Genomic DNA, 230686 nt, shown 5'->3' on the forward strand with positions numbered 1-230686 from the left:
AATCTTCTACCAACGAAGTTTTATTATTGTATTCACTGTAAATCGTTTTTTTTGAAATGCCAATTTCATTGGCAATATCGTCCATGGTAATACTCTTAAAGCCTCGTTCAAGGAATAGTTGTGATGCCGTTTCCCTAATTTTTTCTTTCATAATGGCTGCAAAGATACACCAGGAAACTTTAGAAACTAAATAAGTTTCCAAAGTTTTACATTTTTTTAATGTTAGGATGTTTAACCATATATTTAAATCTTCAACTCTAAAGGTATAGCGGTCTATTCTCTTGTATGATACTGCAATACAGATGATCAACTTATTTGTTCAATGGTTGCTCTTTGGTATAAGAGTCCTTTGAAACGGTAACATACCATTCCATGATTTATTGCTTGGTTGTAGTAAGTGTGCAAGAGAAGTAGTTACTTTTTCTTTTTGAATAACGTGTAAAGGATGATTATAACAAGCAAAGCACCAAGTAGGGGTAAAGAGTTGAATGTTTCTTTTTTAGGTTGCACAATTTCATTGATCTGTAATTGTTGATTGATTTCAACATTGGTTAGTATCTGAGTATTGCCACCGGTCCAGTCTATAATAACGGAGTCTACTTTTGTATTTGCTCCTAAACCAAAGTGTACTATGACAGAGTTTTGAGATAAATGACTAGACCCGCCACCATCTATTTCCCTAATAGTTCTTTTTCCATTGGTGACCACCGTAACTCTAGAGCCAATCCCATTGGTTTCAGAAGCAGTACCTTTTAATGCTACTTTTAGCCAATTACCATTGGCAATGTCATTTCTAAAAAGACGTGTGGTTGATGCTATGGGATAATTTAAAATAGGTTGTTGGTTTACCACCAATAGGTCCATATCACCATCATTGTCCATGTCAAAGATTACCGATCCCCTACCTATTCCGTAATCGTTAATTGCTAGTTCTCTTCCTTTTTCGGTGTATGTATTTGCGCTGTTGTCAAAATAGAAATTACCCATAGGGGTGCAATTCGGGTTTAGGTCTCCATTAGAGACAAACAGATCTAAATCTTGGTCATGGTCAAAATCGGCAAAGTTTGCGCCCCAACTAATGGCTAAATTATAAGTGCCCAATTCCTTAGCTTTGTCTACAAAGGGATTGTTATTACCTTGATTTTCCATTAGCATGTTAAACTTAATGTTGGTAATGTAATAATCCATCCACCCATCTCCGTTATAGTCACCAACAGCAGCTCCCATGGCGTTTATTTTCAAATCCATTTCGGTTTGTTCGCTAACGTCATCAAAATGGTCTTCAGGGTATTCATTTTGGTAAAGAAAATTAGGTACAGCTTTATACCCAAAATCTTGATTCACCAATAGGTCCAGGTCTTGGTCATTGTCATAATCGGTGAATACACCGCCAAAGCCAAATCCTTTATGCCCCAAACCATATTCATCATATACATTTTTAAAACTTTTGCCGCCTTCATTTTTTAATAAGTAACTTCTAGCTGTTTGGTTGGCACTTACTATGGTGGCATCTTTTAGAATTCCCAGCGTACCAGTAAATTCTTTAAAATAGTTACCTACAAACAAGTCTGGATAACCATCTGCATCTATATCTCCAAAACTGGGTCCTGTGCTAAAGGAGTTTAAATCTTCTAAACCATATTCATTTGTGACGTTATTAAACGTAGCATCTCCATTATTTAAGAATAGTAAGTTTTTAGCTCTTGGTATTACACTTTTGCCATCTGTAGTGGTAATGGTGGTAATGAACAGGTCTCTATATCCATCTTTATTGATGTCTGCACTTGCAACACCTTGGGTAACATAATCATTGGTAACTTCTAGACCAGAGCCTTTAAAAATATCTTTAAAAGTACCGTTACCATTATTGATATATAGTCTATCGGACTTTATACCGCTCGTGATATAAAGGTCTTCGAATCCGTCATTGTTACAATCAAAAACGGTCACTCCGCCACCAAAAGTTCCTTCATAGACTTCATATTGGTGATCTAATCCGGCATCTTCGGTAACGTCAACAAATGTTTGTTGTGCAGTACTAATCCATCCGCTGAAAAAAAGCAGTACACTAAAGATTGTTATTATTGATGCTTTGTTGTTTTTCATTTGTTTTCTTCCATTCTAGGGCATAAACATTTTTTGCTATCTCTACTCCTTTTTCTAATCCTATTTGGTTATCTAATTGTGTGTGAATACCGCCATAAAATCTGGAATCTGCAGTTTCTTGAGCGGCCTCCCAAAATGAGTCAAATGAACGGATTACAAAATCGGTTTCTTTTAATTCATCTCGCTCCCTGCCTTCATGAGCTCTATCGGTAAAAGTGAATTCCTTACCAAAGTTGTGTTCTAAAACAGTGGCTGCGGCAGCCGCTTGTATGGCATGTCCTGAGGGAAAAGAAGGAAATGGTGGGTCAGGCCAAAAAGACTCCCACTCTTCATCAATATATTTAGGTATAAACGTATTAGGTCGCTCGGTAAAGAATTGATATTTCCATTTCCAGCAATTTATAAATGCATCTGCTACCGCCATACCTACTTGTGCAAATACCTGTGTAGTTTTAATTAGTGAGATATCATGGCCTTCTACGGCAAGTGATGCAAAATAATACGAATGACCGGGAGGGGTAAAACTTACATCTGGATCATCGCCCCACCAAATAGCGGCTTCTTTTTCAAGTTGGGTCAATTTTAAATCTTTACGGTATACATTCTCAAATTGTTTATAGTAGGGAGAACCGGGAGTGGTGTCATACGGAATCATTTTAGGGTCTTCAAGTTTTTTGTTCGTTGAAGCAAAGGTTCTGTTTTCTCCCCAGTGCGGGTGTAATGGGTGATGGCTAAAAGACTGTGCAAATAATGGTGGTTTCCAAGCTCCTGGTCTATCTGGGTGCACCATTGTTTTATCGAAATTATTGAGATAGCCTCTATGACCGCCATCAGTTTTAGACCATTCAAAAATGGTGTTGGCTACAGATTTCCCAAAATTCACAGAGCGAGAAATAGTTTCTTTATCTAAATATGGTGCCAGTTGATTGTAAATGACTTGCTCTAAGGAATCAATTTTTTGAACATTCTCTTGGGAGGTTTGAACGTATATTTTCTTTAGAATTTCTGACTGACCGGCATTTAATGCCAAGACCCAATTGTACTCCTTGGTATCATTTGCCATAGGAAACATTTCTAACCCTTTCAATTGTCCATTCATTGATTTGTATTCAGGGAAACCTTGTACAATTGTTTCATACATGGTTAGTCCGGTATAGGCAAAAGCCCTAGATGCGAAAGTAGGGGAGTTAGATGGTGTATATCTTGTAATGAACAAGGTCATGTTGACCCATTTTAAAGCAACCTCTTTATCACTCAGTTTTGGTTGTTCTTTGGTGGAACATGCTGTAAATAGCAAGAAGAAAAGGCAGATAATGGTTGTTATATGTATTGGTTATTTGGTAGTGGTCATGGTTTAATTAAAAGCTATTCTAATAGTTTATAGGTTTTGGTAGCTGCGCCATAACTAGTAAGAATAAGTTCGTTATCTATTAACAATGCGTGTGTATTACTACCTTGGATCGATAGGCCGGATTGTGTCTGTGGCAAATAATTAAAATTACCCTCACCGGTTCCTAATAATACTGTTCCGTAATTAGCGTCGAACTTTCCTATTCTTAATTTATAGTGATCGTTGTTACCTAAAAGTAATATGTCTTCATTGCCATCTTTGTTAAAATCTGCACTAACGATTTCAGAAATAGGGGAGTATTGTGCTTGAATTGGTAGTAATATATTTTGATATTTGCCACTTTTGGTACTCATTAAAACTGTAGTTTCTTGATGGGTAATCACCAATTTATTGGCTTTCTGTAACTCGGTTTCATTGAATATATCATTTATGGTTGCGTCGGCATATTTTTCATAACTATTGAATTGTTGTCGCTTACCTGAAAGTTGCCCTAATAGCTCATCTCTGGTTACATATGGGTAGCTAGTACCATCCATATAAAAATTTAAAATAGGGTCTACTGATCCGTTTTGGTCAAAATCGGAGAAATACAATTCTGCTGGGTGGTCAGAGCTCACTTTAAACTGTGTATTTGTACCCATATTACCTGCTATAATATCGGGTTTTCCGTCTTTATTTAGGTCGGTAACCTGAATACTGGTCCATAAACCAGATAATGATTCACTAAAAAATTGATCAGTTTCATTAATTAATTTACCATTTTTATTCAAGTAAATAGTAATAGGCATCCATTCACCAACAACTATTAAATCTTCTTTTTTGTCACCGTCTATGTCTGTCCAAACGGCATCTGTAATCAATCCTAAATTTTTTAAAGTAGGTTGTACGTTATCGGTTTGGTCTGTGAAATTACCTTTTCCATCATTGATGAGAACGTAACTTCTAGGGATTTCTGGAAAACGACCGGGAATACCATATCCACCTACAAAAACATCTAAAAACGAATCGTTGTTAATATCTGAAAATGAGATCGACCCTGTGCTTATCAACATTTTTGGTAGGGAATTTTTGGTAATTTCGAAATTACCTTTTCCATCACCTATGTATATTCTGTCTTGCAATAATAGATCGTTAGCAGCTAAATTATGATAACCGCCACTTGCAACATAGATATCCAAATTACCGTCATTGTTGGCATCGAATAATGCTATATCTGTATCAACATATTTCTTGTCTTGTTCAAAACCAGAATTGTTATTTAGATAGAAATTCTTGTTCTTGGATTTAATGAATACCGATGTGGCTTGATTTATACCCCCACCAATAATTATATCTTCTAAACCGTCATTATTAATGTCGCCTTTAGCCATTGGCGGACCATCATGAGACAGTTGTTTCAGCAATAACGATTGTCTTTTAAAGTCGTTAACAGAAGAAGATTTGTGCGTGTATTTTATTTTACTAGTTATTTTTGAAAACAAGTCTTTTGATTTGTCTTTTAGTACAGTTAATTTGCTAGCATTGCTTTCTTCTAAAACTAATAGTTGATTGGTGGTAACATCTCTTAAAGTTTCCGTTTTACCAGAATTCCATAGTACTATCAATGAATCTATAGTACTGGTGTCATTAAGTCCAAAATGTAAAATAGATGAAACGGTTGATAGATACCCTTGTGTTGGCATTTGTTCAACAACTTGTGTTTTTTCGTTGCTATAGACACTCACTTTTGCTCCAATACCTTGGGTGTTTTTGTTTGCACCTTTTAATTGAATATTGATTTGATGGCTCGTTTCTTTTTTAGTATCATTTCTGTATATAAATGCAGGTTTATTGATGTTGTTTACTACTAAATCTAAATCGCCATCATTATCTAAATCAACATAAATTGATCCGTTGCTATTTGCGGGTTGGTCAATACCTGCTTGGGTTGTGTTATCAATGAAATTTATGCCGTCTTTATTACTGTAGTAGAAGTTTGTAAGGTTAGATGCGGGCATTTCTTTTATCAATTCCAATACATCTTGGCGTTGCAACCTTCCTTTAGACTGTACGTAACTGTCCATGTAATTGATGAAGTCTAAATTGGTGTAATCCCTGAAATACCCGTTAGAAATAAACAGATCTTTAAATCCGTCATTATCAAAATCAGCAAATAGGGGAGCCCAACTCCAATCTGTATTTGATATGCCAGATAGTTGCCCAATTTCACTGAAGGTATCATCCCCATTGTTTAATTGTAACATGTTGCGCATGTACTGATGGTGAAAACCGCTTCTAATATTTAAATCGAATTTTTCGTAATTGTCAGGTGATAGTAATAGTTTTTGACGGTAGTTATCTTTTGGTAACATGTCCAATGTGAAAATATCCTGTAGCCCATCATTATTAATATCGGCTATATTGTTACCCATAGAGAAATGACTTGTATGCCCCATTTGGATACCTAATTGGTCAGTGAAAGTGCCATTTTTATTATTGATATATAAGTAATCTGGTACCGTATAATCATTGGAAATGTAGAAATCTTGCCAGCCATCGTTGTTAATATCGCTAATGCCAATACCTAAACCATAGGTGAGTGCAGAACCGCTGATACCTGCTTTTTCAGTGACATCAAAAAAGGTGTTGTTTTTTTGTTCAAAGAGACGTGTACCCTGATAGGGATCATCTTTCTTTAAAAATTCTCTTGTGCTAACTTCGTTTAAGACTGGTAATGATTTTGGATTATGGTTTAGTAAAAGCATATCTAAATCGCCATCTTTATCATAATCAAAAAAATAACCTTGGTTACTAAATGCAGCACTCGCTAAGCCGTATTCTTCTGCTTGTTCTTTAAAAATGGGTATGTTGTTGGCATCGTTACCTTGGTTTATGAAAAGTTGATTTTTACGCTTGGCATCTGGTAAAGCACCTGAATAACATAGGTATAAGTCTAATTTTCCGTCACCGTTTACATCGGCAGTTGTGATACCTGTTTTCCAAGGTCCTGGTCTACCCGCAACTTTAGAAATTATAGTTACATCTTTAAAGGTGAAATCACCTTCATTCAAATAGAACTTATTTTCACCCATGTTAGAGGTGAAATAGAGATCTTGTAAACCATCATTGTTAAAGTCTCCCGTGGCAATACCGCCGCCATTATAAAGGTATTCGTATACCAGTACATTGGCATTTAATCCTTCTTTTAATGTATTTTGAAAAGTTATGTTTGTTTTACTTTCAGATAAAAGAGTAAAGAGAGGCGGCTCTTCAATTGTATTGATAGTAGAAGATGCTTCATCTTTTTTTTGGTTCTCTGCACAGCTTAGTAGCAGTAGGAATGCAGTTAAAAGAATGAAGATAGAATTTTTTGTCATTTGTTTAAAAGTAAAAGATCTATCCCAAAAAGGGATAGATCTTAAAATTAACTCAATTTAATTTAAACTGAACTTAATAACCTGGATTTTGGATCAGTAGGTTATTTCTGTTGATTTCATCCCTGCTTAAAGGCATGAAATACATTTTGTCCTCCCAAGTTCTTGTTTCGTTATCATTGTTGTCTACAACGGTATACGTGTAATTATACACTGATGTATCATGCTGATAAGGAGATCTTGGTGATGCACCAGCTTTTAAGGTTGCGGTTACTTTCATTACCTTAATACCTCTACCTAACGTTTGATCGGCGATCATCCACCTTCTGGCATCATGATACCTGTGTTCTTCATAAGCCAACTCAATTCGTCTTTCATTGATGTAATCTTCTAAAAGTTCGCTGCCAGAAGAATTAAGTGCAGGCATACCTGCCCTAAAACGAATTTTGTTCAACCAGGTTCTAGCTTCACCTTCATCACCCAAGGCAATTGAAGCTTCTACGTAGTTCAATACAATTTCAGTATATCTGATAAACGGCCAAGGAACTACTTGTGCGCTAGATTGATTATCCACTAAAGATGGGTCTGGATCGATAAACTTGCGTACATAATATCCGGTTCTACTTCCGTTCCAGTTTTCGATTGGCGAATCTCTCATATCTACACCTGGTATTATTCCTCCGCTACCATCTGCATATGTTCCCGTTTGTATTTCGTCATAAGGATCAATAGCAGATACATCGTCAGGTCTTGGTTTCCAAGGTGAACCATCATAAAGAATGGTAGCAGCTAACCTTGGATCCCTATCATTGTATGGGTCAGCAGCATGGTCAGGGTTACCCCAATCAAAATCAGAACCGTCCATCATTTGATAGTCATCTACCAATTGTTGAATAGGTGTATTACCTGCCCAGTTGTGGTATCCGTTGGGACCATTATTGATTCCTTGATGAATACCACCTAGGGGCCAGTTGCTTTCTGCCGTAAATAATGGGGAGTGTGTTCTTTCAAATATAAGTTCTGATCTAGCAGCGGCATCGCCCACAGCACTTCCGCCTCCCATAGCAATGGAGATATAGTTTTGTTTAGCTTCTTCAGCTGTAGCAGGAGCTGTTAAATCTAACTTGTATCCAGATGTTGCGTCTAATACAGCTTTTGCAGCGGTCTTGGCAGCGCTCCATCTTGCATCTCTATCTCCGGAGGTATAAGCAATCAATTCTAGATTTGAATATCCCCCTAATACAGATGAATTTGCACTAGCAGTAGGTCCGTCTCGTAAATCACTTGCTGCATAGATAAGTATTCTTGATTTTAATCCCATAGCACTTAACTTAGACGCTCTTCCTGGGGTAACTTCTTTACTATCCAATAAAGAAATTGCCATATCTAGGTCATTTGTAACGAAAGCTACGTTTTCTTCATAAGTGCCTCTAGCTATAGTATAGTCATCATCTAAACCATAGGGTTGGTCAATTAACGGAGCGCTACCATAATAACGCATTAATTGATGATAGTAATACGCTCTTAAAAAATGAGCTTCACCTAATAACCTATCTTTTAATGGTTGGTCATCGAAGGTGGAGTTTGGTAGTTCTTGAATAGCAATATTAGCTTTCCGTATAGCTGAATATAATTCGTTCCATTGTGGTATAATATTCACATTTCCTGTACCTGATGGTGAAAGTGAACCTTCAGTGATTACATTTATTCCTCTACCGGAGTGTGTAAACATTGCTTCATCTGTTAATGAAGCCAAGCCTTCCTCTTCAAAACCTCCATAGCCTAGGGATGAATATACACCAAATACGAATGCTTGCGCTGTTGCCCCATCGGCCCAAGTAGCATCTGCAGATAAGGCATCTAACGGCTCCGTTTCTAAGAAATCTTCATTACACGAAATAGGTGCTAACGCTAGCGTTAGCAGACCTAAGAGTACTAATTTTCCTTTTTTCATGATTTTTCTTTAAAATGTTAAACTAAAACCTGTGTTAATAATTGACTGTTGTGGGTAGAATTGACCACTATTGCTAGTCGATTCAGGATCATATATATCTTGAGCCGCCCATGTGGCCAAGTTTAGACCACTCATGTATACTTTAAAATTGGATAAGCCAAATTGCTCAATCATTTCTGATGGAAAGTTATATGCTAATTGAACATTCTTAAGTCTTAAATAATCTTTACTAAATAAGTTGTATGTATTGTCACCATAATCACCACCCGAATAATATGTATCTCCACGACTAGCAAGTCTTGGGTGTACACTGCTGGGGTTTTCTGGACTCCATCTATTGTCATAACTATACTTTAGAAAGTTACCAATATCTCCTGACTCTGTTTGAATAAATAGTTTAGCACCTGTAGCACCTTGAAGCAGAACAGAGAGGTCGAAGTTTTTGTAAGAGGCATTGAACGTAACACCAAAATTGAAATTGGGGTTGATGCTGTTCTTCAGTCTTACTTGATCTAAATCATTTATAGCTCCATCACCATTAATATCTTTAAACTTCATGTCACCAGGTTCTAAGGTTGGTTTAACTGCACTATAATCTAATGGGTCAGCGTCTATAGCAGCTTGGTCTATAAAAACACCATCAGATTCATAGACTAAATAAGATCCAATGGGTTTTCCTTCTTGTAATTGATATTCTGGTGCTCCAGGAATTTCATCTAAGAATTTAACGGTGTTCTGTGCGTAACCACCGTTTACTCCAACATCCCACTTGAAGCCATCAACATTTCCGCCATAATAATTTACTGCAAACTCAAAACCTTCGTTATTCACCTTACCAGCGTTTACAGGTGGTAAGAGGTCGGAAATTCCAGATGATCCAGGTGTAGAACCAGTTTTTTGAATTAAGATCTGGTCACGTTTGTTCAGAAAGTATTCTAAAGTAAAACTCAGTTTGCCGTCAAGAACAATACCATCTAATCCAATATTAAAATTTTTAGCGCGCTCCCAAGTAAAGCTAGGATTGGCCAATAACGGTTCGGTTAAGATCGTTTGTACTTGTCCGTTTATAGGATACTGACCAAACTCGTAAATTGACCTATATGCATATTCCTGTAATTCATCATCTGAAATTTCTCCGTCTTCGTTAACATCAAAAGAAACTTGATCGTTACCCATTTCACCATAAGAACCTCTTAGCTTCAAATAACTAATCGAATCTATATTGAACCAATCTTCGTTGTTTATGTTCCAACCGACTAATAAACCTGGAAAGAAACCAAAACGATCGTTACCTGGGAAGATGTAAGAACCATCATATCTCCAGATAAATTCTGCTAAATACTTTTCTTTAAAATTGTACTGTGCACGCCCATAGTATCCTAAACGAGTTCTATTATAACCATAACCATCAGTTTCTTGTGCAATTTCACCACCAACGCCTAATTGGTCAACTGCTGTAGATAAATAGTTTCTTCTAAAAGCGGAGAAATACTCACCTTGAAAATTTTCACGAGTTACACCGGCTAATAAATTGATAGTGTGATCATCACCAATTGTTTTGTCATAACTTAACAAACCGGTGAGGTTGGTATTTAATACATTATTAGATGATTGTAAGAGTCTTGCATCGGTAAAATTTGAACGTATTGATCCACTAAGCTCTGGAACACCTGTAGCTATATAGTTGGCACGGTCAAGAGAGTAAAGGGTCCAAGGTGTTTGCCATTGTTTTCTGCGTAGCTGACTTTGATCTACACCGGCTAATAAGGTCATTTTTAAACCTTCTATCCATGGATTTGTAATGTCTACAGAACCTGTAAATTGTAAATAGTCTGTTGGTTGTTTGTCATAACCTGTAGCATTTGTAGTAACTACTACTGGTTGTTGACCGTTTTCAATATCAGGGCCTGGTAAGCCATTTGGCCATATTGCAGGTTCGTTAGGTCTACCTCTCATTAACATTCTGAAAATTGAACCTGCGCCTTCCGTAGGGAAAGTTCTATCTTCTTTTCTGTATCCCATACTTAATTTGGTAGATAAGTAGTCGTTAATTCTAGCATCGGTATTGATTCTAAAATTGTATTGTTGATATCTGTTGGCAGAATTCTTATATATAGCTCCTTGGTCAGCATAACCTATTGAGGCAAAATATTTTAAGTCTTCACTTCCGCCACTAATAGATAGGTTATGTCTTTGTTGCTCCGCCCAGTCTTGAAAAGTAGCGCCAAACCAATCTGTATCTGGGTAGAGCCATGGGTCTGCTTTTGTTCTGTGGTTATTAATTGTTTCTGGACTAAAGGCTGCGTTTACAGTTTCTGAAGGACTGCTTCCAGGAATGGTATAACTGCCTGAGTTTTGAAACGCAGTATTTGCCACTCCCCATTGAGAAGCCGGAATATTACTATTATAAATAGCCAATTCGTTCATTATGGTCTGGTACTCAACTGCACTTGCCATTTCAGGAGTTCTCGTGGGTCTAGTAATACCAAAATCTGCTTTGTAATTAATTTGCATTTTACCGGCTTTACCAGATTTTGTCGTCACAATAATTGCACCGTTTGCTGCTCTAGCACCATAAATTGCGGCAGAGGCATCTTTTAGTACAGAAATATTAGCTATATCATCTGCATTGATACGACCAATACCGCCATCTCTATCTGGTATACCGTCAATAACAATTAAAGGTTGATTATTCCCCAATGTATTTGTACCTCGAATACTAATGTTAGATTCGTCATTGCCAGGCTCCCCACTGGTTTGAACGATTACGACCCCAGGCAATCTACCTGCCAAGGAGTTAGATACACTAATTGCCGGTGAACTTTCTAGTACAGGGCCTTGTACTGCGGTAACCGCACCGGTTACAGTAGCTTTTTTCTGAGTTCCATAGCCAACGACAACGACCTCGTCAAGGTTGGCTACATCTTCTTCTAAAGATACGTTAATGGTATTTTGACTGTTTACAGGGACTACAATAGTTTTAAAACCAATGTAGCTAAAGCGTAAACTAGAATTGCCGTCATCGATGGTGATGGTGAAATTTCCATCAAAATCTGCCTGTACTCCTGTTGTTGGGTTATTTGCATCAATGACGGATACCCCCGGTAATGGCATATTGTCTGAAGCTGAGGTAACAGTTCCAGAAACGGTTGTCTGTGCGTGGAGACTCATAAAGAGAAACCCACTAAAAAATAAAATCATCGCTAATCTTACGTGATTACGAAGCATGTAAAACTTAGAAAAGTTTTTTTGATAATTCATAAGCTAGTTGTTAAAGTTGTTAAAGTTGTTTTGTGTAGAAGCATGTATTACGGTCTCTTTAGGAAGCATTTTGAGAAGAAGAGTCCATGATACAGTATGCTACCGATCACAAATATATGTTAATATATTAATCATGTAAATATTTCAGTATTTAAATTATAATGACACTATAAAAATCATAAATAAACATCAAATAGTTAAAAAATTAAGTAAATTATAGATGTGAGTTTTAAGTTGTTTATGTAGATATTTAGATGCAATCTATACCTATTTAAAATTGTTTTGTGGCTTGTAAAGTGTAATGTTTAAGGGCTTTTCTTGGCATTCTTTAATTAAAAGATATAGAATATTTTATGTGATTGCACTCTTTTGAACTATAAGGAAAGATTAGCTATAGTCGCTTTTATATTGATACTGTTTGGAAAACATAATGTGCCTAGTGGAATTAAGATTATTTCTATATAATAAGCATTGAGTTAAGGTTTTTGGTAGGACATATATAAATTGAAAATTTTACTCAGATAAATACATCGACAAGATGAATTAAACGGACTACCTAATGCTATAGTTTAGGTGTGAATGATTACAATTTTCTTTTGGCCATTTTATAGGTTTAGAGTTTTGTTTCTTCTTGTGCCAAAGCACCTTGTTTAATTCATTTTTATTCTATTTTTGAAAAAAAATTGCGAGTAATGCATACTATTGAAGAATATAGAGAGGAGTTTATTGCGTATTTAGACTCAAAAAAAATTACAAAGGAACCTAGGAACCTTTATGAGCCCATTACCTATATTCTTGGTTTAGGCGGAAAACGTCTAAGGCCTATTTTGGTATTAATGACTGCTGAGATTTTTAAAGCGGATTTCAAAAAAGCTTTAGATGCTGCAGTAGCGGTAGAAGTGTTCCATAACTTTTCATTGGTACATGATGATATTATGGACGACGCCCCAGTTCGTAGAGGGCAAACTACCGTTCATGAAAAATGGGATATTAATACGGGTATTCTTTCTGGTGATGCCATGCTAATTATGGCGTATCAGCTTTTTGAAAATTATGAACCCAATGTGTTTCGCGATTTGGCCAAGCTTTTCAGTAAAACAGCACTAGAAGTTTGTGAAGGTCAGCAGTACGATGTTGATTTTGAAACTAGAGATGATGTTATGCTGCCCGAATATCTTAAAATGATTGAATATAAAACTGCGGTTCTTGTAGCTGCAGCTTTAAAAATGGGGGCTATTGTTGCAGGTGCCTCAGATATTGCTCAAGAACAAATGTATAATTTTGGACTAAATCTAGGTATTGCCTTTCAATTGCAAGATGATTATTTAGATGTATTTGGAGATCCTGAAACGTTTGGAAAACAAGTTGGCGGTGATATTATTGAGAATAAGAAAACATACCTATATCTAAAGGCATTAAAATCTGGTTCTGAGGTGATGACTAAAGAATTAGAGCACCTATATTCTATTCAGCCGAAAGAAACGGAAGCTAAAATAAGAGCGGTCCGCTCAATTTTTGAAAAAACCGAAGCGGACAAAGCTACTAAAAGTGCTATTTCAGACTATACAACAAAAGCATTTGGGGTGCTTACTGATATGGATGTTGAAGAGGAAAATAAAGATTTGCTTAGAGAATTTGGTAAAAACCTGATGAACAGAACCGTTTAGAATATCCGTTTTAGCAACGCTTTTATAAATGGAATTTTTGGGCAAGCGTTTATGTAAATAATATCTTCTTTTAAACTGGTGTTCTCATCTAAAAATTTAAATACCATTTGTGGTTTTAATGTTTTGAATATAGATTCAAATACGATGTGTCCGTTTGCATTGTCATGATGTAACACGTCTAAGAAGAGCATATCATAAAACCAAAACTTGCCTTTTAGTTTCAATTTTTGAAGTGGTTTTCCTTGTTTTATAAAATCTACCAGTTTCGGTATTTTCTTTGCCGTACTCATTAAGGTATAGCCCGTGCTAGGTTTTGCCCATCCGCCTGCGGTACCAATGTATCTAATTCTGTTGGTATGGTGTTCCCTAAAATCATATGCCGTCATGGGTATACTACCAGCTTCCTTTTCAATAACTGCATAGTTTTCGCATTGAAAACGTTCCACAATATAGTCTTTTATAGCAGCTTCATATTCGGCCTTTGGTAATAGTTGCTCTGAAAATAATGTGTATTCTATCAATGCCGTGTCATTAGCAAAGGGCAACACATACATAAAACGGGTATTTCCTTTCTGTGGAATTGAAAAATCCATGTAAGTAACTTCATTGGTATTAAAAATTGGTTTTTCGGTTTTAATTACCCAACCTACAAAATGCTGTTGCAATACCGGATATTTACTTTGACCCGTGGCCATTTTATAGTCAAAAAGGCTGTTAAATAAGTACTTGCCAGTATAGGTGTTATTGGTAGTCTGTACGGTAACTTCAGTATCTGTTTCAAATAGGTTTACCAAAGCTTCTTGAATAAAGGTGATGTTGGTAGATTCTTTAATCTGACTTAAGTAGTGGTTATAGAAATCAATGCTTTTAATCATTTTATAGGAATACGGACTTATTTCTGTCCTTTTAAGGACATCTTCTCCTTGAAAATGAATAGAATTCCATTTTTTATGTACGATTGCTTCAAACTGACCATCTCCTTTTTCCCAAAAACACCAAGTTCTATCATTGGTGTTCTTGGGGTCTTTGTCTAGTAGTAATATTTTTTTATGATTAAAAAACGAATCATTCAGCATGGCATTTGCTAATAATAAACCTGATGCACCTGCGCCAATAATAATATAATCGTAATTGTTCATATTTTTTTAATATAACTCAGATTACGTTGCTGCTGAGATGATCAAAAATACAAATAGCAATTGGCTTTTGTGCTTAATTCAAGGTATAACGCATTCCAAAAAATGACCGTATGCCTTGGTTAGGGCCATAAACGTAAGATGGGTCAAAAGTTAATGCGTTTGGGTTGTTTGGTGTGGCAACTGCATTGCCGTTAGCGTCAAACGTAACTTCCTTGTCAAATGGGTCGTTAGCACGGGCAATAATAAAAGGGTTGCCGTTATTTGGAGTCCAATCTAATAGGTTTTTCACCCCTCCGTAAAATTCTAAATTTTTGAACCCGTCATACGTAAATTGAATATTCTGTATGCTCCACACAGGAGAAAAATCTCTTCTAGGGTCGCTTTCACCCAATGTAGGTAATCGCATGGGTCCATATAAATTTCCGGTGTAATCAATAGTTAGGTCCCAAGTACGTATATCATAGCTAACGCTCCAGTTGGCAGAATAACTTTCTGTAAGTATCTGTCTTTGTTTTACGCCATTCTCGGTATTACTGACATTTTGTAGCGTGCCACCGATCATTAATTTTAATCCGTTATAAAAAGCCACATCTAAGTTGGCACTTACCCCCTTTGAAATTGAAGTACCGTTTAAATTATCATATATGATTTGATTAGGGTTTGTCTCATAGTCCGGAATGATGATGTTTTGGAAATTGGTATAAAAGACCGATGCATCTAAGCCAATAAATGTGCCATTGTTACCGTAAATTTTCTTTAAGTAATTCAGGTTTACATTAAACGAACGTTCCGGTTTCAGTTCTTCGGCAATGATGACATCTCTAGATCCGGTTAACGCTGCGTGTTCTTCAGTAAAAAGATTTACTACCCTAAAACCTGTACCTGCATTTATACGAATGATGTCATTATCGGTAAATTTAAAACGATAAGCGGCTCTTGGAGTAAAAATATTTCCGTGTCGGCTGTCATAGTCGTAACGTCCGCCTAGAAGTAAAGAGTGTTTTTTGTTGAACGCTATTTCATCTTGCACGAATATACTTGGTATTACTACTTCATCAGGTTTATTGCCGTCAGTAGTTGCAGTGGCAGGGGTGTTGTCATCATAGTAATTGTACCGTAGTGCGGTGCCTGCTAAAAGGCTATGTTTCCCTACTGTTTTATCCCAGGTTAATTGGGTAAAACCTATGCGTTGGTCAGCCAGATAAAGAACATCTCCATAAACAGAATTTTGCTTATGGTCGTTATATGAAAAAGAAAGCATCATGTTTTCTTCTGTCGGTAATTGATATTTACCTAAAAGTTCCCATCTGCGTGTGTAAATACTTTCTCCATAAATTTCATTACCTCCCCTAAATTCTGGAGTCCATTGCATTTCTCCGCCCCACCTGTCTTCGTAGAAAAAACGTCCTGCCAAAGAGAGAATTCGGGAGTTTTTCCTGGTGAAATTCCATTTCTGAAATACCGAAATTCTATCCTGTAAGGTTAGGTCGGTGAAGTTATCTCCGTTATTATCAATAGGGTTGTCATATCTAAAATAATTAGCTCCTAAAAGCACATTGGTTTTCTTACCTACATTAAATTTTGTGCCCACATCAAGATTATATTCTCCCCAATCTGTTACAAAACTATCGGCAAAAAAATGGGGTGCCGTCAGGTTGTTTTTGGTGATGATGTTTATGAGCCCACCCACCGCTTCACTTCCATAAAGGGTAGAAGCAGGACCTTTTACTACCTCTATTTGTTCAATTAGCGAATTTGGTATTCCAGATAATCCATATACTGTACCAAGACCACTTACAATGGGCATACCGTCTATAAGAACTAAGGTATACGGACCTTCTAATCCGTTTATATGAATATCGCCCGTATTGCACACGTTACAGTTGATCTGTGGTCGTACACCGTTTACGTTTTGTAAAGCTTCAAAAATACTTGCGGTTGGGTTTTTCTTGAAGAAAGTGGGTTTGTACACTTCCACGGGAACCGGACTCTCTAATCTGCTTACAGGTTTTAGGGTGCCGGTAACGACCATTTCATCTAAAGATTCTGTAGATGGTACTAAGTTGATGTTGATATGTCTATCCTCACCTTTAGTAAGGGTTAAAGTTTTGTAAAACTTCTCAAAACCGATGTTAGAAGCTATAATAGTGTGTTTCCCTGGCGGGACATTTTTAAGGACATAGTTACCATTTTCATCTGAAGCAGCACCAATTGTGGTTCCTTTCAAAAAAATATTCACGAAGGCTTCAGGAGAATTAGCTGATGCTATGGTTCCAGATATGGTAGCATTTTGAGCATTAGCAGAAACAAAAATCAAAATAGAGCAGGCAAAAAATATTATTTTATTCATCTAAAATTAGTTTTAGACAAAACTAAATAATTGTTTTTATATATAAAAATGTATTTTTGTATTAATATTGTTTTCCAAATGACACTATCAGAAGAAGATTACATAAAAACTATTTATCACTTAAGTGAGTTCAACAGTAAATCTGTTGCTACCAATGCTATTGCAGAGCAGATGAAAACGAAACCATCATCAGTTACCGATATGGTCAAGAAACTTTCTGAAAAGTCTTTAGTGAACTATAAAAAATACCAGGGCGTCTTACTTTCTGAGAAAGGAAGGTTGGTGGCACTTTCTATTATTAGAAAACACCGTTTGTGGGAAGTTTTTTTGGTAGATAAACTAAATTTTTCTTGGGATGAGGTTCACGTGGTCGCCGAACAATTAGAGCATATTAAAAGTGATGCATTAATAGATAAGTTAGATGCCCACTTAGGATATCCAAAAGTTGATCCCCATGGAGACCCAATACCTAATAAAGATGGGGTGTTCACTAAATCTGTTAAGAAATTGATCAGTGAATTGCCCGTGGGCAGTCAAGGAGTTTGTGTGGGTGTGAATGATTCGTCGGCTGCATTTTTAAAGTTTTTAGACAAGAATAAAATCGCTTTGGGCGATACTTTTAAAATAATGGAAATTGAAGAATTTGATGGTTCTGTTACTATTTCTACAAGGTCAGGATCCATTCGTATTTCCAAACAAATAGCAACAAATTTATTTTTAGAGATTGTAGATGAAGAATAGGTTTTAAAAAAATTAATTATTGAAATTATGAATGAAGTTATAGCGTATTTTAAATCCATTGACCCCGTATTGGCTGCTTTTTATGCAACATTGTTTACATGGGGACTAACCGCCGCCGGTGCTTCATTGGTGTTTTTGTTCAAAACCATGAACCGTGCCGTTTTAGATGGTATGCTGGGCTTTACTGGCGGAGTTATGGTTGCGGCAAGTTTTTGGAGTTTGTTGGCGCCCGGTATAGAAATGAGCCCTGGGGAAGGATTTGTAAAGGTCATACCAGCGGCAATTGGCTTTTTTCTAGGGGCTATGTTTATTTTTGGGTTGGATAAAGTGCTGCCGCACTTGCATATTAATTTTAAGGAAAGCGAGGCCGAAGGGGTAAAGACACCTTGGCGTAGAACTACCTTATTGACCTTGGCAATTACCTTGCACAACATACCGGAAGGTTTGGCGGTCGGTGTTCTATTTGGAGGTGTAGCCGCTGGTTTTGACGGGGCATCTATTGGCGGTGCCGTTGCCCTGGCATTAGGTATTGGGTTGCAGAATTTTCCAGAAGGTTTTGCTGTGGCCATGCCATTAAGAAGACATGGTTTAAGTAGGACAAAAAGTTTTATGTATGGTCAGGCATCTGCAATTGTAGAACCAATTGCTGCTGTTTTAGGGGCTTGGGCAGTATTGACATTTCAACCGATCTTGCCTTATGCTCTTTCGTTTGCTGCGGGGGCTATGATCTTTGTTGTGGTTGAAGAGGTAATACCAGAGACACAACAAGATAAATATACGGATATTGCTACTATGGGCTTCATTGGCGGATTTATTATTATGATGACTTTAGATGTAGGTCTAGGATAAGCTAAAAGTGTTTTTGCTATTTGATAATTTAATGTGGATTTTACCGTTTAAGGCTTTAGTATTGTTAACTTGAGACTTTAACTTTTTATGCATTCTTCTAAGAAAAATTGGATTTGGACACTAACCTTGATTGTAACTGTTGTTTGTTGTGCGGCAATTTTAATACTTCATGTTAAGAACTGGGTGACCAATGATGATTATAGGCTTGCGCTACGCTCGGGTTTTTATCACGTTGAAGTTCCTTTAAATGAATTAGATAGTGTTGTTTTGGTAGAAAGAATACCGCCAATGCAGCGTTTACATGGCTTTTCTGCCTTGGAAAAGGAAAAAGGGGTATTTAGGGAATTTAAAGATTCTTTAACGGAAAAGAAAGTGCACGTTTTTGTAGATAATATCAACCAGAATAAAGTAAAGTTGGTCTATAAAGATTCCTCCTATATTTACTTTAATTTAAAGGATTCTGTAGAAACTGTTCAATTATTTCAAAAACTAGGCGCTAAAACCAAAGCTTTAAGTGAGACCAATTAGAGGTCTGTAGTTATAAATTACAAAAAGGTTAATATGTAAATTAGCTTTGGCATAACTATTGAAATTATTTTTTACTTGATAATCGAGATTTATATAAATTTTTTAATTCAATGCCTAGCGGGCTTGTCCAGAGGTTGTTTAATTCTAAATAGTGCCCATGATTAAAAAAAAGTTTTTAGCATTTTTTATAATAGGTTTATTGTCTACAGGTCTTTTTGCGCAACATAATCTTAGTTTAAGTATAGAAGGCGTTGCTTCTGAAGAAGGGAATATTTGTTTTGCTATTTACAATAATGAAGATTCATTTTTAAAGTTTGATGAAGTTTTTAAATCTGGCTCTGAGAAAGCGGTGAAAGGAAAAACAGCTTTTGATATCACAGATTTACCAGAAGGTGATTATGCAATCGCAATATTTCATGATGCTAACGGCAATAAAAGCTTAGACACTAATATGCTTGGTATCCCCAAAGAACAAATAGCTTTTTCAAAAGGAAAGATGAAAATGTTCGGTCCACCAAAATATAAGGAATGTGTGTTTACATTTAGTTCTAACATGGAAATGAATATTAGCTTAAACTAAATATTTATTAGTAGCACAGATTTGCAACTGTAAGAGATAATAGATTCTGTTGTTTATGAATTAAAAGAAGATGATAGTATCTTTGAATTAAAAAGATATGGTTTTAGTAGCGCAATTGGTAGGAGCTTTGTTAGGATTGTTAGCGGTTGTATTTGGTGCGTTTGGGGCACATTTACTGAAGAAAACCTTTACGGCAGATCAATTGAATAGTTTTGAAACCGGAGTTAAATATCAAATGTATCATGCCCTATTGATACTTATGTTGAGCTTTAATCTTAACCTGGAAACGGGGTTGGAGAAAGCAATCATCTACTGTTTAATTATAGGTACAATTCTTTTTTCCTTTAGTATCTACGGATTGTGTATTTCTGCATCCAAAGGAAATAAAATAAAGATATTGGGTCCTATAACCCCACTTGGCGGACTATTCTTAGTAGTAGGCTGGGGATTATTAATCTATAACTTTATAAAGAATTTTATCTAATTTATTCTGCAGAGGTAGCGGTAAATTCTTTAATGGCCGTATTTGGTTCCATAATGGCATAACCTTCCCAGAATGTTGGGTCGTATTTAGGCATATAGGTAGGTGATACGGCGTTATTTTCTGTAAAACCATCATATGTAGCCTGTGTAATATATTCGGACTCAAATACAATCATTTCATTCTTCTCTGTAGTGTTGATAACAAAATCCATATCTCCAGATAGTTCGTTCTGCTTATTTCTTCCTTTAACAATTTTGTTCTTTTCAATTATTTTTAGCGGTCTTCTAATTCCAACTCGCATCGCATTTTCAGATTCATAGTATCGTAATGCATAATAACCATCTTTGCCTTTGTTGTAAATTATCTTTCCTTTAGAGAGGTAATTGTTGCTTGAAATACCTAGTAAACTAAATTTACTAGTAGGTTTAACATTGGTATAATCTACTTGTATTACGGCAAAATCATCTGCATTGATATATAAGGTGCCCTCGTAATCTGCTGAGCGGCTAGGTGTAAACGAAATCACGTATACGGCAGTATCACCTAGGTAAGTAAACGCTTGAAGCGTATAATCGTATTTTCTTGTCTTATATATAAAATTAAGATCGGAATCTTTGTGAGTAGGTATGGTTTTGAAAATGTCCTTTAATTCACGTTTTTTCCAAAGACCATAGTTTTTTTGTTGCGCTTCTTTATCCTTTTTCTTTTTTTCTAATTCTTGATTAACGGCCGCAATATCTGTAGAATCGGCATCTTCTTCAATTAGTTCGCTAACTTCTTCGGCATCTATTTTAGTGCCGAACAAACCAGACTTAATTTTAAAATAAGACCCCTCTTTTACGTTCTCCTTTAAAATCTCATTGAACTTCTCCTCTAATTTTTCTGCATCTAGCTCTTTGCTTTTATCATATAACTTAGAAGCTTTTAAAAGATCTAGTTTTAATAATTCTTGAGAAGAATTACCGTATAAATCACCAACTATTTCAGAATAATAACTATTGTTTTTTGGAACGGTATTTATTATGCTATCCAAAAACTTCTGATTTAATACGTCAATAGATGATTTCTTGACTTTGAAGTCGCTTTTTGTCCAACGATTAAAACTAGAGGTTCTGTGAAATAGTCTTTTTTTGGACAGATCATTTGTATAATTCTTTTCAAGATGGTCCTCAACGAAATCCATAATCTCGTCTGCCGTGTAATTTTTGTTAGAGACGATAACTTCTCTTAGTTCTATAGCTTTGGGTACTAATGCGATTTTGGTGGAAGTAAATTCAGATATGGGTCTGGTCAAGGTTTCATAACCCATTGAAGACACGGTTAGCGAATCGAATTCAGTGATAACCTCATCGAAAATTAAATGGAAACTACCTTCTTCGTTCGTAATGACCCACTTTTCCTTTAATTGAACCGAGGCAAAGGGAATAGGTTGTTGGCTTACGCTATCAATTACCGTAGCGTTTAGACTTTGCGCATTGGCGTTAAATAGGTTAAATATTAAAAAAGTAAAAAGAGGTAATAAAAACGATCTTGAGTTCATAGTGATATGATTATTCCTATGCAATCTAGACGAACCAGGGTAAGTAACGTTACAGTTTTAGAAACTGTTTTGAACGTTTTACAAAATATTTAACAGAGTTGCTCATTTAGTGACAACCACAATCATTCTTACCACAAGCTTTTGAATTACTCTTTTTACTGGACCAAATGGATTTTGGAATTAAAAATTTATTCACTAGATAACCTACTGAAATAGCCAAAGTAATGTACACCAAAATGTGTTGTATAATATCCATATCTATTTTAATGATTGGTAAGCAACTAAAGCTACAATATACGCAAAAAGACTCATGAATACTAGTTGACTAGCCGGCCATTTCCATGAATTGGTCTCTCTTTTTACTACGGCCAAGGTGCTCATGCATTGCATGGCAAAAGCATAGAACAATAGTAGTGAAATACCTGAAGCCAAATTAAACAAGGGCTTTTTAGTTCTAGGATTTATTTCTGCTGCCATTCTGTTTTTTATAGTTTCTTCCTCATCATTACCAACACTATAAATGGTGGCAAGTGTACCTACGAATACCTCGCGTGCGGCAAATGAAGTAAGTACTGCAATACCAATTTTCCAATCATAACCCAATGGTCTAACTATGGGTTCTATTGCTTTACCCATATAACCCATATAGGAATGTTCTAATTTATATCCGGCTATTTCTTGTGCTAAGGCACGTTCTTCTAATTCTTTTTGTTTATTTGAGATGTCTTGGTCGTTAATACTCAATTCATCTTGATGGGTCTCAAAATAAATTTCACTACTAGCACTAAAACCATTTTCCTCCACTCTATTGGTTACAATGGTTTCTGCATTTTTGAACTCATCAGAAAATCCGTTAGAACCTAAAAACCAAAGTACAATAGAGATGGCAAGGATAATTTTACCGGCACCAAAAACAAAACTTTTGGTCTTTTCAAGAACGGTAAAGCCAACATTTTTAAGTAATGGCAACTTGTAATTTGGCATCTCTACCACAAAGAAAGATTTGCTCTTAATCTTTAAAATTTTGTTTAATATTACAGCGGATAGGATAGCTGCTGCAAAACCCATGAGGTATAAAGACATTAGTGTCAGTGCCTTATAGCTTAGTCCTAGAAAACTACCTTCAGGTATCACTAGTGCAATAATAATTAGATAGACCGGTAATCTTGCAGAACAGGTGGTGAACGGGGTAACCAGAATTGTAATTAATCTTTCTTTCCAGTTTTCAATAGTTCTAGTGGCCATTACCGCAGGTATAGCGCAAGCGGTACCAGAAATTAAAGGAACAACACTTTTACCACTTAACCCGAACGGTCTCATGATTCTATCCATTAAGAATACAACTCTGCTCATATAGCCTGTTTCTTCCAGTAGCGCTATAAACAGGAACAAAAATGCTATTTGAGGTATGAATATGACAATACCGCCAATACCGGCTAAAATTCCTTCGGCAATCAGGTTAGTAAATACCCCGGGTGGTAAGGTGTTTTTTATCCACTCTGTGGCAGAAGCAAAGAACCCGTCTATTACATCCATTGGGTACTCACTCCACCCATAAATGGCTTGAAAAATAGTGAGTAGTATTAAAAAGAAGATGACATATCCAAAAACCTTATGGGTCAAGACTTTGTCTAAAGTGGCCCTAAATCCTTTGGCTGCATTGACATCTACTTTGTAGGTTTCTTTTAAAATACCGTTTATATACTGATAGCGTAAAATGGTTTCTTTTTGTTGAAGACGCTTAAGCTCAGATTTTGATTTGGTAGTAAAAGAAGAGGTGTCTTTGGTAACCGTCTTTTCTAACGGCATGAAATTGACATCTTGTGTAATAACCAGCCATAATTTATAAATATCTTCTTTTGGGAAAGCGTTTTTAAGACGTTTAAAATATTCAGGGGCAATAACAGAAGTATCAATATTCTGTGTTTTTGAAAGATTTTTATAATCTGCAATTAATTCTCTTAATCGCTCAATACCCGTTTCTTTACGGGTACTGACCAATGCAATTTTTGAGTTTAATTTTTTTTCTAATAATTCAATGTCAATCGTTATCCCTTTTCTAGACATACGATCCGCCATATTTATAACCAGTATGGTAGGGATCTTTAAATCTTTTATTTGTGTAAAAAGGAGAAGATTTCTTTTAAGATTTTCTACATCAGAAACAACAATGGCTACATCTGGGTGGTCCTTGTCATTTTTATTCAAAAGAAGTTCAACTGCTACACTTTCATCTAAAGAAGTAGTGTTTAGGCTATAGGTGCCCGGTAAATCTAAAATGTGTGCTTTTACACCACGGGGAAGCTTACAGATACCTTCCTTTTTCTCAACAGTTATACCGGGGTAGTTACCTACTTTTTGGTTTAATCCTGTTAATTGATTAAAAACCGATGTTTTACCGGTATTGGGGTTGCCTATTAGGGCAACATTGATTTGTTTGCTCATATAACAACAGTATCATCTATAATATCAAGTGCAATATGTAAGGCCATTTCTCTTCTAATGGCAATATGAGATCCGTTGACATTAATGTAAATTGGATCCTTTAAAGGTGCAACTTGTACAAGTTCAACTTCATTACCAGGTAGGCAACCTAGTTCTAACAACTTTATAGGTAATAAGTTTTCTGTGAATTCTTTTATTATTCCCTTCTGGCCTCTCTTTAAATCTGCAACTGTAGTCTCCAATTTTTATTTAGATTCATTATAAGTAAGGCAAAAGTAATGGAAATAATTCAATTAATAAATTAATACATCTTAATTCTAAATACCGTTTTTTTATGTAGATTTTTAGGAGTATTTGCGCTAGTTCTCGTGAGATTTTTTCAAAATTTCTATATCGGCTAATATTTTTTCGATATCCTCTTTTTTTGTGCCGTCGTAAAAACCTCTAATTCTTCTTTTCTCATCCACTAGAATAAAATTTTCAGTGTGGATCATGTCAAATGGTCCGCCATCGCCATCAGTCTTAACGGCTAAATAGGATTTGCGAGCCAGGTCGTAGATTTGTTTCTTGTCGCCCGTAACTAAATTCCAATTGCTATCATCGATCCCTTTTTCCAAGGCGTATTTTTTTAATTGAGCTACTGAATCAATTTCTGGTGTTACCGAGTGTGATAATAACATGACGTCAGAGTCTTTACCAAGAGATTGTTGTAGATCCACCATATTTTTGGTCATGATCGGGCAAATGGTAGGGCAGGTCGTAAAAAAGAAATCGGCAACGTAAATTTTACCCTTATAATGGTCTTGTGTAATATTTTCTCCATTTTGGTTCGTTAAAGAAAAATCACCGATCGTATGGTACTTTCTAACATGCTGAATTTCTTCAGGTACCAATTCTGCATTTACCATGGCAGGCGAGTAAACGGGTAATAGCACTACGGGCTGTAGGGCATTATAAAATAGATACATAATAACTGCTGAAATGAGCAGTAATACCAGCCCGAATAATTTATATTTAGCGAATAAAGACCGCATAAGAATTTTTTACAAAGGTACGTTAGGGGTGCATATTTTTCAAGTTAATTTACCTGGTCAGCTGATAAATTATTCATAAAATACCACAACCTCAATGGGTTTCTTTTTTTTAGCGGTTGTAAAAATGTACTTTTGTGCGATTTTAATTTTCAGGAAAAACGGATGAGCCCTATTATTATAAAGACCATACAATTTTTTTTAAGCCTTTCTATACTTATCGTTCTGCACGAGTTAGGGCATTTTATACCAGCAAAATATTTTAAAACCAGAGTAGAAAAATTCTATTTGTTCTTTGATGTAAAGTTCTCGCTTTTCAAAAAGAAAATTGGTGAAACCGAATACGGTATTGGTTGGTTGCCTTTAGGCGGATATGTAAAAATATCTGGAATGATAGATGAGAGCATGGATAAAGAAGCCATGGCAGAAGAACCTAAGGAGTGGGAGTTTAGAAGCAAACCGGCTTGGCAACGTTTAATTATTATGTTGGGCGGGGTAACGGTAAACTTTATTTTAGCGGTAATTATTTTTATTGGTTTGGCATTTGCTTATGGAGAGCAATATGTGGCAAATGATAGTTTAAAAGATGGTATTTGGGTAACCGATACAACATTAGGTAATGCACTTGGTGTTCAGACTGGAGATAAAATTTTGGCTGTTGATGGTAAAAGAATTGAAGCTTTGAATAGTATAGTTCCAGAAGTGGTCTATGGAGAGCAGATTACTATTGAACGCAATGGTCAGAAAATTGAAAAGGAAATACCAGTAGATTTTATTGAGACTATTTCCAATAATAAGGAAAACGCACGTTTTATAAGTCAAAGAAGCCCTTTTATTATTAAAGGAATTCCAGAAAACTCTCCTAATATAAATACCGGTTTTGAAAAAGGTGATGCTTTAGTTGAAATAGAAGGAACCGCTGTTGAGTATTTAGATCAGGTAAGCCCTTTGTTAGAAGTCAATAAAGGAAAAACCGTTAATGTTGTTGTGGAGCGTAATGGTACAACATTGCCGCTACTGGCTAAAATATCTGATGAAGGTAAAGTTGGTGTGTCGTTAGGTTTTGATAGCCTGGAAGATTATGAAAAAGCAGGTTATTTTAAAGTGAAGCAATTAGATTATACATTCCTTGAATCTATACCTGCCGGATGGGATAAAGGTGTTAAGACCCTTACGGATTATATTAAGGGGATGAAGAAGATTTTTAATCCTGATACCGGTGCATATAAAGAGGTGGGTGGTTTTGCCGCTATTGGTGGTATGTTCCCAGATACTTGGAACTGGCCACAGTTTTGGGCTACAACGGCTTTTATATCTATTATTTTGGCGTTTATGAATATTCTGCCTATTCCCGCATTGGATGGCGGACACGTCATGTTTTTACTTTATGAAATGATTACGGGAAGAAAGCCAAGTGATAAATTTTTAGAGTACGCACAAGTTACCGGATTCTTTATTTTAATAGCGCTTTTACTGTTCGCTAACGGTAATGATGTTTATAAATTGATATTTAAATAAAAAAAATAATTTATTTGTTTGGCGAATTTGAAAAAACTACTATATTTGCACCCGCTTTAGGAAGCTAAAGCAATAAAGTATTGCAAAATACAAGTCAAAAAAAGACTCTAAAATGACATAAATTCCTCCTTAGCTCAGTTGGTTAGAGCATCTGACTGTTAATCAGAGGGTCCTTGGTTCGAGCCCAAGAGGGGGAGCAGATAAAGCCCAGCAGGTACTATACTTACTGGGTTTTTTGTTTGTAAGGATGTTTTTTATCCAAGAAATTATCCAATATTTGAAATAGTAGATGTGAATCTGTGTAGTATCTTAATTTATTACTTCCACAAATCTTCCGAAACCCAGTTCTTTGTGTATCCTAGTGCGCTTAAATCCACATTTGGATACTTTATGTACAATTCACTTAATTTTTCCTTAAAAGTGTTGTTGGGGTTAATTTGGTCAAGTAGGTATTTAATCATGCAAATGGAGAAATATGTTCTGTCTTTAATATTTCTTGACGAACCATCTCTGTCATCAATTATATTAAAGTTATTAATCCATGGACCAGTAGTTTTCTTTGGTAGTTCTACTTTTATTTTAATTCTTTTATTCCATAATCTACTATGATGTGCACAAACATTCCTAATGTAGACCATTGAATGTATCCAAGTTTCAAAAACTTTTTCATTCAAGCCGAATTTGTCGGCTATTTTTCTTTTGTTTAGACCTGAATTTAGATTGCTGTATATGCGGGATAGACTGCCAAACGAACAAACTTCTAGGGTAATCCAACTTGGCGGAAGTTCTTCTGTGTAATTATTTTTATACTCTTGCAAGAATAATTCCTTACTTCTATTAATTTCATTGAAAATTGCATTTATACAAGAGGTGTATTCTTTAAATATTTTAAAATTATCTTTTTCGGAAAGCCAAAAAACACCTAGTTCATTTGAACATTCATAAGCGATAATTGCTCTTATTGAAACCTCTATTTTTTCAATTTGATTAAGAATCAATAGTCGTAGTTCTCTGTCAAAGCAATAAAGTGAAAAGGCTTGATTAAACGATGAGCCATCTTTAAAAATATGACTCTTTTTCGGTTCGTTAAGTAAAGAGTACCAATATCCAGATAATCTATAATAACTTAAATTTTGGAGTAAGTGTATTGCTTTAGAGTCATCTTCAACAATTAACCCTCGTTCCTTAAGTTTGTCTAATTGTTGTGAATAAGTAAGGGATGGTTTTTTGTAATTATTCTTGATGATATTAGATTTAAAACAAAAAAAACTTACCCTGAGCGCGCTGATCTAACGAGAAGCGGGGTAAGTATGTTACTGCAAATATATATCGTTATTACTTATGAAGATTAGAATAGTAATACGTAATATCTATTGTTGTGTGTTATTGAATAGAGCACCCTTATAAACATGTTTATATATACAAGATTATACTTTTTAAATATAAATCAACTTTAATCCTTTTATCGTTGGTTGATATTATAGATTTTCCGTCAAACGACTATATCTATCTAGTGTCTTGCCTTCAACAAATGAACCATTTCTCATATCTTATTTATTTAATCTCATTCATAACCTCAACCTGACCACCTCCCATGATTTAGGTGCCGGTCATAACTAGAGAATGTGAACTATTGACCTCCTTCCGTATTTACATTGAATTAACCAAGTATGGTACTATCTTACCTACAATTCGGTAAAAAATTGACTATTACGTAAAGAATATGCAAATTTAGATAGCGTATAATGTAAATTTAAATTTTTCTAGCATGAAAAGATTCTTAGGTTGCCTACTGTTTGCTGCAATTTCAATTCAGCTTCATGCCCAAGAAAAGAAATTTACGCATGCCGATACACTTCGAGGTACTATCACTCCTGAAAGAGCCTGGTGGGACGTGCTGAAATATGATATTTCTGTAACGCCCAATTTTGAAAAAAAATATACGTCAGGTTGTAACATTATCACATATAAAGTGGTTCAGGAAAAACATCCAGAGGTAATGCAGATCGATTTACAAGAACCATTAAAAATTGATAGTATCGTCTACGATAAGACAAAGTCTTTAACTTTTAAGCGTGAAGGAAATGTTTTTTATGTTCAAACCCCCAAACAAAAAATAAATTCTAAGCATGAGGTACAGGTTTATTTCAGTGGTAAACCTCATGAAGCTGTACGTCCTCCCTGGGATGGAGGATGGACATTTGTAAATGATGAAAAAGGAAGACCATGGATGACAGTTACCTGTCAGGAAATAGGTGCTTCTATCTGGTACCCCAACAAGGATCATCAAAGTGATGAGCCTGATAACGGAGCCTCACTAACCATGCGGGTTTCAAAAGAACTTATGGCTGTGGGGAATGGTCATTTGTTAGATACCACTCAACATAAAGACGGGACCGTTTCTTATAAATGGGGGGTAGAGAACCCAATAAGTAATTATACCATTATACCATACATAGGGCATTATGAAAATTTTTCAGAAACCTACAAAGGTCTAAATGGAAAACTAGAGCTAGATTATTGGGTGTTGGATTATAACCTTAAAAAAGCCAAAGAATATATGCCGCCAGAAGTTAATAATACACTTAAGGCCTTTGAATATTGGTTTGGACCCTATCCGTTTTATGAAGATGGATTTAAAATAGTTGAAAGCGAACATTTGGGAATGGAACACCAGTCTAATATAGCATATGGTAATCGGTTTTCCGGAGGATATAAAGGCAAAGATCTTTCAAACACGGGAATAGGTCTAACCTGGGACTTTGTAATTGTGCATGAAGCAGGGCATGAATGGTTTGGAAACAATGTCACTGTTAATGACTTGGCAGATTTGTATATTCATGAGAGCTTCACCAATTATAGCGAAACATTATTTATAGACTATTGGTATGGAGAGGAAGCGGCTAACGACTATAATTACGGAATAAGAAGTGGAATTAAGAATGATACACCTATCATTCCTTCTTATGGTGTAAATGCTCGTGGAAGTGGAGATATGTATCCAAAAGGAGGTAACATGCTTCATAGTATTCGTCATAGTATGTCAGATGATGCCTTGTTTAGACAGATTCTTATAGGCATTAATAAGGATTACCGTAATGGAACAATAGCTGGGAAGGTAATTCTAGATTATATTTCAAAACAAGCCAATTATAATTATTCAAAGGTATATGAGCAATATTTGACTACAATTCAAATTCCAAAATTGCAATTATATATAGATGCTCCAAGGAGTAGAATATTCTATAGATATGTGAACTGTGTAGATGGATTCAATTTACCCTTGGTATTAAAAGGCGATAAAGATAAAATTAAAATAGTTCCTTCTTCAGAATGGCAAAGTGTGGGCATTCAGAAAGAAAATCAATATTTGCTCACCCCTTGGAGGATAGAACATAAATATTATGTAGATGTTGAACTGGTTAAAGAAATGGAAAAATAAATGTTTGCAAGAGAAACGTATGTGCAGCGACGAGAAATTTTAAAGAATACGGTAAAATCAGGAATTCTCATAATTCCCGGGAATAAGGAAACCGGTATGAATTATAAAGATAATTGGTATCCATTCCGTCAGGATAGTACTTTCTTATATTACATGGGAATTAACCTTCCAAACTTGTACATAGTAATTGATTTAGATGAAGACAGAGAGATTCTTTTTGGAGATGATTTAACCCCTGAGGATATGGTATGGGTGGGAGCTTCTGAACCTTTAAATACCTATGCGGAAAAATGTGGAATTGCGGAGGTAAAAGCAATGTCCAAGCTTAAAGAAACAGTACGGAAAGCAAAACAAAAAGGACAAAGGTTACATTACCTGCCGCCCTACCGAAGTAAAGTAACCATTGAAATTAGTGAGCTTACGGGAATTCCTGTGGCTGAAGTGGGAGCAACCAAATCTATTGAGTTTATCAAAGCAGTGATTGCTCAACGTTCTATAAAATCAGAGGAAGAAATTATAGAACTGCATAAAGCGGTAAACATTACTGCTAACATGCATCGCCATGCAATTAGGCGTACAAAACATGGAGTTTCTGAAAAGCAGATTGCGGGAGAATTACAGGCAATAGCCATAGCAGGTGGCGGAAATATTTCTTTCCCGATAATTTTTACTAAAAACGGACAGTATCTTCATAATCATGCAACCCAGGCAGTGGTAGAAAACGGGGACATTGTTTTATGTGATTGTGGTGCGGAAACAGCAATGAATTATGCTGGTGACATGACACGTACTTTTCCGGTTGCCGAAAGGTTTACAGCTATACAACGTGAAATTTATTCCATTGTGTTGGATGCTCACGAGTCGTCTTCTTCCGTTTTAAAACCAGGACATAAATTTAAAGATGCTCATATATTAGCATGTAACCGCATTGTGGAAGGCTTAAAAGGTCTGGGTTTAATGAAAGGAGATACTCAGGAGGCTGTGAATGCAGGTGCGAGTACCTTGTTTTTTCAATGCGGATTAGGACATTTTATGGGACTGGACGTACACGATATGGAAAATTTTGGAGAGCAGTTGGTAGGTTATACGGATGAGATTAAAAAAAGTACCGATTTTGGCTTAAAATCTCTTCGCTTAGGAAAAGCACTGGAAGCCGGTAATGTACTTACCGTAGAACCCGGAATTTATTTTAATCCGTATCTAATAGACGCCTGGAAAGCTCAAGGAAAATATAGCGATTTTGTGAATTATGATAAGGTAGAGCAGTTCAAAGATTTTGGAGGAATGCGTATTGAAGAAGATTTTCTCATCACAACTACCGGAAAACAGTTGTTAGGAGAGCCTTTGGCCAAAACAATAGAAGAATTAGAAGAACTGAAAAATTCATAAGTAATACTAAAAGGATGATGTCTTCAACATTACAATCGATATCTTTTTTATTGAGTTTCTTGGCTTTTACCTTTTTAGGTATTGCTCAGAAAAACGATTCTTTGTTAAATCTTGATCGTATCTATGTATCTAAAGAATTTAAAAGCGATCGTCTGGCGCCACTATTCTGGGTAGAAGATGGAAATGCCTTTGTGACTATAGAAAAGAGTGAAAATGGGAATGATCAGCTTATAAAATATAGGAGTAAAGATTATAAAAGTGATGTTTACCTGTCTACAGAAAAGCTCACATCTAATGGAGTAAATCTAAAAATTGAAGATTTTTCGTTATCGCCAGACGGAAGTAAGGTGATGATCTTTACAAATTCCAGTAGGGTTTGGCGAACAAATTCAAAAGGAGATTTTTGGGTGTATGATTTTGATACGGATAAGCTAAAAAAATTAGGGAAAGATTTTTCACCTTCTTCTTTAATGTTTGCAAAATTCTCTGATAATAATCAATTTGTAGCCTATGTTAAGGATTTTAATATTTATAAGGAGAATTTTAAAACTGGAGAAATTACACCATTAACAACGGATGGCACCGGAGCTATTATTAACGGTACTTTTGATTGGGTATATGAGGAAGAATTTGGAGTTCGAGACGGTTTTACCTGGAGTCCAGACGCTTCAAAAATAGCCTTCTGGCAATTAGATGCTTCAGAAATTGGTACCTTCTATATGATTAATAATACAGATTCTGTGTATGCGGAACCTATATCTGTACAATACCCTAAAGCAGGTTTTAATCCTTCCTCAGCTAAACTTGGATTAATCAATACAAAAACTTCAGAAATCAATTGGATTCCTGTTCCCGGTGATCCCGCTCAACATTATCTGCCGGCTATGCAGTGGGTGAATAAAGATGTACTGTTGATTCAACAAATGAACAGAAAGCAAAATGAACTGAATGTCTATACTTATAGACCTTCTTCGAATAAACTTCGTAAAATATATACTGAAACTGAAGATACTTGGGTAGATTTAAGATATCCGGATATAGCATCAAACCATTGGGGAAATAACGATCAGTTAATTGTAGATAACGGGAAAAGTTTTTTAAGAATGACTGAAAATGATGGCTGGCGCCATATGTATAAAATCAGTTTGGAGACCGGAAAAAAAACGCTTGTAACTCCCGGAAATTATGATGTGGCCGCTTATTATCAAACCAATGCTGAAAATTTATATATCGTAGCTTCTCCAAATAATGCAACTCAACGTTATTTATATAGTGTTCCTTTAAATGGAGCAGGAAAATTAACTAGGATCACACCAGCAGCATTTGGTGGTGTAAATAGCTATGATGTTTCTTTAAACGGTGAGTATGCAATTCACAAATTCACTGATGTAAATACACCTAATACCCTGAGTTTGGTAAGCCTTCCAAAGCATAAAACAATACAGAAATTAGTAGATAATAAACAACTAAAGAACAGGTTAAAAAGCCTGGCAATTCCAGAAACTTCATTCTTTAAGGTAACCACTAAGGAAGGTATTGTAATGGATGGTAGAATGACAAAACCTTTAAATTTTAATGAATCTAAAAAATATCCTGTTTTGTTTCATGTTTATGGGGAACCTTGGGGAGTTGTAGCCACTGATCAATGGATCGGTTTATATGAAATCTATATGGCGCAAAAAGGTTTTGTGGTAATTAATATAGACAACCGTGGTACCCCAAGTTTAAAAGGAAGCGAATGGCGAAAAAGCATATATCAGAAACTTGGGGTCCTCAATTCTAGAGATCAGGCATTAGCGGCGCAAAAAGTTTTAAAAACGTATAATTTTTTAGATAAAGACCGTGTAAATGTTTGGGGCTGGAGTGGGGGAGGTTCTATGACTCAAAACTTGCTTTTTCGTTATCCTGAAATTTACAAAACCGGGGTTGCAGTAGCCGGTGTGGCAAACCAATTATTGTATGACAATATATATCAGGAAAGATATATGGGTTTGCCAAATGAAGATAAGGATAAATTCATTGAAGGATCACCGATCACCTATGCTAAGAATTTAAAGGGGAATTTACTGCTAATTCATGGTACCGGTGATGATAATGTGCATTACCAGAATATGGAACTATTGGTAAATGAGCTTATTAGAAATAATAAGGAGTTTGAAATGATGGCTTATCCTAATCGCTCTCATGGTATTTATGAGGGTCAGGGTACTAGCTTGCATTTATACACTTTAATTACTAATTATTTTTTGAAACATAACAAATTTGATAATAACTAACGCATTATCTTAATATAAATCCGTCTTTCATTGGGTCGTCCGGATCAATGATAAAAGTTTGCATTCCTGTAATATAAGCGGTTCCTTCTACTTGCGGGATAACAGCTTTGTATATTCCGTAATCCACTTCAGAAATTACCGATGCCTTAAATACAGAGTTTGTTATACTTTCAATGTTCATTGTTTGTCCTATTTCAATTTCCTTACGTTTTTTATGGATAGCCATCCTGCCAGAGACTCCAGAACCTGTTGGTGAACGATCTACCTCTCCTTCAGCAAAAACGCATACATTTCTACTATCCGCCCCAGATACTTGCTTTGTATTATCTATAAAAATAGTACCATATAAAAAACTTAAATCCTTTTCAAAAGGATGTATAATATTTTTATGGGTATGGATTACAGCTTTCTTAATTTCCATTCCTTGGCTAATTATTGACCTATAGGATTCTGGATTTAAATCAAAATCAAAATTATTTTTTGCTATATCCACATATGCATAAAAGGCTCCTCCATAAGCTAAATCATAGGTTACATTTCCTAAACCTGGTACTTCAACACTAGTATCAAGAGAAACTACAAAACTAGGAACACAGTGAAAACGAACGTGCATTACTTTGCCATTTACTACTTTGGTATAAGAAGTAATTCTTCCACATGGAGCATCAATTTTTAAGATATTATCACCTTCCTTTACATTGATCCATTTCATTTTTACCGCTAATGTTGATATGGCTATAATGGCATGACCGCACATGGTAGAGTAGCCTTCATTGTGTAAAAAAATAATTCCAAAATCGCCTTCACTATCATTAGCGGGTAATAAAATACAACCGTACATATCTGCATGGCCACGTGGCTCAAACATTAAAGCGGTACGCAACTCGTCATAATGCTCTTTACAATATCTACGATATTCCAAAACAGAGTTTCCTTTTAATTCAGGGAAACCATTGACAATAACCCGAAGCGGTTCACCTCCTGTATGCATGTCTATGGTTTTTATTTGCAGCCAATTTTCTGGTGGTGTAAATTGTGTTTTGCGTACTATGTTTTGGAAGGTTGTTTTAGGCATTGAGGTATTTTTTATAATAATAACTTGCGGCCGTTAGGTCTTGTAGTGCGTGGCCAACAGATTTGAATACAGTTATTTCCTTAGAGTTAACCCTTCCATTCTTTGTATTGGAGCAAAGTTCAAATAAATCTGCTTTAATATCTGATTCTTGTATAATTCCATTTTCTAATGGAATAACGATATCACCACTTTCTTTTAACCCACCTTCATAAGTGTCAATAAAAACTGAAGCTCTCAAAATAGTATCGTTATCTGCTTCCCTCATATCTTTTTTATATGCTCCAACTAAATCAATATGCTGTCCAGCTGACAAATATTTTCCTAGCACCAATGGACTTTCTGATAATGTAGCAGAAGAAATTATCGCAACTTCAGAAATTTTTTCTTTAATGGATTTAATAGGGGTAATAGTAAATGCTTCATCTGATAACTGATTACATATATTTTGCGCTTTTTTGTAATCTCTGCCCCATACAAATACGTTTTCAATGGGTCTGACTGAAGCGTGAGCCTTAATGAGGTTAGTGGATAATGCACCAGTGCCTATCATTAACAGTGAGTTGGAATCCTCTCTTGACAAGTAAGAAGAAGCTAAAGCGGAAGCTGCAGCTGTTCTTTTTACCGTTAGGGCTTTCGCTTCCAGAATTGCCTTTATAGTCCCTTTAGTAGCATTAAGGTATATGTAGGTTCCATTGATTGAAGGTAAATTAAAACGCCCGTTATCTGGACTTACCGTAGCAATTTTTATTCCAGCATCATTACCAGGGTTCCAGGCGGGCATCAATAGTAATGTAGAATCTTTGTTTGTTGTAGGATTAGGAAAATCATGATGATGGCGCAATGGGACCATAACTTTTCTATCTGAAAAATTGTATTTTAATTGTTTGATCAATTCAGGGAAGTGTGTGTTCTTTTCAATAAAATGATCGTCTATTTGAATAATTTTATCCATTCTTTTAGTTTAGGGTTTAATTGATTTGTGTTAGGGTATATTGATATTTCACCGTTCTTAATTCAACAAATGAAAATACAAAACCTGATTTCTAATTTGCTTAATAGAATAATTTCTTTTAAAATTAAGTGGAACTCCCTTTACCACAATATTCATTCAAGTACACGGAGACTTAAATCATTTACCCCTAAATTTATTTCTATCATGTTTGTTATTAAATGGTTGAACTTTGAAATAAACACAATACAATTAGAAGTAGCATATTCTTCATGATACTGTGAATTTGTAAAAAAAATAAAATTAAAGTATAAGCGGTTAAGCTATTAGCTGCTTATTATCTTATAGTGACACTATATTAACTGAAATCCAATCTACTTATTTAGGTTGGATTTTTTGTTTTAGTCAATATTGATATTTATTGCTATTTTATCATATACATCTATTTTGTCTTGTACATTAACGATTTATGAGTTGTCTATTGATACCTTCATAATTCATCATATAATCAGTTAGTTATATAGGGCTCATTTTAATTTGATAATTATATCGCCAATCTTTTTCGATATATTTGATTCACTTTAAAAGTTGTTTTTATAAAATAGATATGTCGAACTACTTGATTACCGTAAACGGAGAAGAATTGGATTGTAAAACCAGTGATGCCGATTCTTTAGATAGCATTGTAGTAAATGCAAATACCCTTCATGTATTGGATCAAAATAGTGCGTTTAAGGTAGAGATGTTACAAACAGATTTTTCGAATAAAAAGGTGACACTCTCTATAAATGGAAACGTTTATGAGGTTAAATTGGAAGATGAATATGATCAGCAAATTAAAAAGATGGGATTACTAGCGGTAACTACCCAAAAATTGAATGAGGTAAAAGCGCCAATGCCAGGTCTTATTGTTGACGTTATGGTTGAGGTAGGTCAAGAGATTGTAGAAGGTACACCGTTATTGGTTTTATCAGCTATGAAAATGGAAAATGTTATTCTAGCTCAGGGTGAAGGAATAGTGAAGTCTATTAAAGTGGAAAAAGATGATGCCGTAGAAAAAGGGCAGTTGATTATTGAAATGGAATAGAAATATACGATTGTCATATGAGGAAACTCTTAAGTAATAGATGCTAAATCGTTACGTATTTAAATCTCGATTATCGAGTAAATTAAGTTTTAATGAAAAAAATACTAATAGCCAACCGCGGTGAAATCGCTTTAAGAATAATGAAGACTGCCCAGAAAATGGGTATCAAAACAGTTGCCGTTTATTCAGAAGTCGACCGCCATTCGCCACACGTAAAATTCGCTGATGAAGCGGTGTTATTAGGTCCAGCGCCATCATCAGAATCTTATCTGATCATGGAGAAAGTTATCGATGCTGCTAAGGTGACAGGTGCAGATGGTATTCACCCGGGATACGGATTCTTAAGTGAAAATGCCGTGTTCGCACAAATGGTCGAGGATAACGGTATTGTTTTTATTGGACCCAAGCCTCATGCCATTAAGGTTATGGGAAATAAGCTAGCGGCAAAAGAAGCGGTTCGTGATTATGACATTCCTATGGTGCCAGGTATTGAAGAGGCAATAACTGACGTTGCCTTGGCTGAAAAAGTAGCCAAACAAATAGGATTTCCTATCCTAATAAAGGCATCTGCAGGCGGCGGCGGTAAAGGTATGCGTGTTGTAGAAAACTTAAAAGATCTTCCAGAACAAATGGAAAGAGCTATTGGCGAAGCACTAGCTGCTTTTGGTGATGGTTCCGTATTTATAGAAAAGTATGTAGGCTCTCCAAGGCATATAGAAATTCAGGTATTAGCCGATACACATGGCAATACGGTTCATTTGTTTGAACGGGAATGTAGTGTGCAAAGAAGGCATCAAAAAGTGGTAGAAGAAGCTCCATCAGCAGTATTGACTCCAGAAATTAGAACAGCAATGGGGGAAGCTGCTATTAAAGTGGCAAAAGCCTGTGATTATGTAGGTGCGGGTACGGTGGAGTTCTTGCTTGATGAAAACAAGAATTTTTACTTTTTAGAAATGAATACCAGGCTGCAAGTTGAGCATCCGGTGACTGAGTTGATATCAGGTATTGATTTGGTAGAGCAACAAATAAAAGTAGCTCGTGGCGAAAAGTTGGCTTTTACGCAAAGCGATTTGAACATTAAAGGTCATGCGCTTGAAGTTCGTGTGTATGCAGAAGATCCGTTAGCTAATTTTATGCCGAGTATTGGTACGCTGTCAACCTATAAAATTCCCGTGGGTGAAGGTATTCGTGTAGATGATGGTTTTGAGGAAGGTATGGAGGTTCCCATTTATTACGACCCTATGATTTCTAAGTTGATTACCTATGGAAAGAATAGGGAAGAGGCTATACAGTTAATGATCAAAGCGATTGATAATTACAAAGTGGAAGGGGTGGCAACAACACTGCCTTTTGGTAAATTTGTGTGTGAGCACGAGGCTTTTACTTCTGGAAATTTTGATACTCATTTTGTTAAAAACTACTATTCTCCAGAGCATCTAGAAAAGCAATATGCCGAGGAAAGAAGAATTGCAGCTTTGGTGGCTTTGAAACTGTATTTAGAAAACGATAAGACGTTAAAAATTCCAACTAAAATTTCTTCGAACTGGCAGAAAAGTAGAACATAAAATCGCATTAAGGATTTGAACGAATAGAATGGAAGATAATAAAGAGATTTTAGCAGAGAAACTAGCATTGGCAAAATTGGGTGGTGGTCAAGAACGTATAGACAAACAGCACGCCAAAGGAAAGTTAACTGCTTATGAACGTATTCATTTTTTATTGGATGAGGGTTCATTTGAAGAAATGGGAGCTTTGGTTACCCATCGTACCAAAGATTTTGGTATGGAAAAACAAGTCTTTTATGGTGACGGAGTAGTTACAGGTTACGGAACTATCAACGGAAGACAAGTTTGTGTTTTTGCACAAGATTTTACGGTTTTTGGTGGTGCGTTATCTGAAACCCATGCCGAAAAAATCTGTAAAATTATGGATATGGCTATGAAAATAGGCGTGCCAATGATAGGTCTAAATGATAGCGGTGGTGCCAGAATCCAAGAGGGAGTACGTTCGTTGGGCGGCTATGCCGATATTTTCCATAAAAATGTAATGGCATCTGGGGTAATTCCTCAAATTTCTGCCATAATGGGTCCTTGTGCCGGTGGTGCGGTGTACTCTCCAGCAATGACCGATTTTACCTTAATGGTAGAGAACTCTAGTTATATGTTTGTTACCGGACCCAATGTAGTGAAGACCGTAACCAATGAGGAAGTAACCTCAGAAGAGCTTGGTGGTGCGTTGACCCATGCTACCAAATCTGGCGTAACACATTTAACGGCTGCTAATGATATTCAATGTATCAATCAAATTAAGCAGATAATCAGCTACATGCCTCAAAACTGCGAAGATAAACCAGCTGATATTTCAATTGAACTTGGTAACGAGGTTAGAGAAGCATTAGAAGATATTGTTCCTGAGAATGCGAATCATCCTTATGATATGCGTAACGTTATCAACGGAATTATTGATGAAGATACCTTCTTTGAAATACATGAAGCGTATGCCGATAATATCGTAGTTGGCTTTGCAAGACTTGGAGGTAAAAGTATTGGTATTGTTGCCAATCAGCCCATTAGTCTCGCGGGTGTTTTAGACGTTGACAGCTCTAAAAAGGCAGCACGTTTTACACGTTTTTGCGATTGTTTCAATATTCCACTTTTGGTTTTGGTAGATGTTCCAGGATTTTTGCCAGGTACCGATCAAGAATGGAACGGAATTATAACCAACGGTGCTAAATTACTGTATGCCTTAAGTGAAGCAACGGTGCCAAAAGTAACCGTAATTACCAGAAAAGCCTATGGTGGTGCTTATGATGTGATGAATTCTAAGCATATTGGAGCCGATTTAAATTATGCTTGGCCAGGTGCAGAAATTGCGGTAATGGGAGCCAAAGGTGCAAGTGAAATCATTTTTAGAAAAGAAATAAGTGCTGCGGATGATCCAGAAGCGAAATTGGCGGAAAAAGAAGCAGAGTATGCAAAATTATTTGCAAACCCTTATAGTGCCGCTGAAAGAGGATTTGTAGATGAGGTAATTCTACCAAAAGATACAAGACGAAAGTTAATAAAAGCATACACAATGCTTGAGAATAAAGTTGCGGTTTTACCCAAGAAAAAACATGGCAATATTCCGTTGTAATTGTTCAATTTTTTAAAGTGGATATCTGCTTATTTTAAGAAGTATTGTAGCCTTATACCATTAATGAAGAGTCTCTCACGATAAGATTAGTTTTGATTTCAACGGTTTTTGTGATTACATCATTCGTAGGGTTTTCTATTTCTTCAATTAAAAATCGTACTGCTGTACGACCAATTTTATCACCAGGTTGGTCTACTGTTGTTAATGCAGGGCTCACGATGGTGGAGTTAATGGAGTTGCTAAAGCCAACTACTGCTATTTCCTCAGGTATTTTAACCTTGAACTTGTGTAATGCTTTTATGGCGCCAATGGCTGCATTGTCGGTAATGGCGAAAATAATATCTGGGCGTTTTTTTATGCATAGTAAGATGATGATTAGTCGTCTGCCATTATTTATAGATATGTCTTTTGTACTAAGCATTAGTGGCAATAGTTGCTTTTAGTGTTGCATTCCCAAATATTTTGAACTAATCTTATAGCCATGAAACTTGTAATAGCACCAGATAAATTTAAAGGCTCACTAACCGGATTCGAATTTTGCGATGCCGTGGAAGAGGGTATAAAAATGGTTTTTAATGATGCAGAAATTGTTAAGAAACCACTGGCTGATGGTGGCGATGGTACTATGGAGATTGCCAAGCATTATATAAAAGGAGAAACGGTTTCCATTACGGTAAATGACCCCCTATTTAGAGCTATAAATGCTTCTTATTTATATTCTGACGAAAGAAAGATTGCCTACATTGAAATGGCAGAAGCATCCGGATTAAAATTACTGAATGTTGATGAGTTCAACTGTATGGAAACGACAACATTTGGCACAGGCGAATTGATTTATGATGCGCTTGAAAAAGGAGCAACAGAAATAATTTTAGGTATTGGTGGTAGTGCAACCAATGATGGTGGTATGGGCATTGCAAATGCCTTGGGATATCGGTTTTTAGATGAGGCAGGACAAGTGTTGTCACCGGTCGGTAAAAACCTCTCTAAGGTCAAAACAATTGATGATTCCAATAAACATCCCCAACTGGACAAGATGACCGTTAAAGTGGCATGTGATGTTACCAACCCTTTTTATGGATTACAAGGTGCCGCTTATATTTACGGTGCACAAAAAGGTGCTTCTGAAAATGAGATTATATTTTTAAATCAGGGTTTGTACAATTTTGCTGAAATTATTAAGAATCGCTATGAAATCGATTTACAAATAGTAAGTGGCGCCGGTGCAGCAGGTGGAGTAGGAGGTGGTGCTCTTGTTTTTCTAAAAGGGGAGCTGATTTCAGGCAATAATCTGGTAAAAGAATTAGCCGATTTTGATAATGCCATTGAGGGTGCGGATTGGATCATTACTGGCGAAGGTCAGTTAGACGAGCAAACCTTATCTGGAAAAACCATAGCTGGTGTAGTATCGTCTGCAAAATCAAAAAGCATACCTGTTGCTGCACTCTGTGGATCGGTAAGTATAACCGTGGCACAGCAACAAGATTTTGGTTTGGCCTACGTAGCATCGATTGTTAGAGGTATTTCTACCTTAAAGCAAGCTATGGAGCAGAGTAAGGACAACCTTGTAAATGCCGCCTTTAATTTTGCAAGTTTGATTAAATAATATTACTTAATTCATATTTGGGTTGACTACTTCTATTTCTTTTACAACATGTAGCGGTTTACCGTACGTAGTAAACCCGTTTAAAATTACCTCGTAAGTTCCCTCTATATCTGAAGTGAAAAATTCAAACTGATAATCACTATCGGCAATATTTAAAAGTGGATTCCAATATAACATTCTTCTGTAATCTGGTATTCTGTTAAACGAAGTGTACTCAGTTTTATAGGTTTGTACAAAATAGTTCTTTTTAGCTACCGCTTGAGTAAACGGCACTACTAGGCTATTTTTAGCAGTATAGGTGTCAAGAAAATCTGTATTGGTAGTTTCAATAGAAATAATACCTTGATATTCTTTTTGACCTAAACGAAATTGGTCTCTTGTTATACTGATTTTTTCAATTTTACGGGCATCAAATGCTCTTATTTGCTCATGATGTGGAATGTATATACCGTCTATTAAAACAATGGCAGGGAAGTCGTTATATTCCTCGTCATAGGATTTAAAATCCTGTCCAATTCTTATGTAAGCTTCACTTGTGTTCGCTTTTCTAAATCCAGCAAATTGTACCACTTCAACCAAAGTTTCTTCAAGGGTTGGAAAACGTGTGTATTCATCAAGTAAAATAACTTCTGGTATGCCACCATTAAATATATCAATAGGGTTACTCTGTAAGGTAGAATCTGGTTTAGCGCTAAAGAACTGATTTTCTATTTGGTTTAATATGCTTCTGTTCTTTATATATTCCGCTTGCTCCTTTGATAATCTGAAATTTGTGAATGATAGATTGGCTAGGTCAATAGGACTAGGTGTTCCTTTTTCAATGGTATAGGTTTTGCTTTTATCTTCAACCTGTATAACCATCATAGGGTTTTTACGGTCTTTGCGTATGTAAGAATAGAATTTTCCATTTTGGTCGGTTTTAGAGAATTTTAGTAAAGATTCTTTGCCAGGTATAGAAATAACTACAGGAAGGTTTTCAGCGGGTAACCCCGTCTCACTATTTTTCACTGTTCCGTATACTAGTTCTCCACGCTGTTCTGGTAAAAAGATGCTATCACCAATGGTCTGTTTAATTTCTTTATCTGCATTGAAATATGCATTACCATAGGTTACTGAATTGAGGGAAGATGGAATAGCGATCTCTTCTTTTCTTTTCACTTTAATACTATAGAAACCATGACCTAAAGCTCCTTTATAATTTTTGATGCTCAGGTCTACTTTATCTCGAGGTAAATATTTAGATCGGTTAGTTCTAATTGTAATTGTTGATGAGTCTGAAACCGAAATAGCATCAGTTGAAATTGACGATGGCGCATCGGGTTTCTTTTCTAGAAGGGTAGATTGGTCTACCAAATACGGGTTGATGATTATAATATTATCTTTAAAAACTTGAGATAGACCTGCGTTTTTCATCCATTGGGTATAACCTAAAAGCTTGTACCTACCCGATGGTATATCTGTAGACACAAAGAAATCTCCATAACCATGCCCTTTGTTCAATTTTATTTTATGTTCAAAAATGAAGTCTCTCTCTTCGTTTACAAGTGCTACATACCCAATTGTACTTATTTTACTAGGGTTATTGGTTTGGGCATTGAAACAGTGAATTGAGTAATACAAATATTCCCCAGATAATACCAATGGTCCGTTATGGTCTACAAATGCTTTCTCTTGGGGCACTTTTTTTAAATTTAAAAGTTCAGCACCATCTTTGATCACATATTGGGTGTGACCAAGATTGACGATTAAAATGATTATTGCGGTAAGTATTTGTGTTGTCTTCATAATGCTATTTAATCTACCCAAAAATCTGGTTTAATATTACTGCCTAAAACTGTACAATCTCCACAAACTCTTGGAACAAAAATATGGGGTCCGCCACAGTCTACGTCATTGACATTAGGTTTTACATAACTTATTAAGTTCAGGTCTACTTGCTGTATCACCGATTGTGGACAAGGGTTAGGTCCTCTAGGTCCACTAAAACAAAATGAAACATGAGATTCTGGCGCAGTCAGTTCTCTGCAATTAAAAGGATATGGGGGTAATTCTTCATTCGGATAAAAATCGGCGTAATTGAAAAAGAGCCTTTCTTTAGAAGCGGATACCACATCAAAAAAACCGATTACGTTACCTTGAGAACCATCGTCTGAAGAAAGATTACCTTGTAAAAAACCAGGTTGTACTTGAGAAAAAATGCTACCGGTCTGGCTGAAGTTGTTTAATTGGTCGTAGAAACTAAAAGATGCTGCGCTTGATACTAGTTGTTCTACTTCAATACTATATCTATGGCTTATGATAAAGTTTTCTTGGTCAATAAAGCGTACCATAAACTTTTTAATGTTATTGCTCAAGCTACCTTGTTGTGCTTGAATTATAGTGTTCGATAAGTTATTACCGAAGCATACTTGTTGCTCTTCTTCTCGTTCTACAATTTCTAGGTCATAAGTAACTACAGGTAGTGCACACGGTTCGTAATTGGTAAGTTTAAAAGCTTCTGGAGTCCAATTTGGCGCAATAACCTTATAAGTTTCATCATAGGTATAGCGCAAGTTTTGCACATTGCCAGATGTTACGGCGTTGTCAACGAAAATACCAATACCTTGCGCTCCAGATTCGCTTGTTGTTTTTTCTGCATAAATGTTAGAAATGCTAGCTAAGCCTTCTATTTGCATAGCTGAAGAAGAATATGTTTTACCGTCTGCTGTAATAATATTTAATTGATACGTATTGCCCATTTCTGCGGCAAATTCAATATCCGATTCATAAACACCCGGACTAGCTTCATTAAATGAATAAGTGGAGCCATTGCTATTTTCTATAGAAACTAGGGCGTTAGCTTCATAACGAACTAAATCTCTATTAATATCTCGTATTGGTGTGTATGGATTGTAGATAGAATCAATGCCTAAATCTACCAAAGTGTCCATTCTACTTATGGTGACCCTATGGTTCTTAATTTCGTCGGTTATTGTGGCTTCTACAATTAGAATTTTTAATACGTCATCATTTGACGGAATACCAAGATCAACCTTTTCAATACAAGAGATGAAGGTAGAAATGCAAATTATAAATAGAATAAACTTTTTCATCACTAATGATTTTTTCGAGTACTATTAAAATTTAAAATTATAAGTAATGGACGGAATAGGAACTGAGAATATTGAACTTTGCAGTGCCTTAACTTCACCATCATCAGTTACGAAAAACACCGAATATGGATTGTTTCTACCTAATACATTGTAAACCGATATGGTAACAAAACTATGTGCTAACTTATTTTTCTTGTGGTTTCCTTCTATATTAAGACCTAAATCTAAACGGTAGAAATCTGGTATTCTAAATTCGTTTCTATCACTAAAAGCAACAAAATCTGCGTTATTGAATCTAAATGTACCTACAGGGTAGGTAATAGGTCTACCGGTTTGGTACACAAAGTTTGTAGATAGACTATACCGTTTTGTAAAACGATAGTTGGTAATAACGCTTACATCATGGGGCTTGTCAAAATTGGAAGGAAAGAATTCTCCGTTATTGATACGCTCTTCGCTAAATTCACTGTCAAAACGGTATAAAGATCTAGAGTAGGTGTAACTCAGCCATCCGTTTAAATCACCGCTTTTCTTTTTTAATAGAAACTCTACCCCATATGCCTTACCATCACCCTGTAATATTTGTGTTTCTACATTTTCATTTAAGAAGAGGTTGGCACCGGTTTTAAAATCGAGCACATTTTCCATTTTCTTGTAATAGCCTTCAATACTTAATTCATACTCGTTTTCTTTAAAATTTTTATATAAACCTAAAGAAGCTTGATAGCCCTTTTGTGCTTCAATATTCAGATCAGAAAGTTTCCACGTATCAATGGGGGAAACCGTGGTATTGTTTGAAAGGGTATGTAAAAATTGATATGAATTATTAAGACTTGCCTTTACCGAAAAATCTGGCGTAAATAAATATCTAGTGGAAATCCTTGCTTCTGGTCCACCATAGGTTTTTATATTTTCATTACTAGAATAGGCTATGGTATCTTGAACGGTAGATTCGTTCTTTGGCATGCCTTCTTCATAGGTTCTTTGGGTAGCTTCACCTAAGGATGCAAAAAACGCATATCTCACGCCTAAATTGACAGAAAGTTTTTCATTAAAGGTTATTTCATCCCCAATAAAAAGTGCAGCTTCAAGGGCTTGTTCGTTATCAATAGTAAGCTCAATGACATTAGATTCGCTTCCGTCAGGTTCAATACTTCCTGGATTAACCGAATAATATTTCGCGGAACCACCGTAGTCTAACGTGTTTTTATCGTTTATAGATGTACGAAGCTTATATTTTAATTCGGTTTCGTTAATACTGTAGTCAAGTTTAAAATCGGTGTTTGTATCACCGTCAAAATCAATTCCAAATCCGTAATTACTATTATCAACAATTAATGCACTATTTGTTTTGACACTCTTTCTGTGATCCCAACGTACAGAAAAAAGTCGGTTGTCATAATTGTATAAAGAATCGGACGTAATACTAAAAGCATCTCTACTATAATAAGCGGTTGCTTTTACCTCATTTTTATCATTTATTTTATTGTGATATTTAACGATGCCATCAAAAAAAGAGGCGTTGCTATTACGTAATGATTCGTCATCTAAAGATCGTAGAATCCAGTCGGCATAGGCTCCTCTACCACCAACAACAAGTGAAGATTTTTCTTTTTCTAGCGGAATTTCCAATGCCAAGTTTCCGGTAACGGGACCAATAGAACCTTCACCTGAGAATTTTTCTACGTTTCCGTTTTTTGTTCTGATATCAAAGACAGATGAAAGCCTGCCTCCAAACTCTACGGGTATAGCACCTTTATAGATGTCTACACCTTTGGTCGTAAACGGATTCAATGCTTGAAAGATTCCAAAAAAGTGCTGCGGGTTGTATATTACCGCATCGTCTAACAGCACTAAGTTTTGGTCTGTTTTACCCCCACGAACGTTTAAGCCCATAGCACCTTCACCGGCAGAGGATATACCGGGCAATGCCTTGGCTACAGAAAGAATATCACGTTCCCCTAATACCAACGGAATATTTTTAGATTCCTCAGAATCTATTTGTTCGCTACCTGTAATAGCATCTTCTACATTTTTAAAGGCATCTGCCTCTACAACAACTTCGTCTAATTGTTGTAGCCCTTCTTCCATCAATACATCTAAATTACCATTATTGAACATAATAATCTCACGGTCTGTAGCGGCTATACCCATGGCGCGTATACTTAATACATTGTAACCTGCAGGTAATTGTAGGTTGTAATTACCATTGGCATCGGTTACCGTAATTTGATTGGAAGTCTTAACACGAATGGCTAAATCTTGAATAGGCTCACCTGTTTTAGAATTGATTGCCCTTCCTGTCAACCTATAGCTTTCTTGTAAATGGTTAGGGTCACTTTTACCAATCTTGGCAACATCGTAATTTCGTTTGGTTTGGGTATTGGCAGAATAAAATGTAGGCGGTGGTGCGGTAGCTTTTGTTTGCGTATTACTATTTGCTACAATTACTTCTTCAGAACCAAAAAAACCATTGGGTAGTTCGTCATAAACAATGGTGTTTTCTAAAAGAATGATGCGTTTCTGAGATTCTAGAAAGTGAAAGTTTAATGAAGTGTTTTCAAGAACGGTTTGTAGGGCGGTATTAATATCCTCGTTTTCGTAGGTTTTTGTTATGCTAATTCCATGAACCCATTGGTCTAAAAAGTAGAATTTAAAATTTGTTTGTTTTTCAATATCAACAATGACCTCTTTTAATGCTGTTGCTGAGTATTGACCAGAAATAGACGGTAATTCTTGTGAATACCCCGTAATAGTAATTGAGAATAAGGTTAGGGATGATAGAAAGATTTTAAAATGTCTATTAGTTGTAGAAGACAACATCTTTTTAATAGCTGTTTGAAAAAAACAGCTACCCTTTTGTTGTTTGGTCATGGTAGTTGGTTGAATACCTACAAGATAAGAAAAAGAACAGTATCACGGAATGTGCTTTTTAGGTTTTAATACCAACGCTATAAATGATTGAAAATGCCTTGGGTATAAATTACGAATGTGGCCATGTTGAATTACTACTTGTATTCATTGTTCTCATAGTTATTGTAAACCGGAAATATTTTTCGTTGAAGACTTTTTATTGGTTTTTTGAAGGAGGCATGACAACCGATATTTAAAAATACTTTTTTGCCAATCTTATTTGTATTTCGTTATATATCAGTAATTTATTGTTATTTTTAGCGTAAATACTTGTTAAAATTAAGACTTTGGGCCAATACAATAATACGGAGCTGCTTGAAAAGCATCATCAAATTTTTATTGAACAAACCCCAACGGCTATAGCCATGTTAGATGTTAATATGGTGTATTTAGCGGCTTCTCAGCGTTGGGTTAAAGATTTTAAATTAGAAGGCGAGAAAATTGTAGGTAGATCTCATTATGATATTTTTCCGGAAATAGGTGAGGATTGGAAAATTAAAAATCAAGAATGTTTGAACGGGGCAATAGATATCTGCGATGAAGCCCCTTTCTACAGAAAAGACGGTACCATGCAGTGGATTTATTGGGATGTTCGTCCTTGGTATAATATGGATGGGGAAATAGGCGGTCTGTTGATGCATACCGGTGACATTACCGAGCAAAAAGAAAAGGAACTCGAGAAAAAACGTTTTGAAACTATTTTAAATGATACCAGCAAAATTGCACGTATAGGAACTTGGGAATTAAACCTTTCAACCAACAAGATTATATGGAGTAAAATGATTTATGATATTCATGAAGTTTCACAAGATTTTGAACCCACTATAGAATCAAGCTTAGAATTTTTTAAAGAAGGAGAAAGTAGAGATGCTGCAACTGTTGCCATACAAAATGCAATTAGTCAAGGTAGTTCTATAAATCTAGATTTAGAGTTGATTAATGCAAAGGGTAAAAGTGTTTGGGCAAAATTTATTGGTAAAGTAGAATATGTTAAAGGTACGCCGACAAGATTTTACGGAATTATGCAAGACATAAGTAGTATAAGAAGTACCGAACAACGACTTAATAAAGCACATTCAGAACTAGAAGCCATTTTTAACTCTAAATCTATTGCTGTAATTACTACAGATAAGGATGGAATCATTAATCGTTATAATAGTGGTGCAGAACAATTACTAGGATACTCTGCCGCAGAAATGATAGGTAAGCAAAAACCAGAAATTTATATGCTTGAAGAGGAATTAATGCAATTTAGGAAAGACATGATTGCCGAGTTCAATGATGATGTTACCGACAAAGATTTTAACTATAGAAATGAAAACATTAACGATACCCGACAATGGACATTTAAAAGAAAAAATGGGACAACTTTTCCTGTATTATCAACGATAACAGCTGTTAATAATGAACAAAGTCAAAATGAAGGATTTATCGCAGTAGCTACGGATATTTCTAAAATAAAGGATGTTAAGGATAAGTTGCGAAGAAAGAACGAGCTTTTAAATCATGCCGAAAAGATTACCATGATGGGTAATTGGCAATGGAACATGGTTTTGGACACCGTTGTTTGGTCTTCAAATTTATATGAAATTTTTGGTTTTGACGAGGAGAATGTTGAATTGAAATATGATACTTATTTAGATTTTGTTCATCCAGATGATAAAGATTTTGTTGTTGAACATATAAAGAATTTTATAGCTAGTAATAAAAAGAAAGGTCTTGTTCATCGTATTGTATTAGAGGATGGAACCGTAAAAACGATAAAGCTGATCGGTGAAGTAATAACAAATGCCAAAGGGGAAATAACAGAAGTTATTGGAGCTTGCCAAGATATAACCGAATCTAAAAAAGCCGAAGATAAGTTGATCGAAGCAAAAGAGGAATTAGAAATCTTCACTAAAAAATTATCATCACGAAATCAACAATTGGCAGATTTCACTCATATTACGTCACACAACCTTAGGGCGCCTGTAGCCAACCTTAATTCGTTATTGGAAATCTATGGCTATTCTGAAGATGAAGAAGAACGCGCAGATATCTTTGATAAATTCAGCAACGTTATCCATCACTTAACTTCTACCTTAAATACCCTTATTGAAGCTTTAAAAACAAAGGTGGGTAATGCCAACGAGAATCTTGATGATTGCGATTTAAATGTTCTGCTGGAAAACACCACCCAAATATTAAGTGGAGAGATTTTAAAAAGTAATATTGTGATAACAAGTGATTTTTCTCAGGTCTCAAATCTTACTTATAATAAAATTTACCTTGAAAGTATTTTTCTAAATTTGGTTGGAAACGCAATTAAATATAGATCAGAAAATAGATCCCCCGAAATAAATATAACTTCCGAAATTATAGATGGAAAGATTAATTTGAAATTTCAGGATAACGGTCTTGGTATTGATCTGAAAAAGCACGGGCACAAGCTTTTTGGACTCAATAAAATTTTTCACAGACACCCAGAAGCAAAGGGTGTTGGTTTGTTTCTGACAAAAACTCAAATTGAAGCGATGGGAGGCTCTATATCTGCTGTCAGTGAGGTAAATGTTGGGACTACATTTATAATTAATTTTAATTAAGCTTGCTATGAATGATGTTTTAAAAACCTGTATTGTTGATGATGATTCTATTTATAGGTATACCATGGTAAAAACCTTGGAATCTACTCAATTACCTATGGAGATCATGACTTTTTCTGATGGTGAAGAAGCTATCGATTTTATGTTAGATAATCTAGATGAAGACTCTGTATTTCCAGATGTAATTTTTCTTGATATTGATATGCCCGTGATGGACGGCTTTCAGTTTATGGAAGAATACATTAAAATTAAACCTCGTGTAGGTAAGAAAATCACTATTTATATGGTTTCTTCTTCGCTTGATCCCGTTGATATAACAAGGGCAAATAATATCAGCGCCATTTCAGATTACATTGTAAAGCCAATTGGCTTAGGCAAATTGAAAGAAATTATGACAGAGTTGTTAAAAGAAAGAAAAGACTGATTACGGCAATTTAACTATTGCAACTTTTTAGGTTATCATTAAAATTAATTGAGTTAAGCTAAGTTGCTTAATCACAGTATTTTTGATAGAACCTAAAAATTAAAACATGTCGTTACTAACTATAATTTTGAATATCTTATTACCTCCTTTAGCCGTGTTTATGAAACATGGGGTAGGTACAACACTTTTAATCAGTATTTTATTGACTTTACTGGCATGGTTGCCTGGGGTTATTCATGCTTTTATTGTAAACCAATAAGCGTATACATACATTTTATCTGTCTATTATAATTTGGTAAAAATTTTCATAACCGAATGGTTATCACACTCTGATAATTATTCGGTTTTTCTTTTCTGTCTATCCTTATTCAATTTAAAAGAAGTATTAACAATTATTATGATAAGGCATCCAATAAACCATTTGTTTTAATAATAACTTTGGTTCGTTAGTAGTTACTTATTTTATCGACTAGTTGTTTATAAAAACCTTATAGGTAACAACGTTTTATCATTTAACATTAACTGATATCCTCTAGATATGAATCATTATTTTAAGATAGTATTTGGCTTTTTTTTTATAACCATCATTGGTTGTAAAGACCTTGGTAAGAACGATAAAGCCAAAAATGAAGAAGAACAATCTAGCTTAGAAGTGCCTGTAGAAAGTGCTGAAACTATTGTTCAGAATGCTATTAAAGCACACGGAGGAAATGCTTATGGTACAGCTAATTATGAATTTGTATTTAGAGACAAAATATACATGTTCAATAATGGCAATGGTTATGCTTATCGTGTAAATTTTAAAGATAGTCTAGGAAACAGAATTGAGGACAATTTAAAAAACGGAACATTTCATAGAAAGGTAAATGAAGAACTGGTTGAACTTTCCAAAAAGGATATTGCAATACACAGTAATGCTTTGAACTCTGTTATTTATTTTGCCACTTTGCCGCATAAGTTAAACGATACCGCAGTTCAAAAAGAGCGTATTGGTGAAACCGTTATAAAAGGTGAAGAGTATGATGTAGTACGTATTACTTTTGGTAAAGAAGGGGGTGGTACAGATCATGATGATGTTTTTATGTACTGGATAAACAAAAAATCACATTACGTAAATTACCTGGCATATAGCTATAGTGTAAATGATGGTGGTGTTCGCTTTAGAAGTGCCTATAACCCACGAACAATTGATGGCATACGTTTTCAAGATTACATTAATTGGAAAGCACCTGTAGGTACAGCATTAAAAGACTTGCCTGCTATGTTTCAAAAAAACGAATTAAAGGAATTGTCAAGAATTGAAACAGAGAAGGTACGTAATCTTAAAGGCACTGTATCAATTCAATAATGCGGACTACTACATTATTTTAGAAATAACTGAGATTTAATGGCTTTGCAGCCAATTAGTCCAGCAATGACAACTGGTTCTCAATAATACCTTGCCTCTTTACAAGGTGGTTTACTTATTGTATCTTTGAGAGAATGCATTGAATACAACTTCAATGGCATATCTAAAAAACTTTTTTAATTAAACTTCGTCTTACATGAAGGGTAAAAACTTATTTGAAAGTTTTAGAAATATTTCTGAAAAAGAATGGAAGCAGAAAATTCAATATAATTTAAAAGGGAAAGATTATAATGAGGAGGTGATATGGAATTCTCCAGAGGGAATAAAAGTAAAACCTTTTTATCATTTAGATGATTTAGACCATGTAGTGGTTGGGTCCGCACACTTCTCTTCTTGGAATATTGGTCAAAATATTTATGCCGGTAATGCTATAATGGCAAATGAGAAAGCATTAAAAAGCATAGAAAAAGGAGCTGAAGCTATTCAATTTGTTATTCCGTCAGAAGCCGTAGATATAATAACTATTTTGAACAATATTAACTTAAGTGAAGTTAAGGTGTATCTAAGTATGCAATTTTTGTCTAAAATGTATATTGAGAATGTGCTTGATAGCATTCCACAAGCAAACAAAATTCATTTTCAGATTGATCCCATTGGTCATTTGGCAAAATCTGGAAATTGGTATAAATCCATGCCCCTAGATATATTATTGGTAAATGAATTATCGACATTGCCAATTGAAAATCTGTTAAGCATTAATGTTTCACTTTATGAAAATGCCGGTGCAGATATGGTGCAACAATTAGCATATGCCATGTCTCATGCCAATGAGTATTTACATATTTTACAAGAGGGTGGAAATCTAGGGAGTTTAAAAACAATTGAATTTAAATTCGCTATCGGCGGTAATTATTTTTTTGAAATTGCAAAGCTGAAAGCCATTCGTATTCTTTGGGATGCATTAACGAAGGAATATGATATTTCAGTTCCATGCCACATTATGTCTCAGCCTTCAAAACGAAACAAAACTATTTATGATTACAATGTAAATATGTTGAGGACCACTACGGAATGTATGTCTGCAGTTTTGGGTGGATCGGACACTGTTTTCAATCTGAATTATAATGCGGTGTATAAAAAGGACAATGACTTTGCCGATCGTATAGCTTTAAATCAGCTTATATTGTTGAAAGAAGAAAGCTATTTTGATAAGGTGGAAAATCCCGCAGAGGGCAGTTATTATATTGAAACCATAACCAGTCAATTGGCAGAGAAAGCTTTAATTTTATTCAAGTCCATCGAAAAAGATGGTGGTTTCTTAAAGCAGTTAAAGAATCATACCATTCAAAATAGAATTGCTGAGAGCGCCCGTAAACAGCAAGAGAAATTCAATACAAAGAAGATGGTTCTGGTGGGTACAAATGCATATCTAAATAAAAATGATAAAATGGCGAAGGAACTGGAACTGTATCCATTCGTAAAAAAGAATCCTAGAAAAACATTGATCACCCCTATTATAGGAAAACGATTGGCAGAAGAACTTGAGCAAAACCGTTTGTCACATGAGTAGAAAAGACGTACAACATATTCAATTAGCTGCTTCGGCTTTAACTGGTAAAGGGCAAAAAGATATTAAAATAGCAGCTGAAGCTACTCCGTTTATCACTGCGGAAACTATTCTGTTGAAAAAGAGATATTCCCTACAAGATTTAGAACATATTGAGCATTTAAATTTTGCAGCGGGTATACCGCCATTTCTTCGCGGGCCTTATGCTACAATGTATGTACAAAGACCTTGGACCATTAGACAGTATGCTGGTTATTCAACAGCAAAAGAAAGTAATGAATTTTATAGGAAGAACTTAAAAGCCGGTCAGAAAGGATTGTCCGTAGCTTTTGATCTGCCTACGCACAGAGGTTATGATAGTGATCATGAACGTGTGGTTGGTGATGTTGGTAAAGCCGGTGTGGCAATTGACACTGTTGAAGATATGAAAGTACTCTTTGATGGTATTCCGTTAAACGAAATGTCGGTTTCTATGACCATGAACGGAGCAGTATTACCTATCATGGCATTTTATATTGTTGCGGCAGAAGAGCAAGGTGTTTCTTTAGATAAGTTGTCAGGAACAATACAAAATGATATTCTTAAGGAATTTATGGTACGTAATACTTATATCTATCCGCCAAAACCTTCTATGCAACTGGTAGCGGATATCTTTGAGTATACTAGTAAGTACATGCCCAAATTCAATAGTATCAGTATTTCTGGGTATCATATGCACGAAGCTGGTGCGCCTGCACATTTAGAATTGGCGTATACGTTGTCTGACGGATTGGAATATATTAGAACAGGAATAAAAGCTGGATTACAGATCGATGACTTTGCGCCGCGACTTTCTTTCTTTTGGGGAATTGGTATGAATCACTTTATGGAAATTGCCAAAATGCGGGCAGCAAGAATGTTGTGGGCAAAAGTGGTGAAAGAATTTAATCCACAGAATGAAAAATCGTTAATGCTTAGAACACATTGCCAAACTAGCGGATGGAGCCTCACGGAACAAGATCCGTTCAACAATGTAGCTAGAACGACTATAGAGGCTGCTGCTGCCGTTTTTGGTGGCACACAGAGTCTGCACACCAATGCATTGGATGAAGCCATAGCCTTGCCTACAGATTTCTCCGCTCGTATAGCTAGGGAAACCCAGATATATCTTCAGCAAGAAACAAACATGACCAAAACTGTAGATCCATGGGCGGGTAGTTATTATGTGGAGAAACTTACACATGATTTGGTTCACAAAGCATGGGAGTTGATGGAAGAGGTAGAGAATCTTGGCGGTATGACAAAGGCTATTGAAACAGGAATACCAAAAACTAGAATAGAAGAAGCTGCAGCCAGAAAACAGGCACGTATAGATAGTGAACAAGATGTAATTGTAGGTGTCAATAAATACCAGTTGACAGAAGAAGATGAACTTCAAATCTTAGAGGTCGATAATAAAGAAGTGCGTAGGCGGCAATTAGAGCGATTAAAAGAGGTAAAAGCAAATAGGAATACCACTGTGGTTGTTCAAAAGTTGCAAGAACTTTCAATCGCGGCCAAAAATAAATTGAATGATAGTGACTCGGAAGAAAATTTACTAGCTTTAGCAGTAGCTGCAGCAAGAGAAAGAGCCACGTTAGGCGAAATAAGTAGTGCTCTTGAAGAGGCATTTGGTAGACATAAGGCAATTATAAATTCATTTACAGGTGTGTATTCAAGAGAAATAAAAGATGATTCAAGTTTTAAGAAGGCTCAAGAGCTAGCTGATCAGTTTGCAGAAAAAGATGGTCGTAGACCACGTATTATGGTTGCCAAAATGGGACAAGATGGTCATGATCGTGGAGCAAAAGTAGTAGCTACAGGCTATGCCGATTTAGGATTCGATGTAGATATAGGCCCACTTTTTCAAACACCAAAAGAAACTGCAAAACAAGCAGTAGAGAATGACGTGCATATATTAGGAATTTCATCTTTAGCTGGCGGGCATAAAACGCTAGTGCCCGAAGTGGTTAAAGAGCTTAAAGGTTACGGCCGTGAAGATATTATGGTCATTGTTGGTGGAGTAGTGCCAAAACAAGATTATGAATTTTTGAAGGATGCAGGCGCAACTGCCGTATTTGGTCCAGGAACCAAGATCAGTGATGCGGCAATTCAGTTGTTGGAAATACTTCTAGAATAGATAGGCCATAGTATAAACTAAAAATGCCCGAGCAATGAAATTGCTCGGGCATTTTTTATATCATTAAAAGAGATTACGCTGTGGCAACTTCTGTATTAGCTTCTTTGTTCTTTAACCAGAAATATAGAATGGTAAATAGAACAATAAGTATAGCAGGAAAAAGTACCATAGTTCCTAAAGTTTCTTGACCAGATACCAGCTCTAACTCATCGCCTGTAAAACCTTGTGCAGCGGCAGCAGCTCTGTCAGCATCAATCCAACCACCAATAATGGGTTGAAAAATGGAAGTTGAGAACATACCTATAGCACCAATTATAGACATACCTAATGCACCTGTTTTTGGTGTTTTAGTTGCCGCTAGACCAATCATGTTTGGCCAGAAATAAGCAACACCTAATGCAAATATTACCGCGGCAACATAAGCCATTATTCCCGTTTGTGTACTAAATAAATAGATACCTAATGTTGCTAAAACTGCAGAACCTAAAAGAACTCCGGTTTGATTGAATTGGGCCACCATACTTCCGCCAAAGTAACGTGCAACGGCCATTAAACCTGCCGTCAACGCTAAAATCAATGTTGGTTCAGCTCCGCTTTTAGAAAGAATTAACCCTACCCATTGGTTTGGTCCAAATTCAGAAATAGCGGTAAGTGCCATACATATTCCTATAAATAAAAATAATGGAGTAAACATACCTTTTAAGTTTCCGCTAATGGTAGCAGCTTCTTCAATTTTAGCTTTTGGCCATGTTTGACCATAAAATAAGTAAGCATAGATGACCGCAGGTATCAATAATAACCATACTTGACTTTGGCCTATGATGTCCATATCTGTCATAAAACCAGATAACAGGCTGCCTACAGCGATACCACCTGGAAACCACATGTGAAAACGGTTTAGCATGGTACTCATTCTATTGCCTTTGTAAGCATCTGCGATCATTGGGTTACAAGCAGCTTCGGTACAGCCGTTACCAAGACCTATTAACAAATTTGCAACTAAAAGACCTATATAACTTCCTGAAAAAATTAGAAGTATAATACCAATGGCATGTGCAAAAAATGCAAATTGCATAATTGCTTTGCCACCAACTTTATGGTAGATCAAACCGCCGATCACCATGGCAATTGGGAAACCTAAAAACCACATAGAAGTAATTAATCCGGCTTGACTAGCCGTTAATTCTAATTCGGTTTTTAATTGATCCAGTATACCTGCTGCAATAGCAAAAGAGAATGCCGTGGTAATTAAAGCGAAACAGCTGGCATAAAAGAGCCTGTTCGCATTTACTTTAGAAGTTGCTGTAGAACTTTCCATATTTAAATTGATTTAGTTGTTGTTTTGTTAATCTGCTAAACTAATAAAAATGAAATAATATCAGCGCTTTTTTAGTAAAATGATACCTTAACTACGACAGAAAGCACAATACATAAGATTTATATAATTTTTAATGTTTATTATGTAATTTGTAGCATCTTCATTTTGGCGTTATTGTGTTGATAATGAAGTGTTAGCTGACTTATGGCTTAAATAATCACTATTAATTAAAAAAATATGAAATACAGTATTTATCTTCTTATGAGCCTTTTTATGGTGAATTGTGCCGATACAAATAAGGCGCTTGATACTAAAAATGTTGAACCCATCAAGTCTGCAAGCGCAGATTATGACCCAGAAGCTAAGTTAGAAAGTTTAGGGATTGTATTTAGAGAGCAGGGAACTCCTGTTGCAAATTATGTGCATGCGGTAAGAACGAGCAATTTACTATTCTTAGCAGGTAAGGGACCAAAGCAAGCCAATGGAGAAAACATTGTTGGGAAATTAGGAGATAGTTTAACCGTAGACCAAGGCTACCAAGCGGCAAGAGAAGTGGCTATTAACCAGCTATCGGTATTAAAAGCCGAATTGGGAAATTTAAATAAAGTAAAAAGAATTGTTAGTGTACACGGTATGGTGAACGCGTCGCCAGATTTCAAAGATCATTCAAAGGTTATTAATGGTTATTCAGACCTTATGGTAGAAGTGTTTGGTAATCATGGAAAACATGCGCGTGCAGCAGTAGGTATGGGTTCTTTGCCAGGAAACATGGCCGTTGAGGTAGAGATGATCGTTGAAGTTTATGAATAGTGCTCTTTGATTATAATTATGGTTTTTAATCTAAAACAAAAATTAGATAACAGACAGTTGATGTTTACATGACTTTGCAGCTAATTAAGAGCCATAATTTTACAGGGCCTTTAAACAAGATATGTTTTTCGCTTGGGTTATTTTAGTAAAGCCGATTTATTCAATCGGCTTTTTTACTGCCATATAGTGAAGACTAATGTCTTTACATACAACTAACCTGTGCGGATCTAATTTTTGTTCTCGCTAAAAAAGAACACCAATAAAAAGGCAACAATTAAACAAATTGCGAAAAACCCGAAAAGATTAATATAATTGCTCATAAGTAGGAATTTTGAGCTAAACTATAAAAAGTATGGCAAGGCAAGGTTCATCTAAAGTTATTTTCGATAAACGGTGGTTTTATTAAAATTGTAATAGTACAACGTATAAGGTGAGTACTTTAATTGGGTAGAATTAGATGTTATAAGACTGTTTTTCTTTATAGTCCCGTTATACTCCTTTTGCTCCAAATTTCATACATGGGCTCGCCCTTGCTATTTTTTCCTGTGTGGTGCCAATCACTTCCTTCAATTTTATAATTGAACTTTAGTTGGGCGCCTACTCTAGTATTGTCTTTAGAGAAGAATGCTATGTGTTCTTTATAAATTCCGTCCTCTGCTGAATATGTACCTCCTCCGGTTCCTGAAAATCGGAAAGATTCGGTATCATAGGCTATCCATTGAAAAGTGCCGTCCATTAAGAACTTCAGTGTTTTTCTTGAATTTTCTTCACCTCTTCTTTCTTGGCCTGTATCTGGACCTCTGGTTGCAAAAAGCCAAGCTCCATCTAAATCTTGTGAAATAGTTTTTACCGGTTTAAAAATTAATTGTTCCGTCCAGTTTATTTTCAAGGTTTCACCATCTGTTTGAAAAGGAATAGAAAGTTGTTTAAGATCATCCTTTTTAAAATCGGAATTAAATTCTAAAAGAACGACCAAAAGTGAATTAGCTGCCGTGTTTTCAATTTGAAAAAATCCGCCAACAGTTTTAATGAATTTTTCAGGTTCAATTTCATATTCATTATAAATAAAATAGTCATCATTTACCTTTAGCTGATGTACTGTTTTTATACCATTGGTTTGAATGGTATCTGCATAGATTCCGGGCGTAATTTGACCGTATGAAATTAAACTAACGACAAAAAATAAAAATAGAGACGAGTATAGAGGTTTTAAATATGATTCTTTCATTTCTTTTAGTTTTCATTGTTGTTTTCAACTACTTAAAAACAAGGTATTTATGCTTTATTTTAAGGTGTTTTTTTACTGAATTTCTTGAGGAATGTTAATTGTTGTAAAAAAAATAAAAACGCTTGTTTTTTCATTTTTTTTGATTTCATTTGTCCTGTCCTAATATACAACTTTGTGTGTTAGGTTTTTCAAGCTTTTAGCTGAACATTATGTACCGTTATTCTGTGTTCGGGTTTGAGAGAAATTGGAAGTGTTTCTCACAAATGGCTTATAAGATAGGTTGCCGATTAGTAAAGCAAACTTCCAACTTATTTTCTACCATCATGCAAAGTCAGCATGACTATTTTTTTATTCCTACTACTCAGAAGCAAATTCTGGTTTGATCTCTTATTCAATAAGGTTACGTTTTCTTAACTTTAAGTCAATAAGCTAGTTACTATATTTATCATAATCATATTTCATTATTATTTAATATTCAATTCATGAATACCAAATACATTGATCTTATTGATCAAACCTATTATTTCCCTCAAGAAGAATTTAATTTAGATGGTGAGCACCTTCAATTTCACGGAATTCCACTAAACGAGCTGGTAAAGCAATATGGTAGTCCATTAAAATTCACGTACTTACCAAAAATATCAGAAAATATTTTAAGAGCCAAAAATTGGTTTGCAAACGCCATAGAGAAGAATAATTATAAAGGTAAATACCATTATTGTTACTGTACAAAGAGTTCGCATTTTCAACATGTAATGCATGAGGCTTTAAAGAACGAGATCCATATGGAGACTTCTTCTGCTTTCGATATTAATATTATTGAAAAGTTAAAGGCAGATGGTAAATTAACGGATCAAACCTATGTCATTTGTAACGGATTTAAACGCGAAAAATACATTGAAAATATTGCGCGTTTAATCAATAACGGCCACCAGAACTGCGTGCCTATTATTGACAATTATGAGGAGATAGATTTACTTTCAGATGCAATAAACGACACCTTTAAAGTTGGTATTCGTATTGCATCTGAAGAGGAACCAAAATTTGAGTTCTATACCTCTCGTTTAGGTATTGGATATAAGAACATTGTTCCGTTTTATGAGAACCAAATAAAGGATAACGATAAGGTAGAGCTTAAAATGCTTCACTTTTTTATTAATACGGGTATTCGTGACAATGCATATTATTGGAACGAGCTTGTAAAATGTTTAAAGGTATATGTCCGTTTAAAGAAAATTTGCCCATCTTTAGATAGTTTAAATATTGGTGGAGGTTTTCCTATAAAGAACACCTTGGCATTTGAGTACGATTATCAATATATGATCAATGAGATTTTAAATCAGATCAATATTACGTGTTCTGAAGCTGATGTTCCTGTGCCACATATTTTTACTGAATTTGGCAGTTTTACAGTGGGTGAAAGTGGCGGTGCCATTTATGAGATTTTGTACCAGAAACAACAGAACGATCGTGAAAAGTGGAATATGATAGATTCCTCTTTCATTACAACTTTACCAGATACATGGGCAATCAATAAAAGATTTATCATGTTACCTATTAACCGTTGGAACGACGAATATGAACGTGTTTTGTTAGGCGGATTAACTTGTGATAGTGATGATTATTACAATAGTGAGCAGAACATGAACGCTATTTATTTACCTAAATATAAAAGGGAGAAACCATTATACATTGGCTTTTTTAACACAGGAGCGTACCAGGAATCTATAGGTGGTTATGGCGGTTTACAGCATTGCTTAATTCCGCAGCCAAAGCACATATTGATTGATAAGGATGAAAAAGGTAACTTCACGTACAAACAATTTAGAGCACAACAAAAGGCAGAAGATTTACTTGATATTTTGGGGTATGATGTAGACGTTAATAATGAATAAAAATACTTTTGAAGTAAAGACCTTTACAGCTAACATTACATATATAGAATTGAACATAATAAAAAAAAACCACTTAAAAATAGCTAACATATCATGAGTACATCTAAGAATTATGCCGGCATTTCCGATGAATTCGCACAACTAGAAAAATCAAAAATTATCTTGATACCAGTTCCTTATGACGGAACTAGTACTTGGGGTAAAGGAGCGGATAAAGGTCCGGAAGCTTTTTTAGAGGCTTCTGAAAATATGGAATTGTATGACATTGAAACCAACTCTGAGGTTTACAAACAAGGAATTCACTTAACAGCGGCAATTACAGAGAACAGCTCTCCAGAAGCGATGGTTAAAGAGGTGCACAAAATTACGAAAGACTTTATAAAGCGTAATAAGTTTGTAACCTTGTTTGGCGGTGAACATTCAATTTCCATTGGTTCTATACGTGCCTTTAATGAGTGTTTTGACAACCTAACGGTATTGCAGATAGATGCACATGCAGATTTACGAGAATCTTACGAAGGTACCAAGTTTAATCATGCTTGTGCCGTGTACGAGGCTAGCCAGACTACCAACTTGGTTCAAGTAGGTATTCGTTCTATGGATGTAATTGAAAAGACGGTTATGGACGAGGAAAAAACATTCTTTGCCCAAGATATGATAGCCGATGAATATTGGTCCGATAAGGTGATCGAAACATTGACGGAAAATGTATTTATTACGCTTGATCTAGATGCCTTTGACCCTTCCATTATGCCATCAACAGGAACTCCGGAACCAGGTGGTTTACTATGGTATGAAACAATGGAATTCTTAAAGCAGGTTTTTGAAGACAAGAATGTGGTAGGTTTTGATATTGTAGAACTGTGCCCTAATAAAAATGATAAATCGTCAGACTTTTTGGCGGCAAAATTATATTACAAAATGCTCAGCTATAAGTTTGCAGGGCAAGATGTTGATAAAGAGTATGACAATACTTTTGACATAGATTATAAAGCAAACATAAATTCAAGATTTGAAGATGACGAAGACTAAAGGTGCGATCACCAATTTTATAGAAAAATACTATTTACATTTTAATGCAGCGGCATTGGTTGATGCTGCAAAAGGCTATGAAGAGCAGTTAGAAAATGGTGCCAAAATGTTGGTGTCATTGGCAGGTGCTATGTCTACGGCAGAGTTGGGTAAAATCTTTGCAGAGGTTATTCGTCAAGATAAGGTACAGATCATTTCTTGTACCGGTGCCAACTTAGAGGAAGATATCATGAATTTGGTAGCACATTCTCATTACAAACGTGTACCTAATTACAGAGATTTGACTCCGCAAGACGAGTGGGATCTATTAGAAAAAGGCTTAAACCGGGTTACGGATACTTGTATACCAGAAGAAGAAGCTTTTAGAAGACTACAAGAACATATTTTCAAAATTTGGAAAGATGCCGATGATAAAGGGGAGCGTTTTTTACCTCATGAGTTCATGTACAAAATGTTGCTTTCTGGAGTTTTAGAGGAATACTACGAAATAGACCTTAAAGATTCTTGGATGTACGCCGCTGCAGAAAAGAACCTGCCTATTATTTGCCCGGGTTGGGAAGATAGTACTATGGGTAACATCTTTGCATCATATGTGATGAAGGGCGAGTTAAAAGCAAGCACCATGAAATCTGGTATTGAATATATGACCTTCTTGGCAGATTGGTATACTGAAAATTCAAAAAACGGAATCGGATTCTTCCAAATTGGTGGTGGTATTGCGGGCGATTTCCCAATTTGTGTAGTGCCAATGTTATATCAAGATATGGAGCGTACAGAAACTCCTTTCTGGAGCTATTTCTGTCAAATTAGTGATAGTACAACCAGTTATGGGTCTTACTCAGGGGCAGTGCCAAATGAAAAAATTACCTGGGGAAAATTAGATATCAATACACCCAAATATATTATTGAAAGTGATGCGACAATAGTTGCGCCCTTAATTTTTGCTTACCTATTAGACATGTAATTATGGACAAGAACGCACATTTAAAAAGAGTGATCGTGGACTTTAAAAAGTTGACGCCAGAAGTTTTAAAACTATTAGTGGACAGATACCCAGACGGGTATGATGATCGAAATATCATCTCCTTTAGAAATGCTCAGGGAGAACGTATAGAAGCTGTAGAGGTTTTAACTGAAGATACTAAGTATTTAGTGAAGATCAGTGCAAAGCTTGAGTATACGATGGAGAATTATGATGTAGATGATTATGAAGATTTTGATGATGATGATCCAACAGCCGTAGTAGAACCAGATCCTGAAGATATGGTTGATGGTGATGAGGAAGACTAGGTTTTCTAAACATTAAATAGATATATATTGAAATTCCGGTTTGCTTCTTGTAAACCGGAAAAATACATCACCCATAAAAATTAAACTAAATATTGTTGTGCTTACAACAGGTAAATGAAAATTGACGAAATAGAAAATATTGAATTAAAGTTCTTAGATCTTGATGATTATCAAGAACTGAAAACCGCTATGATTTCTGCCTACGCCAATATGCCCGGTTCATATTGGAAAGAGGAACATATAAAATCTTTGATCGATAAATTTCCAGAGGGTCAGGTAGTGATTAAAATAAACGGTCAATTGGCAGGTGTTGCCTTATCTATTGTGGTTGACTATGATGCTTTTGATGATACCCATACCTATGAACAAATTACGGGTAAGTATAGTTTTGATACGCATGATGATGAAGGTGATGTGCTGTATGGTATAGAGGTATTTATAAAACCAAGTTTTAGAGGGCTTCGTTTAGGGCGCCGTTTGTACGATTATAGAAAAGAACTTTGCGAGAAATTGAACTTAAAAAGTATCGTATTCGGAGGTCGTATGCCCAACTACCATGCGCATGCATCAAATTTATCTCCAAAGGAATATATCGATAAAGTGCGTAGAAAAGAAATTCAAGACCCCGTACTAAACTTTCAGATCAGTAACGATTTTCATCCTGCCAAGGTCATGAAAGGGTATTTAGATGGTGATAAGGCTTCGCAAGATTTTGCTATTTTAATGGAGTGGGATAATATCTATTATCAAAAGCCTTCAAAGAAAGCGGCTACCAAGAAAACCGTAATTCGTTTAGGGTTGATCCAGTGGCAAATGAGACCTTATAAAGATTTGGATGAGCTATTGGAGCAGGCAGAATATTTTATTGATGCGGTTTCCGGTTATCGTTCAGATTTTGCATTGTTTCCAGAGTTCTTTAATGCACCTTTAATGGCGGTAAACAACCATATGTCTACGCCAGATGCTATTCGGGAATTGGCAAAACATACGCAGGCAATAGCTCAAAAATTCTCAGAATTTTCCATATCGTACAACATTAATATTATTACGGGGAGTATGCCCGAAATGATAGATGGCCGTTTGTATAATGTGGGGTATTTGTGTAGACGAGACGGTAGTATGGAACGCTATGAAAAATTGCATGTTACGCCAGATGAGGCTAAGGTTTGGGGCATGCAAGGGGGTAACCAATTAAAGGCTTTTGATACCGATTGTGGTAAAATTGGGGTGTTGGTTTGTTATGATTCAGAGTTTCCGGAGCTAAGCCGTTTATTGGCAGATGAGGGTATGGATATTTTGTTCGTTCCGTTCTTGACAGATACACAAAACGGCTATTCTAGAGTGCGTCATTGTGCGCAGGCAAGAGCCATAGAAAACGAATGTTATGTTGCCATTGCCGGTAGTGTGGGTAACTTGCCCAATGTGCAGAATATGGATGTTCAGTTTGCACAATCTATGGTATTTACACCGTGCGATTTTTCTTTTCCTACGAACGGAATTAAAGCAGAAGCAACACCTAACACAGAAATGATTTTAATTGCCGATGTTGATATTAGTTTGCTTCGAGAATTAAACCAGTTTGGGGCGGTACGTAATCTTCGCGATAGAAGATCAGATTTATTTGAGTTAAAAAAGAAATAAGAAAGCTCCTATATTAGGAGTCAAAAACAAACATATTGGATAATTTACAGATTATAGGTAGTGAAGAGTGGTGTGTGTTTAATGACTTGGGCATCCCGGCAATAAAAGCAAGGGTAGATTCCGGAGCAAAAACATCTTCCATACAAGCTACCAATTTAAAGATAGTATCAAGAGACGGACAAGAATGGGTAAAGTTTGAGGTGAGTCCGTTACAAGAAAACCGAAGTATTGCCATTGAATGCCAAGCGCGTTTGGTTGCTCGGCGTATGGTGAAAAGTTCATCTGGTATTTCTGAAGAGCGTTTGGTAATAAAGACGCCGGTTACCATTGGTGAAGATACTTTTGAGATTGAACTGACTTTGGCAAATAGAGATACGATGGAGTTTCGTATGTTGCTAGGTAGAGAAGCTTTAAATGAACGATACATAGTAAACCCTGCAGTCAATTATCAGCTAAAATCATTTGAAGATAGCAAAATCAATACCTTGTACGCTCCTTATTTTAAGGAAAAAACGGGATTGAAAATTGCACTTTTAGCGAGCAACCCCAACCTGTACAGTAATAAAAGAATTATGGAAGCCGCGGAGGCTAGAGGGCATGAAATACATTTTTTAAATGTAGAGCAAGCTTATATGAAGCTAGATGCACATTCTCCGGAGATAAGGTATAGAGGCGGTATTATCTTGAAAGAGTATGATGCCGTAATTCCTCGTATTAAACCCTCGGTTACATTTTATGGTTGTGCATTGATCCGTCAATTCAATAATCTAGGGGTGTACTGCCAGAATTCTGCAGAGGCTATTACTCAGTCTAGAGATAAGTTGTTTGCCTCTCAATTATTCTCCAATCATGATATTCATATCCCTATAACGGGTTTTGCAAAATCACCGATGGATACTAAAGACTTGATTAAAATGGTCAATGGTGCGCCGTTAATAATTAAGCTTCTAGAAAGTACGCAAGGTAAAGGTGTGGTTTTGGCAGAAACCAATAAGGCAGCAGAAAGTGTTATTAATGCTTTTAAGAGTGTTAATACCAACATATTGGTACAAGAGTTTATAAAAGAAGCTAACGGTCAAGATATACGTTGCTTTGTAGTAAACGGTAGAGTAGTGGCAAGCATGCAGCGCCAAGCTCAAAAAGGAGAGTTTAGGGCGAATATTCACCAAGGTGGTACAGCTTCTATTATTAAGATCACCGCAGATGAAAAGAAACTAGCGCTAAAAGCTGCTAAAGTTTTGAACCTTGCTGTAGCAGGTGTAGATATTATCCGTTCCAATAAAGGACCTTTATTGCTAGAGGTGAACTCTTCTCCAGGTTTAGAAGGTATAGAAAATGCTACAGGTAAAGACATTGCCAACGCTATGATCATGGCAATTGAAAAGCGATTGAAATTTGTAAATTAATATAATTTGAAGAACAGGCTAAACCCTGTTCTTCAAATTTTCTAACATGGTTTCCGTAGTTTTCTGAAGATCAAATTCTGCCTTCCAATTCCAATCTTTTTGCGCATTGGTATCATCAATACTGCTTGGCCATGAGTTGGCAATCTCTTGTCTAAAATCGGGTTCATAGGCTATTTTAAATTTTGGTAGCACGCCTTTAATATTTTCTGCCATCTCTTTAGGCGTAAAACTCATTGCCGCCAAATTATAGGCAGAACGTTCTTTAATATGCTCTTCCGGTGCTTCCATAATCTGTAAAGTGGCACGTATGGCATCGTCCATGAACATCATGGGTAACTTAGTGTCTTCTTCAAGAAAACAGGTATATGCCCCTTCTGAGAGTGCTTTATGATAGATTTCTACCGCATAATCCGTTGTTCCGCCACCAGGCATTGTTTTCCAACTGATAAGGCCCGGGTAGCGAATGCTTCTTACATCTACATTATACTTGTTAAAATAATATTCGCACCAACGTTCTCCACTTTGTTTGCTTATTCCATATACGGTACTTGGCTCCATAATGGTATTTTGTGGCGTATCGTCTTTTGGGGTATTGGGTCCAAAAACGGCTATGCTAGATGGCCAGAAAATCTTGTCTATTTTCTTCTCCTTAGCCAAATTCAATACGTTGAAAAGGGTATTCATGTTCAAGTTCCATGCACGCATGGGAAATTTCTCTGCCGTAGCACTTAACATGGCTGCCATTAAATACACTTCAGATATATCATAATAAGCGATCACTTCCTCCAAAGCATCATAATTGGTGGCATCTAAAATTTCAAATGGTCCAGATTGCATTAGATCATCGCTACCTTCTCTAATATCACTGGCAATTATATATTCACCACCATGTTTTTCTCTAAGAGTTAAGGTTAATTCTGTTCCTATCTGACCACAGGCCCCAATAATCAATATATATGTTGGCATTAAAATTTTCGTTAAATGAATTTGAGATAAAGATACCTTTTCTTAAAATTTGTACATTCGCTTATGTCGAAAATTATCTTTTTTTTAATATTCATTACAGTGGTTTCTTCTTGTAAAGAAGCTAATCAAGAAAATACTACAATTCAGGAGACTCGTTGGGAAGAAATAACAGATAGCCTGCCTGAAAAAATTAGGATTGACGCCAAAGCGCAGACCATACTGAATGATTGGTTAGAATATAGCGCTTTAGAGAAGAGTTTTGATAAAATCTATACTTCTGAACATATAGAAGATTTTCAGTTCTTGGTAGATGAATTAATTGAAAATCAAAATAAAATGGAGCTCAGCGAGTATCCGGAAAAATTCAATATTCCTCAAATAAAAGGACGTCAAAAGTTATTTAAAACATATGTGCTAAAAATTAAGGGCGATTTGGAATATAGGCAGAACCCAAGGGAATCAATCATTCAAATGATTACAGCGTATAACAATTTAAGGAATCAATTTAACGTATCGCTACATAATGATTTACCAGATGAATTACTCAATGATGAAGAAAATTAGTCTTTTATTAGTTCTAGTATCAACCGTACTTTTTGCGCAAGAAGATGACACTGTTAAAATTACAAAAACTCTAGATGCCTGGCATGCAGCAGCTGGTGCTGCAGATTTTGATGCTTATTTTGAACTGATGACCAATGATGCCGTTTTTATTGGTACCGATGCTACAGAAAATTGGCAACGTGAAGAGTTTATGAGTTTTTCCAAACCCTATTTCGATAAAGGTAAAGCATGGAATTTTACAGCTGTAGAGCGTAATATTTATAAAAATGATGAAGCTAATTTTGCTTGGTTCGATGAGCTTTTAGACACACAAATGAAAATCTGTAGAGGATCCGGAGTTTTAAAAAAGGTAGATGGCCAATGGAAAGTTGCACATTATGTGCTGTCTATAGCAGTGCCTAATGATTTGGTAGATGAACTAGTAGAACTGAAAAATGAAAAAGATAACCTCCTTTTACAAGCGCTTAAAATAAAGAACTAAAAAAGGCAAATCATAAGATTCGCCTTTTTTAATTTTAAATGACCGAGGGTATCATTTTTTCTCTTCAGTTGTATTTTTTCTAGACGTTAAAGCCTGTTTACTTAGGCTTGCCAAATTGAAATTTGGATCAATAGCCAAAGCTTCATCTAAAGTGGCTATTGCTTGGTCAATATTACTCTTGTCCGTATTGTATTGAATAAGCGCTTTAACATGGATAAACGCAGCTTTTAAAGGTACTTCATAGGGTTGTTGACGCTCATAAAAAGCATATTTCATATCATCTGTAGCATTTGCAATACCATATTCAACATGCTTCATTGCTCCTATGTTGTCACCTGTTTGAACCTTTAAATCTGCCATTTCATAGGCAAGGTATGCGTTTGGTTCTCTAGCATATAAAGCTTCAAATTGCTCCAAAGCTCTTTTTGGTTGGTTCAAAGCTTTTAAAGAAACCGCTTTTACTTGAATGGCTAAATTAGAATCAGTATCTAATTTCTCTATTCCTGTAAGGTTTAGAGCTTGTAAATGTTGATTATCGTTTGCATAGATATATGCAAGAGTGTCGTTTCTTTGTTGTGAAGGGGATAAAACATTTAAATGGGTAAGTGCATTGATCACACCGTCAACATCGCCCTGTAGTCGCATTTGATCATAAAACGCTTCATAATGCTTTAGTAATTCAGATTTGGTCTGTGTATATCCATAACTACCGGAGAATACTATGGTAGCTACTAATACTAAAAGTGGTTTTTTCATTTTTCTTGTTCTATTTAAAGTGCGCTAAACTATTAAAATATTCTGTATGATCTTGTTAAGGAAAGGTTTAAATGTTAGCATCAAAAAAAAGACGCTTATTAGGGCGCTTAAAAGTTCTTAAAAGCCGTGAGTAAAAATCAATACTCTTAGGTTCTTTTTCTACACATAAATTTAGAAATTTACATAGGTTGTTAAATAGCAAATTGGTGTAAAAAGTAGGTAGGTAAGTATTTACTTTTTTGGGGTTATTTAGACTATCATCTTCTGTAACTTCCATTTTAATTCTATGACGATAAAAGTCTATGGTTACCTTAGTTGCATTATCGTATTTTTTCAATAATTTAATGTGCAATTCGGTATATTATTTAGAACCGTCTAGGTTATTGCAACTTAAGGAGATGAGCTGCTCTAATTCAACTAAAACCCGCTCCGTAATTTATCTTTCTCCAAACTGTAATGGTTTTGTATGGTGAAATAAAAACACATTAATTATTTATAAACAATTAAAAATCAACACTATAATAGCGTAGTTTGCAGGTGCATGTTGTAAAAGTTAAGCAAGGTGTTGTTTGGGGTTAATTTATAGAAGTATGAAAGTTGTAGTTAGCAATAAGAAAAACACTGCAAGATGATATTAATTTCAAGTCTTTGCCTGTTAAGGTGAATTTTGGAGGAGTTAGATTTCTTTTAATAGCTTGTTCGGTATAGTATTTTATTTTTGATGGATGCTCAGGATATACAGCATTTAGCACATCATTGTAGCGGTTATGTTCTATTAATTTTTTAATGATGCCGATACAATCATCTAAGTGAATTAAGTTGACCGGAGCGTTGCCTCCGTTGAGGTTTTCCCTACCGGATAACATGGTAACCGGATGCCTGTTTGGTCCAATTAAGCCACCAAACCTAATGATGGTGGTATTTAATTCTTTATCATTTCTAAAGAGGTTTTCAGACTGTAATAACTGTATTCCGGATGGGGTAGTGGGTACAGGTGTCGTTTGCTCATTGACCTCCCCTTTTGCATTGCCATATACTGCCGTACTACTTGCAAAAATGATATTTTTTACTGTAGATTTTTTAATGGCTTTATGAAGCAATTTATTTTTTTCAATGTAGCTTTCCTTTGGTCCCTTTCCTCTTAATTTAGGCGGAATGTTGATAACGACAACCGATAGACCATCGAGAAAATCAGCAATGTCTCCTTTGATTTTACTTTCGGATATTGAAATTTGAAACGGATTTATGCCTTTCTCTTTTAAGAGGGTCAGTTTTTCTTGTGATGTTGAGGAGCCGTTGACTTCATATCCATCAGAAAGTAAACTTTCAGCCAATGGCATTCCAAGCCACCCACACCCAATTATGCCTATTTTTTTAGTCAAAGGTTACTTTTTGTATGGTTAATATAGCGTCGTTCAATACAAATGGCATTGGTATTTGGTCTTCTCTTCGCTTTGGTATGGAGAATAGTTCATTTTCAAGAAGGTCATTAGAGGCTTCATAAATTGTTAACTCCAATTCTTGGTCATGGGGTACTTCTAAAGTAATGTCGGTATAGTTTCTATCACTGATGTAATTGGTAATTAGTTTTCCACCATTTCTAATCTTAAGATAATGATCGGACAATTCAATACCGTTTACATCTGCCTTTAAAATATCAACTTCGTTACTGAATACCTCTAAACGGTTTATAGGTCTGTTAGGGGTAATACATAAGCGAATAGAGCGAATATTATTCACTACAGTATCTCGCTGAATTTCAATTGTAGGTTTTGGAACATTTTTAAGTGGCGCCTTGTTCGTATATGTAAAATTAGAACCGTATTTACTACTAATGGTCTTTTTTGAAAGAAGAGCATCTGCAGTCTTTTTAGTGATGTATTGCGAAGTCCAGTCAGATGGCCGATGCTCATAAGTTGCCCACTTCGCTGTATTTGTATCGGTATCTAGAACATAAAGTAAACTGGTAGGTTTTGGTCGATCTTCCGTAAAACCAGAATTCATATGTGCAGATACGATAAAGCCTGCAAACAATAAGAAACTTAGAAATGCCAAGGCTCCTTTTTTTCTATATTTTGTTACTAGCGGAAGCAATAAAAAGAAAATTAGCGTGGTCAATAAGGTAGAAGCTACCATCATTTTAAGGCCCAACCCCACCGGAAACATTTGTACAAAGGGAGCAAAAATAAATATAGCAGGTATTCCTAAGAATACCAGCAAAAAAGCATCAGGATGTTTTTGGTTGATTTGTACATAAAAGGCAACTAAAAAGCTGTAAAGAGGTATAATGAAAAAGGAAGCTCCTTTTAAATATGCAGCTACCAATGCGCAGATAATCATCCAGATTATGAATGGTGCAACTAACAAATTCGCAGTTTTGATGACTCTAAACCTATAATAGGCGTAGAAGCAAATACCTAAGGAGAATAGTGTAAATGCAAAAATATAAGCATGACCGTTATAGGTAAATCCGTGGAGAATATCATTGTATCCAGGGTAGATCCATTTTAAAAATTTCCAGCTATAGAAACCTATAATGCCATTAACGACTAGAGTGAAGAGTACAGGAATGAATCCTTTTAATATATCTTTTCCGTTCAAGACTTTTTTCCTAAAACCCGCTACTACTAGCAGTATAAAAATTAGAATTGCAATAGCTAGCATTGGCATGATCCAACTGAACGGATAGGAAACCATTTTAAAGAACGGCACATTGAAATACACGTTATCATCCAAGCTCTTTAAATTGGTTATGTCTGCATTACTGAAATAATTTAATAAAGGCATTAAATAGCTGCCTTGGTGTGCCAGCGTAGTTCTATCTAATCGCTCATAATTATCTATTTGCGTATGGTAATCAAAGTGATCATCTATAAAGGCAAAGTTGAAGCCATCTACATCTCCCCCTTCTCTGAATACAGTTAAATCGGTATCATTAGGCAACATTTTATAGATACTATAGGCAAGTGAATTTGCCACAGGAAAATCAGGATTTGCTGCAATAAATTCTGATATTAATTTACTATTTCCCCTATTGGTCTCCATTAGCATATAACTTGGTCCGCCGCTGCCACGAGCTTCAAAATTTAGGACCAAGCCAACATCCTTTAGCCACTCATGCTTGTCTACAAATAGATCGGCGCCGTTTAGCCCTAATTCTTCGGCATCGGAAATAAGAATGATAATATCGTTTTTAGGTGTTGAATTGGTTTTCAAAAATGCCCTTACGCCCTCTAATATTGTTGCAACGCCACTAGCGGCATCACTGGCGCCTAAGGAAGAATGTGGACTACTATCATAATGACTTAATAACAACAAGGCTTTGCCGGGTTGACTCCCTTTAATTCTTGCCAGTATATTTTCTGCCTTGCTCAAGTTTCCCCAATCGCCAGCGGTGTACCCTTCTTGCAAAGAAGTTTCCAGTCCTAGCTGCTGTAACTCTTTGGTTATGTAATTACGGACGGTGGTATGGCCGGGAAAGCCAACCCCATGAGGTTTTTTTGATATTTCTTTTACATGCTGTAATGCTCTGTCTGTAGAAAATTCAGTTTCTATGACCACTTCGCCTTTATGATATTGTGGTAGCAATGATCTAAAACTCCAATAGGTTGCAAGTATAATTAGGAGTAGAGTAAGGAGGGTCGGCGTCTTTTTCATAATGCTGAAATACTTTTAAAAAAGTCTTAAAATACTGATTATTAAATGGTATACATTGAATTTGATTAGCAAATCTCGTTTTATTTATTATCTTTAGTAATCAACCTCTAAATAAACTATCATGGGAATCAAAAGCTTTCAAGGCGTTAGAAAAGTATTTAAAAAAGAATTTGAAGCCCCAATTTTGGTCGCTGATTATATGACTACTAAGTTAATCACTTTTTCGCCAGATGATTCAATTTTAGACGTAATGGAGAAATTTGCGAAACATCATATTTCCGGAGGTCCGGTTTTGGATAACAACGGATTTCTTGTTGGCATCATTTCTGAAGCTGATTGTATGAAGCAAATTTCTGAAAGTCGCTACTTTAATCAGCCTATTTTAGATAAAAGTGTAAAGAATTTTATGACAAAATCAGTGGAAACCATTCCACATGATATCTCAATTTTTGATGCCGCAGGTATTTTTGCACAACACAATAGAAGAAGATTGCCGGTAATGAAAAATGATATTTTAGTAGGGCAGATTAGTAGAAAAGATATCGTAATCGCAGCTTTAAAGTTGAGCGGACAGAATTGGAAATAAATTTTATGAAGTACAAAGTATGAAGTAAATCTGTATAAAAAAAAGTCTCCTTTTAGGAGACTTTTTTTATACAGCCAATAGCTAGTTACTCCCTCTTCACGATCATATAAAAGTCATTGTCTAATGGTAGATAACCTAAATCATATAGAAAATAATAAGTTGTCCCTTTTTTTGTAGTGTAGAGATTGGTGATGAAGTCAAAATCAAAACCTTTATCTATTAAGCGCATACGGGTTGTTTTTGTTTTGCCGTCTTTTAATGTATAACTGTCAAGAATACGGTAGTTCTTACGGAGTTTATTGTTAATGTTTCTAATAAGATTTTTGTTAGCTGGGTTTACTTTATTATTATAGGTATTACGGCATTGGTCATTACAGAATTTTTTATCAATTCTACCAATTACCTTATTACCACATTCTAAACATGCCCTTTCCATCTATTGTCTATGGTAATTAAAGGTTACTTCATTTGATGTTCCTTCTTTTTCACCAACTTCTATATACATGTTTATCTCCTTGTCAGAGATACGCTCAATGGTAAAATCATTGAAGTAAAATTTATCCCCTTCAATTTTTACAAGCTTAAACTCTATGTTTTCATCTTTTTCTTCCCAGCCGCTTAAATTGGCATCAAAATGTTTTAGTTGAAGAATTAAAGTACCGTCTATTTCTATTAAATGGCCAAATTCATAAAAACTGACGGACCCTTTATCTAATAATCTAAATGAAAACATCATAGAACCATCGGCAGGCGGACTCCAGATTTCTTCGGCAATTCCTCCAAAGGCTTCTCCTTTCCAATGTCCTGAAAGCCATTGTATATCGTTAAGCGTTGCAGCAGGACTGATCATCCCGTCCTCAAAAGAAACGGTATTTTGTGCTTGTAATAAACAGGTTATAGAAAGAAAAAAAAGGATAAGTAATTTCATGTGCTTAATTTGTAACAAGATACAAATTAAACGTTTATGGACGGTTTTACTTATTTTTCATAAAACTCTATAGGTAAGTCATCTGGATCAGTAATAAAGGTAAATCTTTTGTTGGTAAACTTGTCTATTCTAATGGGTTCTACAATAATTTGATGTTCTTTACAATGCGCAATAATTTTATCTATATCATCTACCTCAAAAGCTAAATGGCGCAGACCACAGGCTTCTGGTTTTGACGGTCGCTTTGGTGGGTTGGGAAAAGAAAAAAGTTCAATGATATAATTGCCGTTCAACCCCAAATCTAGTTTATAAGATTGTCGCTCTTCACGATATACCTCTTGAATAACTTCTAAGTTCAACACCTCTAAATAGAATTTTTTAGAGACTTTATAGTTGGAGCAAATAATAGCGGTGTGGTGTACTTTGTTCAATTTGTATAGGGGTTTAGAGAACATGTTAGAATCAATTTATATATGATTAGGCTCGCATAATGCATCTAAAAGATATGCAATTGATCTATAGTATTAAAAAAGAAGAGGGGTGGCTTACATCATTGTAAACCACCCCTGTATTATTGTATAAAAGATATTTTTATAGCTTATAAGTAATACCAATTCTTCCGCTACTTACAACATTTCCTCCACCAACTTGAAGGTTAATTGCAAAGTTGTCATCGAAGAAATAGCGTCCACCTACTTGTAACCCTATACCAAAATTATCGGCACCACTATAATCTACAGTACTTCCGTTAACTTTAGTAGACCAATTAAAGTAATTCAAGTTTGCGCCTGCATATAAATCCCATTGGCTGGGAATTTCAAAAACTTCATTAAAATGATAATTACCATTTGCTTGAATTCCGAAAATAGAACTCTTAAAATTACTGCTAGTACCATTACCGTGGTTATATTTTTGGAATGACAATTCTCCTCCAACAGAAATATTTGGAGCTACGCCATATTCTAAACCTGCATAAATTGGAGTTCCCCATCCTGAAAAGCCAAGTCCTGCATTTGCTTGTAAACTACCCTCTTCTAATGGTGATTGAGCATAAGTAAACCCAATTGTAAATAGGGCTAATAATAAAGAAATCTTTTTCATGGTTAATAAGTTGAAATTCAATTGATTATAAATACATATATTAAGTTTCAAATGTAAATAGGCAGAAAAGATATTAACTTGTTTTAAATGTTAATATTTATCTAAAAGTAGTAGTAGAAGGATAAAGGAGAGTTATCGTTTAAAGGATCTAATACTTATTTTTAAACTCATAAAGAGGGTAAAATTTAGCCCTGTACTCAGATGATATGAAAAATTTAGAACTTTGTTCTGTATCTGGCAATAGGTTCATATTCTATTCCCTTTTCTGCTATTTCAATGAGTTCATATATTGGTATGAAAAGGGGTTTCCTTTCATGGTGTTTACCCTAATTAATAGACCTAGTAAAATCTGCGGAATGCATGGTGTACCTGTCATTAATTTCGGTTTTATTTTTTTTGAATTCTGAAGATTCAAACGCTTTATAAAAGGTGGTCACAGCCTCTTTATGACCTAGCTTTTAATTGTTGTATGTAGTTGGTGCTATTAAAAATAGCATACAAAGGGTATTTTTCATTGTTGTACTAGTTCATGGAGTTTACCATTGCTTTGATCTTCACCGCTTTTTCAAAATGATCTAATTTATGCTCAAGTATCCACCATGTTGCTACTTGCATTAAAAGCGCCGGATCGTCATTTTTGTTCTTGAAAAAGGCGTAAAATGAAAGCCCTACGTTTTCTCCTTTTGTAGCAATTTTAGCATCACAAACTTGTATGATTTTTGATATTATTTCTTTGTTCATTTCCTTATTACGTCAAAATTTTAAGTTTATATTTCTGTAATAATCCCGCGAGATTATCATTTGAAAATATGGCTCCTGACATAGCATTATTGTCTGGGTCAATACTAAAATTGGTTGCGCTACTGAAATCTGCTTTTTGCAAATTTGTTCTCCCAAAAACAATGTTTTCTAAGTTGCATTCATCAAATTTAGATTTGCTTAAATCGCAACCTACAAAATCAGCACCCTCAAGTTTACAAGATATAAATGCTTGTCCGGCTAATTTTAATTCAGTGAAGATCGCAAAGCTTAGATTGCAATCTAAAAAAGAAAAATCCATTAGAAAGGCATTACAGGTATTAAAAGCTAGCCCTATTAGTTTGCAATGAGAAAATTTTACTTCTTTAAATGTGGTATTTATAATGTTTGCGTTGCTCAAATTACAATCTATAAACCGGCACTCTAAAAAAGTTTGATTGTCTAAATTACCTTTAGAAAAATCACATCCTTCAAATATACAATTCTCGTATTCTGCCCTGGGTAATCTTGCAACAGTATAGTTTTCTCTTTTAAAGGTTTTGTCTAGTATCAGTTTATCCACAGAAAGTTGAATTGTTATTAAGGTTATGAAAGATAAGCAAACAGAATTAGAATTTTTAATCTGATAATTCTAAGTTTAAAGATTTGAATTATGTAGTTTATAGTCCAATAAATATCTAGATGTAGCCCTGGCGTTGATCACCTTAAAAAGCCGTGTATGATACCATGCTTTCATTAGGTAGATTATGGTGATGCCCAAATATTTTATTACCAAACCTAATGTGTATTACATTATCATATTTGCACTGATGTTGAAGAATGATAGTAGACTTGACCACCAGAACAATACCTCTTAGACGGAGTGTATTTTAAACAAGCAAGGCTATGCACTGCAGAGCACTGTCATTAAGAAAGCACTACAAACAGCAGATAGCCTTGAGCTTGTATTTTAATTGTAATTAGTTATTTGTCCTGACCACCTTTACGTTGTGGCTTTCTTGGTTGTGGCCATTCTCTTTTCTTGCCCGATCTTTTATCCATGCCTAAATCTATTTTTTCACGAGATGTTTTCTCGGGGTCTTCACTGGCCATGTAGGTAAGAATAGCTGTTAGAATGGCATTATTACGAACATCATCAAACACAATTTTGTCATAGGTGTCTAAATTGGTATGCCAAGTATAATTTGAATAATCCCAGCTAAGAGAACTCAACGAGAAGGCAGGAGCGCCTGCGGCAACAAACGATGCGTAATCTGAACCACCACTATCTGGTGAGCCTGGGTATGTGGTCTCTATTTCATTTTTATAAGTTTCAGGTACAGCTTTTAACCATCGTCCTAAAAAATCTTCGGAATGTAAAAATCCTTGTCCGGATAAACGTACCACACGACCGGTACCGTTATCTTGATTAAAAAGAGCTTGTACGCCATCAACAATTTTTGGGTGGTCTTCCACAAAGGAACTAGAACCGTTCAGCCCTTGTTCTTCACTTCCCCAAAGTCCTATTAAGATGGTTCTTTTTGGGTTAGGATATACTTTTTTAAGAATACGAGCAGCTTCTAACATGGTAATGGTTCCCGTACCGTTATCAGTGGCGCCTGTGCCACCATCCCAAGAATCAAAATGAGCAGAAAGAATAACATACTCATCTGGGAATTCAGTGCCCGGTATGGTGGCAATGGTATTAAAGGTTGGTACTATGCCAAGGTCTTTAGATTCGGCTACTATTTTAATTTTAGTATCTACACCATGCTCAACCATTCTGTAAAGCATTCCGTAGTCCTCTAAAGAAATATCTACAGCTGGAATTTTTTTGGTACCGGCACTAAATATTTTGTTTGCTCCAAAACCTTCGGACCATCTAGATTGGGCAATACCTACTGCCCCTGCTTTTTCAAATGCTGCATTGATATTTCTACTGGTATAACCTGTGTTGCTAATATTTTGTCTCCAAATTTTCTTCAAGGAGTCACGCTCCGTTTTCATTTTTTCTAAGGATGCTTTTGTAGCATATTCTTCCCAGTTATCATTTGGTCTACCTGTGGGCTGTAGCATGCTCACCATTACTATTTTTCCTTTTACGTTAGGAAGCCATTTTGCAAACGCCAATGAATCTGTAAAGTTTGGAAGTGTAATCAAAGATGCGGTAACACCTTTAGAACTGGTACTTGGGTTCCATGCCAATTGGGTAGCGTGAAGTGATGCCACACGAGGCGATACCATATCTACATGGGTAATTCCTCTTTGCCACCCTTTCCAGGTTCCCCATTGTTGGTTTTCTGCAGAAATTCCCCATTTTTTATAAGTTTTAATAGCCCAGTCGTGAGCCGTTTTCATTTCTGGAGTACCTACCAATCTTGGTCCGTTTAGGTCTAATAATTCGTAAGCTAATTGCTCTAATTGTGAGTTTTCAATGCCTTCCTTTTCAATGGCATTGATAATGTCATTTGTGGTTTGAGAAATCCCAATTGTTGTGCATAAAAAGTATGCACAAAGAAATAGTCCTTTTTTCATGTTTAAGATAGTTTGATGAACTAAGGTACTCAATTAAGCGCGTAAGAGATGTGTTAAAATTTACCTGATTTTCTTGATGATTTAGAAAGACTTTCTAATTAATTATACCTCAGGTCCATTACTGTTTTCTCTCTAAAGTTTGAAAATACTGTTTAATGTTCTTTTATAATTTTGCTTGATGTCTTTTTAAAACATATAAATGTAGAGGTGCTCTTTTCAGGGTGATGATGGAAAGTTGATCAGTTGCTGGTCTTAATGCCAGCATTATCTTTGTTATTATTTAATAATAGGTAAATTTTTACTGCCATTTATAATTGAAAAGCTGGTTTATAGCTTAGTATAAGAATGCATTGACCAATAGTATAGAACATTGGTCAATGCAACTCATACTTGTTCCGCTTAAACGTTTATAACGTATTCCACTACTATGGTTTCATTTTTTTATAGTAACCTGAGCTAGACAATTGCAAGTGCTGTTTTATTGAAAATGCAGTTGGTATCTGCAGTTTCATTTCTCAAAATTGCCAATGTATTTGTAACGGTCATTGTACACATTTTGGTGTAGGTAGTTTTAGTTAAACTACCTAAATGGGCAGTAATTAGAGCATTGTCTAATTGTAATAAAGGATCGTCTTTTACAGGAGGTTCTTGAGCTAAAACATCGGCTGCAAAGCCTGCTATTTTATTATTTTGTAATGCAATCAACAATTCATTCTGGTCAATTATTCCACCTCTAGCCGTATTTATTAATAAAGCTGTGGGTTTCATTTTTGAAAATGCCGATGCGTCAATAAGATGTGCTGTTTTAGTAGTTAGAGGAATATGTAGGCTAATGCTATCAGACGTTTTTAGTAACGTATCTAAATCAACGAAATTATAGGGGACATCTTCTTTTTTAGAACTCCAATATACTACGTTCATGCCTAGGACAGCGGCAATCTTTGCTACTTTTTTACCAATATTGCCCATACCGATCACGCCTAAGGTTTTTCCGTGGGTTTCATCACCAATATATGTACCTCTGTCTGCCCATCTATTTTCCTTTACCATGGCAACGGCATTATATACATTTCGCTGAAGCATTAACAACAACGTAATGGTATGTTCTGCAATGGTGTCTGCATTAGAATTGGGTGCATTGACTACTTTAATGCCTTTTTCTGTAGCATACTTAACATCAATATTATCTAAGCCTACACCACAGCGAGCTATTACTTTTAGGTCAGGTAGTTGCTCTATTAAGGCTTCTCTTACCTGACCTTTTCCACGTGTAATTATAGCATCGATCTTGTAGTTCTGAATCTGACTTTGTAATGATGTTTCTTCATATCCTGTTAAAATATTCATGTCTGTCGCTTTTTCCAACATATGCATAGCATCATCGGCAACAGTTTCTAATAATAGGATGTTTTTACTCATCTGACTTGTGATATAATGTAGCATCTTTAGATTTGTACCCGCGAAAATCATTTCTTCCAGATACATAAATTCCATCCTTGAACAATTCGTCTTCAAATATTTTTGAATCAATATGATCACCAGGGACTGAAGATAATTCTATTAAGTTTCCTGACGGATCACGAACAAACATTTGTATGGCTCCATCTGGTAATTGACGCACTTTGCCCCAAGGCTTAATATCAATGATACCAAGTTCTTTCATACGAAAGAAAATGGTATTGATGTCATCTACCTGAACACAAATATGACCTCTAAATGAAAATGCATCTTCCCATTCCGTCAAATGTAATTGCTGCTCTTCATTGAATTTGAAAAATGCCGTAGGATAGTCAAAAAGAAATGCAGGAATAGCTTCTAACCCTAATTCTTCTTCATAAAACTTACACGCCTCTTCAAGATTGCTTACTACTAAAGCAACGTGATTTATATGTACTGCCTTTGCCATAATTTATTGTTTAAAGTCTTTTACAAAATCCCAATTTGGAGTCAAGCCCAATCCTGGTTTATCAGGAGCAATTAGCATACCTTCTTTGTCCACAGTGATATCTTCTACTACCAAGTCGTACATCATAGGGTTTCCTCCTAATGAAAACTCAATTACATTTGCTGATGGCGAGGCAAAAGCAACTGTTAAACCTGCCATAAAAGAAAATGCAGACCCCCAGCAATGAGGTGCCAATTCTAGCTGATGCGTATGTGCCAATTGTGATACACGCATGGCTTCTGTAATACCACCAATAATAGCACAATCTGGTTGTAAAACATCTAATGCGCGTTCAGCAATTAAATCACGAACATCAAAAGCGGTATACTCACTTTCACCAGCTGCAATGGGGATAAATGTATTGGAGCGGACTTCTGCAGTTCCTATTTTGTTATCAGGGCTAATTGGTTCTTCAAACCAATATAGGTTACAATCTTCCACCCCTTTTGTAAATTGCTTTGCTTCTGGAACGCTAAAAGTACCGTGGGCATCGGTCATTAATTTAATGTGGTCAGGTAATGCTTCACGAGCGGCTTTAACTCTTTTTACGCTTTGGGCTACGGTTTCATCCATAATTCCCACACGCATTTTAACGCCACTGAATCCTTTTGAGGTATACCCTAATAATTGGTCACCGATCGCATCAGCTTTTGCCCATCCGCCACTGGCGTAAGCAGGCATTTTATCACGACACTTTCCTCCCAATAATTCCACTACAGGGGCGCCCAGTGCTTTTCCTTTTATATCCCAAAGTGCAGTGTCTATTCCGCTCATAGCAGAAATGGTTAAACCTCTTCTTCCTAAAATTGGGAATTTACGTCCTCTTGAAAGTGAATAGTGATCTCTTGTACCATTGTAAATATTCTCCCATATTTGAGAAATGTTACGGGCATCCTTACCTACTAATTGTGGTTTTAATTCGTTTTCTATAATACTTACGATAGAAGCGCAAGATCCAGAAGAACCTACCGCGGCTTTTGCTTCCCCAAAACCTTGTAATCCGGTATCGGTAGTGACTACGACCAAAGTCATGTCAAAATTTGTAAGTAAACCGTAATCGGAAAAATGTTGTTTTTCTTTAGGTATCGGGCAGCGTAACCAGAACGCTTCAATATTGGTGATTTTCATTAAATAAGTGATTTTAAGGTGTCGATTGATTTTTTGGTTAACATGGTATAAAATTCATCGGTAATTGCAGAACTACCGTGATCTTCCAAGAATTTTTTTTGTTCAGCGCTTAGACCCTGTGGATTTGTTTCAATAGAATTTGGAAAAGGATTGGCCGGTGTACGGTCTAAAGGAGCGCAAAACTCTACAGATAGAACTTTGTCGTACCCTATATCTTTAAGCGTACTTATTATTTTGGGCCAATTTAAATGTCCCATTCCCGGAGCCATTCTATTATTGTCCGCTACATGAAAATTCACTAGGCGCTTACCAACTTTTTGTATGGTGTCGTATATATTCTCCTCTTCTAAATTCATGTGAAAGGTGTCTAAACATACGCCGCAATTTGGGCCAACAGCTTCAGCCAATGCTAGGGCTTGTTCTCCTCTGTTAATGAAATAGGTCTCAAATCTATTTATAGGTTCAATTCCAATTTGTATGCCATGGTCCTCAGTGTACTTATAAATTTCTTGTATACCTTCTACAGCCCATTGCCATTCTTCTTCTTGCTTTGCATCGGGTATTATTTTACCAACGGTAGCCGGTACCAAGGAAATAACTTTACCGCCAAGTTCATATACCATTTTAGCAACGTCCTTAACGTATTGGATAGACATTTTTCGCTGTTCTGGGTCTTTGGCCAATAAATTTCGCTGTTCTAACATTAAAGTAACAGACCCCCAGCATTTTATACCGTAAAGATCTAAAAGTAATTGGGCTTTTTTAGTGTCGTAATTTTCTGGTGTCCCCTGTATTTCTATATGGGTGTAATCTAATTTGTTGATTCTATTGAGTGTGTGCTCTAGTGATTCGGCACGCATCCAATTGTGTATGGCTAATTCCATTGGTTGTTGTTGATAAGTTGTTGTTGATTTGCTTTATTTTTCTAAAAGAGGAAGTTGTTTAATTGTTTATGATGTGTTTTTACAAATTTGATTTGTGAAAATTGAAGGTTTCAAGTTAGGAAAAAATTGATTCATTTGATAACTGAGAAGTTAAGATTGTCTTATATTTTACGCAGATATATGATAAAGAGGCTATTATGAGGTGTAATGTTTGCGTAGAAGGTGAAATATGAAATATAGGGACATATTATGGCGTTAAATAACATATGAAATCAACCTTAATTTTATTGTTATCCCTTATTGGTGTTAATTTATTTTCTCAAGAGATCGAAATGAAAAAGGACGTAGAGGAACTTGTCTTGTTAGGTAAAAATGCTATAGTAGAAATGGCTTTAGAATTAATTGATACGGATGTCAGTGCTGAAAATTTTTCTAAAATCAAGGTTATTACAAATGGAGAAACAGTTCAGGTGTTATTTCTGAACCCCATAAAATATTTGCCATTGAATTCTGCAAGCTATTTCGATTTTAATGTAGATGTTTTGAAGAAAATTGTCAGTTATCACCCATCTAGTAATGGTAATTTTAGTGAAGAAAAGAATATACTACCCTTCTATCAATCAAAAGAAACAGATATAAATATTGATTTTGTTCTTAATGCCATTAATGTTAGTAACGAAATTGGTGCTATAAATATATTAAATTTTGAAGACGAAATGTTTATTAGAGAGAAGGACAACTACTATGAAATAACCCTTATTTCAGAATTTCAAGAGTCTACTTATAAAATTACTAAAGAGACAGGAAAGGTTTTTGATTTGGAACATGCTACCTTGTTACCACCGCCAAGCTGGGAAAATGAAGATGTACAGGAATATATAGAAGTCAATTAAAATAGTAATTGTATTTATATTAAAGTGTATTTCCTAAATTAAGAACCTAGACATTTATAGTCAGGGAATTTAGGGAGGTTAATGCATTCTATTGAAAATGGTTTTTTAGTTTTGCAACTCACCTATAGGGTGATTTTTTTATTATAATAAGGGTTATGGCCAACTTACAAGAACAATTGAAAAATCCGGTTTGGTTTTCTCTCACTGAAACACATAAAAAGTTTGCCGTGACATTGGATGGTGTACAATTTTATGATGCAGCAGTTTGCACGTTTGGTTCATTTTTTGACCAATCAAAGACGGTCAAAGCTTCAAATAGTTATATAAACACAACAGATAGTTTCTTCTTTGTTTCTGAAAACCAGAACCCTTTGGTGGATGAATCTAAAATATTTTTGGAAAAGAAAATTGATGGCTGCCAAATGGTTTTAAACGAATTATCTAGTGTTATTATTACAGAAGAAATTGTAGAGTTGGGTAATGAGTATATTGATGAAATTTATGATTTGGTCTGGTTGGTAATGCCCGGTTATTACAGGAGAAGAACCGTTGAAATGGGCAATTATTATGGAATTTTTAAGGAAGGTAAATTAGTCTCTATTACCGGGCAGCGAATGCAAACAGATCATTTTATTGAAGTAAGCGCAGTAGTTACCCATCCAGACTATACTAGAAGAGGGTATGCAAAACAGTTAATTGCACATTGTACAAAAGAGATTTTAAAAGTAAATAAAAAGCCAATTCTTCATACGAATAAAGGAAACTTAGCAATACCTCTTTATGAAAAATTAGGCTATGAGTTAACGAGGGATATGAACTGGTGGTTGTATCGTAAAATATAAAAAATTCTACTTTTAGTTTTTGAAAACATATCGGTTTTTACTAAATATTCTATTCTTTTATATCGTAAGAACCATATTAGTTATTTGTGTAAAATGTTGACAATCAGTAATAAAAAACATTTTTAAACGACTGTAAACGATAACAAACGACAGTAAACGTTTACATACCGAATAAACTTTCAATGCTGTTCTAGGTTTGCAGTGTAAAGTCGTAAAGGCTTGATATTAAGAATTGTTAAACCATAAAAATTAGTAAGATGAACGCATTAAAAAACAAAGTACAGTTGATTGGAAATTTAGGGCAAGACCCAGAAATTGTAAACCTTGAAGGAGGTACCAAATTAGCAAAATTCTCTATAGCTACAACAGATAGTTACAAAAACGCTAATGGGGAAAAAGTAGATGATACGCAATGGCACAATATAGTAGCTTGGGGGAAAACCGCTGAGATTGTAGAGAACTATTTGGCTAAAGGAAAGCAAGTAGCCATAGAAGGTAAACTTACCCACCGCTCTTATGAAACAAAAGAAGGAGAGAAAAGATACATTACAGAAGTAAGGTGTAATGAGTTGTTGATGTTGGGGAAGTAAGTTGATACGTCTTCACAGGGAGGTTCGGCGAAGTGATCTGTAGGTAGGAACATGAATTTGGCAGATTGCTTCATGCCTCTCAAAGACATAATATTTAACCTTTTGGAACACGAAATTGTAAAACTGCTTTTGGCATTTAGTAGAAGTAATCCTATAAAAACAGCTAGCAAAGACAATTTCATACACTATTTTTGCAAAACATGATAACAACGGAAAGAGACCTACTACCTTTATTAAAAAAACATTTTGGTTATGATTCTTTTAAGCCAAATCAATTATCCATTATTGAAGATGCACTTGGTAAAAAAGATGTGTTGGCCATTATGCCTACGGGTGGGGGTAAGTCGCTTTGCTATCAATTAACGTCACTGGCTCTAGAGGGAACTGCAATTGTAATTTCTCCGCTTATTGCCTTAATGAAAGACCAGGTAGATGTTTTAAAAGCTAACGGAATTTCGGCTGAATATTACAACAGCTCACAATCTGTAGAAACACAACAGGAAATTCTTGGGAAATTAGAACGGGGCGAGTTGAAATTGTTCTATGTTGCCCCAGAGAGTTTGGGCTTTTTTAATAATATTCTCGGCAACTTAAAGATTAGTCTATTTGCGGTAGATGAAGCACATTGCATCTCTTCATGGGGGCATGATTTTAGACCTGCATATACTCAACTTGGAGGATTGAAAAGAAGATTCCCGAATATTCCTGTGATGGCGCTTACGGCAACTGCGGATAAGACTACCCAAGATGATATTGCAGAACAATTGCAAATAGCAAATGCTGAACGTCATTTGGCATCTTTTAATAGACCAAATCTATATTTAGATGTAAAACCTGCTCAAGATAGAATAAAACATATATTGGATTTCTTGGAGGATCGACCCAATGAAAGCGGAATTATCTATTGTTTAAGCCGTAAGAGTACGGAGTCTATTGCAGAGAAATTGCGTAACGCAGGTTTTAATGCTAAAGCATATCATGCAGGTATGTCCTCTGATGAACGATCTTCTGTGCAAGAAGAATTTATTACGGATAAGGTTCCTATTATTGCGGCAACCATTGCCTTTGGTATGGGTATAGATAAGAGTAACGTACGTTGGGTCATTCATTATAATCTGCCAAAGAATATAGAAGGCTATTATCAGGAAATTGGTCGTGGTGGTCGTGACGGACTTCCGGCTCACGCTTTGTTGTTTTATAGTTTTGCCGATGTTGCTCAGCTGCGTAGATTCATTACGCAAAGCGAAAATGCAGATGTTGAATATGCTAAATTAGAGCGTATGCAGCAATTTGCAGAGGCATTGAGTTGCCGTAGAATTGCACTCTTGAATTATTTTGGTGAGCAAGTGAGCAAAGGTTGTGGTAATTGCGATATCTGTAATTCGCCACCTGCTTATTTTGATGCTACGTTATTGGCTCAGAAGGTTTGTTCTGGTGTTGCTCGGTTAAAGGAACGTGAACCTATGGGTATGTTAATAGATGTTTTAAGGGGTGCACAGAATGCGCATGTTCTAGAAAAAGGGTATCAAAACATAAAAACTTATGGCGCCGTAAAAGATGTCCCTTGGTTAGATTTACAGCAATATGTAATTCAATTATTGAATCAAGGGGTGCTAGAAATTAACTTTAGGGAAGGCGCTAGACTGGGATTAACCGCTCAGGCCAGAGAAGTATTGTTTTCTGGAAAAAAAGTACAACTTGCGGTATTACAAAAGGAAACCGAAAAGAAGAAGACTGTTACAAAATCACGGGTTAAGAAGACAGATTTATTTGAAAAACTTAGATTGCTTAGACAGCAAATTGCAACAGAACAGAATGTGCCGGCTTATGTGGTATTTGGTGATGCTAGTTTAAAGGATATGGAAGCCAAGTTGCCTAAAAATGAAACTGAATTTATGGATGTTTCTGGAGTAGGGCAGGCTAAATTGGAGAAATATGCCGACGTGTTTCTTAAAGAAATTCAGAAGCATGTAGGAAGCAAAAAGTCCAAACGAAAAACACACGATCAAACTTTCGATTTGTTTACGGAAGGATTAACGGTATCCGAAATTGCTAGTCAAAGAAATTTGTCCGAGAATACCATATACGGACATTTAATGAAAAAACACGCCGAAGGGGAAGAGCTAGATTTAAATCAGTTTGTTGATGCTAAAGAAATTGCAGAAATAGAAAAAGCCAAATCTGAGCTGACCGATGCATCTGGACTAAAAGATTATTTTGAATATTTTGAAGAAAAAATCCCCTATTGGAAAATAAAGTTTGCCTTGTACATGCTAGACTCTTAAAAACGGATGGTACTCCAGTTTAAAAATTAACGGTAACGCCCAATTGACCGGGACCAAAATTAAGGTTCCAACTCACCATTTTTTTTTGCTGGTTGTACTTTTCATCATATCTTTTATCTAGATATCTATCTATAGACTCTACCGTAGCAATACTTATGGCAAAGGCGAAGACCATATCACTCAAATAATGTTGACCGTCCCAAACTCGTGAAATACCAGGTATAGCACCTAAGGTGTAAATACCAGCTTTAACCCATGGATTTTTAAATTGTTTACCAATAGCATATGCATTTGTAAATGCCAGTAGAGCATGTCCAGATGGGAAGGAGTGAAAATTTCTATTAGAATTAAAAGGATCAAAAGTATCTTTACCCAAATTAGCTACCGGTCTTGCCCTGCCCACAACAGATTTTAGTACTTGCTGTAAAAAACCTGAAGAGGTAGCAGATGAAATCAACAAAACACCTGTTCTTCTTAGTTTTTCGTTTTTTGTGATCAACCCTACTGCATATACACCTGAAGTAGCCAGGTAATTATTTGAAGGATTACCATAAAACTCTCCATAATCACGAAGTAATGACGGCACCCCTTCTCTATTATTTCTAATAAACCGTGAGGTTTCATCATCTACTAAATATACTAAACCAGTACCTGCAACTACCGCACCGAATTGCGCCCATTGATTTCCTTTCCAATGTAAAGGTCTGGTGTATGAGTATCCTACTCCTTGAAACATACTACCAACGTCATATTTGAACATACTCCATCTTGTTTCTGTAGAACCTTTACTGGACTCTTGTGCACTTAATGAAATACAAAAGCTAATACCTAAAAGCAAAATTAGATTTTTCATGGTGCAAATTTAAAGTTCTGGTTGTTTAGAAAATAATCATTACAGAAGAATGTTTTGTTCTATACCCTTTAAAGTTATTTAGAAATATAGATTTTGAGCTGTTCTAAAGGTATTGGCATGTGCTTCAACAATAATCTTAATATCTGGGGAATAACCGCCACCCATACTGCATTGTACAGGAATTTTTAGTCGATGACAGGTATTCATGACAAATTCATCCCTTATTTTACATCCATTTATGGTCATGGCAAGTGTTCCTAATTTATCAGTTTCTAGAATGTCTACTCCGCATAAGTAAAAAACAAAGTCTGGTTGAACATTATCTATCAGTTCAGGTAATTTTTTCTTTAGAATAGTAAGGTATTCTTTATCGGTTGTACCTTTCGGTAACGGAATATCTAAATCCGATACTTCTTTTTTAAAGGGATAGTTACCGGAACCATGCATAGAAAAAGTAAATACTGCATCATTGTCTTGAAATATTTCTGCTGTGCCATTGCCTTGGTGTACATCAAGGTCAACTATAAGAATCTTTTTAGCTAGCTCTTTATTCAATAGATATTGCGCCCCAATTGCTTGGTCGTTTAATATGCAAAAAGCTTCACCATGGTCGCTATAGGCATGATGGGTTCCACCGGCAATATTCATGGCAATGCCATTTTTTAAGGCAAAATCACATCCTTTTATGGTGCCATCGGCAATTATGCGTTCTCTTTCAACTAAGTCTTCTGATAATGGGAAACCTATTTTACGCACCATTTTTGGCGAAAGCATCATATTCAAGAGGTCATAGAAATATTCTGGATCGTGGACAGCAACGATATGTTTATCATTCGGAATTTCAGGTTCAAAGAAATTGTCCTGCGTACAGGTGCCTTCATGAATTAATTGCTGTGGTAACAATTCATATTTTATCATTGGAAACCGATGCCCATTGGGTAATGGATGTTTATATATGGGGTGATAGGCGATTTTTAGCATTTAACAAATATAATCGCAATCATATATGCTATGAAATTGGTTTATTGTTTTAGCTTGAAAATGTCACATTTATGAATTTAACAATTTAGTCTAGTAATTTAGTAGGATAATATGGTATAGTAAACTTATATTTGTTCCCTTCTGGAAAAATCAGATGTTATTGAATTGTGATTTAGAATTTTACGATGAAAAATAGAAATAAGTTAAGTAGAAATATCAACCGTAAAGCGCGTATTTCCAAATACGTAATTTACAAAGAAACTTTAGTTGATTTTAAGGAGCAATTTTGGTCGTTTCTTGGTGCATTTATAGGTGTTTTTTTTATTGCCATTATACAATCAGGTTATTTGCCCGATTTGGAAAATGTACTGCTAATAGGTTCGTTTGGGGCATCTAGTGTACTTATCTATGGAGCTATTGAAAGTCCGTTTGCACAACCTAGAAACTTAATTGGTGGGCAATTGATTTCTGCCATTATTGGTGTTACCATATACAAGCTCTTTCCAGATTTGATATGGGTTGCCGCTCCTTTTGCAGTTGCTACCTCAATAATTGTAATGCAAATGACTAAAACATTGCACCCTCCAGGAGGCGCTACTGCACTTATAGCAGTTATTGGCACTGAAAAAATTAAGGCTCTAGGCTATTTTTATGTTATTTCGCCTGTGTTAATAGGTACTGCTATTCTACTTATTACTGCGTTATTATTTAATAATATCTCAAAGGATAGAAAATATCCCCGAAATAATAAATTGAACGATCATGTAAAACGAAAAGTTCAGAAACTAATCGGAAATTAAAAAAATTACTTGGTTAAATTGTGCAGCTTTAATTGAATACGTTTTCTGGGCACATCAACTTCTAAAACCTTCACAATTATCTGCTGATGTAAATGTACATGTTGGTTGACGTCCTTTACGAATGAATTAGATAAGTTAGAAACATGAATTAGGCCACTTTCTTTAATACCTATATCCACAAAACAGCCAAAGTTGGTAATGTTATTTACAATGCCCGGTAACAATTGTCCACTATGTAAATCAGTAATTGATTTAATGGTTTGATCAAAGGTAAATACCTTAGCTTTTTCTCTACGGTCCAATCCAGGTTTTTCAAGTTCAGAACGTATATCTTCTAAAGTTGGCAGCCCAACATCATTAGTACAATACTTTTGTAAATCTATTTCTTTTAAAAGAGTCTTATTACCTAACAAAGATAGAATTTCTGTGCCTTTATCTATGGCCATTTGCTTGATTACACCATAACTTTCTGGGTGTACGGCAGAATCATCAAGCGGATTTTCAGCATCCTTAATACGTAAAAAAGCTGCACCTTGCTCAAATGCTTTACCGCCTAATCGTGGAACATCCTTTATGTCTTTCCTGCTTTTAAAAGCTCCTTTTTCTTTTCGTTGGGTAACAATGTTTTCTGCTAATTTAGGACCAATACCAGATACATAACTCAATAAAGGAACACTGGCAGTGTTGATGTTTACTCCCACAGAATTTACACAACTTTCTACAACGGTATCTAGAGAGTTTTTTAACTTACTCTGATCCACATCATGTTGGTATTGCCCTACGCCAATAGACTTGGGGTCAATTTTTACCAGTTCGGCAAGTGGATCTGCCAAACGTCTGCCAATAGAAACGGCACCGCGTACGGTAACATCATAATCGGGAAATTCTTCTCGTGCAATTTTAGAGGCGGAGTAAATAGATGCTCCAGCTTCACTAACTACAAATACTTCAACAGGATTATTGAAAATTACTTTCTTCACAACCTGTTCAGTTTCTCTAGATGCTGTGCCGTTACCAATGGCTATGGCTTCTATTTTATATGCATTTGCCAAAGAGCTCAATTTTTTAATCGCTCCTCCAACATCATTTTGCGGTGCATGCGGATAAATGGTTTCGTTATGTACTAAATTGCCTTGTGCATCTAAGCAGACCACCTTACAGCCCGTTCTAAAACCTGGATCAATGGCAAGAATTCGTTTTTCACCTAAGGGAGCTCCCAATAATAGCTGTCTTAGGTTATTTGAGAAAACGGCAATAGCGTCATCATCTGCTTTTTCTTTAGCAGCTTTTAGTAATTCGTTGGATAAAGATGGAAACAATAATCTTTTGTACGCATCTGCAAGAGCCAATTCTATTTGTTTAGCACATGCATTGTTTGTTTTTATGATTCTGTTTTCAATTCTATCTAATAAGCGTTCATCATCCAACTCAATTTTTACCCGGATGAATTTTTCAGATTCTGCACGTAAAATGGCTAATAATCGGTGCGACGGACATTTGTTTAATGGCTCACTCCAATCAAAATAATCTCGGAATTTCTGTGCCTTTTCATCATCCTTTTTTGTTCCTATTACTTTAGTTGTAATAATAGCAAACCGTGCCAATTGAGATCGAATTGATGCCCTAATATCTGTTCTTTCATTGATCCATTCAGAAATGATGTGGCGGGCCCCTTCTAAGGCGTCATCTTCGTTTTCTATAGTTGCATTAAGGTATTGGGATGCTGTGAACTCAATATTGTCATTACGTTGTGCCATAATGATTTTAGCTAAAGGTTCCAATCCGTTTTTACGGGCAACTTCAGCTTTGGTTTTTTTACTTTTTTTGAATGGAAGGTATAAATCTTCTAACTGAGTAAGGTCTTCAGCCTTTTCAAATTTCTGTTTCAATTCGGCAGTTAATACACCTTGCTCATCTACAGCCTTTATAATTGCTTTTTTACGCTTATCAAGTGCTTCAAACTGTTCTTTAAATTGAACGATTGTCCCAACTTGTACTTCATCTAAATTGCCGGTTCTTTCTTTACGATATCTAGAAATGAAAGGTATGGTACAATCTGCATTTAAAAGCTCAATAGTATTTTGAATTCCTTTTTCAGGTAGTTGGGTGTGTTTAAGTATAAAGGGCAGTAATTGCATGTGAAATCGTTTAGAACTTTTAAAAATACCCATTATTAGGTATTGAAATCAAGCTGTTGAAATTATTTTTGGATTAGTTGGCACATTTAAAGTTGCAACTTTCTTAACAATAAAAAGCCTTGATGAAAATTCACCAAGGCTTTTTTAATTAATTAAAATTATTCTAATTTATCCCTTCTCCATTACCAACACCATCCTCATCAGGGTTTACAAATACTAATTTGCCATCAGCGTTTTCGGTCATAAGAATCATGCCTTCACTATCAACACCACGTAATGCTCTTGGTGCTAAGTTGACCAAAACAGTAACTTTTTTACCTACAATATCTTCTGGTTTAAAGCTTTCTGCAATACCCGAAACTATGGTTCTAACATCTATACCGGTATCTACTTTTAAGACTAAAAGTTTTTTGGCTTTTGCCATTTTTTCAGCTTCGATAATGGTACCTACACGCATATCTAGTTTAGAAAAATCATCAAATGAAATGGTATCTTTTTGTGGCATTACTTTTTTATTTTCGTTTTCGTTGGCTTTTTTGGTCGCCTCTAATTTGTCTAGCTGCGCTTGTATTTCGTTGTCCTCTATTTTTCTGAAAAGCAATTCTGCTTGATTTATCTGGTAGTCTGCATCAAGTAAATCTTCTTTTGAAGAAACATTATTCCAATTTAGGTTTACATCTATATTTAAAATAGATTTTAGCTTATTAGATGTGAATGGTAAAAATGGCTCGCTTAAAATCGCTAGACCTGCTGCTATTTGCAAGGCAACGTTCATAATAGTTTTTACACGCTCCTCATCCACTTTAATCACTTTCCAAGGTTCCGCATCGGCTAAATATTTATTACCTAAACGGGCAAGGTTCATCAATTCTTGACCTGCCTCTCTAAAACGGTAACGCTCAATAGAACTTGAAATAATTCCTGGATATTTTGATAAATGCACTAGTGTTTCGGTATCAACATCGGTTAGGCTTCCTGCAGCGGGTACTTTACCATCGTAATATTTATTGGTCAATACTACCACCCGGTTAATAAAATTACCCAGAATGGCTACTAGTTCATTATTATTACGTGCTTGAAAATCTTTCCAAGTGAAATCATTGTCCTTTGTTTCTGGTGCGTTAGCCGTTAACGTGTAACGTAAGGAATCTTGCATTTCAGGGAAATCAACCAAATACTCATGTAACCAAACTGCCCAGTTTTTAGAAGTAGAAAGCTTGTTTCCTTCTAAATTCAAGAACTCGTTTGCTGGTACGTTTTCGGGTAGAATATAGCTTCCTTCCGCTTTTAGCATGGATGGAAAAATAATACAGTGAAATACAATATTATCTTTTCCTATAAAGTGAACTAATTTTGTGTTTTCGTCTTTCCAATAGGGTTCCCAATCTTTTCCTTCACGGGCAGCCCATTCTTTGGTAGAAGAAATATATCCAATAGGAGCATCAAACCAAACATAAAGTACTTTTCCTTCCCCACCTTCTACGGGTACGGGAATTCCCCAATCTAAATCTCTGGTTACCGCTCTAGGCTCCAAGCCGCCATCGATCCATGATTTACATTGCCCATAAACATTAGGCTTCCAATCATCTTTATGTCCTTTTAAAATCCAATCTCTTAAAAAACCCTCGTATCTATCCAAAGGTAAAAACCAGTGTTTGGTTTCTTTGGTCGTAGGTACGGTACCGGTGATGGTCGATTTTGGATTTATTAAATCCGTCGCATTTAAACTTGATCCACAATTTTCACATTGATCTCCGTATGCCTCTTCATTACCACATTTTGGACAGGTACCTATTACAAAGCGGTCTGCCAAAAATTGCTGCGCTTCTTCATCAAATAATTGCGCAGTAGTTTCCTCTATAAAATCTCCTTTTTCATACAGATTTATAAAGAATTCTGATGCCGTATCATGATGTACCTGTGCAGAGGTTCTAGAATAATTATCGAACGTAATACCAAAATCGACAAAAGACTGCTTAATAATTGCATGGTATTTATCAATAATATCTTTAGGTGTTACGCCTTCTTTTTTAGCTTTCATGGAAATGGCAACACCATGTTCGTCACTTCCACAAACAAAGGCAACATCTTTTCCGGTTAACCGTAAGTAACGCGCATAAATATCTGCGGGTACATAAACTCCGGCTAAATGACCAATATGTATTGGACCATTGGTGTAAGGTAATGCAGCAGTAATCGTATATCTAGAGGGTGATTTAGTATCGGACATCAAAATAAATTAGGCTGCAAAAATACTGAATTTGCTGCTAGAATCCCTAATTACTTCTTAATTGTAATCTGTTCATAAAGGGTATTTGAGATGATGTTTTAATGAAAATTGACGTGAAACCTATTTGTAGAAGTGCAAAACATACTAAAACGAATGAAAATCTGTTCTATTGTAAGAAAAAACTGATTTTTAATTTAAACTTATAACATATGGGTGTTGGTAATTCAAAAAAACTAAAGCTTGATAAAAGTCTAGAAAAAATAGATGTTAAAAGGAAAAAGGAGGAGGAGCATATGAAAAACGTTGCGCTGCTTCAAAAAGATAAAAATCACCAGATTATTAAAGAATTGAGGTTCGAATCTAAAATGAACAACTCTAAATTAACATAATTAAAAAGCCCTATTCAATAAATTGAATAGGGCTTTTTACCTTTAGGAAACAAATTAAGCTACCATCACTGATTTACTCATCTTTTGGTTTTGTACATTGATACGATAAATGTACTTCCCTGTTGATAGCTGTTCGGGCATGCGCTCTCGTATATTTATTTCGGTAGAACCTTCAAACATCATTTCATTAAAAACGGTGCCTACTTTCTGACCTAAAATGTTATAAAGTTGAATATCTACATGTGCAGAAAATGGCATCTCTAAATAGATATGTGGTGTACTGTCCGTTGGGTAAAATGGTTTGTGTACAACGGCATTCAATAAATCTGGATTAAACGGAGTTTCCGCATCTTCATCTGGGTATACTGGCGGTGTAACTTCTCCATCGCTATATGCAATATCAGGGAAGACTTCACCACTACAGCTAAAACCTAGGTCTACCGGTACATAAGGCTTATAGTTCAATAAATGTGCTTCAACCAATGGAACATCTACACATAGCCATTCTGCTAAAACGGTGGCGTAAAGATCTCTAAAATCCATCGTGTATTCTAAATTACCTCTGCCATCTGGATCATCTAGAGTAGGGTGATCACCCACAAAAGCACTACCATTTAAACCTGATCCAAAGAATAGGGTAGGTGTCGCTTTACCGTGGTCTGTACCGTTAGAGCCATTCTCGAAAATACGTCTGCCAAATTCAGAAAACGTCATGCTCAGAACTTTGTCATCTTGTTGCGTAAAGGCAACATCATCATAGAAATTGTTTACCGCTACAGATAACTTCGTCATTAGTTCAGCATGGACTTGTGGTTGATTACCATGTGTGTCAAAACCACCCATAGAAATCATATATACTTTAGTGTCTAAATTACCTTTGATCAACCTGGCTATTAACGCTAGTTGACGGGCAAAACTATTGTCTTGATATTCAACTTGATTTTGCCCACGTGTGTATGCATCATGAATCACACCTGAATATTCATAAGTAGTATTGGCAACTCCTCTTAAAAATTTAAGTTGATCACCATACATACAGTCATTAAATAAGGTATCATCTAAACCATATACGACACCAGATTCTGCTATTTCCTCTAACTGATCTACATTTGAGGTTACAAATGCATAGTTGGTCTCATCACCTTGAAAAACCAAACTACCAAATTGTCCTATTTGAATGGCCGCTGGTGCCGCTGGTGGATTTACTAAATAATCTGGATAGATATTTTCAAAATGTCTTCCCATCCATCCGGTATTTAAACCTCTAAAACCTGTAGTTTCTATATCTGTATTGGCAAAAATATCTGAACCTGTAAAGTGAGATAAACTCTGACCTTCGTAACCTACGCCATGTACCGCCTTAAATTGACCTTCTTCCCACATGGGTGCCAAAGCGTTCATGTAAGAGGGTACGCCATATTCATCTGTTAATTTTAAGACCTTACTTTCTGGTATATAGATGTTTGGCCTTGCCTTGGCATAACTATCATATTGTTCAATAGGTATAACGGTACTTAAGCCATCATTGCCGCCAGATAGGCGAATAAGTATAAGTATGTTATCCGTTTCCGCGCCTGAAATAGCCGCCGATAATGGCGATGGTGCAGAAGCTGAAAGCATATTTGAACCTAACATCATTGAGCCAGACCCAGCGATGCCCATTGCTTGTAAAAAGGAACGTCTACTCCATGTTTTATGTTCTTCATCATGACCTTCATGTTGTAAGCCTTTAAATGGGGAGTGGTGTGTATTGCACATAATGGTAAGTGTTATTTTAATTGAAACTCAGGTTGTCTTGCCAAATATTGAAAAAGTAGATATACTTGAAACGGGCCCTGTGGCCAAGTAGCCAATGTCCATGATTCTTGATTGCCACCTTCGTAGTAAACATCTTCTACATCACTTCTGAATATGGCAAATGCTTTGGCATATTCTTCTTCATTTAGAAGTCCTTTTGGAAGAATAAAATCTATAATTAGCCTAGCAACTTGGTCTGGGTTTGGGCTTGTTAAACCCACATTGCTCGAAATTTCTAGTCCAAAACTTCTAAACTGCTCATTATTGGCCATGTAGAAGTTTTCTAAAATGCTCTCAATAGTAAGCCAGCGCCCGATCATAAAATTGGTATTGATCCACGAACGGTCTCGTTGCCAACCGGCAACATCAAAAGGTTCAAATATTTCTTGACTTAACAAAGCACTATAATTGACCATTTCTGCTACATTGGTATCCGTATAGCTAAAGTTAGATTCGTTCAATGTATTAAAATAAAAATCTACGGGACTTTTTATGATCACCCCTATAGCTTCATCATCAAAAAAATGTTGACTTTTAAATAAAAGTCTTAATACAGGCGCCAATTCAAAATTACTAGATACGAATGTTGCTGCAAGCCCATCTATAATGGTCTGTGCATTGTTTGCCACATCCTTAGAATCTGGGTGCACGAAAAATTCGTATAATTTGCGGCATATGAATTCTGCAATTTCCGGTGCTCTTTGTTCAAATAATATGTTAATGACATCGTCATAACTCCAATTACCTGTTTGACCAAGTATTGTTTTAGGTCCCGCATCATGTTTTGTAGCATCAAAAGTTACGGCAGAGCAGCCCACTTCCCCACGTTCTACATAACCACTTAAAGCCTTGGCAGTTTCTATAATATCTTCTTCAGTGTATCCGTTGCCTTCACCCAAGGTGAATAGTTCATACAATTCACGGGCGTAATTTTCATTTGGATTATTACCATTATTATACACACCATCCAAATAATATAGCATGGCATTTGTAAGCCCGATCTCACTGGTAAAGGTTTTAAAATTACCGATGGAGTTACGTTGTAGACAGTTTATGTATTGATATAAGTATGGGTTGCAGTTATAAACGTCTAGCTCTGTAACGAAATGATTGCTCCAGAAAAAGCTTAATCGATCACGTAGATTATTGTCTAATAAACTATTGGCATACGCCAATTGAAATTCAGATTTCTGTTCTCTTTTTAATTGGTTGCTTGCATCATTATCTTCTGGATAGTTGTCATTGTTCCAATTTGCCCAAATAGGAGGAGCTATTTCTGGCATACTCAATGCTTCATCTATTAGACTGTCAACCACAGCGGAAGCAGATTGGCCAGTTGCTTGATTTAAAGTTGCCAAAGAGGCGCTAAATCCTAATCGTCTGTATAAATGAGCAGCCCTAAGCTGATCTAAATTAGCTGTGTATGGAGCAAGAGTAGAAGTATTACAGTTAATGAAATATTCCATATCTAAAATAGGCATTTGTATTACGTTCGTAGAGTTGGGGCTTCTAAGCTAAACGTTATGAAATTTGGTATAGTATTTAAAACTATCTATTTTCGATAATCTGATTTCAAATAACGAGATTTACTGATAAAAAGCCGTTGAAATTGCTAAATTTTCGATGAATTACACAATTTGTATACACTGTCATGGGGAAACACAATGAATTTGGAAAAGAAGGAGAGCAGATAGCTGTAGATTATTTACAAAAAGAAGGGTATGTTATTAAGTGTAAGAACTATAGATACCTTAAAGCTGAAATTGATATTATAGCAATTAAGGGCAATGTTTTAGCTATTGTAGAAGTGCGTTCTAGAAGTTCAGATTTTATTGAGAATATAGCAGAGACGGTCACTCCTAAAAAAATTAAACTATTAGTTATGGCAGCTGACCACTATGTTACGTATCATAATCTTGATGTTGAAGTGCGGTTTGATATTATCACCATACTTAAGAATAGGAATAAATTTAAGTTGGATCATTTGGAATCTGCTTTTTATCATTTTTAAAAATGACTGGCAAAATAGATTTAGTAAAAAACATTTTGTTTTATTTGTAACAAGTTGTTATATTTGCACATCAACCAATTAATCAAATGAAAACAATATCATCAGTCGTTGAAGAGTATATTAAGAAAAAACCATTTCTACAAAGTGCTCTAGCACAAGGTATTATTAACCTTACATCATTATCTAGAATAGTAAAACCTGAAATTGAGCATGAATTAGGTAAGGATATCCGTAATGGGGCAATAGTAATGGCACTAAAGCGTTTGTCTGACGATTTAGAATTTAGGGCTACACACAAGATTCTTAAAGTTTTAAAGAATATAGGAGAGATTACCGTACGATCTTCATTGACCGATTATACTTTTTTGGCTTCGGATAAAATATTGGTACACCAAGCAAAGTTACTTGAAGAAATCAATAACAATCAAGATGTTTTCTATACTTCTAGTCGTGGTGTTAATGAAATCAACATTGTAATTAGCAATGTGATGGATAAAACCGTTGAGAGGTTATTTGTAGATGAGAAGTGTACTCAGAAAGCAGAAGAACTTTCTTCTATTACTGTAAAATTACCTGCAGAGAATGTTTCGGTACCAGGTATCTATTACTTTATTTTTCAAAGATTGGCTTGGGAAGGTATTGTTCTATATGAAGTAATTTCTACAACCAATGAGTTCACTATTCTTGTAAATGATGAACAGGTAGATATGGCATTTAAAACGATTAAAGATTTAAAATCGCTTTAATTTTCTAGAATTTCAACAACTTCTTTATCAGAATCCGGTTTAGCTATAAATCGTTTTTCATGGTCTAGAATAAAATAGGTAGGTGTACTTTGTATTCCAAAAATATGTGCATATTCACTTTCCCATTTGCCTAGGGCAATAGCGTGGTTAAACCCAGGTAATGTTGCCGAAACTTTTTTCCAATTAGTATCGTCATCTTCTAAACCGACTGCGATTACTTTTAGGTCTTTAATATCATTTATCTCTTTATGAAGTTGAGGAAGTTCTTTTAAACAGTGAGAACAAGTACTGCTCCAAAAAATGAGCAAGTAGTGCTCAGCTTTCTCCATAGTTAAAAGAGAGTGCTTTTTGTCCTTGGTTCCCCAAGTAATATCCGGAGATACCGCACCTATTCTTAAACGTGAGGCTATTTCAATTTCTTCCACAAGTTTTTGATTACTATCGGCTATGGCTATTTTTTTTAAATAATTTTTAAAAATATAATCTTGTACTTCCGCCATACCATTGGCTTCGGCAATCTTCCATAATTGATAAAATGCTTTTATTTGAAACCCAGAGGGTGTTGTCTTGAGAAGTTCTGCGGCTGTTTTTACATTCTTGTTTACTTCTGTTGTCAATTGCTCCTTAGTAGTGATATCTATTGGCAAGGCAGAGAAAACATAACTGCCGAATTTATCGGTCAAAAAATTTGAGCCTTGTAATATTGGGTCGTTGATGTTTAAATGATCAAAATGATGCTGTTTTTTATTTTTTAGAAAAGTTTCTAGGTTTTCAAATTCCTTTGGAATATAACTACGGTTTGCTTTAATGAACTTATGCGCTATAGTGTTTGCATTATTTTCTTCGAACGTAGTTTGCAGCGAATTTAAATCGCTAATAATTGCGTTATATTTTTTCTGGGATTCATTTCCTGACTCATAATATTCCAACAACCTATCTTGTGCAACAGTAATTTTAGAAAAATATTCGTTGTACCATTTGTTTTCTAATGAGTTGATAATGGTCAATCCATGTTGTAGATCAAAATTGAATTTTACCGTTTCTTTTTTGTTATAAATTACATCGATATAAAACTCATCTTGAGGCACGGCATATACTAAACGATATATTCCTGGTTGCGCTGTTGTGGGCATTTTTAAATTAAAAAAGCCATCCTTTACAGCTGCATCTGTACTGTAACGCTCTCCATTTGGAGTTAATTCATAAGCTATGACCCACTTGAAGTCTTTAGCAGGGGAAAAATTACCGGAGATTGAACCTTGCGCTTGCGTGCTTAGAGAAATAATAAATAAGCAAAAACTAATGAGAACTTTCATAAAAAAAACTATTATCGGACCAATGTGTATAGTAGGCAATACAAAGAAAGAAATGATGTTATTTTTTTAAAAAACGACATGAAATACTAGCGCAATAAAGAATACTATATTATCAATAAAAGTACTATTAGGAAAGCAATTGTGAGCCCTAATTTTGAAAAGCTTATGAAAATTCTTTTGATGAACAACTTCTACTTTTTTTAGAAGTTCCGTATTATAAAAAAAGCTAGCAGAAATAGCCGCTTTGTTTAAGGGATTTGTAATTCGCAATTTTTGGCTATAGACCTTAAAAGTTATTTTTACTTCAAGTTTCTTGATCGATCTTCAAAGAGGCTTTTAGAACTTAAACCAATCTATTAGTTGGGTAAAAAATTACATTTACGCAGCATTAATTTTATTGTTTACTAGTAGAACATAATTGATCCTTATTCGGTTTCTTCACCAAGGCCAATACTAATAAATGTTTCAATGATCAAATCCATTTCTTTTTTATGGATGTCACCATCTGCCATGGCAACTTCATCAAGAATTTCAGCTAAAGCTTTTTTTTGATTATGTGGTAAATTGTAAAGTGTTATTAATGCATTATCATAATCTAACAATTTTGCTCGTTCTAAAAATGCTTCATCAAAACCAATAATGGTTTTTAGTTTGTTCAACGTTTTTAGTTCACCAGGGTGTATTTTACCATCAGCTTCTATAACCTCATAAATCATTTTAACAAAGGCGGCTTTTACAAACTCTTCAAACTCCATTCTGTATATTTTGGGGTTGAAAGATATGAAAACAGCTAGACTTTTTAATACCGATTGGGCATGAGTTTCGTAAGGTTGTTAGTTTTTCGTATTCACATTCTTTAAGGATGTCCTATTTGCTCTATAAAAATTGAGTGAAACTAGGCTTTTTTAGATAGCCCTATCTCTTTGAAGACATGATGTATGACTTCATTTTCTTTTTCATGAATATAACCATCAGAGATAGCAATGTCTTCTAATATTTTTGCAACCCTATTTTTTTTAGCTTCAGACATATCTTTTAAAATATGTATACTTTGAGCCATGTCAATAGTTCGTGACTGAATCAAAAAATTACTGTCAAAATCAATAATGGGCATCAGTTTACTCAAGGCATTTACTTCACCTTCGTGGATCTTCCCGTCTGCAATAATAACAGAGTCAATAAGATGGACTATCGCTAATTTTTCTGGTATATCAAACTCCATTATGCAGTTGCTTTATCTTTAATTTCAAACGGCTTTAATGCTAAATACGCCCTGTCAACCGATCGTATGTTTTCAAATACTAGCAATAATCTTAAGCCGTTGCGGGTCTTTTTTTCTTTTATTTTACATAACTGTGCATGGGATTGCACGTATTGCAAAACTCTTGTAAATGTTGCCGTTTGATAAAATGCCGATTGTTGATCGCTTAGAAAATACCCGATCATTTTACCTTGCTTCATTACTATTCTCTCTAGACCAATGCTATTTGCAATCCATTTTATACGAACAGAGTTGAGTAAATCTTGAGCTTCATCTGGTAATTCGCCAAAACGATCTACTAGTTGTGCCTCAAATTTTTGAAGCGCTGCTTCGTCTTTTACTTGGTTCAGTTCTGTATATAACGTTAGTCTTTCAGTAATATTATTGATGTAATCATCAGGGAAAAGTAATTCAAAGTCAGAATCTATCTGTGTTTCTTTTACAAAAATCTTCTCATGTTTGCCTTCAACTTCTTCGTAAAGATCCTTGAATTCATTCTCTTTTAACTCGTCAATGGCTTCAGCTAATATTTTCTGATAGGTTTCAAAACCTATCTCGTTTATGAATCCGCTTTGTTCTCCACCTAAAAGATCTCCTGCGCCACGAATCTCTAAATCTTTCATGGCAATATTGAAACCGCTGCCTAATTCTGTAAATTGAGCTAAAGCTTCTATTCGTTTGCGGGCATCATTAGTCATTGATTCATATGGCGGAGTAATGAAATAACAAAATGCTTTTTTGTTGCCACGGCCTACACGACCACGCATTTGGTGAAGATCGCTAAGGCCAAAGTTATTTGCGTTATTAATAAATATAGTGTTTGCATTGGTTACGTCTAAACCACTCTCTATTATTGTAGTAGATACTAAAACATCAAACTCGCTATTCATAAAACCTAGCATTAAAGCTTCTAGTTTTTTTCCATCCATTTGTCCGTGACCAACTCCTACTTTAGCATCGGGTACCAAACGCTGGATCATTCCGGCAACTTCTTTGATATTTTCAATTCGGTTGTGGATGAAGAAAACCTGTCCGCCACGCTCAATTTCATAACTCACGGCATCTCTGATCACTTCTTCGTTAAAGCGTATTACCTGGCTTTCAATAGGGTATCTGTTTGGTGGTGCGGTAGTAATTGTAGAAAGATCACGCGCAGCCATCAAGCTAAATTGAAGTGTTCTTGGTATTGGTGTGGCTGTTAATGTAAGAACATCTACATTTTCTTTAATGGACTTTAATTTATCTTTTACGGCTACTCCAAATTTTTGTTCTTCATCAACAATTAAAAGTCCTAAATCTTTAAATTGAACATTTTTATTCACCAGCTGATGTGTACCAATAATGATATCAACTTTACCCTCACCTAATCTTTGAATCGTTTCTTTTTTCTCTTTCGCTGTTCTAAACCTGTTCAGGTAATCTACTGTTACCGGCATATCCTTTAAACGCTCTGTAAAGGTACGATGATGCTGAAAAGCCAAAATGGTGGTAGGTACCAAAATGGCTACCTGTTTACCGTTATCCACTGCTTTAAATGCTGCACGTATGGCAACTTCTGTTTTACCGAAACCTACATCGCCACAGATTAAACGATCCATAGGTCGTTCGCTCTCCATGTCCCTTTTAACATCTTCGGTAGCAGTACTTTGATCGGGAGTATCCTCGTATATAAAGGAAGCCTCCAACTCATTTTGTAAATAACTATCCGGGTTATATTGAAAACCTTTTTCTAGTCTACGTTTTGCATATATTTTGATAAGGTTAAAGGCAATTTTCTTGACGCGAGATTTTGTCTTGTCCTTAATTTTTTTCCAAGCTCCAGATCCCAGTTTGTAGATTTTTGGCGGTGCCCCATCCTTACCGTTAAACTTAGATATTTTGTGTAATGAGTGTATGCTGACATAAAGAATATCACGCTCGCCATACATCAATTTTATAGCTTCTTGCTTTTTGCCTTCTACATCTATTTTTTGCAAACCGCCAAACTTGCCAATGCCGTGATCAATATGGGTTACGTAATCTCCAATTTCTAATTTGTTCAGCTCCTTTAAGGTAATTGCCTGCTTTTTGGCGTAACCGTTCTTAAGATAGAATTTATGGTAGCGTTCAAAAATTTGATGATCAGAATAGCAAACCAATTTTTGGTCGTCATCAATGAATCCTTGAAATAAAGGTGAAACTATTATTTGATAGTGAACTTGTTGGTTAACTTCTTCAAAAATATCATGAAAACGTTTGGCTTGCTGCTCACTGGCACAAAATATATAATTGGTATAGCCTTGATCTTTATAGCTGTTTAAATTCTCTATTAATAAATCGAATTTTTTATTGAAAGAGGGCTGAGGTTTAGAATGAAACTCTACCAAGTTTGAAGCATCACGATCTGCATCTTGACTTAAAACAGTGAATTTAGATAATTGCTGTTTAAACTCATTTCCTCCCATGAACAGTTCTTCAGGTTCGGCGTGATTTATGTCCGTAGATAATTTTGTAAAAGCTTCTTTCGCTTTGTCGAAAAAGTCGTCTAGACGGTCATATAATATATCGGTATTTTTAGTAAATACCAGTGTTTTAGAGGCTATATAGGTCAAGAAACTCTGTCGTTTCTCAATTAAAAACTTATCTGCCATGTTTGGCACAATGGTAATGGACTTTACCTTTTCTTTCGATAGCTGAGTTTCTACATCAAAAGTTCTAATACTATCTATTTCATCTCCAAAAAATTCTATTCTATAAGGCTCGTCGTGTGAAAATGAATACACATCTACAATACCGCCACGAACTGAGAATTCACCAGGCTCGGTGATAAAATCTACTCGCTTAAATTTATATTCAAATAAGATTTCGTTTAAAAAATCTAACGAAAGTGTATCCCCTAATTTCATTTTTAGGGTGTTCTTATCCAATTCTTTTCTGGTTACTACCTTTTCAAATAATGCGTCTGGATACGTAACTATAATAGCAGGTTTCTTCCTAGAATTTATTCTGTTCAACACTTCTGCACGTAAAAGTACATTGGCATTATCCGTTTCTTCTATTTGATAAGGTCTTCTGTAACTACCGGGGTAGAACAGCACGTGATCATCACCAATTAGACGTTCAAGGTCATTTAAGTAATAGGCAGCTTCTTCCTTGTCATTGAAAATTGCCAAGAATGGACGGTCTTCTGATTGAAAGAGGCTAGAAAGTACGAAAGACAATGATGAACCTACAAGACCTTTTAATGGAATGTTTTTTGTTCCCGAATTTTCAGAATCGGCAATAGTATGTTGCAGTTTCCCTATTTGAGGAGACTGATTATACCGTTGTTGGATAGAAGAATGACTCAACAGTTTATAATTTGTGCAAATATAAGGATACCTAAGAAATGGATACCACTCATTATTATCATATATGGGTTACATATTACCCTTAAAAAGTTGGAAATTGTGGTATAGCAAATAAAGAGTTGAATTATGGAAGAGAATGCGTTTGATGTTTTTGTAATAGGAAGTGGTATCGCTGGACAAACAGTAGCGAAAGCATGTGTAGATAAGGGCATGAAAGTAGGTATTGCAGATAATCGTGAGTTTGGTGGTACATGTGCCAACAGAGGTTGTGATCCCAAAAAAATATTATTGGGTGCCATGGAAACATATGAGCTAAGTCAAAACTTGAAGGGAAAAGGCATAAGCAAACCTGCTAAAGTTAACTGGAAGCAATTACAAAAATATAAGCGAAACTTTACCACTAACATACCTGCGTCAACTGAGCGTACGTTGAAAGAAATGGGTATTAAGTTGTATCATCAATCGCCACGTTTTATTGATGAAAACACATTGTCGGTAGAGGGTAAAACAATTACTGCTCATAAAATTGTTATTGCAACTGGGCAGATACCAAGGACCATGACAATACCAGGAGCCAAACATTTCAAGAATAGTGATGATTTCTTGAATTTAAAGAAACTTCCTGAACACATTGTATTTGTGGGTGGTGGTTACATTGGGATGGAATTTGCCCACATGGCTGCAAGAGCCGGAGCTCAAGTTACTATTGTTGATACAGGAAGCAGACCTTTACATGCTTTTGACCCCGATTTGGTAAAAGAACTTAGAAAATACTCTGAAAGCCTAGGTATCAAATTTATTTTTAATGCTCAACCTACAAAGCTTAAAAAGAAACGAAAAAAGCTCACTTTAACTTATGAGGTTAACGGAGAGGAAAAAAGCATTGAAGGAAGCGCTATGTTTAATACTGCTGGTCGTGTACCTGCATTAGCTGGTTTGGATCTTGAAAAAGGTAATGTGGATTTTAGCGACAAAGGAGTTGAAACCAATAGCTTTCTACAAAGTAGAAGTAACCCTAATATATACGCCTGCGGAGATGTATCCGATAAAAATTTACCGCTGACTCCGCTATCTGGTAGACAGGGGTATGTAGTGGCTGAGAATATTTTAAATGGTAACAAGAGGGAATTGGAGGTGCCAGTGATTCCGTCAGTGGTATTTACGTTGCCTAATTTAGCAACTGTAGGTTACTCTGAAGAAGAAGCAAGAGCGAGGTATAAAAACATTAGAGTTAATTATCAAGTTGCTACAGGTTGGTTTAATGCAAAACGCATTAATTCGCCATTGTACGCATATAAAGTGATAATGAATGCTAGGACTGGAGAAATTGTAGGGGCGCATATTTTAGGGCCAGATGCAGGTGAGACGATAAATATCTTTACCATGGCAATCAATAACGGAATGACAGATGCTGATATTAAATCTACTATTTTCTCATACCCTTCATGGGTAAACGATGTAAAAAGTATGGTTTAAGAGTTGTCTTTTAGACGTTCTTGAAGTTTTTTGTACGGACTAGTTTCATGATTTTTAATACCGTGAACAGCTGCGGCTATAAAAAGAATGACGGTACCTGCCATTGCTGAATAGGCAATGTACATATTTGAGCCGTTGTGTCTTATGAAAATAGCGAATAATGCCCATACGCCAACCAAGGCAAATTCTCGCATATTTCTTTTCCAAATCATGAGAAGGTTGATAACAGTAGCTGCTACAATCATATTTATTGTCCAAGCCTGTTCAGATAAAATGCCCCCGTTCCAATCTAATTTGCTTAAATATGCTGATATGTTGGCAATGGTGGCTACAGATATCCATCCGCTATAAAAACAGATGGGCCACCAAACAAAGGCAATGACGGTTATGGGAGCATCCCAACGTTCCATATTTGTGTTCAGAATAATTTTGATGAGCGAAACCAAAATACCTAACATTATTATAACTGAAAGTCCTGTGTAATTGTACATAAATGCAATTACCCAACAACAGTTTAAAATATTCGCTAAGACAAACCAGTAGCCTGTTTGTTCAATAAAATCACTTGGTTTATCACTGAAAAAAGCTCTTTTTACTTGAAAAATACCATATGCCAGTAGACTCAAAAATATAACACCCCAAATGGCAAAAGCATAACCTGCAGGAGTAAACAAATTAGCGTACTTGGCGCTCATCTCCCCAATGGTAGTATTGTTAAGTTTAAATACTTGTGAAATATAATTTACGAGAATGACCAAAATAACGGATACCAAATTGAGAACGGATAGCTTCTTTTTCATAATGTAAAATTATTACGGTTATCTTATAAAGTTATGCTCTTTAGCACATTAAACGAACTATTTTCAGTAATTGCGTTTCTTTTTTACCTCTTTAATGGGCACAGGTAGTACTACATCTCCTAAAAGCGCATATACTTCACAACCATCACAAGGTTCTAATGTATAGGTGCCGGTAAATTCCCCAAATGCAGGAACTATCATCTGGTGGTCGGTTTTATAAAAACAAGGTAACCGAACCGATTGCCTACCCAAACCACTTAACTTAATAGCTGGGTGTATGTGTCCTGAAAAATTGAATAGATTATCTCGTTCTTCTGGATGATGGGTTAATAGAAAAGTATCCAATACCAACTCCGGAATAACCTTAATGTTTAAAGCTTCATATTTCAACGGAGAAATAATATCATGATTACCACTTATCAAAATGATTTTTTGGGTGGTGGTTTGTACCCATTGTTCAAATAATGCCCATTCTATATTTAAGGAAGAATGGAACAAATCACCTAAAAAGACAATGGTTTTTGGCTTAAAAAGGTCTACAACTTCAGTTAATGCATCAAAATTTTGCATAACGGCTTGTTGCGGTACTGCAGCACCATATTTTCTAAAATGCGAAACCTTGCCCAAATGCACATCACTGATCAATAGCATTGATTTCTCCATCCAAAAGAGTGCACCAGAAAAGTGCATTTCAAAAGTTTGATTATGAAGAGTAATGGAATGGGTCATTGTTGCAAAATTACAAGAAATTTGTTTTGCGAAAAGTAATATCTATTTCTATATATACCCCTTTTGGGGGCTAGGGGGATTTTATTTCTTCATCAATAATGCCGCCATTTTTTTAATACGGTCTGCCAGTTTTTCACTTGATAATTTTTCTCTGTTCATGCGGTCGGTAATTAATGGAAATGAAAACGGAGTAGGTTTTGCACACGTTTTCCATACGATGTCTTGGCTAACAATTCTTTCTAAGGACAATCGCAAACGCCCTTCTTCCAGTTGGTGTTCAAAGGTTTCGGTAAAGGCTTGTTGAAACAATAAATTCCCGGGCTCATAATCTCTAAAAACATCAAAAAGCAACTGAGAACTGCTTTGTAAGTGCTTCATTTTTATGCCTTTTTTCGGGTATCCGGTAAATACCATGCCGCTGATAATGGCAACATCCCTAAATCTGCGACGCGCCATTTCGGTTGCATTTAAGCTTTTCTGCAAATCATCCAACATAAAATCGGTCGTAAATAAATCATTATCCAATACTTGTTGAATATCTATGGGTTGGTCAGATAGTAGTTCAAATCCGTAGTCATTGAATGCCAGCGAAAAAGTGATAGGGGAAAGTAAACTAATGCGATAGCCCAATAAACTGCCCATAGCTTCATGTACAAAACGACCTTCAAATGGGTAAAAAAGATGATGGTAACCATCTCGGGTCTTAAAGGTTTCAATTAAAAATTCCGATGGTCTTGGAACAATGCTGTCTCTTCGTTGTCGTTCAAAAAGAGGAACCAACGCTCTAATTTCTGCAGATTGATTTTTTAGCGGTTCGCCCGAACTGTACAGTTCATTTCGTAATAATTCTGACATTTGGGCGGATAGTGTAAGTCTACTGCCCATCCAACTAGAAATTTTGTTTGTTTTTTTGTTGGAGTTCCTGACCTGAACGGTCATTTCCTTTATCCGAATAAATTCTAAATTTCTACCAGCAAACGTAAAGACATCACCTCTATTCAGTTTGGAAATGAAGAACTCTTCAATAGAACCGATATAACCGCCTTTTTGATACTTGACGGCTAAATTGACATCGCCAACTATGGTGCCAATTTGAAAGCGGTGACGCATTGCTATGCCTCTGTTGTTCACTTTAAACTTACCATCTTCTTCGATTTCCACTTTTTTGTACTCGTCGTAACTCTGTAGACTTTGGCTTCCCATCACCAGAAAGTTCAAAAGCCATTGCCATTGTTTTTCGGTTAGCGCTTGGTAGCAAAATGTCTGTTTTATTTCTGGATAGATTTCTTTAGGGTAGAATCCGTCTGAAATTGCCAAAGTGGTTAAATACTGCAAGAGTACATCATAACTGTTGAGGTAGGGCATACGGTCTTCAACTGTGTTTTGTTTTACCGCTTTTTGCAATGCTGAGGCCTCAATAAGTTCAATGGCATGGGTGGGCAGAAAATAAATAACACTTTCTTTTCCAGGTCTGTGACCGCTACGCCCGGCACGTTGAAGAAATCGGGCAACCCCTTTTGGTCCGCCAATTTGTATGACCGTTTCTACGGGAGCAAAATCTACGCCCAAGTCTAAACTAGAAGTGCAAACAACCGCTTTCAATTGCTCATTACGAATGGCATTTTCTACCCAAACTCGTGTTTCTTTATTTATACTACCATGGTGCATTGCCATTTCACCTGCGTATTCTGGATGCTTTTCCAAAATTTTCTGAAACCAGATTTCGCACTGACTTCTGGTATTGGTGAATAGTAATGTGGTTTTGCTATTATTAATGATGGGAATAACGTCTTCCAATAAATGTAGTCCCAAATGACCACGCCAAGGAAAGGTCTCCATCTTTTTAGGAATGATACTTTTTACGGTAATCTTCTTATTGATATTCGCTTTTATAAGAACGGAATTTTCAAGGGCTTGCGATTCAATACCTAATAATACATCTCTAGCTTGCTCTAAATTACCTATGGTTGCAGAAATTCCCCAAATGCGTAATTGTGGCGATACATTTTTTAAGCGAGATAAAGCAAGTTCCATTTGAACACCACGTTTGGTGCCCAATATCTCGTGCCATTCATCAACTACAATGGCAGAACAATCTTTAAATATTTTCTCATAGCCTTTAGTGGCGAGTAGTAGTTGCAAGCTTTCGGGAGTGGTAATCAACAAATCGGGCATTTGCTTTTTTTGCTTTGCGCGTTCTTTCGTGGTGGTATCCCCAGATCGAATACCAACGGTCATCTGTGTGCCTAAATCTAAAGTAATGCGTTCTGCGGATTGTTTTATTTCTTGTGATAATGCACGTAAGGGAGTAATCCAAATAGCTTTTAGTCCCTTTTTGTGTTTGGTTTTATAATCGGGATTGTTTTTAATATAATTCAACACAATAGGAAACCACAAAGCATAGGTTTTTCCACTGCCCGTTGGTGCATTTAGAAGTCCGTTTTTACCCTGCAGAAAAGCTTTCCAAGTATCTTTTTGGAATTTAAACGGTTTCCAATCTTGTTCTTGAAACCAATTTTCGGCGATATCGTATAATTTCTCCCTATTCATGGCTCGGAATTAATCCCTTCAAATCCTCAAGCGTATTCGCTTCATGAATGTTCTTATCTTTTCGCCATCGTAGCATTCTTGGAAAACGAGTAGCGATTCCGCTTTTATGACGCTTTGATAACGCAATACCTTCAAAGGCTATTTCAAATACGTGATGTGGTGTAACACTGCGAACAGGTCCGAATCTTTCTAGCGTGTTTTTCTTTATCCAGGCATCAAGCTTTCTGAATTCGGCATCTGTTAATCCGGAATAAGCCTTAGCGAACGTTACCAGTTCTTTTTCTCCTTCCTCGTTATCTTTCCAAAGCGCAAAGGTATAATCCGTAAAAAGATTACTGCGCCTTCCATGTCCTCGCATAGCATAAGTAAGTACGGCATCTATAGTTAACGGGTCTACTTTCCATTTCCACCAATCGCCTTTTTTTCGTCCTACTAAATAAGGAGAATCTTTTCTTTTAAGCATCAATCCCTCGCTATGCATTTCGCGAGCACGGTCTCTTTCTTGTGCCAGTTCATCCCAAGAATTAAAGTGCATGGTTTCTGATTGGTGAAGGGGAATATCATTTCGGCTACGCTCAGTGGCCTCACTACGGCTATCCTCAGCCACATCTTTAAATAGTTTTTCTAAAATCTCCCTGCGCTCAATAAAAGGTGATTTTCGAATATCTTCTCCTTCCCATTCTAAAATATCATAGGCTTTTAAAATAACGGGGACTTTCTTTAAAAGTGCTGGGGTTACATTTTTGCGACCTATACGTGTCTGCAAGTCATTGAAAGTGCCGATCGTTTCATTTGGGAAAGGTAGAATTTCACCATCTATAACCGTACCGTTGGGTATGATGCCTACAAATTTTTCAAATTCAGGATACTTATCCGTAACCAGTTCTTCTCCACGGCTCCACACAAAAAGATCATCATTTCTAAGAATCACTTGAGACCGAATTCCGTCCCACTTATGTTCTGCAAACCAATCATTGATATCACCTAAATCTGCTGCTTCACCTTCAATAGCGTACGCTAAATAAAACGGATAGGGTTTAGATAAGTAATCACTTTCATTTTCTTCAAGTACCAATTGCTGAAATGAAATAGTGTTGGGGTCCCAATTACCCATTAGTTTGTAGGCTAATATATCTTCATCTATTTCGGTTGCTTTTGCCAAAGCACGGGTCATTAGTTTTTGACTAACACCAATTCTGAATCCGCCGGTAATTAATTTGGTGAATACAAAACGTTCATAGTAGTTGAGCATTTCCCAATTTTTGTAGAGGTATGCTTTTTTGTCCTCGTCAGTCTTCTTTTTCAAAGCAATCATTTCTTGTAGAAATGTCGTTAGGCTTTTATCCGATGATTGGTCGGCTGCAGGAATGACCAAGGCAATCGTTTCTGCCAAATCACCTACAATATGATAGCTTTCTTCAAATAACCAAAGTGGAATATTCGCCGATTCTGAAGCCCAAGTTCTTAAAAGTGTTGTGTTTACCGGTCTTGGAGGTCTACGATGCGATAAAACGGCAATGGTCCAGACTTTATCTTCATCATTTGCTTTTAAAAAGTAGTCGGTCAATGCTTGTACCTTAACCGTTGTTTTATTGGTACTATCTAATGTCTTTATGAGTAGAGCAAAATTTTTCATACGGCTGCAGTCGATTTTGATGCCAATGCAGTTTCTGTTTCCTCTTCGCCATATTGTGTAGCTTCGGTACGGGCATCATAGCCTTGTTCTCTTAGATATTTTGAGAAGATGTCCGCATATCCATGGGTGCAAATAACTTTTTCTGCACCTGTAGCTTCAATACTTTGTAGTAGCCCTGTCCAATCGCAATGGTCACTTAACACAAAACCTTTGTCAATAGCGCGTCTTCTTCGGGCGCCTCTAAAAGTCATCCATCCGCTGGCTGAAGCTGTCACATACGGTACCATTTTACGAATCCAAGTACTACCATGAGCACTTGGTGGAGCCAATACTATATTTCCTAATAATTGTTCTTTCTTTGTTTCTTTGGTAATCAATGTAGTTTTTGGGAAATCTACTAATGGTCGTAACACTTCGGTCATGTTTTCAATGGCGCCGTGGGTGTAGATTTCTCCAATATCTGTATTCAAGTATTTTAATAAACGCTGTGCTTTCCCTAAACTATAGCCAAATAGAATAGAGGTTTTACCCTCAGCTTTATTTTCTGCCCACCAATTATTAATGTTTTCCAATACTTCTGCTTGTGGTGTCCATTTAAATGCTGGTAGTCCAAATGTACATTCGGTAATAAAGGTGTCGCATTTTATGGGTTCATACGGAGTAGAAATGCCATCGTTTTCAGTTTTATAATCCCCTGTAAATACCCAAACTTCACCTTTATGTTCAACTCTTATCTGCGAAGAACCAATAATATGACCAGCAGGGTGAAGACTAAATGTAACATTATTGATGATGAAGGTTTCTCCCCATTCCTTTCCGGTTACATTGATTTCTCCTAATCTGTGCAGAATAATTGGAACATTTCTATGATGGGTAATGTACTTTTTATGACCATATCTACTATGGTCTGCATGACCATGAGATATTATAGCGTGATCAACCGGTTTCCATGGGTCAAGGTATACTTGAGCCTTTTTGCAATAGATACCATTGCTCGTAAATTGTAATAATGGGGTTTTCATAGCTTTTTCAAGTTACAAATTTTGGATGCAAACAAAGTTGTTGCCAAACTAAACTATGACCTCTAAAAAAATTATATTTGCTCAATAATTAAAAAATAGGATATGTCTTTTGCAGATTTATATACAAGTGGCGAGCACAGAAGAAATTTGGCTCATTTTGCCGCTTTAGCAACTTTAGCGTCTATAGACGGTGAAATTAGTACTGAAGAGAAAAATATGTTAGATCGTTTTGCTACGAAACTAGATATTACAAAATCTGAGTATGAAGAAGTTTTTAACAAAGAAAATAAATACCCAATTGATTCTACTTCAGATTCTGAAAAGCGATTGGAACGTTTGTTCGATTTGTTCAGAATTGTATATTCTGACCATGAAATTGATGATGAAGAGAGAATTTTACTTAAAAAGTATGCTATAGGTTTAGGATTTACAGGTGAGAAAGCTGATAAAATAATTGAGCGCTCTGTAGCAATTTTTAGCGGAAAATTCGATTTTGAAGATTATCTATACCTTCTTAATAAATAAGAATCTGGATTTTTTGAAATAAAAAGGGGAGCCAATGGCTCCCTTTTTTCAATGATATTTATCTAAGAATTCTTGTAGTTTTTCTACCATATTTCTACTTCCACAGAAGAACGGAACCCGTTGATGTAGTTCTGTTGGTTCAATATCCATAATTCTGTTTTTACCGCCAATTGCCAAACCGTTTGCCTGTTCGGCTAAGAAAGCCATAGGGTTACACTCATATAGCAACCTTAATTTACCACTTTCGGTAACGCTACTTTTTGGGTACATATAGATACCACCTTTGATCATATTTCTATGAAAATCAGAAACTAAAGAGCCTATATATCTTGAAGTATATGGTCTGTCACCTTCTTCCATTTGGCAATATTTGATATAATCTTTTACGCCTTGGTGAAAATGTACATAGTTTCCTTCGTTTACAGAGTAGATTCTACCATTTTCTGGAAACATCATGTTAGGATGTGATAAATAAAAGGTTCCTAAGGCGGGGTTTAATGTAAAACCGTTTACACCATCTCCTGTAGTATATACCAACATGGTAGATGTACCGTAGACCACATAGCCTGCAGCAACTTGTTTGTTGCCGGGTTGTAAAAAATCTTCCATGGTTACTGGTGTTCCAATTGGGGTAACACGTCTGTATATGGAAAAAATTGTACCTACAGAAACATTTACATCAATGTTAGAAGAGCCGTCTAAGGGATCAATTAGAACTACATATTTATTTTGATGATTCTCATCATTACTATTTATGCTGATAAAACTGTCTTCTTCTTCAGAAGCAATACCGCAAACAATCTCTCTGTTTTTTAAGGTTTGAATGAATTTGTCATTAGCAAATAAATCTAATTTCTGTTGGTCCTCTCCTTGTACATTGGTTTCGCCAACGCCGCCTAAAATATCGATTAACCCTGCTTTGCTAACTTCATGGTTAACCACTTTTGCGGCTAACCTTATTGCATTAATTAGTTTTGATAGTTCGCCTGAAGAGTATTGAAATGAATCTTGATTTTCAATAATAAATTCCCCTAAGGTCTGATTTCTTTTTGAAGACATTTTTTAGTTTATGGTTTATACAAATATCGTGTATTTTGTTAAACGTTTCATTTTCATTTAAATTACGCTTTGTAAATTTATAACTTTGTGTTTTATTTGTAACAATTATGAAATATACCATTAGAGTTGCCCAAAGAGAAGACATGAAGCAAGTGCTTCAATTAATTCAAGAATTAGCCACTTTTGAAAAGGAAGAAGATGCCGTAGAGGTAAGTGTGCAAAATTTGGAAGAGGACGGGTTTGGTAAACAGAAGTTGTTTCACTGTTTTGTTGCGGAAAAAGATAATTTAATTGTTGGTATGGCATTGGTGTACCCAAGATATTCTACGTGGAAAGGACCGGTCATTCACTTAGAAGATTTAATAGTAACAAAAGACGTGCGTGGTACCGGTTTGGGTACGGCACTGTTGAATGAGGTGGTTAAATATGGTGCTACCTTAGGAGTAAAAAGAATTAGCTGGGAAGTAATTGATTGGAACGAACCTGCTATTGGTTTTTATGAAAGTAAAGGAGCTAAGGTCAAGAGAGATTGGGATGTAGTTCATTTAGACGAAGCCGGTATAAAAGAGTATTTAAGCGCTTTAGCTTAAAATAAGAACTAAAAATTTAGATAGATATAGCATATGAGGGTTTTTAAATTTGGAGGAGCATCTGTAAAAGATGCAAATGCGGTTAAAAATGTAGTTAAGGTCTTAAAAGAAGTAGGGTACGAAAATACACTATTAGTAGTTTCGGCAATGGGGAAAACCACCAATGCCATGGAGGATATCATTAATGCCTATTTTGAAAATAAAACAGCAATTCCGTCTAAGATTGCCGAGATGGTAGATTACCATTTGGGCATAGTTTCAGAATTGTTTCCCAATACACAGCATGGCATATATAACGATATAAAAATATTGGTCGATGAAATAAACGGTTTTTTAGTATGGAATAAATCGCCCAATTATAACTTTGTCTATGATCAAATAGTAGGGTATGGTGAGTTACTTTCTACCACAATAATTAGTGCATATTTTAAAGAAATAGGTATCACCAATAATTGGTTAGACGTTAGAAATTTTATAAAAACGGATAGTAGTTATAGAGATACAACGGTTGACTGGGAACGGACTCAAAAGAACGTGACAACCATAGATCAAAAGGTGTTGAACATTACACAGGGCTTTTTAGGAAGTGATGATAACAATTTTACGACTACCTTGGGTCGTGAAGGTTCTGATTATTCTGCTGCTATTTTAGCTTATTGCCTAAATGCGGATTCCGTAACTATCTGGAAAGATGTACCGGGTGTTTTAAACGCCGATCCAAGGTATTTTGAAGAAACTGAGTTACTGAATAATATCTCTTATAGAGAAGCCATTGAATTGGCGTTTTATGGTGCCTCCGTAATACACCCAAAAACATTACAACCACTACAGCGCAAGGAAATACCACTGCATGTAAAATCTTTTATAAACCCTACAGGTAAAGGTACTACGGTAGGTAAGGGTGTTGGTATTGAGCCAAAGGTACCTTGTTTTATCGTCAAGAAAAATCAGGTGTTGATGAAATTATCTTCACTAGATTTCTCTTTTATTGTAGAAGATAGTATTAGTGAATTATTTAAGTTATTTCATCAGCATAAAATAAAAGTAGATCTCATTCAGAATTCTGCCATTAGTTTTTCTGTGTGTATCGATAATAAATTTGGGGGTCTAGAGGCTCTTTTACAACAGTTAAAAAGTAAATTTAAGGTGGCGCACCATGAAAATGTTTCTTTGTATACCATTAGACATTTTAATAATAAGGCACTGGAATCTTTGCAAAACGGGCATGAGTTGTTGTTAGAACAGCGAGGTACAGAAACAGTTCAGTTAGTAGTGAAATAATTCTATCTTTATTTCAGTAATTTTTAATAGGTAGCTACAAAGGCTATTTTCCTATATTTACAGTCTAATCGAAGATGATTTATGGGTTTAGTTACCGCGAAGGAAATTGCCGAGGCGATCAACCTCTCCAAGTACGGAGTGTTTGGTGCCTTTATTGGTTGGGTGTTATTGAAAATAACCAGATTATCTAGCATCAATCGGTTTTATGATACTATTGCAGATTTAGAAGGTGAGGATTACATAAATGCAATCCTAGATCATTTTGAGATTGATTATGAAATTCCTGAGGAAGACTTTAGACGGCTACCTAAAGATGGGGCGTATGTAACCATTAGTAATCATCCACTAGGTGCTATTGATGGTATCTTATTGTTTAAACTGATGTTAAAGCAACGTCCAGACTATAAGATTATGGCTAACTTTCTGTTACAGAGGATGGTGCCTTTAGATCCTTATATTCTTCCTGTAAATCCGTTTAGCGAACACAAAGATGTACGAAGTAATTTAGTGGGATTCAAGAAAACCTTGGAGCATTTAAAAAATGGTCATGTATTGGGGGTTTTTCCTGCCGGTGAAGTTTCAACTTATAAAGATGGCAAGCTGATTGTTGATAAACCTTGGGAAGAGGCTGCAATAAAATTGATAAGAAAAGCCAATGTTCCGGTAGTACCTATTTATTTTCACGCAAAAAATAGTTCATTGTTTTATAGGATCTCAAAATTAGGAGATTCATTAAGAACCGCAATGATACCTTCACAAGTATTTTCTCAAAAAAAGAGACCTATTAAGGTAAGAATAGGACAGCCCATCTCTGTAAACACGCAAAAAGAACACGAAAGTATCGAAGAATATACAGAGTTATTGCGCCGTAAAACTTATATGCTTTCCAATGCATATGAGAAAGAGCGTTTAATAGATCAACTGCCAACTTCGCTTAAACTACCAAAGCAGCCTAAAAAAATTGCTGATGCTATTCGTAAAGAGGTGATGGAGGGTGAAATAGAAAAACTTAGGGAAAAAGATTGCCGTTTACTCCAAAGTAAAAATTATGAGGTTTTTTTAGCGAAGGAAAGAGACATGCCTTTTATATTACAAGAAATTGGTAGACAGCGTGAAGTAACGTTTAGAGCGATAGGAGAGGGAACCAACAAAGCTATTGATTTAGATAGTTTTGATAGTTATTACCATCATCTTTTTCTTTGGGACAATGAAGTGAAATGTATTGTAGGAGCATACCGAATGGGTATGGGGTCAGAGATCTATCCTCAACATGGTATTGACGGGTTTTATGTACAAGACTTGTTTAGGGTAGAGCCAGAATTGTATGATATGATGCAACACTCCATAGAAATGGGACGTGCCTACATCACCAAAGAATACCAACAAAAACCTATGCCCTTATTTTTACTTTGGAAAGGGATTGTACATACCACATTACGTTTTCCGGAGCATAAGTATTTGATCGGCGGCGTAAGTATCAGTAATCAGTTTTCTAACTTCTCTAAATCATTGATGATCGAGTTTATGAAGTCTAATTATTGGGATCCGTATGTGGCACAATATATTAGACCTAAGAAAGAATTCAAGGTAAAATTAAAGGATGCAGATAAGGAGTTTGTTTTTGATGAAACGCAAGCCGATTTAAATAAGTTTGATCGCTTGATCGATGAGGTAGAGCCTGGTAATCTTCGTTTACCGGTATTGATCAAAAAGTATATAAAACAAAATGCAAAAGTAGTCGCTTTTAACGTGGATCCGTTATTCAATAACTCGGTAGATGGATTAATGTATATCAAAATTGCGGACTTACCAGAAAGCACGGTAAAACCCGTTATGGAGGAATTTCAGGCAGAATTGGAACGTAAGTTATTGGAGTCTCAAAACCCTGAAGTAGAAGTGTAATTTAGTCTATACCAACAACGCTACTACGTTTTTCAAAAAGTACGTTATCTACCCATTTGCCGTGTAATTTACCAACGCGCTCGCGTTTGCCGATTTTTCTAAATCCTGTAGCTTCGTGAACTTTAATGCTGCCGTAGTTTGTAGGGAATACACCAGATTGTAGGGTCCAAATACCTTCTTGTTCACTAGCGGATATTACATGCTCCAATAATAGCTTACCTAAACCTTTTCCTCTGCTATTTTTAGAAACATAGATACTTATTTCTGCTACACCGCCATAAACGCATCTGTTGGAAACGGGGGAGAGGGCAACCCAACCTAATATTTGTTGATTGCTTTCAGCTATAAAACGGCAGGTGCTCATATGTGCTATGTCCCACGTTTCAAAGGTGGGTACATTGGTTTCAAAAGTAGCTATACCGGTATCGATCCCTTCTTGATATATATTGGCAACAGAACTCCAGTCCGTCGGCAGCATTGTTCTAGTGGTTACATCATTCATATGGAATTTTTAACAACAATTGCTTTTAGTGGTGTCGAAGAAAGAATTTAGTGATGCTTGTACCGCTGTCCATTTTGGTAGATGAATACAGTAGCATACTGTTTTACCTTCTATTTCGCCTCTAATTAAATCTATACTCTTAAGCTCTTTTAAATGCTGTGAAATAGTAGGCTGAGCTAAACCTATTTCATCAACAATATCATTGCAAATACACGCATCTTGCTGACTTATATATTGTAAAATAGCAATTCGTGCAGGGTTGGAGAGGACCTTGAAAATAACTGCGAGTTCATTCTGCTCTGCATTGAATATTTGCGTTTTGGTTATTCCCATTTTGTATTTGGATATTGCTATATTGCGATAATAAAGTATATAAAAAAAGCCAGATAATGTTTTATCTGGCTTAAGTTATTTAGAACCAAGGTTTTTTACCTACCTGGTATGTATTGTAAAATTCTTCGTCAGATTTGGTTAGGTATATGATGCCTTCAATAATGCCAACTACCCACATGGCAGATGCACCGATACCACATGTTACCGCCCCTAATACAAGAGTGATAACTAGCATTATAATACCTTCTTTTTGATATCCTAAAATAAACTTGTGAATACCTAATGAACCTATTACAATAGCCAATATACCGGCTAGCATTTTTTTGTTTTCGCCTCCAGCTCCACTGAAAGCTTCTCTTGCCCCTGCAGTAAATTCATCCGCGGTTTTTTTAGCCCCATCGCTAAATTCTTTTGTAGATTCTTCTGCTTTATCTCCGAAATCTTTATTTTCTTCTGACATTTTAATTGTTGTTTGGTGGTTATTATAAGCGATAAATGTAGCGATTATTTTAACATCATAAAAATGCTTTATCTATTGGTTCCCAAAGTTCTAGCTTATTTCCGTCGGGATCTAAAATCCAACCGAATTTTCCATATTCAAATTCTTGAATTTCACCTACCACTGTTACACCCTCTTCCTTTAGCACTTTTAGTAATTCCACAAGATTTTCAACCCTAAAATTCATCATAAAACTAGATTGGCTAGGATTGAAATATTCTGTATCTGCGTTCATTGGACTCCATTGTGTTGAGCAATCATTGCCTTCTTTGTCTTTCCACCAAAAAGTACAACCGTATTGATCTGTATTCAGCCCTAAATGTTTATTATACCAATTTTTAGAATGGTCAGGATCTTTTGTTTTAAAGAAGAATCCGCCTAATCCTGTTACTCTTTTTTTCATAGCTATCTATTTTTTGATATTATTCTCGTATAAATCAATCCATTGTTGGGGCGTCATTTTGGTACATAATTCGGCAATAAGCTTATACGGAATATCATCCATGTTTTTAAACCGAATACAACTTTTACCCATATCTAGTTTGCGTTTGCAGTGTATGGGGTATTTGTTCTTAAACCAATTCATTAGCGAAATATCTGCGTAAATGCCTGAATGGTACAGTGCAATAAAATTCTTTTGTGAAGCTAAATTGATAAAAGGTAATGGTAGTTCTGGTTTTACATGATAGCCTGCCGCATATATAGAATGTGGCACTACATAGCCCAACATGCCATAACTTAATTGCTCTTCAAAACCATTGGGTAAATTTTTTAAAATAATACCTCTTAGTTTTTCAATTACCACTTTGCGTTCTGGTGGTAATTGGGCAATATACTCGTTTGGAGTGTTGGCTTCGTATTTCATATCACTCTAAAAATTTAGCTTTTACTTTATCTACCACCGTTTGGGCCAGTTTTATTTTGCTTTCTACTGTCCAACCTGCTACGTGAGGTGATAGTATTACTTGGTCAGAATTAATTAGGTATTGAAATGCTTCGGGTAAATTATCATCTGTAAACATATTTTCAAAAGAGGCTTTTTCATATTCCAGTACATCTAAACCTGCACCAAGAACTTTACCTGATTTTAAGGCATTGACCAAATCTGTGGTTATAATACATTTGCCTCTGGCGGTATTGATGATCCAAATGGGTTTATTGAATTTTTCTAGAAACTCGGCATTGACCATGCCAATGGTTAATTCGGTTTGTGGTACATGTAGACTTATAACATCAGCCCTATTTTGGAATTCCATAATACCTACTTGGCGTGCATTATCATCTTCTACACCACCTTTAATATCATAGCAAATAACTTCTTCTACATCAAAACCTTGTAATTTTTTAGCAAAGGCTTTACCCATATTACCATATCCTATAATACCTACTACTTTGCCTTCTAGTTCTATGCCACGGTTGCCTTCACGGTCCCATTTGCCACTTCTAACTTCTTTATCTGCGGTATTTAATTTGTTAAAGAGCGATAAAAGCATACCTAACGCATGTTCACCAACGGCATTACGATTACCTTCTGGTGCAGCAGCAAGAAAAATACCAAGAGATTTGGCATGTTTTGTGTCAATATTTTCGAGACCCGCACCTAGTCTCCCTATAAATTTCAGTTTTTTTGCTTTATCTAAAAACTGTGCATCAATAGTAAACCTACTGCGAATAATGAGGCCGTTGTAGTCTCCAATCTTCGCTTCGATCTGTTCTTTGGTCGAGCTATAATCTTCATCGTTCTGAAAACCTAATTCAGAGAATTGTTCAATGATCAATGGGTGATTTATATCTACGTGTAATACTTTCATTTATGCTCAATTATATTTTGGGGTAATCTGTTTTTGTTTTTTCGTCTTTAACGTTTCCGGTATGAGAAGTGCTTGATTTTTCAAAAAGCATAACCTGTACTTCTTCATCATTTTTGGTCATAGGGCAATGTTCAACTCCTTTGGGGACTATAATAATTTCACCTTGTTGTACTACTTCTATGCGGTCTCTAAATTGCATGTGTAACGTGCCTTTTACTACTTGAAAAAGCTCATCTTCATTCTCGTGAGAATGCCATACAAATTCACCTTTTAGTTTTGCCAGTAATACCTGCATATTATCTACAACACCTATTTGGTGTGGATGCCAATGCCCATCTACGGCTTCGTATTTTTCTTTTAGATTGATACTTTTCATGGGCGTGACTATTCTATCTTATATTTTGGTAAAAAGAAGGTCAAATTGTTTTTCAATGAAAATTAATGTAATAATATACGAAAAGCCCTATTAATCCAATAAGACAGCCAGTAGTTTATTAAATACCCAAAATTAACTTGGCTATAGAGAAATAAATTAAGATACCGAAAATGTCATTACTTGTAGTAATAAATGGTCCTGTTGCAATGGCGGGATCTATGCCTCTTTTATCTAAAAATAGCGGGACGAAAGTACCAATGAATCCGGCTACTACGATGACTGCAATTAAGGAAACAGAAATTGCCAACGAGGTGGGGAAATCTCCCTTCCAAATCCATGTAAAAATGAGTAGTAGGCATGAAAGAATAAAACCATTAAGTAATGCTAAGAGCATTTCTTTGATTAAACGACTACCGATACTTCCTTTGATATCATCATTGGCCAAACCCTGAACAATAATAGCGCTAGACTGTACGCCTACGTTACCGGCCATAGCGGCTATTAATGGTGTAAATAGGAATAGTACGGTGTATTCGCGAAACATTTCTTCAAAACCACCCATAATTACCGCTGCCGCTGCGCCACCAAAAAGACCTAGAATTAGCCATGGCAAACGCGCACGTGTAAGATCCCAAATACTGTCATCAGCTTCTACATCTTGAGATATACCTGCCGCCATTTGGTAATCTCGTTCTGCTTCTTCTTTGATGACATCTACTATATCATCAATAGTAATACGACCTACCAATCTGCCAATTTCATCAACTACAGGTATGGCTTCTAAATCATACTTGCTCATTATTCTTGCCACCTCTTCTGGGTCTTCATTGACATTGACAGAATCAACGTTTTTAATGAATACGTCCTTTATGTGGGTTTTGGTAGAGGTAGTTAATAAATCTTTTAGGGATAGCCTACCTTTTAGTTTATCCTCATCATCAACCACATAAATAGAATGTACACGGGTTACATTCTCTGCCTGTGTGCGCATTTCTTTAACACAAGTAAGTACGTTCCAGTTCTCGTTGACCTTTACAAGCTCTTTTGCCATAAGTCCACCAGCGGAATCATCTGCATATCTTAAAAGGTCAACAATATCTTTGGCGTGTTCCCTATCTTCAATTTTAGAGATTACGTCCTGTATCTGGTCTTTTGGAAGCTCACCAATAATATCTGCGGCATCATCGGTGTCCAGTTCCTCTAGCTCGCCGGCAATTTCTTTTGTAGATAGGCTACTTAATATAGCTTCACGGACATCTTCATCTAGCTCGGTAAGTACATCAGAAGTTTTGTCACTGTCCAATAACTTAATAAGATAGGTAGCTTTATCCTTGTCTAATTCATTGATGATTTCGGCAACATCGGCATAGTGCACGGCACCTAGCATAGAATTGAGTTCAGTATCATTGTTATGTTCAATGAGCTGTTCTATTTCTACTACAAATTCTTCAGTGAGCTTAAAGGGTGTCATCTGCTATTTTGTTCGTCAAAGCTATAAAATCTTCAACCGCCAACTGTTCTGGTCTAAGGTCAAATATAGTATCTTCTTTGAGATTATCTGATAATGAAAAAGTTTTTAAACTATTACGTAATGTCTTTCTACGTTGATTAAAAGCCGTTTTTACAACTCTGTAAAGTAATTGTTCATCGCACGAAAGTTCAAAATTAGCTTTACGCGTTAATCTTAAAACTCCGGATTGTACTTTTGGTGGAGGGTCAAAAACATCTGGTTCTACCGTAAAAAGGTATTCAGCATTATAAAACGCTTGTGCCAAAACGGAGAGAATACCGTACGCCTTACTGCCTTCTGGTGAACAAATACGTTGTGCCACCTCTTTTTGGAACATCCCTGAAAATTCAGGAATCTGATGGCGTAGCTCCAACATCTTAAATACAATCTGTGTAGATATATTATATGGGAAATTGCCGGTAATACCAAACTGCTCTTCACCGAACAAGGTTGAAATATCAAAGTTAAGAAAATCTGCTTCAATAACTTTAAAAGAGCCTTTGCCTTCAAATGCTTTTGGATGTTCCAAGGGGAAAGCCTCATTAAGGTAGTCAATAGATTCGGTATCTAAATCCATAGCCACCAAATTGCTATCGTTTAACAAAAGATACTTGGTTAAAACACCGGTTCCGGGACCAATTTCTATGACATTCTTATACTCTTTTTGTAATAGTGTTTCGGCAATTTGTCTCGCAATATCCTCATCTTTTAAGAAATGTTGACCTAAATGTTTTTTTGCTTTTACGGGACCTTTTTCATGATGCTTTTTGTGCGTATACTTATCACCTTTGTTCTTTTTTCTTTTCGTTCCCATACCTCTTTTTTAACGGTGCCTTATTTTGCTATATAGACCCATGCATTTTTTCCAGAAGCCAATTGGATCTGAATTCTTTCGTAAGCTTCGCCCTCGTAAATATCGGCTTTTTGTAACTCTTGGTGAGTAAGGGTATATACTTGGCCTGTAATTGCATCTTCTTCTTTTCCTGTATATTGTAAAGTAGGGTAGCGGTCTGCTACTTTGTTTTCAGATATTGCATATAAAGGCAATTTATCTTCAAATCCGTTTAAGGGTCTGGCGAAAATTCCAAGTTGTATTTCTCTTTCCTGTAAAGTTCCGTAAGTGAATATAAAGTGGGTATTGGTACTTCTTTGAACAAAAAATTCATCTACGACTTCTAATTCTGTATTAAAAGAAACCAATTGACCGGCAAACTTCTTTTGAATACCTTCTATTAATGCCGGCGCGTCTTCTTCATAATATCTTTCTAAGGTTGCTTTGTCCGGTACGGTGTACTGAACGGAATACGTAAAGCCGCCCATATCTTCTTCTACCAATACCTTGGTAAATTTTGCACTTAAGAATTTACCGGTAGAAAGCACTTGCGGTATATGCGTTTCTTTCATCCATTGCAACCAAGTATCGTGGGCTGTTTCTTCTATGTTAGTGGTAACGTTATATATATACATGCGTTATATCAAGTTCTATTTGAATTGCAAAGTTAGTTCAACTAGGTCGTATAACGAATTTGATACCGTGCGATTTTAATTTATGGCGTCTCCCCTTAAAATTCTAAAGTTTTTACGGGCTTCGGGAAAGTAGTAGCTATCTTGATAATTATAAATAATTTTCTCGTACTGTTCTTTTGCCTTTACAGGGTCGTTGAATTCTTTACGGTAAAGTTCTCCCAAGGCATAATAGGCATCATCGGCAAGAATTCCATTGCCATAAAATGTGATGATTTTTTGATAGTTTAATTGGGCATCTTCGAACTTCTTTTGCTTTTCAAAAAGTTGCGCTTGTTTTAAGAGTGCTTCATCTTCAATTTTTTCGCCCTTATGGTTTTCCAAAATATCTCCCAATGCGGTAATGGCTTCATTGGTTTTATTCTGATAGGCTAAAAAATCTGCCCTAGCATATTTTTTCAATGCGGTTTGTGTAGAGTCTTCCAATGAATTGTCCGATATCAATAGGCTCAACTGCATAGCATCATTTGCTACTAGCTGAGAAGTAGAACTCCTTAGGACTTTTAATTGTGTTAAAGCCCAATCAAAATCACCTTTGTAAAAACTGGTTTGCGCCACCTTAAAACGAGCATCTTGACCTAAAACATCGTTTTTCAGTTTTTGCTGAATCTGAGAAAAATAGATAAGTGCTTCGTTAAATTTTTTATCATACACCAAAATATCACCTAGTGCCAGTTTTAAATATGCGGTACCTCTATCGCTTAAGGGTAATTCTAAGCTCTTCTTCAGCAATTTCTCTGCAGGTGCTGGATCGTTCTTTTTAAACGTAAGAAAATTTGCGTAGGCAACTTGAAGCTGTAATGATTGCGATTTGTAGCCGTAAACAGCTACAAGGGCGTCGTACTTTTTTTGAATAGCATCTAACTGTCCGTTCTTGGCATTTAGTAAATCAATGTCAATAAGATTTAGTTCTGCATTTAATTGGGTAATCTTGTTGCTGGTGTTTTCAATGATGTAACTGTAGATATCTTTTGCAGTATCATACTCTTCATTAGCCAGAGCATTATTGCCTAAATTTTCTAACCTTGTGGTTGAACTTCCGTTTATACGCTTAAAAATCGCTTTTTCTTGTCTAAATGCACTGCTATATTGCTTTTGCTGAATGAATAGCCAACTCAAAAGCTCGTTCCAAAGTACATCAGGGTTTTTCTGTGCTCGCTCTAACAATACTTTTTTTAATAGGATATTATTTTTATCCGCTGCATCTTCAGAGATAAAATCATGTATACTTCTTAGAATATTAGATTTAGATGTTTTGCCATCTATAACAAGGTTTAGGTAAGAATTGTACATGGCTTCAACATTACCCTGTTCCCCATAAATTCTTGCCATTTGAAAATTGAAATTTAAAGCAGGATTCAATTCCATTGATTTCTTAAAAGCTTTAATAGCCAAGTCTAATAGGCTATATTTTTGGAACTGAAGACCTAAAGCATATCCATAATTGGGGTTTTTAGGTATAATGTCCAGCGCTTTTTTATAATAGGTGTGTGCCATTTCCTCGTTCTCTTGTAGTGTATAGTTATAACCAAGATCTATGAGTAAAGTAGGGTAAGGATTACGGTCTTTCAAGCGCTTATTTAAAAAATCTTCTGCTTCTTGGTACTTTTCTAATTGCTGATAGCAGGAAACCAGATTTTGAACATACTCTGTTCTCCGTGGGTTTTTCTCCACTAATTTTTCGTAAAAAACCAGGGCTTTTTCAAAATCACCATCCGCAAAATATTGCTTAGCCAAGAAATCATCTTGGGCAAAGGCAAATGTAGAGAGAGCGATATATGTTAATATGAAAAAGATAAAGCGCATATTCAAAGATACATAGATTGCAGTAAGTTGTTGTTAATGCTTTGACAACAAGCTATAGAATGCACAATTGCTAGTGTGATACTACTTTTAGCCCAATTATAGAACCAATTAAAGTAGTAATGAAAAGAATACGCAAAAAGGTTGCCGGTTCTTTGAATACAAATATTCCTACAAGTACCGTGCCTACGGCACCAATACCTGTCCACACGGCATAAGCGGTACCTATTGGTAATGCCTGTGTTGCTTTAACTAAAAGAACCATACTTATTGCAAGGGTCACCAAGAACCCAAGATACCACATGTACATCTCGTTACCGGTTGCTTCTTTTGCTTTTCCTAAACAGAAAGCAAAAGCAACTTCGAAAAGTCCGGCAATGACTAATAATATCCAATTCATAACGTATGATATTTTTAAAGTAAAGTTCGCAGTTTTAATCCTATTTAAGTAATATTGAAATCATAAAAAAAACACCATGAAAAAGAGTTTTCATGGTGTTTAACTGTTTTTTTTTAGGCTTTAAAATTCAGACAAGCCATATTCGTATAATCTGCTTAATCAATCATATCAAAACCACAGTATGGAACTAATACCTCTGGAATTTTAATGCCATCTGCAGTTTGGTAGTTTTCTAAAATTCCCGCTAAAACACGTGGCAATGCTAAAGAACTTCCGTTTAATGTATGGGCTAGTTGGTTTTTACCGTTTTCATCTTTAAAACGCAACTTTAGTCTGTTGGCTTGGTAAGTTTCAAAATTAGAAACAGAGCTGATCTCTAACCAACGGTCCTGTGCTGTTGAGAATACTTCAAAATCAAAAGTAAGCGCAGCGGTAAATCCTAAATCACCACCACAAAGTCTTAGAATACGGTATGGTAATTTTAATTCTCTTAGAATATTCTTTACATGCTCAACCATGCCATCTAAGGCATCGTAAGATTTTGTAGGGTGTTCTACACGTACAATTTCAACTTTGTCGAATTGGTGTAATCTGTTTAGACCGCGTACATGCGCACCATAACTACCTGCTTCTCTTCTAAAGCAAGGCGTGTAGCCTGTGTATGTAATTGGAAAATCACTTTCGTTTACGATTACGTCTCTAAAAATGTTGGTAACGGGAACTTCAGCAGTTGGTATTAAATACAGGTCATCTGCAGTTACATGATACATTTGCCCTTCTTTATCTGGTAATTGTCCTGTGCCATAACCAGATAATTCGTTTACTAAGTGTGGAACCTGAATTTCAGTATAGCCTGCTTCGGTATTTTTATCAAGGAAATAGGCAATTAAAGCACGCTGTAAACGGGCACCTTTTCCTTTGTAAACGGGAAAACCTGCACCAGCTATTTTAACACCTAATTCAAAATCTATAATATCATATTTCTTCGCCAACTCCCAATGCGGTAATGAAGCTTCCTCTAATTTGGGTACTTCTCCTTCACTGAATATTTCTTCATTATCCTCTTCAGAAGAACCTTTTTTTACAGAAGTGTGCGGCGCATTCGGTAATTGGTAAAGAAGGGTTTGTAGCTCTTCACCGGCTTTGTTTAAATCTTCACTTAATTGCTTGGATTCTTCTTTTAGCTTAGCTGTTTGTTCTTTTAATGAATTGGCTTCATCAGCTTTTCCGGTTTTGTACAATACACCAATCTCTTTGGAAATTTTGTTGGACTCTGCCAAAACGTTGTCCAACCTGGTTTGAGCGGCACGTCTGTTTTCATCTAATAGAAGTACTTTTTCAATTAAGGGTTGTGCATCAATATTTCTTTTTCCAAGGGCTAGGATAATATCTTCTTGATTATCTCTAATGGTTTGTATTTGTAGCATTTTGATGTATTGAATTTAGGAGCAAATTTACATTAATCTTAAAGTTTTAAGGGACATTTTTAATGACTAATCAACGATTATTCTAGTTTTTGGTCATTCTGGTTTTAAGTTCTCAAGTTTTAGAGGAAATTAAAAATGGAATTTAAAAGCTGAAAACTAATTCTCAGAGGTATGGTTGTTAGAGGGTAGGATCCAATTATGATGTTTGGTGTGGTACCACTCTTCTGCCGCTAAATTGGTTTTTGGATCAATGAACGGCTTATAAGGCTTGCGGTTTATACTTATTTTTGAATTTTCTAGGTATACGGATACTTCCCTATGTTGTTCGGCAAATTCTTGTTCTAGATATTGAGCAAACTGCCACGCAAAATCAGGATAGGCAAAAATTTTTCGCTCTTGACCACGAGATACATAATTCTTTGGTTGAATTATAAACTCTTCTTTAGTGTCATTATCTACTACTTTAAAGGTGCCTTTGCCCTGTCTGCTACGTAGCATCATTCGCCAGCTCATTCTATGACCTTCTTCATTCCATAATACATCATCTGTAAAAGCATAATGCCTAATAGGTAAGAGTAATTGTATGGTGAAATACATGGCACCCGTTATCAATACCATGTTTTTGTTTTTTGGAATAACTATCCCAGAGGCCATAAATGGTACCTTGGTTTTAAAGAATAGTTTACGAATGGTTTCTGGTTCAAAAAAGAATACACTAAAGGCAATAGATAAATAGGGGAAAATTCCTATTTGAAAAATGATGGAATTGAACAAATGAAAAAATACGGATAAAAAGAAAGCAACTTTTCGTGTAGGTTTCCAAAGCAGGGCGGGTACTATCAGCAAATCGAACAATATACCTACTGAACCAATAATCTTATGAATCCATTTTTCTTGCAAAATCTCACCAACAAGCCAATAGTTTTTTCTAGATCTCATTAGCACTTCAATAGTGCTGAAATCTAACCAATCTCCGTACATTTTAGCTATAGAGGCGTACACGTATACAATGAGTAGCTGCAATACAACGATCCATTTTATATAGGCGTACATGGAGTTGCTTTCTAGCTTCGGATTTCGCTTTACATCTAATGAACTGCCCCTTTCCGCAGGAAAAAAACACATGATACCTGAGATTAAAATAAGGAGGTAGTAGTGATTGTTATATGCCGTTTTTTGCATTAAATATGTTGCGGTCCATAGTATTGTAAACGTAATGATACTTGCACGATACCTATAGCCTACCGCAATAAATAGTCCCATTAAACCCATAATGCCAAAGTAGAAATACATGCCGTACCCTGGTAACGGCTGTAGAAAGTCAAAATCTATAAAGGGAAATTTATATTTGGGGGCTATTAAATTTCTATGCACCCAACCGGTAGCAATGGCGCCAAAACATTCTAATGAAACTAGAATGCCAAAGAATATGCGAAAAATGATTAATGAGCTATTATCTATACGTTGAAATAATAACCTATGGAGCATAATTACTGATTAATATAGTGTAGTGATTTTTCTTTGTCTTTGGCCAACTGTGCCTTTAAGGCATCAACAGATTCAAATTTATGTTCATCTCGTAAGCGAACCAAAATATTAACTTGAATTTTTAAATCGTACAAATCTGAATCAAAATTGAAAAAATTGATTTCGATAGATTTTTCGGTACCGTTGACAGTTGGGTTAAAACCAATATTCATCATACCATAAACAGTTTTTCCGTTGATGATGCTGTTTACAATATACGCGCCGTTTTTTGGAATAAGTTTATAATCTTCTGCAATAGAGAGGTTGGCAGTGGGGTATCCTAATTGTTTACCAATGCCCTTGCCTTTAATAATTGTGCCCGTAAGCATATATTCATAACCTAGGTAACTATTGGCGGTTTCTATATCACCAGCTTCTAGTGCTTTTCTAATTTTAGTAGAACTAACAGATACATCGTCTATTTCTTGCGCAGGTATTTCATCTACCGAAAAATCATATGTGCTACCAAAAGTGATCAAATCCGTGATGTTGGCATTTCTATTACGCCCAAATCTATGATCGTAACCTATAATCACTTTTTTGATCTTTAAAGTGTTTACAAGCATATCGCGAACAAATTCAGTTGACGTAAGTCTAGAGAATTTTTTTGTGAACGGATGAATGATAAGGATATCAAGACCAAGCTTCTCTAAAATACTAATTTTTTCCTCAATAGTATTCAACAGTTTTATATTGGTGTCTTTTTGTAAAACCATTCTAGGATGCGGAAAAAACGTAAGCACCGAAGATTTCAGTTCAGAACTCTTGGCATGGTTTATGATTTTATTAAGTATTTTAAGGTGGCCTATATGCACACCATCAAAGGTGCCTATGGTAATGACCGTAGGGTGTTCTTCTTTATATTTGGAAATGTCGCGGACTGTAATCACCTATGATAGAAAATAAAAAGACTTATATTTGATTTTGAGTTAAAAGCCTCTTAATGATTGCAAAATTACGCCTAGTTTTTACAATTACCATGGTATTTCTTTCCTTTTCCGGTATGGCACAAACTGGTTATTGGAAAAATACCGAATTGAACACGGCGGCCAAGCAATTTACAAAACAGAAGTTAAAGGTAAATACAGGAACGGCTTATACACTAAACCAACAACTGTTTTTACGGGCACTTACAAAGAACGAAACTTCTAAAATCATGTATTTTCCAGATGAAAGCGGTAAGTTAGTTCCCTTTTTGGTAGAGAATGCACATCTTTTTTCGGAGGAGCTTGCATTAAAGTACCCGGCTATAAAATCTTATAAAGGTATTGCCTTACATGATGCTACTAAGCAAATTAGATTTAGCGTTTCTCACAAAGGCATTCAAAGTACAATTAGTACCTCTGGAGAAAACGGGGGGCTGTTCATGCAAAAATCTGCCGGAGATATCTATGTACTATACAGAAGAACACAGCAAGAAGAGCGTGATGTTGATTTTATCTGTAAGACTTTGCCCGAAATAAAAGAATATTCACAGAACCTTACCGCTAAACTAGTAGATAATCAAACATTAAGAAAGTTTAGGGTGGCCATTTCTGCTTCGGGTGAATATACTGCATTTCATGGTGGTACAAAGGCAGATGCTCTTGCTGCTATTAATGCTACTTTAACAAGAATCAATGCGGTTTTTGAACGAGATCTGGCAATAACGTTAGAGTTGATTGCCAATACGGATTTGGTCATTTATACAAATGCAGAAACGGATCCCTATACCGGTAGTTTAAGCTCTCAAGTTCAAAATACCTTAACCAGTGTTATTGGGGAGGCTAATTATGATATAGGCCATTTATTTAATCAGCAAAAAAACGCATTAGATGGCAATTCTGGCTTTATTGGGGCTGTTTGTGTAGATGGGAGAAAAGGTAGCGGATATACTACATTGTCCTCTCCCGTGGGCGATGCTTTTGATATTGATTTGGTGGCCCATGAAATGGGGCATCAATTTGGAGCAAATCACTCTTTTTCTCATACATCTGAAGGCACTATGGTTCAAGTAGAGCCAGCTAGCGGAACCACTATAATGGGGTATGCAGGTATAACGGGTAACAATAATGTGGCCGCTAATAGTGATGATTACTTTCATTATGTAAGTATTGTTCAAATACAGGAATACTTAGCCACAATTTCATGTGGTGTGGCAGAGGTGCTTACAAACAATCCGCCAACGGTAACCCCGTTGGAAGATTACATTATACCAAAAGGAACTCCCTTCGTTCTCAAGGGAGAAGCAAATGATGTTGATGTTCTAGATGTACTTAGCTATGCCTGGGAACAGATTGATAATGGAATAGTAACGCAGGCTACCTTTGGATCGGATAATCCGGCCGGTGCAAATTTTAGGTCTTTACCTCCTAAGCTGACATCAGAAAGGTATTTTCCTAATTTAGAGAGAATTTTAGCAGGAGCGTTAACGCAAACCGTACCAACTTCCGGTTCTGCATGGGAAACTCTTTCTAACGTGGGGCGTGATTTAAACTTTTCATTGACCGTTAGAGATAATGCTTTAAATGGCGGACAGTCAGATTCAGACGAGATGACGGTTTCTGTAGTAAATGAAGCCGGACCGTTTTTGGTCACTTCCCAAAATGCCGAAGCTTCTTTTGAAGCTGGGTCGGTTCAAACTATAACATGGGATGTTGCCCATACTGATATTTTACCGGTAAAGGCTGAAACGGTATCTGTATTTTTATCCACAGATAGTGGTATGACCTATCCTGTTGCATTAACGGAAAATACGTTAAACGATGGTAGCCAAGCAATCATTATACCCAATATTGCGACCAGTGCCGGACGCATTATGGTTAAAGCTGATGACAATATTTTCTTTGCTGTCAATGCTGTTGATTTTTCTATTACGCCATCAGAGATCGTACTTGATTTTGATGAGGTCGTTTTTGATATTTGTAAACCCAATAACCTAAGTGTAAACTTTACGTATGAAACCGATTTAGGTTTCAATGAAGAAAGTACTTTTAGTGTACTTGATTTGCCCATAGGTTTAACGGTCGCTTTTACACCTGCTTTTGCAAATGCTGACAATACCTTGGTTACCGTTGAATTTGATGGGGTTTCTACCGTAGATCCAGGTGTTTATCCTGTTCGGGTTTTAGCAACTGCAGATACCGTTACCAAAGAGATAACAGTGCAGCTAAGAATATATGACGATAATTTTGACGAAATAAATTTGATTTCGCCAACAGATAATTTTGAGAATGCATCTACCGATGTGTTATTGACATGGGAAGCATCCGTTGGGAATACGCGCTATGATGTACAGATTGCGGATGATAACACATTTAACACTATTGTAGAATCTAGTACGGTAAACGGTAATTCGTTCTCGCCTACACTTTTAGAAAATAATAGCACCTATTTTTGGAGGGTTAAACCAATAAATGATTGTGGGGAAGGTGTTTTTAGCGCTCCATATAGCTTTTCTACGGTACAGTTTAATTGTGCAACAAAAAGTGCTACAGGTATGCCAATTGCCATTTCTAGTAGTGGTACACCGGTAATTACTTCTAAAGTTGTGTTCTTTGAAGATTTACCTGTTGCAGATATAAATGTACAGTTAAACATTGAGCATACCTTTTTAGCCGATTTGGTCGTGAGCCTAACGTCACCGGCAGGTACTACGGTGACGTTGGTTTCTAATTCTTGTGGAGATTCAAGAGATATTAATGCCACTTTTGATGATGATGGTCCGGCTTTTACTTGTGGGGTTAGCCCTGGTATCAGTGGTTCAGTGAAACCTTTGGGAAGTTTAAGTTCGTTCAACGGAGAATCGATATTAGGTGAGTGGATTTTAGAGGTAAAGGATAACGCGCCTTCTGATGGTGGTAGTTTAAAGTCCTTTGTTCTTGAGGCTTGTGTAGAGGGAGATTTTAGGCCGGATGTTGATAAAGACGGGGTATTTGATGATGGTAATGATTTATGTTTAGGAACACCTTTTGGCCAAGAAGTAGATGCTTCGGGTTGTGCTATTTACCGTTTTCCGGCAGAGAACTTTATCGTGAGTTTAGAAAGTGAAACCTGTAGTGATAATAATGATGGCTCATTAACAATTCTCCCTAAACTATCGTTAGATTATCAGGTGGTAGTTTCGGGTAACGGATTAAATTTAACCCAAAATTTTTCAAATGTCTTTAATTTGGCAAATTTAGGGTCAGGTACCTATACTATATGTATAACGGGTACTGATGGCATGGTAACGTATCAAGAATATTGTGTTGAAGTGCAGATAACTGAACCTTCGCCGCTCAGTGTAGGCTCAAAAATTTCGGTAGATGGCTCTCAGGTAACACTTGAAATGGATGGTTCATCCTTTTATACCATTGAATTAAACGGTATTGCCGTACAGACCCAAGAAGCAGCTATAGTGTTGGATCTGAGTAAGGGGTTAAATACGTTGAAAGTATATACGGATATACCTTGCCAAGGAGTGTATGAAGAGCAAATAGGTTTTTATGTAGAACCGGTAGTCTATCCAAACCCGGTGAAAGATATAGTAGAGGTATATTTAGGTGCGCAGCAAGAAGAGGTGACCCTAAGTATTTTTAGTGCGGATGGTAGATATATTTCTAAGAAGACGATTATGGTGATGGGCGGAGCAGTGCAGCTAGATTTAAGTGCACTTGCTGCGGGTATGTATTATTTAAAATATGAGGGTAGAACAATTAACGGAACATCTAAAGTAATTAAGGAATGATGCGCTTTTTAGTACTTATGTTATGTTTGTTGATGTCGGTTACCAGCTGTAAAAAGAAAAGTAATGCCCATTCACCAGAAGCTGCATTGTTGGTTTTTCCTGAAGAAAATTCTGAATGTACTACAGGTGTAAGTTTAGGTGAGGAAATTAGTCAGGTGGAGTTTCGTTGGGCTTTGGCAGATCATACAGAAACATATGAGTTGCGCGTTACTAATATAGCTACAGGAATAGTGCAAACTATTGTGTCTACTTCAAATTCGGCAAAACTGCCATTGGCCAAAGGAGAACAATTTTCTTGGTTTGTACGTTCAAGAAATAGTGAGACGGAAGAAACAGTATCAAGTGAGCAGTGGTATTTTTATAATGCAGGTTCAAGAGCAACCTATGCACCATTTCCGGCTACTATAATAACGCCGGGGTCGTCAGAGAATGTTTTTAAAGATATTAATAACGAGGTAGAACTGTCATGGTCTGGATCTGATTTAGATGATGACCTTGCTAGTTATGAGGTTTATTTCTCGGTAGAAACGCCTCCTGTAAATTTAATACGTGCCGTATCTTCAGAGATAACGACTATAAAAGTGTCGGTAACTTCGGCAACTGTTTATTACTGGAAGGTGGTTGCAGTTGATGAAGAAGGGAATAAATCAGATTCCGGAGTGTATGCCTTTAAAGTGCTTTAAGAGTTGTTGAATTGATTCATTGTTCTTGCAATGCCCGCTAATACGAATGAATTTATAATTTCGGTAGATTTTTTTAAACGCTCTGGCATTAATGCTTTTTCTTCATCGTTCCATTGCCCTAATACGTATTCTACCTGTCTTCCTTTGCCAAAATCAGCTCCAACACCAAATCTATACCTGTTGTATAATATGGTTTGAAGAAATAGTTCTATGTCCTTTAATCCGTTATGACCTCCGTTGCTTCCTTTTGTCTTAATACGAATGGTTCCAAAAGGTAAATTGATATCATCGGTTATTACTAAAACATTGCTTTGTGGTATGTTTTCCTTATCCATCCAATACTTTAATGCTTTACCGCTACGGTTCATGTAAGTAGAGGGTTTAAGGCATATGATTGTTCTGCCTTTTACTTTGTAAGAACCAATATCGCCAAGTTTTACGGTTTCAAAGGTAAAATCGTTTGCTTGCGCCACTTCATCTAGAATTTTAAAACCAATATTATGACGGGTTTCTGCATATTCGTCTCCGATATTGCCAAGGCCAACAATTAAAAATTTCTTCATGGAATCTTTCTCTTCTGTAATTGTGTTCTGTTTTGTAAAAAGAGATTTTAAAAACTTGAACATCGGTATTTAATTTAAGGTGCAAAAATACAAAAGCATCCTGATACTAGTATCAGGATGCTTAATTATGAATTTTAAACGGTAAGATCTATTCTTGAGATGCTTCAGAAGCACCTTCAGCACCTTCTTCTCCTTCTTCATCTTCATCGTCAGTAACAACAGCGGTACGTGCAGTTTTAACCTGTACAACTACTTGGTTTTCTGGGTGTAAGATGGTGAAATCATCATTCAATAATGATGCAACAGCGATATTTTGACCAATTTTCAATTTAGAAAGATCGATATCAAAGAAATCTGGTAATTTACTTGGTAAAGCTTTGATCGCAAGTTTACGTTTTCTAAATAATAAACGACCACCGTTTCGTACACCTGGTGAACTTCCTTGTAATCTAACAGGAATATTCATAGTAACCATTTTATCATCGAATAATTGATAAAAATCAATATGGATGATTGCGTCTGTTACCGGGTGAAATTGAATGTCCTGTAATACCGCGTTAACAGTTTGGCTACCTTCCAGCTCAATTGCAACTGTGTGTGCATTTGGAGTGTAAACCAAGTCTCTGAACGCTAGTTCATCTGCTGAAAAATGTAATGGTTTTTCCCCTCCGTATACCACGCAAGGAACCTTTCCAGCATTACGTAGGGCTTTCGTTGCCTTTTTGCCCACGCTTTCTCTTTCTGATCCTTTAATTGTAATTGACTTCATTATATGTATTAAAAATTAATATTCTTGTTTTGGCTTCTAAACTACATTAAGAACTTAGAAGAAATAGAGTTATTGTTGTGTACTCTATCCATTACTTCGGCAAATAGATTGGCACAACTTAATACCCTTACTTTGTCACTCTTTAATTCGATCGGAATAGAATCTGTAACGATTAGTTCCGTTAATTTTGAGTTCTCAATTTTTTCGTATGCGTTACCAGATAATAATCCGTGTGTAGTAATTGCCCTAACGCTAATAGCGCCACGCTCCATCATTAAATCTGCAGCTTTTGTCAATGTTCCGGCCGTATCTACCATGTCATCTACAAGCACAACATTTTTTCCTTCTACATCACCAATTAACTCCATGTATGAAATTACATTGGCTACGGCTCTTTGCTTGTAACACACTACTACGTCACAATCTAAGGCTTTAGAATAAGCGTAGGCTCTTTTTGAACCTCCCATATCAGGAGAAGCTATAGTTAAATTTTTTAATCCTAAATTTTTTAAATAGGGTAAAAACAAGGTGGACGCAAATAAATGGTCTACTGGTTTTTCAAAGAAGCCTTGAATTTGGTCTGCATGAAGATCCATGGTGATAATTCTGGTAGCACCGGCAGTTTCTAACATTTTAGCAACAAGTTTTGCTGCAATTGGTACTCTAGGCTTATCCTTTCTGTCTTGTCTTGCCCAACCAAAATAGGGCATGACCGCTGTAATATGACGTGCAGATGCTCTTTTTGCGGCATCTATCATCAGTAGCATTTCCATTAAATTTTCTGGACCAGGGTGTGTAGAGCCAATGATAAAAATTCGTGTTCCACGAATAGATTCTTCAAAAGATGGTTGAAACTCTCCGTCGCTATACCTTGAAAATAAAACGTTTCCTAGTTCCGTGCCATATGCTTTGGCAATTTTTTCTCCTAAGACTTTACTTTGGGTACAAGCAAATATTTTTGGTTGTGGAACTTGGTATGACATGTCTTTATATATTGTTTTCCAAACAGTTGCTTCTTTAAATTTGTAGAAGCCCTTGTTTTTAAGGAGGTGCAAATTTAAAAATTAAATTTGGTTGATAATGCATAAATGTTGATATTTTTAGTGGTAGAAACAAAAATATTATTTAATTTTGCAGTCCTGTTTTAAAAGGGAGCCAGTTTTTATCTGGTACATATGCTCGAGTGGCGGAACTGGTAGACGCGCTGGATTCAAAATCCAGATTTGAAATTTAATGCCTCGGTGGCGGAATTGGTAGACGCGCCGGATTCAAAATCCGGTTCTAACGAGTGCGGGTTCGATTCCCGCCCGAGGTACGAGAAAAAAGCTTAGATGAAAATCTAGGCTTTTTTTACGTTCAAAAACAGCATTTTTTGACCTCGGGTACAACATAGGTACAACATTTTACTGTTTTGCTAATCAAAATAAAGATTATCATTATTTACCATTAAAAACAGTCAATAGCTATTATTTCAGTAGTTCTTCCATAGATTTTGAGTTATAAGTCCTAGATATTCAGTCTGTTTTGATTCAACGATCTACGAATTAAATTACTGTTAAACTCAATAAAAATTGTTAAATTTTCGTATTTTTGCACCAATGAAAAAAGTATTTCAAAAAATAATATCAATCTCAATGGCGTTCGTAGTGTTATTCTCTACGATGTCATTTACCATTGATATGCATTATTGTGGAGATACTATGGTCGATTATTCTTTCTTTCATAATGTAGAGACTTGTGGAATGGAAAAAGAGCAAGTTGCATCGACTTGTGAAAATCCAGAAATGAAAAAGAAATCTTGTTGTTCAGATGAACAAATTATCATTGAGGGACAAGAAGATTTAAAAAATAACTTCACCACACTCACATTTGAGCAACAAGTTTTTGTTGCATCATTTGTTTATTCGTACATCAACCTTTTTGAAGGAACGGCATCAGAAGAAGTTCCTTATAAAGATTATCCACCACCATTTGTCAAACGGGATGTGCAAGTCTTGCACCAGACCTTCTTAATTTGATTTATTAAACATTCGTGATTCGCCCTTCGATAACTATCGACTAGGGCTCAATTTGTTGTATTTGCTTTTCTGTGTTTCAGGATTTCAAATCATTCGTAAATGTTTAATTATCAAAGTATATGCTTAATAAAGCTATCAAATTTCTTATCGAGAACAAGCTCGTTGCAGTTCTAATGTTATCCCTATTTGTAGGTTGGGGCATTGTCAATGCACCATTTGGATGGGATACGGGTTTTCTACCTTCTAATCCTGTAGCGGTTGACGCTATTCCAGACATTGGGGAGAACCAACAAATCGTATTTACTAAATGGGATGGGCGTTCACCGCAAGATATTGAAGACCAAATCACCTACCCGTTAACCACTTCCTTATTAGGTATTCCTGGTGTAAAAACCATTCGTAGTTCATCTATGTTCGGGTTTTCTAGCATTTATATCATTTTTGAAGAAGACGTAGAATTCTACTGGTCTCGGAGTCGTATTCTGGAAAAACTCAACTCGCTTCCTGCCAATTTGTTACCGCAAGGAGTAAATCCTGCATTGGGTCCCGATGCCACGGGATTAGGGCAAATATATTGGTACACCTTAGAAGGTCGTGATGAAAAAGGTAATGTTACTGGTGGTTGGGATTTACAAGAATTACGTAGTATTCAAGATTACTATGTGAAATATGCCTTGTCCGGTGCAAGTGGTGTTTCGGAAGTAGCTTCTATTGGTGGTTATGTTCAGGAATATCAGGTGGATGTTGACCCAGAAAAAATGCGTCAGTACAATATCAATCTAGGGCAGGTTGTACAGGCTGTAAAAGAAAGTAATCAGGATATTGGTGCACAGACGCTAGAAATCAATCAAGCCGAGTATTTGATACGTGGTTTGGGTTATGTAAAATCCATTGCGGATTTAGAAAATGCTGTAGTCTCTTCTGAAAATTTTACGTCGCTACGGATAAAGGATATAGCAAATGTTTCACTTGGACCAGCAACGAGACGTGGAATTTTAGATAAGGAAGGTGCGGAAGTTGTTGGTGGTGTAGTCGTAGCTCGCTACGGCGCAAACCCTATGGAAGTCATTAATAATGTAAAGGAACAGATTGCAGAACTTTCATCGGGTTTACCCAGCAAAGTTTTGACAGACGGTCGCACTTCACAAGTAACCATTGTTCCTTTTTATGACCGCACAGAGCTTATACAAGAAACGCTGCATACCCTAAACGAAGCCCTTACCCTTGAAATTCTGATTACCATTTTGGTCATCATCGTTATGGTGTTCAATCTACGAGCATCCATTCTAATTTCCGGATTATTACCTGTTGCCGTGTTAATGGTATTCATCACTATGAAGCTCTTTAATGTCGATGCTAATATTGTGGCACTTTCCGGTATTGCTATAGCCATAGGGACTATGGTCGATGTTGGGGTTATCCTCGCTGAAAATATGATACGGCATATAGAGGATGAAAAGTTACGCTTTAAGGCAGATGGAATTGAATACACTACAAACGAAATTGTCTATAATGCTACTGCCGAAGTTTCGGGAGCTATTTTAACCGCCGTTCTAACGACCATCATAAGTTTTATACCTGTATTTACGCTAATTGGCGCCGAAGGAAAATTATTCAGACCCTTGGCATTTACCAAAACCATGGCGCTCACGGCTGCATTAGTCATTGCACTTTTCTTGATACCACCATTTGCTGCTTATTTGTTCAGAAAAACAAATATTCGAGAACGTTCTAAATACCTTCTAAACGGTTTACTAATCCTACTCGGGATTACGGCGATGGTATATGGCTATTGGTTAGGAATGGTATTAATAGCTTTTGGAACGGTTGCGCTATTAAGTGTAAGAAAAATTATAACGGCAAAAAGAGCGAATCTAATTCATATTATTATTTCGTGTATAGCCATCGTATTTCTTCTTGCCGAATACTGGCGACCGCTTGGTTTTGACCGAAGTATTCTAATGAATTTGATTTTTGTAGCGATTATCTGCTTTGGATTACTGGGTGTGTTTTCAATTTTTCAACGGTATTATGACAACATTCTGCGCTGGGCACTTCAAAACCGATTATTGTTTTTAATTATCCCTGCTACGGTTCTGATTTTAGGAGTGGTTATCATGCGCAATACTGGAAAAGAATTTATGCCAGCGCTCAATGAAGGTTCTTTCTTATTAATGCCTACCTCTCTACCGCACTCAGGAGTTGAAGAAAATAAGCGGGTATTACAACAGTTGGATATGGCGGTAGCCACTATTCCCGAAATAGAAACGGTGGTAGGTAAAGCAGGACGCACAGAATCAGCACTTGATCCTGCGCCGCTATCGATGTATGAAAATATGATTCAGTATAAGTCCGAATATATGCGGAACGATGCAGGAGAGCGACAACGCTATCAAATGAACGATGATGGCTTATTTGTACTGAAAAACGGAAAATTCATCATCAACCCCAATAATGAAATTAATGATGATGCAAACTATGATGTTTCACAACTTAAAACTACAGCAACCAATAACCATTTAATTCCTGATACTGATGGCGAATACTACCGCAACTGGCGACCAGAAATAAAAAATCCTGATGATATCTGGAATGAAATTGTGAAGGTCACCAAATTTCCAGGAGTAACTTCCGCGCCCAAACTTCAACCTATAGAAACACGTCTTGTTATGCTACAGACGGGCATGCGAGCACCTATGGGAATTAAGGTAAAAGGGCCCGACTTAAAAACCATAGAAGCCTTTGGTTTGCAATTGGAGGAACTATTAAAAAAATCCAAAGGTGTAAAAGAACAAGCCGTATTTGCCGACAGAATCGTTGGCAAACCTTATTTGTTAATCGATATCAATCGAGAACAATTAGCCCGATATGGTATATCGATTATGGATGTGCAAGAAGTGCTTCAAGTAGCTGTTGGCGGTATGCAACTTACCCAAACTGTGGAAGGTAGAGAGCGATATGGAGTTCGCGTACGGTATCCTAGAGAATTACGAGGCAATCCATACGACCTTAAAAATATTTATGTGCCTGTAGAAAAAGGCAGTCCTGTGCCTTTGGGTGAACTCGTGAATATTCGTTACGAGCAAGGCCCACAAGTGATTAAAAGTGAGGATACTTTCTTAATAGGTTACGTTTTATTCGATAAGCTCGACGGTTTCGCAGAGGTCGATGTGGTAGAAAGTGCCCAAGCCTTAATCAAACAAAATATAGCAAACGGTGATTTAATAGTGCCTAAAGGAATAAGCTATCGTTTTACAGGTACCTATGAAAATCAATTACGAGCTGAAAAAACACTTTCTGTGGTAATTCCGATGGCACTTGCCATTATATTCTTGATTCTATATTTCCAGTTTAAATCTGTCAGCACATCGCTTATGGTATTTTCAGGAATTGCTATAGCCTTTGGTGGTGGTTTTATTATGATTTGGTTATATGGACAGGACTGGTTCTTCAATTTTAATCTTTTCGGAGAAAATATGCGAGACCTGTTCAATATGAAAACTATCAATTTAAGTGTAGCGGTTTGGGTCGGTTTTATAGCCCTATTCGGCATTGCTACAGATGATGGCGTGGTAATGGCCACCTACCTCACGCAGACTTTTGATAGGGAAAAGCCAACAGACAAAAAGGGAATCCGATTGGCAACGCTTGAAGCCGCTGGTAAGCGAATACGCCCTTGCCTAATGACTACCGTTACCACCATTCTCGCCTTGTTGCCCATACTTACTTCTACTGGAAAAGGAAGTGATATTATGATTCCGATGGCGATTCCCATTTTCGGAGGTATGATTATCGATGTTACATCTTACTTCTTATTGCCTGTGTTATTTAGTTGGAGAGAAGAATTTAAACTTAAAAGAGCGAGCAAATGAAAAATATAAAATTGATAATCTGTCTTTTGTTTGTGTCCGCTTTGGCTAATGCACAACAGTTACAATCCTTTATACAGGAAGCTGAAGGTAATAGCCCAGAGATACAAGCGTACAACCTACGTCATCACATAGCTGAAGAAAAAGTGAACGAAGCGGATTGGATTCCGAATACTCTTATTAGTGCTGGCTATTTTGTAAGCGAGACCGAAACTAGAACGGGTGCACAACGTGCTCGTTTTTCGGTATCGCAAATGTTACCTTGGTTTGGTACCATTACAGCTAGAGAAAATTACGCGAGTTCAATAGCTAATGCCGAATATGTAGAAATCGTAATCGCCAAGCGTAAACTAGCACTTTCCGTCTCTCAATCGTACTACAGCCTATATACAATTAAGGCAAAACAAAAAGTGCTTGACGAGAATATAGAGCTACTTAAGACCTATGAAAAATTGGCACTTACTTCCGTAGAAGTTGGCAAAGCTTCAGCGGTAGATGTGTTGCGATTGCAGATTAGACAAAACGAATTGCAGCAACAAAAAGAGGTGCTGGAGGAAACCTATTTGGGAGAGCAAACTTCCTTCAACAAGTTGCTGAATCGAGATGGAAATACAGGTGTAACCATTCTCGAAGCATTGATGTTGCCCAGCGAAGACATCTTTTACGATGAAAATAACCTATCACTTAATCCAGAGTTGCTTAAATATGACAAACTCTATGAATCCATAGCACAATCAGAACTGTTGAATCAAGCCGAAAGCAATCCTATGATTGGTTTTGGATTGAATTATTTGCCAGTTTCTGAGCGTCCCGATATGAATTTTAGTGATAATGGGAAGGATATTTTAATGCCGATGGTTTCGGTCTCTATCCCCATTTTCAATAAGCAGTACGATTCTAGAAGCAAGCAAAACGAATTGAAACAGTTAGAAATCAACGCTCAAAAAGAGAATCGATTGAATGTTTTAGAATCCGCTTTCGCGAAAGCGCAATCGCAACGTAATCAATCCAGAATAGCATACAATACACAAGCTAAAAATTTAAAGCAAGCTAAAGATGCTGAGCAAATTCTTATTAAAAACTATCAAACAGGCACTATCGATTTTAACGATGTACTGGATATACAGGAGCTTCAACTCAAATTTGAGTTGAATCAGGTGGAATCCATACAAATGTATTACATACAATCTGCACTGATTAATTACCTAATTAACTAACCGATGGAAAAGAAATTATTCATAAAAAATATGGTGTGTAATCGCTGTATTAAAGCAATTCAGAGGGATGTTGAAATATTAGGTATTCAATTAAAGCATATTCAATTAGGCTCTATAATCTATGAAGAGAGATCTAAAGATGATTTTAATAATATAAAAACGATTTTAGAAAATAATGGTTTTGAAATTCTACTTGCTCAAGACCAGCAACTAGTAGAACAAATTAAAATTGAACTCATCAAGTTACTGCAAAAACTGCCTTTACAATTGGAAAAAACTCTCTCTAAATATTTAGAAAGCACGATGAGTATCGAGTACTCAAAAATCAGTAAGATTTTTTCATTTAATGAAAGTATAACTATAGAAAAATACTTTATCAAGTTAAAAATAGAAAAAGTAAAAGAGTTGATACAATTACAAGAAAACAACTTTACAGAAATTTCACAACTACTTGATTATAGCAATGTCAATCATTTAAGTAGGCTATTTAAGAATGAAACTGGTATGAGTTTAACGGAATATAAGAATAGTCAAAAAAGCATAAGAAACGCCTTAGACCAAATTAGGTAGATAAGAACCATAATTGTGATACAAAAAGCTTTAAATCAAGAGTAATTTCGTGTCTACAAAATAAAAGCTAAAATGAAAACTAAAATAATTTTGTTGTTTCTAATTGGGTTAACTACAGGTGTTTATGCACAAGACACACAAGGAAATATAGATAACCTTCCAGTAAGAGAACACACTATTACCTTGCGTGAGGCTACTGTGAATAAAGCAGGCAAAGATGTTGTGGGAATGACCGTTAACGGGACAATTCCCGGTCCAACTTTAGAGTTTACAGAAGGTGAATATGCAATAATATATGTAAAAAATGAAATGAGTGTAGAAACCTCAGTGCATTGGCACGGACTTTTACTTCCTAACTTTTACGATGGTGTACCGTACTTAAATACACCACCTATAGAACCAGGACATACACAGAAATACGAATTTCCTATCAAACAATCTGGAACCTATTGGTACCATTCCCATACAATGTTACAAGAACAAAGCGGCGTATACGGTTCCATTGTTATTCAGCCTAAAGAAAAAGTGTTGGATTATGACAAAGAATTGGTGTTGGTCTTATCTGACTGGACGAATGAAAAGCCGATGAACGTTCTGCGTAATTTAAAGCGTGGGAATGAATGGTACAGTATTAAAAAAGGAACAGCTACACCTTTAAATCAAGTAATTGCGCGTGGCGCTTTTGGAGCACAACTCAATTTTTGGAGGCAACGTATGGAAGGTGCAGATATAGCAGATGTATATTATCCTGCATTTTTAATTAATGGAGAAGAAAGCATTGACTATCCAGAATTTAAAGCTGGTGAGAAAATAAGACTGCGAATGATTAATGGAGGAGCTTCTACCTCTTTTTGGATGACGTTTGGAGGAGAGATACCTGTACTGGTTTCTTCAGATGGATTAGATGTGGTTCCTGTCGAAAGAAATAAAACTTTTATAGGAGTAGCCGAAACGTATGATTTTATTGTCACGGTACCAAAAGAAGGTAAGATGGAATTTAGAATTACTGCACAAGATGGTTCTGGTACAGCCTCTGCTTTTATAGGTAATGGTACAATTTTACCTGCAATGGATGTTGCTCGACCAGATAAAATCGGGATGATGCAGAAAATGGCTAAAATGGATATGAAAATGGGTGCACACGCCTTAAAATTTCAGCCAGGTAAGGATGAGCGTTTTGAGATGAAAGAGGAATACGGGATGCAGATGGATAAAATGGAAGGAATGAAAATGGATGGAGAGATGAAAATGGATCATTCTAAAATGAAAGGTATGAAGATGGATCATTCAAAAATGTCTGGAATGGATATGAATAAGCCAAAAGATACTACAGAAATGGGTAAGATGGACCATTCTAATATGGCAGGAATGGATATGAAGAAAGACAAAACAATGTCTGGAATGAATATGAAGAAAGAGAATTCTATGCAAGGAATGAAGATGGAGGGAATGGATCTATTTGCCGAATACAATTATGATTATTTGAAGTCGCCCAGCAAAACAACATACGACAAAGATGTTCCCGTTAAGGAAATATTACTAAATCTTACTGGTAATATGAATCGTTACATCTGGAGTATGAATGGTGTACCACTATCTGAGGCTGATAATATCAAAATAAATAATAAGGAGGTAACGCGCATTACATTCAATAACCTGACGATGATGCACCACCCAATGCACTTACACGGTCACTTCTTTAGAGTACTTAATGAAAATGGAGAGTACTCGCCATTAAAGCACACGGTAAATGTGCCCCCAATGGAAGAAATGACTATCGAGTTTTATGGAAATAATGGCGATGAGGCTGGAGACTGGTTTTTCCATTGCCACATTTTATATCATATGATGGGTGGTATGGCAAGAGTAGTGTCTTATGATACGCCACGAGACCCAAGAATGGATGAATTTCCAGCTTCTAAAATTATTGAAGAAACCAACAAATGGTATTCTTGGGGACTGGTAGATGCAGCGTCGCATACTACTGGTTTTAATTTGATGACCTCTAATATTAGAAATCAATTTAATGCTTCTTTTGAATATGGATGGAATGAAAATCTGGAAGGAGAATTCACGTATGAACGGTATCTACACGATTATTTACGAGTTTTTGGTGGTGTAAACATTGAGAATTCAACACGTGATAGCTTAAATGAGTTTAGCACAACGGCAGTTCTTGGTGTTCGCTATTTAACGCCCTACTTATTCAATTTAGATGTGCGTGTTGATAATAAATTAAGACCAAGAATTGGTGTAGGTCGCAGTATAATGATTTTCCCAAAACTGTCTGTATTCGGTTATTATGAATACCAAATAGATTTAGGTTTCGTAGATGACCTACCTATGAATAAAGACTTTACTTCAGAAACAGTATGGAGTGCAGGAGCTGAATATATGCTATCAAGAAACTTTTCTCTTATGGCGAGTTACGATAACCGTTTTGGTGCCGGTGGAGGATTATCAGTAAGATTTTAAGTAAATAATATTAACAATAAAACAAATAAAAATGAAAACAATTAAAAGAAGTATTAGAACAGTAGCCTTAGTCGCTACAATGATTTTAACCGTGTCTTGTAAAGATGCTAATAAGAATGAAGCACCTTCGTCTGCTAGCAATGAAGTAATGCAAGAAAATATGGATAGCTCAAAAAATATGGCAATGAATAATTCTCAAAACGCAATGGCAGAAGCTATTTTAAAAGATTATTTTAATCTTAAAGATGCGCTAGTAGGAGATGAAAATGACAAGGCTAAGATGCTCGGTGGAACACTTGCTAAATCACTTGGCAATCTTGACAAGTCAACATATTCTGAAAGTCAGCAAAAGGAATTAATAGACATCATCGAAGATGCTACGGAACACGCTGAACATATTTCAGAAAGTGATATCAAGCATCAGCGGGAGCATTTTAAAATTTTAAGCAAGGATATTACAGATATGGTTGCTATTACAGGAACAGCAACTAAATTATATGAACAGTTTTGCCCGATGTACGATGGTGGAACTGCTTGGTTGAGCACCAAAGAAGAAGTAAGAAACCCTTACTATGGTAGCAAGATGTTGAAGTGTGGTAAAGTACAACGAGAAATAAACTAAATGAAGATTCTAAAAGTCATTGCAATTATTGCATTGGTCGTTCTTGTGGGTATACAATTTGTACCCACAGAACCTAATCAAAATGATGTAACACCACAAACAGATTTTATGTTGGTCAATGAAGTGCCAATTGCTATCCAGAATCAGTTAAAGGTGTCTTGTTACGATTGCCATAGTAATAACACTAACTACCCTTGGTATAATAAGGTGCAGCCAGTTGCTTGGTTTTTAGAAAATCATATTAAAGAAGGAAAATCCGAACTTAATTTCAATGAATGGAAAAACTATTCTGATAGGAAAAAAAATAGTAAGCTACGCTCAATTATTAAACAAATTGAAAATGGAGAGATGCCTATGGATAGTTATACGCTAATCCATAAAGGTGCTAAATTGGATTCTCTAGCAAAAAATGAGATTATCAATTATATGAATAATTTGAAAATAAAAAATTAAGTCCTGATTTGGGAGGGTAAATTCTTTGATGGTTGGTTAATAGACCTTCCCGCATCAGGCACAATATAAATTATATGAAACATACTTATCACATACACGGAATGACCTGCAACGGCTGTCTAAATCACGTAGAGCAAACACTTTCTAAAGTGGAAGGTGTGACTAATGTTTCGGTAAATTTAGAAAAAGCTGAAGCATCTATCGAAATGGAATCTCATATTTCTATCGAGACGTTTCAAAAAGCAATGCAAGATGATGGTGGTTCTTATAGCTTACATAAATTAGGAGAGCATCATAAAGCGAAAGAATCCAAAAAGGAAAAGACCAAAGGCAAAGGAACTGGTACATTTTATTGTCCGATGCATTGCGAAGGTGATAAAACCTATGATAAATCTGGCGATTGTCCTGTATGTGGAATGGATTTAGTAGAAGAGCAAAATCTTTCTGTAACAACATTAGAACAATGGACTTGTCCTATGCATCCCGATATTGTTAAGGACGAAGCTGGAGCTTGTCCCATTTGCGGAATGGATTTAGTACCTATGCAACCAGACCTTTCCGCAGAAGAGAAGACCTATAAAAAATTACTGAAGAAATTCTGGATAGCTGTAGCTTTTACGTTACCTATTTTCTTAATCGCAATGAGCGAGATGATTCCCGATAATCCATTATACGATGTAATGGAACAAAAATCGTGGAATTGGATTCAGTTTGCATTATCCATTCCTGTGGTGTTTTATGCGACTTGGATGTTTTTTGAACGTGCCTATCGTAGTATCAAAACTTGGAATCTCAATATGTTTACACTAATTGGCATCGGTGCTGGTGTGGCTTGGTTATTTAGTGTGTTCGGAATGTTGTTTCCAGATTTTTTCCCTGAGCAGTTTAAAACTGATTATGGTGCAGTCCACGTGTACTTTGAAGCAGCAACGGTCATACTCACGCTTGTACTAATGGGTCAGGTTCTAGAAGCTAGGGCGCACAGTAAAACCAATTCCGCAGTAAAGGAATTATTAAAGCTTGCGCCTAACAAAGCCGTACGTGTGGTCGATGGCAAAGAAGAGGAAGTTTCTATCGATACCATTGAAAAAGGAGATATTCTACGGGTAAAGCCAGGGGATAAAATTCCTGTGGATGGCAGCATCACGGAAGGCAAAACAACCGTAGATGAATCGATGATTTCAGGAGAGCCGATACCTGTAGACAAGGTTGAAAATGACAAAGTAAGTAGCGGTACTATAAACGGAAATCAGTCCTTTTTAATGAAAGCAGAAAAAGTAGGCAGCGATACCTTACTTTCTCAAATCATCCATATGGTAAACGATGCTAGCCGCAGTCGTGCACCCATTCAAAAGTTGGCAGATACCGTTTCAGGATATTTTGTACCAGTAGTGGTCATCATTTCGGTAATCACTTTTGCGGTTTGGGCAATTTGGGGTCCAGAACCGGCGTATGTATATGCGCTAGTAAATGCCATTGCAGTATTGATTATCGCTTGTCCCTGTGCTCTAGGATTGGCTACGCCTATGTCCGTAATGGTGGGTGTTGGTAAGGGAGCGCAAAACGGTGTATTGATTAAAAATGCCGAAGCTTTGGAGAAAATGGACAAGGTAGATACCTTGATTGTGGATAAGACAGGTACGATAACCGAAGGGAAACCAACCGTTGAGAAAATAGGGGTTTTTGGAGACGGATTTAGCGAAAGCCAGATGCTACATTTAATTACATCCCTAAACAGTTCCAGCGAACATCCACTTGCCGAAGCTACCGTGAAATACGGTAAGAAACAGAATATTGAAATATCAAAAACCGAAAACTTCAGCGCAGTAACCGGTAAAGGAGTAGAAGGAACAGTTGATGGCAAAAAATTAGACTTAGGAAATGCCAAAATGATGGAATATGCAAAAGCCACCATTTCATCAAAAATGGAAACCGAAGCACAATCGTTTCAAAAACAAGGCAAAACCGTTTCCTATCTGGCCGTAGATGGCGAAGTATCGGGCTATGTAGTTATTGGAGATAAGATTAAACAAACAAGTGCCAAAGCAATCAAGGAATTACAAGATAAAGGCATCGCTGTGATAATGCTAACAGGCGATAACCACGATACGGCAAAAGCTGTAGCGAGCGAACTCAATCTTGCAGATTTCAAAGCAGGAATGCTGCCAGAAGACAAACTCAAAGAAGTAACAAAATTGCAGGAACAGGGTAAAACGGTCGCAATGGCTGGCGATGGTATCAACGATGCACCTGCACTTGCCAAAAGTGATATAGGTATCGCAATGGGAACAGGAACCGATGTGGCTATTGAAAGTGCGATGATTACCCTTGTAAAAGGAGATTTACACGGCATTGTCAAAGCAAAGAATTTAAGCCACGCCGTAATGAAGAATATCAAGCAAAATCTATTTTTTGCATTGATATACAATACCCTTGGTGTACCCATTGCAGCAGGAGTTTTATTCCCATTTTTTGGAATATTATTATCGCCAATGATTGCCGCTTTAGCAATGAGTTTCAGCTCGGTTTCGGTAATCGCAAATGCGCTAAGGCTGAGAACAAAATCAATTAACTAATTAATATTTATACAATGAAAAACGGTATTCTTTTTTTATGCCTTACAGCAATAGTCTCTTGTAAAGAAACCTCAAAAGAAGTTCAACAAGAAGATAAAGTTGCAATAGAGCAAACAACCACAACTACTCAACCAGCTGCAAAAAAACCATTGAGTCCACATACAAGTGCAATGGCAATGGTGGGAGATGCACACATCCATTTTGATTATTCATCGCCAGGAGTTCGTAATCGTATCGTTTTTGGAGGTTTGCTTCCTTATGATGTTGTTTGGCAGGCAGGAGCACATATGGCAACTTGGATGGAAACTAATAAAGATTTGAATATTAATGAAAAAAAATTGAAAGCAGGTAAATATGGATTCTTTGTAATACCTAATCAAGACCAATGGACAATTATTTTTAATACGAATTGGGACCAACACGGCAAAGATGAATATGACAAGAAAGATGATGTTTTACGATTTAAGGTAGCACCTAAAGTATCCGATGCTATTCAAGAGCATTTAGAATATAAGATAGTTCAGACCAACAATGCAGAAGGGACTATTAGTTTAGGTTGGGAAAAAGTGATTGTGGAATTTCCATTTAAAGTAGAGTAAAATGGTCAAAAGGAAAACAGCTCTTAAAATCAGGAAAACGCATCGTTATTTGGGTATCTTTTTAGGTATCCAATTCTTGATGTGGACTATTAGTGGATTGTACTTCAGTTGGACGGATATAGATGAAATACACGGCGACCAGTTCAAAAAAGCTATTCCTGAACAAGCTGTATTTTCAGATTTATTGGGGAGTTCTCAATTAGAACTTCAAAAGCCTGTTAAAACATTAGAACTGATTGAAATAGCAGACGTCCCCTATTATTGGATTAATGAAACAGCACTTTATAATGCGCTTACAGGAGTAAAAAAAGATGAAATCACAAAACAAGAAGCAATACAAGTAGCAGAACGCTATATGTTGGCTGATTTAGAATTTGACCAAATTCTAAGAATTGAAACGGTAGGAGCGCATCACGAATATCGTGGAAGACCTTTGCCTGCCTATGAGATTTCCTATAAATCAGATGAAAACCTCAAGGCATATATTGCAATTAAGAATGGGGCTTTTCAAACAGTTCGTCATCGAGATTGGCGATGGTTCGATTTTCTTTGGATGACCCATACCATGGATTATCAAGGGAGAGACAATTTTAATACCATCGTATTAAGAGCCTTTTCGCTCTTGGGTTTGATTACCGTATTAAGCGGCTTTTTGCTATGGTATACAAGTTCGCCTTTCGTTAGAAAAATGATAAAATAAGTACAATTAAAAATCTATAAAAATGAATTCAGAAGAAAAAAATCACAAAGAAATGAAAAAAGGAAATTACACAAAATTTGTTGGTATGCTAGCGGCATCCTTCATTGCAATGTATATCACAATGTACTTAAATACGTATGCCATAGACCACGTTTATTTTAGTTTAACAAGGTTTTATATGAGCTGTTTAGGTATTGCAGCAATGGCCATCATAATGTTTGTGGCGATGCGAAATATGTATCAAAACAAAAAGAAAAACCTAGCGATAGTCCTTGGGAGTATTGTATTATTTGTAGGTGCATTGGGATTGGTACGTGACCAGAAGTCAACCGTAGGCGACGTACTTTGGATGAAGGCTATGATACCACACCACTCTATTGCCATTTTAACAAGCGAACGTGCCGATATTCAAGACCCAGAAGTGAAACAACTCGCTGAGGATATCATCGAGGCACAACGCAAGGAAATTGCTGAAATGAAAGAAATGATTGAACGTTTAGAGTCTAAATAAGAATATTATTTGGGCGCTCGGGCGGGCTTTCCGCTATATCTTTTTATGTAGAAAAATTCAAAAAAGGATGCCGCTGCAATCCCTAGCGCAGATTGTGCTACACATTAAACATTAGTAATTATGAAAAAGAACATTTTATCTATAACAATCGCAGTCATAGTTGGACTATTCGCTGGCTGGTTAATTTTTGGAAATTCAGGTACTGATGCAGCTGCCGTCAAGGACGTCTCGGATATGTCTGATTCCCACGACCACTCTGGCGACAATGCAAACCAAATGTGGACGTGTTCGATGCACCCACAAATAATGCAACCGGAGCCAGGCGATTGTCCCATATGCGGAATGGATTTGATTCCTGCGGAAACAAGTGCCGAAGGTCTAGCGATGAACGAAATCAAAATGACAGAAAACGCTATGGCACTTGCAAATATTCAAACGACCATAGTGGGTAGTGCTCAGGCATCCAATGACGATGGAATGATATCCCTATCTGGGAAAATTGCCGAAAATGAAGAAAACAACGCTGTTCAAGCTAGTTATTTTGATGGTCGTATTGAAAAATTGAATGTCAATTACGAAGGACAAAAAGTAAATAAGGGCCAATTGTTGGCTACCATTTATGCACCCAACCTTGTGGCCGCGCAACAGGAATTAATTACAGCGGCCTCTTTAAAAGAGTCGCAACCCGCTTTGTACAAAGCGGTACGCAATAAGTTGAAGAACTGGAAATTATCGGACAAGCAAATCGATGCTATTGAAGCATCAGGAAGTGTGCGAGATAATTTTCCAATTTATGCTACCGTTTCCGGAACTGTAGCCGAAGTGATTGCAAAAGAAGGCGACTATGTAAAACAAGGTCAGCCCATACTTAGGGTAAGTAATTTGAATTCGATTTGGGCCGAATTTGATGCCTATGAAAATCAGATTTCAAATGTTAAGGAAGGACAAAACATCAAGATAGTAACCAATGCCTATCCTAACAAAGAGTTCAATGCCAAGGTTTCATTTATCGACCCGGTTTTAAACAATGCTACAAGAACCGTTACTGTAAGGGCAACACTAAAAAATACAGAAGGACTATTCAAGCCAGGAATGTTTGTAAACGGAAAACTTAAAGTATTATCAGAATCGAATAACGACTTAATTTCCATACCTGCAACTGCGGTTATGTGGACGGGAGAACGCTCTTTAATCTATATAAAAACGAATCCTAACGAACCCGTTTTCGAAATGCGCGAAATCGTGATTGCGAATCGAAATGGAGAAAATTTTACCGTAAAAGAAGGGCTTGAAAATGGCGATGAAATCGTGACGAATGGAACATTCTCAGTCGATGCCGCTGCACAATTACAAGGGAAAAAATCAATGATGAATAAATCTGGGGGTAAAACAACAACGGGTCACGAAGGGCATTTGGGAATGCAACCTACAGAAGACGAAATGGAATCTTCTTCAGCATCAGCTAAAAAAAGAATGAAGTTTCCTGAAAAATTTCAAACTAATTTTTCAAAAGCTATTGATTCCTATTTAAAATTGAAAGATGCATTTGTATCTAGTGACGCAGCGCAAGTCGCTATTCTGGCCAAAAAGGTATCAGGAGAATTTAAAAGTTTAGAGACTGAAAAATTAGGGGAAATGGAAAAAACCCACGTAAATAAAAGTATTGAAATGCTCGATTTAATTTCCAAAAATGATAATCTTGAAAACCAAAGAGCGCATTTTGTAATCCTTAATGAAAATATAGTTACAGTAGCAATGAATGTTGAAGGTGCTGACCCAATACTATACGTGCAAAAATGCCCTATGGCAAATAATAACAAAGGTGCGGTGTGGTTAAGCACAGACAAGGACATTCGCAATCCCTATTATGGCGATGCAATGTTAACTTGTGGTAGTGTTATTGAAGAGATAAACTAAATTATCCAATGAAATAAAGAATAAGTTCAGAAATTTGTATTAGGCACAATAATCTACTAGTTTTTATTTACTTGTAAATTAGTTGGCAGCTTTTGAACAGGGTTGTAACTCAATGACAGCAAAGAAGATTTAACTGAGTTGCAACCTTATACCTTCGTAAGGGGAAGTTTATTATCATACAATATAACCGCAATTTAAACTCGTAAAATACTTCCATCAAAAGACTACGGCATAAAGCCGTTCGTACCTCTCTTTTTATTCCGTTTCCTTTTGAGCCAAGATTTTATCTTCCGTTTGGTTCCTGCTTAAATATTGTTTAATCATGCCTGTCGGCAGACAGGTCTAAAATTTAATTATTATGACAACAAAAGCAGTTACAACCAGAAGGAACGGTAAAGCCAATGCTACCGTTAAAAATGAAGTCAAAGAGAAGTTGACGCAACAGTCAATCGGACTGGAAATTCAAAATCTGAATATCGAGAAAGTTGTTCCAGACCCAATGCAACCGAGAAAGACTTTCAATGAACTATTGTTAAAAGAGCTTTCGGAAAGCATCGAAAAACACGGCGTACTTCAACCTATTACAGTACGAAAGTCAAAAAATGAATACATCATCGTGATGGGCGAACGTCGGTATCGAGCCAGTAAATTGGCAGGTAAGAAAACGATACCGTGCATCGTAAGGGAATATGAAACTGATGTCATCTTGGAAATTCAAATTATCGAAAATTTACAACGGCAAGATGTAGAACCTACAGAGGAAGCAGATGCCATTGCCTATCTAAGTGAAAAATATGCGCCGACCGAGATTGCGAAGCGATTGGGCAGAAGTGATAATTTCATCAGACAGCGACTAAAATTAGCTGGACTTATAGAAGGTTTCAAAGGTTTCGTTCGCAAGGGCGAAATGACCATTTCATTAGGTGTCGGTGTCGCACTTTTTGAGCCAGAAGAACAACAGTTGATGTTGGAAACAATGGGCGAAGAATTTAGTGCGCATCAAATCAATAGAATGATAAAAAATCAGACCTATGATTTAGAGAAAGCACCGTTTGATGTTCAAGATTCAACATTGGTTGCAAAAGCTGGGGCGTGCACTATGTGTCCGTTCAATGCGGCAAATCAAGGAAATTTGTTTGGGAATGGAAAGATGGTCTGCACAAAATCATCCTGTTACGAATCCAAGAAAAACAAATCGTTCTTGAACTTGATTGAGAAATCGAAGAAAGAGAATGTGCTATTGATTCCTGAAATACGCAAGTATTGGGCAGATGATGAACGTAATCAGTTGGTCATCTCACAGCTAGAAAAAAATGGTTTGAAGGTCTATTTGCTAGACGATGTTGAAATCATTGAAAAACCAATCGAGCTCACATTGGAAGCCGTAAAGGAGGAATATCGCAATTACGACTACAATGAAGACGAGCTAAAAGAAGCGTTTGACGAGGCTATCAAGACCTACAACGAGGAATTGGAAAAATACAATTCAGCTACAGCCAATGGATTTAGAAATGGCATCGTTTTTCATCCTGAATCTTACTTACACAAAGAAGTGTATTTGAAGGTTCTCGAAATATCAGAGGATGCTAACAAGGTACATTCAGTTCCATTATCGAACAGAAAAATGGACGATTGTACACCAGATGAACAAATCATCAAAATTAATGAAAGGGAAATCCGGAAGAAGCAAATCGAGAATAACCGACAGTTTGAAGAAGTAGTAACAATGATTCGAGAGACCAACTACATCGAGACCAAGAAAACGCTTTCGGGGGATGAAATGGTCGCCTTTTCAATTTCGCTCTACGAAAACAATGTGGACTACTTTAGTCAACAAAAGTACTTTTCAGGATTATTGGGCGATACATCAAAGCTATCCAAAGTTGAAATCGTGGAAAATTTCAAGAAGAAGTTCAAAAAAGAAATTTTTCATAAGCTGATACGGTATATGCTTACCAAGCAAGTGCATTTTGGCGAAAGTAATCACGTGAACAATCTGACTAATATTTCATTCTATAATGCCATACTAGGATATTACAAATCCAAGATTGCCGACCTAGAAAAGGAATACGCTGAAAATAGAAGCAAGCGTGAGGTACGTTTGAAAGAGCGTATCACGGCTCTTGAAAAGCAAGTACAAGAACTTAAAGAGTAGCTTTTGTTGTTAGAGGAAGAGTCGGCATTCGTGCTGGCTCTTCTTTTTTTTAGATAAGTTTTTGTGGGAATGAAATACTACAAAAGGAAGAAATAATCAATCAATAGTAGTGCAAAGGTAAACTCGTAAAATACACCCATCAAAAGACTACGGCATAAAGCCGTTCGCACACTCACTTTTTATTCCGTTTCCTATTGAGCTGAGATTTTAGCTTCCGTTTGGGTTTTGCTCAAATATTGTTTAACCAGCCTGTCGGCAGACAGGTCTAAATTCAAAAGCTATGTATTTACACAAATTACAACAAGATGAAATTTTCGTTTCCAATGAAATGAAATCTTTAGAAAGTATTACTGGAATGCCATCCAGAAAAGGACTGGAAAATGCCATCATATCCAATGGCAAAATTGTCAACGTCGTGTCTAGCAGTTATGGACACATACCCAATGAACTCTTCTTCAAGAAAGCTGAACAGCTCTTGATAGATGCCCATTTGAAATACCATAAACGAACTATCAATAGGGATGATAGGTCTTTTATAACCGACTTTATCATTGAGGACGACCATCAGTTTTCCCTGAAAAATGAAGAGGGTAAAATATTACCGATGCTTCGCTTCAAAAATTCATATGATGGCCGAGAAAAAACTTCAGGGCATTTTGGGTTTTACAGAGAAGTTTGCACCAACGGGTTACACGTCTCAAATGCACAGATTGACTTTTCGATAAAGCACACGAAAAACAACACCGAGTTGATACTACCGAAACTTAACGGGCTTTTCGAGCGGTTTTTGGATAACGAGTACTATGAAATCACGAAAAAATTCAAAGAAATGGAAGAAATAACACTTATCGATACCAAGGCCTTCGTGAAAGACATACTGCAAAAAACGAAACTGTTCCGATATGAATGTAGCGATACCAACGATAGCCCTTCCAAGAAATCTAGGGAATTACTAGACTTGATAGCAGTAGAAGGAAATGATTGGTACGAGACACCAACGTTGTGGGATGGATACAATGCCTTCAATTGGATGCTTCACAACACCTTGAAAAAAACCTTTTCCCAGCAAGAAAAGTTGGATAAGTTGATATTCGATGAAGTTTACGCGGTGGTGTAAGTTTCAAAAATAGGTTCATCCAGTACCTTAAACTGGATTTTAATTTGAAGCTAAGACTAGGAATAAAAGCGTTACACAACAAACCGTTCAGCACATTCCACTACATTCCGCGAAAAGCTACATTCCGTGAAAAGAGCTTCACTACAAAGGTCTTCGACACGACTTCAAAGCTTCCGATTTTCATTTCACTTGCCCGCTCAATTCCGAGAAAAACGAAATGCGGTCAAACTACATTCCAATTTACAGCTTTGAAGTCAAGTCCGCTCTAAATCCTACTAAAGAGGATAATTCGTTTTCATAACCCACTCAGCACATTCCCCTGCATTACGTGCCTGCCTGCCGAAAAAGGCAGGAAAACGCTTCATTCCGTGAAAAGAGCTTTATTACAAAAGTCTTGGACACCTATTGTTTTGCTTCCTTCATTACGTTAACCCGAACCGCTGCGCTGGTTCGGGACACTTCATTCCGTTACAAAAAATAGGTAAGTCCGCCAAAAGAGCGGAAAGCCATCGGCTCGATTTTCTTAACAGGATTTTCGGCGAAGTCTTCTTGAGCCTTCACTCGAAAATCCTTAAAAACCAAACCGCTGTCTTACACATTTTAAGGGGTTTATAATGGATAAAGCCTTTGTTGTTTTTCGGGTCGTCGAAAAACAGGCAGAGCATAACCAATTCTAGATTAAACACAGCCACTTATTTCGCTTAACTGTCGGTACGCTCAAACGCAACTGCGTTTAAAAGAATTGCTAATACCCTTATGGAACTTGTCAAGACTATACAGAGTTTTAGTGAAAAATAAGGTTTCTACTTCCTTGAAATCCGCCGAAAAAGGCGGATTTACTACGTCGCAAACACACCTGATTTGTTCCCTAAAAGTCTTGACAAAACCCACTCTATCCATTGTGCGGTGCACGTAAGAAAAGAACAAACACCCCTTAAAATTTAATCTGTTTTAAATCAATAGGGGAAATATAAATCACTTAAATATTTTACTATGAGTACTATTAGAAATCACGTACAATTGATTGGAAACGTTGGACAAGAGCCAACCATTACGAACCTTGAAAGCGGTAAGAAAGTAGCCCGTTTTTCGTTAGCCACGAACGAGTATTACAAAGATGCCAAAGGCGAAAAGCAAACGGACACCAATTGGCATACCGTTGTCGCTTGGGGCAAGACTGCCGAAATTGTGGAAAAGTTTGTCGAGAAAGGGAAAGAAGTAGGAATTACGGGAAAACTAAAGACCCGAACCTACACCACCGATGATGGCAACCAACGCTATGTAACGGAAGTTGTAGCCGATGAAATCCTTTTACTAGGAAGTAAAGGCGACAAGTAATCTAAAAATAAAGAGGGCGTAACCGTCGAAAGATGCGCCCTCTTTTTCATTATTCACTAATTTAAAAAAGCAAAACAATGAAAGCACAAGTTAATGAAATCAAAGAAAATTTACAGACATTTAGTGGCACTAATTTCTTTTATCAAATTCCACTTTTAAGAACCCGATTTACCGACGGATTGAAATATTTATCCGAAGTAGCCGAATGTTTTTGGCTCATTACGGACACGTCCGTAATCGCAAAAAGTTTGATGAACCGAAGCGAATTTGTAACCATAGACTTCAAAAGATTGTCCGAAGAAAAACAGGATTTTACAGGTTATGAAGCTGAAATTATTTATACAGATGGCAACGATAATATTTTAGAAAAACACACCTATCGTGTAACCGATTTTCCACTCGACGAACTGCGGTTATTTTTTGTAAATAATACGCTGATGTTACCTAGCGAATATTAAAATATTAAGCTATGGTATATCTCAATTTTACAGACTTGAGCGAAGAAGCTCAGAACCGACTTTTAGAAAATTCTAAAAAAGATGTGGAACGAAAATTTGGGGATAGTATTCGCAAATACGTTAAGGAAAATTATACCTGTTTTGAAACGATGATTGAGGAAGAAGCAATGCGAAATTTGTATTCTTATAAATACATTTTCAATCCATAATTTTCAAAACCGATACAAATAAGCACCTCTAATTTTAGAGGTGTTTTTGTATGCAATTTATATCAAGTCAATAAAAAAACGTATATTTATATCGCTGGAAATACAGCACACAAATTAAAGTAGGGTTATCCACTTTTCGACTTTCGCTGATAACCGTACACATCGAAAAATAACATATCGGAAAACATTTTCCCTGAAAATGGCAATCAGCTTTTTGAGCTGGATTGTATGGATTTTTGTTCGCCTGTGGCGAACGAAAAGGAATAGCAAGAGGGTAACACGCTGCGCGATGTTTCGGATTCCTTTTCGTTTTCAAATAGCTGATTACCAGCGATTTGAATATATTTTAATTTCCTGACAATCAGCGATTTGCGACAAACGGGCTGTAAACGCCCATTTTTAGGGAAGATTTTGCGACAAATCGGCGAAATATGGACTCATTTATTGGAATTAGATTTAAAAAGGAAACTGCAAAACGCTTCCAAAGTTTCTCACGCACTTACTTCAAATCGCACACCGAGGCAATGTCCACGATGCTGGATTTTTTCTTCTATAATGAAATATCGCCAAAGGAAAAATTAGGTCCGACAGGGCGAACCATCGAAGCAAAACTATTAAAAAGAATCAATGCAGTTATAGCCATAATGCGAGACGTGGAAAAGACACAGACCAAACCTACGGTAGCTATGATTCAATCACTTTTTGAAACAAAAGAACCAACCAAGAAACCGTTGATTGTAGAAAAGAAATATGCCGAACAAAAACCTAAAGTGAGCTTTCAGGAAAAGCAGAATCAGAATAACGAACTCTAATTTTTGAACTATGTACATCACAATAACACCCCAAAAATTAGGTGGCACTTATAGTCAAAGTTCGGCGGATTTTGTAGGCTATCTAGAGAAAGAAAATCAAGGGTTGGAACAACAGGATGTAGAACATTTTTTTAACCAATATGGCGATGAAATTTCCGCTGAAGAAGTAGTCAAAGAAATTGATGGAAACACCGCAAAATTGAAAAAGAAAGAACCCAAGTTTTATTCGATTACCGTAAGCCCGTCAAAGTATGAATTACGAAAACTTCAGAACAATAGTCAAGATTTAAAGACCTACACTCGTGAGCTGATGAAGGATTATGTTGCCAGTTTCAATCGGGAAATTAATGGGCGACCTATTACAGTCAACGATATAAAATACTACGCAAAAATTGAACACCAACGAAAATTTAAAGGAACGGATATTCAGGTAAAAGAGAACCAACCTTTCGCCACAAAAATACTTCAGCTAAAAACAGATATCCGAAATATTCAAGAAGGACGAGCCGACGGAAATATTAAAAAGATGAAAAAGGAAATTGCCAATCTGGAACGGAATGCACCACATCAATTAAACGGAAAACGGATAGTCCAGGGAATGCCTAAATCGGGAAACCAAAGTCATATCCATATCATCGTGAGCAGAAAAGATGTTTCCAATTCTGTTAGTCTTTCGCCTGGTAGTAAACACAAAGCTTCGGAAGTTGAAATGCACGGAAAAAAAGTTAAGCGTGGTTTTGATAGAGATACATTTTTCGCGAAAGCGGAAAAAACATTTGATAAGACGTTTGGATATAAGCGCAATTACGCAGAGACCTACAGAGCTAAAAAAACCTTTGTAAAAAATCCTAATCTCTATTTTGCCGCATTGATGAAACTACCGGCAAATGAAAAGGCATTGGCTTTCAAAATGATTACAAAAACAGGATTACCAGTCATTCCAAGTATTCCTGTAAGTCAGGCACAAATCGCGCTTCGGGTTTTCAAACGTTTAAGACGTGGTGCAGAAATAACAATTAAATCAAGTTCCATCGGAATCTAAGAGGTATGCAGATAGATAATATCATAACGACACTTTCAATTATTGGTTTAACCAGTACTGTTTTCTATGCAATGTTTCGGATATCAAAATATGCGTTTCTTTTAAATAGCATACTGCTTTCAGTTCTCGTGTTCTATTTGTCCGAAGGAAATGAACTTATGTCCATTTTGCTATATTTGGTTTGTCCTCTAATGCTAATTAATATTGGACTGTATGTTTTTCTACATAAAACCAAAAGTCCAAAAAATGGCGATAGTAAATACCAAGTCAATTTTGCTACTACCCAAGGAAATTTCAAATTGGATAATATCAAACGTGGCGCATCCGTCATCGGATCCGCCGGAAGCGGAAAAACCGAAAGTGTCGTTTACGGATTTCTGAAACACTTCCAGAAAGAAGGCTTTTGCGGAATCATTCACGACTACAAGGATTTTGAACTGACCGAAATGGCTTATCCTCTTTTCAAGGATAGCGATATTCCGTTTAAGGTCATTTCCTTTGATAAAATCATCCACAGGGTAAATCCTATCGCGCCATGCTATTTAGAGAACGAGGAAAGCGTAAACGAAGTCTCACGGGTACTGATTGAAAACCTTTTGGAACAAAGAGAAAGTGGAACAACTGGCACAACAAAATTCTTTAACGATGCTGCGGAAGGATTGATTGGTGGATTGATTTGGAAATTGAAAACCGACTACCCTAAGTATTGCACACTTCCACATTTAATTGCCGTTTACCAATATCTAGATACCGATAGTCTTATCCAATTTCTGGAAACGAATACTACCTCAAGGGCAATGGCGGATGCTTTTATTTCTGGCAAGGATTCCGAACGGCAGACCGCAGGTGTGAAAAGCACTCTGGCCAATGCGCTAAAACGAATAAGCACACAGCGGATTTTTATGGCATTATCCGCAGACGAAGTGCCATTGAATATCAATAGCGAAGATAATCCAGCGGTCATTTCAATAGTCAACAACCCTAAATTTGAAACTTCGTATTCACCCGTCATCGCTACCATTATTCATACCATCACCAAGCAAATGAGCGTGAGAAACTCAAAACCATCATTTCTTTTAATGGAAGAAGCGCCTACCATACGACTTTTGAATATGCACCGCATTCCAGCAACATTACGTAGTTATAACATCTCAACGATTTATGTGATGCAGGATAAAATACAGAACGATATGATGTATGGCGACAAGGCAAGTAAAGCGATTTTAAGTAATCTATCCTATCAGTTTTTTGGCAAAGTCAACGACCCGGACACCGCCAAATATTACGAACGTTTTTTTGAAATCATAAAAGACCCAACCAAAAGTATAAGTCGTGGGCATAACTTAGATTTTGACACACGAATTACTACAGGCGAAAAGGAAATTCCCAAAATAAGAGCTGATGTGTTTTTTAGACTGAAACAGGGCGAGTTCATTACGTATGCTGATGGGAAGGATAAGAAAGTTCAATTCAAATTGGCAGATATCCAAAGAGAGTTACCAAAGGAATCGAAACAGTTTTCTAAAGCTGATTTTGAGACTAATTTTGAACGGGTTTATGATGAGGCGCGGTCAATATTTGATTAACAAATACTAACAAGACGAGGAAAAGTTCTTTTTTCTATATTAAACTGATTGGATAATATTATATTGAGCATTTATAAAACGAATTATGTGCAAGCTGAAAAAACATAGAATATGCCAAAAATAATTGACGTTGGAGTTGAGCAAGACCATATCGAATCTTTAACTAGAGCGAGTGGAATAACAGCAATTTCAGAACTTATATGGAATTCTCTTGATGCCGACTCAACAGAAATTAAAATCGAATACGTTAAAAACAAACTCGGCGGATATGAAAATCTTACGGTTATTGATAACGGACTTGGAATTGAATATGCAAGAGCTCAAGACGTATTTGGTAGATTAGGCGGTTCCGAAAAGAAACTTAAAAACACAAGTCCAAGCGGACGACATTATCACGGAAAGGAAGGAAAAGGAAGATATAAATCGCTTGCATTAGGAGATTTAGTAAAATTCACGAGTGTTTATCAAAATGGAGAATCATTAAAGGAATTTACAGTTACGTTTGACCGCAATAATTTATCTCATTCAAACTTTAGTGATTTAAAAACACTTCCAAATGGAAATACGGAAACAGGTTTTAAAGTTGAGATTCAAAATGTAAATCAAGAAAATGTAAATCAAGCTCTAGATGTAAAATTCAGAAAGGAAATAGAACAAAAATTTGCTTCCTACTGGATAAACTATTCTGATTTCAATATATATTTTAATGGTAATAAACTAGAATTTGAGTCTTTAATAAAAAATACGGATGAAACAGATTTCCTCGTAGAGGATGGAGAATTATCATACCGTTTTGTAATCAAAGTAATAGAATGGAGTTTTGACATAAAAAAGAAAACATATTTATGTAACACCAAAGGAGTTCCATTCAAAGAATTAAATCTTGGTATTCGGTCAACAATTCCTATTTCAATTTTTATACAATCACTTTATGTAGAAAAACTACATAGAGAAAATCTAATTGATTTAGAGAATTTTGATGATATTCTACAAGGTGCTTATGGAGAAGCTAAAAAATTCGCCCGTGAATATGTTAGAAAACGACTTCATTTATATTCGGGAGAATTCATTAATGAATTAAAATCAAAAGGCCTTTATCCATACAAAGAAAATGCTGATTCACTTGTAGAGGAAAGCAAACGACAAGTATTTGATATAGTAGCTCTTCAAGTAAATGAATACTTACCAGACTTTGAAAATCAAGATGATAAAAGTAAAAAGTTCACTCTTTCACTAATCAAAGAAGCATTAGAGAAAGATTCTTCTTCTCTTCAAAGAATTTTAACAGAGGTAATTGAATTGCCGGATGAAAAAAGGGAAGAACTTGTTGAGATTTTAGAAGAAACTTCATTGTCAAGTATTATAGATACAATGACAGAGATTAAGAATAGGTTACGCTTTATTAATGGTCTGGAGGAATTAATTTATAATAAAGTATTAAACAAAAATGTTTTAGAAAGAAAACATTTACATAAAATTTTAGTTAACGAAACTTGGTTATTCGGAGACGAATATACTTATGGAGTAGATGATATTACACTCAAAAATGTTTTAAAAGAATACTTGAAACATTTAGGTAGAACAGATTTCGAAGAAATTGTAACGAGCGAACCCAATACTGAATTAAAAATTATTCCAGATGTTTGCCTTTGGAGACAATTCCCGCAAGGGCTTCCAGGACACAAAACCAATTTGATAATTGAATTAAAAAAACCTAAAGTTGATGCTGGAGTTGAAGAACTTATGCAAATAAAACTTTATGCATCTAGAATATGTAATGATAAAAGATTTCCTAAAGAAAAAACGAAATGGAAATTCCTTTTAATAACTAAAGATGTTAAGCCAGATATTGAACCAGAATTAGAACAAACTGATAGAAAATATGGACACGTAGTAGCTACAGATTTATATGATGTTTACGTTTTAACTTGGGGTCATATTTTTAATGAAGCTAGAACTAGGTATGAATTTATAAAGGATAAATTGAACCTAAATTTAATGGATAACAAGCAAAATTTGGATTATTTGAAATCAAAATATAGCGAGTATCTGCCAAACCAACTCTAAAAAGCTAGTTATAAAAGAAACCAAAAGAGCTATTTTAGCCAACGCACACATACGAATGAAAAAAAAGGAACAAAATATAATATGTCAGAAGACCAAAAAAGGAAATTAGAAACACAACTTTGGGGAATAGCCAACCTACTAAGAGGAAAGATAAGTGCAGACGACTACCGAGACTACATTCTCGGTTTTATCTTTTATAAGTACCTGAGCGAGAAGCAATATCTGTATGCAACCCAACTACTTTTAGGAGAAGAAGTAACCGATTACAAAGAAGTAACTGACACCGAAACACTTGAAGCCATTAGAGAGGAATCGCTTTTAAAGTTAGGTTACTTTTTACAACCGAAAGAATTATTTTCTGAATTAGCGAAAAAAGGAAATTCCGATACGGAAAGTGAAAGTAATTACATTATCGAGGACTTGCAAGCGGTAATGAACCACATTGAGCAAAGCACAATGGGAACTGAATCTGAAGAAGATTTCAACGCTTTGTTTGAGGACTTGGATTTGACTTCCACGAAAATTGGTAGAACAGTTGGAGCAAGAAACGAAGTAATTGTAAAAATCTTAAATCATCTCGACAAAATCGACTTCAAATTGGAAGATATTGATGCGGACGTTTTAGGAGATGCATACGAATATCTTATCGCAAAATTTGCAGCAGGAGCAGGAAAATCCGCAGGCGAATTTTATACGCCCCAGCAAGTTTCCAAAATATTAGCCAAAATTGTAACCACAGGAAAAACAAAACTAAAATCAGTATATGACCCAACCTGCGGTTCGGGTTCATTATTGCTTCGTGTTGCACGAGAGGTAGAAGATGTGGGCGAATTTTATGGTCAAGAACTGAACCGTACTACGTACAACTTGGCTCGAATGAATATGATATTGCACGACATACATTTTCGTGAATTCAGTATCGAGCAAGAAGATACGTTGGAAAATCCGCAACATCTCGAAAAGCGTTTTGAAGCTGTAGTTGCCAATCCGCCATTTTCGGCACATTGGAAAAGTGATAAAAACCCATTAAACAGCACAGATGAAAGGTTTAGCCAATATGGACGATTAGCACCAAAAACAAAAGCAGATTATGCCTTTATCACGCATATGATACATCAATTGGCAGACAACGGAATTATGGCAACCGTAGTGCCGCACGGAGTTCTTTATAGAGGAGCTGCCGAAGGCGTAATACGTAAATATTTGATTAAAGAACTCAATTATTTAGATGCCGTTATTGGTTTGCCTGTAAACATATTTTACGGAACATCTATTCCTACCTGTATTTTGGTGTTTAAAAAATGTAGAGAAGTGGATGATAATATTGTCTTTATTGATGCCAGCGGAGAAGACCACTATTTTAAAAATGGTAACCAAAATGAACTACGTGATGAAGATGTAGAGGAAATTATAAATACGTATCGTACAAGGGAAACTAAAGAAAAATACTCTTATGTAGCAACCTTGAATGAAATAGATGAAAATGATTATAACCTTAACATTCCAAGGTATGTAGACACTTTTGAGGAAGAGGAAGATATTGTTTTAAACGAGGTAACCGAACGCTTAATAAATTATGATAATGACCTTGAAGATGTGAACAGCGAAATTATTAGTTTTTGCAATGATTTAGGTATTATACCACCATTTAAAGTAGAAGAAGATGGAGAATAATGTAATACCAGCATTAAGATTTCCTGAGTTTACAGACCAATGGAATTCTGATAAACTCGGCTCAATTGCAACTTTCAGCAAAGGTAAAGGGATTTCAAAGGCTGATATTGACGAAAATGGTGCAACGGAATGCATCAGATATGGCGAATTATATACAGTTTACTCAGAAGTAATTTCAGAAATAAAATCTAAAACCAACCTTGATATTGACAGTCTTGTTTTGAGTGATGCAAATGATGTTATAATACCAGCATCAGGCGAAACTCAAATTGATATAGCAACAGCGTCTTGTGTTTTGAAGGCAGGCGTTGCATTGAGTGGAGACTTAAACATTATTAAATCTGAAACTGATGGTGTGTTTTTATCTTATTACTTAAACAACGCTAAAAAATATAAAATAGCAAGACTTGCACAAGGTATTTCAGTTGTGCATTTGTATTCAAGTCAATTAGCTTCTTTAAACGTCAATATTCCAAGTCCAGACGAACAAACCAAAATTTCCGCTTTTCTAATGTCTATTGACAAACGCATTAAAATATTAGAAAAAAAGAAAGCTGAATTAGAGCATTACAAAAAAGGCGTAATGCAAAAATTGTTTGCCCGTACTATTCGCTTTAAAAAAGATGACGGTAGTGATTTTCCAGATTGGGAAGAAAAGAAATTAGGCGAATTAGGAGAAACATTCAATGGATTAACAGGCAAAACAAAAGTAGATTTTGGAGAAGGAAAACCCTATATCCAATATATGCAAATATTCAGTAATTCTCAAATTGACACATCACAGTTTGGATTGGTAAAAATTGAAGATGGAGAAAATCAGAGTAAAGCTCAACTCGGAGATGTGTTTTTCACAACATCATCCGAAACACCAAATGAAATAGGAACTTCATCAGTTCTAACTGTTGAAGTTGATGAAGTTTATTTAAACAGTTTTTGTTTTGGATATAGACCGAACTCTTTAGATGAATTAGTTCCTGAATTTTCTCAATTCTTTTTTAGGAGTGAAAATGTGAGAAGAAAGGTAATCAAATTAGCTCAGGGTAGTACTCGCTTCAATATGTCGAAATTAGAGTTAGTGAAAATCAAATTTGATTTCCCTAAAAAAGATGAACAAGTAAAGATTGCCAACTTTCTAATTTCTATTGACAAGTCTATAGAAAAGGTAGGTGTTCAAATAGAAGATTCCATTTTATTTAAACAAGGACTTTTGCAAAAAATGTTTGTGTAGTTATGGAAAAAACGAGAGCAGTCATAATAGCAAACAGTAGTTCTTTTAAAGAATTTGAATACTATTTTTCTATAATTGAAATAGCGGAAGAATCGGTAAACAAAAAACCTGACGTTACCATCGATTGCTGTAAATCATTAATTGAAGGGGTTTCTAAAACAATATTGATTACGCTTGATAGCAACTATAACAAAAACAACAAGTTAGTTGATGGCGTAAAGGCATTAAAACTGTTTGACAAAGCTATAAAACTAATTTCAAAATATGACCAATCGTTGATTGGTAAGGAAACCGAATTTCTATCTAAATCAAGAGAATTGGTGGACACCATCATTAATATAAGGAATGATAGAGGCGAAATATCACACGGTAAATTCATTCCAAAGCCAAATGAAATAATTAGTACTTCTGAATTTGCCTTGTTCGTCATCAATTTAACGGATAGCATAGTTTCCTTTATGCTCAAAATTCTCTTTCAAATCGACATTCCAAAAACAGGAAGAATCGATTATGATGACGAAAAAATGGAAGAATACAACATTTGGCTTGATGACAGTACCGACTTTCCAATTAAGAAAGCAAAATATAGTCAGCTTCTTTACGAAAATGATTATGACGAATATGAAAGTAGATATTCAGACGAGTTTTTGAAAACAGATGAAACAGAAGAAGAAGTTGAAGAAGAAAAACCAATAGAAACTGAAGTGCCTGAAAAAGCAGTAGTTGAAGTCGAAAAGCCAAAAGAAGAAATAAAAAAATTGGTAAACACCTTTGATGAAGCCTCTTTTTGGGTTGAACAGACCACAGAGAAAGTGTCAACATTTGCCGAAACTGAAAATCTAAAAACAGGAGAACTAAAAAATCTGATAACCGACTATTTGTTTAGCGACAAAAAACCTTTGAGAGATGATGTTGCAATGGCAATGAATGAAAAACCAGCATTAAAGGATAAAGCAAAGATAATTGTTCCATTAACTGATAAAATTACCGCTTTTGCTGATAAATTAAAAAATACGACAGAGGAAGAAGAATGACCACACAACCAGAACAAATATTAGAAAACAACTTGGTTGTCCAATTAGAGAAATTGGGCTATAAAAAAGTGGTTATCAAAGAAGAAAAAGACTTATTGGCTAACCTTAAAAGTCAATTAGAAATTCATAATAAAACTACCCTTTGCGATAGTGATTTCAAACAAATTCTGAATTTCATAAATAAGGGCAATGTATTTGAACGTGCAAAGATTTTGCGAGACCGTGTTCCATATACAAATGACAAAGGCGAACATAAAACGGTTGAACTAATCAATCAAATTCATTGGTGTCAAAACGAATTTCAAGTTACCCAACAGGTAACTATGGAAGGAAAATACAAAAACCGTTATGATGTTACCATTTTAATAAACGGCTTGCCTTTGGTTCAAATTGAACTGAAAAGAAGAGGTTTAGAATTAAAAGAAGCATTTAACCAAACCAACAGATATGAACGTCATTCTTATTGGGCAGGACACGGCTTGTTTCAGTTCATTCAAATTTTTGTAATCAGTAATGGCGTAAACTCAAAATATTACGCTAACAGTCCAATAAAAGCACGTTCTTTTAAACAAACATTTTATTGGAGCGATGTAGAAAACAAACTGAATACACAACTTGCAACTTTTACCGATGTTTTTTTAGAGCCTTGCCACATTTCAAAAATGATTTGTAAATATGTGGTGCTTAACGAATCACAAAAAATATTGATGGTGCTTCGTCCATACCAATTTTATGCAGTAGAAGCAATTATTGAGCGAGTAAAAAGCACAACAAAATACGGTTACATTTGGCATACAACCGGTTCAGGAAAAACGTTGACTTCTTTTAAAACCGCTCAAATTTTAACCAACTTACCAAATGTCCATAAAGTTGTTTTTGTTGTTGACCGCAGAGATTTAGACTACCAAACAACCAAAGAATTTAATAGTTTTAGTAAAGGCAGTATTGACGGAACAAATAACACAAATACACTTGTAAAACAAATGGTTGGAGACAATAAACTGATTGTTACAACTATACAGAAATTAAATACTGCAATTAGCAAAAAAAGATATTTGAGCAGAATGGAAACGCTCAATGACAAACGTATTGTTTTCATATTTGACGAGTGTCATCGTTCTCAATTCGGCAAAACTCACGAAGACATTAAAAACTTCTTTACTAATTGCCAAATGTTCGGTTTTACAGGAACACCGATTTTTGAAAAAAATGCAGGAACAAATGAATTTGGAAAGCGAACAACGTCAATGCTTTTCGATAAAATTCTTCACAAATATGTTATTACAGATGCGATACGAGATGAAAACGTTTTAAAATTCTCAATCGAATATATAAGCACTTTTAAAAAGAAAGACCATATTTTAGATATTGATGTAGAAGCCATTGATGAAGCTGAAGTAATGAACGCACCAGAGCGTTTAAACAACATTACCGACTACATTATTACCAATCATAATCGTAAAACGCATAGTAGAGAATTTACGAGCATTTTTGCTGTTTCCGGTATTGATACATTAATCGAATATTATAAATTATTTCATCAGAAAAAGGAAGAAGGAAACCATAATTTACGTTTAGCAACCATATTTTCATATCAATCAAACGAGGACGATAAAGATGCAGTTGGCAGTTTTATCGATGATGAATTTTTAATGGCTGCCGAACCACAAGCAGAATATGGCAACCAACATTCAAGAGATTATCTCGAAGACTTTATTGGTCATTACAACAAACAGTTTAGCACAAATTTTACTACAAAAGACAGTAAGAGTTTTTACAACTATTACAATGACGTTGCAAAGCGAGTTAAGCACAAACAAATTGACGTTCTGTTAGTCGTTAATATGTTTCTAACAGGATTTGACAGTAAGTCATTGAACACGCTTTATGTTGACAAAAACCTTAAATATCACGGATTAATTCAAGCATATTCTCGAACAAATCGAATTTTAAACGAATTAAAATCGCAAGGAAATATTGTTTGTTTTAGAAACCTAAAAGGTGCGACAGACGAAGCAATTTCACTTTTTTCAAACATCAATGCGAAAGATGAAATCATAATGCAACCTTATGAAGAATACGTTGCAAAATTTAATCAGGCATTTATTGCATTGTTACAAATTGCACCAACAGTAAACAGCGTAAACGACCTTCCGAGCGAAGAAGAAGAATTAGAATTCATAAAAGCGTTTAGAGAGTTAATGCGTTTAAAAAATGTATTGGCAACCTTTACCGAATTTGATTTTGTTGACCTGTCAATGGACGAGCAAAATTTTGAAGATTACAAATCCAAATATCTTGACCTTTATGACAAAGCAAAATCGGCTCATTTAAAAGAGAAAGTTTCTATTCTTCAAGATGTGGACTTTGAATTAGAATTAATCCATAGAGATGAAATCAACGTTACCTACATTTTAAAGTTGTTGGCAAAACTGAAAGATGCAGACGCAGAAGAGCAAGACAGACAGAAAAAAGCGATTTTGGAATTATTGGCAGGAGATGCACAAATGCGTAGTAAACGAGAATTAATCGAGCGATTTATTCAAGAAAACTTACCACATATAGAGGATTCGGACAATGTGCCAGACGAGTTTGCGAACTATTGGAGTATAGAAAGGCTGTCAGCAATTGAAAATTTAAGTAACGAAGAGAACCTGAATTCCGAAAAGCTGCAAGAAGTTATCGGGAATTATTTATTTACCGAAAAGAAACCATTGCGAGACGAAATTATTGGAATGTTGAATGAAAAACCAAGCTTAAAGGAAAGGAAAACAATAGCGGAAAGAGTAACGGAAAAAATAATCGGATTCGTGGAAACATTTATTAGTGGAATAACGAGACCATAAAAAGCTTCCTCATAATTTTGTAATATCTAAGTAAAGAGAAAATAAGATTTTCAAACAAATGAAAGCTACAATGTATCTATGTAGAATTTAATTATTTTGAAGGCATCAGAAAATTGCAAAATCATTTTCCACAACTTAATATTATTATCTTTACTATCCGATTTTATTTGAATTAATGTCCGAAACAAACCGTATAGAATATAAACGAGAGCTTACCGATGGACTTGAAAAAGAGGTCATAGCTTTTCTGAACTACCGCGAAGGTGGCATTCTATATATAGGTATTGACAAGGAAGGGAATACTTATGGTTTAGCAGATGCTGATGGCGACCAATTGAAAATTAAGGATAGACTTAAAAATAATATCCGTCCTTCAGCACTTGGTTTGTTCGATATTGTGAGTGAAGAAAAAGATGGCAATGACATTCTAAAAATCATTGTGGCCAGCGGTCCAGAAAAACCATATCATCTTAAAAAATATGGGATGAGTGAAAAGGGATGTTTCGTTCGTTTAGGTTCAGCAGCCGAACCGATGCCACAAAAAATGATTGATGAGCTGTTTGCTAAACGTACCCGAAATTCCATTAGTAAAATTAGAGCTAGTCGACAGGATTTGAGCTTTAGCCAGTTGAAAATTTACTACGAGGAATCGGGATATACCCTCGGCAAAGCATTTTCAAAGAATTTAGAATTACTGACTGAAGATGGCGCGTTCAATTATGCCGCCTATCTTTTGGCAGATAAAAACAATATCTCTATTAAGGTTGCTAAGTATTCTGGCATAACCCGAACAGACTTAATAGAAAGCAACGAATACGGTCACGAATGTTTGGTAAAAGCTACTAAACAAGTAATAGATAAAATTGCAGTTGAGAACAGAACTACAACAAAAATCACATCGAAAGAAAGGCAACAGGCTAATCTTTGGAATCCCATTGCGTTGCGCGAGGCAATCATTAATGCCTTTGTCCATAATGACTACACGAATGAGATAACACCAAAATTTGAAATCTTTAGTGATAGAATTGAAATCACTTCGGCAGGTAGTCTGCCGGAAGGATTGAGCAAGCAAGAATTTTTTGAAGGTTTTTCAGTCCCACGTAACAAAGAACTAATGCGTATTTATAAGGATTTGGAACTGGTTGAGCAATTGGGTTCTGGTATACCTCGTATTTTAGGACATTACGGAAAAGAAAGTTTTAGTTTTTCTGATAATTTCCTAAGAATGACTTTTATTGCTAAAGAAGCTGTTGTTGAAGAAGGTGGTCAAATAGGTGGTGTAAAGGGTGGTCAAGAAGGTGGTGTAATAGGTGGTGCAATAGGTGGTGTAATTGATTCAACTGAGGCTCTAACTAAAAGACAAAAAGAAGTGCTTAAACTTATTGCTACAAATCCTTCAATAACCTATAATGAAATAGCCGAAGTTTTAAGTATTAATGAATCTGCTGTTGGCAAACATATTACAGCTATCAAGAATAAAGGTTTTTTGGTACGCCAAGGCGATACACGAGGCTATTGGAAAATCAATCTCGACGAAAACTAAATATTTAAAATAGAGTTCTTTTAAAACGGCCCTTTTTCCCTAGGCCCTTTGCTAGTCACTTTCCATTGGTCATTTTCTTTTACCAATTTGAAAATACCAGATTTCCCGTCATAGGTCGTGCTGTATTTTACCCAGGCAATTTCCCCATCAATGGCTTCATCTAAAATTTCTACTTTGATTTCATTATCGGAATCTGGCAACATATTTTGAACCGTAATTAAACTGGCATAGCCTTCTGATGTAGTATGTTTTTTTAGTGCAGATTCATCCTTAGAGAAAAAACTTTCGGCAACAATTTGTGCGGTTTCTGTATGAGACATATTCTTGTTTCCTGAACAAGAAATGAATAAAAGTACGAGTGAGCAAATGACGATTTTTTTCATAACAATTTTAATTTGGGTTATTGATATACTTATGCGATACCTTCAATTTTAAATCCCTTTCCCCATTTTTCTCATTCAGCTCAACCACTAATCTACGGTCATTACTTATTGAAAATTTAGGCATTACATATACTAATCTTGCAACTTTACCAGCTGCTATTCTAGACGGTACGTTGTGCTTAAAAATGGTTTCTTGAAACAGCTTTTGTAACGATTTCCTTTTGCCTTTTTGTCTTGTTTCTAGCGAGAGATTTAAGAAATTTAAGTCGTAATCCAAACTCGATTTATTCTCAATCTGGATAACAAAGTAGAGTTCTTCCTTATCAAAAACTATATTCTCAACACTCAAAACGATGCTTTCATTTCGTTTTTGTATCGTACCTATTCGTTGCTTTCTTTCAAGAAGATAAGAGGAGAATTTTGTGTAGTAAAATGTGCTGTTATCTACTAAATTTTCAACTTCAGTTACTTCGGTAGTGTCAATGATGATAGGTTTTTCATTGCCTATACTACTTGATTGTGATACGAAATAATTGAGCTTCGATAGCTGCTTTCTATATCTTACAATATACGAAAAAATCGCACCATTTCTATTGATTATCAGTAAATTACTTTCTTTCCCAGGGGTTGCCTGAAGTAATCCGAAATATTGTTCTTTTTCACGATTGTAGGTAAAGACAAAATTATCCGAACCAGTTACACCTTGGCGAATAGGTTCTGGAAAAAATAGTGCAACGTTTTTAGTGTCGTTTGCGTAAATGGTATCAAGTACTTGTGTTTCTTGTGCGTTAGCTTTCGCGAAAGCGGAAATAATGAGAGCTGAAATAATAATATACTTTTTCATAAAAGTGCGTTTTAAATGCCCAATATGGGCTTATAACTTAGGTTTTAGAATTAATCTGTAATTGTTCAATACGGTTACTTTTATGTTTCGATTGTTACGTCTGAACACTTTTGTAATTCCGCCTACTTGTGGAACAGTAGGTATATTGATGTCGCCAATAATATCATCTATAACTTCGGTAGTAACTTCTGCCCGAAAGTTGTTTTGTACATAGATGCCCTCACTACCATCCGATAAATCGAAGGCTTTGAGTTTGGTGGGATGATGCTTTATATTTTCAATTTCAATTAAAGCTCGATTGGGCTGAAAGCTTATAAATCCAAAAACTGGTGTGTTCTTTGGCATCAATTTTTTATTGATTGTTGCAGCTTTGGTAAGGCGCATTCGCAATCTGGTATTTGCTTTCACAATTTGGTCGCCATCGACAACCACATAAATGGTTTCATCTGTATTGCCAATAATCGAAACTTCGTTTGGTTTCGGCGAAGCAGCAAAGAACAGTTGATGTTCCAAGCCCAATTCTTTAGTTTCTATTTTTTGTTCTCTTTTGATATCGGCTGAGTCTATTTGCTGTGCAGTATTTTGAGTGATTTTCTTTTGCCCAAAGCTCTGGTGTCGCTTTTCGGAATATTGAATTTTGCCAGCCTCGTAAATACTATCTACGATACGTTTCTTTTTCTGTTCTGGTAGATCAGGATTGTAAAGACCTGTTGAATCCAAAAATTTTTCATCGTAGATGCTAGGCGCATTATTTTCACGCACTTCTTTTAAATCATTGATAGCATCCAGTTTAGAATCATACTCTTTTTGGTTTTCATCTAAATCTGGCACTAAAGTCTGTTCAAGATTTTCATTTTCACTTTTATCATCGCCCATAACCATCATAGAATAGGAAATTAGGAATATGAAAATCACGACTAATACCGCTGCAAATACTATTTTATTCTTTTCTACTTTCATAATCGTGGTTTTTTTAATTGCCAATTATCGGCTCAATTTTCATCGTTTAATTTTTTTAAGGTGTTCTCGAAATAGTTTGTAATCAACAATCCGTGCGGATTGTTTGGAAAGTTTCGGTCTACTGGAATTAAGTTTCCACTAGAAACAAGTTCATAAGTGTCTATTATTGAACCTCTATTTATTTCAAATACGGTAACAGTTCTAAAGACATATGTTCCGTTTTGTTCTTCGATTTGTGAGTCTATGTTCAGCACTTTCTGAACTAGCGAGTATTGTAGCAATCGGTTATAGACACCATCTGCCTTTTTCTGGCGATATAAATTATCTAAAGAACTATTCCCCAACCAAAGTGCCTTTTCAAGATTGCGTTCATAATTACTGGCATCAATGTTATAGAAGTAGTTGTGGAACAGGTCTAAATGTGCCAAAGCTTCAACCCTAAAATTTTCTTTTTGGGTAACGAGCTTCAGCGGAATAATGCTACCATCAGTATTGATGGCAAAGGCACTATTAAGAGCTTCTTTATTTGTCTTGAATGCCATCCATAATGAAAAGGTACTAGAGAGCATCGCAAAAATGACAACTGCCAACACGATAAGCCTGTTCAACTTTAGGACGTTGTATATATTCTGGTACGGTGTTTTCATATTTTAAATTTTTAATCTGCCTTAGGCAGTAAATAATCTGAGGGTAAACGAGGTGGCGCGTTTGTATAGTTTGAATTTGAGAAAAACAATAAAACCAACTGACCCAAGCTGCACCACAGGTGCAAAAAAGCCCTGGCCAACATCAGTTCCAAAAAGGTTTGTCCAGAAATTAGTATTGATTTCCGTATAGAGGGCATTTACAAACACATTGACCAAAAAGAATGCCGGCACCAACATATAAACCGCAGCGTACAATTTGAAAAAGGTATAGGCAAGCGAACGGAACTTTTCAAAAACTGCCAAGCTTATAACCAATGGGAAAAAGGCTTGCATTATGCCCAATAGAAAATAACGTTCTGCTAAGAAAAGTGGATAAATGAACAAATCTAAAATCCAAAGAAAAAGGCTAATGATGAATGCAAATATTTTAAATCCGTAGAGTGGTGTTACTAAAGCTTCATATAATAGCGTCATAGCAGCTTGTGCAACCTCAATGATACTAACGTCCTCTTCAATGGGAATATCCTGCATCTGTAAGGGCAATAATGCTGGTGCTGTGCCACGATATTGCGCTTCTATGGAAACTAAGATACTATCAAAGAAACCGAGTACTTGTGTGGAAAATATGACCAGAAGAACAATTGCAAAATTCTTCATCAAGTCCCCAGGACTCAATCCCCAAGTGTAACCATCTTTATCCGCAATACCTTCATTATATTTTTTAAGGATATTGATTAAAAAGAACAGAACAGCAAGCGTTTTCATTCCGGCAATAGTGTATTGCGAAAAACTGCTGTTCTGTATGGTTTGAAACACCGCATCGATGTATTCTAGCCCAATCCCTAAAAATATGGCTGCGGTCATTTTTAGTATTCTGTTTCTCTGTTATTTACTTTATCCTGCATTTTTCTGAAGGAAATAATATCTCTGTAGCGTTTCGTTTTTGTCTGGATATTGGAAACCATTTGCTTTGATTCCAGCTCTTTTTCCTTTAAAACTTCAGCACGTTCAGCATCCGACATTTTTAGATTATCACTAGATAAGATTTCGCCCATAAAGTCAACGGTGTCCAAAGAATTTTGGACTATGGCATTAAATGATTCCGCAACCCGTGTAACTTCCTCGGGTTTGATGTAAGGCGAGTTTAAAATATCCTGTAAGTCGTTTTGCATTACATTGATAAGGCGTTGATTGTTGGCTGCTATTTCTTCAACTGCCCTAAGTTGTTGGACAACACTTGATACTTTCTCGATTGCCTCTTTCGCATCTTTTAGGAATTTTACAGACTTAATCATTTGAGCTGTCTGCTTACCTGATTCTACGAGTTGTTTTACCAAACTGATAAAATTGGTATTGTCATAAGTTGGCATTCCCTGAGCGGTTGCACCGCTAGGCAATAAAATGGCAATCGTGAAGATTAGCCCGAATACGAATGTTTTGATTTTTGTCTTCATAATATTATGTTTTAGATGTGAATTGAATTATTGCTTTTTCCATATTATGATGCTCATTGTAGAGCTTCATTATTTCCTCGTTTTCCAGTCCATCGGTTAGGTAGGCTGCATATACTTCCTTCGGAACTTCAAGCCTAAAAATGTTGCTTTCCTTTCCTATTTTGATGAACATTTCGGTATACTTTCGTGGACCGGAAAGATTGTTTTTGATGGACTTTAATTGGTTTAAATCGTGGCTAGATAGATTGAGTCGTTTGACCAATTCGTCATATCCTTTTTCGTTGTTCAGGCTATAAATGACCTGCGTATTTTCTAGTATACTGGCTGATGTTGAATTATTTGGAAGCTGATTAATAGATTGAAGAATAATCCCAATCGCACCATTCTGTTTACGAATGGCTTGATAGTAGAATTCAACACTTTCCAAAACGTTATCAAACTTTAGTTGTTTGGCGAACTCATCGAATAAGATGATGCCTTTTTCAGCTCTGTTTTTCCAAATGGTTCTTTGGATGGCAGACTTAATCAGTTTCAACATTACGGACAAGATTTCTTTGTTATCCTTGACTTCATCAAGTTCAAAAACAATCAATCGTTTGTCTTCAATTTTATAGGTCTGGTCTTCGCTAACTTCAAAAAGGAAACTGTATAGACCATCGCCGACGTATTCTGACATTACATGCAAAAAACTCGTGACATTGAAATAGTCGGGATGGATTTTTAGGTCATCAAGAAGTTTTTCTTGATTCCTTTCTATAAAGTTGTAAAAACCTTCGAGGGAATGATGCTCTGATAAGCTATCGTAATAGTGACGTAATATTTTTTTGACGGAAACAGATTGTGTCTTGGTCACTTTTAAATCTGAAGCAAACAGTTCAAACAGGAAAACGGACAAATCTTCCAACCGTTCAGGCGTCAAATCTTTTACATCGCTGATGTAAAAAGGATTAATGCCTAAGTTCTTTCCACTTTCATAACGAAGCACGGTATATTTTTCAGGATAAAGCTTTGCGAATTTGGTGTAAGAACCACCCAAGTCGATGATGACCAGACGGACACCACTTTCAAAATATTGACGTAGAATATTATTGGCTAAAAACGACTTGCCTTCGCCTGTTGGGGCAAAAATGGCAAAGTTTCGTGCCTTGATGCGCTTCTTGCGCTCGTCCCAAACATCCTTTAGAACAGGAACATTATGTTCTCTATCATTAAAGATGATTCCGGTAGCATCTGAATTGTAATTGGTGTTATTAATAAACAGGCAAAGTGCGTGTTTTAAATCTGTTACATATAAATCGTTATTTGAAAAATTGGAAGAAAAACAGCAATAACTATTTAGTATATAGTTCTTCCGTTCCTCACCTCTAGGATAGTATGGAATGATATCCAGTTCCTTAAATTCGGTCTTTATTTTAGAACCGATTCTACTTAAGTTTTCTGGATTCTTATCCCAGTATACTATGTTTAAATGACCACGAATAATACGGGCATTATCATCCGCATTGATTTGGTCTAGTATGTGCTGAATTTTACCGAGGACTACTTTATTCTGTGAACCGAAGTTGGAACTTTTGTTGAGTTCTTCAACTTTCTTATCGAGCAGCTTGCGCCACTTCTGTTTGTCATCCAAATAAAGGATTTGGTTGACAATATGATTTTCGTTAAGCGTAAGCCCTAAGCCATCAATAAACCCTTGATGAAATACAAAATCGTCAGAAGTGAATTTCTCATTGGTCTTGCTACTCTGTACACTTTCGCCAAAGCACAGTTCGCTATTGATGGCAAGGGCATCAAAATGGTTTTCGCCAATATTGACGCTTTTTTTATCTAATATGATATCAGTATCAAATCCATCATTAAAGCCATTGAAATAGCCATTGGTCAACTGCTGTATGTCGCGAGCGTTGAGCGAAACAAAGGTCATTTTACGGCTATTGTTTATAAAGGAAACGGAATCACTAACAGCACCGATGAAGCTCGTAACGTTGTCATCTAATTGTTGTACAATTCCTTTGGAAACTTTGCGGAAGGGATTGACATATTTTGAATTATTCAGCGCTTTGTTTTTAGTAAGCGTAAAGAATAAAAAGCAACGATGTTCCATATACTCACGCCCTTTAAAGTGGTCGTGTGTTGCTTTTTCTAAAAACGTTGTATTGGGAAGTGCTTCTGAAGTGTATGTTTTTTTAAGATATACATCTTGTTTTTGCACTACCGTTCCAATAGGCAATGATTTCAAGGCCTGAAACCAAGCACCGTGTATGTCCTCAAAGTCTTTTTCGGATAGTGAATAAATTTCTGGTAGTGTTCCTTCATAGCATAGGACGACATTGCCATTATTGGCAAATATGATATTGTCTTGAATATCCGTAATAGGGTTATATGCTGAAAGATTAATCTTGTTCATAATCGAAGCCAGAATTTCTTTTGTTACTTATTATTTTAGGGAAGGCTTTAGCTGTTTGAAAAAGTTGTGGATTATTAGCCATCCTTGTAAGAGCGATGTATAAGGCTGCATTAAAAACCATAACACCTATTATCATTAAGAAACTGAATGAAAAAATGATGATTAATAACGAAGCAAGAATCGCAACCATCATTAATGCAAACAAGGAAATAGGCAACCCAAAAATGACCGCCCGTTTCCTGATGTTTTTATAGACCTCAAACTTCTTCATAGTTACACTACGATTCCGATTAAGTATGTGAAGATGCCGACTACTGCACCAGCAATCAAAACAAATACTAGTACTCTAGTAATTCCTTTTTTAAGGTCTGCATTTTCCCCAAAGAAATGTCCTGCATTAAACAGAAAGCCAACTAGGAAAATGACACCTAATAAAATCGGAAAAATAGTTCTGATAGTGTCGCCAACATCATTAACTGAATCTTCAATACCACCAATTTGAGCAAAAAGCGATGTTGAGAGCAACGATAAAAAAGTTGCTAAGTAGATTGATTTTTTCATAATAAAACTGTTTAGATTTTTTATTCATTTTCTCTTTCTGAAATTTACATATATTTGCGTATAAATAACTGAAAATCAAATATTTGTGAATAAAATATTATTTGAATTCAATTGAATTTAATTGCTATTATTTGGCATCAAATTCTATGAATTTTTGAAGGAAAATTGTTGATAACCTGAAAATTGAAAATGAAAAAAGTGCTGAAAAACGTCAGTTTTGTGATTTTGGTTCTTAAAATGTGCATCGTTTTTGGTCAAGAACCAACTGCTCAAAAACGAATTTTAATTGACGTTGGACACGGTGGAAAAGATGCTGGCGCCATAGGCATAAATGGCATCCAAGAAAAAGAGGTTGTATTGGATATTGCAAACGCCATTTTAAATCTTAATAATCAATTGGATAAACCTCTTGATATTTATTTGACCAGGTATAAAGACACCTTAATTTCCTTATCGGATAGAACGAAGCTGGCAAAAACTTTAAAAGCTGATTTGTTTGTGTCTTTACATTGTAATCATTCCGATAATCCAAATGCAAGGGGTATTGAGGTTTATGCTTTGAGAAAACAAGAAAGGTACTCGAAGGAATCGGTATTTGCAGGCTATAAAATTGAAAGAGCCCTTTGTAAAACAATAGGCTATGAAAGTAGAGGTATGAAGTTTGCCAACTTTCAGGTGCTGAGGGAAACGACAGAGTATTGTCCTGCGATACTGATGGAATTGGGTTTTTTAAGCAATGTAGATGAAGCTCAGTATTTAATGAGAAAAGAAAATGTGCTCGCCATTGCACTATCAATTTTAAAGAAATTATAAATTAAAAAATGAGATTATGAAAGAAATGTTTACGGAAGTGATAATGAGTATAAAGAATATACTCTTAAAAACTTTATTAGAGATTAAAATATTAGTTACTGGGCTTTGGAAACACTAAAAGCTCGTTGGATTATGAAAAAGGCTTTTCATTTTTAAGAAATCTCAAAAAAAATGATACATTAGGAAAATGCAAACCGAAGAAGAAATTCTAAAAATAAAAAAGGTAAAAAATACCGCAGTCCGAACTGTGGTTTTACGTCATCTATTAAGCCTAGAAAAAGCTCAATCATTAAAGGACATTGAAAACGCATTAGCCTACACAGACAGAAGTTCTATTTTTCGGACACTAAAGACATTTGAGGAAAACAAGATTATTCACAGCATCGAAGATGGTTCAGGAATGACAAAATACGCAGTTTGTGCAGAAGGTTGTAACTGCGACCCAAAAGATTTGCACTATCATTTTTATTGTACAAACTGTGATAAAACATTCTGCCTTTTTGATGTTCCCATTCCCAAAATTCAACTTCCTGAAAACTTCAAATTACAACAGGCAAATATGGTTGTAAAAGGTTTATGCGACAATTGCAACAAATAATCTTTGCAATCGAGTTGCACTAAAAGCAATTTACATTTGTACTATTCTTAAAAACAGAATTAGCAGATGGTAAAAGCATTTTCAACTTCATTATTTTTCGTTATATCATTTATTTCTTTTGCACAGAACAGCGATATTTCTATTTTCATTACAGATTCAGAAACCAACCAGCCATTACTTGGAGCAACAGTTTATTTCGAAGAGCTTGAAAAAGGAGCGGTTACCGATTTTGACGGAATCGCAACGTTCACAGAAATTCCAGACGGAAACCATATTATCAAAATTTCATACGTAGGTTTCAAAACCATAGAAACAACTATTGAAGTTGGTACAAAAAAAGTTTTTTCATTCAAACTCGAATCGGGAGGGAATGAATTGGATGAAGTCGTTATTCAATCTTCAAGAAGTACTCGAACGGTTAGAAAAATTCCCACGAGAATTGAATTTATTGGAGCGGAAGAATTAAGCGAAAAAGCAGTAATGAATCCGACCAATATTTCAATGGTGCTTCGAGAAAGTACAGGAATACAAATGCAACAAACCTCGTTAAGTAGTGGTAACACCAACATTAGAATTCAAGGACTCGATGGACGATACACACAACTTTTGAGAGATGGATTTCCTTTGTATGGTGGGTTTTCCAGCGGTTTGAGTATTTTACAAATTCCACCTTTAGACTTGCAACAATTTGAAATAATTAAAGGAAGTTCATCAACACTATATGGTGGTGGAGCTATTGCAGGTTTGATAAATATGGTTTCAAAAACACCTGACGAAGAACCTGCATTGGATATTATGTTAACCCAAACACAAGCTTTGGGAAGTACAGCGAATGTATTTTACAGTAAACGGAACGAAAAGGTTGGGATTTCTCTATACGGTTCTGGTCATTACCAAAAAGTGTACGACCCAGAAGATGATGGTTTTAGTAATTTGCCACAAACTACTTCTATTTCATTCAACCCCAAGTTTTTTTATTATCCATCCGAGAAAACAACATTTTGGATTGGACTAAATGGAACGTATGACGACAGAATTGGTGGCGACATAACAAAAATTGAAAGTGGCGAAAATGGAATTCATCAATATACAGAAGAAAATATTTCTAAAAGGTTGAGCAGTCAAGCGGTTTATGAAACAAAGATAGATTCCGTGAGTTCATTAAACATCAAAAATAGCATCTCATTTTTCGATAGAAAATTGTCTATTCCCGATTTCAGTTTTGACGGTAAACAAACCAATACATTTACGGAAATTAACTATCAAAAGGCATCTAAAAAAACCGATTGGATTTTGGGTGCAAATTTGTACACATCAAATTTCGATGAAAATGATAATTCACAATTACAACGTGACCAAACAGATGTTACGTATGGAACATTTGTAAACAACATCTACGATATTTCAGATAATTGGATTTTAGAAACGGGTTTAAGAGCAGACTACAATACCGATTTCGGGTTTTTTCCACTTCCAAAAGTTTCATTACTTTATAAAAAAAACGACAGCGGATTTTCAAGCAGAATTGGTGGCGGATTAGGTTACAAAATACCAGATATTTTTACCGAAGAGGCTGAATTTATAAACTTTGAAAATGTTCTCGCCATAGATAAATCAGCACTTAAAGCAGAACGGTCTTATGGTGTTAATTTTGATGTCAACTACCAAACGAGGTTATTTGAAACTGTAGGTTTTTCTATTAATCAGCTTTTTTATGTAACAGCAATTAACAACGGTTTGCTATTGAATAGTACGAATAACGGTTTGTTTGCATTTGAAAATGCAACCGATGAAATTTTGAGTAAAGGATTAGAGACCAACATAAAGTTTACTTATAAAGATTTTAGATGGTTTTTAAATTACGCTCTTATAGACACTAAATTGAACTATTTGGCTGGAAATCCTCAAAAGCCTTTAACCGCAAAACACAATGCAGGAAGTGTGTTGATGTACGAATCTGAAAAATGGCGAATAGGTTACGAAACTTTTTACACAGGAAAACAATTTTCGTCTAATGGCACAGAAACCACAGATTTTGTTACGATGGGTTTTGTGGCAATGCGTAATTTTAAATGGGGAACAATTTTCACGAATTTTGAAAACTTTACGGACAGAAGACAAAGCAGGTTTTCACCTTTGGTTTTGCCACCACACGACAATCCAGTATTTCCCGAAATTTATGCACCAACAGATGGATTTATTCTTAGCGTAGGAGTAATTATTAAACCTTTTGGAAACGAAGATGACGACTAAAATCAACAAAACAGTATTTGAAATCAGTAAGATGGATTGTCCTTCAGAGGAAAATCTAATCCGAATGAAATTGGATGGAATTTCAGAAATTAAAAATCTTGACTTTGACATAGCTAATAGAAAACTGACCGTTTTTCACGACGGACAGACTGACCTAATTGAAAAGTCGATTATGGAACTGAATTTAGGTGGGAAGAAAATCTCGACTGAACAAACCGACGAAAAAGATTTTGAAGAAAACAACAATCAAAAAAAGCTACTTTGGATTGTATTGGCGATAAATTTTGCCTTTTTTATCATTGAGATGACAACAGGAATTATATCAAAATCTATGGGACTTGTTGCCGATAGCCTTGATATGCTTGCGGACAGTCTTGTTTATGGAATTAGTTTGTTTGCTGTTGGCGGAACTCTGATAAGGAAAAAGCGAATAGCCAGGATTGCAGGCTATTTTCAAATTACACTTGCGGTTATCGGATTTGTGGAAGTATTGAGAAGATTTTTCGGAGCCGAGAAACTTCCCGATTTTTCAACAATGATTATCGTTTCGATTTTTGCGCTTATCGCAAATGGAATTTGTCTTTACATTTTACAAAAATCAAAGAGTAAAGAAGAGGCACATATGAAAGCGAGTATGATTTTTACTTCAAATGATGTAGTTATCAATTTGGGAGTGATTATCGCAGGAGTTTTAGTCAATTGGTTAAATTCAAATAAACCAGACTTAATTGTTGGAACAATAGTCTTTATTTTGGTAGTCCAAGGAGCGTTTCGCATTCTGAAATTGAGCAAGTAATTTATCTTACTTCCTCTTATCCCCAGCACCCTTATCAAAAGCAATCAAATTAAACAGTTCCCGCATTCTGCTACGAACGCGATTGCCATAGCGTTCTTCCAGTTCCTCAGCATTAAGATTGGTAGTTGCGTGCGTTTTGATTTTGTGCTTGGTCTGTAGGTAGAGTTCGTATCGAGATAATAATACTTCGCCCATCACGTTTAAATCCTTTCCGTAGAATCTGCCAGATGGTTCCACGCCCAAATCATCAAAGCAGTAAAATTTGGTGTTACCATATTCCTCGACTGTTTTAAAACCCAAGTGATTAAAACTGAAGGTTACGTTCCTGCAAGGAATCATTTCGTAAGGCCTTTGCATTGGTACAATATGGCGCAGTAGTTTCATCAGCGTTGTTTTTCCGCATCCTACTGGTCCAGAAAGTAAAATACCTTTGTCGATATCAATTCCGTTCTTTTCACAATTTTCTTTGTCCTTGATGAAATAATGGCAAAGTTTGCGAATGATAACGGTGTCTTCATCATAGATTCTAAATTGCTGACCAAAGAGTTTCATTCCCTTTGCATTTAGATAAATCAAGATTTTGTCAAAATCGTAAAGAACGCTTTTGCCATCAAACTTTCCGAGTGAATATTCCACACCACCTTCGGTAATTTTAGAGGGGTTGTCCATAATCTTTGTTTTTAGTGGTTCGCAAGTTGTCCTTGATTTGGGACGCTTGTTTTAAGTTTGATTTGTTTTCTTGATTGAACAATTCGGTTCTATCCATCCAGTTTTTAGCTAAAGCACGCCAATCCCGAATTTCTTTTCCATCGCTCGTTTGCCAATTATGAGTTTCATAATGGGCAAAGAATTTTTTTGCTTCATCAGCATCAAAACTTTTTTCAATAAAAAAATCAAAAACGGCCTGCCAGCCCTTTGGTTGTTTTATATTGTTTTCTTGTTTGGTATTGTTTATAGTAGATACCAATGCTTGTCCACCTATGGGACGGTGTTGGTACACAACTTGTCCGTTTGTGGGATGGTGCTGTCCCACAAGTGGTTCACGTATGGGATGATACTGTTCCGCAAGCTGTTCTAATGTGGGATTGTACCGTCCCATATCTGGTTCATCACTTGTACCGATAATGGACATCTTGATTTTGCTTCCTTTATACGGATTGTTGGATGGGAAATAGGATAGATAATCCCAAGCATCTAATTCTTTTATGCAGCGATGATAGGTAGATTTTGAACCGATTTTAGCTACGCGCATTAAATCCCTGCGGTTTACATAAAATTCATCTATAAAGCGGCTACTGTTCCATTCTTGAAATAAGGCCATATACAAACTAATATGGGTAGGATTTAGGCGGTCATCAAAATAGAACTTTTCAAAAGCCGCATTAAGTAGCTTTATATAGTTCATCATCAAGATTTTAAACTGTGCTGCACACGGTTGGCTGTCATTATACTTTGTATTTCTTCGGCATCGTAATAGATGATACCACCTACTTTGGTATAGGGCAATGTGCCATTGATGCGAAGGTTTTGAAGAGTACCTGGACTTACCTGAAGTAAATCCATAACCTCAGAAGATTTGAGGTATTTTTTGAGTTTTCCTGTTGCTTCTTTTGATAGTAGTTTTTTAATGTCATCGAGCAATTCTAATTTGAAGTCTCGAAGGTCGTCTGTTGTAATAATACTTGTCGGCATAATAGAACGGTTTTAATGGAAAAGGACTATCGCATTACTGTCACTTAATTTGATAGCCCCTAACCTGATTTGACTTTCGTTCTACAAATTTGAATAGGTTTAATGGATTTTATTCCCCAGTACAACCGTACTACGGTCAAAATTTAACATTTTGAAATTTGATGCTGTTTGGTTGATTTTGATGCGTGTAAGTACGCTTTTACAAAAGCAAAAAGAGCAAAATTCATTAAAAAATTGAATTACCGTAGGTCAACCGTAGTACGGTTATATTTCATCAGTAAAATAAGGGGTTGAAGAAAAAATCACACTTCACTTTTATCCATTTCTATGATTAATGATGTAGAAAGTTGGTCCAAAAAAAGCGTTCTGCTATTTTTTCTGTTTTTAATGTCCTGATAGGTCTTATAAATATCTTTTGGTTCAAAATCAAATAGCTGTTGTAGTTTTTTAGACACTTGCATTATGCTTTGATTGTCCTTTTTTCCTAATCCTTTTGCACACAAGGCATATACAAATTCAACATAATCGGTGTTTGAAAATGGCCAATGCAATTTTTCAATCGGCTCGTTAATAATTGATTTACCGTTCAAATTATTTTTTAGGCTGCGCTTTTTCTCTGCCATATAGTGCACCAATGAGTAATAAGCTCTGTACTTACCAAGTAGCATATCTCTTGGCGTGCAGAATTCTGGGTCTTGAAAGTAAAATTTTGAGGTCGTGATATGAAAAGTGTCCAGATAATCCCTCGTGTAGTATTCCTTGTCGAAATGAGTAGCGCCAGAATTGATGTATCGACCAAAGTCAATGTTGTATAGGAAAAAGCGATTAAACTTATTGATTTTTTTCTTTATGGCTTTTAGTTGAGAATGCTTATCGCCTTTTGGAAGTTGAATTTCAAAGGAATAGATTTCTGAAAAGTAGATTAGCTGAATAAGCGGAACTTGTTTTACTTCTTTGAAGAATTTTATTTCATCTTTTATAGTTTTAAACCCTTTAGAGAGGACTTTTTTTTTGAAAACCCACAACACATTTCGGCAAACCTTAATAGATTGGTGTGCCTTTTCTAAAATAGTAAGGTTTTGAATTTTTATCTCATCCAGATCCTGAAGTAGTTTTTTTGATAGTAAAAGTAAATCCATAAGTAGGCGAATTAGAATTGGAAATCATAATCTTAGGTTTTGGTTGATAGGTTTGAAAAGTTATTTTCATAGTTCTGTTAACTTCCCATTTATGAAAGCCTCATTTCTAGCCGAGATAGGTATACTATAGAAGCTGTTGTAATTAATGGTAATGTAGATTAAAAATAAATTAGTACAAAGTAAACTAACCGTATATACTTACGGCACAACCGTATTTTTGTACGGAATATTTTAAATGAGTAATAAACATAGTGTTTTTAAGGCTTCTTTATTTTATTTGTTTTCTTTTTCGAAAACGCTTTAAAAATTCTCGTCTATTTTTAACCCCTGTTTTTTTAAAGATATTTGAAGCGTGTTTTGATACGGTGCTTTCAGCAATAGACAAATCCTTAGCTATATTTTTATAACTCAAATTGCTTAATATTGATAAGGCAACTTCAATCTCTCTTCTGGTTAAATCTTCATAGATTATTTTACGTTGTACTGTGCTGTCTCTTTGCTTTTTCTGAAAAGCAAACACTTCGTACATTCTAGTATTGTTTTCAATGAAAAATAAATACCTGTCTATTTCTATAGCAGTTATAGCGAAAAAAGCCATATTCATTACACTAAATGTAAACCATTGATAATCGCCAATAGCTGTGCAGATAGGTAATAACGCTATGCATCCTACGCTTATCATAGATAATTTATTTCTTCTTAAAATAAAGGCATTAGCATTACGAGGGTTGGAAATTCGGTTATAAAATATGAATAGAAAAATAATAATAGCCACAGAAATGGGAATTGTAAATAATAGTCTTGCCAAGATTAACGAGTTGGTAAGAAAGTAGGGCACTAAAAATAGTATAATGTAACTACTGGTAGTAAATATAGCGAGGTTACGGATAGAAGAATTGAATTTTAAAACGACAATATCATATTCTTTGTATAGGTAATAAATAATAAAAACACATAGTGTCATGGCTACGCCATACGTAATAATATACTGAAGGATAAGTGGTCCAGGAAAACTATCATATGGCAGTAATCCGCCCGTAAGGTTGTAGGTTATAAATAGCAGGCCAAGAATTAAAAAGCGCTTAAAACTAGTGCGTACTCTCTTTTTTGAGAAGTAAAGTGTAAGCAATACTATGAGTATATCTATTAAAAGATAGAAAAACGTTGTCCAATGTAATGATGTTCCAAACATTTTTGTTAACACTATTCATTACGCTCAAATTTGTTGGTTTCTAAGTTCTTTGAAACATTGTTCCAAAGAAAAATTTTCCCGTTCATAGCAATATAAACGCCTGGGTTTAGAAATTGTAATGAGCTGATTGCATATCCTAAATTAAATGGGGCATCTGTTTTTTCAGATGACCCTAATATGAAAGAACCTACTAAAACAATGATTTTTTCCAAGTTTAGTTTTCCTAAATATTTTGCGGTAGCTGCCATAGTAAAAGTACCGTGTGTTATTAATATTTTTCTTGTTTTGGTTTCTTCAATCTTAAGTCTTAATAGTTCCCTGTCATCATCATTAATATCTCGACTGTCTTTTTTAAAAACACTCTCAATATTATATTGAAATTCTACGTTGGCAGTTTTAAGAAAATCTGCAATAGATACATTCGTTTTTTTGATTTCCTTATCGCCCACGTAATCCAGTCCTTCTATAGTTCCGCCAGTAGTTAATATTGTAATCATTTCAATGTGCTTTATGATGATTTAAAAAACTAAACGTCTTGAATTTGTAAAGTTAATGTAAGTTTTATACTGTTAATCGATTCTCAATTATCTTAAGTAAATCTTAAGAAAACCTACATCTTAACTTAATTAAAAACGGTTTTTTTTGCTGACTTATCACTACTTACAAGTCTTTAGAATTTGTTCTAGTATTTATTTAAATACCTAATGTAGTCAGGTTATAATGTGTGGAAAATTGAGAACAGAAAAAATACGTTTTTATGTCAAAAAAAAGGCGAAAAAAACTTTATCAAGAAAATAAAAAGAAAAAAATTGTAAAAAGCAACATTACCACTAAAGACAAAATAGTATGGATTGCGGTACTTACCATTATTGTTTTGTTAATGGCTTTTGTATTGTTCTTGAAATTCCTGAAATACTTCATTTCTATTTAATTGACAATACATAATAAGAAATTGTAGAAAGATATGATTTCCAGGCGTTGATGTGTTTTTAGAAGTACCAACAAACGACAGAAGCTTTAGCTAGATATGGGAATTTGAGAAGCGTAAATTAATTAATCGTAGCCAATAAGATAGTCAGGTAATATTTAATGAAATTTAAGCCAATCTTAAGAAAAACCAAATCTTAACTTAATTATAAATCGTAACTTTTGCGCCATGAGAATTTTAATAGTAGAAGATGAACCAGGTATATTTAATTTCCTCAAGCAAGGCTTGGAGGAAGAGAGTTATGCTGTGGACATTGCCGAAGAAGGCAAAAAAGGGCTTGAAATGGCACTTTCTGGAGAATACGATTTATTGTTGTTAGATTGGATGGTGCCAGGTGTTAGTGGTATCGAAATCTGTCGCCAATTCCGTAAGGATTTTAAAGACACACCAGTTATCTTTTTAACAGCAAAAGACACCGTAGATGAAACCATTTTCGGACTTCAAACGGGTGCGAATGACTATATAAAAAAGCCTTTTCATTTTGAAGAGCTTCTAGAACGCATTAAAGTACAACTACGCCCAAAATCTGGAGAACATTCCGTCTTTAAATTAGGAAATATCACGCTCAATACATCAACACATCAAGTTTTTAAAGCTGAAGAAGAAATAGCGCTGACCCAAAAAGAATTTGCCTTATTGGAATATCTTATACGAAACAAAGGATTGGTTTGCCGTAGGTCAAGAATCATTGAAAGTGTATGGGACATTCATTTCGATTATAATACAGGCGTAATTGACGTGTTCATCAATGCGCTGCGCAATAAGCTTAAACTAGGAAAAGAAGAGAATTACATCCAAACGGTTAGAGGTGTAGGGTACATTGCAAAGGAACTATGAATTTAAGTTTTAGAAATAGAATAGCATTACATTATATGATTGCGACTGCAATCATAATGGCAGTTGCTTTTACAGCGGTTTATTTTGTAGTACAAGGTGTGGTCTATCAAAATTTGGATAACGACCTGTCTTTTGAAGCAGAAAAACACACGGAAGAAATAAAAGTGGTAGGCGACAGCGTCAAAATAAAAAACAAAAAAGAGTGGGAAGAACGCGAGCATAGAGAGGTTCAAGTAAACCCGGTTTTTATTCAGATTTTAGATAAAAACGGTATGTATATGGACAAATCGCCAAATTTAAAAGAAGACGAGCTTGCTTTCCATCCAAAATCGAATTATGGAGGGCATTATAATGATATTTTAAATGAAAGACCCATAAGACAAGTACAATTACCCATTGAAGAAAACGGTAAAATAAAAGGTTTTATAGTCGCTGCTATGTCATTGGAAGCATCGCAAATGGTACTGTATAATTTAAGGAATATTTTACTGCTTGTCTATTTATTACTTTTGGCGAGCCTCTATTTTATTTCTAAATTTATTGCTGGCAGAAGCATCATTCCGGTAAAAAGCGTAACGGAAACCACCAATAGAATTACTAGGAATAACTTAAACGAACGTGTGGCATTGCCTCAAAATAAAGACGAATTGTTCGATTTGTCTTCCAGTATCAACGATTTATTGCAGCGTATCGAGAATGCCTTGGAAAGGGAACGTCAATTTACTTCGGATGCTTCTCATGAGCTACGCACACCTTTGGCAACCTTAAAAGGAACATTGGAAGTTTTAATTCGTAAACCAAGAGAACGGGCAGAATATGAAGACAAAATTAAATTTAGTCTTACAGAAATAGATAGAATGACGGCCACAATAGAACAACTATTACTATTGGCAAGATTGGATACTAGTACAAATGCAGCAGATGAATCCTTGATGCCTTTGGCGACCATAATAGATGAAATTCTTTCAAGGCACAAAAACAAAATATCAGAAAAAAAGCTATCGATAAGCTTTAAAAATGATATTAATAATGAAACTTTAGTGCCTCAATATTTTTCAAATCTAATCCTTGAAAATATTATTGGTAATGCGGTAAAATATGCTAAAAACGCAACTAAGGTTTATATTTCAATAACACAGTCAGATTCTAAAATAATCTGTAAAATTCAAGATGAAGGTATAGGCATTAAAAAAGAAGATTTGAGCAACTTGTTCAATAATTTCTTCAGGTCAGATGCGCTCAACCACAAAAACATTTCGGGTAATGGATTAGGGCTGTCCATCGCAAAAAAAGCAGCTGATGCTATCAATGCTAAAATTGACGTAGAAAGTGAATTTGGATTGGGTACAACTTTTACTATTATCTTTTAAGCCAATCTTAAGTTTTACTTCAGACAAACTTTAAATGACTGAAATACATTTGGTGTGTAATTTAAAATCACATCAAAATGCTAACAGCACCACACATTCACGCAATGGTTATCCACTTCCCGATAGCCTTAATTTTTGTTGGTTTCTTATCCGAAATCATAGCTCTTTTTAGCAAAAAACATTTTTTTAAAAATGCTGCGTTTTATCTTTTACTATTAGGCTCATTAAGTGCTATTGTCGCTTATATCAGCGGTAGCTCTGCAGGAGATGGAATGACCGACGGAATCCTTCAAACACCTATGGAACTTCACGAAGAAGCTGCAACTATAACATTGTGGCTTGCAATAATTACTGCTTTATATCGGGTTGCCATATATTATTTTAAGTATAACAAATCTTGGACTAAATGGGCAGGTATTGTTCTTTTCGCCGCTTTAGTGGGTTCTGTTGCTAGAACAGGATATCTAGGTGGTCAATTGGTATTTCAACACGGAGCTGGAATTGAATTGGCACTTCCGGATTTTGGAGAACAACCAAGTGAGTAATAATACAATTTTAAGCAATTCTTAAGGTGTAGCAAAGAGCAACCTCGAATTGTAGAAATACATTTACTCAAAAAATTATAATAATTTAAAAATAAATAAAATGAAAAAATCAGTATTAGTAGTAGTAATTGGAATGGTACTTTCAAGTATGCTTTTTCAATCTTGTAAAGACAATTCCGTAGATAAAATTGAAGTAAAATCATCTAAAGAAATGGCCTTGAAGGATATGGGAAAAGCGGAGGAAAATGAAGACCCACAAAAATTGACCATTCAGCATATGAAAGATGCTTTCACAGGGGAGACAACAGCAAATGCAAAGTATGCTGCTTTCAGTAAAAAAGCAAAAGAAGAAGGCTATCCACAAATTGCTATGCTTTTTAAAGCAGCATCAGGAGCAGAATTAATTCATGCTAACAATCATAAGGTAGTTTTACAAAGAATGGGAGAAGAAATCCCAAAAGTTACACCAGAATTTACAGTAGGCTCTACAATGGAAAATTTAAAAAACGCGATTGAAGGAGAGAGCTATGAGTTTAATACAATGTATCCAGCATTTATAAAGGATGCCAATGCAGCAGGTAATTATATGGCACAGATAAGTTTAACGTATGCTTATAAAGTAGAGCAAAAACATAGAGATTTTTATATAACTGCCCTAAAAGCTTTGGAAGATGCAAAAGTTAGTTCGTTGCCATCTGTCTATTACTTATGCCCAACTTGCGGTAACACCTATGCAACAACTGCGCCTTCACGTTGTGAAATATCTATGACCGACTCTAAATTATTTATAAAAGTAGATAAGCTATAATAGTTTTTGATTGATGGTTAGTGTTGATTGACAAAGGCTTTGGAATTATTTCAGGGCTTTTGTTTTATCGGAACAATATATAAAAATGCTTTAAATTTCTTTTAAGCCAATCTTAAGAATCTCTTTAGATAACCTTAATATTTTAACACTATTTTTATCGAGGAATTAGTAGCATAGCTATTGAAAAAGAAAAAAGAATCCCCTTTAACCTTAAATTTTTTGGTTAGTGTTTATTGGTTAATAGCTGCAAAAGCCTTGAGACTTCTCGGGGCTTTTGTTTTAGAATTTTAAGAAAAATAAAGAATAATTTTAATGCTTTTATCTACAAACAGCTAAAAGGAATAATATAAAATAAATAAAAATGGAATATTACTTTAAAACTTCAATGAGCAATTCAACCTTTGATGAAGCAGCTGATAAAACAATTAAAGAGCTTCAAAAAGAAGGGTTTGGCGTTCTTACAGAAATTGATTTAAAATCAACTTTGAAAAATAAATTAGATGTAAATTTCTATAACTATAAGATTTTAGGAGCTTGTAACGCTTCATTTGCTTACAAAGCATTACAGGCCGAAGATAAAATAGGCACAATGCTTCCTTGTAATGTTATAATTCAAGAAAAGGAACCAGGTAATATCGAAATATCCGCAGTAAACCCTATATCTTCAATGGTTTCTGTCAAGAATAAATCTTTAGGAGATATAGCAGTAGAGGTAAGTGATAAGTTAAAAAGGGTTATTGAAAATCTATAGATAAATTCTACAGGAGTGATGCTAGGTAAGTTTTCATCTTAAATACGACAATCTTATTTTTTTGATATCCTAACACTCAATAATTAGAAATTATTTGATTACTAATGTGGGACTTTCATCTTTTAAATTGTTTTAAGCATATGCAGTAAACTTGCAACCTAATCAGTTTGACAAACTATTAAGTTGTAATGACCGCAAAAGCAATTCTAATCTGTGGGAATCTGGTTTTTCAAAATTCTCAAAGACCAATGTACTCAAAATTATATAAACCAATTGATTCTTGTGAAACCATTAATTAAAATCGCCAAGGAACATTGTACTAACATTTTGAAATTAAGTCGCTGTAAGTGGCTACCGTTTCATAATGTGAGACATACTTTGGAGGTTTTTGAAAATGTGAAAAAAATTGCGACCTATGAAGGTTTGAGTTTTGAGGAACAAGAACCACTACTAATAGCGTCCCTATTTCAAGATACTGGTATTGCCAAGCTTTACATGGGACACGAATATATTGGTGCAGCAAATGCGTTGGAATTTCTAAAAATGCACCATTATCCTATAGAGAAAATTGAAGTGGTTATTAAATGCATTCTTGCAACCCAAATACCTCAAAAGCCCAAAAGTATGGCGGAGAAGATTATGTGCGATGCTGACCTTGCCTATTTGGCGGGACCAAATGCCTATGAAAAGAGCCTAGCCTTACAAAAAGAATGGGGTTTATTCTTGGGTTCACGCCAAATGGATGAAGAATGGAAACTACAGCACCTTAACTTTTTTGAGAACCATTATTTTTTTTCGAGGTATGGTAAAAGTGTACTTGAAGCCAATAGAATAATAGACATTACCCCTTTGGAAAAGTCCGCCATATAAATTAATACGTGCTGATGCAAACCTGTTCAGAATTCAGTAAATGAAAGAAAAAGTAATATGGGTTTTGGATGATGATATGGTTTCACAATTTGCTATTTTATATTCAATAGAACAGTCATTTGGAAATTGTAGGGTTGTTTCATTTTACAATCCTCTCGAAGTCCTGGAGCATTTACTTGAATATCAAAGCAATAATATTAGACTACCGGATAAATTGTTAGTTGACATAGTAATGCCAGAAATGAGCGGCTGGTTGTTCCTCAATGAGTTGAAAAAAGTTCCAGAGCTTTTTGATAAAATCGATATTTATATTATTTCTACATTTTCCAATCCTGAAGACCGAAATTTGGTAAAAACGCACACACTTATTAAGGAATATTTTAATAAGCCAGTTAGTAAAAATAGTATTACTCGAATTTTTTCTTAGGAGGAAAAGTAATATTGCGTTTTCCAATCATTTAGGTTTATAAAAATCTAATTGCGGTAATAGCTGTAAAGGTCTTGAGAACTCTCAAGACCTTTGCTTTTTTTAGAGGCAAAAGCTTTCTTAAGCCAATCTTAAGAAATGCCTTAGAATACACTTAGATACCAATATTACATTTGACCATTATTTTTAATAAACCACCTCAAAATGTTAGAACGTATTATCCAGTACAGTATTCATCACAAACTTATTGTACTCTTATTTACTGCCGGAATCGTAGGATTTGGCTTGTATTCCCTATCCAATATTCCTATTGGAGCAGTTCCCGATGTAACCAATAACCAAGTACAGGTTATTACAACTTCAAGAAATTTAGCTACTGAAGATGTAGAGAAATTCTTGACCTATCCAGTAGAATTAGAAATGGCAAACTTGCCAGGTGTGAAAGAAATTCGTTCTATTTCTAAGTTTGGCTTATCGGTAGTTACCATTGTATTTGAGGATGAAATGGGTACGTATTTACCACGTCAGCTTATTGCTGAAAAGATTAAAAGCGCAGAAGAAAAAATTCCCGCAGGTTTTGGCAAACCTTTTATGGGCCCTGTTTCTACAGGTCTGGGAGAAATCTATCAATATGTTATTGATGTAGATGACAAACATAAAGACCAATATTCACTATCAGATGTACGTACCATTCAAGATTGGGTTGTAAAACGTCAACTTTCAGGAATTCCTGGTGTTGTAGAAGTGAATACCTGGGGTGGCTATTTAAAAACTTATGAAGTTGCTGTAAACCCTGAGCGACTTCGTGCTATGGATGTTTCTATTTTTGATGTTTTTTCCGCTCTCGAAAAAAACAATAGTGTAGCCGGAGGTGGTTATATCGAAAAAATCAATGAAAGTTATTTTATTAGAGGCGAAGGACTAGTAAGTTCAATAAGAGATGTTGAGGATATCGTAGTACTAAAGAAAGGGGATGTGCCTGTTTATGTTCGCGATATTGCTACTGTAGGCTTTGGTCACGCAAATCGTTTTGGAGCCATCACAGGAAATGGCGAAGGCGAAAAAGTCCTTGGGCAAGTAATGATGCTTAAAGATGCGAACTCAAATGCTGTTATTGAAGCTGTTAAGCAACGTGTATCAGAGATTCAATCTTCTTTACCGCCAGGAATTTCCATCAATCCTTTTTTAGAACGTAGCGAGCTAATTGCGAAAACAACATTTACCATTGCAGAAAACCTAATTTTAGGTTGTTTAATCGTAATTTTTGTAGTGGTATTGCTTTTAGGAAACTGGCGCTCTGGTCTGGTCGTAGCTTCCGTAATTCCTTTATGTCTTCTATTTGCGCTGTCGCTGATGTACATTTTTGGTGTAGATGCCAATTTAATGAGTTTAGGTGCAATTGACTTCGGAATTATCATTGACGGGGCAGTAATTATAGTCGAGTTCATCGCCTTTAAAATTACCAGTCAGCGAGCCAAATTATTAGCACTTCCTAAAAATGAAAGACAAGGTTTAATAGATACAATTACGTATCAAGGTGCAACTAAAATGATGAATTCAGCTGTATTCGGACAACTAATCATCATCATTGTTTTTATCCCAATTCTATCTTTAGTAGGCGTTGAAGGAAAAATGTTTCGCCCAATGGCATTAGTATTCTGTTTTGCTCTTATTGGAGCAATGGTATTGTGTTTTACCTATATACCAGTAATGGCTTCTCTATTTATTAAACCAAATAATACGGAGAAGAAAACCATATCGTCTCGATTGATTTCTTTTTTAGAAGATAAATACCAGCCTACTATTGCTTGGGCATTGCGTAAAAAGAAATTAGTATTAGGTATGGCTATCGGTTTACTAATTTTTACAGGATTTTTATTCACAAGAATGGGTGGCGAGTTCGTGCCAACCTTAGATGAGGGCGATTTTGTAATTCAACCCGTATTAAAAACAGGAACATCATTAAGCAAAACCATTGAAGCTACTACGCAGATAGAAAAAATACTAAAAAAATTCCCTGAAGTGGAACAAGTAGTGAGTAGAATAGGTGCTGCAGAAGTACCCACAGACCCAATGTCTATGGAAGAAAGTGATGTTATCATAAAACTGAAACCAAAAGGCGAATGGACATCTGCGGAATCTAAGGATGAACTGGCGGATAAATTTAAAGAAGCCTTATCTAACGAAATCGCAGGTGTAGATTTTGAATTTACTCAACCTATCGAAATGCGATTCAATGAATTGATTACAGGAGTTAGAGCAGATTTAGCTATTAAGATTTTTGGAGAAGATTTAGATGTCTTGTACAGAAAAGCATTAGAGATAGAAAAAGCGATTCAGAATGTAGAAGGAGCTGCGGATATTTCAGTTGAAAAAACTGCTGGTCTGCCACAAATGTCAGTAAAATATGACCGACAAAAAATCGCTAAATACGGAATGAACATTGAAGACTTAAATAAAGTCATCACGATGGGCTTTGCAGGAATGCCAGCAGGAACAGTATTTGAAGGCGAAAAGCAATTCGATTTAATGATACGTTTTGATGATTCGCACAGAAAGAATATTGAAAATATAGAAACAGCATCGGTAGCTCTGCCTGATGGAACAAAATTACCACTTAGCGAATTTGCAACCATAAAGTACACCAAAGGACCAGCAAAAATTTCGCGAGATAATACCAAACGTAGAATCGTAGTAGGTGTAAATGTTCGTAATAGAGATTTAGAGTCTGTAGTGAAAGATGTACAAGCAATCATTGAAAATGATGTAAAGATACCAACAGGGTATTCTGTTAGTTACGGTGGTCAATTTGAAAACCTAAGAACTGCAACAGCACGATTAAAAGTAGCCGTACCAATTGCTTTAATATTGATTTTCGTCTTACTATACTTTGCTTTCGATTCTGTAAAAGAAGCCTTAATGATTTATAGTGCCATTCCGTTATCCGCTATTGGTGGAGTGATGTTATTGTACATACGGGATTTACCTTTTAGTATTTCGGCAGGTGTTGGATTTATTGCGCTTTTTGGTATAGCAGTTTTAAACGGTATTGTATTAATTGAAGAATTTAAAGAACTAAAAGCACACGGCATAAACAATATCAATAAACGAATATTAATGGGAACAAAAAATAGATTACGCCCTGTATTGCTAACAGCAGCAGCAGCAGCTCTAGGGTTTTTGCCTATGGCAATTTCAACATCTGCTGGAGCAGAAGTACAGAGACCGTTGGCAACCGTAGTAGTTGGTGGTTTAATTACTGCAACAGCATTAACGCTTTTAGTATTGCCAATTTTATATGCGATGTTCGATAGAAAAGGGCATCATCCAAAAAAGAAAACAAAGGTAAATTTAAAGGCGTTGAGCATTATGCTTTTACTGTTTTTACCAATTTTTGGACAAGCACAACAAAACCCGTTAAGTGCGGAACAAACGTTACAATTGGCAATCGAGAATAATAAAGCACTTCAAGCTAGCGCAAAAAGAATCAACCAATCCGAACAACTGGTAGGTAGCGCTATTAATATTGATAAGACACAGGTTTACTATGGCTACGACCAAAACAATATTGCCGAAAATGGTCTGCCTCTAAAAGTTTTTGGATTGAGCCAATCGCTTCAATTTCCTACCATTTATGGTGCACAGCGCAAAGTGGAAAAGCAAAAAGTGGGAATGACGCAACAGCAATATCAACTAAACAAAAGAGTTTTGACCAAAGAAGTATATATGGCTTATTATAATATTGTTTACAGCAATAATGTGGTTAGACAATACACCTATTTAGATAGTCTGTACGGTCAATTTGCAAGTGCTGCAAAGAAGAGGTATGATGTTGGCGAAACCAATTTATTGGAAAAACTTACGGCAGAAACCAAGCAAAAAGAAATAGCCATTGCTTTAACTCAAGCACATGAGGATGTTTCAAGGGCACATACCATACTCAATCAATGGGTGCAAAGTGACTCAATGATTACCGTAAGTGAAGACAAACTTTCATGGCTAGCATTAGAGGAGCTCAATATCACAAACCACCCAGGAATGTTGTATTACAATTCAGCAGAAAGTTTGGCAAAATCCTCACTATCGTTAGAACGACAAAAGCTATTGCCCGATATACATTTTTCAGTATTTCAAGGCACTAATAATGGTGTGAATGCAAAAAACTACAATGGGTTTCAAGTGGGTGTTGCAGTACCGTTGTGGTTTGGAGCAAACAAATCTAAAATTAATGCCGCAAAAACCGAAACTATGATTGTGGCTAATGAATTTGAAAATTATAAAATTCAACTGCAATCAAATTATGATGCCCTTCTTTCTGATTTAAAAAAATATCAAGAAACGGTTGATTATTATGAAACTACAGGTAAGAAACTTTCAAAGGAATTAACAACAACCGCTTCAAAAGCATTTCAAAATGGCGAGATAGATTTCTTGCAATATGTACAGCTATTGGAAAGTTCAAAAAACATCGAAATCAATTATTTACAGAACTTAAACAAGTACAACAATACCGTTTTAGAGTTAAACTATTTAACCAATTAAAAATGAAAAATACACACTACAATTCATCAAATTCAATTTTTTTCAAAAGGCTTTTATTGGTCGCAATAATGGCTTTAGCTTCTTGTAACTCAAATGAAAAAACTGAAGCTGCAAATACTGCCGAAACTGAAACAACTGAAGATACCGACATGATTACAATTACAGAAAATCAGTTTTCTGCTGGAAATATGGAAGTTGGAAAAGTAACCATGCAGCCTTTTAACACCATTGTAAAAGCCAATGGTATGTTTGCTGTGCCACCAGAAAACCAAGCAGATGTAAGTGCTTATTTTGCAGGCTATGTAAAAAACATCAGCCTGTTACCAGGCGACCCTGTTAAAAAAGGACAGACCTTATTCACGATTGAAAATCCTGAATACGTGCAAGTACAACAAGATTTTTTAGAAGCCAAAGGACGTTTGAACTATTTAAAATCAGACTACGAACGTCAAAAGGAATTAATAGCAGATAATGTCACTTCTAAGAAGAATTTTCTAAAAGCAGAATCCGAATATACGGTAACGTTGGCGCAGTTTCAATCCTTAAAAAAAAGGTTGAGTTTAATGAATATTAACCCAAACACCTTGTCTGGAGAAAATATTCGTTCGGTTATCAGCGTGCCTTCGCCTTTAACGGGTTACGCAACCACAATTAATGCTACAAAAGGAATGTACCTAAATCCTTCAGATGTTGCGGTAACGGTTACTAATACAGATGATTTACACATAGAGTTGAAGATTTTTGAAAAAGACCTTCCAATGGTAAAAGAAGGACAATTTATTAATGTACGACTACAAAATGATATGAATAAAGTGTATCAAGGCAAAGTGCATTTAGTAAATAAAGCGATAAATGCCCAAGACAGAACCGTCGCCATTCACGGCGATTTGGTAAACGAAAGTGATGTAAAACTATTTGCACCCGGAATGTATATAGAAGGAGAAATATTAACTACCACTTCAGAACATCCTGCGTTACCAGTAGAAGCAGTTGCGAATATTGATAATGACTACTTTGTTTTGGTTAAAGAAAACGGTACAACTTTTAAAAGGGTGTTAGTCAAAGTGGGTGCTACTAATAATGGCTTTATTCAAATAATTAACGCCAATGATTTTAAAGGAGATTCTGAATTTTTGACCAAAGGAGCATTTAATCTAATAACAGAATAGATGGAAGAAAAAGCAGAAGAACTAGACAACTATTTAGACAGCCATTACATTCATAGAAGTAACTGGTTAAGAGCCGCAGTACTTGGTGCCAATGACGGTATTTTGTCAACAGCAAGTATTGCTATAGGTGTTGCAGCTGCAAGTGCTACACGAGAACCTATTATTTTGGCAACTTTAGCAGGTCTTGTTGCTGGTGCTTTGTCAATGGCAGCAGGAGAATACGTTTCCGTGAGTTCACAAACCGATGTGGAAAAGGCAGACATTGAACGCGAAAAACAAGAATTAAGCGAAATGCCCGAAATCGAGCTACAACGACTTGCCGAAATTTATGAAAAAAGAGGTTTGAAAAAAGAAACTGCTTTAACCGTAGCTAAAGAATTAACAGAACACGATGCTTTGGGTGCACATATCAGGGATGAATTAGGTATAAATGAAATAAGCCAAGCCAAACCTATGCAAGCAGCGTTTGCCTCAGGTGCGGCATTTACAGTTGGTGGATTGCTTCCTTTTTTGGTAACACTATTTCTTCCTTTAAATAGTATGGAATATTGGCTTTATGGTTTTGCACTTTTCTTCTTGATAATTCTGGGAGCACTAGCTGCTAAAACAGGCGGTTCAAGTATCGTTAAAGCCATTGCTCGTATCACGTTTTGGGGAACAGTTGCAATGGGTCTAACTGCATTGGTCGGTTACTTGTTCAATGTAAATATGGTTTAAACAAAAAAATAAATTATGAACGACGCACATTTTCATTTAGTAGTAAATCATTTGCCTATTGTAGGCGTATTGATTGGCTTTTTAGTGTTGTTAGCAGGTTTGATTATGAAGAAACCGCAAATAAAAAACACAGCATTGGGTATTTTTATTTTTAGTGCCTTAACAGCAATCGTTGCCTTCTTAACTGGAGAAGGCGCTGAAGAAATTGTTGAGAATTTACCAGGAATTAGCGAAACATTAATTCATAAGCACGAAGAGTATGCAGAATTATTTCTTGCAATGATGCAAATTTTGGGTGTTACCTCATTAATAACCTTGTTTTTGCAATATAAAAAGTTGCCATTCTCAAAATATGGATTTGTACTCATTTTACTGCTTTCTATGGTAACAATGGGAATTGCTAAATACGTTGGGACAAGTGGCGGAGAAATAACACACATAGAGATTAGAAGCGATGCAAATGTTATTCAATTAGATGGAAACCAGGACCACAACGATGATTAGTAGCGTTGCTACATATTGTAAAGATTTATTGACGACTTCAAAATGTTCGGCATTGCCTTTTCATAATCTTCAACATACCAAGGAAGTGGTGCAGAATGTAAAATACTTATGCGCTGCTATGGATATTAATAAGCAAAATACAGAGATTCTTGTCGTTGCAGCGTGGTTTCACGATACAGGATTCTCAACCACCTACAAAGGTCACGAGGATGAAAGTAAATTGATAGCCACCCATTTTTTAAAAAAAGAAAAAGTTAGTAAAGATTTTATAGAAAAAGTCAATAATTGTATCGATGCCACTAAAATGCCACAATGTCCAACCACAGCTTTGGCCGAAGTGCTTTGCGATGCCGATATTTTTCACATCAGCAATTCGCATTTCTTTTATCGAAAACTTTTGCTTCGTAGGGAATGGGAAGTGTATTGCGATAACAAAGTAACCGATTTTGAATGGCATAAACTGAATTTAGAATTTTTAAAAAAGCACCATTTTAGAACCCTTTACGGAGAAGATATCCTTGAACAAGGAAAACAAGAAAATATACATAAAGTAGAACAAATATTAGCTAGTTACTAGCTGAAAATTACATCTTAAAAACCTTAAATAAAATGTCAAAAATCTTCCCAATGCGCTTCACTTTATTCAAAGCCTATATTGGCTTGTTTTTAATACTTTCTTTTATTGTAAGGTGTAGTTTCTTTATTTGGAATTTTTCTGAAGTAGATAAAGAAGCATTTACTCTTATTGAAACCTTCGGAATAGGCTTCTTGTTCGATATAGCAACAATTTCATTTTTTGCTATACCTTATTTAGCATACTTATTGTTTTTTTCAAAACGATTTTATGGTTCTATAGTAGATAAAATCATTACTTATTTTGGATTCTCAATTGGTGTGCTGATTATATTTTTTTCCTTCTTTGGAGAGTTTACATTTTGGGATGAATTTCAAAGAAGATATAATTTTATAGCTGTAGATTATTTAATTTATACTTACGAGGTAGTAAAGAACATTAATGAATCTTACCCGTTGCCTATCCTTATTTCTGCTATGTTAATATTGGTTTTAACGAGTTTATTTATTGTGTATAAGTTAGGCTATTTTAATAAAACATTTAAAAGTGATACAACATTCAAACCTAAATTACTAGCTGCAATTCCATGGTTTGTTGTAGTTTTTATAGGTGTATTTTTTGTTACAAACAAGCAAGCAGACTTTTCAGAAAACAGATACAATAACGAACTGGCAAAATCAGGAATTTACTCATTCTTTGCGGCCTTCAGAAATAACGAATTGCCTTATAATGAATTTTATAAAACCATACCTAAAAGAGAAGCTTTCCAAACCGTTAAGACAAGTTTTTTAAGTTCACGGAATACATTTGAAAATCCAAAAAAAAATGCAATTTACAGAACAGTAATAAACACGGATAGTATTCAGAAATCAATAAAACCAAACGTCATTTTTATTTGTATAGAAAGCTTAAGTGGCGATTTTTTAAGTGAATTTGGTAATAAAAACAACATCACGCCAATACTTGATTCTCTTGCAAACAAAAGCCTCTTTTTTCAAAACCTATATGCAACCGGAACAAGAACTGTAAGAGGTATGGAAGCCATAACATTATCTATACCGCCAACACCTGGGCGTAGTATTGTAAAGCGAAAAAATAATCAAGGTTTATTTACTATTGGAGAAGTTTTTAAACAAAAGGGTTACGAACGCAATTTCTTCTATGGAGGCGACGGATACTTCGACAATATGAATACTTATTTTGGAGGAAACGGTTTTAATATCGTTGATAGAGGACGTGGTTTTCTCTTGGATAAAAACATTACAACCACTCGTACTAATATTGAAGATGACGAAGTTACTTTTGAAAATGCTTGGGGAGTTTGTGATATGGATATTTACAATAAAGTACTAAAAGAAGCTGATAAGGCCTACGAAACGGGAAAACCATTTTTCGATTTTGTGATGACCACTTCTAATCACAAGCCATATACCTACCCAGAAGACGAAATAGATATCCCTTCAGGAACTGGGAGAAATGGCGCAGTAAAATATACTGATTATGCAATTGGGCAATTTATAAAAAAAGCACAACAAAAACCTTGGTTTAAAAATACGGTATTCGTGATAATGAGTGACCATTGTGCAAGTAGCGCAGGACGTTGGGAATTGGATGTGAAAAATTACCACATTCCGGCATTAATTTTCAATTTACCGAATCAACAACCAGAAAAAATAAACAAGCTGGCTTCTCAAATTGATGTATTTCCAACCTTGTTTTCGGCCCTGCATTGGAACTATAAGTCCAATCTTTTCGGAAATGATATTATGTCAATGCAACCACAAGATGAGCGTGCGTTTATAGGAAACTATAGAAAATTAGGGTATCTAAAAGACAATAAAATCTTGATATTAGATGAACAGAAAAATGCAAATTTCTACTCTTGGAATCCTTCAGATAATAGCTTGACAACTATTCCTTCCGAAGAAAGTTTTGAGAAAAAAAGTATTTCATTCTATGAGGTTTCAGATGATTTATATAGAAATGGAGGTTTAAAATTAAAGACTAAATAAGGTGGTAAATATTCATTTCATAATTAATCCAATAGCAGGATCTGGTCATCATAGTTTTTCTGAGGAACTAGTTCAGGGTTTGTACGAGCCAAATAAATATAATATCACTATTAAATATTCAAATTACAAAGGACAAGCAATTGATTTAACCAAAGAATCTTTAAATCAAAAAGCGGATGTCATTGTAGCCTGTGGCGGAGATGGAACAATAAATGAAGTGGCTTCAACTTTAGTTGGGACATCTATTCCATTAGGTATTGTTCCTATTGGTTCTGGTAATGGTTTGGCCTCTAATTTAAATATTCCGAAGAATATTATAAAAGCACTCAATATTATTAAAATTAATAACCAAACAAAAATTGATGTTGGCTGTATAAATGAAAGATATTTTTTCAGTAATACTGGTTTTGGCTTTACTGCTAGTGTTATAGGAAACTACGAAACTTTAAAGCAAAGAACACTTTTTTGTTATGTAAAGGCATCTTTTAAATCATTTAGAGAATTCAATGAAATAAAAGAAAATATTACTGTGATAAATGGTACTTCGGAAATCGTAAATCCATTTTTAATTTTTATTTCAAACTCAAATGTAATGGGATATAATTTCAGTTTAACTCCTAAAGCTTCACTACAAGACGGACTGCTGGACGTAATTATTGTACCAAAAATAAGCAAAGCAAGAATGCTGCTCTTCGGATTTTATATGCTTATTAAAAAACCAAATTTATTAAAAGGTGTTAAGTGTTTCCAAACTAAAGAGATTTTTCTTTCTCGAAATCGAAGTAATTTTTTTGAATCTCAGATTGATGGGGAATTAGCTCAAATTAAAGAGCAATCTCTTTCTGTCTTTTTAAAAGAGAAGTCATTAAATGTTATCATTTGTTGAAAAGTGAAAGAATATGAACCATATAGAAATGTAAAACTATGCTAAACCAATTTAACTTGATATACAAAATGACCACTACGATGATTAATTACATAATTCCCATAAATAATTCTTGGGAGTTTTACTTCGCTAGTTGTTTTAGTTATAGCAGCTTTAGTTAATCAGGTTTTCTTACCAATAATTCAAATTATATTATTCTATGAACAAATTTTTATCAGTAGCATTATTGTTTTTAGCTACAATTACAACTGTAAATGCCCAAGAATGGCAGACAGATTTCGCAAGGGCAAAAGAAATTGCCTCAAAAGAAAACAGACCAATTATATTAGTTTTTCAAGGTTCAGATTGGTGCGCACCTTGCATTAAACTAGATAGAGAAGTTTGGGGTACTGAAGCTTTCAAAACCTACGCAAAAAAGCATTATGTAATGTTACAAGCAGATTTTCCAAGAAAAAGCAAAAATGCACTATCTGAAGAACAAACTAAGGCGAATGCTAAGCTTGCAGAAAAATATAATAAAAATGGGATTTTTCCTTTCGTAATTGTTTTAAATAATAAAGGGGAAGTTTTAGGCGAAACAAGCTATAAAAAAACAACCCCTGAGAACTACATTAAGGAACTAAACACATTTGTAAAATAAAAAACTTTTAAATAAAACAATTTATGAAACGTAACGAATTTTTAAAAACATTAGGTGCTGGTGCTGCATTAGCAGTAACTTTTTCTTGTCTTGGCGGTTGTTCTAAAGATGATGTGTCTTCAAACACAGATGTTACATCTGGTCTTCCTTTTACCGTTGATTTATCGGCATCTTCATCAAGCGCCTTAATGAATAATGGTGGGTATATAATCAAAAACAATACCGTGGTAGCAAAAGATTTAAACGGGAATTATGTAGCTGCAACCAATTTATGCAGCCACGAACAAAAAAGAAAAGTCATTTTCCAAAATGGCGAATATTATTGTACGGAACATGGTGCACGTTTTAGTCTAACTGGCAATGGTTTAAATAGTGACGGTAGTGGCGGTCTAACCATATTTAACACGTCATTAGAGGGCAATATTTTAACAATTAGCGCATAATTTCTAAGAATATTTTGAAAATTTTCATAAACGTAATTATCATACTTTTTTGTATAGTAAGTACAGCACAACAACCCTATAAACGCACACTCAAATTAATGGGTAGTCGTTTTGATGTAACCGTTGTCGCTAAAGACTCTATTGAAGGAGGTAAATATATAGATACTGCTGTTGCAGAAATTACAAGAATAGAGAAACTTATCTCATCTTGGGATGTCAATTCGCAAACATCTGATATTAATAGAAATGCAGGAATAAAACCTGTAAAAGTAGATTCAGAACTTTATCAGTTAATAGAAAGAGCCATTGGTATCTCAAAACTTACCGACGGCGCCTTTGATATTAGTTACGCATCAATGGATAGAATTTGGAAGTTTGATGGTAGTATGACCGAGATGCCTTCCGAAGAAAAGATAAAAGAATCTGTTGCTAAAGTTGGCTATGAGAATATCATTTTAGATAAAGAAAATAGTACAGTCTTTCTTAAGTTAGAAGGAATGAAAATAGGCTTTGGAGCTATAGGAAAAGGCTATGCGGCAGACAAAGCCAAAGATTTGTTGATTTCAAAAGGTGTGCCTTCAGGTATCATAAATGCTTCTGGCGATATGAATACTTGGGGGAAACAACCCAATGGGAAGGAATGGAAAGTAGCCATTACAAATCCAATGAACAAAAACAAAGTGTTTGCTTTACTTCCTATTACAGATGGAGCTGTTGTCACTTCTGGAAATTATGAAAAATTTGTCAATTTTAATGGCACTAGGTATTCACATATTATTGACCCAAGAACAGGTTATCCGTCTAGCGGAATAATAAGTGTAACCGTTTTTGCGCCCAAAGCTGAACTAGCCGATGCCTTAGCCACTTCTGTTTTTGTTATGGGAAAAGAAGCAGGTATAGACCGCATTAATCAATTACCAAAAATAGAATGCATCATTATAGATGATAAGGGAAATATAACAAAATCAAAGAACATAGAAATAGATAAACAATGATTAAAAAAATAATAATGCTCGCTATGGTTACTAGCTTTTTTAGCAGCTGTGTAGTGGTAAAGGAGTACGAAAAGGTCAATATCAATGACCCAGATATGGCTCTTTCAGAAAAAAAATGTGACAGAAATTTATCTACTGCCCACTCATATCGAGAAGCTGCTGTAGGAGCAAATGGTGGAAAAACTGGAGGAGGCTGCGGCTGTAATTAAATGAAACTCTATTTTGAAAAGCTGTATAGCTACGCATTCAAAATAGCGGAATCTCATAATTTAATATGAAAAATCAATTGAAAAATATTATTCTTTTTATCTGTGTATTTACTTTTGCGAAAGTAAGCGCACAAACAAATCAAGACTCAACCAAGGTCTATAAAAAGCGAGTTTTAGAAACTACCGAGGTAGATTTCTTATCCAGTTATTATACACAAAGTGGAGATAATGCTGCCGTAAGTGGTGGAATTGGCACGGAAGCGTTAACCGACGTAACAGGTACGATTATAGTCGCAATACCTTTAAATGATGACGATGTATTGACTATTGACGCAGGTGTATCTGCTTATACCTCGGCATCATCTAGTAATGTTGGGCCTTTTGATGGCGCACAACCTGCAGACCCATTTGTAGCAAGTTCTGGTGCATCAAGCAGCGATGTATGGACAAACCTAACTGCAAGTTACAGCCATAGTTCAGATGATAGAAATAATATCTGGTCTGCTAAAGCATCTGTATCTTCTGAATATGATTACTTCTCAGCAGGTGTTGGCGGTTCTTACACAAAATTATTTAATGAAAAAAATACAGAAGTAAGTGTAAATGGTAATGTGTATATCGATACCTGGTCGGCAATTTATCCAACAGAATTAAGACCTTTTTTTGGTGGAAACGGAATAAACAATAGTTTATTTACTCAAAATACTATTACCGGTAATGCCAATTATAGCCCAAGATTTACACCTTTTGCTAATGAAGGTCGTAACTCGTATTCATTAGGTTTTGGTTTTTCTCAGATACTTCATAAAAACGTACAAGGTTCGCTTGCATTAGATTTTGTACAACAACAAGGCTTGTTGTCAACCCCTTTTCAACGTGTGTATTTTGCAGATGTAGCCGATTCTTTTATCGATAATTTCCAACTTGCTGATGCCGTTGAACGCTTGCCAGATGCAAGATTTAAAGTAGCTGTAGGTGGTCGTTTAAACTGGTATCTCAATGAAACTTTTACTGTAAGAACGTTTTACCGTTACTACTTTGATGATTGGGGAATCAACTCGCACACAGCAAGTATTGAAGTGCCTATAAAGCTTACCAATAAGTTTACTTTATATCCATCATATAGGTTTTACAACCAAACAGCGGCGGATTATTTTGCACCAGCAAATGAAAATTTATCTACCGCAGACTTTTACACTTCTGATTTTGATTTATCAGAATACTCAGCAAACCAATTTGGGTTTGGAGTTTCATACACAGACATTTTTACCAATGCACACATCTGGAAATTCGGACTTAAAAGTATTGACTTAAAATTCTATCAGTATGACAGGGACACCACCTTTAGTTCGAGCATCATTACAGCCGGATTTAAGTTTGTGATGGACTAATCACTATGTTTTAAAAAATTAACAAGCTCTATGATTTTCAATAATCTTAGAGCTTTAGCCATTCTTGAATATGAACAAAATCTTTTTATTTTTAGCACTATGTGTTGGTATTTCTGCCAATGCACAACAAGGCATTCTTGAACCAGTTAAATGGAATTGTAAAGTTGAAAAAGTTTCCGAAACGGAATATGATGTTATTTTAACTGGAGAAATTGATGAAGAATGGCACGTATTTTCGCAATTTACAAGCGAGGATGGTTCGTTGCCTTCAGTTTTAACTTTCGAAAATGCAAAAGATAATTATGAACTTATTGGTGCCGCAAAAGAAAGCGAAACCATAATAGCATTCAATGATGTATTTGAGGTTGAAGAAACCTACTTTTTAGATAAGGTGCAATTTACACAGCGTATAAAATTACTTTCTGAAAATCTAAAGCAGATTACCGTTAATCTTGACTATCAGGTATGTAAAGAAGTTTGTATTAATAAAGAGGAAAATTTTGTACTTGCCTTGGATGGTGGTGTAGTAAAACTGGAAAATGTTGAGCTTGATGACCGCAGTAAAGTTTTAAGTAATCAACTTATTTTAGACCTAAAAAATAAGGATAGGTTAAATGTTGGTTCCGACGTTGTTAGTTCGGGAGGTAATCTTTGGAAAATATTCGTTCTTGGCTTTTTAGGTGGTCTAGTAGCTTTACTTACACCTTGTGTTTTCCCAATGATTCCGCTCACAGTATCATTCTTTACTAAGCAATCTGGCACAAAATCAAAGGGGATAAGCAATGCTATTTTATATGGTCTGTTTATCGTAATAATCTATGTTGGTCTCAGTATTCCGTTTCATTTCCTAGATTCGGTCGACCCTGAAATTTTGAATACGATATCAACCAATATTTGGTTGAATGTTATATTCTTTATCATATTCATATTTTTTGCCTTTTCATTTTTTGGTTATTATGAACTAACCTTGCCAAGTTCTTGGTCAAATAAGATGGATTCAGCTTCAAGCACAGGTGGCTTAATTGGTATCTTTTTTATGGCTGTAACACTTGCTTTGGTATCGTTTTCTTGTACGGGCCCTATTCTAGGCTCATTACTTGCAGGTTCGCTTACAAGTGATGGTGGTGCGTTTCAGCTTACCGCTGGAATGACGGGTTTTGGAGCAGCATTGGCATTACCATTTGCATTATTTGCTTTATTTCCAAACCTTCTCAAATCATTACCAAAATCGGGGGGATGGTTAACAACGGTAAAAGTGCTTTTAGGTTTTGTGGAGTTAGCACTAGCCTTCAAATTTTTATCAAATGCCGATTTAGTGGCACATTGGGGAATATTAAAGCGAGAGGTATTCCTTGGAATATGGATGGTTATATTCTTATTAATGGCATTGTACTTTTTTGGTATTATTCGTTTTCCACACGATGGAAAAAACAAATTTAGTTTTCCCAAAGTATCATTTGCGGTTCTTATAGTTGCGTTTGTAATTTACCTTGGTACAGGCCTTACTAAAAATTCTCATTTAAAATTATTGGCTGGTTTTCCGCCACCTACATTTTATAGTCTTTATGAACAAGAGTCTAATTGCCCATTGGGATTAGACTGTTTTAAAGATTTTGATGAAGGTCTTGCTTTTGCGAAAGCAAATAACAAACCAATCTTATTAGATTTCACAGGATGGGCTTGTGTTAATTGCCGAAAGATGGAAGAAAATGTATGGAGTGATCCAAAAGTATATGATTTACTAAAGGAAAATTACGTATTAATTTCACTTTATGTAGATGATAGAAAAGAACTATCTGAAGCTGAACAGTTCAAAATAAAGCTTAACGAAAATCACTTGAAACCTATTGAGACTGTTGGCGATAAGTGGTCAACATTTCAATACTTAAATTTTCAAACAGCATCTCAGCCTTACTATGTTATTATGAACTCAAATCTTGAAATACTCAATGAAGCCAAGCAATATACAGGAATTGAGGAATATTACGATTGGTTGAACGAAAGTGTTACTGATCTAAATTAAATATAAAAGCTATTAGTCTGTTTTTTTTTTAAAACTTACATTTCTTCCTAGTGAAATATTGCATCATTAATAATCAGAATATTCTGTAGGATATAGCAACATAATATCTGCGTGCGATACCGTGTTTTTATATTTTTCAATTGCTGTTAGTTCTTTCCATTCAGGTGAATTTCCAAATTGTTCCCAATGCTTATCACGACTCGTCATATCAGAAAATGTTGTGAGATACATTAAATTGGGCATCTTAGCTCCTGAAATAACCTCACCATAGAATACCGAATTAAAATTAAGGCGGTCGAATAACTTTATCTCGCCACCGGCATTAAACATATCTACCTTGTTTTGGTAGTAAGTGTCTGTGGCTGATTCATAGCTACGTAGTTCATATACTCTATCTGCTTTTGGTGCATTTAGGTTGGGTAGTTTCATCTTTGGAAAATCTACAAACGCCTTCATAAGTGTAGATTCTATACGCAGATAAGGCGGTTGGTCATAAGATGCATTTAAATATTTACTTGCTACATTCAAATACGCTTTATCATTTCTCAATCCATTTTCAATTTCTAAAAATTGCTCAAACGTTTTAAAAGGGATTAGGACAAAGATTTTTTTGATAGTATCGGTTTCTTTTTTTAGCTGTTTAAAAACACCAATTTTGCTTAGATTCAACCGTTTCAATGCTGGCAAGTAAGCTTGTTTTAAATAAGTATCCATAACTATAACTTGCTCTTCAGAATTTAAAGAATATACCTTAAGTTGATAATATTCTCTGTTTTGCTCACGACTGTTTTTGGTTATTTCGCTATTTACCTTAATAGTTGTGCAATTTGTTGTGAAAAATGCGGCAATACTTAAAATAAACAGTTTAATGTATTTCATAAGACGATAATTTTTTTAAAAGAATTTAATTACCCAAAAGTAAGATATTTTTAGTATTGATTCTTATGGCATTTAAAGACTATTTATGAAATAAAATGGAGTAAAGGAACCCTTTACATGCTTAATTCTACTAAAACAAAGTGATTAAATAAAAACCAGCCGTTAATCATAACGACTGGTTTTTAGAAATCAATCTGGGACGTTAAGCTGGGGGAACTTAATTAATAGAATATCCGTTTGTTAACATTATTAATATTAACAATTACTTTTAAATTTAAGTTCGCTCTCACTACCTTTTTCAAGCTCAAACTTAGTTTCTCCAGATTCTTTTTCTATCTCATGCAACTTCCAAGTGCCATTAAAATCTGTTAGATTAGGAATATCTATTGTAAAGTCTATGTTATTACCTGAGCCAGATACTGACCATGTTCCTGTTATTGTATTGCCATTCTCGGTAACGGTTACAGTACCATTAGATTCAAATGAAAAAACATATCCACTATATTGGTCTTCAAGGTGATTGTCATTCAATTCTAATTCATCAACTTTCCAGTTGGTGCAATTTGCAAAAATTGTTTCAAAATCGTTTGTTGTACAATTATTACAATCATCATCGTTATAATCATTATCATCATCTTCATCACAAGTGTCTTCTGCATTTTCAATGACCGTTTGTAATTCACTTATACTGTTAATACTCATCGATGTTCCATCCGCAAGAATAACCGTAATAGGGAAGTTGATAGTGACAGCGGCATAATCATCTAAATCGTCAATAAAGTCATGCATGTCCTTGTCACCATTAATCACAATAGTTTCTACTAAATCGTTATTTTGATTGAAAATAGATGCTGATATTGGATATTGAAAATCAATACACTCTATATCGTCATCATAAGTATTCTCTTCTGGACATTGTGCAATTAAAGCAAGTAGATCTGGATACGTAGTGACATCTGACGTGGTATAGTCCGAAAAAACTACGGTAATTGGGAAGACAATGTCTAAGGTGTCGGTATCATTTTTATCAGCATCAAATATATCTTCTATGGTTTGATAATCGTTTAAAGAATTCACCATAACCTCTGTGTCATTTGCAATTACAGTTACAGGTAATGCTATGTTAAAACAACTAGCATTATCAATTATATTGTCAAAAGAGCCGTCGTTTTTAGATGTTTTTTTCATTAAATCCGCAACTGCTGAGTTGGATAATAATGTTTGTTCCGTAGGAGGGTCAATAGATACATCATCTTCTGTACGACATGAGGTCAAAAAAATAAAACTACCAAGTAGTAGAAATAATAAAGGTTTTAAAGTTTTCATAAGAATTTTATTTAGTTATTACTTTAATTTTAAAGAGCAGTTATCAGAAAATGGGGGTTTAATTATGCTTCTTGTTTCCTGCTCTATATCTAAAACAACTACCAATGGAAATATCCCAAAAAATATCTGTTTTATTTTTTAATATCTTTGAAAATTAAAAATAACAATATCCTTTGCCAAAAGAACTATACCAGAATATTTGTGATAAAGTGCGCTTTTCTAAACTGTATGAAAAATATGCTCAAGGTCTAAGCGACTTGTTGTATTATAAATATGGAGCACATTTAAACACATCGGACAAGGTCCAAGATGCTTTTATTAAAATGTGGGAAAATTGCCAGAAAGTATTACCTGAAACAGCAAAATCTTATTTGTATACGGTAGCGAACAATATGATGCTTAATGAAGTAAAACATCAGAAGGTCGTTCTAAATTATACTAAGGTCAAGCCTAAAGATTACACGAACGAAACTCCTGAGTTTTTAATGCGTAAAGAACAGTTTCTTGAATGCTATGAAAAAGTACTTTCTAGTTTAAAACCAGAACAGCGAGAGGCATTTGTCTTAAGTAAAATTGAAGGAAAGACACATAAAGAAATTGCGGAAATGATAGGTGTTACAAAAAAAGTGGTGGAACATCGTATTTATGCAGCTTTTGCCACTTTGACAGAGAAATTAGAAGATTTTAAATTGAAATAATTTATGGGATATATTACTTCTAAGTTGTTTTAATACTATAACGTCAAGTAAATGGATAAAAATTACCTTATAAAAAAATGGTTGGATAATGACCTTAACAGCGAAGAGCAAAAAGCCTTTGATGCGCTAGAGGACAAGCCGTTTTTTAACGAAATTATTGAAGAAGGACAACGATTCAAAGGGCAAAATACATCTAAAGTAAGCACTTTCGAAAATCTTGAAAAAGAACTTAAATATAAACCAGAACCTACATTTAATTGGAAGAAAACATTGGTTAGGATTGCTGCTGTATTTGTCATTGGTTTTGGACTGTATTCCTTGTTTAATAAAGACAAACATAGCACTTTTGAAACACAATTAGCGCAAACCGAACAAATAACATTACCAGATAATTCTATGGTAACTCTTAACGAATTGTCGCAAATAGATTTTGATGATAATTGGGATAAAGAGCGTAATGTACAACTAAAAGGAGAGGCTTATTTTAAAGTGGCCAAAGGCAAGCGTTTCGATGTAAAAACGGACTTTGGTACAGTAAGTGTTTTAGGAACACAATTTAATGTAACTGCACGGGATAGTATTTTTAGTGTGATATGTTATGAAGGGTTAGTGCAAGTAGTTCATAATAATAAAACAACCAAACTTCCGGCAGGTAAAGCGTATCGTATTATTAATGGTATAACAGAAGCTTTTAATGTTGCTGTGATTCAACCCGAATGGTTGCAGAATATGAAGGTTTTTGAGCAGGCCAAAATTGCAGATGTTTTTGCATCTATCGAGCAACATTACAACATAAAAATCGTTACAAATACTATAGACAACTCTATATTATTTACTGGAGCGTTCGAACTTGATAATTTGGATAATGCCTTAAAAGCAACTACCAAAAGTCTTAATTTGACCTACGTATTTAATAATAAAAACGAGGTTGTTATTAAGAATGCAAAAGAGTAGTTGGTCTTACATCATATTTATAATTTGCATATTTTGGTCTATTAAGATACAAGCGCAAACTTCGGAAGAAAAGATTCCGCTTAAAGTTGTGCTCAATAATTTGTCAGACCAACATAAAGTGCAGTTCAATTATCAAAGTGATTTATTAAGTGAAATAACTGTTTTTCCACTTCCGAAAAAGAGTACGCTTAATGAAAACTTAAAGCACATAGAATCTGAAACTTCATTGCGGTTTACCAAAATTGGTGCATCTATATACACTATTACTAAACCGTTTATAATTTGTGGTTATTTACAGGATGTTATTTCACTACATCCACTTTATGGAGCGACAATTAGGGGAGAAATACAAACCAAAATAACAGATGATAAAGGCTTTTTTGAAATATTTGTGAATTCATTAGATGAAGCCATCGAAATTCGGTTTTTAGGTTTTAAGACGATAAAAAAGCAAGCCAGATTTTTTACCTTAGAAGAATGTGCCACAATAAGTATGTATGAAGAAAAACAGCAAATCGATGCTGTAGTTGTTGAAGGCTATTTGGTGCGAGGTATCGACAAAAAAAGTAATGGAACAACCGAAATTAATTTCTCTAAATTTACTTCGCTTCCTGGTCTTATAGAAACAGATGTTTTACAAACAGTACAGGCATTACCTGGTGTATTGAGTATAGATGAAACCGTTTCCAACATAAATATTAGAGGCGGTTCACACGACCAGAATTTGATATTGTGGGACGATATTAAAATGTATCAATCGGGTCATTTTTTTGGGTTGATTTCCAGCTTTAATCCGCAAATCACAAAAACAGCAACAGTCATTACCAACGGTACTGATGCTTCATATTCCGATGGTGTTTCTGGCAGTATTCAGATGAATACTGATAAACAAATACAAAGTAATTTTGAAGGTAGTTTAGGTGTGAATTTTATAAGCACAGATGTTTTTGCAGACGTTCCTTTAGGCGAAAAATCTTCATTACAAATAGCTGGTCGAAGGTCAATTCACGACTTTGTTAATACACCTACCTATAATGTTTATTTTGATAGGGTAGCACAACAAACTGAAATAGCAAATAATGTTGAAAGCGTGGTAAATTCTAATCAGAATTTCAACTTTTATGATACGTCCCTACGTTGGTTGTACAATCCTTCTGAAAAAGACCGTATTCGATTTAATTTCATTCTTATCAATAACAATTTAACCTTTGATGAGACCTTAATGACCAATCTAGATTTAGATACAAAAACAAGTAGTCTTTCGCAAAACAGTATCGCAGCAGGATTAAGTTATGAACGCCAATGGAATGACCATTTTTCAACACACTTCAACGTTTACAATACAGATTATAAATTACAGGCCATTAACGCCAATGTGTTGCAGCAACAGCAATTTTTACAAGAAAACGTAGTTTCTGAAACTGGAATAAAATTTAAGGGTTTATACAAATGGGACAACCTATTTTTAGAAGCAGGCTATCAATTTATAGAGTCTGAAGTCGTAAATACTAATGATATCGATGTGCCGCGTTTTTTAAGAAGAGACTCGGAGGTTTTAAGAGAACACGCTTTTTTTGTGCAAAGCCAATATGAAAATAACAATAGGGACTTTTCAGTACGACCCGGAATACGACTTAATTACATAGATAAATTTAATGTTCTTCTTGCAGAGCCAAGATTAAGTATTAGAAAAAAACTTGGGCAGCATTTTCAAATAGAAGCTTTAGGCGAATTGAAACACCAAAACACTTCACAAATAGTAAACTTCCAAAATGACTTTTTGGGCGTGGAAAAAAGAAGATGGCAACTTACCGATAACTATAGTATCCCTATTTTAAAAAGCAAGCAAGCTTCTTTAAGTTTACAATTTTCTAATAAAGGATGGCTTGTAGATGCAACAGGCTATAACAAAGAGGTTGTCGGTATCACATCCCAAAGCCAAAGCTTTACCACTAAATATGAGTTTACAAAAACAACGGGAAATTATAATATACTAGGCCTTGATTTTTTAATACGTAAACAATTTAAGAATTTAAGTAGCTGGTTAAGTTACTCTTACATGATTAATGAATATACTTTCAATAATCTTGAAGATATACAATTCCCCAGTAATTTTGACGCCACACATTCCTTTAATTTCGGGACAACTTATTCAAATAACAGACTCAATATTTCTGCTGGACTTAATTATAGAACAGGAAAACCAACTTCTATACCCTTGCAAGGAAATGAAATTCTAAATCAACAAGTTAATTTTGATGTCGCGAATAATACTAGAATTCCGGAATTTTTTAGAGTAGACCTATCAGCGATTTATAAATTGAAACTATCTAAAGGTTTACGAACAGAAATAGGCGCATCCGTCTGGAATGCTCTAAATAAAGAAAATACCATCAATAACTATTATCGCGTTGGTGCAGACAATAGACCTATTAAGTTTTCAAGAGAATCGTTAGGTCTGACCACTAATTTTATGGTGCGTTTTTACTTTTAGGGATTAATTCCAATGACCGCTTGCAACGTAAAGCCTTTTCAATTGAATAAGTTGTACTTCGTTTTTGAAGTATTCATTACTCAGCATCTTCTTAAGCTGACTTACGGTTTCTTTAGAAGTAAATCCAGCAGTCCTACATAACGTATCAAATTTTTGCATTTCTTCAAATTTGAACTTTGCCTTTTCGACAAATTGTTCTGCATTCTCAGCTTCCTCATAACTTGACTGAATCTGGAAATGCCTTTCGATAGTGCCAGGTTTACCAATGATTAATTTTTCGGCATTGCCTTGGATGATTGCATTTGTAGTAAAAACATAATCTCTGTCGTGTACCATTCTATGAATTCGAGTTTGACCATCTGCAATATTATTTGGGAATATTTCTAAATAATACTTTGTATCTAAAGGAAGTGTAATTACAGCATTCGGGTCAAATAACCCATCAAAACGTGTCGTTTTAATTCCACGTATAGATACTGGATTATCACAAGTTATTAAGGGCGCATTTGCATCATTGATTCTATGGACATTTATAGTGCAATCGTATTTAAAGTCCACAAACTCTTTCCATTTTTCGAGATGTTGTACTAAAAACACAACTCTGTTTCTTTCTTTAAATTCCTCTCTAACTTTATCAATATCTTTTAAATTGAACTCGTGGCGAACATTTTCAAAAGTGAATTTGACTTCACCATCTTTATCAGCGTATAAAACCATCCTATCTAAAATCTGGTCGGTAAAAGCATTTTGATGATTAAGAAACCTTGGTGTACGGAAATAGAGTGAAAGGCAGACATATAGTATTTGCTTTTTTTGGTCAGCAGTTAACACTTTAACACTTTCATCAATAAGCAGTTTATAAATCTTAGGGAATTCTGAATCTACGTGTTCGGCAAAGTGATGTTCTAAATCATATTTCCTGTCAATCTCAGCATTTGGTATTGTGTAAAGATTCTTTTTGAAACAAATACTTTTTGTGCTAATCTGCTCAATAAGTAAATCATCTTCTAGCCTATATGCATCTACAAAATAATTGCCCTTTTTTTCTTCGACACCAAAATTTTTTAAATAGGAACGGGGAATATAATGTTGTTTGATGGGTTCGTTTTTAGCCATATTTTTAATGTTCACTTGTATAATCCAGGAATATATGTCTTGGGTGTTAAAAAAGGAATAGACAATCTTGCTTGAGCGGTTTGATTAAAATTATAGTTTTTGAAGTCAGTAATTTCGAAAAAATCGTTTCGAGTTGGTTCAGAATTTAAGGCATAGACAATTCCAAAAGGTGGAAATGTAATTTCGCCCAAAGTATGATACCCTTTTTTAGTTCTTGCCATTCCCCAACCGTTTCTTACTTGCTTAGTTGTGGTATGGTAAATAAATACTCTTAAACTGTCTGGAAGTGCTTTTGAATCTTTATCTAGGATAAAATTAGAAAGTCCTTCTAAGTTTAATAACTGGTCGCTTGTGTCGATAGACATAAACATCGATAGTGCTTGTTTCAATATATTTAATGGCTGAATGGCATATTCAAAAATAATAGTCTGTGATGCCCAGATTCTATTAGTTAAAGCCATCATACCCATATAGGCAAATTTCTTATAGCTTTCGCCATAGTAACTGCCTGTTAGATTATTACAGGTTTTGCATAAATAATATCCACCTGCACCATTATTGCTGAGAATACGCTTGCCATATAGGTAACTTTCTTTATCGTGAAGATGAACAGATTTTTGAAAGAATACAGGATTTGAGTTAAAGGCGCTTTGCGGTGGAACGTGCTCAAACGTTAATTTTTTGTGCTTACCACATATTCTGCAAATTCCTTCTTTCTTCAAATTAAGTTAATTAACAGCTTCATCCTCACTCTCAAAAGTTCTAGTAACACTTATATCAGGCTCAGGGTTATTCACAAAAAATGAAATGGTAGATGAACCATCAATAGGTTGTCTATCAGAAAACACATATTTCGTAACTTCATATTCAGACTGTTTTTTTTCTGAAATAAGTTTTTGATTTTTTTTGTAATTATTGTTAATAGTTTCATTGATTAAAAAGGCAGTATTTCATTAGTAAATTCTTTGAAGATTTCACTTGCAACTGCTTTATCAAAAGCTTCGGCAGCAACTAAATCATATAATTTTGATTTTAATAGTTGTCCGAACGATTTTTTGTTAAGATTTGGAATATCATCTCTCAACTCGTCGAACTCGTCAAAGATTATTTGCTGGCCAAAACCTAATCCTTCTATCTTAACAAGAACTTCCTTTATAAGATTTTTTAATTCCTCATCAGAACTACTAATTTTTGAATAGTCCGTTACTTTGGCTTTTCTTGCCTGTTCAATCATATACTTTCCTTCCAAGGTTAGTTTAGCATTGACATTTCGACCATTCATACATTCAATAAATCCTCTGTTCTCTAACATTCTACCATAATCCCAATCTTCACCACTGCCATTCAATTTTACACCATTACCTTCAAGAATCCATTTTATAGAATGGTATTTTCTGTCATTGTATAGGTCATAAAGTTTAGAAAGAATAAGGTCAAGTCTGCCTTCGGTATCGAGGCTTTTGCGTTTCTCTAAATCAATTTCGTCCGCCCGCACAATGGCATCTGAAATGAATAACATTTTCAAGTAGTAGTCAAGCCCGTTGATTTCATCTTTTAGTGCTTGAATGTCATTCTTAACCCTTTGGTCAACACCTAGCTTAAAACCAGTAGAATAACCTCTTTGCGCTTTGAATTCGTTGGCGAAATTTCTATTTTCTGGTTTAAAGGATGTACTAACATAATTAATAACAGTCTTTTCCCAAGACTGTTTTTCTTCCTTTAATTCATTCAGAGAGTCTTCAGTTCTAGCTACTTTATATTTTTCAAAAAGAGCATTTCCTTCAGACTGAAACTCTTCGAGTTTCCTTTTAAATTCTTCCCATTTAACCTTTAATATCATACGCATAAAATTATGCTCGTAAAGGTATGGGAATCAGAATGGAAAATGTTAAAATTCTACTTCAAGATGTTGACAGGTGGTAAACAAATCATTTAAAAGTTGATTACACTATCTAAAGCATCATCTGTGTCTTTATGAATGAAGTTAGCTTGATAGCTAATGGTTGTTTTTAGGTCGCTATGACGGTAGAGTTTTTGAAGCATTTTAATTGGGATTTTATCCTCAGATAGATTTCCAAAGCTATGACGTGCAATATGCATAGTCACTTTCTTTTTAATTTTTGCTTTCTTGGCAACTTCAACTAAGTATTTGTTGAATTTTTTCGTAGCTGTTTTAGTTTTAGCATAGACGTCTTTAGCATCGTTAAATTCGGCTTTTTTCAACTCTGGAAAAACAAAATCTTCATCACTTTTTTTGTCTTTCCTATAACATTCTAGAATGGTTAAGGCTTTTTCAGGAATTTTAAGAGAAAGTAATTTCGAATTCTTATTCATTCTGTAATGTAATCTTTCGTCATAAATATCAGACCATCTTATTTCGAGAACATCGGCAGCTCTAATACCAGCAAAATAGAAGCTAAATAACCAAACATTACGAGCGTGGGTTTCACTCTTGGTTAAATTTTTTACGGCTTCAAAAGCTACTATATCTTTTTTATTAAGTCCTATTTTTTCAGTTTCTGGAAACTTAATCCTAATCTTATCAGAACCAAATGGATAAAGCTTTCTGTCTACTAAGTTCATTTTTATTGCTCTATTATAAATGGTTCTAATAACAACCAAATTATTTACAATTGACCTTTCTGAAAGATTAAACTGTTTCTTTAGATAGATTTTGAATTTTCTTAAGAACTGTTCGTCAATTTCGGGAAAGGTTAGTTGCTTACTTTTATTGAAGTTTATAACGTGATTCACACGGACTTTGTCCGCAGATAACTGAGCAAGCTTATTATTTTCTTCAAGTTCAAAAAGAAAATCATTCGCTACATCATAAAAAGTACTTGATTTAGGTTCGGAATATAGAGACTCTTTAATCTGATTCGCTGAATAATCCTTTTTCTCAGACTGTAAATCTATAAGCGCTCTATTGACCTCTAATAATTTTGTAGCTAATAAATTATTCAATCTTCCCGAATTAGAATTGGATTTTTTAACTCGTGATTTATTTTCATCCCAATCTTTTAAATCAACGTAATGACCTATATAATGATATGTAGATTTACGATTTTTAGTAATTCGTACTGCCAATGGATATAGCCCTTCTTTATTTACCTTTTTTCTTATTACAATTTTTGCGTTCGATGCCATACCCTTAAAATTTAGAATATAAAGATAATCATTTTTGGTACAACATAGGTACAACAAATATTGATTTTAAATGCTTTTAAATGAAATCATATAAAATTAAAATATTGCTAATCAATTGATTATAATAGTATTTAATAAATTTTGATACTAAAATCGCTGGATTCAAAATCCAGTTCTTCGGAGTGCGGGTTCGATTCCCGCCTCGAGTACTTTTAAAAAAAGCTGAGATCTACATCTCAGCTTTTTTTATGATTTTAAAACAGCTTGATATTCACCTTAATTACCTCGTTTTTTTAGAATGACCCAAGAGTGTAATAATGCTCCTTGAACGTATCGTGCATTTTTAATTTTAGACATATGGTAAACTTCACCTTGTATTTTTTATTAGGAGGTTGAAAAACATGTTTTTAGGTGGTCAACATTTAGAGGCTTGGCTCTGTAAATTTTAAAGACATATGTTTTAATACTAAGAGTGAATTATGAATGTGAATGCAGGGTTTGTGTAAGTTCACATCAAAATAGTAGGGGTTTACAACTATTTTTATAGAAAGACAGAAATATGGTTTACTATTGTTTATTACTTAATTATCAAGAATGAGTTTGTTTAATACATCAATAGTTATTTCACTTTACACGGTGTTAATGTTTTGCGCAATTGGTTCTGCCCAGAATGTTACCGATGATTTCAGTTCCGGGAATTATACCGGCGGGGCTAATTGGCTTTCTAATTGGTCAGAAAGTGACAGCGGCGGAGCTTCTGGAGGATATATTAGGGTTAGCTCCCAACAACTACGGTTCAATTATTTATGGAATGAAACTATACAACGAAGCACAAACATTGCAACGGCAACTTCTGCTACCTTGAGTTTAGATTGGTCATCAAGTAACTTATCGCTCAATAAAGATTTAGATATACAAATATCTAATGGAAGTGGTGGTTTTACACATATTGGTAGTGTGGGAGGATTAGGGATTTCATCAGGAACGTTCTCTTTTGATATCTCTGCTTATATTTCTGCAAATACAACTATTAAAATTGGCAATGATGAAGTTAGTTCGGGAAACTGGAGTAATTCAAATGCTACTGTTTTATTGGATAATATTGTTATAGCTATTACTTCGGTACCGGTTCCGGTACCTAATGATAATGACGGTGACTTAATTGTAGATGCTTTAGATTTGGATGATGATAATGATGGTATACCAGATGTTCTTGAATATTGTTCTACAACGGAATTATCAGATTTACCTTCAATAAATGCCGGGGGAGATAGAACCATTTCTTATACACATACCGATACAGGATATTTGCAATTTGATTTTATGACCTTGGATAATTCCTTTCAATTTTCTGTAAATGGAACCAATATTCATAATAGGATCCTTCAGTTTGAATCTGGTGCTTATAATTCTGGGACTGAGGTGTTAATGCGAACAGCTGTGGGTGGTAATTTATTATATAGTCCTTGGGTAGTAAATACGAACGGATTACCAAGGATTAGGCTTATTATCGGTGAAGAAGGTCAGGTACAGGTTTATGCAACCCGAAATAGCAATTCTACAGCCTTAGAACTATTGGTAACTAGTGATGGAAGTCTGTTTAATACCCTGCCGTGGGTTGCGGGAAGTGCTAATAATTTTTTGTTGACTAATCCTGATGAGGGTGGACCAGAAGGGCTTACCGGTAATCTATTCTTGGGTGTTATCTGTGATACCGACGGAGACGGTATATCTAATAAATTTGATTTAGACTCTGACAATGATGGAATATATGACGTAGTGGAAAGCGGAGCCCTTTCCATATCAGGTGTTAATGATGCCGATAATAATGGGGTTATTGATGGTAATATCCTTGATTTTGGTATCAATGGATTACACGATAGTTTAGAAGATGCAGATACCTTTACTCCAGAATTGGAATATACCATTAGTGATTCAGACTCAGATTTAGATTATGATGCTTTTGAAATTGATGCAGATAACGATCAGTGTTTTGATGTTGTAGAAGCGGGGTATACTGATGGGGACAATGATGGGATCTTAGGTTCTTCTCCCGTAACGGTAGATCCGGATAATGGTTTGGTTACCTCTGGTGTAGACGGGTACACCACACCTGGTGATTTTGATGCGAATGGAGTTTTTGATTTTCAAGAAGCTGGCGCGATCCTTTCTGTAACGACACAGCCTGTTGATCAACAGGTTCTTGTTGGTAATACTGCTAGTTTTACGGTAGTTGCCAATAATGGTAATATTTACCAATGGCAAGTAAGTACAAATGGTGGTGTTAGCTATAATAAAGTAACGGACGGACCTGAATATTCCGGGTCACAATCCGCTACATTGAATGTTATTGAGCCTCAGCCTAATAAAAATCAATATGTATATCGCGTATAGGTTTCCTATTCAACTGGTGTTTGTCCGGCACCCGTATTGTCCTCTTCTGCGGTGTTGAGTATAAAAGTTGGTAGTGTAATCACCAACCGTCATGTCACCTATAGGGTTAAAAAGGGGTAAGCTATATTGCTTTACACGTTTTAAAATAGTGCTGGTCTTTTCTTACGCCAAAACAGCTTAACATTTCATGGTCATATCTCATGAAAATTTTAAAAGTAGTTCATTGTGTGTTTTTTTTATACACCAATAAGTAGTGCTTGACTAAAACTCAATGTAATGCTCTTTTCTGGGCAGTTCCCTTTTTTACTTTAAATACGTATAAAAAGTGTTAAGGTAATGGTGTTTCTATTAGGTCTTTGCTCTTGCCTAATTACTATTGAAAATTTTTATTCTTTTTATTTTTTAGCTCACCTTGTTGCGGTTGGGAAACTACAGTACATGAAATTTTAAGATAAAAAAAGCCCCGTATTGGAAGACGAGGCGGCTTAAATCTACTTAGATAATATTTTCTTTTCCTTACGGAAAACCGTAAGGTTCTTTATTTTTAATACCGTAATTTCATAGTGTAGAATGATAAAAAAAATCCCACGGAGTACGCAGGATTTAAGATTTTTCTTCGGCTTATAGCCTTATTGTGAATAGCTTTCAGACTACTAATATAAGTAAAAATAAAATATGAACAACTTAACTTTAGGAATTGATCTTGGAACCAACAGTATTGGCTGGGCAATTAGAGATATCACAGCAAGTGACAATCAAATAATAAAAAAAGGCGTTTTAATTTTTGATAAAGGTGTTGGAGAGGAGAAAGGTGTTGAGTTTCCTAAAGTGAAAAAACGTACTGAAAGTAGGGGGAAGCGTAGAAACTATCAAGCTGAAAAATATAGAAAATGGGAGTTATTAGATTTTCTAATAAAACATGGAATGTGTCCATTAAGTATAGATGAACTAAATAGTTGGAGAAAGTATACAAAAAAAGAAGAACGGAAATATCCCCAATCTCAATCTTTTTTAAATTGGTTACGTTTTGATTTTAATGGTGACGGAAAACCCGATTTTCATTTATTTGGGAGTGACAAGCATGAAAGTTATTATCTATTTCGAGCAAAAGCGGTTAGTGAAGCGGAGATTGATAAGCGTGTTTTTAAGGATAATCCAGAAATATTAGGGCGTGTATTTTATCAACTTGTTCAAAGACGTGGTTTTAAGGGAAGAGATGAAGAAGAAGCAAAAACAATGCTTAGAGGCTCAAAAGATGGGATGACCAAAGGTAGAGATGCTATTGCTGATTATATAAAGCAATACAAAAGTTTGGGAGCCGCTTTATATCATTATCAAAAAGAAAAATCAAGTCACTCAGAAAAAATTAGAATTCGTCAGCGTTATAACCTGCGCAAAGATTATGAAAATGAGCTTAAATTGATTTGTAAAATACAAAATCTTAACAACGACTTTTATTCAAAACTACATAAAGCGATTATTTGGCAGCGACCACTTCGTACTCAAAAGGGTTTAATTGGTTTGTGTACTTATGAAAAAAATAAACGTAGAGCACCAATAAGTCATCCGTTGTACGAGGAATACCGTACTTGGGTTTTTATCAATAATTTAAAAATTCAAGCTCCAGAAGAATGGGAGCATAGTAAATATTTAATTCAAAAAATTTATCCAATATTTTATAAATCGGGTAATGATTTTAGCTTGAGCACTATTTTGAAACAACTAAAAAAAGATGGGGCTATTGTTAATTCTGGCTATGGTTCACGAGAAAAAACTAAAGTACTTTCTGCTAAGTTACTCAAGAATTTTGAAGATATTTTTGGAGAAAATTGGCAGAATGAGCTTGGCTGGCATAATGCTTTTCTAAGAGAGAAACAACCAAAAAAGAAAGCAACCACTAATTACAGTTTTGAAGATATTTGGCATGTATTAGCCACCTTTGATAGCGAAGAAAAGCTGAGAGAATTTGCATTAGAAAAATTAAAGCTCAGTGAAGAAAAAGCTATCAAATTTTCTAAAATCAAATTACAACAAGGTTATGCAACATTAAGCCTTTCTGCTATAAAAAAAATTCTTCCTTATCTTAAGAAAGGGTTTATATATTCAAAAGCTGTTTATATGGCTAATATTCAAAAGGTATTAGGAACTTATGAAGTTTCTAGTGCTTTTATAGAACATTTTGCAACTGAGATTGATGTAATATATGAAGAAGTATCTGCTAAAAGAAAACTGAATAATGTTTTAAACGGATTATTTAAATATGAACTATTAGCAGAAGGCGATTATCATTTAGGTTCAAGTCAAGATTTAGACGTCTCGGATTATAGTCTAATAAAACAAAAATTGATTAATGAACTTGGAGAAAAGACTTGGGAGGAAACAATTAAGGAGGATCAGGCAGACTATTTAGACTATATATCTAAAGAATATAAATCCTTTTTGCAAAAACCTTTTCAGGCTAAAAAAGGAGCATTCATAGCGCAGCCTCGTATTCATCAGCATATTTTTAACTACATACAAGAGCATTACCAAGTAGCTGATGAAAACATAAAATATTTATGGCATCCATCTGAACAAGAAAAATATCCCAATGCATCAAGTTACGAGAAGGTAGAACTAAAAAACGAAACGGTTTATATTAATGAAAATGATATTGATGCTTTTTTGAAAAAAAAACCGAATGCAGAGCTTGAAGGAATTTCACTAAAATTGTTAGAAAGCCCAGAGCCTATAAGTAAGGGATTTAAAAATCCCATGGCCTTAAAAACACTTCATAAGTTAAAGCAATTACTGAATTACTTATTGCAAACCAATCAAATAGATGCGCACACAAGAATAGTGGTTGAAATAGCTAGGGAACTTAATAACGCTAATTATCGAATAGCACTTGAAAGATGGCAAAATCAACGTGAACGCGAGAATAATAACTATAAAAAAACTATTGAAGAAATTAATAAAGAGTCAGGCACTTCTTATAATTCTGAAGATAAAAACTTAATAAGAAAAATACGTTTATGGGAAGAGCAGGGAAAAAAATGTTTGTATACAGGAGACACTATAAATAAAAGTGACTTGCTCAATGGCGAACATTTTGATATTGAACACACAATACCAGCAAGTATCAGTTTTGATAATGAATTAAAAAATCTAACGCTAGCAAACAAAGATTATAACGCTAATGTAAAAGGAAAAAAATATCCAACTCAATTAGATAATTATCATACGGATAGTATGTTTAATACTAGGTCAATACAACCCATTATTAAAAATATTGAAGCCGTTTTTGGTAAACGAACGGTTGAAAAGAAAATCATAAAAAAGCATGGAAAAAAAGAAGAAATTACAGTAGTTAAGTGGAGTAAAATTACAGATTTAGAGAAGCAAATAGATGAATACGTTAAAAAAACAAGCTACGCTAGTACCAAAGAAATAAAGGATGTATTTATTCAAAAACGTCACCAGTTAAAGTTTGATTTAGATTATTTAAAACAAAAAATACAAACTTTTACAGTAGAAGAGTATAAAGCAAAGTGGCGTAATAGTAAATTAAGAGATACGCAAATAATGACCAAGTATGCTGTTCCTTATCTGAGGACAGTTTTTAATAAAGTTGAAGTACAGAAAGGAAATGTGGTAAATATTTTCAAAGAAGTATACCGGGTAAAGATGGTAAGTGATAAAAAAGATCGTTCAAAGCATAGTCATCACGCTATAGATGGTGCTATTCTTACCTTGATACCAAAACCAGCATATCGTGATGAAATCATTAAAAAATATCAATTAGAAAAAGATAACCATACAGGAAAAACGTATCATGAACAACCAATAGATTGGCATAATTTTAAACCAATTTTTATAAAAAACATTGAGACAGAAACCCTTATTAATAATTTAAAAGACTATAGAACCCTTACGCCAACCTTTAAAAAAGTTAGAAAACGAGGGAAAATAGATTATGATGAAAATGGAAAGATAAAATGGGCAAAAGGCGATGCAATAAGAGGGCAGTTACACGGTGAATCTCTTTATGGGGCCATTAAGCAACCCAAACGGGATAATTTTGGTAAGATTATTTTTGATGACAATAAAAAAATGCAGCTAGAAGATGAGGTAAGACTTGTCATGCGTAAACCACTATTGTACGCAAAAGACGCCTCTAGTCCAGGGTTTAAAAAGTTAGATGATTTAGAAAAGGTTATTGTTGATAAAGCTCTTTTTGAAATAATAAAAAAACAAGTTGTAAAGGCTGAAAGCTTTAAGGAAGCTATAGAAAAGGGCGTTTATATGCTTAATAAAAAAGGAGAGAAAGTAAACAAAATCAGACATGTCAGATGTTTTGATAGACTTAAATACACAACAGCTGTACAACCTCATAAGCATACATTTGTTTCGGATAAGGAATATAAACAAACAACTTATGCACAAAATGGAGAGAATGTCTATTGTTTGTTTTATAAGGGAAATGTCAAAGGAAAAGAAGAGCGAACTATTAGTATAATAGGGATTTTTGACTTAGCAAAACTAGACATACAAGACGAAAGAGAATTTTTTGAAATTCCACATTTTAATTCGGTTGTAAAGAAAAAAACGCAATTACCCCTATGTGCTGTTTTAAAAGCAGGTCAAAAGGTGATTTTTTACAAAGAGAGTGTAAAAGAACTTGCAGAATTAAATAAAGAAGAACTGTCTCAGAGGATGTATAAAATGTATCAATTTGAATCTGATGGGAGAATAAAGTTTAAACATCACATCATATCTGGTAGTAATACTGATATTAAAAAAGAGCATAAAGAGATATCATCAATAAATTTTAAAGAGTTTTCGCCCCTTTTGAGAATTTCATCAGGTGGTTGGAATTTTGCCATTGAAGGCAGGGATTTTGAAATAAAATTGGATGGAGCATTAATCTGGAAGTTCTAAGTTATGATAAAACACACGCTATTCTTTGGCAGTCCTGCTTATTTAAGTACCAAAAACGAACAATTGGCAGTAAATTTTCCTGAAGGGTCTAAAGATGAAGTGACCATCCCAATTGAAGATTTGGGCTATGTAGTGCTAGAAAATCAACAGATTACCATTACCAATGGGCTGTTAATGAAATTGGTTCAGAATAAGACCGCGGTAATTACCTGTGATCAACAACATTTGCCCAATGGCTTTTTACAGCCCTTGGTAGGGCATACCGAACAAACGGAGCGTATGCGGCATCAGTTAAATGCCAGTCTACCTTTAAAAAAACAGTTGTGGCAACAAACGGTCATGGCTAAAATTGAAAACCAAGGCAATCATTTACTGCAAAGGGGTAAA

192 protein-coding genes and 2 tRNA genes (2 of these 194 only partly in view) are annotated in these 230686 nt (G+C 35.4%); 103 read left to right on the forward strand and 91 right to left on the reverse strand.

Features of this window, described 5'->3' with window-relative positions:
* The 6 genes from BW936_RS03260 to BW936_RS03285 form a co-directional block, all read right to left on the reverse strand.
* Positions 1 to 202, reverse strand: the beginning of a protein-coding gene (locus tag BW936_RS03260) for a TetR/AcrR family transcriptional regulator (protein WP_317042872.1). 455 nt of this gene lie to the left of the window's left edge; the window shows 202 of its 657 coding nt (coding positions 1-202); the start codon lies at positions 200 to 202; its stop codon lies off the left edge, out of view.
* A gap of 212 nt (positions 203 to 414) precedes the next feature.
* Positions 415 to 2106: a CRTAC1 family protein gene (locus BW936_RS03265; protein WP_076546883.1), complete on the reverse strand. Its 1692-nt coding sequence runs from the start codon at positions 2104 to 2106 to the stop codon at positions 415 to 417.
* Positions 2069 to 3328 carry a phosphatase PAP2 family protein gene (locus BW936_RS03270; protein ID WP_084182024.1) on the reverse strand — a complete coding sequence of 420 codons (1260 nt, stop codon included), beginning with the start codon at positions 3326 to 3328 and terminating at the stop codon, positions 2069 to 2071. Before BW936_RS03270 ends, BW936_RS03265 begins: the two co-directional genes overlap by 38 nt.
* A gap of 143 nt (positions 3329 to 3471) precedes the next feature.
* Complete coding sequence (locus BW936_RS03275) at positions 3472 to 6813, reverse strand: VCBS repeat-containing protein (RefSeq protein ID WP_076546885.1); 3342 nt, start codon at positions 6811 to 6813, stop codon at positions 3472 to 3474.
* A 73-nt stretch (positions 6814 to 6886) separates the two neighbouring features.
* Entirely contained in the window at positions 6887 to 8764 is a 1878-nt protein-coding gene (locus tag BW936_RS03280) for a RagB/SusD family nutrient uptake outer membrane protein (RefSeq protein WP_076546886.1), read from the reverse strand.
* Positions 8765 to 8773: 9 nt separating this feature from the next.
* Positions 8774 to 12025: a SusC/RagA family TonB-linked outer membrane protein gene (locus tag BW936_RS03285; protein ID WP_076546887.1), complete on the reverse strand. Its 3252-nt coding sequence runs from the start codon at positions 12023 to 12025 to the stop codon at positions 8774 to 8776.
* 692 nt (positions 12026 to 12717) lie between these two features.
* Between BW936_RS03285 and BW936_RS03290 the strand changes: the two genes are divergently transcribed.
* Positions 12718 to 13692, forward strand: coding sequence for a polyprenyl synthetase family protein (locus BW936_RS03290; protein ID WP_076546888.1), 975 nt, complete (start codon positions 12718 to 12720; stop codon positions 13690 to 13692).
* On the opposite strand, the gene BW936_RS03295 is transcribed toward BW936_RS03290, so the two are convergent.
* Positions 13689 to 14831, reverse strand: coding sequence for a lycopene cyclase family protein (locus tag BW936_RS03295; RefSeq protein ID WP_076546889.1), 1143 nt, complete (start codon positions 14829 to 14831; stop codon positions 13689 to 13691). The two genes, BW936_RS03290 and BW936_RS03295, sit on opposite strands and share 4 nt — an antisense overlap.
* Before the next feature lie 73 nt (positions 14832 to 14904).
* On the reverse strand, positions 14905 to 17181 hold the full coding sequence (locus BW936_RS03300; RefSeq protein WP_076546890.1) for a TonB-dependent receptor: 2277 nt from the start codon (positions 17179 to 17181) through the stop codon (positions 14905 to 14907).
* 78 nt (positions 17182 to 17259) lie between these two features.
* Here BW936_RS03300 and BW936_RS03305 point away from each other — a divergent pair, with 78 nt between their 5' ends.
* The 5 genes from BW936_RS03305 (at position 17260) to BW936_RS03325 (ending at position 20363) form a co-directional block, all read left to right on the forward strand.
* Positions 17260 to 17922, forward strand: a complete 663-nt coding sequence (locus BW936_RS03305) for a metal-dependent transcriptional regulator (protein WP_076546891.1) — start codon at positions 17260 to 17262, stop codon at positions 17920 to 17922.
* A 27-nt stretch (positions 17923 to 17949) separates the two neighbouring features.
* A complete protein-coding gene (locus BW936_RS03310; protein WP_076546892.1) occupies positions 17950 to 18771 on the forward strand; it encodes a ZIP family metal transporter in 822 nt (273 codons plus the stop codon).
* 87 nt (positions 18772 to 18858) lie between these two features.
* Complete coding sequence (locus BW936_RS03315; RefSeq protein WP_076546893.1) at positions 18859 to 19299, forward strand: hypothetical protein; 441 nt, start codon at positions 18859 to 18861, stop codon at positions 19297 to 19299.
* 157 nt (positions 19300 to 19456) lie between these two features.
* Positions 19457 to 19879: a DUF2141 domain-containing protein gene (locus BW936_RS03320; protein ID WP_076546894.1), complete on the forward strand. Its 423-nt coding sequence runs from the start codon at positions 19457 to 19459 to the stop codon at positions 19877 to 19879.
* A gap of 97 nt (positions 19880 to 19976) precedes the next feature.
* Positions 19977 to 20363 carry a DUF423 domain-containing protein gene (locus BW936_RS03325; protein WP_076546895.1) on the forward strand — a complete coding sequence of 129 codons (387 nt, stop codon included), beginning with the start codon at positions 19977 to 19979 and terminating at the stop codon, positions 20361 to 20363.
* Between the two features lies 1 nt (position 20364).
* Here the strand turns inward: BW936_RS03325 and BW936_RS03330 are convergent, their stop codons facing one another.
* The 4 genes from BW936_RS03330 to BW936_RS03345 form a co-directional block, all read right to left on the reverse strand.
* Positions 20365 to 21903: a carboxypeptidase-like regulatory domain-containing protein gene (locus BW936_RS03330; RefSeq protein WP_076546896.1), complete on the reverse strand. Its 1539-nt coding sequence runs from the start codon at positions 21901 to 21903 to the stop codon at positions 20365 to 20367.
* A gap of 258 nt (positions 21904 to 22161) precedes the next feature.
* Positions 22162 to 24348, reverse strand: coding sequence for a ferrous iron transport protein B (feoB, locus tag BW936_RS03335; protein WP_076546897.1), 2187 nt, complete (start codon positions 24346 to 24348; stop codon positions 22162 to 22164).
* Positions 24345 to 24590 (reverse strand): FeoA family protein, encoded by a 246-nt coding sequence (locus BW936_RS03340; protein ID WP_076546898.1) that lies wholly within the window; start codon positions 24588 to 24590, stop codon positions 24345 to 24347. The genes feoB and BW936_RS03340 overlap by 4 nt, the downstream gene beginning before the upstream one ends.
* 117 nt (positions 24591 to 24707) lie before the next feature.
* Positions 24708 to 25382, reverse strand: coding sequence for an SCO family protein (locus BW936_RS03345; protein ID WP_076546899.1), 675 nt, complete (start codon positions 25380 to 25382; stop codon positions 24708 to 24710).
* 162 nt (positions 25383 to 25544) lie between these two features.
* Between BW936_RS03345 and rseP the strand changes: the two genes are divergently transcribed.
* Together rseP and BW936_RS03355 are read left to right on the forward strand one after the other, a co-directional pair.
* Positions 25545 to 26897 carry an RIP metalloprotease RseP gene (gene rseP / locus BW936_RS03350; protein ID WP_076546900.1) on the forward strand — a complete coding sequence of 451 codons (1353 nt, stop codon included), beginning with the start codon at positions 25545 to 25547 and terminating at the stop codon, positions 26895 to 26897.
* Positions 26898 to 27020: 123 nt separating this feature from the next.
* Positions 27021 to 27094 (forward strand) — tRNA-Asn (locus tag BW936_RS03355).
* Between the two features lie 120 nt (positions 27095 to 27214).
* Here the strand turns inward: BW936_RS03355 and BW936_RS03360 are convergent.
* Positions 27215 to 28186 carry an Abi family protein gene (locus BW936_RS03360; protein WP_084181962.1) on the reverse strand — a complete coding sequence of 324 codons (972 nt, stop codon included), beginning with the start codon at positions 28184 to 28186 and terminating at the stop codon, positions 27215 to 27217.
* Positions 28187 to 28665: 479 nt separating this feature from the next.
* Between BW936_RS03360 and BW936_RS03365 the strand changes: the two genes are divergently transcribed.
* The 3 genes from BW936_RS03365 to BW936_RS03375 are packed head-to-tail and all read left to right on the forward strand — an operon-like array spanning position 28666 to position 34004.
* On the forward strand, positions 28666 to 30339 hold the full coding sequence (locus BW936_RS03365; RefSeq protein WP_076546902.1) for a M1 family metallopeptidase: 1674 nt from the start codon (positions 28666 to 28668) through the stop codon (positions 30337 to 30339).
* Positions 30340 to 31728 carry an aminopeptidase P family protein gene (locus tag BW936_RS03370; RefSeq protein WP_076546903.1) on the forward strand — a complete coding sequence of 463 codons (1389 nt, stop codon included), beginning with the start codon at positions 30340 to 30342 and terminating at the stop codon, positions 31726 to 31728.
* A gap of 17 nt (positions 31729 to 31745) precedes the next feature.
* Complete coding sequence (locus BW936_RS03375; RefSeq protein ID WP_076547944.1) at positions 31746 to 34004, forward strand: S9 family peptidase; 2259 nt, start codon at positions 31746 to 31748, stop codon at positions 34002 to 34004.
* 4 nt (positions 34005 to 34008) lie between these two features.
* Here BW936_RS03375 and BW936_RS03380 read toward each other — a convergent pair whose 3' ends face one another.
* Both BW936_RS03380 and BW936_RS03385 read right to left on the reverse strand, forming a co-directional pair.
* Positions 34009 to 35079, reverse strand: coding sequence for a proline racemase family protein (locus BW936_RS03380; RefSeq protein ID WP_076546904.1), 1071 nt, complete (start codon positions 35077 to 35079; stop codon positions 34009 to 34011).
* Complete coding sequence (locus BW936_RS03385; protein ID WP_076546905.1) at positions 35072 to 36031, reverse strand: bifunctional Delta(1)-pyrroline-2-carboxylate/Delta(1)-piperideine-2-carboxylate reductase; 960 nt, start codon at positions 36029 to 36031, stop codon at positions 35072 to 35074. The genes BW936_RS03380 and BW936_RS03385 overlap by 8 nt, the downstream gene beginning before the upstream one ends.
* 604 nt (positions 36032 to 36635) lie before the next feature.
* Here BW936_RS03385 and BW936_RS03390 point away from each other — a divergent pair.
* From BW936_RS03390 to BW936_RS03400, 3 genes are all read left to right on the forward strand, one after another.
* Positions 36636 to 37115: a biotin/lipoyl-containing protein gene (locus BW936_RS03390; protein ID WP_076546906.1), complete on the forward strand. Its 480-nt coding sequence runs from the start codon at positions 36636 to 36638 to the stop codon at positions 37113 to 37115.
* A gap of 92 nt (positions 37116 to 37207) precedes the next feature.
* Positions 37208 to 38680 carry an acetyl-CoA carboxylase biotin carboxylase subunit gene (accC, locus tag BW936_RS03395; protein ID WP_076546907.1) on the forward strand — a complete coding sequence of 491 codons (1473 nt, stop codon included), beginning with the start codon at positions 37208 to 37210 and terminating at the stop codon, positions 38678 to 38680.
* Between the two features lie 28 nt (positions 38681 to 38708).
* Positions 38709 to 40250, forward strand: coding sequence for an acyl-CoA carboxylase subunit beta (locus BW936_RS03400; protein ID WP_076546908.1), 1542 nt, complete (start codon positions 38709 to 38711; stop codon positions 40248 to 40250).
* Between the two features lie 52 nt (positions 40251 to 40302).
* On the opposite strand, the gene BW936_RS03405 is transcribed toward BW936_RS03400, so the two are convergent.
* Positions 40303 to 40671, reverse strand: coding sequence for a substrate-binding domain-containing protein (locus tag BW936_RS03405; RefSeq protein WP_076546909.1), 369 nt, complete (start codon positions 40669 to 40671; stop codon positions 40303 to 40305).
* A gap of 60 nt (positions 40672 to 40731) precedes the next feature.
* Here BW936_RS03405 and BW936_RS03410 point away from each other — a divergent pair, with 60 nt between their 5' ends.
* Positions 40732 to 41856: a glycerate kinase gene (locus BW936_RS03410; protein WP_076546910.1), complete on the forward strand. Its 1125-nt coding sequence runs from the start codon at positions 40732 to 40734 to the stop codon at positions 41854 to 41856.
* 6 nt (positions 41857 to 41862) lie between these two features.
* Here BW936_RS03410 and BW936_RS03415 read toward each other — a convergent pair whose 3' ends face one another.
* Genes BW936_RS03415 through BW936_RS03425 form a run of 3 tightly spaced genes read right to left on the reverse strand, consistent with a single transcriptional unit; the run spans position 41863 to position 47822 of the window.
* Positions 41863 to 43641 (reverse strand): hypothetical protein, encoded by a 1779-nt coding sequence (locus BW936_RS03415; RefSeq protein WP_076546911.1) that lies wholly within the window; start codon positions 43639 to 43641, stop codon positions 41863 to 41865.
* 8 nt (positions 43642 to 43649) lie between these two features.
* Positions 43650 to 44948 carry a DUF4249 domain-containing protein gene (locus BW936_RS03420; RefSeq protein ID WP_076546912.1) on the reverse strand — a complete coding sequence of 433 codons (1299 nt, stop codon included), beginning with the start codon at positions 44946 to 44948 and terminating at the stop codon, positions 43650 to 43652.
* Between the two features lie 24 nt (positions 44949 to 44972).
* Entirely contained in the window at positions 44973 to 47822 is a 2850-nt protein-coding gene (locus BW936_RS03425) for a TonB-dependent receptor (RefSeq protein WP_244156159.1), read from the reverse strand.
* A gap of 326 nt (positions 47823 to 48148) precedes the next feature.
* On the opposite strand from BW936_RS03425, the gene BW936_RS03430 reads away from it, so the two are divergent.
* The 6 genes from BW936_RS03430 to scpA all read left to right on the forward strand — a co-directional run bounded on the left by BW936_RS03430 (position 48149) and on the right by scpA (position 55940).
* The gene (locus BW936_RS03430; RefSeq protein ID WP_076546913.1) at positions 48149 to 50443 is read left to right on the forward strand and encodes a PAS domain-containing sensor histidine kinase; all 2295 of its coding nucleotides are present in this window, start codon (positions 48149 to 48151) and stop codon (positions 50441 to 50443) included.
* Positions 50444 to 50450: 7 nt separating this feature from the next.
* On the forward strand, positions 50451 to 50867 hold the full coding sequence (locus tag BW936_RS03435) for a response regulator (RefSeq protein ID WP_076546914.1): 417 nt from the start codon (positions 50451 to 50453) through the stop codon (positions 50865 to 50867).
* Between the two features lie 106 nt (positions 50868 to 50973).
* Positions 50974 to 51126, forward strand: coding sequence for a YqaE/Pmp3 family membrane protein (locus BW936_RS03440; protein ID WP_068480795.1), 153 nt, complete (start codon positions 50974 to 50976; stop codon positions 51124 to 51126).
* 279 nt (positions 51127 to 51405) lie between these two features.
* On the forward strand, positions 51406 to 52215 hold the full coding sequence (locus tag BW936_RS03445) for a DUF6503 family protein (protein ID WP_076546915.1): 810 nt from the start codon (positions 51406 to 51408) through the stop codon (positions 52213 to 52215).
* Between the two features lie 196 nt (positions 52216 to 52411).
* Positions 52412 to 53785, forward strand: coding sequence for a methylmalonyl-CoA mutase subunit beta (locus tag BW936_RS03450; protein ID WP_076546916.1), 1374 nt, complete (start codon positions 52412 to 52414; stop codon positions 53783 to 53785).
* The gene (scpA, locus tag BW936_RS03455; protein ID WP_076546917.1) at positions 53778 to 55940 is read left to right on the forward strand and encodes a methylmalonyl-CoA mutase; all 2163 of its coding nucleotides are present in this window, start codon (positions 53778 to 53780) and stop codon (positions 55938 to 55940) included. Before BW936_RS03450 ends, scpA begins: the two co-directional genes overlap by 8 nt.
* Positions 55941 to 56013: 73 nt before the next feature.
* Here the strand turns inward: scpA and BW936_RS03460 are convergent, their stop codons facing one another.
* On the reverse strand, positions 56014 to 57258 hold the full coding sequence (locus tag BW936_RS03460) for an MFS transporter (RefSeq protein WP_076546918.1): 1245 nt from the start codon (positions 57256 to 57258) through the stop codon (positions 56014 to 56016).
* Positions 57259 to 57495: 237 nt separating this feature from the next.
* On the opposite strand from BW936_RS03460, the gene BW936_RS03465 reads away from it, so the two are divergent.
* Positions 57496 to 58068, forward strand: coding sequence for a RidA family protein (locus tag BW936_RS03465; RefSeq protein WP_076546919.1), 573 nt, complete (start codon positions 57496 to 57498; stop codon positions 58066 to 58068).
* A gap of 478 nt (positions 58069 to 58546) precedes the next feature.
* Here the strand turns inward: BW936_RS03465 and BW936_RS03470 are convergent, their stop codons facing one another.
* On the reverse strand, positions 58547 to 59296 hold the full coding sequence (locus tag BW936_RS03470) for a hypothetical protein (RefSeq protein WP_076546920.1): 750 nt from the start codon (positions 59294 to 59296) through the stop codon (positions 58547 to 58549).
* Between the two features lie 482 nt (positions 59297 to 59778).
* Here BW936_RS03470 and BW936_RS03475 point away from each other — a divergent pair, with 482 nt between their 5' ends.
* The 6 genes from BW936_RS03475 to rimK all read left to right on the forward strand — a co-directional run bounded on the left by BW936_RS03475 (position 59779) and on the right by rimK (position 66560).
* A complete protein-coding gene (locus BW936_RS03475; RefSeq protein WP_076546921.1) occupies positions 59779 to 61191 on the forward strand; it encodes a type III PLP-dependent enzyme domain-containing protein in 1413 nt (470 codons plus the stop codon).
* Between the two features lie 93 nt (positions 61192 to 61284).
* Positions 61285 to 62223: an agmatinase gene (gene speB, locus BW936_RS03480; protein ID WP_076546922.1), complete on the forward strand. Its 939-nt coding sequence runs from the start codon at positions 61285 to 61287 to the stop codon at positions 62221 to 62223.
* Entirely contained in the window at positions 62210 to 63187 is a 978-nt protein-coding gene (locus BW936_RS03485) for a deoxyhypusine synthase family protein (RefSeq protein ID WP_076546923.1), read from the forward strand. The genes speB and BW936_RS03485 overlap by 14 nt, the downstream gene beginning before the upstream one ends.
* 2 nt (positions 63188 to 63189) lie before the next feature.
* Entirely contained in the window at positions 63190 to 63513 is a 324-nt protein-coding gene (locus tag BW936_RS03490; RefSeq protein ID WP_076546924.1) for a hypothetical protein, read from the forward strand.
* Positions 63514 to 63627: 114 nt separating this feature from the next.
* Positions 63628 to 65154, forward strand: a complete 1527-nt coding sequence (locus BW936_RS03495) for a bifunctional GNAT family N-acetyltransferase/carbon-nitrogen hydrolase family protein (RefSeq protein WP_076546925.1) — start codon at positions 63628 to 63630, stop codon at positions 65152 to 65154.
* A 32-nt stretch (positions 65155 to 65186) separates the two neighbouring features.
* A complete protein-coding gene (rimK, locus tag BW936_RS03500) occupies positions 65187 to 66560 on the forward strand; it encodes a 30S ribosomal protein S6--L-glutamate ligase (RefSeq protein WP_076546926.1) in 1374 nt (457 codons plus the stop codon).
* Between the two features lie 18 nt (positions 66561 to 66578).
* Here rimK and BW936_RS03505 read toward each other — a convergent pair whose 3' ends face one another.
* Positions 66579 to 67526, reverse strand: coding sequence for an NAD-dependent epimerase/dehydratase family protein (locus tag BW936_RS03505; RefSeq protein ID WP_076546927.1), 948 nt, complete (start codon positions 67524 to 67526; stop codon positions 66579 to 66581).
* Positions 67527 to 67589: 63 nt separating this feature from the next.
* Here BW936_RS03505 and BW936_RS03510 point away from each other — a divergent pair, with 63 nt between their 5' ends.
* A complete protein-coding gene (locus tag BW936_RS03510) occupies positions 67590 to 68090 on the forward strand; it encodes a hypothetical protein (RefSeq protein WP_076546928.1) in 501 nt (166 codons plus the stop codon).
* Positions 68077 to 68571: a nuclear transport factor 2 family protein gene (locus BW936_RS03515; RefSeq protein ID WP_084181963.1), complete on the forward strand. Its 495-nt coding sequence runs from the start codon at positions 68077 to 68079 to the stop codon at positions 68569 to 68571. The genes BW936_RS03510 and BW936_RS03515 overlap by 14 nt, the downstream gene beginning before the upstream one ends.
* 51 nt (positions 68572 to 68622) lie before the next feature.
* On the opposite strand, the gene BW936_RS03520 is transcribed toward BW936_RS03515, so the two are convergent.
* From BW936_RS03520 to BW936_RS03535, 3 genes are all read right to left on the reverse strand, one after another.
* Positions 68623 to 69327 (reverse strand): tetratricopeptide repeat protein, encoded by a 705-nt coding sequence (locus tag BW936_RS03520; protein WP_076546930.1) that lies wholly within the window; start codon positions 69325 to 69327, stop codon positions 68623 to 68625.
* Between the two features lie 575 nt (positions 69328 to 69902).
* Entirely contained in the window at positions 69903 to 70709 is an 807-nt protein-coding gene (locus BW936_RS03530) for an NAD(P)H-binding protein (protein WP_076546931.1), read from the reverse strand.
* Positions 70702 to 72984: a M28 family peptidase gene (locus BW936_RS03535; protein WP_076546932.1), complete on the reverse strand. Its 2283-nt coding sequence runs from the start codon at positions 72982 to 72984 to the stop codon at positions 70702 to 70704. The genes BW936_RS03530 and BW936_RS03535 overlap by 8 nt, the downstream gene beginning before the upstream one ends.
* 121 nt (positions 72985 to 73105) lie before the next feature.
* Between BW936_RS03535 and BW936_RS03540 the strand changes: the two genes are divergently transcribed.
* Positions 73106 to 73570 carry a CBS domain-containing protein gene (locus BW936_RS03540; protein WP_076546933.1) on the forward strand — a complete coding sequence of 155 codons (465 nt, stop codon included), beginning with the start codon at positions 73106 to 73108 and terminating at the stop codon, positions 73568 to 73570.
* An 85-nt stretch (positions 73571 to 73655) separates the two neighbouring features.
* Here BW936_RS03540 and BW936_RS03545 read toward each other — a convergent pair whose 3' ends face one another.
* The 11 genes from BW936_RS03545 to BW936_RS03595 all read right to left on the reverse strand — a co-directional run bounded on the left by BW936_RS03545 (position 73656) and on the right by BW936_RS03595 (position 82829).
* Positions 73656 to 74006: a hypothetical protein gene (locus BW936_RS03545; protein ID WP_076546934.1), complete on the reverse strand. Its 351-nt coding sequence runs from the start codon at positions 74004 to 74006 to the stop codon at positions 73656 to 73658.
* Positions 74007 to 74498 (reverse strand): DUF6265 family protein, encoded by a 492-nt coding sequence (locus tag BW936_RS03550; RefSeq protein WP_076546935.1) that lies wholly within the window; start codon positions 74496 to 74498, stop codon positions 74007 to 74009.
* A gap of 50 nt (positions 74499 to 74548) precedes the next feature.
* On the reverse strand, positions 74549 to 74953 hold the full coding sequence (gene gloA2, locus BW936_RS03555) for an SMU1112c/YaeR family gloxylase I-like metalloprotein (RefSeq protein WP_076546936.1): 405 nt from the start codon (positions 74951 to 74953) through the stop codon (positions 74549 to 74551).
* Positions 74954 to 75089: 136 nt separating this feature from the next.
* Positions 75090 to 75599, reverse strand: coding sequence for an outer membrane beta-barrel protein (locus BW936_RS03560; RefSeq protein WP_076546937.1), 510 nt, complete (start codon positions 75597 to 75599; stop codon positions 75090 to 75092).
* Between the two features lie 522 nt (positions 75600 to 76121).
* A complete protein-coding gene (locus BW936_RS03565; RefSeq protein WP_076546938.1) occupies positions 76122 to 76340 on the reverse strand; it encodes a DUF6500 family protein in 219 nt (72 codons plus the stop codon).
* 7 nt (positions 76341 to 76347) lie between these two features.
* Positions 76348 to 76920, reverse strand: coding sequence for a pentapeptide repeat-containing protein (locus BW936_RS03570; protein WP_076546939.1), 573 nt, complete (start codon positions 76918 to 76920; stop codon positions 76348 to 76350).
* A 401-nt stretch (positions 76921 to 77321) separates the two neighbouring features.
* Positions 77322 to 78872 (reverse strand): M20/M25/M40 family metallo-hydrolase, encoded by a 1551-nt coding sequence (locus BW936_RS03575; protein WP_076546940.1) that lies wholly within the window; start codon positions 78870 to 78872, stop codon positions 77322 to 77324.
* A 456-nt stretch (positions 78873 to 79328) separates the two neighbouring features.
* Positions 79329 to 80291 carry a 2-hydroxyacid dehydrogenase gene (locus tag BW936_RS03580; RefSeq protein WP_076546941.1) on the reverse strand — a complete coding sequence of 321 codons (963 nt, stop codon included), beginning with the start codon at positions 80289 to 80291 and terminating at the stop codon, positions 79329 to 79331.
* Entirely contained in the window at positions 80284 to 80778 is a 495-nt protein-coding gene (locus BW936_RS03585; protein WP_076546942.1) for a VOC family protein, read from the reverse strand. The genes BW936_RS03580 and BW936_RS03585 overlap by 8 nt, the downstream gene beginning before the upstream one ends.
* Before the next feature lie 3 nt (positions 80779 to 80781).
* Positions 80782 to 81945 (reverse strand): mandelate racemase/muconate lactonizing enzyme family protein, encoded by a 1164-nt coding sequence (locus tag BW936_RS03590; RefSeq protein WP_076546943.1) that lies wholly within the window; start codon positions 81943 to 81945, stop codon positions 80782 to 80784.
* A complete protein-coding gene (locus tag BW936_RS03595) occupies positions 81945 to 82829 on the reverse strand; it encodes a sugar phosphate isomerase/epimerase family protein (protein ID WP_076546944.1) in 885 nt (294 codons plus the stop codon). The genes BW936_RS03590 and BW936_RS03595 overlap by 1 nt, the downstream gene beginning before the upstream one ends.
* 332 nt (positions 82830 to 83161) lie before the next feature.
* On the opposite strand from BW936_RS03595, the gene BW936_RS03600 reads away from it, so the two are divergent.
* The 4 genes from BW936_RS03600 (at position 83162) to recQ (ending at position 87439) form a co-directional block, all read left to right on the forward strand.
* On the forward strand, positions 83162 to 83722 hold the full coding sequence (locus BW936_RS03600; RefSeq protein ID WP_143744049.1) for a hypothetical protein: 561 nt from the start codon (positions 83162 to 83164) through the stop codon (positions 83720 to 83722).
* Positions 83723 to 83877: 155 nt separating this feature from the next.
* Positions 83878 to 84564 carry a GNAT family N-acetyltransferase gene (locus BW936_RS03605; protein ID WP_076546946.1) on the forward strand — a complete coding sequence of 229 codons (687 nt, stop codon included), beginning with the start codon at positions 83878 to 83880 and terminating at the stop codon, positions 84562 to 84564.
* Positions 84565 to 84821: 257 nt separating this feature from the next.
* Positions 84822 to 85154, forward strand: coding sequence for a single-stranded DNA-binding protein (locus BW936_RS03610; protein WP_076546947.1), 333 nt, complete (start codon positions 84822 to 84824; stop codon positions 85152 to 85154).
* Positions 85155 to 85354: 200 nt separating this feature from the next.
* The gene (gene recQ, locus BW936_RS03615) at positions 85355 to 87439 is read left to right on the forward strand and encodes a DNA helicase RecQ (protein ID WP_076546948.1); all 2085 of its coding nucleotides are present in this window, start codon (positions 85355 to 85357) and stop codon (positions 87437 to 87439) included.
* A 19-nt stretch (positions 87440 to 87458) separates the two neighbouring features.
* On the opposite strand, the gene BW936_RS03620 is transcribed toward recQ, so the two are convergent.
* Both BW936_RS03620 and BW936_RS03625 read right to left on the reverse strand, forming a co-directional pair.
* A complete protein-coding gene (locus BW936_RS03620; RefSeq protein WP_076546949.1) occupies positions 87459 to 88292 on the reverse strand; it encodes a phosphatase PAP2 family protein in 834 nt (277 codons plus the stop codon).
* A 78-nt stretch (positions 88293 to 88370) separates the two neighbouring features.
* Positions 88371 to 89273: a histone deacetylase family protein gene (locus BW936_RS03625; RefSeq protein ID WP_076546950.1), complete on the reverse strand. Its 903-nt coding sequence runs from the start codon at positions 89271 to 89273 to the stop codon at positions 88371 to 88373.
* A gap of 185 nt (positions 89274 to 89458) precedes the next feature.
* Between BW936_RS03625 and BW936_RS03630 the strand changes: the two genes are divergently transcribed.
* Complete coding sequence (locus BW936_RS03630; RefSeq protein ID WP_076546951.1) at positions 89459 to 90073, forward strand: HPP family protein; 615 nt, start codon at positions 89459 to 89461, stop codon at positions 90071 to 90073.
* Positions 90074 to 90078: 5 nt separating this feature from the next.
* Here the strand turns inward: BW936_RS03630 and BW936_RS03635 are convergent, their stop codons facing one another.
* A complete protein-coding gene (locus BW936_RS03635) occupies positions 90079 to 92211 on the reverse strand; it encodes a Tex family protein (protein WP_076547946.1) in 2133 nt (710 codons plus the stop codon).
* Between the two features lie 163 nt (positions 92212 to 92374).
* Positions 92375 to 94441: a methionine--tRNA ligase gene (metG, locus tag BW936_RS03640; protein WP_076546952.1), complete on the reverse strand. Its 2067-nt coding sequence runs from the start codon at positions 94439 to 94441 to the stop codon at positions 92375 to 92377.
* Positions 94442 to 94650: 209 nt separating this feature from the next.
* Here metG and BW936_RS03645 point away from each other — a divergent pair, with 209 nt between their 5' ends.
* Complete coding sequence (locus BW936_RS03645) at positions 94651 to 94830, forward strand: hypothetical protein (protein WP_076546953.1); 180 nt, start codon at positions 94651 to 94653, stop codon at positions 94828 to 94830.
* Between the two features lie 54 nt (positions 94831 to 94884).
* Here the strand turns inward: BW936_RS03645 and BW936_RS03650 are convergent, their stop codons facing one another.
* Both BW936_RS03650 and BW936_RS03655 read right to left on the reverse strand, forming a co-directional pair.
* On the reverse strand, positions 94885 to 96588 hold the full coding sequence (locus tag BW936_RS03650) for a DUF1501 domain-containing protein (protein ID WP_076546954.1): 1704 nt from the start codon (positions 96586 to 96588) through the stop codon (positions 94885 to 94887).
* Positions 96589 to 96599: 11 nt separating this feature from the next.
* Complete coding sequence (locus BW936_RS03655; RefSeq protein ID WP_076547947.1) at positions 96600 to 98093, reverse strand: DUF1800 domain-containing protein; 1494 nt, start codon at positions 98091 to 98093, stop codon at positions 96600 to 96602.
* 185 nt (positions 98094 to 98278) lie between these two features.
* Between BW936_RS03655 and BW936_RS03660 the strand changes: the two genes are divergently transcribed.
* Together BW936_RS03660 and BW936_RS03665 are read left to right on the forward strand one after the other, a co-directional pair.
* Positions 98279 to 98638, forward strand: coding sequence for a YraN family protein (locus BW936_RS03660; protein WP_076546955.1), 360 nt, complete (start codon positions 98279 to 98281; stop codon positions 98636 to 98638).
* A gap of 86 nt (positions 98639 to 98724) precedes the next feature.
* Positions 98725 to 99384 carry an aspartate kinase gene (locus tag BW936_RS03665; protein ID WP_076546956.1) on the forward strand — a complete coding sequence of 220 codons (660 nt, stop codon included), beginning with the start codon at positions 98725 to 98727 and terminating at the stop codon, positions 99382 to 99384.
* Here the strand turns inward: BW936_RS03665 and BW936_RS03670 are convergent.
* The 4 genes from BW936_RS03670 to mfd all read right to left on the reverse strand — a co-directional run bounded on the left by BW936_RS03670 (position 99381) and on the right by mfd (position 105290).
* Entirely contained in the window at positions 99381 to 100700 is a 1320-nt protein-coding gene (locus BW936_RS03670) for a TlpA family protein disulfide reductase (protein WP_076546957.1), read from the reverse strand. The two genes, BW936_RS03665 and BW936_RS03670, sit on opposite strands and share 4 nt — an antisense overlap.
* A 425-nt stretch (positions 100701 to 101125) precedes the next feature.
* On the reverse strand, positions 101126 to 101455 hold the full coding sequence (locus BW936_RS03675; RefSeq protein WP_076546958.1) for a hypothetical protein: 330 nt from the start codon (positions 101453 to 101455) through the stop codon (positions 101126 to 101128).
* Positions 101456 to 101595: 140 nt separating this feature from the next.
* Entirely contained in the window at positions 101596 to 101922 is a 327-nt protein-coding gene (locus BW936_RS03680; RefSeq protein WP_076546959.1) for a tellurite resistance TerB family protein, read from the reverse strand.
* Entirely contained in the window at positions 101922 to 105290 is a 3369-nt protein-coding gene (mfd, locus tag BW936_RS03685; RefSeq protein ID WP_076546960.1) for a transcription-repair coupling factor, read from the reverse strand. Before mfd ends, BW936_RS03680 begins: the two co-directional genes overlap by 1 nt.
* A gap of 126 nt (positions 105291 to 105416) precedes the next feature.
* Between mfd and BW936_RS03690 the strand changes: the two genes are divergently transcribed.
* Entirely contained in the window at positions 105417 to 106766 is a 1350-nt protein-coding gene (locus BW936_RS03690) for a dihydrolipoyl dehydrogenase family protein (protein ID WP_076546961.1), read from the forward strand.
* Here the strand turns inward: BW936_RS03690 and BW936_RS03695 are convergent.
* From BW936_RS03695 to BW936_RS03715, 5 genes are all read right to left on the reverse strand, one after another.
* Positions 106763 to 107566 (reverse strand): hypothetical protein, encoded by an 804-nt coding sequence (locus BW936_RS03695; RefSeq protein WP_076546962.1) that lies wholly within the window; start codon positions 107564 to 107566, stop codon positions 106763 to 106765. The two genes, BW936_RS03690 and BW936_RS03695, sit on opposite strands and share 4 nt — an antisense overlap.
* A gap of 63 nt (positions 107567 to 107629) precedes the next feature.
* Entirely contained in the window at positions 107630 to 108295 is a 666-nt protein-coding gene (gene pdeM, locus BW936_RS03700; RefSeq protein ID WP_076546963.1) for a ligase-associated DNA damage response endonuclease PdeM, read from the reverse strand.
* An 81-nt stretch (positions 108296 to 108376) separates the two neighbouring features.
* The gene (locus tag BW936_RS03705) at positions 108377 to 110845 is read right to left on the reverse strand and encodes a ligase-associated DNA damage response DEXH box helicase (RefSeq protein ID WP_076546964.1); all 2469 of its coding nucleotides are present in this window, start codon (positions 110843 to 110845) and stop codon (positions 108377 to 108379) included.
* Positions 110838 to 112481, reverse strand: coding sequence for an ATP-dependent DNA ligase (locus BW936_RS03710; protein WP_076546965.1), 1644 nt, complete (start codon positions 112479 to 112481; stop codon positions 110838 to 110840). The genes BW936_RS03705 and BW936_RS03710 overlap by 8 nt, the downstream gene beginning before the upstream one ends.
* On the reverse strand, positions 112478 to 113503 hold the full coding sequence (locus BW936_RS03715; RefSeq protein ID WP_076546966.1) for a ligase-associated DNA damage response exonuclease: 1026 nt from the start codon (positions 113501 to 113503) through the stop codon (positions 112478 to 112480). The genes BW936_RS03710 and BW936_RS03715 overlap by 4 nt, the downstream gene beginning before the upstream one ends.
* A 102-nt stretch (positions 113504 to 113605) precedes the next feature.
* On the opposite strand from BW936_RS03715, the gene BW936_RS03720 reads away from it, so the two are divergent.
* Positions 113606 to 114028: a tellurite resistance TerB family protein gene (locus BW936_RS03720; protein ID WP_076546967.1), complete on the forward strand. Its 423-nt coding sequence runs from the start codon at positions 113606 to 113608 to the stop codon at positions 114026 to 114028.
* Between the two features lie 48 nt (positions 114029 to 114076).
* Here the strand turns inward: BW936_RS03720 and fbp are convergent, their stop codons facing one another.
* A complete protein-coding gene (fbp, locus tag BW936_RS03725) occupies positions 114077 to 115087 on the reverse strand; it encodes a class 1 fructose-bisphosphatase (protein ID WP_076546968.1) in 1011 nt (336 codons plus the stop codon).
* Positions 115088 to 115194: 107 nt separating this feature from the next.
* Here fbp and BW936_RS03730 point away from each other — a divergent pair, with 107 nt between their 5' ends.
* The 3 genes from BW936_RS03730 (at position 115195) to BW936_RS03740 (ending at position 118860) form a co-directional block, all read left to right on the forward strand.
* Entirely contained in the window at positions 115195 to 115677 is a 483-nt protein-coding gene (locus tag BW936_RS03730) for a GNAT family N-acetyltransferase (RefSeq protein WP_076546969.1), read from the forward strand.
* A gap of 33 nt (positions 115678 to 115710) precedes the next feature.
* Complete coding sequence (locus tag BW936_RS03735) at positions 115711 to 116958, forward strand: aspartate kinase (RefSeq protein WP_076546970.1); 1248 nt, start codon at positions 115711 to 115713, stop codon at positions 116956 to 116958.
* 81 nt (positions 116959 to 117039) lie between these two features.
* A complete protein-coding gene (locus BW936_RS03740) occupies positions 117040 to 118860 on the forward strand; it encodes a GNAT family N-acyltransferase (protein ID WP_076546971.1) in 1821 nt (606 codons plus the stop codon).
* Between the two features lies 1 nt (position 118861).
* On the opposite strand, the gene BW936_RS03745 is transcribed toward BW936_RS03740, so the two are convergent.
* From BW936_RS03745 to BW936_RS03815, 15 genes are all read right to left on the reverse strand, one after another.
* Entirely contained in the window at positions 118862 to 119362 is a 501-nt protein-coding gene (locus BW936_RS03745; protein ID WP_076546972.1) for a GNAT family N-acetyltransferase, read from the reverse strand.
* A gap of 9 nt (positions 119363 to 119371) precedes the next feature.
* Complete coding sequence (locus BW936_RS03750; protein ID WP_076546973.1) at positions 119372 to 119695, reverse strand: ArsR/SmtB family transcription factor; 324 nt, start codon at positions 119693 to 119695, stop codon at positions 119372 to 119374.
* 79 nt (positions 119696 to 119774) lie between these two features.
* A complete protein-coding gene (locus BW936_RS03755; RefSeq protein ID WP_076546974.1) occupies positions 119775 to 120155 on the reverse strand; it encodes a TM2 domain-containing protein in 381 nt (126 codons plus the stop codon).
* 55 nt (positions 120156 to 120210) lie between these two features.
* A complete protein-coding gene (locus BW936_RS03760; protein WP_076546975.1) occupies positions 120211 to 120597 on the reverse strand; it encodes a VOC family protein in 387 nt (128 codons plus the stop codon).
* A gap of 6 nt (positions 120598 to 120603) precedes the next feature.
* Complete coding sequence (locus tag BW936_RS03765; RefSeq protein WP_076546976.1) at positions 120604 to 121059, reverse strand: DUF1801 domain-containing protein; 456 nt, start codon at positions 121057 to 121059, stop codon at positions 120604 to 120606.
* Between the two features lies 1 nt (position 121060).
* Complete coding sequence (locus BW936_RS03770; protein ID WP_076546977.1) at positions 121061 to 122005, reverse strand: 2-hydroxyacid dehydrogenase; 945 nt, start codon at positions 122003 to 122005, stop codon at positions 121061 to 121063.
* Positions 122006 to 122015: 10 nt separating this feature from the next.
* Positions 122016 to 122381: a cupin domain-containing protein gene (locus BW936_RS03775; RefSeq protein WP_076546978.1), complete on the reverse strand. Its 366-nt coding sequence runs from the start codon at positions 122379 to 122381 to the stop codon at positions 122016 to 122018.
* Positions 122382 to 122499: 118 nt separating this feature from the next.
* Positions 122500 to 123852, reverse strand: coding sequence for a magnesium transporter (gene mgtE, locus BW936_RS03780; RefSeq protein WP_076546979.1), 1353 nt, complete (start codon positions 123850 to 123852; stop codon positions 122500 to 122502).
* Complete coding sequence (gene rsmA / locus BW936_RS03785; protein WP_076546980.1) at positions 123839 to 124705, reverse strand: 16S rRNA (adenine(1518)-N(6)/adenine(1519)-N(6))-dimethyltransferase RsmA; 867 nt, start codon at positions 124703 to 124705, stop codon at positions 123839 to 123841. The genes mgtE and rsmA overlap by 14 nt, the downstream gene beginning before the upstream one ends.
* A 20-nt stretch (positions 124706 to 124725) precedes the next feature.
* Entirely contained in the window at positions 124726 to 125358 is a 633-nt protein-coding gene (locus BW936_RS20100) for a DUF4286 family protein (RefSeq protein WP_076546981.1), read from the reverse strand.
* A gap of 75 nt (positions 125359 to 125433) precedes the next feature.
* Entirely contained in the window at positions 125434 to 127221 is a 1788-nt protein-coding gene (locus BW936_RS03795; protein WP_076546982.1) for a tetratricopeptide repeat protein, read from the reverse strand.
* Positions 127222 to 127291: 70 nt separating this feature from the next.
* Positions 127292 to 127618, reverse strand: coding sequence for a DMT family transporter (locus tag BW936_RS03800; protein WP_076546983.1), 327 nt, complete (start codon positions 127616 to 127618; stop codon positions 127292 to 127294).
* 155 nt (positions 127619 to 127773) lie between these two features.
* A complete protein-coding gene (gene serS, locus BW936_RS03805) occupies positions 127774 to 129045 on the reverse strand; it encodes a serine--tRNA ligase (protein WP_076546984.1) in 1272 nt (423 codons plus the stop codon).
* Between the two features lie 156 nt (positions 129046 to 129201).
* Complete coding sequence (locus tag BW936_RS03810; RefSeq protein ID WP_076546985.1) at positions 129202 to 130533, reverse strand: HTTM domain-containing protein; 1332 nt, start codon at positions 130531 to 130533, stop codon at positions 129202 to 129204.
* A gap of 2 nt (positions 130534 to 130535) precedes the next feature.
* Positions 130536 to 131462: a bifunctional riboflavin kinase/FAD synthetase gene (locus tag BW936_RS03815; RefSeq protein WP_076546986.1), complete on the reverse strand. Its 927-nt coding sequence runs from the start codon at positions 131460 to 131462 to the stop codon at positions 130536 to 130538.
* A gap of 53 nt (positions 131463 to 131515) precedes the next feature.
* Here BW936_RS03815 and BW936_RS03820 point away from each other — a divergent pair, with 53 nt between their 5' ends.
* Positions 131516 to 135280 (forward strand): reprolysin-like metallopeptidase, encoded by a 3765-nt coding sequence (locus BW936_RS03820; protein WP_076546987.1) that lies wholly within the window; start codon positions 131516 to 131518, stop codon positions 135278 to 135280.
* A complete protein-coding gene (locus BW936_RS03825; protein WP_244156160.1) occupies positions 135277 to 135963 on the forward strand; it encodes a hypothetical protein in 687 nt (228 codons plus the stop codon). The genes BW936_RS03820 and BW936_RS03825 overlap by 4 nt, the downstream gene beginning before the upstream one ends.
* On the opposite strand, the gene pth is transcribed toward BW936_RS03825, so the two are convergent.
* The 3 genes from pth to BW936_RS03840 all read right to left on the reverse strand — a co-directional run bounded on the left by pth (position 135960) and on the right by BW936_RS03840 (position 138278).
* Positions 135960 to 136589: an aminoacyl-tRNA hydrolase gene (gene pth / locus BW936_RS03830; protein ID WP_076546988.1), complete on the reverse strand. Its 630-nt coding sequence runs from the start codon at positions 136587 to 136589 to the stop codon at positions 135960 to 135962. The genes BW936_RS03825 and pth overlap by 4 nt on opposite strands.
* 85 nt (positions 136590 to 136674) lie before the next feature.
* On the reverse strand, positions 136675 to 137295 hold the full coding sequence (locus BW936_RS03835; protein ID WP_076546989.1) for a 50S ribosomal protein L25/general stress protein Ctc: 621 nt from the start codon (positions 137293 to 137295) through the stop codon (positions 136675 to 136677).
* 41 nt (positions 137296 to 137336) lie between these two features.
* Entirely contained in the window at positions 137337 to 138278 is a 942-nt protein-coding gene (locus BW936_RS03840) for a ribose-phosphate pyrophosphokinase (protein ID WP_076546990.1), read from the reverse strand.
* A gap of 252 nt (positions 138279 to 138530) precedes the next feature.
* On the opposite strand from BW936_RS03840, the gene BW936_RS03845 reads away from it, so the two are divergent.
* The 27 genes from BW936_RS03845 (at position 138531) to BW936_RS03975 (ending at position 173931) form a co-directional block, all read left to right on the forward strand.
* Positions 138531 to 138610, forward strand: a tRNA-Leu gene (locus BW936_RS03845).
* Between the two features lie 283 nt (positions 138611 to 138893).
* Positions 138894 to 139313, forward strand: coding sequence for an HYC_CC_PP family protein (locus BW936_RS03850; protein ID WP_076546991.1), 420 nt, complete (start codon positions 138894 to 138896; stop codon positions 139311 to 139313).
* Positions 139314 to 139432: 119 nt separating this feature from the next.
* Positions 139433 to 143185 carry an efflux RND transporter permease subunit gene (locus BW936_RS03855; RefSeq protein ID WP_076546992.1) on the forward strand — a complete coding sequence of 1251 codons (3753 nt, stop codon included), beginning with the start codon at positions 139433 to 139435 and terminating at the stop codon, positions 143183 to 143185.
* Entirely contained in the window at positions 143182 to 144399 is a 1218-nt protein-coding gene (locus BW936_RS03860; protein WP_076546993.1) for a TolC family protein, read from the forward strand. The genes BW936_RS03855 and BW936_RS03860 overlap by 4 nt, the downstream gene beginning before the upstream one ends.
* Before the next feature lie 3 nt (positions 144400 to 144402).
* Positions 144403 to 144969 (forward strand): helix-turn-helix domain-containing protein, encoded by a 567-nt coding sequence (locus BW936_RS03865; RefSeq protein WP_073240373.1) that lies wholly within the window; start codon positions 144403 to 144405, stop codon positions 144967 to 144969.
* Positions 144970 to 145041: 72 nt separating this feature from the next.
* Positions 145042 to 147444, forward strand: coding sequence for a multicopper oxidase domain-containing protein (locus BW936_RS03870; protein ID WP_076546994.1), 2403 nt, complete (start codon positions 145042 to 145044; stop codon positions 147442 to 147444).
* A gap of 31 nt (positions 147445 to 147475) precedes the next feature.
* A complete protein-coding gene (locus BW936_RS03875; RefSeq protein ID WP_076546995.1) occupies positions 147476 to 148066 on the forward strand; it encodes a DUF3347 domain-containing protein in 591 nt (196 codons plus the stop codon).
* On the forward strand, positions 148067 to 148519 hold the full coding sequence (locus BW936_RS03880) for a heme-binding domain-containing protein (RefSeq protein WP_076546996.1): 453 nt from the start codon (positions 148067 to 148069) through the stop codon (positions 148517 to 148519). It begins immediately after the preceding gene.
* Positions 148520 to 148593: 74 nt separating this feature from the next.
* Positions 148594 to 151095 (forward strand): heavy metal translocating P-type ATPase, encoded by a 2502-nt coding sequence (locus BW936_RS03885; protein ID WP_076546997.1) that lies wholly within the window; start codon positions 148594 to 148596, stop codon positions 151093 to 151095.
* Between the two features lie 14 nt (positions 151096 to 151109).
* The gene (locus BW936_RS03890) at positions 151110 to 151694 is read left to right on the forward strand and encodes a DUF2911 domain-containing protein (RefSeq protein WP_076546998.1); all 585 of its coding nucleotides are present in this window, start codon (positions 151110 to 151112) and stop codon (positions 151692 to 151694) included.
* A 1-nt stretch (position 151695) separates the two neighbouring features.
* A complete protein-coding gene (locus BW936_RS03895) occupies positions 151696 to 152394 on the forward strand; it encodes a PepSY domain-containing protein (protein ID WP_076546999.1) in 699 nt (232 codons plus the stop codon).
* A 22-nt stretch (positions 152395 to 152416) separates the two neighbouring features.
* Positions 152417 to 152905 carry a DUF305 domain-containing protein gene (locus BW936_RS03900; RefSeq protein WP_076547000.1) on the forward strand — a complete coding sequence of 163 codons (489 nt, stop codon included), beginning with the start codon at positions 152417 to 152419 and terminating at the stop codon, positions 152903 to 152905.
* 120 nt (positions 152906 to 153025) lie between these two features.
* Positions 153026 to 154822 carry an efflux RND transporter periplasmic adaptor subunit gene (locus BW936_RS03905; protein WP_076547001.1) on the forward strand — a complete coding sequence of 599 codons (1797 nt, stop codon included), beginning with the start codon at positions 153026 to 153028 and terminating at the stop codon, positions 154820 to 154822.
* A 358-nt stretch (positions 154823 to 155180) separates the two neighbouring features.
* A complete protein-coding gene (locus tag BW936_RS03910; RefSeq protein ID WP_076547002.1) occupies positions 155181 to 156977 on the forward strand; it encodes a ParB/RepB/Spo0J family partition protein in 1797 nt (598 codons plus the stop codon).
* Positions 156978 to 157257: 280 nt separating this feature from the next.
* Positions 157258 to 158094 carry a DUF932 domain-containing protein gene (locus tag BW936_RS03915; protein ID WP_076547003.1) on the forward strand — a complete coding sequence of 279 codons (837 nt, stop codon included), beginning with the start codon at positions 157258 to 157260 and terminating at the stop codon, positions 158092 to 158094.
* A 993-nt stretch (positions 158095 to 159087) separates the two neighbouring features.
* Positions 159088 to 159432, forward strand: coding sequence for a single-stranded DNA-binding protein (locus BW936_RS03920; RefSeq protein ID WP_076547004.1), 345 nt, complete (start codon positions 159088 to 159090; stop codon positions 159430 to 159432).
* A 77-nt stretch (positions 159433 to 159509) separates the two neighbouring features.
* On the forward strand, positions 159510 to 159890 hold the full coding sequence (locus BW936_RS03925; protein ID WP_076547005.1) for a DUF6876 family protein: 381 nt from the start codon (positions 159510 to 159512) through the stop codon (positions 159888 to 159890).
* 11 nt (positions 159891 to 159901) lie between these two features.
* Positions 159902 to 160099, forward strand: a complete 198-nt coding sequence (locus BW936_RS03930; RefSeq protein ID WP_076547006.1) for a hypothetical protein — start codon at positions 159902 to 159904, stop codon at positions 160097 to 160099.
* A 431-nt stretch (positions 160100 to 160530) separates the two neighbouring features.
* Positions 160531 to 160911, forward strand: a complete 381-nt coding sequence (locus BW936_RS03935; RefSeq protein WP_076547007.1) for a BfmA/BtgA family mobilization protein — start codon at positions 160531 to 160533, stop codon at positions 160909 to 160911.
* Between the two features lie 10 nt (positions 160912 to 160921).
* On the forward strand, positions 160922 to 161953 hold the full coding sequence (gene mobB, locus BW936_RS03940) for a MobB family relaxase (RefSeq protein WP_076547008.1): 1032 nt from the start codon (positions 160922 to 160924) through the stop codon (positions 161951 to 161953).
* Between the two features lie 5 nt (positions 161954 to 161958).
* The gene (locus BW936_RS03945; RefSeq protein WP_076547009.1) at positions 161959 to 163539 is read left to right on the forward strand and encodes a type IV secretory system conjugative DNA transfer family protein; all 1581 of its coding nucleotides are present in this window, start codon (positions 161959 to 161961) and stop codon (positions 163537 to 163539) included.
* Between the two features lie 111 nt (positions 163540 to 163650).
* Positions 163651 to 165606, forward strand: a complete 1956-nt coding sequence (locus BW936_RS03950) for an ATP-binding protein (protein ID WP_076547010.1) — start codon at positions 163651 to 163653, stop codon at positions 165604 to 165606.
* 81 nt (positions 165607 to 165687) lie between these two features.
* The gene (locus BW936_RS03955; RefSeq protein ID WP_076547011.1) at positions 165688 to 167280 is read left to right on the forward strand and encodes a type I restriction-modification system subunit M; all 1593 of its coding nucleotides are present in this window, start codon (positions 165688 to 165690) and stop codon (positions 167278 to 167280) included.
* Positions 167270 to 168508, forward strand: a complete 1239-nt coding sequence (locus tag BW936_RS03960; RefSeq protein WP_076547012.1) for a restriction endonuclease subunit S — start codon at positions 167270 to 167272, stop codon at positions 168506 to 168508. Before BW936_RS03955 ends, BW936_RS03960 begins: the two co-directional genes overlap by 11 nt.
* A gap of 2 nt (positions 168509 to 168510) precedes the next feature.
* Positions 168511 to 169542: an abortive infection family protein gene (locus BW936_RS03965; RefSeq protein ID WP_076547013.1), complete on the forward strand. Its 1032-nt coding sequence runs from the start codon at positions 168511 to 168513 to the stop codon at positions 169540 to 169542.
* Entirely contained in the window at positions 169539 to 172388 is a 2850-nt protein-coding gene (locus BW936_RS03970; protein ID WP_076547014.1) for a type I restriction endonuclease subunit R, read from the forward strand. Before BW936_RS03965 ends, BW936_RS03970 begins: the two co-directional genes overlap by 4 nt.
* A gap of 175 nt (positions 172389 to 172563) precedes the next feature.
* Positions 172564 to 173931 carry an RNA-binding domain-containing protein gene (locus BW936_RS03975; RefSeq protein ID WP_076547015.1) on the forward strand — a complete coding sequence of 456 codons (1368 nt, stop codon included), beginning with the start codon at positions 172564 to 172566 and terminating at the stop codon, positions 173929 to 173931.
* Positions 173932 to 173951: 20 nt separating this feature from the next.
* On the opposite strand, the gene BW936_RS03980 is transcribed toward BW936_RS03975, so the two are convergent.
* From BW936_RS03980 to BW936_RS04020, 9 genes are read right to left on the reverse strand one after another with little or no spacing between them, the layout of a single operon-like run.
* The gene (locus BW936_RS03980) at positions 173952 to 174314 is read right to left on the reverse strand and encodes a hypothetical protein (protein WP_076547016.1); all 363 of its coding nucleotides are present in this window, start codon (positions 174312 to 174314) and stop codon (positions 173952 to 173954) included.
* Positions 174315 to 174321: 7 nt separating this feature from the next.
* Positions 174322 to 175158, reverse strand: coding sequence for a DUF4138 domain-containing protein (locus BW936_RS03985; RefSeq protein WP_076547017.1), 837 nt, complete (start codon positions 175156 to 175158; stop codon positions 174322 to 174324).
* A gap of 30 nt (positions 175159 to 175188) precedes the next feature.
* Entirely contained in the window at positions 175189 to 176118 is a 930-nt protein-coding gene (gene traM, locus BW936_RS03990) for a conjugative transposon protein TraM (RefSeq protein ID WP_076547018.1), read from the reverse strand.
* A gap of 32 nt (positions 176119 to 176150) precedes the next feature.
* Positions 176151 to 176765, reverse strand: a complete 615-nt coding sequence (locus BW936_RS03995) for a conjugal transfer protein TraK (RefSeq protein WP_076547019.1) — start codon at positions 176763 to 176765, stop codon at positions 176151 to 176153.
* A 21-nt stretch (positions 176766 to 176786) separates the two neighbouring features.
* Positions 176787 to 177629, reverse strand: a complete 843-nt coding sequence (locus BW936_RS04000) for a hypothetical protein (RefSeq protein ID WP_076547020.1) — start codon at positions 177627 to 177629, stop codon at positions 176787 to 176789.
* Between the two features lie 2 nt (positions 177630 to 177631).
* The gene (locus tag BW936_RS04005) at positions 177632 to 178219 is read right to left on the reverse strand and encodes a conjugal transfer protein (RefSeq protein ID WP_076547021.1); all 588 of its coding nucleotides are present in this window, start codon (positions 178217 to 178219) and stop codon (positions 177632 to 177634) included.
* A gap of 4 nt (positions 178220 to 178223) precedes the next feature.
* Positions 178224 to 180626: a TraG family conjugative transposon ATPase gene (locus BW936_RS04010; RefSeq protein ID WP_076547022.1), complete on the reverse strand. Its 2403-nt coding sequence runs from the start codon at positions 180624 to 180626 to the stop codon at positions 178224 to 178226.
* Positions 180613 to 180897, reverse strand: coding sequence for a hypothetical protein (locus BW936_RS04015; RefSeq protein ID WP_076547023.1), 285 nt, complete (start codon positions 180895 to 180897; stop codon positions 180613 to 180615). The genes BW936_RS04010 and BW936_RS04015 overlap by 14 nt, the downstream gene beginning before the upstream one ends.
* A gap of 2 nt (positions 180898 to 180899) precedes the next feature.
* Positions 180900 to 181187 (reverse strand): hypothetical protein, encoded by a 288-nt coding sequence (locus BW936_RS04020; RefSeq protein WP_073243663.1) that lies wholly within the window; start codon positions 181185 to 181187, stop codon positions 180900 to 180902.
* A 189-nt stretch (positions 181188 to 181376) separates the two neighbouring features.
* Between BW936_RS04020 and BW936_RS04025 the strand changes: the two genes are divergently transcribed.
* The 4 genes from BW936_RS04025 to BW936_RS04040 all read left to right on the forward strand — a co-directional run bounded on the left by BW936_RS04025 (position 181377) and on the right by BW936_RS04040 (position 185647).
* The gene (locus tag BW936_RS04025) at positions 181377 to 182000 is read left to right on the forward strand and encodes an N-acetylmuramoyl-L-alanine amidase family protein (protein WP_076547024.1); all 624 of its coding nucleotides are present in this window, start codon (positions 181377 to 181379) and stop codon (positions 181998 to 182000) included.
* A gap of 187 nt (positions 182001 to 182187) precedes the next feature.
* On the forward strand, positions 182188 to 182598 hold the full coding sequence (locus BW936_RS04030) for a Fur family transcriptional regulator (RefSeq protein ID WP_076547025.1): 411 nt from the start codon (positions 182188 to 182190) through the stop codon (positions 182596 to 182598).
* 66 nt (positions 182599 to 182664) lie between these two features.
* Positions 182665 to 184851, forward strand: a complete 2187-nt coding sequence (locus tag BW936_RS04035; protein WP_076547026.1) for a TonB-dependent receptor — start codon at positions 182665 to 182667, stop codon at positions 184849 to 184851.
* Between the two features lies 1 nt (position 184852).
* Positions 184853 to 185647 (forward strand): cation efflux transmembrane domain-containing protein, encoded by a 795-nt coding sequence (locus tag BW936_RS04040; RefSeq protein ID WP_084182025.1) that lies wholly within the window; start codon positions 184853 to 184855, stop codon positions 185645 to 185647.
* Positions 185648 to 185653: 6 nt separating this feature from the next.
* Here the strand turns inward: BW936_RS04040 and BW936_RS04045 are convergent, their stop codons facing one another.
* The 6 genes from BW936_RS04045 to BW936_RS04070 form a co-directional block, all read right to left on the reverse strand.
* A complete protein-coding gene (locus BW936_RS04045; protein ID WP_076547027.1) occupies positions 185654 to 186316 on the reverse strand; it encodes a P-loop NTPase family protein in 663 nt (220 codons plus the stop codon).
* Complete coding sequence (locus BW936_RS04050) at positions 186300 to 187052, reverse strand: hypothetical protein (protein ID WP_076547028.1); 753 nt, start codon at positions 187050 to 187052, stop codon at positions 186300 to 186302. The genes BW936_RS04045 and BW936_RS04050 overlap by 17 nt, the downstream gene beginning before the upstream one ends.
* Positions 187053 to 187054: 2 nt before the next feature.
* Positions 187055 to 187339, reverse strand: coding sequence for a helix-turn-helix domain-containing protein (locus BW936_RS04055; RefSeq protein ID WP_076547029.1), 285 nt, complete (start codon positions 187337 to 187339; stop codon positions 187055 to 187057).
* 302 nt (positions 187340 to 187641) lie between these two features.
* Positions 187642 to 188478 (reverse strand): RteC domain-containing protein, encoded by an 837-nt coding sequence (locus tag BW936_RS04060; protein ID WP_076547030.1) that lies wholly within the window; start codon positions 188476 to 188478, stop codon positions 187642 to 187644.
* 268 nt (positions 188479 to 188746) lie between these two features.
* On the reverse strand, positions 188747 to 189286 hold the full coding sequence (locus BW936_RS19830; RefSeq protein WP_244156161.1) for a response regulator transcription factor: 540 nt from the start codon (positions 189284 to 189286) through the stop codon (positions 188747 to 188749).
* 395 nt (positions 189287 to 189681) lie between these two features.
* Positions 189682 to 190167 (reverse strand): asparaginase domain-containing protein, encoded by a 486-nt coding sequence (locus tag BW936_RS04070; RefSeq protein ID WP_076547032.1) that lies wholly within the window; start codon positions 190165 to 190167, stop codon positions 189682 to 189684.
* Positions 190168 to 190826: 659 nt separating this feature from the next.
* Here BW936_RS04070 and BW936_RS04075 point away from each other — a divergent pair.
* The 20 genes from BW936_RS04075 to BW936_RS04170 all read left to right on the forward strand — a co-directional run bounded on the left by BW936_RS04075 (position 190827) and on the right by BW936_RS04170 (position 212371).
* Entirely contained in the window at positions 190827 to 191495 is a 669-nt protein-coding gene (locus BW936_RS04075; RefSeq protein ID WP_076547033.1) for a response regulator transcription factor, read from the forward strand.
* Between the two features lie 35 nt (positions 191496 to 191530).
* Positions 191531 to 192865 (forward strand): HAMP domain-containing sensor histidine kinase, encoded by a 1335-nt coding sequence (locus tag BW936_RS04080; RefSeq protein ID WP_244156162.1) that lies wholly within the window; start codon positions 191531 to 191533, stop codon positions 192863 to 192865.
* 77 nt (positions 192866 to 192942) lie between these two features.
* Positions 192943 to 193410, forward strand: a complete 468-nt coding sequence (locus BW936_RS04085) for a DUF2231 domain-containing protein (protein ID WP_076547035.1) — start codon at positions 192943 to 192945, stop codon at positions 193408 to 193410.
* A 100-nt stretch (positions 193411 to 193510) separates the two neighbouring features.
* Positions 193511 to 194218 (forward strand): rubrerythrin family protein, encoded by a 708-nt coding sequence (locus tag BW936_RS04090; protein WP_208611104.1) that lies wholly within the window; start codon positions 193511 to 193513, stop codon positions 194216 to 194218.
* 361 nt (positions 194219 to 194579) lie between these two features.
* Positions 194580 to 194969: a DUF302 domain-containing protein gene (locus tag BW936_RS04095; RefSeq protein ID WP_076547036.1), complete on the forward strand. Its 390-nt coding sequence runs from the start codon at positions 194580 to 194582 to the stop codon at positions 194967 to 194969.
* A 396-nt stretch (positions 194970 to 195365) separates the two neighbouring features.
* Entirely contained in the window at positions 195366 to 195839 is a 474-nt protein-coding gene (locus BW936_RS04100) for a hypothetical protein (protein WP_143744050.1), read from the forward strand.
* 40 nt (positions 195840 to 195879) lie between these two features.
* Complete coding sequence (locus BW936_RS04105; RefSeq protein ID WP_076547037.1) at positions 195880 to 196266, forward strand: response regulator; 387 nt, start codon at positions 195880 to 195882, stop codon at positions 196264 to 196266.
* A gap of 204 nt (positions 196267 to 196470) precedes the next feature.
* Positions 196471 to 200808, forward strand: a complete 4338-nt coding sequence (locus BW936_RS04110) for a CusA/CzcA family heavy metal efflux RND transporter (protein ID WP_076547038.1) — start codon at positions 196471 to 196473, stop codon at positions 200806 to 200808.
* Positions 200809 to 200810: 2 nt separating this feature from the next.
* Positions 200811 to 201977 carry an efflux RND transporter periplasmic adaptor subunit gene (locus BW936_RS04115; protein ID WP_076547039.1) on the forward strand — a complete coding sequence of 389 codons (1167 nt, stop codon included), beginning with the start codon at positions 200811 to 200813 and terminating at the stop codon, positions 201975 to 201977.
* Positions 201978 to 202694 carry a VIT1/CCC1 transporter family protein gene (locus BW936_RS04120; protein ID WP_076547040.1) on the forward strand — a complete coding sequence of 239 codons (717 nt, stop codon included), beginning with the start codon at positions 201978 to 201980 and terminating at the stop codon, positions 202692 to 202694. It begins immediately after the preceding gene.
* Positions 202695 to 202709: 15 nt separating this feature from the next.
* On the forward strand, positions 202710 to 203198 hold the full coding sequence (locus tag BW936_RS04125; RefSeq protein ID WP_076547041.1) for a hypothetical protein: 489 nt from the start codon (positions 202710 to 202712) through the stop codon (positions 203196 to 203198).
* On the forward strand, positions 203170 to 203775 hold the full coding sequence (locus BW936_RS04130) for an HD domain-containing protein (protein ID WP_143744051.1): 606 nt from the start codon (positions 203170 to 203172) through the stop codon (positions 203773 to 203775). The genes BW936_RS04125 and BW936_RS04130 overlap by 29 nt, the downstream gene beginning before the upstream one ends.
* A gap of 32 nt (positions 203776 to 203807) precedes the next feature.
* Positions 203808 to 205784, forward strand: a complete 1977-nt coding sequence (locus BW936_RS04135) for an LTA synthase family protein (RefSeq protein WP_076547042.1) — start codon at positions 203808 to 203810, stop codon at positions 205782 to 205784.
* A 1-nt stretch (position 205785) separates the two neighbouring features.
* On the forward strand, positions 205786 to 206670 hold the full coding sequence (locus tag BW936_RS04140; RefSeq protein ID WP_076547043.1) for a diacylglycerol/lipid kinase family protein: 885 nt from the start codon (positions 205786 to 205788) through the stop codon (positions 206668 to 206670).
* 199 nt (positions 206671 to 206869) lie between these two features.
* Positions 206870 to 207310 carry a thioredoxin family protein gene (locus tag BW936_RS04145; RefSeq protein WP_076547044.1) on the forward strand — a complete coding sequence of 147 codons (441 nt, stop codon included), beginning with the start codon at positions 206870 to 206872 and terminating at the stop codon, positions 207308 to 207310.
* A 23-nt stretch (positions 207311 to 207333) separates the two neighbouring features.
* Positions 207334 to 207753 (forward strand): Rieske (2Fe-2S) protein, encoded by a 420-nt coding sequence (locus BW936_RS04150; protein WP_076547045.1) that lies wholly within the window; start codon positions 207334 to 207336, stop codon positions 207751 to 207753.
* A 98-nt stretch (positions 207754 to 207851) separates the two neighbouring features.
* The gene (locus tag BW936_RS04155; protein WP_244156163.1) at positions 207852 to 208748 is read left to right on the forward strand and encodes an FAD:protein FMN transferase; all 897 of its coding nucleotides are present in this window, start codon (positions 207852 to 207854) and stop codon (positions 208746 to 208748) included.
* On the forward strand, positions 208745 to 208957 hold the full coding sequence (locus BW936_RS04160; RefSeq protein ID WP_076547047.1) for a DUF4266 domain-containing protein: 213 nt from the start codon (positions 208745 to 208747) through the stop codon (positions 208955 to 208957). The genes BW936_RS04155 and BW936_RS04160 overlap by 4 nt, the downstream gene beginning before the upstream one ends.
* Positions 208958 to 209022: 65 nt before the next feature.
* Positions 209023 to 210348 carry a DUF3570 domain-containing protein gene (locus tag BW936_RS04165; protein ID WP_076547048.1) on the forward strand — a complete coding sequence of 442 codons (1326 nt, stop codon included), beginning with the start codon at positions 209023 to 209025 and terminating at the stop codon, positions 210346 to 210348.
* Positions 210349 to 210418: 70 nt separating this feature from the next.
* Positions 210419 to 212371 (forward strand): protein-disulfide reductase DsbD family protein, encoded by a 1953-nt coding sequence (locus tag BW936_RS04170; protein WP_076547049.1) that lies wholly within the window; start codon positions 210419 to 210421, stop codon positions 212369 to 212371.
* A 66-nt stretch (positions 212372 to 212437) separates the two neighbouring features.
* On the opposite strand, the gene BW936_RS04175 is transcribed toward BW936_RS04170, so the two are convergent.
* Positions 212438 to 213250: an NIPSNAP family protein gene (locus tag BW936_RS04175; protein ID WP_076547050.1), complete on the reverse strand. Its 813-nt coding sequence runs from the start codon at positions 213248 to 213250 to the stop codon at positions 212438 to 212440.
* Positions 213251 to 213505: 255 nt separating this feature from the next.
* Positions 213506 to 214576 carry a hypothetical protein gene (locus BW936_RS04180; RefSeq protein ID WP_076547051.1) on the reverse strand — a complete coding sequence of 357 codons (1071 nt, stop codon included), beginning with the start codon at positions 214574 to 214576 and terminating at the stop codon, positions 213506 to 213508.
* Between the two features lie 173 nt (positions 214577 to 214749).
* Here BW936_RS04180 and BW936_RS04185 point away from each other — a divergent pair, with 173 nt between their 5' ends.
* Genes BW936_RS04185 through BW936_RS04195 form a run of 3 tightly spaced genes read left to right on the forward strand, consistent with a single transcriptional unit; the run spans position 214750 to position 218722 of the window.
* Positions 214750 to 215274, forward strand: a complete 525-nt coding sequence (locus BW936_RS04185) for an RNA polymerase sigma factor (protein WP_076547052.1) — start codon at positions 214750 to 214752, stop codon at positions 215272 to 215274.
* 51 nt (positions 215275 to 215325) lie between these two features.
* Complete coding sequence (locus tag BW936_RS04190; RefSeq protein WP_076547053.1) at positions 215326 to 216228, forward strand: FecR family protein; 903 nt, start codon at positions 215326 to 215328, stop codon at positions 216226 to 216228.
* Complete coding sequence (locus BW936_RS04195; protein ID WP_076547054.1) at positions 216215 to 218722, forward strand: TonB-dependent receptor plug domain-containing protein; 2508 nt, start codon at positions 216215 to 216217, stop codon at positions 218720 to 218722. The genes BW936_RS04190 and BW936_RS04195 overlap by 14 nt, the downstream gene beginning before the upstream one ends.
* A 3-nt stretch (positions 218723 to 218725) precedes the next feature.
* On the opposite strand, the gene BW936_RS04200 is transcribed toward BW936_RS04195, so the two are convergent.
* The 4 genes from BW936_RS04200 to BW936_RS04215 all read right to left on the reverse strand — a co-directional run bounded on the left by BW936_RS04200 (position 218726) and on the right by BW936_RS04215 (position 222985).
* Positions 218726 to 219838, reverse strand: a complete 1113-nt coding sequence (locus BW936_RS04200; protein WP_076547952.1) for a DUF4238 domain-containing protein — start codon at positions 219836 to 219838, stop codon at positions 218726 to 218728.
* An 11-nt stretch (positions 219839 to 219849) separates the two neighbouring features.
* Positions 219850 to 220560, reverse strand: coding sequence for a hypothetical protein (locus BW936_RS04205; protein WP_076547055.1), 711 nt, complete (start codon positions 220558 to 220560; stop codon positions 219850 to 219852).
* Positions 220561 to 220772: 212 nt separating this feature from the next.
* Positions 220773 to 221678: a hypothetical protein gene (locus tag BW936_RS04210; protein WP_208611105.1), complete on the reverse strand. Its 906-nt coding sequence runs from the start codon at positions 221676 to 221678 to the stop codon at positions 220773 to 220775.
* Between the two features lie 92 nt (positions 221679 to 221770).
* Complete coding sequence (locus BW936_RS04215; protein WP_076547057.1) at positions 221771 to 222985, reverse strand: site-specific integrase; 1215 nt, start codon at positions 222983 to 222985, stop codon at positions 221771 to 221773.
* 594 nt (positions 222986 to 223579) lie between these two features.
* On the opposite strand from BW936_RS04215, the gene BW936_RS04220 reads away from it, so the two are divergent.
* From BW936_RS04220 to cas1, 3 genes are all read left to right on the forward strand, one after another.
* Positions 223580 to 225379, forward strand: a complete 1800-nt coding sequence (locus tag BW936_RS04220) for a hypothetical protein (protein ID WP_143744053.1) — start codon at positions 223580 to 223582, stop codon at positions 225377 to 225379.
* A 675-nt stretch (positions 225380 to 226054) separates the two neighbouring features.
* Positions 226055 to 230299, forward strand: a complete 4245-nt coding sequence (cas9, locus tag BW936_RS04225; protein WP_076547059.1) for a type II CRISPR RNA-guided endonuclease Cas9 — start codon at positions 226055 to 226057, stop codon at positions 230297 to 230299.
* A 3-nt stretch (positions 230300 to 230302) separates the two neighbouring features.
* Positions 230303 to 230686 carry the beginning of a type II CRISPR-associated endonuclease Cas1 gene (cas1, locus tag BW936_RS04230; protein WP_076547060.1) on the forward strand. It continues 510 nt past the right edge of the window, so only the first 384 of its 894 coding nucleotides appear in the window; it begins with the start codon at positions 230303 to 230305; the stop codon falls past the right edge of the window.

Source organism: Maribacter ulvicola, from assembly GCF_900155985.1.
GTDB classification, from domain to species: Bacteria; Bacteroidota; Bacteroidia; order Flavobacteriales; family Flavobacteriaceae; genus Maribacter; species Maribacter ulvicola.

Excerpts from the sequence above, each read along its gene's own strand:
- BW936_RS03580 (WP_076546941.1), bottom strand. The coding sequence starts at position 80,291 with ATGAGTAAAAACATCCTATTATTAGAAACTGTTGCCGATGATGCTATG.
- BW936_RS03290 (WP_076546888.1), top strand. The coding sequence starts at position 12,718 with ATGCATACTATTGAAGAATATAGAGAGGAGTTTATTGCGTATTTAGAC.
- BW936_RS03370 (WP_076546903.1), top strand. The coding sequence starts at position 30,340 with ATGTTTGCAAGAGAAACGTATGTGCAGCGACGAGAAATTTTAAAGAAT.
- BW936_RS03385 (WP_076546905.1), bottom strand. The coding sequence starts at position 36,031 with ATGGATAAAATTATTCAAATAGACGATCATTTTATTGAAAAGAACACA.
- BW936_RS04030 (WP_076547025.1), top strand. The coding sequence starts at position 182,188 with ATGCAAACCGAAGAAGAAATTCTAAAAATAAAAAAGGTAAAAAATACC.
- BW936_RS04210 (WP_208611105.1), bottom strand. The coding sequence starts at position 221,678 with ATGATATTAAAGGTTAAATGGGAAGAATTTAAAAGGAAACTCGAAGAG.
- BW936_RS03765 (WP_076546976.1), bottom strand. The coding sequence starts at position 121,059 with ATGAAATACGAAGCCAACACTCCAAACGAGTATATTGCCCAATTACCA.
- BW936_RS03295 (WP_076546889.1), bottom strand. The coding sequence starts at position 14,831 with ATGAACAATTACGATTATATTATTATTGGCGCAGGTGCATCAGGTTTA.
- BW936_RS03620 (WP_076546949.1), bottom strand. The coding sequence starts at position 88,292 with ATGAAAAATCTAATTTTGCTTTTAGGTATTAGCTTTTGTATTTCATTA.
- fbp (WP_076546968.1), bottom strand. The coding sequence starts at position 115,087 with ATGTCTTCAAAAAGAAATCAGACCTTAGGGGAATTTATTATTGAAAAT.
- BW936_RS03730 (WP_076546969.1), top strand. The coding sequence starts at position 115,195 with ATGAAATATACCATTAGAGTTGCCCAAAGAGAAGACATGAAGCAAGTG.
- speB (WP_076546922.1), top strand. The coding sequence starts at position 61,285 with ATGAGTACATCTAAGAATTATGCCGGCATTTCCGATGAATTCGCACAA.
- BW936_RS03590 (WP_076546943.1), bottom strand. The coding sequence starts at position 81,945 with ATGAAAATCACCAATATTGAAGCGTTCTGGTTACGCTGCCCGATACCT.
- BW936_RS03835 (WP_076546989.1), bottom strand. The coding sequence starts at position 137,295 with ATGAAGTCAATTACAATTAAAGGATCAGAAAGAGAAAGCGTGGGCAAA.
- metG (WP_076546952.1), bottom strand. The coding sequence starts at position 94,441 with ATGTCCGATACTAAATCACCCTCTAGATATACGATTACTGCTGCATTA.
- BW936_RS03865 (WP_073240373.1), top strand. The coding sequence starts at position 144,403 with ATGGAAAAGAAATTATTCATAAAAAATATGGTGTGTAATCGCTGTATT.
- BW936_RS04095 (WP_076547036.1), top strand. The coding sequence starts at position 194,580 with ATGGAATATTACTTTAAAACTTCAATGAGCAATTCAACCTTTGATGAA.
- BW936_RS04055 (WP_076547029.1), bottom strand. The coding sequence starts at position 187,339 with ATGCCGACAAGTATTATTACAACAGACGACCTTCGAGACTTCAAATTA.
- BW936_RS03505 (WP_076546927.1), bottom strand. The coding sequence starts at position 67,526 with ATGCCAACATATATATTGATTATTGGGGCCTGTGGTCAGATAGGAACA.
- BW936_RS03820 (WP_076546987.1), top strand. The coding sequence starts at position 131,516 with ATGATTGCAAAATTACGCCTAGTTTTTACAATTACCATGGTATTTCTT.
- mobB (WP_076547008.1), top strand. The coding sequence starts at position 160,922 with ATGTACATCACAATAACACCCCAAAAATTAGGTGGCACTTATAGTCAA.
- BW936_RS03750 (WP_076546973.1), bottom strand. The coding sequence starts at position 119,695 with ATGGGAATAACCAAAACGCAAATATTCAATGCAGAGCAGAATGAACTC.
- cas9 (WP_076547059.1), top strand. The coding sequence starts at position 226,055 with ATGAACAACTTAACTTTAGGAATTGATCTTGGAACCAACAGTATTGGC.
- BW936_RS04105 (WP_076547037.1), top strand. The coding sequence starts at position 195,880 with ATGAAAGAAAAAGTAATATGGGTTTTGGATGATGATATGGTTTCACAA.
- BW936_RS04060 (WP_076547030.1), bottom strand. The coding sequence starts at position 188,478 with ATGGATTTACTTTTACTATCAAAAAAACTACTTCAGGATCTGGATGAG.
- BW936_RS04070 (WP_076547032.1), bottom strand. The coding sequence starts at position 190,167 with ATGATTACAATATTAACTACTGGCGGAACTATAGAAGGACTGGATTAC.
- BW936_RS03715 (WP_076546966.1), bottom strand. The coding sequence starts at position 113,503 with ATGAAAACCCCATTATTACAATTTACGAGCAATGGTATCTATTGCAAA.
- BW936_RS03565 (WP_076546938.1), bottom strand. The coding sequence starts at position 76,340 with ATGAACAAAGAAATAATATCAAAAATCATACAAGTTTGTGATGCTAAA.
- BW936_RS03495 (WP_076546925.1), top strand. The coding sequence starts at position 63,628 with ATGAAAATTGACGAAATAGAAAATATTGAATTAAAGTTCTTAGATCTT.
- BW936_RS03920 (WP_076547004.1), top strand. The coding sequence starts at position 159,088 with ATGAGTACTATTAGAAATCACGTACAATTGATTGGAAACGTTGGACAA.
- BW936_RS03970 (WP_076547014.1), top strand. The coding sequence starts at position 169,539 with ATGACCACACAACCAGAACAAATATTAGAAAACAACTTGGTTGTCCAA.
- BW936_RS04165 (WP_076547048.1), top strand. The coding sequence starts at position 209,023 with ATGAAAAATCAATTGAAAAATATTATTCTTTTTATCTGTGTATTTACT.
- BW936_RS03760 (WP_076546975.1), bottom strand. The coding sequence starts at position 120,597 with ATGAAAAAAAGAGTAACAGGATTAGGCGGATTCTTCTTTAAAACAAAA.
- BW936_RS04120 (WP_076547040.1), top strand. The coding sequence starts at position 201,978 with ATGGAAGAAAAAGCAGAAGAACTAGACAACTATTTAGACAGCCATTAC.
- BW936_RS04195 (WP_076547054.1), top strand. The coding sequence starts at position 216,215 with ATGCAAAAGAGTAGTTGGTCTTACATCATATTTATAATTTGCATATTT.
- BW936_RS03440 (WP_068480795.1), top strand. The coding sequence starts at position 50,974 with ATGTCGTTACTAACTATAATTTTGAATATCTTATTACCTCCTTTAGCC.
- BW936_RS03330 (WP_076546896.1), bottom strand. The coding sequence starts at position 21,903 with ATGAACTCAAGATCGTTTTTATTACCTCTTTTTACTTTTTTAATATTT.
- recQ (WP_076546948.1), top strand. The coding sequence starts at position 85,355 with ATGATAACAACGGAAAGAGACCTACTACCTTTATTAAAAAAACATTTT.
- traM (WP_076547018.1), bottom strand. The coding sequence starts at position 176,118 with ATGAAAGTAGAAAAGAATAAAATAGTATTTGCAGCGGTATTAGTCGTG.
- BW936_RS03600 (WP_143744049.1), top strand. The coding sequence starts at position 83,162 with ATGAAAAAGGACGTAGAGGAACTTGTCTTGTTAGGTAAAAATGCTATA.
- BW936_RS03315 (WP_076546893.1), top strand. The coding sequence starts at position 18,859 with ATGCATTCTTCTAAGAAAAATTGGATTTGGACACTAACCTTGATTGTA.
- BW936_RS03915 (WP_076547003.1), top strand. The coding sequence starts at position 157,258 with ATGTATTTACACAAATTACAACAAGATGAAATTTTCGTTTCCAATGAA.
- BW936_RS03755 (WP_076546974.1), bottom strand. The coding sequence starts at position 120,155 with ATGTCAGAAGAAAATAAAGATTTCGGAGATAAAGCAGAAGAATCTACA.
- BW936_RS03935 (WP_076547007.1), top strand. The coding sequence starts at position 160,531 with ATGGACTCATTTATTGGAATTAGATTTAAAAAGGAAACTGCAAAACGC.
- BW936_RS03925 (WP_076547005.1), top strand. The coding sequence starts at position 159,510 with ATGAAAGCACAAGTTAATGAAATCAAAGAAAATTTACAGACATTTAGT.
- BW936_RS04010 (WP_076547022.1), bottom strand. The coding sequence starts at position 180,626 with ATGAACAAGATTAATCTTTCAGCATATAACCCTATTACGGATATTCAA.
- BW936_RS03410 (WP_076546910.1), top strand. The coding sequence starts at position 40,732 with ATGAAACTTGTAATAGCACCAGATAAATTTAAAGGCTCACTAACCGGA.
- pdeM (WP_076546963.1), bottom strand. The coding sequence starts at position 108,295 with ATGACCCATTCCATTACTCTTCATAATCAAACTTTTGAAATGCACTTT.
- BW936_RS03885 (WP_076546997.1), top strand. The coding sequence starts at position 148,594 with ATGAAACATACTTATCACATACACGGAATGACCTGCAACGGCTGTCTA.
- BW936_RS03595 (WP_076546944.1), bottom strand. The coding sequence starts at position 82,829 with ATGGAATTAGCCATACACAATTGGATGCGTGCCGAATCACTAGAGCAC.
- BW936_RS03270 (WP_084182024.1), bottom strand. The coding sequence starts at position 3,328 with ATGACCTTGTTCATTACAAGATATACACCATCTAACTCCCCTACTTTC.
- BW936_RS03695 (WP_076546962.1), bottom strand. The coding sequence starts at position 107,566 with ATGAAAAAGAAGCTATCCGTTCTCAATTTGGTATCCGTTATTTTGGTC.
- BW936_RS03735 (WP_076546970.1), top strand. The coding sequence starts at position 115,711 with ATGAGGGTTTTTAAATTTGGAGGAGCATCTGTAAAAGATGCAAATGCG.
- BW936_RS04110 (WP_076547038.1), top strand. The coding sequence starts at position 196,471 with ATGTTAGAACGTATTATCCAGTACAGTATTCATCACAAACTTATTGTA.
- BW936_RS03400 (WP_076546908.1), top strand. The coding sequence starts at position 38,709 with ATGGAAGATAATAAAGAGATTTTAGCAGAGAAACTAGCATTGGCAAAA.
- BW936_RS03375 (WP_076547944.1), top strand. The coding sequence starts at position 31,746 with ATGTCTTCAACATTACAATCGATATCTTTTTTATTGAGTTTCTTGGCT.
- BW936_RS03365 (WP_076546902.1), top strand. The coding sequence starts at position 28,666 with ATGAAAAGATTCTTAGGTTGCCTACTGTTTGCTGCAATTTCAATTCAG.
- BW936_RS03670 (WP_076546957.1), bottom strand. The coding sequence starts at position 100,700 with ATGAAAGTTCTCATTAGTTTTTGCTTATTTATTATTTCTCTAAGCACG.
- BW936_RS04190 (WP_076547053.1), top strand. The coding sequence starts at position 215,326 with ATGGATAAAAATTACCTTATAAAAAAATGGTTGGATAATGACCTTAAC.
- BW936_RS03610 (WP_076546947.1), top strand. The coding sequence starts at position 84,822 with ATGAACGCATTAAAAAACAAAGTACAGTTGATTGGAAATTTAGGGCAA.
- BW936_RS03900 (WP_076547000.1), top strand. The coding sequence starts at position 152,417 with ATGAATTCAGAAGAAAAAAATCACAAAGAAATGAAAAAAGGAAATTAC.
- gloA2 (WP_076546936.1), bottom strand. The coding sequence starts at position 74,953 with ATGTTCTCTAAACCCCTATACAAATTGAACAAAGTACACCACACCGCT.
- BW936_RS03720 (WP_076546967.1), top strand. The coding sequence starts at position 113,606 with ATGTCTTTTGCAGATTTATATACAAGTGGCGAGCACAGAAGAAATTTG.
- BW936_RS03895 (WP_076546999.1), top strand. The coding sequence starts at position 151,696 with ATGGTCAAAAGGAAAACAGCTCTTAAAATCAGGAAAACGCATCGTTAT.
- BW936_RS03675 (WP_076546958.1), bottom strand. The coding sequence starts at position 101,455 with ATGGAGTTTGAAGAGTTTGTAAAAGCCGCCTTTGTTAAAATGATTTAT.
- BW936_RS03405 (WP_076546909.1), bottom strand. The coding sequence starts at position 40,671 with ATGCTTAGTACAAAAGACATATCTATAAATAATGGCAGACGACTAATC.
- BW936_RS03415 (WP_076546911.1), bottom strand. The coding sequence starts at position 43,641 with ATGAAGACAACACAAATACTTACCGCAATAATCATTTTAATCGTCAAT.
- pth (WP_076546988.1), bottom strand. The coding sequence starts at position 136,589 with ATGTTCAAGTTTTTAAAATCTCTTTTTACAAAACAGAACACAATTACA.
- BW936_RS04005 (WP_076547021.1), bottom strand. The coding sequence starts at position 178,219 with ATGAAGACAAAAATCAAAACATTCGTATTCGGGCTAATCTTCACGATT.
- BW936_RS03775 (WP_076546978.1), bottom strand. The coding sequence starts at position 122,381 with ATGAAAAGTATCAATCTAAAAGAAAAATACGAAGCCGTAGATGGGCAT.
- BW936_RS04090 (WP_208611104.1), top strand. The coding sequence starts at position 193,511 with ATGAAAAAATCAGTATTAGTAGTAGTAATTGGAATGGTACTTTCAAGT.
- BW936_RS03490 (WP_076546924.1), top strand. The coding sequence starts at position 63,190 with ATGGACAAGAACGCACATTTAAAAAGAGTGATCGTGGACTTTAAAAAG.
- BW936_RS03635 (WP_076547946.1), bottom strand. The coding sequence starts at position 92,211 with ATGCAATTACTGCCCTTTATACTTAAACACACCCAACTACCTGAAAAA.
- BW936_RS03910 (WP_076547002.1), top strand. The coding sequence starts at position 155,181 with ATGACAACAAAAGCAGTTACAACCAGAAGGAACGGTAAAGCCAATGCT.
- rseP (WP_076546900.1), top strand. The coding sequence starts at position 25,545 with ATGAGCCCTATTATTATAAAGACCATACAATTTTTTTTAAGCCTTTCT.
- scpA (WP_076546917.1), top strand. The coding sequence starts at position 53,778 with ATGAGTAGAAAAGACGTACAACATATTCAATTAGCTGCTTCGGCTTTA.
- BW936_RS03975 (WP_076547015.1), top strand. The coding sequence starts at position 172,564 with ATGTCCGAAACAAACCGTATAGAATATAAACGAGAGCTTACCGATGGA.
- BW936_RS03955 (WP_076547011.1), top strand. The coding sequence starts at position 165,688 with ATGTCAGAAGACCAAAAAAGGAAATTAGAAACACAACTTTGGGGAATA.
- BW936_RS03510 (WP_076546928.1), top strand. The coding sequence starts at position 67,590 with ATGTCGAAAATTATCTTTTTTTTAATATTCATTACAGTGGTTTCTTCT.
- BW936_RS03870 (WP_076546994.1), top strand. The coding sequence starts at position 145,042 with ATGAAAACTAAAATAATTTTGTTGTTTCTAATTGGGTTAACTACAGGT.
- BW936_RS03380 (WP_076546904.1), bottom strand. The coding sequence starts at position 35,079 with ATGCCTAAAACAACCTTCCAAAACATAGTACGCAAAACACAATTTACA.
- BW936_RS03320 (WP_076546894.1), top strand. The coding sequence starts at position 19,457 with ATGATTAAAAAAAAGTTTTTAGCATTTTTTATAATAGGTTTATTGTCT.
- BW936_RS03945 (WP_076547009.1), top strand. The coding sequence starts at position 161,959 with ATGCAGATAGATAATATCATAACGACACTTTCAATTATTGGTTTAACC.
- BW936_RS03630 (WP_076546951.1), top strand. The coding sequence starts at position 89,459 with ATGAAAAATAGAAATAAGTTAAGTAGAAATATCAACCGTAAAGCGCGT.
- BW936_RS03470 (WP_076546920.1), bottom strand. The coding sequence starts at position 59,296 with ATGAAAGAATCATATTTAAAACCTCTATACTCGTCTCTATTTTTATTT.
- BW936_RS03420 (WP_076546912.1), bottom strand. The coding sequence starts at position 44,948 with ATGAAAAAGTTTATTCTATTTATAATTTGCATTTCTACCTTCATCTCT.
- BW936_RS03425 (WP_244156159.1), bottom strand. The coding sequence starts at position 47,822 with ATGACCAAACAACAAAAGGGTAGCTGTTTTTTTCAAACAGCTATTAAA.
- BW936_RS04220 (WP_143744053.1), top strand. The coding sequence starts at position 223,580 with ATGAGTTTGTTTAATACATCAATAGTTATTTCACTTTACACGGTGTTA.
- BW936_RS03625 (WP_076546950.1), bottom strand. The coding sequence starts at position 89,273 with ATGCTAAAAATCGCCTATCACCCCATATATAAACATCCATTACCCAAT.
- BW936_RS03285 (WP_076546887.1), bottom strand. The coding sequence starts at position 12,025 with ATGAATTATCAAAAAAACTTTTCTAAGTTTTACATGCTTCGTAATCAC.
- BW936_RS03890 (WP_076546998.1), top strand. The coding sequence starts at position 151,110 with ATGAAAAACGGTATTCTTTTTTTATGCCTTACAGCAATAGTCTCTTGT.
- mgtE (WP_076546979.1), bottom strand. The coding sequence starts at position 123,852 with ATGACACCCTTTAAGCTCACTGAAGAATTTGTAGTAGAAATAGAACAG.
- BW936_RS04080 (WP_244156162.1), top strand. The coding sequence starts at position 191,531 with ATGATTGCGACTGCAATCATAATGGCAGTTGCTTTTACAGCGGTTTAT.
- BW936_RS03855 (WP_076546992.1), top strand. The coding sequence starts at position 139,433 with ATGCTTAATAAAGCTATCAAATTTCTTATCGAGAACAAGCTCGTTGCA.
- BW936_RS03345 (WP_076546899.1), bottom strand. The coding sequence starts at position 25,382 with ATGCGGTCTTTATTCGCTAAATATAAATTATTCGGGCTGGTATTACTG.
- BW936_RS03280 (WP_076546886.1), bottom strand. The coding sequence starts at position 8,764 with ATGAAAAAAGGAAAATTAGTACTCTTAGGTCTGCTAACGCTAGCGTTA.
- BW936_RS03860 (WP_076546993.1), top strand. The coding sequence starts at position 143,182 with ATGAAAAATATAAAATTGATAATCTGTCTTTTGTTTGTGTCCGCTTTG.
- BW936_RS04050 (WP_076547028.1), bottom strand. The coding sequence starts at position 187,052 with ATGAACTATATAAAGCTACTTAATGCGGCTTTTGAAAAGTTCTATTTT.
- BW936_RS04075 (WP_076547033.1), top strand. The coding sequence starts at position 190,827 with ATGAGAATTTTAATAGTAGAAGATGAACCAGGTATATTTAATTTCCTC.
- BW936_RS04180 (WP_076547051.1), bottom strand. The coding sequence starts at position 214,576 with ATGAAAACTTTAAAACCTTTATTATTTCTACTACTTGGTAGTTTTATT.
- BW936_RS04145 (WP_076547044.1), top strand. The coding sequence starts at position 206,870 with ATGAACAAATTTTTATCAGTAGCATTATTGTTTTTAGCTACAATTACA.
- BW936_RS03460 (WP_076546918.1), bottom strand. The coding sequence starts at position 57,258 with ATGGAAAGTTCTACAGCAACTTCTAAAGTAAATGCGAACAGGCTCTTT.
- BW936_RS03840 (WP_076546990.1), bottom strand. The coding sequence starts at position 138,278 with ATGTCATACCAAGTTCCACAACCAAAAATATTTGCTTGTACCCAAAGT.
- BW936_RS04160 (WP_076547047.1), top strand. The coding sequence starts at position 208,745 with ATGATTAAAAAAATAATAATGCTCGCTATGGTTACTAGCTTTTTTAGC.
- BW936_RS03515 (WP_084181963.1), top strand. The coding sequence starts at position 68,077 with ATGAAGAAAATTAGTCTTTTATTAGTTCTAGTATCAACCGTACTTTTT.
- BW936_RS03680 (WP_076546959.1), bottom strand. The coding sequence starts at position 101,922 with ATGGAGTTTGATATACCAGAAAAATTAGCGATAGTCCATCTTATTGAC.
- BW936_RS04215 (WP_076547057.1), bottom strand. The coding sequence starts at position 222,985 with ATGGCATCGAACGCAAAAATTGTAATAAGAAAAAAGGTAAATAAAGAA.
- BW936_RS03810 (WP_076546985.1), bottom strand. The coding sequence starts at position 130,533 with ATGCTCCATAGGTTATTATTTCAACGTATAGATAATAGCTCATTAATC.
- BW936_RS03980 (WP_076547016.1), bottom strand. The coding sequence starts at position 174,314 with ATGAAAAAAATCGTCATTTGCTCACTCGTACTTTTATTCATTTCTTGT.
- BW936_RS04125 (WP_076547041.1), top strand. The coding sequence starts at position 202,710 with ATGAACGACGCACATTTTCATTTAGTAGTAAATCATTTGCCTATTGTA.
- BW936_RS03745 (WP_076546972.1), bottom strand. The coding sequence starts at position 119,362 with ATGAATGATGTAACCACTAGAACAATGCTGCCGACGGACTGGAGTTCT.
- BW936_RS04025 (WP_076547024.1), top strand. The coding sequence starts at position 181,377 with ATGAAAAAAGTGCTGAAAAACGTCAGTTTTGTGATTTTGGTTCTTAAA.
- BW936_RS04115 (WP_076547039.1), top strand. The coding sequence starts at position 200,811 with ATGAAAAATACACACTACAATTCATCAAATTCAATTTTTTTCAAAAGG.
- BW936_RS03740 (WP_076546971.1), top strand. The coding sequence starts at position 117,040 with ATGGGTTTAGTTACCGCGAAGGAAATTGCCGAGGCGATCAACCTCTCC.
- BW936_RS03390 (WP_076546906.1), top strand. The coding sequence starts at position 36,636 with ATGTCGAACTACTTGATTACCGTAAACGGAGAAGAATTGGATTGTAAA.
- BW936_RS03930 (WP_076547006.1), top strand. The coding sequence starts at position 159,902 with ATGGTATATCTCAATTTTACAGACTTGAGCGAAGAAGCTCAGAACCGA.
- BW936_RS03305 (WP_076546891.1), top strand. The coding sequence starts at position 17,260 with ATGACACTATCAGAAGAAGATTACATAAAAACTATTTATCACTTAAGT.
- BW936_RS03275 (WP_076546885.1), bottom strand. The coding sequence starts at position 6,813 with ATGACAAAAAATTCTATCTTCATTCTTTTAACTGCATTCCTACTGCTA.
- BW936_RS03655 (WP_076547947.1), bottom strand. The coding sequence starts at position 98,093 with ATGGAATATTTCATTAACTGTAATACTTCTACTCTTGCTCCATACACA.
- BW936_RS03310 (WP_076546892.1), top strand. The coding sequence starts at position 17,950 with ATGAATGAAGTTATAGCGTATTTTAAATCCATTGACCCCGTATTGGCT.
- BW936_RS04175 (WP_076547050.1), bottom strand. The coding sequence starts at position 213,250 with ATGAAATACATTAAACTGTTTATTTTAAGTATTGCCGCATTTTTCACA.
- BW936_RS04020 (WP_073243663.1), bottom strand. The coding sequence starts at position 181,187 with ATGAAAAAATCAATCTACTTAGCAACTTTTTTATCGTTGCTCTCAACA.
- BW936_RS03905 (WP_076547001.1), top strand. The coding sequence starts at position 153,026 with ATGAAAAAGAACATTTTATCTATAACAATCGCAGTCATAGTTGGACTA.
- BW936_RS03475 (WP_076546921.1), top strand. The coding sequence starts at position 59,779 with ATGAATACCAAATACATTGATCTTATTGATCAAACCTATTATTTCCCT.
- BW936_RS04200 (WP_076547952.1), bottom strand. The coding sequence starts at position 219,838 with ATGGCTAAAAACGAACCCATCAAACAACATTATATTCCCCGTTCCTAT.
- BW936_RS04035 (WP_076547026.1), top strand. The coding sequence starts at position 182,665 with ATGGTAAAAGCATTTTCAACTTCATTATTTTTCGTTATATCATTTATT.
- BW936_RS03520 (WP_076546930.1), bottom strand. The coding sequence starts at position 69,327 with ATGAAAAAACCACTTTTAGTATTAGTAGCTACCATAGTATTCTCCGGT.
- BW936_RS04135 (WP_076547042.1), top strand. The coding sequence starts at position 203,808 with ATGTCAAAAATCTTCCCAATGCGCTTCACTTTATTCAAAGCCTATATT.
- BW936_RS03950 (WP_076547010.1), top strand. The coding sequence starts at position 163,651 with ATGCCAAAAATAATTGACGTTGGAGTTGAGCAAGACCATATCGAATCT.
- BW936_RS03825 (WP_244156160.1), top strand. The coding sequence starts at position 135,277 with ATGATGCGCTTTTTAGTACTTATGTTATGTTTGTTGATGTCGGTTACC.
- BW936_RS03880 (WP_076546996.1), top strand. The coding sequence starts at position 148,067 with ATGAAGATTCTAAAAGTCATTGCAATTATTGCATTGGTCGTTCTTGTG.
- BW936_RS03575 (WP_076546940.1), bottom strand. The coding sequence starts at position 78,872 with ATGAAAAAAGGACTATTTCTTTGTGCATACTTTTTATGCACAACAATT.
- BW936_RS03995 (WP_076547019.1), bottom strand. The coding sequence starts at position 176,765 with ATGAAAACACCGTACCAGAATATATACAACGTCCTAAAGTTGAACAGG.
- BW936_RS04045 (WP_076547027.1), bottom strand. The coding sequence starts at position 186,316 with ATGGACAACCCCTCTAAAATTACCGAAGGTGGTGTGGAATATTCACTC.
- BW936_RS03800 (WP_076546983.1), bottom strand. The coding sequence starts at position 127,618 with ATGAATTGGATATTATTAGTCATTGCCGGACTTTTCGAAGTTGCTTTT.
- BW936_RS03985 (WP_076547017.1), bottom strand. The coding sequence starts at position 175,158 with ATGAAAAAGTATATTATTATTTCAGCTCTCATTATTTCCGCTTTCGCG.
- BW936_RS03485 (WP_076546923.1), top strand. The coding sequence starts at position 62,210 with ATGACGAAGACTAAAGGTGCGATCACCAATTTTATAGAAAAATACTAT.
- BW936_RS03960 (WP_076547012.1), top strand. The coding sequence starts at position 167,270 with ATGGAGAATAATGTAATACCAGCATTAAGATTTCCTGAGTTTACAGAC.
- BW936_RS03545 (WP_076546934.1), bottom strand. The coding sequence starts at position 74,006 with ATGGAAAGGGCATGTTTAGAATGTGGTAATAAGGTAATTGGTAGAATT.
- BW936_RS04155 (WP_244156163.1), top strand. The coding sequence starts at position 207,852 with ATGGGTAGTCGTTTTGATGTAACCGTTGTCGCTAAAGACTCTATTGAA.
- BW936_RS03325 (WP_076546895.1), top strand. The coding sequence starts at position 19,977 with ATGGTTTTAGTAGCGCAATTGGTAGGAGCTTTGTTAGGATTGTTAGCG.
- BW936_RS03795 (WP_076546982.1), bottom strand. The coding sequence starts at position 127,221 with ATGCGCTTTATCTTTTTCATATTAACATATATCGCTCTCTCTACATTT.
- BW936_RS03660 (WP_076546955.1), top strand. The coding sequence starts at position 98,279 with ATGGGGAAACACAATGAATTTGGAAAAGAAGGAGAGCAGATAGCTGTA.
- feoB (WP_076546897.1), bottom strand. The coding sequence starts at position 24,348 with ATGAGCAAACAAATCAATGTTGCCCTAATAGGCAACCCCAATACCGGT.
- BW936_RS03690 (WP_076546961.1), top strand. The coding sequence starts at position 105,417 with ATGGAAGAGAATGCGTTTGATGTTTTTGTAATAGGAAGTGGTATCGCT.
- BW936_RS03435 (WP_076546914.1), top strand. The coding sequence starts at position 50,451 with ATGAATGATGTTTTAAAAACCTGTATTGTTGATGATGATTCTATTTAT.
- BW936_RS03875 (WP_076546995.1), top strand. The coding sequence starts at position 147,476 with ATGAAAACAATTAAAAGAAGTATTAGAACAGTAGCCTTAGTCGCTACA.
- BW936_RS03265 (WP_076546883.1), bottom strand. The coding sequence starts at position 2,106 with ATGAAAAACAACAAAGCATCAATAATAACAATCTTTAGTGTACTGCTT.
- BW936_RS03650 (WP_076546954.1), bottom strand. The coding sequence starts at position 96,588 with ATGTGCAATACACACCACTCCCCATTTAAAGGCTTACAACATGAAGGT.
- BW936_RS04130 (WP_143744051.1), top strand. The coding sequence starts at position 203,170 with ATGGAAACCAGGACCACAACGATGATTAGTAGCGTTGCTACATATTGT.
- BW936_RS03450 (WP_076546916.1), top strand. The coding sequence starts at position 52,412 with ATGAAGGGTAAAAACTTATTTGAAAGTTTTAGAAATATTTCTGAAAAA.
- BW936_RS03605 (WP_076546946.1), top strand. The coding sequence starts at position 83,878 with ATGGCCAACTTACAAGAACAATTGAAAAATCCGGTTTGGTTTTCTCTC.
- BW936_RS04150 (WP_076547045.1), top strand. The coding sequence starts at position 207,334 with ATGAAACGTAACGAATTTTTAAAAACATTAGGTGCTGGTGCTGCATTA.
- BW936_RS04000 (WP_076547020.1), bottom strand. The coding sequence starts at position 177,629 with ATGACCGCAGCCATATTTTTAGGGATTGGGCTAGAATACATCGATGCG.
- BW936_RS03665 (WP_076546956.1), top strand. The coding sequence starts at position 98,725 with ATGAAAACAATATCATCAGTCGTTGAAGAGTATATTAAGAAAAAACCA.
- BW936_RS03645 (WP_076546953.1), top strand. The coding sequence starts at position 94,651 with ATGGGTGTTGGTAATTCAAAAAAACTAAAGCTTGATAAAAGTCTAGAA.
- BW936_RS03540 (WP_076546933.1), top strand. The coding sequence starts at position 73,106 with ATGGGAATCAAAAGCTTTCAAGGCGTTAGAAAAGTATTTAAAAAAGAA.
- BW936_RS04170 (WP_076547049.1), top strand. The coding sequence starts at position 210,419 with ATGAACAAAATCTTTTTATTTTTAGCACTATGTGTTGGTATTTCTGCC.
- BW936_RS03560 (WP_076546937.1), bottom strand. The coding sequence starts at position 75,599 with ATGAAAAAGATTTCTTTATTATTAGCCCTATTTACAATTGGGTTTACT.
- BW936_RS20100 (WP_076546981.1), bottom strand. The coding sequence starts at position 125,358 with ATGTATATATATAACGTTACCACTAACATAGAAGAAACAGCCCACGAT.
- BW936_RS03585 (WP_076546942.1), bottom strand. The coding sequence starts at position 80,778 with ATGGCAAAGGCAGTACATATAAATCACGTTGCTTTAGTAGTAAGCAAT.
- rsmA (WP_076546980.1), bottom strand. The coding sequence starts at position 124,705 with ATGGGAACGAAAAGAAAAAAGAACAAAGGTGATAAGTATACGCACAAA.
- BW936_RS03550 (WP_076546935.1), bottom strand. The coding sequence starts at position 74,498 with ATGAAATTACTTATCCTTTTTTTTCTTTCTATAACCTGTTTATTACAA.
- BW936_RS03535 (WP_076546932.1), bottom strand. The coding sequence starts at position 72,984 with ATGAAAAAGACGCCGACCCTCCTTACTCTACTCCTAATTATACTTGCA.
- BW936_RS03965 (WP_076547013.1), top strand. The coding sequence starts at position 168,511 with ATGGAAAAAACGAGAGCAGTCATAATAGCAAACAGTAGTTCTTTTAAA.
- BW936_RS03445 (WP_076546915.1), top strand. The coding sequence starts at position 51,406 with ATGAATCATTATTTTAAGATAGTATTTGGCTTTTTTTTTATAACCATC.
- BW936_RS03300 (WP_076546890.1), bottom strand. The coding sequence starts at position 17,181 with ATGAATAAAATAATATTTTTTGCCTGCTCTATTTTGATTTTTGTTTCT.
- BW936_RS03770 (WP_076546977.1), bottom strand. The coding sequence starts at position 122,005 with ATGAAAGTATTACACGTAGATATAAATCACCCATTGATCATTGAACAA.
- BW936_RS03705 (WP_076546964.1), bottom strand. The coding sequence starts at position 110,845 with ATGAATAGGGAGAAATTATACGATATCGCCGAAAATTGGTTTCAAGAA.
- accC (WP_076546907.1), top strand. The coding sequence starts at position 37,208 with ATGAAAAAAATACTAATAGCCAACCGCGGTGAAATCGCTTTAAGAATA.
- BW936_RS03850 (WP_076546991.1), top strand. The coding sequence starts at position 138,894 with ATGAAAAAAGTATTTCAAAAAATAATATCAATCTCAATGGCGTTCGTA.
- BW936_RS04085 (WP_076547035.1), top strand. The coding sequence starts at position 192,943 with ATGCTAACAGCACCACACATTCACGCAATGGTTATCCACTTCCCGATA.
- BW936_RS04015 (WP_076547023.1), bottom strand. The coding sequence starts at position 180,897 with ATGAAGAAGTTTGAGGTCTATAAAAACATCAGGAAACGGGCGGTCATT.
- BW936_RS03465 (WP_076546919.1), top strand. The coding sequence starts at position 57,496 with ATGAAATACAGTATTTATCTTCTTATGAGCCTTTTTATGGTGAATTGT.
- BW936_RS03710 (WP_076546965.1), bottom strand. The coding sequence starts at position 112,481 with ATGAAAAATTTTGCTCTACTCATAAAGACATTAGATAGTACCAATAAA.
- serS (WP_076546984.1), bottom strand. The coding sequence starts at position 129,045 with ATGCTACAAATACAAACCATTAGAGATAATCAAGAAGATATTATCCTA.